This window comes from Desulfuribacillus alkaliarsenatis (assembly GCF_001730225.1).
Classification (GTDB): domain Bacteria; phylum Bacillota; class Bacilli; order Desulfuribacillales; family Desulfuribacillaceae; genus Desulfuribacillus; species Desulfuribacillus alkaliarsenatis.
In genome coordinates this window covers 518,729-689,966 of record NZ_MIJE01000001.1, presented here as the reverse complement: position 1 = coordinate 689,966, position 171,238 = coordinate 518,729, and the positions used below count along the sequence as shown (strand labels likewise).

Annotated in this window: 172 protein-coding genes and 1 tRNA gene (1 of these 173 only partly in view); 10 read left to right on the top strand and 163 right to left on the bottom strand. The window is 35.8% G+C overall.

Going from position 1 to position 171,238, the window contains the following annotated elements; translation table 11 throughout:
- On the top strand, nucleotides 1-422 hold a 422-nt coding region (locus BHF68_RS03545), incomplete at its 5' end, for an IS30 family transposase (RefSeq protein WP_141706213.1).
- 564 nt (nucleotides 423-986) lie between these two features.
- On the opposite strand, the gene panD is transcribed toward BHF68_RS03545, so the two are convergent.
- The 8 genes from panD to BHF68_RS03505 all read right to left on the bottom strand — a co-directional run bounded on the left by panD (nucleotide 987) and on the right by BHF68_RS03505 (nucleotide 7,784).
- Nucleotides 987-1,370 carry an aspartate 1-decarboxylase gene (panD, locus tag BHF68_RS03540; RefSeq protein WP_069642234.1) on the bottom strand — a complete coding sequence of 128 codons (384 nt, stop codon included), beginning with the start codon at nucleotides 1,368-1,370 and terminating at the stop codon, nucleotides 987-989.
- A 1-nt stretch (nucleotide 1,371) separates the two neighbouring features.
- Nucleotides 1,372-2,229: a pantoate--beta-alanine ligase gene (gene panC, locus BHF68_RS03535; RefSeq protein WP_301553588.1), complete on the bottom strand. Its 858-nt coding sequence runs from the start codon at nucleotides 2,227-2,229 to the stop codon at nucleotides 1,372-1,374.
- A 1-nt stretch (nucleotide 2,230) separates the two neighbouring features.
- On the bottom strand, nucleotides 2,231-3,067 hold the full coding sequence (gene panB / locus BHF68_RS03530; protein WP_069642233.1) for a 3-methyl-2-oxobutanoate hydroxymethyltransferase: 837 nt from the start codon (nucleotides 3,065-3,067) through the stop codon (nucleotides 2,231-2,233).
- A 190-nt stretch (nucleotides 3,068-3,257) separates the two neighbouring features.
- Nucleotides 3,258-4,238 carry a biotin--[acetyl-CoA-carboxylase] ligase gene (locus BHF68_RS03525; RefSeq protein ID WP_084019169.1) on the bottom strand — a complete coding sequence of 327 codons (981 nt, stop codon included), beginning with the start codon at nucleotides 4,236-4,238 and terminating at the stop codon, nucleotides 3,258-3,260.
- 147 nt (nucleotides 4,239-4,385) lie between these two features.
- On the bottom strand, nucleotides 4,386-5,513 hold the full coding sequence (bshA, locus tag BHF68_RS03520) for an N-acetyl-alpha-D-glucosaminyl L-malate synthase BshA (RefSeq protein ID WP_069642232.1): 1,128 nt from the start codon (nucleotides 5,511-5,513) through the stop codon (nucleotides 4,386-4,388).
- Between the two features lie 21 nt (nucleotides 5,514-5,534).
- Nucleotides 5,535-6,335 carry a 4-hydroxy-tetrahydrodipicolinate reductase gene (gene dapB, locus BHF68_RS03515; protein WP_069642231.1) on the bottom strand — a complete coding sequence of 267 codons (801 nt, stop codon included), beginning with the start codon at nucleotides 6,333-6,335 and terminating at the stop codon, nucleotides 5,535-5,537.
- A 65-nt stretch (nucleotides 6,336-6,400) separates the two neighbouring features.
- On the bottom strand, nucleotides 6,401-6,727 hold the full coding sequence (locus BHF68_RS03510) for a nucleotide pyrophosphohydrolase (RefSeq protein ID WP_069642230.1): 327 nt from the start codon (nucleotides 6,725-6,727) through the stop codon (nucleotides 6,401-6,403).
- Between the two features lie 73 nt (nucleotides 6,728-6,800).
- A complete protein-coding gene (locus BHF68_RS03505) occupies nucleotides 6,801-7,784 on the bottom strand; it encodes an NAD(P)/FAD-dependent oxidoreductase (RefSeq protein ID WP_084019168.1) in 984 nt (327 codons plus the stop codon).
- Between the two features lie 200 nt (nucleotides 7,785-7,984).
- Between BHF68_RS03505 and BHF68_RS03500 the strand changes: the two genes are divergently transcribed.
- Nucleotides 7,985-8,809, top strand: a complete 825-nt coding sequence (locus tag BHF68_RS03500; RefSeq protein ID WP_069642229.1) for a YitT family protein — start codon at nucleotides 7,985-7,987, stop codon at nucleotides 8,807-8,809.
- Between the two features lie 84 nt (nucleotides 8,810-8,893).
- Here the strand turns inward: BHF68_RS03500 and BHF68_RS03495 are convergent, their stop codons facing one another.
- A complete protein-coding gene (locus BHF68_RS03495) occupies nucleotides 8,894-9,697 on the bottom strand; it encodes a sporulation protein YpjB (protein ID WP_069642228.1) in 804 nt (267 codons plus the stop codon).
- A gap of 105 nt (nucleotides 9,698-9,802) precedes the next feature.
- Nucleotides 9,803-10,369, bottom strand: a complete 567-nt coding sequence (locus BHF68_RS03490) for a YpiB family protein (RefSeq protein WP_069642227.1) — start codon at nucleotides 10,367-10,369, stop codon at nucleotides 9,803-9,805.
- A 299-nt stretch (nucleotides 10,370-10,668) separates the two neighbouring features.
- On the opposite strand from BHF68_RS03490, the gene BHF68_RS03485 reads away from it, so the two are divergent.
- On the top strand, nucleotides 10,669-12,006 hold the full coding sequence (locus BHF68_RS03485) for a sodium-dependent transporter (RefSeq protein WP_069642226.1): 1,338 nt from the start codon (nucleotides 10,669-10,671) through the stop codon (nucleotides 12,004-12,006).
- 122 nt (nucleotides 12,007-12,128) lie between these two features.
- Here BHF68_RS03485 and BHF68_RS03480 read toward each other — a convergent pair whose 3' ends face one another.
- The 5 genes from BHF68_RS03480 to BHF68_RS03465 form a co-directional block, all read right to left on the bottom strand.
- Complete coding sequence (locus tag BHF68_RS03480) at nucleotides 12,129-12,713, bottom strand: anti-sigma factor family protein (RefSeq protein WP_069642225.1); 585 nt, start codon at nucleotides 12,711-12,713, stop codon at nucleotides 12,129-12,131.
- Between the two features lie 19 nt (nucleotides 12,714-12,732).
- The gene (locus tag BHF68_RS03475) at nucleotides 12,733-13,302 is read right to left on the bottom strand and encodes an RNA polymerase sigma factor (RefSeq protein WP_069642224.1); all 570 of its coding nucleotides are present in this window, start codon (nucleotides 13,300-13,302) and stop codon (nucleotides 12,733-12,735) included.
- 281 nt (nucleotides 13,303-13,583) lie between these two features.
- Nucleotides 13,584-14,027, bottom strand: a complete 444-nt coding sequence (locus BHF68_RS03470; RefSeq protein ID WP_069642223.1) for a hypothetical protein — start codon at nucleotides 14,025-14,027, stop codon at nucleotides 13,584-13,586.
- A gap of 185 nt (nucleotides 14,028-14,212) precedes the next feature.
- Nucleotides 14,213-14,323, bottom strand: a complete 111-nt coding sequence (locus BHF68_RS15785) for an RCKP-type rubredoxin-like domain-containing protein (RefSeq protein ID WP_367114258.1) — start codon at nucleotides 14,321-14,323, stop codon at nucleotides 14,213-14,215.
- Nucleotides 14,324-14,395: 72 nt separating this feature from the next.
- Nucleotides 14,396-15,532 (bottom strand): glycerate kinase, encoded by a 1,137-nt coding sequence (locus tag BHF68_RS03465; RefSeq protein WP_069642222.1) that lies wholly within the window; start codon nucleotides 15,530-15,532, stop codon nucleotides 14,396-14,398.
- 123 nt (nucleotides 15,533-15,655) lie between these two features.
- Here BHF68_RS03465 and BHF68_RS03460 point away from each other — a divergent pair, with 123 nt between their 5' ends.
- From BHF68_RS03460 to BHF68_RS03445, 4 genes are all read left to right on the top strand, one after another.
- Complete coding sequence (locus tag BHF68_RS03460) at nucleotides 15,656-17,131, top strand: SH3 domain-containing protein (RefSeq protein ID WP_069642221.1); 1,476 nt, start codon at nucleotides 15,656-15,658, stop codon at nucleotides 17,129-17,131.
- A gap of 179 nt (nucleotides 17,132-17,310) precedes the next feature.
- Nucleotides 17,311-18,687, top strand: a complete 1,377-nt coding sequence (locus BHF68_RS03455; protein WP_069642220.1) for a UDP-N-acetylmuramoyl-tripeptide--D-alanyl-D-alanine ligase — start codon at nucleotides 17,311-17,313, stop codon at nucleotides 18,685-18,687.
- Between the two features lie 11 nt (nucleotides 18,688-18,698).
- Complete coding sequence (locus BHF68_RS03450) at nucleotides 18,699-19,433, top strand: D-alanyl-D-alanine carboxypeptidase family protein (protein ID WP_069642219.1); 735 nt, start codon at nucleotides 18,699-18,701, stop codon at nucleotides 19,431-19,433.
- A 15-nt stretch (nucleotides 19,434-19,448) separates the two neighbouring features.
- Nucleotides 19,449-19,670, top strand: coding sequence for a hypothetical protein (locus tag BHF68_RS03445; protein WP_069642218.1), 222 nt, complete (start codon nucleotides 19,449-19,451; stop codon nucleotides 19,668-19,670).
- Between the two features lie 17 nt (nucleotides 19,671-19,687).
- On the opposite strand, the gene fdhF is transcribed toward BHF68_RS03445, so the two are convergent.
- From fdhF to BHF68_RS03350, 18 genes are all read right to left on the bottom strand, one after another.
- Nucleotides 19,688-22,381: a formate dehydrogenase subunit alpha gene (fdhF, locus tag BHF68_RS15530; protein ID WP_084019166.1), complete on the bottom strand. Its 2,694-nt coding sequence runs from the start codon at nucleotides 22,379-22,381 to the stop codon at nucleotides 19,688-19,690.
- Nucleotides 22,382-22,387: 6 nt separating this feature from the next.
- Nucleotides 22,388-24,187 (bottom strand): NADH-ubiquinone oxidoreductase-F iron-sulfur binding region domain-containing protein, encoded by a 1,800-nt coding sequence (locus BHF68_RS03430; protein WP_436796435.1) that lies wholly within the window; start codon nucleotides 24,185-24,187, stop codon nucleotides 22,388-22,390.
- A gap of 2 nt (nucleotides 24,188-24,189) precedes the next feature.
- Nucleotides 24,190-24,663 carry an NADH-quinone oxidoreductase subunit NuoE gene (nuoE, locus tag BHF68_RS03425; RefSeq protein WP_069642214.1) on the bottom strand — a complete coding sequence of 158 codons (474 nt, stop codon included), beginning with the start codon at nucleotides 24,661-24,663 and terminating at the stop codon, nucleotides 24,190-24,192.
- 11 nt (nucleotides 24,664-24,674) lie between these two features.
- Complete coding sequence (gene aroA, locus BHF68_RS03420) at nucleotides 24,675-25,985, bottom strand: 3-phosphoshikimate 1-carboxyvinyltransferase (RefSeq protein WP_069642213.1); 1,311 nt, start codon at nucleotides 25,983-25,985, stop codon at nucleotides 24,675-24,677.
- A gap of 29 nt (nucleotides 25,986-26,014) precedes the next feature.
- Nucleotides 26,015-27,130 carry a prephenate dehydrogenase gene (locus BHF68_RS03415; RefSeq protein WP_084019165.1) on the bottom strand — a complete coding sequence of 372 codons (1,116 nt, stop codon included), beginning with the start codon at nucleotides 27,128-27,130 and terminating at the stop codon, nucleotides 26,015-26,017.
- A 26-nt stretch (nucleotides 27,131-27,156) separates the two neighbouring features.
- On the bottom strand, nucleotides 27,157-27,936 hold the full coding sequence (trpA, locus tag BHF68_RS03410) for a tryptophan synthase subunit alpha (RefSeq protein WP_069642212.1): 780 nt from the start codon (nucleotides 27,934-27,936) through the stop codon (nucleotides 27,157-27,159).
- 2 nt (nucleotides 27,937-27,938) lie between these two features.
- The gene (trpB, locus tag BHF68_RS03405) at nucleotides 27,939-29,141 is read right to left on the bottom strand and encodes a tryptophan synthase subunit beta (RefSeq protein WP_069642211.1); all 1,203 of its coding nucleotides are present in this window, start codon (nucleotides 29,139-29,141) and stop codon (nucleotides 27,939-27,941) included.
- Entirely contained in the window at nucleotides 29,116-29,826 is a 711-nt protein-coding gene (locus tag BHF68_RS03400; RefSeq protein ID WP_069642210.1) for a phosphoribosylanthranilate isomerase, read from the bottom strand. The genes trpB and BHF68_RS03400 overlap by 26 nt, the downstream gene beginning before the upstream one ends.
- A 6-nt stretch (nucleotides 29,827-29,832) precedes the next feature.
- A complete protein-coding gene (trpC, locus tag BHF68_RS03395; protein WP_069642209.1) occupies nucleotides 29,833-30,621 on the bottom strand; it encodes an indole-3-glycerol phosphate synthase TrpC in 789 nt (262 codons plus the stop codon).
- On the bottom strand, nucleotides 30,618-31,658 hold the full coding sequence (gene trpD, locus BHF68_RS03390; RefSeq protein WP_069642208.1) for an anthranilate phosphoribosyltransferase: 1,041 nt from the start codon (nucleotides 31,656-31,658) through the stop codon (nucleotides 30,618-30,620). Before trpD ends, trpC begins: the two co-directional genes overlap by 4 nt.
- The gene (gene trpE, locus BHF68_RS03385) at nucleotides 31,651-33,183 is read right to left on the bottom strand and encodes an anthranilate synthase component I (RefSeq protein ID WP_069642207.1); all 1,533 of its coding nucleotides are present in this window, start codon (nucleotides 33,181-33,183) and stop codon (nucleotides 31,651-31,653) included. Before trpE ends, trpD begins: the two co-directional genes overlap by 8 nt.
- A 247-nt stretch (nucleotides 33,184-33,430) precedes the next feature.
- The gene (gene aroB / locus BHF68_RS03380; protein ID WP_084019164.1) at nucleotides 33,431-34,531 is read right to left on the bottom strand and encodes a 3-dehydroquinate synthase; all 1,101 of its coding nucleotides are present in this window, start codon (nucleotides 34,529-34,531) and stop codon (nucleotides 33,431-33,433) included.
- A 17-nt stretch (nucleotides 34,532-34,548) separates the two neighbouring features.
- A complete protein-coding gene (gene aroC, locus BHF68_RS03375; protein WP_301553587.1) occupies nucleotides 34,549-35,727 on the bottom strand; it encodes a chorismate synthase in 1,179 nt (392 codons plus the stop codon).
- An 86-nt stretch (nucleotides 35,728-35,813) separates the two neighbouring features.
- On the bottom strand, nucleotides 35,814-36,809 hold the full coding sequence (locus tag BHF68_RS03370; RefSeq protein ID WP_069642206.1) for a M42 family metallopeptidase: 996 nt from the start codon (nucleotides 36,807-36,809) through the stop codon (nucleotides 35,814-35,816).
- Entirely contained in the window at nucleotides 36,806-37,834 is a 1,029-nt protein-coding gene (locus tag BHF68_RS03365) for a M42 family metallopeptidase (RefSeq protein WP_069642205.1), read from the bottom strand. The genes BHF68_RS03370 and BHF68_RS03365 overlap by 4 nt, the downstream gene beginning before the upstream one ends.
- On the bottom strand, nucleotides 37,825-38,880 hold the full coding sequence (locus tag BHF68_RS03360; RefSeq protein WP_069642204.1) for a M42 family metallopeptidase: 1,056 nt from the start codon (nucleotides 38,878-38,880) through the stop codon (nucleotides 37,825-37,827). The genes BHF68_RS03365 and BHF68_RS03360 overlap by 10 nt, the downstream gene beginning before the upstream one ends.
- A 26-nt stretch (nucleotides 38,881-38,906) precedes the next feature.
- Nucleotides 38,907-39,587: a Crp/Fnr family transcriptional regulator gene (locus BHF68_RS03355; protein WP_069642203.1), complete on the bottom strand. Its 681-nt coding sequence runs from the start codon at nucleotides 39,585-39,587 to the stop codon at nucleotides 38,907-38,909.
- Between the two features lie 121 nt (nucleotides 39,588-39,708).
- Nucleotides 39,709-40,479 (bottom strand): CheR family methyltransferase, encoded by a 771-nt coding sequence (locus BHF68_RS03350; RefSeq protein ID WP_069642202.1) that lies wholly within the window; start codon nucleotides 40,477-40,479, stop codon nucleotides 39,709-39,711.
- 97 nt (nucleotides 40,480-40,576) lie between these two features.
- Between BHF68_RS03350 and BHF68_RS03345 the strand changes: the two genes are divergently transcribed.
- The gene (locus BHF68_RS03345; protein WP_069642201.1) at nucleotides 40,577-41,461 is read left to right on the top strand and encodes a patatin-like phospholipase family protein; all 885 of its coding nucleotides are present in this window, start codon (nucleotides 40,577-40,579) and stop codon (nucleotides 41,459-41,461) included.
- On the opposite strand, the gene BHF68_RS03340 is transcribed toward BHF68_RS03345, so the two are convergent.
- The 17 genes from BHF68_RS03340 to BHF68_RS03260 form a co-directional block, all read right to left on the bottom strand.
- Nucleotides 41,458-42,513 (bottom strand): HD-GYP domain-containing protein, encoded by a 1,056-nt coding sequence (locus tag BHF68_RS03340; RefSeq protein ID WP_069642200.1) that lies wholly within the window; start codon nucleotides 42,511-42,513, stop codon nucleotides 41,458-41,460. The two genes, BHF68_RS03345 and BHF68_RS03340, sit on opposite strands and share 4 nt — an antisense overlap.
- 54 nt (nucleotides 42,514-42,567) lie before the next feature.
- On the bottom strand, nucleotides 42,568-43,362 hold the full coding sequence (locus BHF68_RS03335; RefSeq protein WP_069642199.1) for an anti-sigma-I factor RsgI family protein: 795 nt from the start codon (nucleotides 43,360-43,362) through the stop codon (nucleotides 42,568-42,570).
- Nucleotides 43,363-43,497: 135 nt separating this feature from the next.
- Entirely contained in the window at nucleotides 43,498-43,941 is a 444-nt protein-coding gene (gene ndk / locus BHF68_RS03330) for a nucleoside-diphosphate kinase (protein ID WP_069642198.1), read from the bottom strand.
- A gap of 93 nt (nucleotides 43,942-44,034) precedes the next feature.
- Nucleotides 44,035-45,009 (bottom strand): polyprenyl synthetase family protein, encoded by a 975-nt coding sequence (locus tag BHF68_RS03325; RefSeq protein ID WP_069642197.1) that lies wholly within the window; start codon nucleotides 45,007-45,009, stop codon nucleotides 44,035-44,037.
- Between the two features lie 13 nt (nucleotides 45,010-45,022).
- On the bottom strand, nucleotides 45,023-46,090 hold the full coding sequence (gene mqnC, locus BHF68_RS03320) for a cyclic dehypoxanthinyl futalosine synthase (protein ID WP_069642196.1): 1,068 nt from the start codon (nucleotides 46,088-46,090) through the stop codon (nucleotides 45,023-45,025).
- Entirely contained in the window at nucleotides 46,077-46,922 is an 846-nt protein-coding gene (locus tag BHF68_RS03315) for a menaquinone biosynthetic enzyme MqnA/MqnD family protein (RefSeq protein ID WP_069642195.1), read from the bottom strand. Before BHF68_RS03315 ends, mqnC begins: the two co-directional genes overlap by 14 nt.
- A gap of 3 nt (nucleotides 46,923-46,925) precedes the next feature.
- Nucleotides 46,926-48,035: an aminofutalosine synthase MqnE gene (mqnE, locus tag BHF68_RS03310; protein ID WP_069642194.1), complete on the bottom strand. Its 1,110-nt coding sequence runs from the start codon at nucleotides 48,033-48,035 to the stop codon at nucleotides 46,926-46,928.
- 21 nt (nucleotides 48,036-48,056) lie between these two features.
- A complete protein-coding gene (locus BHF68_RS03305) occupies nucleotides 48,057-48,680 on the bottom strand; it encodes a UbiX family flavin prenyltransferase (RefSeq protein ID WP_069642193.1) in 624 nt (207 codons plus the stop codon).
- A gap of 13 nt (nucleotides 48,681-48,693) precedes the next feature.
- A complete protein-coding gene (locus tag BHF68_RS03300) occupies nucleotides 48,694-49,557 on the bottom strand; it encodes a UbiA-like polyprenyltransferase (RefSeq protein WP_176719867.1) in 864 nt (287 codons plus the stop codon).
- Complete coding sequence (locus BHF68_RS03295; protein ID WP_069642191.1) at nucleotides 49,541-50,290, bottom strand: demethylmenaquinone methyltransferase; 750 nt, start codon at nucleotides 50,288-50,290, stop codon at nucleotides 49,541-49,543. Before BHF68_RS03295 ends, BHF68_RS03300 begins: the two co-directional genes overlap by 17 nt.
- Before the next feature lie 13 nt (nucleotides 50,291-50,303).
- Entirely contained in the window at nucleotides 50,304-51,188 is an 885-nt protein-coding gene (locus BHF68_RS03290) for a heptaprenyl diphosphate synthase component 1 (RefSeq protein WP_069642190.1), read from the bottom strand.
- A 192-nt stretch (nucleotides 51,189-51,380) separates the two neighbouring features.
- Entirely contained in the window at nucleotides 51,381-52,721 is a 1,341-nt protein-coding gene (locus BHF68_RS03285; RefSeq protein WP_069642189.1) for a TldD/PmbA family protein, read from the bottom strand.
- Entirely contained in the window at nucleotides 52,714-54,120 is a 1,407-nt protein-coding gene (locus BHF68_RS03280; protein WP_069642188.1) for a TldD/PmbA family protein, read from the bottom strand. The genes BHF68_RS03285 and BHF68_RS03280 overlap by 8 nt, the downstream gene beginning before the upstream one ends.
- 77 nt (nucleotides 54,121-54,197) lie before the next feature.
- Entirely contained in the window at nucleotides 54,198-54,695 is a 498-nt protein-coding gene (locus BHF68_RS03275) for a hypothetical protein (protein ID WP_069642187.1), read from the bottom strand.
- A 44-nt stretch (nucleotides 54,696-54,739) separates the two neighbouring features.
- Nucleotides 54,740-54,976, bottom strand: a complete 237-nt coding sequence (gene mtrB / locus BHF68_RS03270) for a trp RNA-binding attenuation protein MtrB (RefSeq protein ID WP_069642186.1) — start codon at nucleotides 54,974-54,976, stop codon at nucleotides 54,740-54,742.
- A gap of 10 nt (nucleotides 54,977-54,986) precedes the next feature.
- A complete protein-coding gene (locus BHF68_RS03265) occupies nucleotides 54,987-55,280 on the bottom strand; it encodes a hypothetical protein (RefSeq protein ID WP_069642185.1) in 294 nt (97 codons plus the stop codon).
- A gap of 68 nt (nucleotides 55,281-55,348) precedes the next feature.
- A complete protein-coding gene (locus BHF68_RS03260) occupies nucleotides 55,349-55,687 on the bottom strand; it encodes an RNHCP domain-containing protein (protein WP_069642184.1) in 339 nt (112 codons plus the stop codon).
- A 49-nt stretch (nucleotides 55,688-55,736) separates the two neighbouring features.
- Here BHF68_RS03260 and BHF68_RS03255 point away from each other — a divergent pair.
- Nucleotides 55,737-55,813, top strand: a tRNA-Pro gene (locus tag BHF68_RS03255).
- Nucleotides 55,814-55,844: 31 nt separating this feature from the next.
- Here BHF68_RS03255 and BHF68_RS03250 read toward each other — a convergent pair.
- The 109 genes from BHF68_RS03250 to BHF68_RS02720 form a co-directional block, all read right to left on the bottom strand.
- A complete protein-coding gene (locus BHF68_RS03250; RefSeq protein ID WP_069642183.1) occupies nucleotides 55,845-56,597 on the bottom strand; it encodes a fumarylacetoacetate hydrolase family protein in 753 nt (250 codons plus the stop codon).
- A gap of 30 nt (nucleotides 56,598-56,627) precedes the next feature.
- Nucleotides 56,628-58,364, bottom strand: a complete 1,737-nt coding sequence (locus tag BHF68_RS03245; RefSeq protein WP_069642182.1) for an S-layer homology domain-containing protein — start codon at nucleotides 58,362-58,364, stop codon at nucleotides 56,628-56,630.
- Nucleotides 58,365-58,495: 131 nt separating this feature from the next.
- Nucleotides 58,496-59,062, bottom strand: a complete 567-nt coding sequence (gene folE / locus BHF68_RS03240; protein WP_069642181.1) for a GTP cyclohydrolase I FolE — start codon at nucleotides 59,060-59,062, stop codon at nucleotides 58,496-58,498.
- Nucleotides 59,063-59,213: 151 nt separating this feature from the next.
- Nucleotides 59,214-59,486: an HU family DNA-binding protein gene (locus tag BHF68_RS03235; protein ID WP_069642180.1), complete on the bottom strand. Its 273-nt coding sequence runs from the start codon at nucleotides 59,484-59,486 to the stop codon at nucleotides 59,214-59,216.
- 190 nt (nucleotides 59,487-59,676) lie between these two features.
- Nucleotides 59,677-61,158, bottom strand: a complete 1,482-nt coding sequence (spoIVA, locus tag BHF68_RS03230) for a stage IV sporulation protein A (RefSeq protein ID WP_069642179.1) — start codon at nucleotides 61,156-61,158, stop codon at nucleotides 59,677-59,679.
- Nucleotides 61,159-61,273: 115 nt separating this feature from the next.
- Nucleotides 61,274-61,816, bottom strand: coding sequence for a 2-oxoacid:acceptor oxidoreductase family protein (locus tag BHF68_RS03225; protein ID WP_084019163.1), 543 nt, complete (start codon nucleotides 61,814-61,816; stop codon nucleotides 61,274-61,276).
- Entirely contained in the window at nucleotides 61,813-62,643 is an 831-nt protein-coding gene (locus BHF68_RS03220) for a 2-oxoacid:ferredoxin oxidoreductase subunit beta (RefSeq protein ID WP_069642177.1), read from the bottom strand. The genes BHF68_RS03225 and BHF68_RS03220 overlap by 4 nt, the downstream gene beginning before the upstream one ends.
- A complete protein-coding gene (locus BHF68_RS03215; protein WP_069642176.1) occupies nucleotides 62,644-63,768 on the bottom strand; it encodes a 2-oxoacid:acceptor oxidoreductase subunit alpha in 1,125 nt (374 codons plus the stop codon).
- On the bottom strand, nucleotides 63,765-63,977 hold the full coding sequence (locus tag BHF68_RS15780; protein ID WP_367114257.1) for a 4Fe-4S dicluster domain-containing protein: 213 nt from the start codon (nucleotides 63,975-63,977) through the stop codon (nucleotides 63,765-63,767). The genes BHF68_RS03215 and BHF68_RS15780 overlap by 4 nt, the downstream gene beginning before the upstream one ends.
- Before the next feature lie 95 nt (nucleotides 63,978-64,072).
- Nucleotides 64,073-64,894: a PHP domain-containing protein gene (locus BHF68_RS03205; protein ID WP_069642174.1), complete on the bottom strand. Its 822-nt coding sequence runs from the start codon at nucleotides 64,892-64,894 to the stop codon at nucleotides 64,073-64,075.
- Nucleotides 64,895-64,910: 16 nt separating this feature from the next.
- Nucleotides 64,911-65,852: a dipeptidase gene (locus BHF68_RS03200; protein WP_069642173.1), complete on the bottom strand. Its 942-nt coding sequence runs from the start codon at nucleotides 65,850-65,852 to the stop codon at nucleotides 64,911-64,913.
- Between the two features lie 86 nt (nucleotides 65,853-65,938).
- Nucleotides 65,939-66,199 carry a stage V sporulation protein S gene (locus BHF68_RS03195; protein ID WP_069642172.1) on the bottom strand — a complete coding sequence of 87 codons (261 nt, stop codon included), beginning with the start codon at nucleotides 66,197-66,199 and terminating at the stop codon, nucleotides 65,939-65,941.
- A 140-nt stretch (nucleotides 66,200-66,339) separates the two neighbouring features.
- Nucleotides 66,340-67,125 (bottom strand): TIGR00282 family metallophosphoesterase, encoded by a 786-nt coding sequence (locus BHF68_RS03190; RefSeq protein WP_069642171.1) that lies wholly within the window; start codon nucleotides 67,123-67,125, stop codon nucleotides 66,340-66,342.
- Between the two features lie 63 nt (nucleotides 67,126-67,188).
- On the bottom strand, nucleotides 67,189-68,736 hold the full coding sequence (gene rny / locus BHF68_RS03185; RefSeq protein ID WP_069642170.1) for a ribonuclease Y: 1,548 nt from the start codon (nucleotides 68,734-68,736) through the stop codon (nucleotides 67,189-67,191).
- A 215-nt stretch (nucleotides 68,737-68,951) separates the two neighbouring features.
- Nucleotides 68,952-69,977 (bottom strand): recombinase RecA, encoded by a 1,026-nt coding sequence (recA, locus tag BHF68_RS03180; RefSeq protein ID WP_069642169.1) that lies wholly within the window; start codon nucleotides 69,975-69,977, stop codon nucleotides 68,952-68,954.
- A 147-nt stretch (nucleotides 69,978-70,124) separates the two neighbouring features.
- Nucleotides 70,125-71,705, bottom strand: coding sequence for a DEAD/DEAH box helicase (locus BHF68_RS03175; protein WP_141706210.1), 1,581 nt, complete (start codon nucleotides 71,703-71,705; stop codon nucleotides 70,125-70,127).
- Nucleotides 71,706-71,711: 6 nt separating this feature from the next.
- Nucleotides 71,712-72,962, bottom strand: coding sequence for a competence/damage-inducible protein A (locus BHF68_RS03170; protein ID WP_069642167.1), 1,251 nt, complete (start codon nucleotides 72,960-72,962; stop codon nucleotides 71,712-71,714).
- 13 nt (nucleotides 72,963-72,975) lie between these two features.
- Nucleotides 72,976-73,557 (bottom strand): CDP-diacylglycerol--glycerol-3-phosphate 3-phosphatidyltransferase, encoded by a 582-nt coding sequence (pgsA, locus tag BHF68_RS03165; RefSeq protein ID WP_069642166.1) that lies wholly within the window; start codon nucleotides 73,555-73,557, stop codon nucleotides 72,976-72,978.
- A complete protein-coding gene (rimO, locus tag BHF68_RS03160) occupies nucleotides 73,538-74,884 on the bottom strand; it encodes a 30S ribosomal protein S12 methylthiotransferase RimO (RefSeq protein WP_069642165.1) in 1,347 nt (448 codons plus the stop codon). The genes pgsA and rimO overlap by 20 nt, the downstream gene beginning before the upstream one ends.
- A 91-nt stretch (nucleotides 74,885-74,975) precedes the next feature.
- On the bottom strand, nucleotides 74,976-75,800 hold the full coding sequence (locus tag BHF68_RS03155) for a helix-turn-helix domain-containing protein (RefSeq protein WP_069642164.1): 825 nt from the start codon (nucleotides 75,798-75,800) through the stop codon (nucleotides 74,976-74,978).
- 112 nt (nucleotides 75,801-75,912) lie between these two features.
- The gene (locus BHF68_RS03150; protein ID WP_069642163.1) at nucleotides 75,913-78,639 is read right to left on the bottom strand and encodes a Ger(x)C family spore germination protein; all 2,727 of its coding nucleotides are present in this window, start codon (nucleotides 78,637-78,639) and stop codon (nucleotides 75,913-75,915) included.
- Between the two features lie 173 nt (nucleotides 78,640-78,812).
- The gene (locus tag BHF68_RS03145; RefSeq protein ID WP_069642162.1) at nucleotides 78,813-79,214 is read right to left on the bottom strand and encodes an Asp23/Gls24 family envelope stress response protein; all 402 of its coding nucleotides are present in this window, start codon (nucleotides 79,212-79,214) and stop codon (nucleotides 78,813-78,815) included.
- Nucleotides 79,215-79,292: 78 nt separating this feature from the next.
- Nucleotides 79,293-81,653 (bottom strand): FtsK/SpoIIIE family DNA translocase, encoded by a 2,361-nt coding sequence (locus tag BHF68_RS03140; RefSeq protein ID WP_069642161.1) that lies wholly within the window; start codon nucleotides 81,651-81,653, stop codon nucleotides 79,293-79,295.
- Between the two features lie 114 nt (nucleotides 81,654-81,767).
- Complete coding sequence (locus BHF68_RS03135) at nucleotides 81,768-81,986, bottom strand: YlzJ-like family protein (protein ID WP_069642160.1); 219 nt, start codon at nucleotides 81,984-81,986, stop codon at nucleotides 81,768-81,770.
- Nucleotides 81,983-82,735: a ClpP family protease gene (locus tag BHF68_RS03130; protein ID WP_084019179.1), complete on the bottom strand. Its 753-nt coding sequence runs from the start codon at nucleotides 82,733-82,735 to the stop codon at nucleotides 81,983-81,985. The genes BHF68_RS03135 and BHF68_RS03130 overlap by 4 nt, the downstream gene beginning before the upstream one ends.
- Nucleotides 82,736-82,928: 193 nt before the next feature.
- Entirely contained in the window at nucleotides 82,929-83,495 is a 567-nt protein-coding gene (locus tag BHF68_RS03125) for a flavodoxin family protein (protein ID WP_069642158.1), read from the bottom strand.
- Nucleotides 83,496-83,527: 32 nt separating this feature from the next.
- Nucleotides 83,528-84,577, bottom strand: coding sequence for a GGDEF domain-containing response regulator (locus BHF68_RS03120; RefSeq protein ID WP_069642157.1), 1,050 nt, complete (start codon nucleotides 84,575-84,577; stop codon nucleotides 83,528-83,530).
- Nucleotides 84,578-84,690: 113 nt separating this feature from the next.
- Entirely contained in the window at nucleotides 84,691-85,773 is a 1,083-nt protein-coding gene (locus tag BHF68_RS03115; RefSeq protein WP_245669619.1) for a phosphodiester glycosidase family protein, read from the bottom strand.
- A complete protein-coding gene (locus tag BHF68_RS03110) occupies nucleotides 85,763-86,251 on the bottom strand; it encodes a hypothetical protein (RefSeq protein ID WP_069642156.1) in 489 nt (162 codons plus the stop codon). The genes BHF68_RS03115 and BHF68_RS03110 overlap by 11 nt, the downstream gene beginning before the upstream one ends.
- A 127-nt stretch (nucleotides 86,252-86,378) precedes the next feature.
- Nucleotides 86,379-86,549, bottom strand: a complete 171-nt coding sequence (locus tag BHF68_RS15320; RefSeq protein ID WP_176719866.1) for a hypothetical protein — start codon at nucleotides 86,547-86,549, stop codon at nucleotides 86,379-86,381.
- A 69-nt stretch (nucleotides 86,550-86,618) separates the two neighbouring features.
- Nucleotides 86,619-86,759: a hypothetical protein gene (locus BHF68_RS15315; RefSeq protein WP_176719865.1), complete on the bottom strand. Its 141-nt coding sequence runs from the start codon at nucleotides 86,757-86,759 to the stop codon at nucleotides 86,619-86,621.
- Between the two features lie 174 nt (nucleotides 86,760-86,933).
- Entirely contained in the window at nucleotides 86,934-88,607 is a 1,674-nt protein-coding gene (locus BHF68_RS03105) for a ribonuclease J (RefSeq protein ID WP_069642155.1), read from the bottom strand.
- A gap of 158 nt (nucleotides 88,608-88,765) precedes the next feature.
- Nucleotides 88,766-89,746: an arsenic resistance protein gene (locus tag BHF68_RS03100; protein ID WP_069642154.1), complete on the bottom strand. Its 981-nt coding sequence runs from the start codon at nucleotides 89,744-89,746 to the stop codon at nucleotides 88,766-88,768.
- 138 nt (nucleotides 89,747-89,884) lie between these two features.
- Nucleotides 89,885-90,751 (bottom strand): 4-hydroxy-tetrahydrodipicolinate synthase, encoded by an 867-nt coding sequence (gene dapA / locus BHF68_RS03095; protein ID WP_069642153.1) that lies wholly within the window; start codon nucleotides 90,749-90,751, stop codon nucleotides 89,885-89,887.
- A gap of 33 nt (nucleotides 90,752-90,784) precedes the next feature.
- Complete coding sequence (gene dapG, locus BHF68_RS03090; protein WP_069642152.1) at nucleotides 90,785-91,993, bottom strand: aspartate kinase; 1,209 nt, start codon at nucleotides 91,991-91,993, stop codon at nucleotides 90,785-90,787.
- Nucleotides 91,994-92,018: 25 nt separating this feature from the next.
- Nucleotides 92,019-93,068 (bottom strand): aspartate-semialdehyde dehydrogenase, encoded by a 1,050-nt coding sequence (locus BHF68_RS03085; RefSeq protein ID WP_069642151.1) that lies wholly within the window; start codon nucleotides 93,066-93,068, stop codon nucleotides 92,019-92,021.
- Nucleotides 93,069-93,122: 54 nt separating this feature from the next.
- Entirely contained in the window at nucleotides 93,123-93,722 is a 600-nt protein-coding gene (locus BHF68_RS03080; protein WP_069642150.1) for a dipicolinate synthase subunit B, read from the bottom strand.
- On the bottom strand, nucleotides 93,722-94,621 hold the full coding sequence (gene dpsA, locus BHF68_RS03075; RefSeq protein WP_069642149.1) for a dipicolinate synthase subunit DpsA: 900 nt from the start codon (nucleotides 94,619-94,621) through the stop codon (nucleotides 93,722-93,724). Before dpsA ends, BHF68_RS03080 begins: the two co-directional genes overlap by 1 nt.
- Before the next feature lie 259 nt (nucleotides 94,622-94,880).
- On the bottom strand, nucleotides 94,881-95,342 hold the full coding sequence (gene dut, locus BHF68_RS03070) for a dUTP diphosphatase (protein ID WP_245669618.1): 462 nt from the start codon (nucleotides 95,340-95,342) through the stop codon (nucleotides 94,881-94,883).
- A 29-nt stretch (nucleotides 95,343-95,371) separates the two neighbouring features.
- Nucleotides 95,372-96,604, bottom strand: a complete 1,233-nt coding sequence (locus BHF68_RS03065) for a M16 family metallopeptidase (protein WP_069642148.1) — start codon at nucleotides 96,602-96,604, stop codon at nucleotides 95,372-95,374.
- A gap of 75 nt (nucleotides 96,605-96,679) precedes the next feature.
- Entirely contained in the window at nucleotides 96,680-97,723 is a 1,044-nt protein-coding gene (locus tag BHF68_RS03060; RefSeq protein WP_176719864.1) for a polysaccharide deacetylase family protein, read from the bottom strand.
- A gap of 88 nt (nucleotides 97,724-97,811) precedes the next feature.
- Nucleotides 97,812-99,932, bottom strand: coding sequence for a polyribonucleotide nucleotidyltransferase (pnp, locus tag BHF68_RS03055; RefSeq protein WP_069642147.1), 2,121 nt, complete (start codon nucleotides 99,930-99,932; stop codon nucleotides 97,812-97,814).
- Between the two features lie 112 nt (nucleotides 99,933-100,044).
- Nucleotides 100,045-100,314, bottom strand: a complete 270-nt coding sequence (gene rpsO, locus BHF68_RS03050; RefSeq protein ID WP_069642146.1) for a 30S ribosomal protein S15 — start codon at nucleotides 100,312-100,314, stop codon at nucleotides 100,045-100,047.
- A gap of 178 nt (nucleotides 100,315-100,492) precedes the next feature.
- A complete protein-coding gene (locus BHF68_RS03045; RefSeq protein ID WP_084019161.1) occupies nucleotides 100,493-101,311 on the bottom strand; it encodes an energy-coupling factor transporter transmembrane component T in 819 nt (272 codons plus the stop codon).
- 15 nt (nucleotides 101,312-101,326) lie between these two features.
- Nucleotides 101,327-101,851, bottom strand: a complete 525-nt coding sequence (locus BHF68_RS03040; protein ID WP_069642281.1) for a Gx transporter family protein — start codon at nucleotides 101,849-101,851, stop codon at nucleotides 101,327-101,329.
- A gap of 73 nt (nucleotides 101,852-101,924) precedes the next feature.
- Nucleotides 101,925-102,284, bottom strand: coding sequence for a NusG domain II-containing protein (locus BHF68_RS03035; protein WP_069642145.1), 360 nt, complete (start codon nucleotides 102,282-102,284; stop codon nucleotides 101,925-101,927).
- Between the two features lie 179 nt (nucleotides 102,285-102,463).
- A complete protein-coding gene (locus tag BHF68_RS03030) occupies nucleotides 102,464-104,497 on the bottom strand; it encodes a hypothetical protein (protein ID WP_069642144.1) in 2,034 nt (677 codons plus the stop codon).
- Nucleotides 104,498-104,801: 304 nt separating this feature from the next.
- Nucleotides 104,802-105,911 (bottom strand): FAD:protein FMN transferase, encoded by a 1,110-nt coding sequence (locus BHF68_RS03025; RefSeq protein ID WP_069642143.1) that lies wholly within the window; start codon nucleotides 105,909-105,911, stop codon nucleotides 104,802-104,804.
- 139 nt (nucleotides 105,912-106,050) lie between these two features.
- Nucleotides 106,051-106,998 carry a bifunctional riboflavin kinase/FAD synthetase gene (locus tag BHF68_RS03020; protein ID WP_069642142.1) on the bottom strand — a complete coding sequence of 316 codons (948 nt, stop codon included), beginning with the start codon at nucleotides 106,996-106,998 and terminating at the stop codon, nucleotides 106,051-106,053.
- A complete protein-coding gene (truB, locus tag BHF68_RS03015) occupies nucleotides 106,991-107,956 on the bottom strand; it encodes a tRNA pseudouridine(55) synthase TruB (protein WP_069642141.1) in 966 nt (321 codons plus the stop codon). Before truB ends, BHF68_RS03020 begins: the two co-directional genes overlap by 8 nt.
- 12 nt (nucleotides 107,957-107,968) lie before the next feature.
- Entirely contained in the window at nucleotides 107,969-108,940 is a 972-nt protein-coding gene (locus BHF68_RS03010; RefSeq protein ID WP_069642140.1) for a DHH family phosphoesterase, read from the bottom strand.
- Between the two features lie 5 nt (nucleotides 108,941-108,945).
- Nucleotides 108,946-109,305, bottom strand: coding sequence for a 30S ribosome-binding factor RbfA (gene rbfA / locus BHF68_RS03005; RefSeq protein ID WP_069642139.1), 360 nt, complete (start codon nucleotides 109,303-109,305; stop codon nucleotides 108,946-108,948).
- Nucleotides 109,306-109,321: 16 nt separating this feature from the next.
- On the bottom strand, nucleotides 109,322-111,766 hold the full coding sequence (infB, locus tag BHF68_RS03000) for a translation initiation factor IF-2 (RefSeq protein ID WP_069642138.1): 2,445 nt from the start codon (nucleotides 111,764-111,766) through the stop codon (nucleotides 109,322-109,324).
- Complete coding sequence (locus tag BHF68_RS02995) at nucleotides 111,759-112,082, bottom strand: L7Ae/L30e/S12e/Gadd45 family ribosomal protein (protein ID WP_069642137.1); 324 nt, start codon at nucleotides 112,080-112,082, stop codon at nucleotides 111,759-111,761. The genes infB and BHF68_RS02995 overlap by 8 nt, the downstream gene beginning before the upstream one ends.
- On the bottom strand, nucleotides 112,079-112,375 hold the full coding sequence (gene rnpM, locus BHF68_RS02990) for an RNase P modulator RnpM (RefSeq protein ID WP_069642136.1): 297 nt from the start codon (nucleotides 112,373-112,375) through the stop codon (nucleotides 112,079-112,081). The genes BHF68_RS02995 and rnpM overlap by 4 nt, the downstream gene beginning before the upstream one ends.
- Nucleotides 112,376-112,380: 5 nt before the next feature.
- Entirely contained in the window at nucleotides 112,381-113,508 is a 1,128-nt protein-coding gene (gene nusA, locus BHF68_RS02985) for a transcription termination factor NusA (protein WP_069642135.1), read from the bottom strand.
- A 17-nt stretch (nucleotides 113,509-113,525) separates the two neighbouring features.
- Nucleotides 113,526-113,990: a ribosome maturation factor RimP gene (rimP, locus tag BHF68_RS02980; protein ID WP_069642134.1), complete on the bottom strand. Its 465-nt coding sequence runs from the start codon at nucleotides 113,988-113,990 to the stop codon at nucleotides 113,526-113,528.
- A 166-nt stretch (nucleotides 113,991-114,156) separates the two neighbouring features.
- A complete protein-coding gene (locus BHF68_RS02975; protein WP_084019160.1) occupies nucleotides 114,157-118,455 on the bottom strand; it encodes a PolC-type DNA polymerase III in 4,299 nt (1,432 codons plus the stop codon).
- 17 nt (nucleotides 118,456-118,472) lie between these two features.
- On the bottom strand, nucleotides 118,473-120,185 hold the full coding sequence (locus BHF68_RS02970) for a proline--tRNA ligase (protein ID WP_069642133.1): 1,713 nt from the start codon (nucleotides 120,183-120,185) through the stop codon (nucleotides 118,473-118,475).
- Between the two features lie 14 nt (nucleotides 120,186-120,199).
- Nucleotides 120,200-121,252 (bottom strand): flavodoxin-dependent (E)-4-hydroxy-3-methylbut-2-enyl-diphosphate synthase, encoded by a 1,053-nt coding sequence (gene ispG / locus BHF68_RS02965; RefSeq protein WP_069642132.1) that lies wholly within the window; start codon nucleotides 121,250-121,252, stop codon nucleotides 120,200-120,202.
- Nucleotides 121,253-121,273: 21 nt separating this feature from the next.
- On the bottom strand, nucleotides 121,274-122,503 hold the full coding sequence (gene rseP, locus BHF68_RS02960) for an RIP metalloprotease RseP (RefSeq protein WP_069642131.1): 1,230 nt from the start codon (nucleotides 122,501-122,503) through the stop codon (nucleotides 121,274-121,276).
- Nucleotides 122,488-123,660: a 1-deoxy-D-xylulose-5-phosphate reductoisomerase gene (locus tag BHF68_RS02955; RefSeq protein ID WP_069642130.1), complete on the bottom strand. Its 1,173-nt coding sequence runs from the start codon at nucleotides 123,658-123,660 to the stop codon at nucleotides 122,488-122,490. Before BHF68_RS02955 ends, rseP begins: the two co-directional genes overlap by 16 nt.
- 37 nt (nucleotides 123,661-123,697) lie before the next feature.
- Entirely contained in the window at nucleotides 123,698-124,483 is a 786-nt protein-coding gene (locus BHF68_RS02950) for a phosphatidate cytidylyltransferase (RefSeq protein WP_069642129.1), read from the bottom strand.
- An 11-nt stretch (nucleotides 124,484-124,494) separates the two neighbouring features.
- Nucleotides 124,495-125,277, bottom strand: coding sequence for an undecaprenyl pyrophosphate synthase (uppS, locus tag BHF68_RS02945; protein ID WP_069642128.1), 783 nt, complete (start codon nucleotides 125,275-125,277; stop codon nucleotides 124,495-124,497).
- Nucleotides 125,278-125,387: 110 nt separating this feature from the next.
- Complete coding sequence (gene frr, locus BHF68_RS02940) at nucleotides 125,388-125,942, bottom strand: ribosome recycling factor (RefSeq protein WP_069642127.1); 555 nt, start codon at nucleotides 125,940-125,942, stop codon at nucleotides 125,388-125,390.
- Nucleotides 125,935-126,666, bottom strand: coding sequence for a UMP kinase (gene pyrH, locus BHF68_RS02935; RefSeq protein WP_069642126.1), 732 nt, complete (start codon nucleotides 126,664-126,666; stop codon nucleotides 125,935-125,937). Before pyrH ends, frr begins: the two co-directional genes overlap by 8 nt.
- Nucleotides 126,667-126,738: 72 nt before the next feature.
- Nucleotides 126,739-127,386, bottom strand: coding sequence for a translation elongation factor Ts (tsf, locus tag BHF68_RS02930; RefSeq protein WP_069642125.1), 648 nt, complete (start codon nucleotides 127,384-127,386; stop codon nucleotides 126,739-126,741).
- 89 nt (nucleotides 127,387-127,475) lie between these two features.
- A complete protein-coding gene (rpsB, locus tag BHF68_RS02925; protein ID WP_069642124.1) occupies nucleotides 127,476-128,207 on the bottom strand; it encodes a 30S ribosomal protein S2 in 732 nt (243 codons plus the stop codon).
- Nucleotides 128,208-128,367: 160 nt separating this feature from the next.
- Nucleotides 128,368-128,934, bottom strand: a complete 567-nt coding sequence (locus tag BHF68_RS02920; protein ID WP_069642123.1) for a DUF6115 domain-containing protein — start codon at nucleotides 128,932-128,934, stop codon at nucleotides 128,368-128,370.
- Nucleotides 128,935-128,949: 15 nt separating this feature from the next.
- The gene (locus BHF68_RS02915) at nucleotides 128,950-129,270 is read right to left on the bottom strand and encodes a hypothetical protein (protein ID WP_069642122.1); all 321 of its coding nucleotides are present in this window, start codon (nucleotides 129,268-129,270) and stop codon (nucleotides 128,950-128,952) included.
- Nucleotides 129,271-129,275: 5 nt separating this feature from the next.
- The gene (locus BHF68_RS02910; RefSeq protein WP_084019159.1) at nucleotides 129,276-130,790 is read right to left on the bottom strand and encodes a FapA family protein; all 1,515 of its coding nucleotides are present in this window, start codon (nucleotides 130,788-130,790) and stop codon (nucleotides 129,276-129,278) included.
- Between the two features lie 18 nt (nucleotides 130,791-130,808).
- Nucleotides 130,809-131,582 (bottom strand): FliA/WhiG family RNA polymerase sigma factor, encoded by a 774-nt coding sequence (locus tag BHF68_RS02905; protein WP_069642121.1) that lies wholly within the window; start codon nucleotides 131,580-131,582, stop codon nucleotides 130,809-130,811.
- 50 nt (nucleotides 131,583-131,632) lie between these two features.
- Nucleotides 131,633-132,088, bottom strand: a complete 456-nt coding sequence (locus BHF68_RS02900; protein ID WP_069642120.1) for a hypothetical protein — start codon at nucleotides 132,086-132,088, stop codon at nucleotides 131,633-131,635.
- A gap of 26 nt (nucleotides 132,089-132,114) precedes the next feature.
- On the bottom strand, nucleotides 132,115-132,741 hold the full coding sequence (locus BHF68_RS02895; protein ID WP_069642119.1) for a chemotaxis protein CheC: 627 nt from the start codon (nucleotides 132,739-132,741) through the stop codon (nucleotides 132,115-132,117).
- Nucleotides 132,719-133,228, bottom strand: a complete 510-nt coding sequence (locus BHF68_RS02890) for a chemotaxis protein CheW (protein ID WP_069642118.1) — start codon at nucleotides 133,226-133,228, stop codon at nucleotides 132,719-132,721. Before BHF68_RS02890 ends, BHF68_RS02895 begins: the two co-directional genes overlap by 23 nt.
- Nucleotides 133,229-133,350: 122 nt before the next feature.
- Entirely contained in the window at nucleotides 133,351-134,475 is a 1,125-nt protein-coding gene (locus BHF68_RS02885) for a protein-glutamate methylesterase/protein-glutamine glutaminase (protein WP_084019158.1), read from the bottom strand.
- Between the two features lie 24 nt (nucleotides 134,476-134,499).
- Nucleotides 134,500-135,357: a MinD/ParA family protein gene (locus tag BHF68_RS02880; protein ID WP_069642117.1), complete on the bottom strand. Its 858-nt coding sequence runs from the start codon at nucleotides 135,355-135,357 to the stop codon at nucleotides 134,500-134,502.
- Nucleotides 135,350-136,621, bottom strand: coding sequence for a flagellar biosynthesis GTPase FlhF (flhF, locus tag BHF68_RS02875; protein WP_069642116.1), 1,272 nt, complete (start codon nucleotides 136,619-136,621; stop codon nucleotides 135,350-135,352). The genes BHF68_RS02880 and flhF overlap by 8 nt, the downstream gene beginning before the upstream one ends.
- Nucleotides 136,621-138,606 (bottom strand): flagellar biosynthesis protein FlhA, encoded by a 1,986-nt coding sequence (flhA, locus tag BHF68_RS02870; RefSeq protein WP_436796437.1) that lies wholly within the window; start codon nucleotides 138,604-138,606, stop codon nucleotides 136,621-136,623. The genes flhF and flhA overlap by 1 nt, the downstream gene beginning before the upstream one ends.
- A 105-nt stretch (nucleotides 138,607-138,711) precedes the next feature.
- A complete protein-coding gene (gene flhB, locus BHF68_RS02865) occupies nucleotides 138,712-139,800 on the bottom strand; it encodes a flagellar biosynthesis protein FlhB (RefSeq protein ID WP_069642114.1) in 1,089 nt (362 codons plus the stop codon).
- Between the two features lie 29 nt (nucleotides 139,801-139,829).
- Entirely contained in the window at nucleotides 139,830-140,606 is a 777-nt protein-coding gene (fliR, locus tag BHF68_RS02860; protein WP_069642113.1) for a flagellar biosynthetic protein FliR, read from the bottom strand.
- 14 nt (nucleotides 140,607-140,620) lie between these two features.
- Nucleotides 140,621-140,890: a flagellar biosynthesis protein FliQ gene (gene fliQ, locus BHF68_RS02855; protein ID WP_069642112.1), complete on the bottom strand. Its 270-nt coding sequence runs from the start codon at nucleotides 140,888-140,890 to the stop codon at nucleotides 140,621-140,623.
- 14 nt (nucleotides 140,891-140,904) lie between these two features.
- Nucleotides 140,905-141,657 (bottom strand): flagellar type III secretion system pore protein FliP, encoded by a 753-nt coding sequence (fliP, locus tag BHF68_RS02850; RefSeq protein WP_084019157.1) that lies wholly within the window; start codon nucleotides 141,655-141,657, stop codon nucleotides 140,905-140,907.
- Nucleotides 141,654-142,247 carry a flagellar biosynthetic protein FliO gene (locus BHF68_RS02845; RefSeq protein WP_069642111.1) on the bottom strand — a complete coding sequence of 198 codons (594 nt, stop codon included), beginning with the start codon at nucleotides 142,245-142,247 and terminating at the stop codon, nucleotides 141,654-141,656. The genes fliP and BHF68_RS02845 overlap by 4 nt, the downstream gene beginning before the upstream one ends.
- Nucleotides 142,248-142,267: 20 nt before the next feature.
- On the bottom strand, nucleotides 142,268-142,630 hold the full coding sequence (locus BHF68_RS02840) for a response regulator (RefSeq protein WP_069642110.1): 363 nt from the start codon (nucleotides 142,628-142,630) through the stop codon (nucleotides 142,268-142,270).
- Between the two features lie 25 nt (nucleotides 142,631-142,655).
- Nucleotides 142,656-144,026: a flagellar motor switch phosphatase FliY gene (gene fliY / locus BHF68_RS02835; RefSeq protein WP_069642109.1), complete on the bottom strand. Its 1,371-nt coding sequence runs from the start codon at nucleotides 144,024-144,026 to the stop codon at nucleotides 142,656-142,658.
- Entirely contained in the window at nucleotides 144,019-145,014 is a 996-nt protein-coding gene (gene fliM / locus BHF68_RS02830) for a flagellar motor switch protein FliM (RefSeq protein WP_069642108.1), read from the bottom strand. Before fliM ends, fliY begins: the two co-directional genes overlap by 8 nt.
- Before the next feature lie 44 nt (nucleotides 145,015-145,058).
- On the bottom strand, nucleotides 145,059-145,502 hold the full coding sequence (locus BHF68_RS02825) for a flagellar basal body-associated FliL family protein (protein WP_069642107.1): 444 nt from the start codon (nucleotides 145,500-145,502) through the stop codon (nucleotides 145,059-145,061).
- Nucleotides 145,503-145,517: 15 nt separating this feature from the next.
- Nucleotides 145,518-145,745, bottom strand: coding sequence for a flagellar FlbD family protein (locus BHF68_RS02820; protein WP_069642106.1), 228 nt, complete (start codon nucleotides 145,743-145,745; stop codon nucleotides 145,518-145,520).
- Between the two features lie 90 nt (nucleotides 145,746-145,835).
- Nucleotides 145,836-146,645 (bottom strand): flagellar basal body rod protein FlgG, encoded by an 810-nt coding sequence (gene flgG, locus BHF68_RS02815; protein WP_069642105.1) that lies wholly within the window; start codon nucleotides 146,643-146,645, stop codon nucleotides 145,836-145,838.
- A 78-nt stretch (nucleotides 146,646-146,723) separates the two neighbouring features.
- Nucleotides 146,724-147,113, bottom strand: coding sequence for a TIGR02530 family flagellar biosynthesis protein (locus BHF68_RS02810; RefSeq protein WP_069642104.1), 390 nt, complete (start codon nucleotides 147,111-147,113; stop codon nucleotides 146,724-146,726).
- 22 nt (nucleotides 147,114-147,135) lie between these two features.
- Nucleotides 147,136-147,687 (bottom strand): flagellar hook capping FlgD N-terminal domain-containing protein, encoded by a 552-nt coding sequence (locus tag BHF68_RS02805; RefSeq protein WP_069642103.1) that lies wholly within the window; start codon nucleotides 147,685-147,687, stop codon nucleotides 147,136-147,138.
- A gap of 10 nt (nucleotides 147,688-147,697) precedes the next feature.
- A complete protein-coding gene (locus BHF68_RS02800; RefSeq protein ID WP_069642102.1) occupies nucleotides 147,698-149,368 on the bottom strand; it encodes a flagellar hook-length control protein FliK in 1,671 nt (556 codons plus the stop codon).
- A gap of 43 nt (nucleotides 149,369-149,411) precedes the next feature.
- Nucleotides 149,412-150,281, bottom strand: a complete 870-nt coding sequence (locus tag BHF68_RS02795) for a MotE family protein (protein ID WP_069642101.1) — start codon at nucleotides 150,279-150,281, stop codon at nucleotides 149,412-149,414.
- Between the two features lie 79 nt (nucleotides 150,282-150,360).
- Nucleotides 150,361-150,798, bottom strand: a complete 438-nt coding sequence (locus BHF68_RS02790; protein WP_069642100.1) for a flagellar export protein FliJ — start codon at nucleotides 150,796-150,798, stop codon at nucleotides 150,361-150,363.
- A gap of 4 nt (nucleotides 150,799-150,802) precedes the next feature.
- Nucleotides 150,803-152,131 carry a flagellar protein export ATPase FliI gene (fliI, locus tag BHF68_RS02785; protein WP_069642099.1) on the bottom strand — a complete coding sequence of 443 codons (1,329 nt, stop codon included), beginning with the start codon at nucleotides 152,129-152,131 and terminating at the stop codon, nucleotides 150,803-150,805.
- Nucleotides 152,118-152,951 carry a FliH/SctL family protein gene (locus tag BHF68_RS02780; RefSeq protein WP_069642098.1) on the bottom strand — a complete coding sequence of 278 codons (834 nt, stop codon included), beginning with the start codon at nucleotides 152,949-152,951 and terminating at the stop codon, nucleotides 152,118-152,120. The genes fliI and BHF68_RS02780 overlap by 14 nt, the downstream gene beginning before the upstream one ends.
- Nucleotides 152,944-153,957, bottom strand: a complete 1,014-nt coding sequence (gene fliG, locus BHF68_RS02775) for a flagellar motor switch protein FliG (protein ID WP_069642097.1) — start codon at nucleotides 153,955-153,957, stop codon at nucleotides 152,944-152,946. Before fliG ends, BHF68_RS02780 begins: the two co-directional genes overlap by 8 nt.
- Nucleotides 153,958-153,967: 10 nt before the next feature.
- Nucleotides 153,968-155,500 carry a flagellar basal-body MS-ring/collar protein FliF gene (gene fliF, locus BHF68_RS02770; protein WP_069642096.1) on the bottom strand — a complete coding sequence of 511 codons (1,533 nt, stop codon included), beginning with the start codon at nucleotides 155,498-155,500 and terminating at the stop codon, nucleotides 153,968-153,970.
- A 32-nt stretch (nucleotides 155,501-155,532) separates the two neighbouring features.
- Nucleotides 155,533-155,841, bottom strand: a complete 309-nt coding sequence (gene fliE / locus BHF68_RS02765; protein WP_069642095.1) for a flagellar hook-basal body complex protein FliE — start codon at nucleotides 155,839-155,841, stop codon at nucleotides 155,533-155,535.
- A gap of 46 nt (nucleotides 155,842-155,887) precedes the next feature.
- Entirely contained in the window at nucleotides 155,888-156,343 is a 456-nt protein-coding gene (flgC, locus tag BHF68_RS02760; protein ID WP_069642094.1) for a flagellar basal body rod protein FlgC, read from the bottom strand.
- 2 nt (nucleotides 156,344-156,345) lie between these two features.
- On the bottom strand, nucleotides 156,346-156,750 hold the full coding sequence (gene flgB / locus BHF68_RS02755) for a flagellar basal body rod protein FlgB (protein ID WP_069642093.1): 405 nt from the start codon (nucleotides 156,748-156,750) through the stop codon (nucleotides 156,346-156,348).
- 311 nt (nucleotides 156,751-157,061) lie between these two features.
- Nucleotides 157,062-157,841 carry a GTP-sensing pleiotropic transcriptional regulator CodY gene (gene codY, locus BHF68_RS02750; RefSeq protein ID WP_069642092.1) on the bottom strand — a complete coding sequence of 260 codons (780 nt, stop codon included), beginning with the start codon at nucleotides 157,839-157,841 and terminating at the stop codon, nucleotides 157,062-157,064.
- A gap of 8 nt (nucleotides 157,842-157,849) precedes the next feature.
- Complete coding sequence (gene hslU, locus BHF68_RS02745) at nucleotides 157,850-159,262, bottom strand: ATP-dependent protease ATPase subunit HslU (RefSeq protein WP_069642091.1); 1,413 nt, start codon at nucleotides 159,260-159,262, stop codon at nucleotides 157,850-157,852.
- A gap of 49 nt (nucleotides 159,263-159,311) precedes the next feature.
- Nucleotides 159,312-159,851: an ATP-dependent protease subunit HslV gene (gene hslV / locus BHF68_RS02740; RefSeq protein ID WP_069642090.1), complete on the bottom strand. Its 540-nt coding sequence runs from the start codon at nucleotides 159,849-159,851 to the stop codon at nucleotides 159,312-159,314.
- A gap of 171 nt (nucleotides 159,852-160,022) precedes the next feature.
- Nucleotides 160,023-161,345: an FADH(2)-oxidizing methylenetetrahydrofolate--tRNA-(uracil(54)-C(5))-methyltransferase TrmFO gene (trmFO, locus tag BHF68_RS02735; RefSeq protein ID WP_069642089.1), complete on the bottom strand. Its 1,323-nt coding sequence runs from the start codon at nucleotides 161,343-161,345 to the stop codon at nucleotides 160,023-160,025.
- Nucleotides 161,346-161,357: 12 nt separating this feature from the next.
- Entirely contained in the window at nucleotides 161,358-163,442 is a 2,085-nt protein-coding gene (gene topA, locus BHF68_RS02730) for a type I DNA topoisomerase (RefSeq protein WP_069642088.1), read from the bottom strand.
- Between the two features lie 105 nt (nucleotides 163,443-163,547).
- Nucleotides 163,548-164,654, bottom strand: a complete 1,107-nt coding sequence (dprA, locus tag BHF68_RS02725) for a DNA-processing protein DprA (RefSeq protein WP_069642087.1) — start codon at nucleotides 164,652-164,654, stop codon at nucleotides 163,548-163,550.
- 34 nt (nucleotides 164,655-164,688) lie between these two features.
- On the bottom strand, nucleotides 164,689-166,218 hold the full coding sequence (locus BHF68_RS02720; RefSeq protein WP_069642086.1) for a SpoIIE family protein phosphatase: 1,530 nt from the start codon (nucleotides 166,216-166,218) through the stop codon (nucleotides 164,689-164,691).
- 202 nt (nucleotides 166,219-166,420) lie between these two features.
- Between BHF68_RS02720 and BHF68_RS02715 the strand changes: the two genes are divergently transcribed.
- The gene (locus BHF68_RS02715; protein ID WP_069642085.1) at nucleotides 166,421-167,251 is read left to right on the top strand and encodes an ion transporter; all 831 of its coding nucleotides are present in this window, start codon (nucleotides 166,421-166,423) and stop codon (nucleotides 167,249-167,251) included.
- Nucleotides 167,252-167,265: 14 nt separating this feature from the next.
- On the opposite strand, the gene ligD (BHF68_RS02710) is transcribed toward BHF68_RS02715, so the two are convergent.
- The 4 genes from ligD (BHF68_RS02710) to BHF68_RS02695 all read right to left on the bottom strand — a co-directional run.
- Complete coding sequence (gene ligD / locus BHF68_RS02710) at nucleotides 167,266-168,144, bottom strand: non-homologous end-joining DNA ligase (RefSeq protein WP_069642084.1); 879 nt, start codon at nucleotides 168,142-168,144, stop codon at nucleotides 167,266-167,268.
- A 2-nt stretch (nucleotides 168,145-168,146) separates the two neighbouring features.
- Nucleotides 168,147-169,094 carry a non-homologous end-joining DNA ligase gene (ligD, locus tag BHF68_RS02705; RefSeq protein ID WP_069642083.1) on the bottom strand — a complete coding sequence of 316 codons (948 nt, stop codon included), beginning with the start codon at nucleotides 169,092-169,094 and terminating at the stop codon, nucleotides 168,147-168,149.
- A 22-nt stretch (nucleotides 169,095-169,116) separates the two neighbouring features.
- Nucleotides 169,117-169,941 (bottom strand): non-homologous end joining protein Ku, encoded by an 825-nt coding sequence (ku, locus tag BHF68_RS02700; RefSeq protein WP_069642082.1) that lies wholly within the window; start codon nucleotides 169,939-169,941, stop codon nucleotides 169,117-169,119.
- 113 nt (nucleotides 169,942-170,054) lie between these two features.
- Nucleotides 170,055-171,238: the 3' portion of a methyl-accepting chemotaxis protein gene (locus tag BHF68_RS02695; RefSeq protein ID WP_069642081.1), read on the bottom strand. The gene runs 586 nt beyond the window's last position; only the last 1,184 of its 1,770 coding nucleotides appear in the window; the start codon falls outside the window, past its right edge; its stop codon occupies nucleotides 170,055-170,057.

Genomic DNA, 171,238 nt, shown 5'->3' with positions numbered 1-171,238 from the left:
TTAGTGACATGTATGAAACCCTTGGTAAATCAACATATAAGAAGCTTTTCCCAGTAATTCTTACTGATAATGGCAGTGAATTCTCCAACCCTAAAGCCATAGAATACTCAGCAGCGGGAACCCATAGAAGTCACCTGTTTTATTGTGATCCTAGTGCTCCTTACCAAAAAGGTTCAATAGAAGTTAATCACTCTTTAATAAGAAGAATATTGCCAAAAGGGAAATCTTTTAATGACTTAACACAGGATGACATTCTATTGATTATGAACCATGTAAACTCTTATAAACGCAAAAAGCTGAACGACAGGAGTCCATACGACGCGTTCAGCTTTTACTATGGAGAAGATATTCTGGGTAGTATGGGATATGTTTCAGTTGCAGCTGAAGACATAAATCTAACACCAAAGCTTCTCAAAAAATAATATATAAAAACGAATATATTTGTCACCAGCAAATGAAAAATATATAGCTGTAAACAAGGGTGGAATTTCCGATTACAAAAAATCGACCGAAAGTTGATCCCTTATTTATCATGTGCAAAAATTCGTTCTTACACACTAATTATAGCAAATTTGAACCTGATAAGATAACTCTACTATGGAATTTTGTTTTCAAAATGGGATATTTAGTTACAAAAGGTGCGTTTTAATTACAAAACCAAACTTTCTATTACAAAACGGTATTTTTGCAATACAAACGGGAAATTCGCGTTTCATTTTAGCAATAAATTAGCAAAAAATGTTGCCTATAGTACCATTCGACAATAAATACCATATTCCTGCTTAATCGACAAAAGATGTCAAATTGCGACAAGGATAAATGTATCGATAGGCTAGTTTCATATAAAAACATTAGCTATTTAAGCTTTTATTGCTTAGGAAATTAGATAGTTAGACAGCTATCGACATTCAGAAAATAAAAATACTCCCTAAAAGTAGTTGTTTTCTACTTAAAAAGAGTATAAGTGGTTTAGATATTTGATTATATTATTTCACTGTTGAAGGTGGCTCTTGCTCAATGAATTCTACAATTTCATTCTGCTCGTTCATGATTGCCACCTTTGGAATATGGGTTTTTGCTTCTTCATTTGTATAGACACCGTAAGAGATAATAATTACTGTGTCCCCTGGTTGTACAAGGCGAGCGGCAGCTCCATTTAAGCAGATTTCTTTTTTGCCCCTTGGTCCTGATATTACATAAGTTTCAAAGCGAGCACCATTATTATTGTTAACTATGCTGACCTTTTCGTTTGGTAGGATATCTGTCTCATCTAATAAGTCCTGATCTATAGTAATACTACCTACATAGTTTAAGTCTGCTTCTGTTACTTTAGCTCGATGTAGCTTTGATTTCATCATTGTTCGTAGCATCTTATGCACTCCCCTTTTCTAATATAATGTTATCTATAAGTCTAGTAGATCCAAAAAACACAGCAACTGCTAACACAGCTTTTGTATTATTTATTGTTTTACTTTGTTCCCAGGTATCTATATCTCTTAACTCAATATAATCTATGCGGGCTAAGGAAGCAGAGCTTATAGCCTTTTGAACAGTACTGGTAATTGTATCAGCATCGCTGACCCCTTTAGCTACTAGCTCCTTAGCAAGCTGTAATGATTTATATATAATGGTAGCCTGTTTTCTTTGGTCATCAGTAAGATAGACGTTTCTTGAACTCATGGCTAATCCATCTTTTTCTCTAATAATCGGACAGGATTTAATAGTAGTATTTATGTTTAAGTCTTTAACTAGCTGTTTTATGACTAATAGCTGTTGAATATCCTTTTGGCCAAAGTAAGCACAATCAGGAGTTACAATGTTAAGGAGCTTCGTTACTACCGTAGACACTCCATTGAAATGCCCTGGGCGTGAGTCACCACATAGTCCATCTGTGAAGTGGTTTACTATTACATTGGTATAGGATGTACCTGGATACATTACATCAACAGTAGGTACGAATAAATAGTCAATACTATCGTTAATTAAGCTGATGTCGCGCCTTAAATCCCTCGGATAGCTAGAAAAATCTTCGTTTTCTCCAAATTGTGTTGGATTTACAAAAATACTTACTATGGTCGCATCATTCTCTTGTTTTGATTGTTCGATTAATGATATATGTCCATCGTGTAAATAGCCCATGGTAGGGACAAAGCCAATTTTTTTATTTTGCATTCGCAGTTTTTGAACAGCTTCTCGTATTTCAGGAATGGTGTATATTATCGGTAACAATTTATTTACCTCCGTAAAGTTTAAGATATACATCATTTTTCATTTCAAAGCTATGCTCCATAGTTGGAAAAGCTTCTGTACGTACCTCTTCTATATACTGCTTAGCACCTTCTTTAATACTCTCGTGAAGCTTTGTATATTGTCTAACGAATTTTGGTGTGAAATTATCGTATAAGCCTAGCATGTCATTCGTTACTAAAACCTGACCATCACAGTGTACGCCTGCACCTATTCCAATCGTAGGAATGCCTATTTGTTCTGTGATTGCTTTTGCTAACTGGTAAGGAATACATTCTAGTACGATTGCGTAGGCTCCAGCTTGCTCTAGGGCTATGGCGTCTTGTAGTAATTTGTTAGCGGCATCAACTGTTTTACCTTGAATCGAATAACCGCCCACTTGGTTTACGGATTGCGGCAGTAAACCTATATGGCCCATAACTGGTATTCCTGCATTAGTTAGGGCTGAAATTGTATCACAGATTTCAACGCCTCCCTCAAGCTTCACGCTTGCTGCACCCGTTTTCTGCATAATTTCAGCAGCGTTCTTCATTGTATCAGCAATAGATATGTGATAGCTCATAAATGGCATATCTACAACAACGAAAGCGCGACTTGCACCCCGTACAACTGCTTTGCCGTGGTGTATCATATCAGATAATGTTACGGGAACGGTTGAGTCATAACCTAAAACAACCATACCTAATGAATCACCTACAAGTAATATGTCCACTCCTGCTTCGTCTAAGATTTTTGCTGTAGGATAGTCATAAGCAGTTAATACGGAGATTTTTTCTTTGCCCTTTTTATTTCTAATTGTAGCAGTGGTAACTTTTTTCATAGTAACAATCCCCTTTACTAAGTAGCTAAAAAACATAAAACCTTCTAGCAATTTGCTAGAAGGCAGACTTATCCTAGGGTTATAAATATATTGCACATGATAAATAAATCAAGTAAGTGCAGTTCCCATGGATACCACCTTATTCAGCTAGTATATATGGAAAGCTTACACTTTGCAAGAAAGAATACGTTTAAAGTATAATTTCACCACTATGTATAGTGTGCTTTTCGCCGTTAATTTCTAATAGTAAGGCCCCGCTTTCGTCAATACCTGTAAGGGTCCCTGTTAGTGATTGATTAGCAGTTGTTACTTGTATCTGTTTATTTATTGAAAAAGCATAGCTTTCCCAGATTGGCTTAAAGGTGTTAAAGCCAGATTCAATAAATGTATGATAGGCTATTTCTAATTCCGCCAATAAAGTAGTTAACAATTCAGATCTGTTAATTTTTGTTTTTAGTTCATTAAACATTGATGTTGGTTGATATTTGGTATCTGTTTTAGTAAAGGCTGCTTCAGGATTATTAACATTAATCCCAATTCCAAGCACTGCATAATTTATTCTATCAATGTCTGATGACATTTCTACTAAGATACCTGCTAGCTTTTTACTATCTACTAGGATATCATTAGGCCATTTTATAACTGCATGTAAGTTGTATTTCTCATTGAGTACCTTCGCAATCACACTTGCTACTACTAAGGTAATTTGCGGTGCTAGATAAACTGGTATCTGCGGCCTAACGATTATAGAAAAATACAATCCTTGGCCTACTGGTGATTGCCATAACCTCCCTAGCCTACCTTTACCCTTTGTTTGTTCTTCAGCAGAAACTACAGTGCCCTCTTTTGCACCTTGCTCTGCCAAAAATTTTGCAGATATATTGGTAGAGTCAATTGAATGATGATAAATATAGCTGCTGCCAAACTGAGCAGTTTTAAGGTTAGGTGTGATTTCTTCATTTGCAATACTGTCGGGGCTAGAAGTTAATATATAGCCTTTTTTAGTATATGAATTGATATTGTAACCAGCCTTCTTCAGCTCTTGAATATGCTTCCATACTGCAGTTCTAGAGATGTTAAGTTGGTTGCTAATTTCTTCGCCAGAAATGTAATCGGTAGCATTTTTAAGCTGCTGCAATATAAGGCTTTTTGTGTTCATAGCATTACTCACATATATTCTCCATTCAACGTTAACACTTTGGGCTTAATGACTATATTATATAGTAATATACTAATCAAAGAGGTGATCCTATGCGCAAGTATGTTGGAATGCTCGTACTAATAAGTAAGATTCTCTATGAATTGAAAAAAAGATGATTTACTTCCTATTAAGTACGTCAAAATACAGTTGCTCATATTCTGTAATTATTTTCTCATGATTAAAAGTATCTACAGCACGTTCTTTCGCTTGTAATGATAACTTGTTATATAAATTGCTATCAGTTAAAATCCGCATACATAAGTCAGCTAGCAGCTGTATGTCGCCTACTGGGGCTAAACAACCTGTCTCTCCATCAATAATCAGCTCTGGAAGACCTCCAGTATCTGTTGCTACAACAGGTAACCCTGTCGCCATTGCTTCTAAGGCAGCAAGACCAAAGCTTTCCTTCTCTGAGGTTAATAGAAATAGGTCACTAATAGCTAATAGCGATTGTATATCATATTTGCAATCGAGAAGAAATACATCGTTACATAGATTATATGTATCAATTAATTCCTTTAACTGCTTACCATTTGCTTCTACGCCGACAATGAGTAGCTTGCAGTTCAAGTTCTTTTTTAGCATAAGATAGACATCTATTAAGTCTAACGGTCTTTTTACTGCTCGTAAATTTGAAACATGGATAATAATTTTTTCATCATTATCTGCAAACTGTTGCCTTAGATGTTGTGTACATTTCGCTGAAGCATATTCGTTAGAATCCACAAAGTTGTAAATAGTAATAATTTCTTTGTCTATGGAAAAAACGTTAGCAGCCTCTAGCGCCAAATTCTGTGAAACAGCAGTTATAGCATCAGATTGCTCTAATCCAAACTCCAATAAACCTCTTATACTTTTGTCATATCCCATAATTGAAGCGTCAGTACCGTGCAAGGTTGTAATAATTTTTATATCTTTATGTTTGCTAAGCATTTGTTTAGCTAAGTATGCGCTAATAACATGGGGTATTGCGTAATGCACATGGATTAAATCAAGATTATATTCATGATATACATCAACGATCTTATTTACCAAAGCAAAGTCATAGGGTGGATATTTGAATAAATCATAATTATTAGTAGTTACTTTATGAAAGTATATATTCTTATCTTCCTTTAGCTTAAATGGTTTATCGTATGTAATAACATGTATATTATGTCCGCGATTCGCTAGATGATTTGCTAACTGAGAAGCCAGAACCCCGGAACCACCGACTGATGGATAACAAAGTATACCAACATTCAAGCTAAATCACATCCGATTCTTTTAGTCAATTAATTTGTCTAAGCCATATATCGCACCAACAAAGCCTTTTACTTTTTTCACTGCTAAGTTTACACCTGGCATAAATGATTCACGATGAATACTGTCGTGCTTAATTGTTAAAACCTGTCCACTAGAACCGAAGATAACTTCTTGATGGGCAATGAATCCTGGTAATCTAACACTATGGATACGAAAACCATCGTATTCGCCCCCTCTAGAACCAGGAACTTTTTCAAACTCATCCTCTAATCCCTGTTTAAAAGAACTGCGAACCTCTTTAATCATTTCTGCTGTCTTCAAGGCAGTTCCTGACGGTGCATCAATCTTCTGGTCGTGGTGTAACTCGATGATTTCAACGTTAGGCATATATTTTGCCGCCTGTTCAGCGAAGCGCATCATCAAGATAGCTCCAATAGCAAAGTTAGGAGCAAAAATACCACCTAGCTCTTGCTGCTTTAATAAACGATTAAATTCAGCAATATCTTCAGCTTGTAAACCTGTTGTCCCTACTACTGGACACACGTTATATTTAATTGCAGTTTTTACATTATTATGTACAGCTTGTGGATTCGTGAAATCAACAAGTACGTCAGGCTGTTTTTGTGTCAATGCTTGCTCAATATCGTTATCGAAATTAATACCGATTGGCTCATGACCTATAACCTGTCCAATATCAATGGCTGACATCTTAAGGTCTATGGCGGCAACAAGCTCTAATTCAGGATCATTAATGACCATCCTCAGTACCTCTTGACCCATTTTCCCATTAGCTCCTGATACAGCAACTTTAATTTTATCCATTTGTAACACTCCTCATTTAATATCCAAATATTATAGACTTATTGTAGCATTATACTTGCTAAATTTCATGTTGTTTTTTTAGTCCAGCGCTCTTTATCCCTGGTATTGTATTTGTGCATTACTTTCTGAAATGCCTCATCTAAGTTTATATTAAGTTGATTTGCCATGCAAATGATAACAAATAACAAATCACCAAGCTCCATTTCTATACTGCCTGTTTCTTCAATAGGCTTTTTCTTTTTCTCACCATAAACATGATTTACTTCACGGGCCAATTCCCCAAGCTCTTCTGTCATTCTTACTATAAGTGACATCGGCGGAAAATACCCTTCCTCGTATTGACTGATATAAGTATCTACTTCTTTTTGTATTTCCTGCATTGTTTTAGCCATGATTAACCTCCCAAGTTATGTAAAAGAAGTGAGTAAAAAACACCCACTTCTTAGCTCATCATATTTAAGCTGGTTAGCTATATTGAGGTTTGACTGATGATTTTTTGTGAATGAATTTCTCCACTGACATGGCAGCAATCGCACCATCTGAAGCGGCAATGACAACTTGTTTGATTGGAGGCTTTCTTATATCCCCACCTGCAAAGATTCCTGGTATGTTGGTTTCCATATATTCATTTGCTTTTATGTATCCATCTTCAGTCGTATCAACAATTGAACTTACAAACTCAGTGTTTGGTTGGTTACCTGATAGGTAGATAAATACTCCGTCTACCTTTATCTCTTCATCCTCTGCAGTTACAATACCTTCTACCGTATCTGTTCCTTTAATTTCTTTAATTTTTGTTTTTTCTTTGATTATAATTTTTGGATTATCCTTTAAGGTATCAATAGATAATGAACCTGCAAGTGTTTTACCAGGTATATAAAATAATATTTTATCTGCAAATTTGCTTAATACCATTGCCTCTTCAACAGCTTCCTCATTATCACCAATGACAGCTACGGTTTTATTCTTATAAAATGATGCATCACACGTAGCACAATAACTTACACCACGGCCGACAAATGTATCTTCACCGATTATTTTATTCTTTCTACCTCCCCTAGCCCCAATTGCTATGAAGATAGTCTTAGTTTGTATAATTCCGTCTGTTGTAAAAATCGATTTCATATCTTCGCCATTCATAATACCTTGTACGTGGGTTTGTACAAATGTGGCTCCAAAGCTCTTAGCGTGTTGCCTCATTTTAGTTACAAGTTCTTCCCCTGTCATTTCCTCCATCATACCAGGGTAGTTAGCAATCTTATGTGTCAAAGCTAACGCACCAGTTCCAGGTGCTTTGTCTAAGACAAGTACCTTTGCTTCTCCACGTGCTGCATACATTGCTGCTGTTGCACCAGCAGGTCCTGCACCTATAATAGTTAAATCATATTGTTGGTTATTCAGATATTTAGCCTTGTCTTCAGTTTCATGAACAAAAATATTAGCGTCCATCTATATTCCTCCTTCATTTCCTATCAATTTATTAATAATAGTTAAATAACTCTTCCGTAGTATATTTAATATCATTTCCCTAATTTAAAAAAATCTTAACCTACATTATCGTTAGTGTCAATTTATATGGTAAGTGGTTTTTTTCTGAATAAATGCGTTAATACTATAATTAAGTCAAAAATGAGAATTGAAGGAACAATATGAAAATAATTTATAAAATATTGATGATAACAATCGGTGCCTTGATTTTTTCATTGGGCTTAAATGCCTTTACTATAGCCAACAGCTTAGCCGAGGGTGGATTTACTGGCATCGCTATATTGCTACATTATCTATACGAATTACCTACAGGGTGGGTCATCTTAATCTTAAATATACCCTTATTCTTTATTGCAAGAATGTTTTTAGGCAAAGAATTTTTGTTATATACAATCTTCGGTACTGTTTTAGTATCAGTATTTATTGAGCTGACTGCTAATGTTAGGCTTCCTACCGATGATTTATTACTTGCAGCTTTATATGCTGGTGTTACAACAGGCCTTGGACTTGGTATTATATTTCGTAATGGTGCCACCACTGCAGGCGCTGATATAATAGCTCGGATTATGCAGAAATACTTTGGTGTTAGCTTAGGACAGACTATATTTGCAATAGACATTTTAGTGATTGCAACATCTGCTTTATTTCTTGGCAATAGAATTGCTATGTATTCATTAGTGGGCCTGTTTATTACTAGTCGAGTAATCGATTTTGTACAGGAAGGTGCTTATAGTGCCAAGGCTGTAATTATTATTTCTAATCAATCAAAAGAGATTACAGAAAAGATTATTAATAACTTAGGTCGTGGCACTACCCTTTTACAGGGAAGGGGAGGATATACTGGTAACGACAAAGACGTACTATTATGTGTTATTAACCGATCTGAAGTAGTTCAAATAAAAAATCTCGTGCAATCGATAGATGAAAACGCCTTTGTAATTGTTAGTGATGTTAGAGAGGTTCTTGGAGAAGGCTTCGCTAAATAAACAACTTGAACATGTACAAAAAAATAGCCAGCAGAAAGCTAGCTATTTTGCTATTCTCATTCCTCATATTTATTATTGTTTAACTTAGCTTGCTAGTTTCCACCTTCTCCAGAATATTGTCATGATTGCTATAGCTGTGACAGCGGAAATTCCCATTAAATAAGATTGTGGTGTCATTGTTGTATATACTAACTGCCCATGGGCTTGTTGTGCATGGTCATTTAATTTCTCTAGTGTTGTTGCTAAATATTCTATAGCTTCTTTAGCGCTTTGGATTTGCCTAGAGTCAACTTTTTTCAAATAATTGATAATAGAGCTTATTTGATTGTGATACTCTTGCGGATACATAATTTGCATAGCAATACTGACAATTAAGAAATTTTCTTCAAGCTCATTAACCATATTGTTTATTTCACTATCACTGTTTTTATCAAGCTCATTTAACAAATTAACGGCACTTTTATGGAACAAATCCATTTGCTTTGCAAATTCTGTATAACTTTGCTTACTTAAAACTTCGGACGCAATATGTAATTTATAGCTTTCCTCTATTAGTAGCAACCTATTTATATTACCCCTAGAAAGCTCACTTTTAACAACTAATAACTGTTGTGTATAAGCATTATGTGCTTCTAGAGATATATCCACTTGACTAACCATACTTAAATAGTAATTAATCATCTGTAACAAAACTTCTTTCGCTTGAGCATATTTCTCATGGTTAATGAAATAGATTACTTGGGATGAGTAATCATTTATGTTTTGTCCATTATTTGTAATTCTTGAAGAGTTATCACTCGCCAAGGTTATCGTTACAAAGTTAATATTTATCAGAAAAATACACAAAGTAATCACCAATAATTTTTTCATACCCATATAAATGTACATAGTACTCTCCCCTCCTCTACTCTATGTGTATGAAGTATTATTTAAAATACTACTTGTTTAACAAAAAAATATAAAAATAAAAAAGCTAAAACTTTTTATCGAGTTTTAGCTTTTTAAAGGAGTAAAATCGGCTAAATTATTATGGCTAAGTAGTATCTGCAGCTCCTCAGTTAACTTGGTAAACATAGCTTTATCGTGTTTATCAATAGCATCATCTATTTTCTTATATAAGTCATATACTTTGTAACGTAAAATAGCTTGATCAATAACAATATCGGCCTGGATGGTTATGGAGCTGTTAATTTTAGGTTTTGAATTTCTTTCCATTATCGAAGCATATTCAGGAGAGTTTTGCCTATCTTTAAAGTACAAAACGATGTATATATCATCTTCTATGTTCTCATAAATCTCCATAAAAGTTTCTTCTACGTTATATAGGATCTTTTTCTTATTGTAAAATACAAAGGGTTTCATTTTCACACAGGTTGTTGAAATAATTAGTGTACGTAAGGACAAATTAGCTTCTTCTACAAAGTGTATCCGCTTTAATAATTCGGAATCAGAGCATAGATATGTTAGCAGCCAAGTAGCTTCACTACTTTGCAAGACATAATTCTTTACAAACCACCGTAAAAACTGTTTTTTATCTTCAGTACTTACACTATTAGCTATAACGTTCCCCTCCTTTGTTATTTCTTAGCGTATATAAGTAATATATTCAAACAGTAGAAGATATTCCCCTAGTAAATTATAAAATAGCATAGTAAATTTTAAATTTCATATAATTGTCTCATAAGATTGAATAGTTTGAAAATTTGATAAAAAGCACCGAATTTGTAAGATATATTGATTTATTGTAATCCTTTAGTGTTCTAAAGGCATAAAATGCTCTAATTTCATATTTTATTTTATAGGAAATTTATCATAAAATGTACTAGAATTAATTTACTATATTTTAAGGAGGTTTTTTAATGGCACGTGAGCAGTGGACGTCGAATTTAGGCTTTATCCTAGCTGCCGCTGGTTCTGCTGTAGGTCTTGGAAACATTTGGCGTTTCTCCTATGTTGTAGGTACCGAAGGTGGAGCTGCATTTGTACTTATTTATTTAGTAACTATCTTTTTAATTGGTTATCCTCTGTTAACGACTGAAATTGCACTTGGTCGTAAAACACAGAAAAACCCAGTGGGTGCTTTCAAAGCACTTGCACCTAACTCACCTTGGTGGTTAGTTGGAGCAATGGGAGTTTTAGCAGGATTTGTAATCCTATCATTCTACTCTATCGTTGCAGGTTGGTCTTTGGCTTATGTATTTAAAGCACTAGGTGGTTTTAATGCTGGTGATGACTTTACTGGTATGTTTGTAGGTCATATTACAAGTGTATGGCCACCAATCATTTGGCACGCAGTATTTATGGCATTAACTATTGGGATTATTGCTTCTGGAGTTGTTAACGGAATCCAACGCGCAACTAAAATCCTAATGCCAGTTTTATTCCTTTTATTAATTGTATTAGTAGTAAGAGGTTTAACATTAGAAGGAGCTGGAGCTGGTGTAGCATTCTTCTTAACGCCTAATTTAGGTGATGTAACTGGTGAAACCTTCCTAAGAGCAGTTGGTCAATCATTCTTTACTTTAAGTTTAGGTATGGGTGCTCTTATTACTTATGGTAGTTACTTAAAGCGTGAAGATAATATCTCTGATAGCGCTGGTTGGGTAGTAGGATTAGACACAGGGGTTGCAATCATTGCAGGTTTCGCAATCTTCCCTGCTGTATTTGCATTAGGCTTTGACCCTGCAAGTGGTGCTGGTCTTGCATTTATGACTTTACCTGCAGTATTTGCTGCAATGCCAGCTGGTACAATCTTTGGCTTTATGTTCTTCCTATTATTAAGTGTTGCAGCATTAACTTCAGCAATTTCTCTATTAGAGGTTGTAGTAGCTTGGGTTGTTGACGAAAAAGGTTGGACTCGTAAGCAGGCTGCTTTAACAATTGGTGGAATTATCTTCTTAACTGGTTTACCACCAACTCTAGGTATGAGTTTATGGAGTAATGTTACATTCTTAGGAATGGATATCTTAGATACTTACGATTTCTTTGCAAGTGATATTTTACTTCCACTAGGTGGTTTATTAACAGCAATCTTTGCTGCCCATGTATGGAAGACTAAGAACGCAGTTGAAGAAATTAACTCTCCAAAGGGAACTATCGTATTTGGAAACTGGTATACTATACTTGTAGGATACATTATTCCAATCTCTGTAGCAGTAGTTATGGTTTGGGGTCTATACACTAAGTTGTTTAGCTAAGGATCAAATATACATCAAAAAAGTGATCATTCAATTATGAATGATCACTTTTTTGTATGTGATTGTATTGGTAATATTATGATATATGTACTGTGATTATTACTGTATATGTAGTAGATTTATTATTTTAATATATCTTGCAGTTGCTTTTCTAATTTTCTTCTCATTACAATCGATGCTGCTCCAATTCCAAGGAAGATACCACCTAATGAGTAAGGTGCTACTGTCTTTAGAGAAGTGTTCGTTGCAATAGTAGTATCATCATTACTTGCTATTCTAACTACGTCTCCTTTTTTCTCCTGAGACTCATCAGTATTCATTTGTTGTTCGATAGCTAACATTGTGCTTGGTTGTTCGGGTGTTATCGATTGATTATAGCCTGCATACCCTATAAACATAATTGCAAACACAGCAGCTATACTAGCTAAGCGATTCCAAACGTTAATATTTCTCTTAAATACTCTTTTTTGACCTTCAAATACTTCTATTCGTCTCATTACGTCATTTTTTATAGAAGCACAGTTAGGTTCACTGTATACTAGCGCTTTAGTATCCTTAATGTGTGTAAGTGTTTGTTTCCAATCCAGATATTTAGCTTTACATTCTTCACACACGCTAATATGCTCTTTAACTAATTGTTCATCACTAACATTTAGCTGGCAGTCAATGAAATCTAAGAGCATTGACTGCACTTGTTGACAATTCATATCAATCTTCCTTTCAAGGTTATTCTGAACCCGAAATTATATACTTCTCGAGTTTGCTTTTTATTGCTGACCTACCACGAAATATTAACGATTTTACTGCACTGACTGAACAATCCATAATTTCGCCTATCTGCTTATAATCGAGCTGTTCATATTCACGCAGAATTATAGCCATCCTCTGAGTCTCTGGCAAGGTGTTAATCGCTTCTCTAACAAGATGAATACGCTCGTTTTTAAGTAATTTATACTCAGGTAATTCGTCTGCTTCCGTTTTAGGAATAATGTTTATATCCTCTAAATATTGACCTTTATTTTTGGATTTTCTTAATTCACTTAAAACGGTATTTCTAGCAATCGTATATAACCAAGTAGTAAATGTTGCTTCTTTATCGCGAAAACTATTAAGATTTTTGTATGCTTTAATAAATGTCTCTTGACATAAATCTTCAGCTAATACTTCCATTGAAGAATTATTTTTCAACATGTAATGTATAAAGACTAGTATCTTCTGTTCATGTCTTTGGATTAATTCTCCATAATATTCTTGATTGCCTTCATTGATTAACTGAATTATCTGGGAGTCATTCATAGGGGATCCTCCTGAAGTTCCGCCAAAATTTACCCCAGTCAATAATATTAGACTTTTTCCAGGGTAAAAAGTTGCGTTATATCCTAAATTTATGAGTAAATAATACGATTTGCGACCTAAAAAAACACGTGTTATCACGTGTATATTATTGTAAATATATAGAGACTATCAAATGAATTGTGATTCTAGTATAACATATTTAGTATATTCAAAGTATACAATATCATGTTAGACTATACTAGTTACTATTATTGGTTGTTTAGTAGATGAATGGTAATCGATTAGTTACTATATTTGAACATCTTAGCTCTTAAATTTTTCTTCTGTTTGCCTAAATCGAAACTACACAATTGACCGATAATAAAACAAATTATTATAAATAAATAATATAGTACTTGTGGCAATATCACAGCATATGCTCCAGTTAATAATACAAGACCATGTGTAATCTTGTCTAGTAAGCCTATGATTTGTCCTAAAAACATAACTACTATAAAAGCTATGTTTATTACTATTTTTTCTTTTGTTTTATTATATATCATTGAAGAATAGATTCCACCCATAAATATTATAATCAATGAGAAGAAGCTATAAAAAATTGCTAACAAATCGTAATTGATTTGCAGTCGTATAATGTCTGTAATGAAATTCTCTAATAGAAATGTTATTAAATAGACTAGACTATATGAAATTGCTAATATAAAGCTCATAATAAGAAGTATCATCTCACTTCCCCCTTACCCTATCTTTATGACAAAGCTGTATAAAAATGCAAAAAAATATCCTGCTAAGCGCAGGATTATTATGGATAGGAGTGGAGAGAAATCACACTTCTATCTGTATTATAAAACAGTAACCTAATCTAGTCAACTGTTTTGTAACAATTTCATATTTTTATATGTATAGTTTATTACTCATCTTTTTTGAAATCGTCTTTTGCTGCTCCGCACTCAGGACACTTACCTGGTCTGCATCTGCTGTCTTTCGTAAAACCACATTTACTACACTTCCAAATTGCCATAGTTATACCTCCAATAAATATATAATTAGAACTAATCTAATTATATATTCTGTATACAATCTGTCAATTAGGTTATTTCTTGTTTATAGTTAAAATATTAAATATATTGTAAATTAAAGACTCAAGATTTGTTTTAGCATCTGATATCGCTTCTTCTACAATACAAGGCCTATTCATAATTGAAAAAGCAGCATCTAGTTCAATTTCCTTGATAGCTTCAGAATCAGCTTCGAGAATACCACATATTCCAATGACAGGAACATGATGTTTCCTTGCTAATTTTGCTACACCACTCGGTGTTTTACCATATGCTGTTTGAGTATCTATCTTACCTTCTCCAGTTATTACAATATCAGCTGATTTTAATTTTTCCTCTAATGCTGTGGTTTTTAATACAATTTCAATACCAGACTTTAGCTGACCATTAAAAAATGCACTAAAACACGCACCTAACCCACCAGCTGCTCCTGCTCCTGGTACATTTTCTATATCTATACCGATGGTGTTGTGAATTACTTTCGCATAATTTTTCAAGCCTTTATCTAGCTCTTCTACCATTGCTGGAGTTGCACCTTTTTGGGGAGAAAATACATAAGCAGCTCCAGTTTTCCCTGTCAACGGGTTATTTACATCACATGCAATTGTAAATGTAGATTCTTCTATTCTTTTATCAAAGTTATCAAGATCTATCTTTACAGCCTCTAAAAGACCCTCTCCACCTGGAGCGACTTGCTTATTATTCTTATTCAATACTTCTGCACCAAGAGCTTGAATTAGTCCTATGCCACAATCGTTAGTAGCGCTTCCGCCTATTCCAATAATAAAATTTCTACATCCTTGATCTAATGCATGCTTAATCATTTCGCCAGTACCATAGGTTGATGTAATCATCGGGTTTTGCTCTGCTTTACTAATCTTATGTAGCCCTGAAGCCTCTGCAATCTCCATAACAGCAGTTTTTTTGTCTTCTAGAATGCCATATTTAGCTTCTATTTTTCTAAATAAAGGATCATTTACTTCTGCATATTGAAATTGTCCATTCCCACCTTGAATTAAACTATCTACTGTGCCCTCTCCCCCATCTGCCAAAGGAACCTTTACGATGGTAAGCATAGGAAAGTGTTTTATTGCAACTTCCTCTACAATATTACAAAACTCAAAAGCTGATAAACTACCTTTAAACGAATCTGGAGCTACTACAATCTTCACACGGCATCCCTCTTTCTATTTTTTCTAAGTATTGATATATAAGGCCTCAAAGTTAGTTTACATAACTTACCACGTAAATGACACTTAAAATTATGATAAAATTCACACTAAGGAGGGTTGATAATGAGTTTAAAACAAAAATTTATTACTATCATCTTGTCAACTGCTTTAATATTTTCTTCAGTTTCTCTGGTACCTATGCTTGCAACAGAGGCTGAAGCTGTTAGTATTACCAGACAGCAAGCGATAGAAAGGTATCATAACTTCCAAGATAGTTATAATAGGCAGGAAGTACCGATTATAAGAGCATTTGAGCAACAATACGATGGAAGTTTAGCTCATCAAGTTGTTGCACGAGCAATCTGGTATATGGAACATGGTTATATGATTTATAATTTTGCTGGTGGATATCCCACTAACGGTTTAATCGACTGTTCTAACTTTACCCAGCTTGTGTATCGTGATTTTGGTATTAATATTACCTCACGCTCAAGGGATTATGACAAGGTTGGAACTAGAGTACCAGGTGTATCCTCTACTAGAGTTGGTACAAGCTCTTCAGGACAAGCTTTATACGGTATTAAAGGTATAGAAAACTTACGTCCTGGTGATATACTAACGTATTGGGCTGGTACAGAAACCAACAAGTATATTTCCCACGTAGCTATATATATGGGAGTTATTAATGGAAAACCAGCAATTATAAACACAGTAAGTAACAGACCAACAGCTATAGGAATAGTGAATAATTTCTCATATTGGTATGGGGAGAAATTCTTAGAAGCACGTCGAATTCTTCCAAATGACGCATGGAACCCAGCGGCAGCCCATAGATATACCGATAGCGGTCCTGTAATTCCTACTAATTATTATTTACCACCTCAAAGACCAATTGTTATGCCGAGTAATCAGGTGTTAAATAATAATGAAGGCAGCTCGAACAATGGAAATACTCCTTCTATTACAGGACAAGTACAAGTCACAGGAAATACTGTTAACTTACGTTCAGGACCTGGAACTAATTTTTCTATTGTTGCTGTTGCCAGAAATGGTGAAGTATTAAATGTAACAGGAAAATCAGGAAGCTGGTTTAATATCAGAATGTCTAATGGTAGCACTGGATTTATAGCAGATTGGCTAGTAAGAGATTACTCATCTAGCTCTAATAACACTAACACTAGTAACGATTCTAGCTCCTCTCAAGTTCTAGTTAGTACGGTAACTGGTCACGTTGTTAATGTACGAGCTACTGCTTCAACTAGTGGCAATATCTTAGGTGTCGTACGAAATGGTAATGAAGTTGTCGTTAAAAGACAGCTAAATGGTTGGTACGAGATTGATTTTAATGGACAATCAGGCTATGTTGCTAGCTTCCTTCTATCCAACCCAGTGACGAAAACAGTTACAACTTCTACATCTACTGCAACCGTTTCTGGAAATATCGTAAATGTTAGAAGCGGAGCAGGAACTAATCATAGTATTATAGCTGTAGTCCGTAGGGGTGACACTGTTGAAGTCCTAGGTCAAAGTAATGGATGGACGCAAGTGAAAATTGGAAATAACACAGGTTTTATTTCTAGTAATTTACTATCTTTTTAAATATTTAAATCTAAATCTATAAAGCTTACTATTATTTTATAATAATTTATATGTAAGGTCTAATCCTACTAAGATAATTTCCTTAGGATTAGCCCTTTTTTTTATTTTTTTTACTTCTGTTGAACCTTCTAGTAGGCTTCCTGAATATTATAAGGGAGAAATATTTAAGGGGGATAATCATGAATATTGGAGAATTTATTCAAGTAACAAAGGGTTTTACTAAAGCCCCTCACAATCGACATATTCAATCTATCGTATATAATGATTCACGTTTTGTAAGACCTAATGATTTTTTTTGGGTTCGTGACCAAAAAGGTTTCAATAACCGTGTTGCTACAGCGATAAAAAAAGGTGCAATAGGCATTATTGCTGCAAACAATCTTCGAGGGAAAATTAAAGAACAAAAAAATATAAGTTATATTTATGTTGATAGATCAATGGTTTTTAAATATGCGCAATATAATAGAAACCTTATTAAAGTACCTGTAGTTGGCGTTACAGGTAGTGCTGGTAAAACGACAGTAAAAAATATGATAACACAGATTCTCCGTTCACAAGGTAAGGTTATGAGTACCTATGCTACTATGAATGCTGTTTATTCAGCTCCCTACAATACTATGAAATTAAATTCTAGCCATAAGTATGGTGTATTTGAAATGGGAATGAAAGGATTAGGGCAAATACGAATCATGGGTTCATATTATCAGCCTACAATCGGCATTATTACTAATATAGGTGATGCTCACATAGGTAAGTTAGGTAATTCAGTAAATAATATTATTAAAGCTAAACAAGAGATTATAGGAACTATTAGAAAGAACGGTTATTTAATACTCAATGCTGATAACCAATATACTAGTAAGCTTAATCTATCAGGTTTTAAAGGCAAAAAAATATTATATTTCGGAATAAAAAATAATGCTGATATTAAAGCATCTAAAATCCGTTATAAAGCCCGTTCTACATCGTTTAAGGTGACCTATCTTGGTAAAACATATGATTTCACTGTAGCCGCTATAGGTGAGCATAATGTCTATAACGCTTTAGCTGCTATTGCTGCTGCCTTTATATTGAATGTGCCATATCCTAATATCAAATCTAAGCTTGCAACGTTTAGAAACGCAGGAATGAGAACTCAAATACTAAAGGGCATCAACAATTCTACAATCATTAGTGACGCTTTTAATGCTAATCCTACAGCTGCAATCGAAGGGATTCGGTCGCTAAAGTTAATTTCTAACAAAAACCCTGCATTTGCAGTTATTGGTAACATGGGTGAGCTTGGCTCTCACACTGTCGATGGTCATAAAAAGGTTGGTAGAAAAGCTGCGGATTTAGGAGTCAATGTTATTGGTGTCGGTACTTTTGGGCAGCATGTTGTAGCTGGTGCAAAACAGTCCAAGAATAATATAATAGCTCAGCATCTCCCAGATAAAAAATCTGCATACAACTATTTGAAAAAGGTATTAAAACCTAACGTGCACGCCTACTTTAAAGCGTCTAGAACATTTAAAATGGAAACTTTAATTAGACAATTAAAATATAAGAAAGCGTAGTGAATAATTGTATGAATATATTAAAGCACAATCATAGAAGGTTAAAATACTATGGGATATATTCATTATCACATAATAAATGGATTCGTAAAAAAAACATAAATAAGGCTATATATCCTGCAAGCATTACTAAGTTATTTACTGCTTTAATAGTACTCAATCAGTGTAAGTTATCAGACAAAATAAAGGTAAGTAAGACGATAGAGGCACCACAATTACGAGCTGATCTCAAATTAAATATGAACTATACGATTGAAACTTTATTGCAAGCTATGCTTATTAGAAGTGCAAATGATGCCGCAAACCTTTTGCAAGAATATATTGAAAATAAGACAGAACAAAGGTGGACGGTAATAACAAAAAAACACTGTAATGATTATGGACTTAATCAAAGTAGCTTTGTTAATCCAAGTGGACTGCATAAAGACAATCATTATTCAACAGTAAATGACTTAGTTACTTTAGGTAAATTAGTGTATCAAAAAAAGACATTAATGAATATATTAAAAATGCCTAGATGTAAGCTATTAACATCTCTTAGATATAATCCAGTTATCTTTAATAACACTAACCCCTTTATTAATAAATATGGAGTGATAGCTGGAAAAACCGGCTTCACTCCAAAGGCTGGAAAGTGCTTCCTATTTTATTTCAAAAAACAGGACGCTTTATATTTAGCTGTTATGGCTAATACTGACAAAGATAAATTCAGGCAAAACGTTGTAAAAATTATTAAATCCGTTTAATCAGGAGGTGTAGGTATGTTCAAAGGTGTACCTATATCATTAAGAAGAATGTGGTATTCTATTATGCGTAAAAGAAGCTTTCAGTGTTTTTTAGAAGAATTAGCATATATCGCTAAATTCCTTGTACTTATAGGTACTTTCTGTCTATTTGCATATGCTATCTTTTATCCAAGCACATGGATAATTCTAATACTGTTTATCTTTTTTTTAGCGGCACTTGCATTAGTTGAGCTTTGACCTGCAATTTTATTATATTAGTTGATTTTATCAACTCTCACAGCTGTCACCTTTGCTTCAGGAATATTGCATATAGGGTCTCTATGTGAGCTCGTTAGGCTATTCGTATTCGTCTCACTGAAGTGAAAAGACATAAACAGAGTTCTTCTTGGGATAGAGTCTGTTATTTCAATTTTTGTATTTACTGAGCCCCGCCTTGAAGATACTTTAATAATGTCTCCAGCTTCTATCCCTAATTCCTTAGCATCAATAGGATTAATCTGCATTTTCTCATATGGGTGTATTTCCTCAAGGGCCTTTACCCTCCTGCTCATACTACCGGTGTGCCAGTGATATAATCTACGGCCAGTTGTTAATGTGAATGGGTATTCTATATCGGGTAATTCCTTAGATGGAGAATATTCTACTGCTGTAAACTTCCCTTTTCCTCTAATAAAACCGTCCTTGTGTAAATAAGGTGTTCCGTTATGTTCAATTGATGGACATGGCCACTGTAGTCCCTGCTGTTCAATTCTATCATAGGTTATACCAGCATACTGAGGAACAACGGTACGTATTTCATCCATGATTTCTTTTGCATGTCGATATTGCCATTTAGATCCAAATCTGTTAGCAATCATTTGAATTATCTGCCAATCTACCTTGGCGTTCCCTTGCTCTGGTATCGCTTTTCTTACACGTTGAACAAAGCGTTCCGTATTCGTAAATGTCCCATCCTTTTCTGCGAAGGTCACTGCAGGCAGTACTACATCAGCCATTCGGGCCGTCTCTGTTAAAAATATGTCCTGTACGATTAAGAAATCTAAAGACTCTAATCCTGCTCTTACATGGTTTGTATTTGGGTCAGCAAGCATCGGATTCTCACCCATTATATAGAGTGCTTTAATACGTTTCTCGATTGCCGCATCTACCATTTCTGTCAAAGTTAATCCAGAGTTTGTTGCAACTTTCTGCTGCCAAGCACTTTCAAATCTTAGCCGCTGCGTTTCGTCATTTACGAGGGCGTAGCCTGGTAGTACATTAGGAAGTCCACCCATATCACATGCCCCTTGTACATTGTTCTGGCCTCTAAGGGGATTTATACCTGTTCCTTCCCTACCAATTTGCCCTGTTAGCATTGCAAGGTTTGCCAGTGAAAATACGTTATTAGTTCCAGAGCTGTGTTGTGTAATACCCATAGCGTATAAAATGGTCGCTTTATCTGCAGTAGCATATAGTTTAGCGATAAAATATAGGCCATCTATGTTTACACCAGTAATGGCAGCTACACGGTCAGGAGTGTATTCATTAATGCTGTTTAACCAATTATCAAAGCCTTCCGTATGTTGATTGATAAAGTCCTGATTGTATAAGTTTTCTTTGTATATGATATGTGCTAAACCATTAAATAAAGCTAAATTAGTCCCTGGCTTAATCGATAACCACGATTCAGCATAATCAACTAATTCAATTCTTCGAGGATCAATTACAACTAATTTAGCACCATTTTTAACTGCTTGCTTAATTCTATATCCAATGACAGGATGGGCCTCTGTAGTATTCGCACCCGTTACAATAATTACGTTAGCTAACAATATTTCATTGTATGAGTTAGTCATTGCCCCGCTTCCAAATGCAGTTGCCAAACTGGCAACACTAGCACTATGTCAGAGACGTGCGCAATGGTCGACGTTATTAGTAGTAAAGACGGTACGCATTAATTTTTGAAACAGATAATTTTCTTCGTTTGTACATTTTGCCGAGCATAGACCGCCAACTGCATCTCCTCCACTCTCGTTAAGGATCGGTTGCAGATTTTCATATATAAAGTCAATTGCGACATCCCAAGCTACTTCTTCAAACTGACCTGTTTTACGGTTTTTTATTAAAGGCATACTTAATCTATCTCTAGCGTGTACATACTCCCAGCCAAACTGTCCTTTTACACACAGATGTCCTAGATTTGATCCACTTTCATCCTTTGCCACACCAATAATCTGGTTGTCCATGATTTTCAGTTGCAACTGACAGCCAACACCACAATAGCTACATGTAGTCTTGACTTTTGTCGTCTCCCATGGACGTCCTTTACCTATTTCTGATTTCGGCACTAGTGCAGCAACTGGACATACTTGAATACACATGCCGCAGAAATTGCAAGAAGTATTCTGCAGGCTTTCATCAAAACTACTAGCTACTTTGGTTTTATAGCCTCTATTGGTAAAGTCTATAGCGTGTGCACCGTTGATATCGCTGCAAACTGATACACATTTGCCACACAGGATGCATTTAGCATAATCTCTAACGAAAAATGAATTCGTATCATCTATAGGTATTTCTTTATTGGGTCCATCTGGGTATGGAGTATCATGTACGTTATAACGATAACTATAATCCTGTAATCTACAATCACCGTTTCTATGGCATGTAAGACAACGCAAATCATGGTTGGCTAATAATAAACGCAGTATTTCCTGCCTTGCTTCGATTACTTTTTCCGATTCAGTATATATTTTCAGACCGTCGTAGATTGGTGTAGAACAGGCAGTTACTAAGGTAGATTTGTTCTCAATCTCGACGATGCATAAGCGACAGCTAGCAGTTATCTTTAAGTCTTTATCGTAACAAAGAGTAGGAATATCAATCCCTATTTCTTTACACGCATCTAGTATCGATTTACTTGTTTCCATTGTATATGTTTGTCCATTAACTTCGATTGTTATCAAGTTCATCACCCTTTAGCCCATTTTTACTGCTTGAAACGGACATTTCTCTAAGCATATACCACATCTTGTACAATTTTCTGACACTATTAGATGGGGTTTCCCACGTTCGCCAATGATTGCTTGACTTGGGCAATGCTTAAGACATATTGTACATGCTTTACAGTTCATACTATCTATACGATAACTGATAAGCTTCTTGCATACACCACTCGGACAGGTCTTATCTTCTATATGCGCATCATATTCGTACCTGAAATATCTTAGTGTACTTACGATTGGATTCGGTGCTGATTTACCTAAACCACATAGGGATGAATTCATAATATTGTTACTTAATCGTTCTAGATGGATAATATCATCTTGAGTACCTAATCCATCAGTAATCTTTTCAAGTATTTGTAGCATCCTATATGTTCCCTCTCTGCAAGGTGTACACTTACCACATGATTCATTATGAGTGAATTCTAGAAAAAACTTCGCTAAGTCTACCATACAGGTAGACTCATCTAACACTACCAATCCGCCCGACCCCATCATTGCACCAGCTTTATATAAAGAATCAAAATCTATTGGTAAATCAAGCATTTCTTCAGGTATACAGCCTCCAGAAGGCCCCCCTATTTGCACGGCTTTTAATTTCTTTCCATCCTTAATACCGCCGCCAATGTCAAATATAACATCCCTTAGTGAAATACCCATAGGCACTTCTGCTAGACCAGTATTATTAATTTTGCCTGTCAATGCAAGAACTTTAGTACCAGTAGAATTCTCTGTTCCAATTTTTGCAAACTCATTACCACCCATTAAAATTATAAGCGGGATATTAGCAAATGTTTCCACGTTATTTAAACAAGTAGGCTTGCTCCATAGTCCTTTTTTCGTGGAGTTTGGTGGTCTTGAACGTGGCATTCCACGATGACCTTCAATGGAGTGCATAAGTGCAGAAGATTCTCCACAAACGAACGCCCCAGCACCCTCTTTAATCTTTATTTGGAATGAAAAGTTACTTCCTAATATGTTCTCTCCAAGATAGCCGGTTGCTTCAGCCTGATCTATGGCAATTCGTAAACGCTTAACAGCAAGTGGGTACTCTGCGCGTACGTATATGTAACCAATATTTGAGCCAATCGCATAGCCTGCTATTAGCATACCTTCTAGTACTGAATGAGGGTTTCCTTCTATTATACTTCGATCCATAAATGCACCAGGATCACCTTCATCGGCATTACAAATTATATATTTTGGATCTCCATCAGCGTTGCGGGTATACTCCCACTTTAATCCTGCAGGAAAACCTCCCCCGCCTCGACCTCTTAGCTTAGATACTTTTATCTCTTCTATTATATCCGTTGGTTTTTGCTCAAAGCAAGCTTGTAGCGCAGCGTAGCCACCATGGTTTATATATTCGCTGATATTTTCTGGATCAATTTTGCCGCATAAGTCTAATAATATTCGATGTTGCTTTTTATAAAAATTAATGTCTTTGTGAGAAGAAATACGGCGATTATCTATTGGGTTAATATATAACAATCGTTCAACTAACTGATTAGCAGCTAGATGTTGACTTACAAGCTCATCAATATCATCTATGGTTACTTGACAGTAGAGTGTGTTGTCCTTTTCAATGATAACAATTGGACCTTGCTCACAAAAACCATGGCAGCCTGTAAGAATCACATCGTACTCACAATCCATATTTTTTGCTTTTAATGTGCTCTTGAAGCTCTCTAACAAATTACTAGCACCTGTTGAAATGCATCCAGTGCCACCACATATTAGTATTCTTTGTTTTTCATGTGCCAACTTTATCACCTCTACCGATATTTATTAATTATATCTTTAAGCTGACTAGGCTTTAATTTGCCATATGTATCGTCATTGATAGTTATTACAGGCGCTAAACCGCATGCTCCAATACAAGCAACGGTTTCTAAGGTGAATTTTAAGTCCTTCGATGTTTCACCTGATTTTATATGTAATTGCTCTTGCAGCTTCTCAAGAATCGTAACTGCACCACGAACATGACAAGCAGTCCCCATGCAAACACGAATTATGTTCTCCCCACGTGGAGTTAAATGAAATTGCGAATAAAACGTTGCTACGCCATAGACTTTTGACTCTGACAAATTCATACCTGTTGCTATCTGTTTAATAATCTCCTTTGGTAGATATCCAACTACAGATTGTGCTTTCTGTAAAACTATAATTAAAGCCCCAGGATTGTTCCTATGGGCTTCAATAATATTTGCTACCTCTGGATGCTCAGTGTTGCATTTTAATTCACACATACAACGTCCCCCTATTCACATTTCGCTCCTAGTGCCGTCATAACTTCTGTGAAATTCGGAAAGGAAACCTTAACGGCGTCATAGTTTTCAATTTCTATTTTATCTTTAGCGGTTAAAGCAGCTACTGCAAATGCCATACCAATTCTATGATCATGGTGGCTATCAATAGTTCCACCTGATATCATTTGATTACCTGCAATCTCAATTCCGTCCTCTTTTGGAGTTGATATAATACCTACTTTCAACAGCTCATCATGCATTACCTGGATGCGGTCTGTTTCTTTAACTCGAAGTTCTTTAGCGTCTTTGACTATAGTATCGCCTTCGGCTAAGGCGGCAGCTATTAGTAGTATAGGTACTTCATCAATTAATCTAGGAATTAAATTGCCTTCAATTATCGTTCCTTTCAAATGACTAGAAGTAACTAAGATGTCCGCTACAGGCTCTTCTCCATATTTACGCTCATTTGTTAATTTAATATTTGCATTCATAGCTTGTAGTGCGTCTATGATACCTGAGCGTGTCGGGTTTACACCAACATTTTTTATCAATACTTCGCTATTAGGTACAATAGAAGCGGCAACCATTAGAAATGCTGCAGAAGAAATATCACCTGGTACTTGAACTTCTTGAGCAGATAAACGTGTACTACCACCAGCAATTGTTACAGTATTGCCTTCTACTTCAATATCGCCGCCAAATGTTTTGTACATTAATTCAGTATGGTCGCGAGATTTTGTTGGTTCTGTAACTTTTATATGCCCTTCGGCCCAAATGCCTGCAAGCAGGATACTCGATTTTATTTGTGCACTTGCGACTGGAGATTGATAGTGAATTGGTGTAAGTTTTGTTCCGATAATCGATAATGGAGCTAAGCGACCATTATCTCTGCCATGGATTCTAGCGCCCATTTGTTCAAGCGGTTTTTTCACACGATCCATTGGACGTTTTCTTATTGATGCATCACCAGTCATAACTGAATAAAAGTTTGTCCCACTTAATAAACCACTAAGCAGTCTTATGGTAGTGCCCGAATTTCCAACATCTAATATGTCAGTAGGTTCATTTAATCCCTGTAACCCAACTCCATTAACTATAATCGATGTATTGCTTTTCGCTGTTATATTTACTCCTAACCGTCTAAAACAGTCAATTGTACTTAAGCAATCAAGACCTGGCAGAAAATTTTCAATTTTTGTTGTTCCTTCAGCTATGCTACCAAATATAATCGCTCGATGGGAAATTGACTTATCTCCAGGAACTTCCGTTTCTCCCTGAAGCTTCTTAGCTGGAAAAAAAGAAAAAGTATTAGGCTTTTTCATAATGTATACTCCATTCCTAGAATAATATATTAATCTTCTAATTGTACTGTGTAACCAGCAGTAGTTAATGTATCGTAAGCTTGCTTCTGTAGCTCTCTCGTCGTAAAGGTTAAACGCATTGCACCTTCGCCACGCTCTCGGTTGTGTGTAATATATATATTTCTAATATTAACCCCACCCCTGCCTAGAACACTAGCAATATTACCAATAACACCTGGATGGTCAGGCACATCAACATTGATTTGATACGCTTGGTGAATTAGACTTTGCTGACGGATAGGTAAGTCATCACGATAGTTTTTTGCTGTTTGAAAGAAATCTTCAATTCCCTTAATGTCATTAATCTCTATTGCTTCTTTAATTTCTGCAATGTGTCGCTCCCAATCGTTAAGTAATTCTAGGATTGATTCGCGATTACTTACAGTAATATCTCTCCACATATCTACATTAGCCGATGCAATTCTCGTTATATCACGAAAGCCTCCTGCAGCTAATGCTGTGTAATATGGATTATCCTTTTTCTCTCGAATAAGATTTACAAGTGCAGATGCAACAATATGCGGTAAGTGGCTAATCGCTCCCACTACTTGGTCATGTGTTTTAGCTGGCATGACAATTATTTCAGCCTTGGTCGATTCTAGAACATGCTTTAATGTCTCAATATCCTGTTCTGTTGCCCAGTCACTTGGTGTAAGCACATAATAAGCGTTCTCAAACAGTCTACGGTTAGCTGCCTTTACACCAGATCGCTCCGACCCAGCCATAGGGTGCCCACCGATGAAAGACACATTTTTGTCACGGAAGCAGTTAGCCATATCATATATGTTGTCCTTGGTACTTCCTACATCTGTAACTATGCATGTTTCCTTTAAATCAATTTTACATAGCTTTTGAATAACCTGTTCCGTAACTTTAACAGGTGTCGCTATGATAATGATATCTGCATTTTCAACTCCTTGATTTAAATCCACAGTTCCCCAGTCAATTACACCTAAGGAAATAGCTTCATGTATATAGGCTAACTCCGTATCTATTCCGACGATATCGTATTCGCTAAAGGTTTCCTTAATAGATAAGGCAATCGAACCACCGATTAGCCCGACGCCTATGATACATATTTGCTGTTTATCTATATGATTATTCACTTAATATTGCTCCTTTGTTTCTAGTTTTATTTATTGTACACATAGGGGCAAATATTTTCAACATTCTTTCGTACTTCCTTAGCGATAAACGCTGGCGTTTTCTGATCAATAAACTTTTCGAAAGCATTTGTTATAATATTTATTATTTTGCTGCCAACAATGACTCCGTCGGCAAAATTACATATGTCTTCAGCTTGCTCTCGACTAGAAACTCCAAAACCAACAACAACAGGTAGATCTGAAATTGACTTAACCTTGTCTATAAATTTCTCTAAATTGCTGTGAAAGCTTTGTCGTTCCCCAGTTACTCCTAATGAAGATACACAATAAATAAATCCTCTATCTTTACCTTCTAAGATTAGTTGTAGTCTAGACGCCGAGGTTGGTGTAACTAATGGTATTAAAACTAAATCATAATCATTTATTAAACTAATTACTTCATGCTCCTCTTCCTTCGGCAAATCTGGTATCAGTACTCCATAGATTCCTAGCTTTTTACATTTTTCACAAAACTTTTTAAAACCGTATACATAAAGCGGATTATAATAGCTGAATATTATGAGCTTTGATGATAGTGGTTCTGCAATACTTGATATCATATCAAAGATGGTATCTAAATTAGCTCCATTTGCTAAGGCGATATCACTGGCACGCTGAATTGTTGGCCCATCTGCTAAGGGATCAGAGTAAGGGACTCCCAATTCTACATAAGGTATCTGCATATCATTAAACTCTCTAATAATTTCCTTAGTTATATCTAGCGAAGGGTACCCAGCAGTTATAAACGGTACAAATAATTTATTCATGTTTAGTTACCTCCTAGGTACTCTAGTACAGTATTTACGTCTTTATCTCCTCTACCTGACAAACAAATCACAATACTTTCTTCCTTTCTCATTGTTGGAGCAAGTTTAATCGCTTCCGCGACTGCATGGGAGCTTTCTAATGCTGGGATAATACCCTCTAGCTTACTCAGTTCCATAAATGCCGCTAAAGCTTCATCGTCAGTTATAGCATGGTACTTAACTCTACCACTATCTTTTAAAAATGCATGCTCTGGTCCGATTCCTGGGTAATCTAAACCAGCAGATATAGAATGTACAGGTAATATCTGACCATACTTATCCTGCAGTAAATATGTTTTCATACCATGCAGAATTCCGATACTACCCTTTGTCATTGTAGCAGCATGTCGCTCTGTGTTTACACCTTCCCCGGCAGCCTCTACTCCAATTAAATTTACCTGCTGGTCTTTTAAGAAAGCAGTGAACATTCCAATAGCGTTACTACCTCCTCCTACACATGCAATTACACATTCAGGAAGCTTTCCGTATGATTCTAGCATCTGTTTTCTCGCTTCATCACCAATTACCCTTTGGAATTCGCGCACAATCGTAGGATATGGATGCGGTCCAACAACAGAACCGATTATATAGAAAGTATCTTCCACATTACTAACCCAATATCTTAAAGCTTCATTAGTTGCATCCTTTAAAGTCTTCGTTCCAGATGTGACAGCCTCTACCTTAGCACCTAATAATTCCATTCGAAACACATTGAGCTTTTGCCTTCGGACATCTTCTTCACCCATGAATACTATACATTCTAGACCTAACAATGCACATACTGTAGCCGTTGCAACACCATGCTGACCAGCACCTGTTTCTGCTACTATTTTATTCTTGCCCATTTTTTTTGCTAGTAATGCTTGCCCTATTGTGTTATTGATTTTATGGGCACCAGTATGATTTAAATCTTCACGCTTCAGGTAAACCTTTGCTCCACCAAGCTTTTCTGTTAGCCTTTGTGCGAAGTATAAAGGCGTTTCTCTTCCTGAATAATTCTTTAACAGCTGTTTGTATTCATTAATAAAATCTTCGTCTTCCTTATATCTATTAAATTCTTGCTCAAGTTCTTCAACAGCATACATTAGGGTTTCAGGTACAAATTGACCACCAAACTCACCAAAACGTGTCTGTTTATGATTAAGAGATTGTTCGACAGGGTTCATTATGAGATGCCTCCAGTAGGTTTAATAATTGATTTGTTTTTTTAATATCTTTGCGTCCATCTGTTTCGACGCCACTATTTATATCAACGAAATCAGGTGATATTACAGATAATAGCTGATCTATATTTGCTGCTGATAACCCTCCCGCAATACCTAGCTGATAGTTTCTAAAGGGGTTGTTAAATATAGGTTTTACTATATCCCAAGGAAAGCTTATGCCTGTTCCGCCATGCTGACTGCCTACCTTTGTATCTAATAAAAAGCCCTCAACCACTTGACGATAATAAGAAATGCTTCGCTGCAAATCTTGTATTAGCATTGTTTCATCTATGACACTAACAGGTACTGATAGTGTTTTTATAATTTTAAGATGAGGAAATTGTCTTTTTAATTTTTTGCAATCGCCAATTGTCTCCTGCCCATGCAACTGAACAACCTGAAAAGGAAATTGCTCTAAAGCTGATACTATTTCATCGTATGGTTGGTTTAAAAATACAGCTACAAACTTTGTATTCGTCGATGTTTGCTGTGCCGATTCTACTACCACTCTGCATTCCTGCAGCATAGCTTGCTTTACCTTTCGTTTGCTTTCCGCAAAAATCATTCCTATATAATCTACTTTTCGCTTTAGTAAGTTAGTAACCGTGGCTACATCCTGGACTCCGCAAATCTTTACCTTTAGCATAAAATATCACTCCTCTAAACGAAGCTCTTTAACTTTTTCTGAGATAGATTTAGACCTCATTAATGACTCTCCAACTAAGATACCATTAGCACCATACTCGTTAACTTGTTTACTATCTGCTGCATTGTGTATACCACTTTCACTTATTGTAATGATTTGCTCAGGTATATGCTTGAGCCATTTCTCTGTGTTCTTAATATCTGTTTCGAAGGTATCTAAGTTACGATTATTTATTCCAATAATCTTAGCCTCTATGGATAGGGCCTTTTCTAAATCTAAGCCATCATGAATTTCAATCAGACAATCCATGCCTAAATCAGTGGCAAATTGGTATAACCCCATTAAATCCTCTTTTTCTAAAATTTTGGCAATCAATAGGATTGCATCGGCACCGTGTAAACGTGCATGAATGACTTGATAGGGACTAATAATAAAATCTTTACATAGAAGTGGTAGCTGTACATGCTTACGAATCTGCTGCAAGTATTTAAAATCACCCTTGAAAAATTCTGTATCTGTCAATACTGAAATCGCTGCTACATCACTCTCTGCATACTCGTTTGCTATTTCAGTTGGATTAAAGTCTTCTCTTATAATACCTTTAGAAGGTGATGCTTTTTTTACCTCGGCTATAATAGCAAGCTTGTATGTGCGACTGTGCTCTTTTAAGTTTTGATAAAAATTCCTCACTGGTAGAGCCTGTCTGAGCTCTGCGCGGTAGTTATTTTCTATATAATAATTACGTAATATTTCTGCTTCTTGTCTTTTGACTGCTACTATTTTGTCTAATATCATGATATAGCTCCCTCAGTTCCTATGAATTGGTTTGATAGTTGTTTGTATTGCTGATATTTTTTATATACTTGTTTAGAATCTAGTAACATTTCTACAAGCTGTACTCCCTCAGCTATAGATTTACATTTGTCAGCAATATATAAAGCAGCTCCAGCATTGAACACGAGCATATCCCTATCAACACCTTTGTTAGTGCCTCTAAAAACATCTACAATAGTTTCTGCATTTTCTTTAGCACTTCCGCCTGACACTTCACATAATGGACCTTTTTGTAGGCCTACTTCTTCTGGTGTGATAGTATATTTACGCAGTTCCCCATTACGAATTTCTACAATTGTATTTGCTCCATCTATACTCAATTCATCTAGCCCCGAGTGACTATGGACAATAAGCGCTTGCTTGCCCCCAAGCTCTAAAAGAGCTTCACCAAGTTGTTCTGCTAAAGATTCACTATACACCCCAATTATTTGATAACTAGCCCCTGCTGGGTTTGTTAAAGGTCCTACCATATTAAAAATAGTTCGTCTTTGTAGTTTTTTTCTAATTGGAGCTACGTACTTCATTGTTGGGTGATGCTGTTGTGCGAATAGAAATACTAGATTTGTCTCGTTAAAGATATGTTGGCTTTGAAGCTGGTCTAATTGAATATTAATCCCTAATGCTTCGAGAACATCTACGCTGCCACTCTTTCCAGATACAGCACGATTTCCATGCTTTGCTACTGGGATACCAGCTGCGGCTGCTACAAATGCAACGGCAGTAGATATGTTAAATATATTACCACCATCACCACCTGTACCGCAGGTATCTAGTAGATTACTATTATCTAAATTAACAGAAATCGAATGAGCTCGCATTGCTTTGGCAAAGCCCACTAACTCTGTAATGTGTTCACCTTTGTTTGAAAGTGAGAGTAATAAATGCTCAATTTGATTATTATCTGCATTACCATCCATTATAATTGATAATGCTTGCTCTGCCTGCTCACTCGTTAAGCTTGTTCCTGTATCTATTATTTCAATAAACTGTTTAAGCATTTAGCTCCACCCTTTCATAGAATACTTGTTCAGCCTTTTCAATAGCCTTCATTAATGCACGGGCCTTATTTATAGTTTCTTTATATTCTAGTTCAGGGTCTGAATCATGTACTACACCTGCTCCTGCCTGGAGATAGGCTGATCCGTTTTCAAATACAATCGTTCGAATAGTAATACAGCTATCAAAGTTTCCTGAAAAGCCTAGGTATCCAATTGCACCTGCATAGAGTCCACGGCTTTGCTTCTCTAGCTCTGCAATTATTTCCATTGCACGTACTTTCGGAGCACCTGATACCGTACCTGCTGGGAAGCATCCTTCTAAGGCATCAAATGGCGTTAATTGATCCTTAAGCTGTCCCTGTACATGAGAAACAATATGCATTACATGGGAATAGCGTTCTATATCCATGAATTGTGAGACATTAACAGAGCCGTATTTACTAACTCTACCAACATCATTTCGCCCCAAATCAACTAGCATCAAATGCTCTGATCGTTCCTTAGGGTCTGCAAGTAAATCTTGCTCGTGTTTAATGTCTTCAGCTTTGGTTTCTCCCCTAGGTCTTGTGCCAGCAATTGGTCGTGTCTCTACACATTTATCAGTCACGCGTACAAGTAATTCAGGGGAAGTACCTACTACTTTTAAACCTTCAATGTCTAAGTAATACATATATGGTGAAGGGTTAAGTGTTCTAAGTATTCTATATGTTTCGAAGGGAGTTGCATAGGTGTCAATCTTCCACTTTTGAGATAATACAACTTGGAATATGTCACCTGCTTTAATATAATCCTTCGCCTTTTTAACCATTTGATGAAATTCATCTCGGGTTGTATCACTATGGGTTCGATTTTCTAACGGGGTTGCTAATTCCTTCTTTGTTAAAACAGGTGCAAAACCATTTTTCTGCTCTATTTTCGACCCTAAGCCTGTTAATTTTTCATACATTTTATCAATGCGTTTTTCCGCATCTATATATTGCTCTTGTAGCTCTACGTGGGAAGCCTGTTTATTTATTTTAACATTTGCAATAATAATGATTTTTTGGTGCTTATGATCATAGACGATAATTTCATCACAGAACAAGAAACATGCGTCAGGTGTTTCGTGAACCCCATCCTTCTCTGGAAGGTTTTCAAAGTAACGTGTTACATTATAGGAGAAGTATCCGACAGCACCACCAGTAAAAGGAGGTAATCCTTTAATAATTGGACTTTTATACTGACTTATAATCCGTTCTAATTCTTTTAACGGTGATTCTGAGTGGATATTTTTGTTAATCGTGCCTTTCAAACTGATAGTCTTATTGAGTAGCGTTGCAATTAAAAATGGATTCTTGCCGATAAAGGAGTACCGTGCCCATTTTTCTCCTCCTTCAACGCTTTCTAAGAGAAATACATTTTTCTCATGAACAATTCTATTGAAAATACTAATTGGTGTTTCAAAATCGGCCATATATTCTTTGGAAACAGGTATTAATTGGTATGATGATGCGTAATTACTAAACTCTAAAAACGAAGGGTACATTTGAATCTCTCCTTTTTGGGAGAGCATGAGAGGATGAATATAGATTAATCAAAAAAGTGTCTCTATTAAGAGACACAATTATAGCAAATTAAACGTATGGTGTTATCACACTACGCTCTGCTCAACTATACTCGTCTCTACTCTGCTCAACTATTCTCAACTAAATTACATATATCTCGACTCTATACTTTCTCTAACTAAACTTAAAAAAATTCTACCATCATTTGTTCACAAAAGCAACTATTTATTATAATTGTTTTTGCTGCTGAAGCGCATCTAGCACCTCAGATGTTGTTATTCCTCTGATAATCGCTGGCTTACCTAATTCTTCAAGTAGAACAAATGTTAGTTGACCGCCAATATTCTTCTTATCATGGAGAATATAATTAATAACATTCTGTTCGTCTATAGACTCAGGTAAATGAATCGGCAATTTCAACGCTTTATTGATTTCTATGATATGTGTTAACACATGCTTTGGTGTTATACCTTTTTGGTATCCTATTAGAGCCGCACTTACCATACCAATTGCTACAGCTATACCGTGTGGTATCTTACCATACCCTAATGCCCCTTCAATGCCGTGGGCAATTGTATGACCAAAATTCAAATAAGCCCTAACACCAGTTTCTCGTTCATCCTTACTAACAATCTCTGCTTTAACCTCACAGGACTTATATAACATTGTAGCTAAAGACTTGTTGTCTAACTGTTCAATTTTATGGTAATTCTCAATCAGCCAATGATTTAGCTCTGGTCTATGAATATGAGCGTGTTTAACTATTTCCGCCACTCCACTAGCTATTTGCTCCTTAGGCAGTGTCTTTATTGTGTTCATATCATAAACAACCGCAAGCGGCTGATGGAACGCACCAATAGTATTCTTTCCTAAGGGGTGATTAATCGCTACCTTCCCACCTACACTACTATCATGTGCTAGGATAGTTGTTGGAACTTGTACAAATGGAATCCCCCGCATAAAAGAAGCAGCTACAAATCCGCCTAAATCTCCAACGACTCCTCCACCTAGAGCTATAATTAGTGATTTGCGATCAAAGCCTTGTTCAAGCATGTAGCCTACTACTTCTTGAAATACAGCTAGAGATTTTGAATTTTCTCCGCTAGGAACTGTATACAATTGACAATCTATATCCATCTGTTTTAAAGACTGCAGCATTGTATTAGCGTACAATGGACCAACGACTGTGTCAGATAAAACTAAAACCTTTGTTGGTTTTATGTTTTTAATAGCTTTTATTAGATGAATATTCTCAAGTAATTCTTCTCCAAATATAATGTCATAGCTACTAGAACTCGTGTGCAAATTAATTGTATGAAATATGTTCAATTATCTCACACCCTATTCTAATAGTTATCAATTAAATCTTGATAGGCAGCAACCTGCTGCTTGATTTCTTCTACAGAGTCGCCAGAGAATTTATCTAGAAAACAGTTAGCAAGCTCCCATGCGACGGCATTTTCAACAACTACTGCAGCTGCTGGTACGGCACAAGCATCGGAACGCTCTATACTTGCTTCGAAAGCCTGCTTCGTCTCAATATCAACACTCTCTAATGGTTTGTACAACGTTGGAATAGGCTTCATCGCAGCGCGAATGATAATTGGCTCACCGTTAGTCATCCCACCTTCAATACCACCTGCATGGTTTGTGTTCCGATAAAAGCCAGCTTCTTCTGAATGATAGATGGCATCATGCACCTGCGAGCCAGGTCTTTCTCCAACCTTAAACCCTAAACCAAATTCAACTGCTTTAATAGCCTGAACGCTCATTACAGCTGTAGCTAACTTGCTATCTAGCTTATGCTCCCAATGCACATAGCTACCTAGGCCTACAGGTGCACCAGTTATAATAATTTCAATAATTCCACCTACTGAATCACCTTCGGCTTTTATTTTATCAATTTCGTCCATCATTCGTTTCTCAGTATTAGAATTATAGCTACGAACGGGTGACTCCTCGACTTTATTTGCCCATTCTGCAGTATCTTTGGCCTCAAATGGTCTAACAGGATTTTCTTCCTTTACACTTCCTATTTGTAATACATGGCTATAGATTTTAATACCAAATTGCTCTAAAATTTGTCTGGCTAATCCGCCAACTGCCACGCGTATCGTTGTTTCCCGTGCAGATGCCCGTTCTAATATATTACGCAAATCACGCTGTTGATACTTTATTCCACCTGACAAATCAGCATGGCCTGGTCGTGGTCGCGAAACCAATTCTATATTTTCAAGTGGCTCGCCAAAGTGAGCCATCTTGTCTTCCCAGTTTACCCAATCTCGATTTATAACTTTTAAACATATTGGCGCTCCAGTTGTACGATTGAATCTTATACCTGATGTAACTAAGGCCTGATCTTTTTCAATTTTCATACGACCGCCACGGCCATGACCTTTTTGTCTCCTGCTAAGCTGAAAATTAATCTCATCTAAATTCACTGTAAAGTTTGCAGGCATTCCCTCAATTATGGCCGTCAATTCTGGGCCATGGGATTCACCTGCAGATAAATATCTTATCCCCATATTAATACCTCCACTAGCTAGCTAATCATGAAAATAATGTATATTTGATAATTAACTCATCATTCGCATGTAATTAGTTATTTATATTACACGAATTCTTTGATTAATTGCAATCCTAATTTTACTGAATGTTCAACATCGCGCATATCAACCATTTCAGAAGGGCTATGAACGTATCGACATGGAATTGAAATGCAGCCTGCTAAAATCCCCGCTTTGGTTAAATGGATTGCGCCTGCATCGGTACCTCCATATGGTAAAACCTCTAATTGATATGGGATATTGTGTTTTTTGGCTGTGTTTACCATTAAGTCTTTTACTAATGGATTGGTAATCATACTTACATCCTTCACCTTAATTGCGGGACCTTTTCCTAAATGCAAATCTATCTTTGGAGGTTCTGGAGTATCACCTGCAATTGTAACGTCAACAGCTATTCCTAGATCTGGATCAATTCCATAGGCTGCTGTCTTAGCTCCTCGAAGGCCTACTTCCTCTTGGACGGTAAAGGTAAAATATACATCATGATTATGGGATATTTCTTGTATTTCATTAATCATTTGTATCAGAATTGCACAACCGATTCGATCATCAAGGGACTTAGCAGCTACCCTATTACCTAAGTCAACAAGTGAGCGTTCTATTCCACAGGAGTCACCTATAGCAACAAGCTTTTGTGCTTCTTCCTTAGTTTCAACACCAATATCAATAAAGAGCTTATGTAGCTCTATTTCCTTCCAGTTCTTTATAAACTCCGCATTTATAACACCAATAGTCCCATTGGCAAACCTAACACGTTCCCCGATTAGATTAAAAACCTTCACTCCACCCATAGTTGTAAAGCGAAGAAAACCGTTTTTGTCTATGTGTGTAACCATAAGTCCTATTTCATCCATATGGGCAGCGAACATAATGCTTTTTTCACCAATGTTACCTTTTTTCTTAGCAATAATATTACCCATCACGTCTATCTGTATATCATCTACCTTTGCTTTTATTTCATTTATAATTAATTCTCTTACTTGCGCTTCGTTTCCCGGTGGGCCATATGCTTCAACTAATTTCGTTAGTATTTCTTTCATGTACTTGATATACCTCCCTTTGCAACTTCATCTAGAACAACCTTAGTGAGTTTTATTAGATTCTCATAATCATCTAAATTAATCAGTGAGTGGGGAGAATGTATGTAACGTACTGGTATAGACAATACTCCCGTCAAAACCCCTGTTTTATGTAAGTGAATCTTTCCAGCGTCATTACCACCAGAGGCTCCTTCACGAATTTGGATTGGAATGTTGTTGTCATCGGCTATTTTTAATATGTTTTTATTTAGTTTCGCATTAGCTATCATTCCGCGATCTATAACCGAGAGAGCTGGTCCTTTTCCTAACTGGGTAACGTATTGATGCTCCTTGGTGCCAATCACGTCGGAAGCTGTAGTGCCTTCAATTACAAGTGCTAGGTCCGGGTTGATTGAATAAGTAGCTGTAGATGCTCCACGTAGTCCTATTTCCTCCTGGACGGTAAATGCTGCGTATATAGGTATATCTATATTGCTTTTTAAGATTTCTATTAGTACGGCGCAGCCTACACGGTCGTCAAACGCTTTACCTTTTACGCATTTAGAACCCATTTCAGTGTATGCAGACGCAAAAGCTACATAGTCACCGATTTTCACCTTAGATTCAGCTTCTTCTTTACTATTAGCCCCAATATCAATATATAATTGATCCATCGTTAATGGAATTGTACGCTCATTAGGTTTTTGTAAGTGAATTGCCTTTGCACCAATTACACCATTCACTTTATCCTCACCAATTAACACGTGCTTTGAGACGAGAATTCGCTCATCAATACCACCGACAGACCTGAATTTTAATAAACCATTTTTTTCAATATTAACGACCATTAAACCTACTTCGTCCATATGGGCAGCAAGCATTACTTTATCCTTACCATTGTTTTTGTTCTTAATAGCTATTAAATTGCCTAATACATCTGTGTACATTTCATCAACGTATTGGGCTATCTCTGTTTTAATTAAATTACGGATTTCCGTTTCATTACCTGATATTCCATTGGCTTCTGTTAATTTTTTTAATAGCATCTAAGACCCTCCACAAAGGAATTATCTATTTTTTGAATCGTATATGCTAATAGCTTACCACCGTTTTTTATATCCTTGGTAGATAGAGTCTCCACAGATGTATGCATATACCGTAATGGGATAGATAATAATCCAGTTGCTATCCCAGCCTGGGTTATTTGGATGGCTCTCGCATCTGTGCCTGTAGGACCCTGTGAGACCTCTAGCTGATATGCAATATTTTCTTCTTTAGCAGTTTTAGTTAACAGATTGTAAATGTTTTTATGTATATTCGGTCCATAGCCTATTACTACACCTTTGCCAAGTTCAAATCCCAAATCTGCTGCAACTCCTGGCATCTCACCATGTGTAACATCGATGGCAAAGCCTACATCTGGCAGGATACCGTATGCGCTACTAATGGCACCTCTTAGGCCTACTTCTTCTTGTATGGTTGAGACAATATATATATCCACGTTAACACGAAGTTTTTCTAATTCATTTAACATCTCAAGCATCATTACTATTCCAGCTCTATCATCCATTGCTTTTGCAGCAGCACAGCTATTCAATAACGGTATGTATTTTCTATTAATAGTTGCTACATCACCAACTTGAACAAGCTCCTTAACCTCAGCCTCTGTTCTGCCTAGATCTATAAACAGCTCATCTAATGGCACAGATTTCTTGGCATCTGCTGGTGATAATAAGTGTGGTGGCTTAGCTCCAAAAATTCCTAAAATATCTTCCTGACCGTGAACAATAACCTCCTGCGCTAAAACTGGTCTTGGGTCAACCCCTCCAATAGCTGTAACTCTCAGGAATCCGCCTGGTTCTATTTTCGTGACCATGAAACCAATTTCATCAGCATGGGCTGCAATCATAATTTTAGGTTTATGTTTTTTTGAGCCGTAGGTTTTTTTTGCAATCAAATTACCAAGTGCATCAATTTTTATATCCTGTGTGAACGGTAAAAGTATTTCCTTCAGTTGTTCTTGAACTCGCTGCTCATAACCAGAGACCCCAGCAGTTTCAACTAGTTTCACAAGTTGGTTGTTAGTGTGCATATAGTGCCTCCATTCAATTGTTTATATTATCCCCATTCTTTTAGTTTTTGCATATTTAGTATTGTAATTTTACCTTTATCTACGGATATGACTTTGCTTTTTTTTAAATCGCTAATTAAACGGTTTGCACTTTCCCGTGATGTGCCTATAAAATTTGCTAGCTCTTGGTGGGTTAAATTAAGATTTATTAATATCCCTTCATCCGTCTCTACTCCGTGCTCTTTTGCCAGTCTTGTTAATATACTGACCATACTACCTAATGTATCCTTTAATGCTAGGTCACGCATCTGCTGTTGAACCATTCTTAGTCGCTTACTCATTGTTTTTATTATTGCGATTGAAATAGATGAATTCTCTTTTACTAATTGTTCTATATCCTTATTACGTAGCAAGGCTATTTCGGCATCTTCTATAGCTTCTGCTGTAGCTGGATAAGGGCCACCGTCGAATAATACAACCTCGGCAAAGGTTTCACCAGGCTGTCTTATACCTAATATTAATTCCCTACCGCTAGCCGTGCTTTTTGTTAGCTTTACTTTACCCTTAATGATTGTATAGATTGCTTCACCAGGCTCACCCTCGACAAAAATTATTTGTCTCTTTTTATACTTTCTTATAAATATAATTTCACTAATTTTCTCAAGTTCTTCCTCATTAAGCTCAGCAAATATTGGTAGTTTATAAAAGTTTTTCACAAATTCTTGCATGAGTAACTCCTCCCATTGAGTCCTATATGTAACGTTTAATTGTATATCTAATATGATAATTATTATACACAAAATATGCTGAAGATATTGTAAGTATAAGAAAAAAGCCAGAATTATCTGGCTACAGCTTTTCGTAAAAGAACGTATCTAGTGCTTTAAGGTTATAAGATTGCGGATTAAAGATTTGCTCTGTGCTACCTACAAATAAAACGCCACCAGAACGTAGAGAGTTACTGAATTTTCGATATAGTTCATCCTTAGCTTCATCTGTAAAGTATATCATTACATTCCGACAGACTATTAGGTCATATCCTGTATCAAAGCGGTCTGCTAATAAATTATGTTTTTTAAAGGTTACACGTTTTTTTATGTCATCACTTATTGCATAGCCTTGTTCAGTTTCTCTAAAATATTTTTTAACTATCTGGTCAGGTACCTCTTGTAAGGAACGTTTAACATATACGCCATTTTTTGCTCGACTGATTGCACTCTCATCAATATCTGTAGCAGTTACATTTACTGAAGATGTTGGTAGTAATTCTGACAAAATAATTGCTAGCGTATATGGCTCCTCTCCAGTTGAACATGCTGCACTCCAAACCTTTGGCCGACTATTAGTTTTAATAATGTTAGGTAGTATTTTTTCTTGTAGGATACTCCATCTATTAGAGTTCCTATAAAATTCAGATACATTGATAGTCATTCGATCTAAAAATTCGTCATATAGCTTACGGTCTTTGTCTATAGCATCGAAAAATTCGTTGAAATTTTTATGTCCGTGCTTTAGATAAAGCGATGTTAGTCTACGTTTCATTTGTGGTTCTTTGTACTGAGCTAGGTCTAAACCTGATTTTTTGTAAACTTTTTTAATAAAATCTTTAAAATCATCCATGTGAACACTCCTTGATCGACTCTATAAAATCTAAAAAATCTATGTATAGCTATATTCTCGAAATCTCGGCCAAATCCTGCTTAAGAAGGTGATAAAAATGAAAATAGGTTTAGCTTTAGGGAGCGGTGGTTTGAAAGGGGCCGCCCATATAGGTGTAATTAAAGCTTTAGAAGATGCAAATATTCCAATAGATATGATTGCTGGCACCAGTGCTGGATCAGTGATTAGTTCATTATATTACTCTGGTTTTAATGGTACTGATTTGGAAGCACTAGCTAAGGAAGTAGACTTAGAATCATACGTAGATTATACATTAAGTCTATCTAACATAATTATATTTCTGTCTGCAGTCTTTTTAAGAAAATTATCCTTTAATGTTACACCAACCAAGATTTTACCTAAAGGTTTAGTTAGGGGTAAGCTATTTGAGGATTATTTGAATACTCTCTTCAAACAAAAAAACTGCAAAAATATTCCTATATTCATTACATCTACTGATTTGCATTCAGCAAAGCAAGTTGTGTTCACAAATGCCTCGATAAATAAAACGGCCCCCTCCACAAATATTGAGCCGTTATCTGATTTAGCTAACCATGTAAGAGCTAGTATAGCAATTCCAGGTGTATTTATGCCGGTTTGTTATAAAGATAAACTATTAGTTGATGGTGGTGTTAGTAATAATGTTCCTGCCGATTTACTATATAAAGCGGGGGCAGATAAAGTTATTGCCGTAAATCTACAGAGTTCATTACACAAGGATAATTCAATTGATACGATATTTGAAACAATGACACGGTCTATAGACATATTAATGGTCAATAATACAAAGCTTAGACTATCTAGATATGAATATTATTTGATTAGTCCTAATGTTTCAGACGTCAAATTAAATGATTTTAATAAACTACATGAATGTATAGAAGTAGGTTATAGTATCACACAGCAAGCATTACCAAAAATCAAGGCATATCTGAAAAGCTAGTTGTATACTTTTTTTATGAAAATAGTGGTTTCTTTTGCCAAGTCAATCTCTTTCACTTCTGGTTCATCATCATCTTTTCCTTTATTAATAATCCTAATAATTGGTCTTGCAGGTAATCCGTTATGTTGATCAACTACTATTCCCACTTCACTATTTGTTAATAAAACAGAAGTTCCCGTCGGATAAATAGCGATGCTTTCCAGAAATTTAATTACTATATCATGTTCAAAATAAGTATTTGCTAAGCCCATCATTACTTCACATGCCTCATGGGGCATTAATTGATTGTCATTATTTATATTTGAGATTAGGTTGTCATAATAGTTAGCTACTGCCACTATTTTTGCTAATGGTTGAATTTCTGTACCGTCAACGCCCCTAGGAAAACCAGATCCATCTATATTCTCATGATGTTGTAATGGTATATGAGCTGATACCACACTGATGTCATGACGTTTTCTTAATAAATTAAAACCTTTCCATGTATGATTATCTGAATCTTCTTTAGCATATGTTGGCAACTTATCATTGGCTAGGCTTTTATCTTTAACTACTTTTCCTATGTCATGTAATAAAGCGCCAACAGCTAGATCTTTCAGTTGAGGAATTGGTAGTCCTAGCTTTACGCCAATTAAGGTGGCTATCATACACGTGTTTTGTGAATGAATAAATAACTGATTATCATCTGTCCTAATATCAGATAGATGCAATAAAACATCTTTGTTTTTTAATATATCATCTATTACATTGTTTACGGTAACACTAATCTCCTTAGTGTTAATATCTTTACCGCCTTGAACAGATTGAACAGCCGTTGCTAAATTGACTCTAGCCTGCCTGCGTGTTTCCTCTGATACAACATCAACTATCTTTATATCATCTGTGTATTTGTTTTCAATATATAGCATTTGAACACCAACTCTTCGAAGTTGGTTAATCATGCCAACTGTTAAATGAACGCCTTGATTTAATAACGTTCTACCGTCGCTAGCGTAAATACTACGTGCCAAAACATGACCAGGCTCAACGTTATCTATAGACGCATATTTCATAGTAAATTCTCCCTTAAAAATTCAATTTTATAATCTAACATAAAACTAACTTATTTACTGCAGTTTATTTATCTCAGGAATATCTTGAATAGTCGGTATTTCATTAATACCTTGAATATTCGGTGCGTTAGGAGTAGCTGGAGTTTCAGGCCTTTGAATATCTATAAATTGTTTTTCCTGTTGTTTAATATTGTTATCTATTTTGCTATTTCTATCATTATTTAAAATGTTTTGAAAGTTTTCACTTAAATATTTTTCTAATTCGCTTAAATCCTCAACTGACTTTAATTGTATAGCTAGTTTACCAGGAGAAATCCTTTGGGACTCTGCTAACTTTAATATGCTTGAATCAAGCTTTTGAATGTGTATCTGTGAATCATTTAATAAACCTGCTAGATTCTGATAAACTGATTCAGTTAATACATCTACTATATCAATATATTCTTCTAGGCTTTCATTCCTACTATCTTTATCATTTTCATTAATAAGGGAAAAATAAATCACTGAATTATCTCTTATAAAATCGTATTCAGATAATTTTTCTATAATAACCTTTATTGTTGAATCTAAGCTTCTATCTAATAAATTTAGTTGATTAAGTACAATGTCTCCCTCAATATTATAGCTATGGTATGCAACAACATCTAAGTTAGCATTTAACAAAATAGAGATACTTGGATTCACATCAATGCTAAGATGATAAATAGGTGGCAACAATTCTATGGATTGCCTGTTTTCTTGTGTATTCTCGGCTATATTGTCGTTTATATTGTCGTAATAATAAACTACATATATTAAGGAGCTGGCAAACACAACTGTCACTAAAATACTGCCTAACCATTTATTCATAATTATCCTCAATTCATCTTTGAAATAAAATGTACTCAATTCATTATACACAATGTTATAGCTTATTTAAATTAGAAAAAGCTACAAGGGATTCTTGTAGCTTAATTCATTAAATCTATTTAACTAAATTTTTTCTTATACCCACTTATGTGAAGCAACCTCATAATCAGTTAGCTCTGATTTATCAAACCATAATCCAATTTCACGTTCAGCACTTTCAGGTGAGTCTGAACCATGGATAATATTCATACCAATACTAACTGCAAAATCTCCTCTAATTGTTCCAGGAGCAGCATCTGCTGGATTTGTAGCGCCCATCATTACCCTTGCAGAAGAAATTACGTTCTCTCCTTCTAAAACCATTGCAAAAACAGGGCTAGAAGTAATAAAGTCAACTAGTTCACCAAAAAAAGGACGCTCTTTGTGTTGACCATAATGCTCTTCAGCTAAATCTTTAGACACTTGCATCATTTTAGCAGCTACGATTTTATATCCCTTTTTCTCAAAGCGGTTTACGATTTCTCCTACAACACCTCTTTGAACACCATCTGGTTTTACCATTACAAAAGTCTTTTCCATAAATAATTCCTCCATTTGTTATAACTATGTATTCACAAAAAGTATCGTATCAAAAACAATTTCTGAATGCAATATATACTTGTATAATTTAACCTAATATTCCCGTTGCCCGATGAACTTCGCAATATCATAAAAGTACTTCTTAGCTTGTATATCTGGTAGCGGCTTTAATGCAGCATAGGCTTTATCTAAGTATTGATCACTTAGTTGTTGGCAGTATTCAATGCCGCCACTTTCTTTAACTAGCTTAATTGCTTTGTCTACATTGTTGGCTAAGTCATCAGATTTAATTAATTCAATAAGTTCCTTTGAGATTTGAGGTTTATTAGTTTGTTGTAACGCATAAATTACTGGTAGAGTTATATTTCCTTGTTTTAAATCACTACCTGCAGGCTTTCCAAGTTGTTCGCTGGTAGCAGTGAAATCAAGGATATCATCGGTAATTTGAAAAGCCATTCCGACATTATAACCAAACATTTTTAAGCTATTTGCTGTTTGTTTATCTGCGTTAGCAGCAAGTGCACCTAAGTGACAACTGACTGAAATCAAAAGGGCAGTTTTCCTTTTAATCCTTTTTAAGTAGTTTTTTAGATCCTGATCAATATTAAACAGGTCACGAATCTGCTCAATTTCACCTTCGCACATCTGCACAATCGCTTTTGATAAAATTCTTTGAATATGTACATTTTCTAGCTTAGTAATTAGTATCAATGATCTTGCTAGAATATAGTCCCCTGTATACATAGCTGTAAGATTGTCCCATTCCGCCTTAACAGTTGGATATCCTCTTCTCGTACTAGCGTTATCTATTACGTCATCATGAACCAAAGAAGCCATATGTATGAGTTCTAAAGCAATAGCTACTTTACTAAGCTTAGTAAAATCATATTCACCAAAATTACCTGCTAACAATACAAATACTGGACGTATTCGCTTGCCTCCAGCTTCTAATAGATGCTGAGCAGTTTGCTTTAATAGCTTGTGGTCAGAGTCTACCTCTGCTTGCAACTGATTTTCAATTTTTACTAGCTCTGGTCTCATTTTATTGTATAAATTCACAAGTTTCATAATATTTACCTTTCTAGTAGGACTTAATTATGTTATATTGAGTCGTTCTTTGAGCAGGGGTAAACCCAGCTTCCTTAATAAAATGGATGATATCCTGTAAAGGAACTTTGTTTTGCGTGCCAGCTGCTCGTACGACATTTTCCTCAAGCATAGTGCCGCCAAAGTCATTTCCACCAAAGTATAAAGCAATTTGAGCCATCTTGCCACCCTGGGTAACCCATGACGCTTGGATATTATTTACATTATCTAAAAATATTCTCGCCATTGCTAGGGTCTTAAGGTACTCAATACCGCTTGTAGTATTACCACCAAGCTCTGTGTTTGATGGCTGGAAGCTCCATGGTATAAATGCTGTGAAGCCAGCAGTCTCGTCCTGTAATTGTCGTATTCTCGAAAGATGTTCAATTCGCTCTTGTGTTGTTTCCCCTAAACCAAATACCATCGTTGCCGTTGATTTCATACCCAGCTTATGGGCCTCTTCCATAACTTCTAGCCATTGTGACGTCGAGATTTTATTAGGGCTGACCTTTTGTCGGACACGGTCAACTAATATTTCAGCACCGCCACCAGGAAGGGAATCTAGACCTGCGTCTTTTAATTGTTTAATAACCTCTCCAACTGGTAAGCCTGTAAGCTTGGAAAAATGCTGTATTTCTGGTGGTGAAAACGAGTGTACCTGCACATCGTACCTTTCTTTAATACCTTTTACAAGTTCTAGATAGTAGTCAAATGGAAGCGTTGGGTGTGTGCCTCCCTGCATCAGAATTTGTGTGCCTCCATGGTCAATGGTCTCTTCAATCTTTTCGTATATATCTTCATAGGATAGAACATACCCGTCCTGTTCTTCTTCTGTCTTATAAAAAGCACAAAACTTACACTTTGTATCACAGATGTTTGTATAATTAATATTTCTATCGATAACGAATGTGATAATTTTATTAGGATGTTTTTTTAACATTATCGCTTGTGCAACTAACCCTAACTCTAGGATATCAGCTTGCTCCCATAATTCGAGTGCTTCTGCTTCTGTGATACGCTGCATGTTTAATGCTTTATTAAGAATCGTGCTAACTTGAGACATTGTTATCACTCCAAACTTCTGCAGTAACTGGTTTTTGTAAATACCCACAAGAGTATGCGTCTAAAAAGAACCTATCAAGTCCTGCTATTATTTCTGTATTTAAATCATATAGTAATCCGGAATAATATTGCTCCCAGAATGAATTACCAAGATCAAATTTTCTATTGGCAATGTTAATAATTTGCTCTATATTTTTCTGACCCATTGCTTTACTAGTAATAAATGCATTATAGATATCTACAGTCTCCGAGTAGTACTTGTTAAGTGAATCTTTTCTAATAGCCCAAACTGCAAATGTCATACTTAATCCAGTAATCTGTTCCCATAACTCACCTAAATCATAGCGATAGACTTTATCTAAAACTTCTTTGTTATCGATAAAAGCATCGTCACCAATTAATAGTGCTGCGTCATGCTCGAGTAACATTGCATTCAAATCTGGGCTCATAGTTGTATATGTCAATTTGTAATTGTAGTATTTCTCGAGAATTATTTTTAATAAATTAATTGATGTTTCTGAAGTATTAGTTAATGCTATGGATGCGTTATGCAATGATTCTATCGGCTTTTTGGAAAATAAATATATAGATCTAACCTTTCCCTTAGATGACACCGATAAATTCGGTAATAGCAAATAATCGTCTGCATTCTCTGCATAAGAAAAAGAAGAAATTGGCCCCATGTCTATCTCGCCTTTTTTCAGCATTCGATTTAATACCGATGGGACTTTGTTAATAATTTCAATGTTTTCATTCTTTATATGTTGGTCTAAATAATAATAAATTGGTAGTATATTCAAAAAATCAATGCGACCTATTTTTATTGTGTCCATAGCCTAGAACTCCTGATTTACTATATTGTATAATGTGTCTCTTTCAATCGGTTTTCGTCCAGCATCCTTAATTAATTTAACTATTTCAGATTTCGATAACGCTTGACTTGTCTCAGCTCCAGCAGCATGGGTAATTTTTTCTTCAATAATCGTTCCGTCTATATCGTTTGCCCCAAAACGCAAAGATACTTGAGCAATTTTCGGACCAACCATTACCCAGTATGATTTTATATGGTTAAAATTGTCTAACATCAATCGGGCAACGGCTAACATCTTCAAATCCTCAACACCCGTAGTTTTAGTAACCATTAGTTGTTCTGATGATAATTCAGTATTTTGAGGATGAAACGCTAAAGGTATAAATGCTAAAAATCCTCCTGTTCTATCCTGTAGCTCCCTTAGCTTTATAAAATGATCTATGCGCTCTTCATAGGTTTCTATATGACCATATAGCATAGTCGCATTGCTATTCATTCCTATACGATGAGCAGCTTCATGAACTTCTAGCCAACGTTCTCCAGTAATCTTCTCTGGACAGATTCTATCTCTAACCCTTTGTGAAAAGACCTCTGCTCCTCCGCCAGGTAATGATCCTAATCCTGCCTGCTTTAACTTCTCTAATACCTGTTCAAATGTGATATTGTTCTCTTCAGCAAAATAATCGATTTCTACTGCAGTAAAGGCTTTAATATGGACAGAAGGTAATAGGGTGCGTAATCTTTTAAGCATTTCTAAATAGAAATCAAAGCTTAATTCTGGATTCAATCCACCCACTATATGTAGCTCACTAATATTTGCGAATCCAGCAGTTTTTGCCCGTTCCTCAATTTCATCTATGCTCATGGTATAAGCTTTATCATTTTCCTTATCAACGCCAAATGCACATAGCTTACAACGTGTAACGCATACGTTTGTATGGTTAATGTGTTGATTAACTATAAAATATGTATTGTCACCGTGTTTTTGTTCTCGTATATAGTTAGCCATATAGCCAAGTGATAACAAATCTTTTGTATTAAGTAATTTTAAACCATCTTCTGCGGTAAGGCGTATGCCTTTTTTCACTTTATTCCATATATCAAAAAGTTCATGCTTTGAGTCAATGAAGTCCATTATAAGCTTCCCTCCTATATACTATTTTCCCCAACGTTTAAATAATTGATGTTCTATATGTAATTGGTCAAGTATTTTTCCTACTAAAAAGCTAACTATATCATTTATATTTTGTGGTTTATGGTAAAAGGCAGGCATCGCAGGAAGAATAATTGCCCCTGCCTCACTAACAGCTAGCATGTTTTTTAAGTGAATTCGATTAAAGGGCGTTTCCCTCGGTACAATAATAAGTTTCCTACCTTCTTTTAATGCTGTATCCGCAACCCTCTCTAGAAGGTTATCTGATGCCCCCATAGCAATTGACGACAGTGTCCCCATAGTGCATGGAACAATCACCATAGCATCAAATCTATAAGATCCGCTCGCAATTCCTACGGAAAAGTCATTCAAGCTATGGAGCTTAACATTGTCATTTATGTCAAGTCCAAGTCTCTTTAAAATAGATATCTGCTCATTTTTGTCTATTTTACGATGTATCTCTAGGCTATCATTATCTTCTAGTAACTCAGATAATATTACTTGCCAGCCAGCTGAGGTAACGAGTAAATGTGTTGTACAATCTAGCTTTTGTAATTGCTTTACAAGCTCAATTCCATAAACACTCCCACTAGCCCCAGTTATGCCAACTACTATTTCTTTTTTCATTTATACCACCATCTTATAAGAAAATGTCTATTAGAGTAAAAACAAAAATAATAACACTAAGAATTCCGTTCATAGTAAAAAAGGCAGTATTCAATTTAGATAAATCATTATAATGTACTAACTTGTGCTCATAATGGAGAATAATACTCGCTATGATAGCACCAACTATGTACCATAGCCCTAATGGATAAACAAAGTACCAAGTAAATAACAGGATAGCAGTTATTGCATGCATTACTCGGGCTATGATTAACGCGTTTTTCAAACCAAAGCGTACTGGAATACTGTGTAGTCTTTGCTGCTTGTCAAATGATACATCCTGGCAGGAATAAATTATATCAAACCCTGCTGTCCATAATGCAACAGTGATTAGCATAAGCCATGCTTCAATTGGCAGTGTACCTGTAGCTCCTACCCAGCCCCCAACTGGAGCTAGTCCGATGGCAATTCCTAAGACTATATGACACATCCACGTAAACCTTTTTGTATAGGAATATACAATTAAAAAGAATACGGCAATAGGTAGTAAATATACTGCCAACATATTTAGCTGATAGGCCGCAAAAAACAATAAAAAAAATGAAATGACAGTAAAAACTACTGTTTCTTTCACAGATACTTTCCCTGCTGGAATTTCCCTTGTCTCAGTTCTAGGATTCATTGCATCTATTGATTTATCTATTAAGCGATTTAATGCCATGGCAGCACTTCTTGCTCCAACCATAGCTACAGTAATCCATAAAATACTCCACCAACTAGGCAAAGATTGGTTTACAGTAATCGAGCCTAATACTGCACCTATATATGCAAATGGCAATGCAAAAATAGTATGTTCGAATTTAATCATGTTAAGTATCGATTTAGTTTTTTTGTACATGATTTTCCTCATCCTTTTGATTGTTAACAGGTTTATTACCTATGTGAACTGCTACTATGCCACCAGTTAGCTGATACACTTCAGTTTTAAGACCCACCTTTTCAAATAGCTCTTTAAGCTCAATATGATTTGGAAAGTTTTTCAACGATTCAGGTAACCATTTATAAGGTTCTGCTTTGCCAACTGCAAGCTTACCGATAATTGGTAATATTTGATTAAAGTACAGATAATATAAAAATCTAAATGGAGGCCATGTTGGTTTTGATAGTTCTAATGATACAACTTTACCACCTGGCTTAACTACACGCATCATCTCAGATACTACCTGTTTAATATCTGGAACATTTCGTAGAGCAAAGCCAATTGTTGCATAATCAAATGTGTTATCATCATATGGAATTTCCATAGCATTTCCGTGAATTAGTTTAATACACTTACTATTATTAGATTTAGAAACTTTTTCTTGTCCAACCTCTAGCATACTTTCACAAAAATCTAAACCGACAACCGTTCCTGTTTCACCAACAGCTTCGCTTAAGCTAATAGCCCAATCTGCAGTACCAGTACAAATATCTATAGCTCTCTCTCCAGGTTTAATGTCCATTTTTTCCATAGTGAATTTTCGCCAGGCTTTATGTCTATTAAAGCTTAGTACGCTATTCATAATATCATATCTATGTGCTATGGTAGAAAATACAGAGTGTACCATCTTTTCTTTATTTTTATGCTCCATGATTTTCCCCTTTCTATTTATTAACAGCCGTAAGGGACATATAGTTATGTCTAATTTTATTGATATAGTTATTTAATTCATCTTTTATATATTTTGTCTGGAGTTTTTCAACGTTTTCAATTGCCGTAGTTAAAAATTGATTAATATAATTGTTATAAATCTGGTTAATGTTGTGTTTAGCATATAACTCATTAGTACGCTTAGTGTCTAATATTAGCTCCTGAAATTCTTTGGAAGTTATCCCCATGGCATCGTATAACAAAACTAGTTTGAATGAAATGACGCTTTCAAATGTCGGAATTATATATTTATCCTCATGAATGAGTGTTTGTGCAACTGTAAAATCACTACAAATATTCAACCAATTTACTTTGTCGATAGCGAATTCCTCTACCAATTGCTGTGATATTGCAGTACTTATTTCTTTTAACCATACGAGATATTGATCTACGCTTATATCGCTATAGCTGGCAAAATGTCTAGTCATTTTTGCTTCATTTATTTGCTGAATGGCCTTTGCAAATACTTGGATTTCCCTAATCATATTCTCATCAGATAACAATTTATAATATTTACTGCTATAATAATCTCCAGCCAACACTGTTAGCTGTCTTGAAGTTACCTCACTCATATCAAATTTTTCAATTTGTTGGTGAATATCTAATGCTGATTCAATTAATGCACTAGCGACACTTATGTTATTAATAGCTGTCATTGACAGACCACTTGCTTGTAGCATGATATGATTTATTACAAGGCTACTTAATATTGGATCATTAATTTCATCATCACTATTGGAAAAGTGTTGATTTAATAATAGGTTCTTACTGTGTTCCTTATATAAGTGGTTAACTTCTGTTATGTGTTTTTGTACAATTTTTGGAATGTCAATCTGCACAAGCTCTCTCCCCCATTATATTAAAGGCCATCTTAGTTGATAAAACCCTAAGTTTTACTATACCACAATAAGAAATTTTAACAAATAATTCTTTTCACGACAATCCGCAAAAAGAAGCCTAATACTAGTTATTAATTAGTATTAGGCTTCTTATAAAGAAACATGATTGTTAATTTCCGTTAGCTTTTAATATTATGTTCCACTAATAGTTAATTCGTTAACTTTAAATGTAGGACTACCATATGAACCCATCATCGGGATAATCTCCATGTCATTTCCTACTAGTTCGATATTTTCCATCATTGTCATTAAATTTCCAGCAATCGTTACTTCTCTGACAGCCGTTGTGAATTCACCATCAACAATCCAACGACCTGTTGCCCCTACAGAGAAATCGCCATTTATAGGATTAGCGCCACCAGTTACTAGTCCCGAAACTTCCATTACATAAAACCCGTTTTTCACAGACTTAATAATGTCATCTTTAGAGAACTTACCATTTTTCATATAAAAATTGGTTGTCGATAATGAGGGTGTAGATCTATAGGACCGTGAAGCATTGCCAGTAGATTTAACACCGTCTTTTTTTGCTGTATAGGTATCGTACATATAAGCTTTAAGAATACCTTTTTCTACTAATTGTGTAGAATTTGACGGAACGCCCTCACCATCAAATGGCGAGGTAGCCAGACCTTCTGCATATAAACCATCGTCCACAATTGAAACATCAGGGCTTGCTACCATCTTGTTAAGTTTATCTTTAAATAATGATCTACCCTTTTGCACTGATTCGGCATATAGTGAATTTGATAAAACATACAAGAACATCATTCCTACTTTTTTGTCAAAAACAATAGGCGCTTTCTGTGATTTTACCTTCTTACCGCCAAGCAATACGATTGCTGTATCGCAGGCGTCTTCAATTGCTCTATTGATCATTAATTCATTTATATGGCGGCCATAGGTAACTCCTCCACCAGTTTGCATTTCTCCATTTCTTTCAGCAGCAACATACAAACCACTATAGCAATAATTGCTTTTAAAATTACCTTGAAATCCATTAGAATTAAGTAAGGTTATCTCTGTTACTTGATCTGCAAAGGAAGTCTGCACAACCTTGGATATTTCATGTTGATACTTGCTAGCTTGGTCTTCCATCTGTAATAATAATTCAATTTTTTTGCTAGGCTCAATTTGACTGTATTGCTCATTATAAATATTAGGTATTGGATTATAAGCTTGTTTTTCTGGAAGTCCATTATATTCATCATGTGGGCATATTTTTGCGTTTTCTATAGACTCTTTGATTATCATCTCTATTGCATCAGGCTCTAAATTTGAAGTATAGGCAAATCCCATTCCATTATTTACGAATGTTCTTACACCTAAGCCTTTAGCTGTTGCGGATGTTAAGGATTCTACATTTTGTTGATATACTTTTATATTATTGTTAGAAGTATGCTCATAAAAAAGCTCTACCTCCTGTGCCCCATTTTTTTGAGCAAACTCAAGCCATTTATGAAGATTAACCATTCTGTGAGCCTCCTCTCATTTCGGTACCACCAACGGTACATTCACTTAAACGCAAAGTTGGTTGACCTACTCCAGCAGGTACTGTCTGTCCACTTTTCCCGCACATACCAGGTGCTAGTTCAAGATTGTTACCAACCATATCTATTCGTTTAAGTATTTCAGGCCCATTACCAATTAACGTGGCACCACGTACTGGTTCTTCAATTTTACCGTTTCTAATCATATAGCCCTCAGAGACTACAAATGTAAAATCACCAGTTGCTGGATTCACTTGTCCACCGCTTAAGCGTTTAGCATAAAAGCCTTCACTTGTACTACTAATGATATCCTCAGGATTTGATTGCCCGTTGTCTATATAGGTGTTTGTCATCCTTGGCAATGGAATATGCTGGTATGACATTCTGCGGCCATTACCTGTAGAGCTTCGACCTTCGACAACAGCTCGCTTGTAATCGTACATATAGTCCTGCAGAATTCCATCCTTAATTAGCACTGTAGCTTGGCCTGCTTGTCCTTCGTCATCAACATGAAGTGATCCCCATGCATTAGGAATAATACTGCTATCAATCGCTGTAACTAATGAAGAGGCTACTTTTTTGCCTATTAAACCTTTATATACACTAGTGCCCTTTTGTATCGCATCAGCTTCAAGTGGATGACCACAGGCTTCATGAAATAATACACCTCCAAAGCCGTTATCTATTACAACAGGCAGTGCGCCTGATGGCGCAGGCTTAGCATCTAGCATTGTAACTGCGATTCTTGATGCTTCCTTGCCTATACTCTCTGGTGTATCTATATCAAATAATTCACTACCCATTAATCTTCCTGGTCCATAAAAACCTGTCTGCATTACTCCATTTTTTAACGCAACAGCTTGTACATTTAAACGAGTTAATATACGTTCGTCTTCAACATATAAACCATTAGAATTTGCGATAATAACATTTTGAACTGAGTCATTATAGCCTACCATAACCTGACTTACAAAGTTACTGTAATCGCGAGCAGCTTGGTTTGCTTCTAGTACCCATTTTACTTTATCAGTTTTCTCGACATCCTCGGGCCTTATTTTTATCATATGTATTGGAGATATCTGCTTTCCTTTAGTAAGAGCTATTGGTTTTGTTATTTGCTGTTTAGCAGCACTCCCCGCAACCTTAGCTGTTTCATACAAGGAAGCTTCAGAGATATCGTCAGTATAAGCATAGCTGATAGTTTCCTTTTGAATTACTCTTATTCCGACGCCGAGATCATAACCACTAATAATACGTTCAATTTTTCCATCTTCACATGTTATAGCTTGTCTTACTTTATTCTCAAAAAACACCTCAGCAAAGTCACCGCCAGTTTCTAATGCCTTTGCAATTACTTTTTCGATAATAGATTGATCTAACACAAAGAACCCCCCAATCATTCATAAGTTTATTTTGTTCAAATCGCTCTTAAGTATACAGTGCTAGACATATTTTGTCATTAATTACTGAGTAGAATAATTGAAAAGTGTTGTTGTATTTCGTTTAATAAATCTTGATTACTAGTGCCAGCCGCTACGTTAGTAGTAGCTATAGATTTATTAATGGTTGCCTGTATAATCGGTACACTGTCTATATATACATTAAAACTCATTTTATTAAGCTGATTATATATTAAGAATATCTCTTGAGCTAATTTATAGCTATCAAATAAACCATAATCACTTCGTGCATTATCGATTGTATAGTGAATCTCAAGAAGTTCATTATCTTCTAATATTATTCTTTTAATAGCTAAGCGAATATCCAGTTCCTTGCAAATATCCATAATCCGCTTCGCATCAATGTTTTCGATTTGACTATTTTGAACTACAGTAGGATGCACATTATTATTAATTGCTAACGTTTCATGAATATCAGTAGGATAGAACGACACCAATAATAGTATAAATGTAGATACTACAGCAGCTGTAAAGATTCCTCTTCCAAAGGCAAGCATAGAATATTCCCCCTCTTGCCCATTGTATGAAAAAAAAGTGCAGGCTATTCCTGCACTTCATCCGTTGTATATAATAATCCAAACTTTGTTTGGATAACTGCTTTGCCTCTCACTTTGACTGCCGAAGTATGTTCAGTAAATTGTGCAATCATTACTTCACCTTTATCAAGCTTCTCAGAATGATGAAACCTAGTATCATGGCCTCTAGTAAGTCCTATTACATTTACTCCATTTTCTAATGCTTTAATTACAAAATAATCATTATTGGTATTATCCGCCATTTTACCACTCCTATTTTTTCGTCTGATTTTTAGATTGTTTTTGAGTCATGTTAATACTTGAGTAAAGTCCGCTTGCTGCTAACCCGATTAAAACACCTCGTAGTAAAGCAATAAACCAGTTTTCATTAATATCTAAGCCGCTAAAAAAGTATCCAATCGATAGTGTTAAACCGAACATAATAGAAATTAAAGGCGCATAATATGGGTTTATATATCTTTTGCTTAATTGTACAAGGGCGCCTACTATAGCAATAAACGTAATGCTCATTGCATCTAAAAATTCCATACTAATAAGCTGTTCCATATGATAACACTCCCCCGTTACATATATATTATATAATATGTATGGGAGCATTATTGTTCTCTAGGTAGCTATATCGACCTTTTACTCATTATTTCTAATACTTTATCTAAAGAATCATTAACGCCTTTAGAATCCATAACTGTCTTGTTTCTTTTAACCATTCCACATCTATCACATTTATGTATAATCATATAGCCTTTAGCACTTGTATATTCTATGTCTATAGGCATAAGCAGTCCATTACACATGCACTGGCGATCTCCTGGTATATTATCTACATGCTTTGACACTAAACAAAAGGGACAGTGGTTTCTACATCCGCCGCCTATAATCGGTGGCACTTCAGCATCACAATTTTCACATGTAAATGCTTCATTTATATGTTTTGTTTTTCTTCTTTCACTCATTGCAACACCTTTTTTTGTATTGTATAATTCATATACAATCGTAAATTTTCGGGATATGGCGCAGCCTGGTAGCGCGCACCCTTGGGGTGGGTGAGGTCGTGGGTTCAAATCCCGCTATTCCGACCACGAGAAACCTTGTTTTGCAGGGTTTCTTTTTTTAGCGATTATAATTTTTTAATATTCCGATTCCTTCTACTTCTATTTCTACAATATCACCTTTTTGCATGGGCCCAATACCAGATGATGTGCCAGTAATTATAATATCTCCAGGTAATAATGTCATTATTTGTGATATATATTCTACTAATTCGTCTACTTTAAATATCATTTGATTCGTGTTTGCCTGCTGTACAACTTTACCATTTAAGCGTGTCTCAATATGCAAATTATTATAGCCTAAATCATTCACTATCCAAGGTCCTATTGGAGCAAATGTATCGAAACCTTTTGCACGTGTCCACTGATTGTCTTTAGCCTGTAGGTCACGGGCCGTTACATCATTACAAATCGTATAACCTAAGATATACTCATCTGCCCGTTCTTTAGTGATGTCTTTAGCTTGTGCTCCAATTACAATTGCCAATTCCCCTTCATAGTCAACTCTATTCGCCATAGATGGATGTATTATATCATCCTCCTGGCCAATTATTGCAGAAGGCGGCTTTAGAAAGACAATTGGTTCAGACGGTGGTTTAATATTCATTTCTTCACCATGATCTCTATAGTTAACACCTATAGCTACTATTTTTGATGGTTGAACTGGCGATAATAATTTAACTTCTGATATTTTATAATAATCATTCGTCAATGAGTAATCATCATAAAATGTACCATCTATCTCTCTAATTAAATCGTCCTCAATAATGCCATTCATCACTTTATTCTTAAGTTGAAACCTAACAAATTTCATCTATAAGAACCTCCAGTAACATACTATAAATTAGTTATTGCGTATTTGTTGAAAAAGCTGATTTGCTATCACTGTAGCCTGTGCCCTAGTTATAAACTCTTTTGGGCGAAAGCTATTATCTGGGAAGCCTTGTACAATTTGATAGCTAGAAATCAAACGAATTTCATCTCGATAGCTTGAATTTTGTATGTCAGTAAAATTACGCGCATTCGGTAGCTGCTGGAATCCTTTGGCCCTTAATAACTGCGCCGATAACATTGCAACCTCTTCTCTCGTAATATATTCATCATACACAAACAGTTCATACTGTGCTCCATAGTGTTCTGTTCGCACAATATTAGAGCTAATCGCTTCGTTCAACACAGGTACGCCCCAATGACTTCCGCCGACTATCTGTGTCTGGGTTTGACTATTTGTTAACTTACTGAATTGGTTTACACGATTTAATATAGCTAATAATTCTGCCCTAGTTACGTATTGATTTGGTCTAAACGTTAAATCAGGGTAACCCCTTATAAATCTATATCCATTAGCTATAGTAATATTATCATACGCCCAATGATCATTAGATACATCAGTAATCTGTAAATTATTATTAATTATATTGATTGGGTTTTGACTCAAATCTAATGTAAGTTCATTCGAGGATATCATATTACCACTCATATCGCTAACAAATAATCTAAATGTCTTTTTCCCATAAAAACCTAGATGTTTGTTAAAATAAATCATGTTCTGATCTCTGGCTACAACTGTCCCATATCGCGCGGTTAGTTGGTTCTCGCTTGAGCTATTATTCTGATATGTAACAATTGGAAATGGAAATGCATCGAAGTCACCATATGTAACTAATGTATAATTTAACCTTTGGCTAGGATTAGCAACGGTATCCCAAGCAAAAGTTAACTGTAATGAATTATTTTGATTTGTTACCCGCTTTATTTCTTGAACATAAAGCGTCGGTTTATTTATTAATGGTCTTACTCTATTACCAGTCAAGTTGCCCAACTGAATAAAATATTCCCTTAATCCACTTACCTCTAGCGCTAAAGGAATGTTTAAGTTTTGTTGTGGCATTAAATTAAACATATGTCTAGCTGTCATAGGCTGTTGCCAAGTTGTAGGACTTTTCTCAAATTCATCAATCATATTGCTAAATAAATAATGCTTTCTAGCCAATGGAGAACCAAATAACTGTACATAGTCGTCAGCTGCTAGTTCTTCAATATTCCATTTTGAATTAGACCTCTGATCAATGTTATTTAATTGTCTCAACTGAGCATATTTTGAGTTATATCCTTGATTCGACAGTAGAATATTTTCATTCTTTAATATATGATACTGCGTAAAATGTTTACCATATTGCCTTGATAATGTTCTAGCAACATCCTCTACATTAGTAAAAGTATTGCCACCATATAGAGATATAATATTATCTGATAAAACTTCGTATTTACCATTGTCTAGACGATATGCTAATTGATATGATCCTAACTTGTTACGGTTATGATCTGGAAAATCTGGGTAAATGATTACTGCACTTAAGGCACGTATTTCTTCTCCATGCTGGTTTCTCAATAACTCAGTATGTAACGCCTTAAGTTTCACCTCGGTAGCCCATTCTTTGGAATAGCTTTTATAGACTATTCCTTCTGACGAATGAAATTCATGTTGCAATTCCAAAGCTTCTGCTACACTAAATGTATGTAATAACACCATAATAACAATTATAGCCATGATTAATAATAAAGGGTTTCTCTTGCTCATTTTATAAAGACACCACCTTTATAACAACATACATTATTTCGGCAATCTAGTAAATGGTTAATAAAAGCAAAGGCTCGTATTTAAAGCTATTTAAAGTAAATGTAATATTTATATAATGTTATTGTAATTTTCTAGCCCTTGATTAAACTAAAGGCTTCAGAACGGAGTGCTATATCTGTTTCAAAAATTCCTCTTACTGCAGATGTAATCGTTTTCGATCCAGGTTTTTTAACCCCTCTCATCGTCATACACATATGTTCTGCTTCAATAACTACAGCTACTCCCAAAGGTTTAATTTTATCAACTATTGTATTAGCAACTGTAGTTGTTATACGTTCCTGCAATTGTGGTCGCTTTGTTACCACTTCGACAACCCTTGCTAATTTACTTAAGCCCGTTACCTTTCCACCAGTTGGAATGTATGCAACATGAGCCACCCCAAAGAAGGGAACTAAATGATGTTCACATAAAGAGTAAAACGGTATGTCTTTAACAATTACTAATTCCTCGTGATTTTCAGAAAAGATTGTATTTAAGTGCTCTGATGGGTCTTCATGTAATCCTGCAAAAATCTCCTTATACATTTTTGCCACCCTTTTAGGTGTATCAATCAGCCCTTCTCGATTAACATCTTCTCCAACTGCTTCAAGAATCATAGTTACAGCTTTTTCAATTTTGTTTAAATCAAACTTTTCCATATTATACTCCTTTATTTTAATCTGCTTTTTTATACTTATTATACAGTATACATATTCTAGTAAAAAAAAGAAAATTAGAAAAGCAGAGGCTCTATACCTCTGCTTTTCATTAATTCAATTGTAGTACTTGAATATGTAAATTCTACAAAAATTAGTTAACTGCATCTTTCAGTTGTTTCCCTGCTTTAAATGCTGGCATCTTGCTTGCAGGAATCTCAATTTCTTTGCCAGTTTGTGGATTGCGACCTTTTCTAGCTGCGCGTTCCCTAACTTCAAAGTTTCCAAAACCTATTAATTGTACTTTATCATTACTAGCTAGTGCTTGAGAGATAGCTTCTAATGTTGCATCTACTGCCTTACCTGCATCTTTTTTAGTTAATTCTGTTGCTTCTGCCACTTTAGCAATTAGTTCTGTTTTGTTCATACTATTTCCCCCCTTCCACAAAAGCTTAAGCATAATATTGCTGCTTATAAAAGCTTTGAATCAAAAATGATTATACCATAGACTTCATAAAATTCAACAAAATATGACAAAACCAGCAGTAAATCACTACTTTATTACCATAATAGAAAAAAGAAGCACGGTATCTTGTGCTCCTTTAGTACTTGCTATTTTAGAGTATAATAGCGATTAATCCGCCACTTCCCTCGTTAATAATTCTCTCTAATGTATCCTTAAATTTGTATCTTGCATTTTCTGGCATTAGTGATAGTTTAGCCTGAATACCCTCTTTGACCACATCAGCCAACGAGCGTCCAAAAATGTCAGACTGCCATATCTTCAAAGGATTCTCTTCGAAGTCTTGCATTAGGTATCTAACTAGTTCTTCACTTTGTTTCTCCGATCCTATAATTGGTGCAAATTCTGATTCTACATTTATCTTTATCATATGAATACTTGGTGCAGTCGCCTTCAAACGAACACCAAATCTTGAACCGTGTCTTATTAACTCAGGCTCTTGAAGTTCCATATCTTCAATACTTGGAGAAGCAACACCATAACCAGTTGATTTAACCATTGCTAACGCTCCAGCGATTTGGTCATATTCCTTCTTCGCATATGTTAGCTCTTTCATTAGCTTCAGAAGGTCGTCTTTACCTTGAATTTCTACTCCTACAATTTCTGTTAACACTTGGTCGTATAATTCATCAGGGGCGTATAAATCAATGTCTACGGAGCCCTGACCCATCATAAGGTTTGCTAAGCTCGCCTTTTCAACGAACTCTTCTTCTGCTAAAGCAGTTACAACCCGATCGACATCACGTATTCTCTTAATATCATTTAATGAATGGCTAATGCAATCTTCAAAATTTTTTCGGAGCCAATGGTCCTGATCCAAAACCATAACCCAGCTAGGTAAATTAACATTAACTTCTGTTACAGGGAATTCAAAAAGTACTTCTTTTAAAGTTCTGTAAACATCCTGCTTATCCATCATAGCACAACTCATAGCCAATACAGGTATGTCGTATTTTTCTTTTAGTTCACTTACTAATGCTTGTGTTTCATCGCTCAATGGTTTAACAGAATTCACAATCATAACGAATGGTTTGCCAACTTCTTTTAATTCATTAACAACTCTTTGTTCGGCCTCAATATAATTATCCCTAGGGATATCAGTTATTGTACCATCTGTAGTAACTACAACTCCTAATGTTGCATGCTCAGCAATTACCTTGCGTGTTCCAACTTCTGCCGCTTCATGAAAAGGAATTGGATCTTCATACCATGGTGTATTTGTCATTCTTGGGTTGCCCTCATCATCCTCATACCCTTTTGCACCTTCTACGGCGTAACCAACACAATCAACGACCCTAACATTAATGTTCAAGTTTTCTTCCACTTCAATTGTTATTGCATTGTTTGGAATAAACTTTGGCTCAGTTGTCATAATAGTTTTACCTGCTGAACTTTGAGGCAGTTCGTCTTGTGCCCTCTGACGACTTGCTTGGTTTTCTATCTTCGGTAACACAAGAAGCTCCATAAACTTTTTAATAAAAGTTGATTTGCCTGTTCTGACTGGGCCAACTACTCCTAAATATACGTCTCCACCTGTGCGTTCTGCAATATCTTTAAAAATATCAATCTTTTCCACAAATATACCCTCCTTAGCGCAAAATCCCATTCGCTAAAGTATATGAGGTATACCTAATAATAGAACAAGCTAATTAATGTTTTGCTAAGATTTTTTCAGTTTTTAATATTTGTATTTAGTTTTTATCAATAAGTTCGTATCCAATATCAATTGCTTTTTTATTTAAATTCTCTGTTCCAACTGGTACATAGCTTTTCATTGCTTTATATAACAATTCTTTACTTGCAATATTCGTTGCGCGGATTAAAGCTCCTAAAGCTACCATGTTCGTAACTATACTTTTTCCTATAACTTCTTTTGCTGTTTTAATGATTGGGACTTTGTATAGTGTTGTCAATTCATTCCTGAAATCAGAAGTATTTAAGCTGCTATCAGTAATTATGACTCCTTGATTATCAATACATTTTGCATACTTATCCAAAGCAGACTGAGAAAGTACTAATAAAACGTTAGGGAGGAGGACTTTTGGATAATCAATTTCTTCTTCATCTATTATTACTTCTGACTTACTAGAACCGCCTCGAGACTCAGGTCCATAGGTTTGTGTTTGAACTACATTTTTACCAGCTAGACTACTGGCGGAGGCTAAGATTACTCCAGCTAAAACTAAACCCTGCCCCCCAGTGCCAGACAGTCTGATTTCCCACCTCAATTTTATTCCCCCTTCATAACTTGTGTAATAAGCTTTTGATATTCATTAGTAAACTCAGGAACATCATTTATATTTCTAAATTCACCTATTTTCATTTTGCTATTATCATCTTTATTTTGGTTAATATCATTTACTGAGTTTGCCTTGACAGTAATTGTATTTTCTTTAAACCATGTAATCATATCTGCTGCAGTGCCTCTTTTATTTTTTCTTCCAAAGTAGGTCGGACATGTGCTTAGAGCGTCTATGACAGCAAAACCATTGTGTTTTATACCTTTCTCAATTAATTTAGTCAACTGTGTTTGATGATACGCCGTTCCTCTCGCAACATACGTTGCCCCTGCACCTATGGCTAATTCACAAATATCAAAAGGTCGATCTAGATGTCCATATGGTGATGTTGCAGCCCATGCTCCTGATGGAGTAGTTGGTGAATATTGACCGCTTGTCATTCCGTAGACGTTATTATTAAATATAACAGTTGTTATATCAATGTTTCTTCTAATTCCATGTATAAGATGATTTCCGCCGATGGCTGTGGCATCTCCGTCCCCAGTAATAACAATAACTTTTAGCTCGGGGTTTGCTAATTTGATACCAGTAGCGTAGGGGATTGCCCTTCCATGAACGGTATGAACTGTATCAAAGTCTAAATACCCTGAGGCCCTAGAAGCACAGCCAATACCAGCTACGATAACGGTCTTTGAAGTGTTAAGACCTGTGTTGTCTATTGCTTCAAGTAATGATCTTAATACTATCCCATGGGCACAGCCTGGGCACCATATGTGTGGTAACTTATCCTGGCGTAAGTGCTTTAAAATTTTTGAGTTCATCTATCGCACCCCCTTAAGCACATCTAAGAGTTCTTGTGGGGTAAATAGTTCACCATTGTATTTATTAACTGGTATCACTTCTATACCAGTAACAGACGCTTCGACTTCACGCACAATTTGACCTCTGTTTAGTTCTGGCACTATAATTTTTTTTATTGAAGAATGTTTTAACCCTTGTAAATGCTTTTTGGGAAACGGCCAAATAGTACGAGGTCTCATGATGCCTACTTTGATTCCCTGCTCTCTAGCTAACTTATATGCTTTGTAGCATGATCTTGCAGCAGATCCATAGCAAAAAAACAAATATTCACTATCTTCAGTGTCATGCTCTTGAACATCTACTATGTCATCATAATTTGCATGTATTTTTTCATTAATTCTTGTAATAAATTTTTCAATTGTAGTTGGATTGCTGGTCGGAAAGCCTTGTTCATCGTGAGTTAAGCCCGTGACATGAAACTTATACCCTGTGCCAAGAGTTGCCATTGGAGGGACTAAATCCTCTGTGTTCTTATATTGGATATGGTCGTCAGGAGTTTCAACAGGTTTTGCCCTATTAACAACGTTAACAGTGTCTGGCAGTTTTACATTCTCTCGCATATGGCCTATAATTTCGTCCATTAACACAATTACAGGAGTTCGATACTTTTCTGCTAGATTAAAGGCCCTGACTGTTAAATCAAAGCACTCTCTTACCGAATATGGAACTAATGCAATTATCGAATAGTCACCATGTGACCCCCAGCGTGCTTGCATCATATCTCCCTGGGCAGGAGTAGTTGGTAAGCCAGTACTCGGACCAGCCCTTTGTACATTAATTACTACACAAGGTGTTTCCGTGGCTGCTGCAAAGCCTATATTCTCTTGCATTAATGTAAAACCAGGTCCACTAGTTGCAGTCATTACTTTTTTCCCAGTAAGAGAAGCACCGATTATAGCTGCCATACTAGCGATTTCGTCCTCCATTTGAATAAACTTTTTTCCTAATGGTATTAGCTTTTGGGCAAATAGCTCGGTAATTTCTGTCGATGGTGATATCGGATAACCAGCATAGAAGTCTATACCAGCCTTCAAAGCAGCTTCAACGCATGCTTCATTACCCTGTATAAGCTCTATATCCTTCATTTAGCTTTTTCCTCCTTTATTTCAATGGCAAAATCCGGACAATGGTTTTGACACATCATACATTGGATACATTTTTCTTCTTTGGAGGCTAGCAACTTACCATCCCTTAACTCTAATACTGCCTTTGGACATAGATGAACACATATTCCACACTGTTTACACCAGTTATGATTGATAAATACTTTTTTATTAACTGACAAATACTCCACCTCTCTTCTAGTAATCTCTACGGCTTTATCAAGACTCCAATTTCAATAAGTGGGTTTTTAATATCCTATGTGTTTTTCCTTAAAATCGTTTGTTATTATTTCAAACTATCCATCTTAGCAGCTTCTAGTCTATCTACAATCTCGTATGGTAATTTTAACAAATTCAAAATAGAGCTTGTACCAATACCATGACAATCTGATCCACCTGTTTCTAGCAAAGAAAATTTGGTCGCAATATCTTTGTACTTTTCAGTTTTTCTATAGTCATGTTTACTGTGATAGACCTCAATTCCATCTAGCCCAAGTTCTGCAAAGTAACCCCAATCTATCGCATTATCATATAATCCAGGGTGAGCTACAACTGCTAGTCCTTTAGCATTATGAATTAATTCAATAGCTTCCTGTGGTTCCAGTCGTAACCTATCGACGTATGCAGCTTTACCAGGTGATAGTAATTTGTCAAAAGCTTCGTTGGTATTTCTAAAGTATCCCTTTCTAACTAAAAGCCTAGCAATATGTGGCCTGCCAATTGTTCCTATACCTTTTAAATTTATAACCTCTTCTAGTGAAATCTCGTAATTCAATTCCTGCAGCCGACATATTATCCTACTTGCTCTTTCCTCTCTCGACTTTCTAATGATTGACAGCTTCGATTGTAACCTATCATTCGAAGTGTCAATGTAATAACCTAGTATATGAATCTCTTCACCCTGCCAGCAGCTATTAATTTCAACACCTGGAATAACTTTTAGCTCGTAGTTTTCTGCTATTTTAATCGCTTCTTCAACCCCTAAAGTTATATCATGATCTGTTATTGCAATTGCTTTCATTTTTTTTGACACTGCTTCAAGCACGGTTTGTTCTGGTGTTCTTAGTCCATCTGATTTCGTCGTATGAATATGTAAATCTACTGTCATATAAATTCTTCCTTTGTTAATTATTTTCTGGTGAATTATCTTCTGGCAAGTTCTTTATCATAAATTGTATCCAATTTAAGTGGGTTATTTTATCAACAAGCTCCTTGCTATATATTTTAGCAAGCCTATCCTTTAATAAATATAATTTTTCTGGGTTTTCTAGTTCCTTTATTAACCTTGCACCGTCGTAATCGGAACCAATTGCTATGTTATCTTCTCCACCGAGCTCTAATATAAGGTCTATATGTTTAATCACATCCATAATACTTGCATCCCTTGCTGAATTATTTAAAAACATAGGTACAAAATTAATTCCTATAACACCCTGCATTTTTATAATAGCTTTAATTTGTTCATTCGAGATATTTCTTATGTGATTACATATTTTTGCACAATTTGAATGACTAGCTATTAACGCTGGCTTATTCTCTAAATTAACAATATCCCAAAATGATCTTTCAGACAAATGTGAAGCATCTATTATTCCGTTTTTTTTAATTAAATGATTAATAAATTCTTTACCCGCTAAAGATAACCCCTCGTTCGTAATTGTTGTACAGCTAGTGGCAAAATGATTATCTTTGTTCCAAGTCAGCCCAAATATCCGAGTCCCATTATCCCATAATATATCAAATAAATTATTATCGGGCAGAATTGTATCGCAGCCTTCTAATGCCAAAATTGCTAGCATTTTATTATTAAGATAGTGTTTAATATTCTTTAGTTGGTTGCTATATTTAAGTTGTATAACATTATTAGCATTAACAACATTTCGTTGAAATAACATTACTTGTCTCAATACTTTGTTAGTAGCTATTGATAGGTTTTTCTGTGGCTCTACAAATATAGCAAAGTTCTGCAGTATAATTTTTGAGCTTATTAAGTTTGGTATAGTAGCAACGGCTACCTCTTTATTATCTAACTTATACAAGTAGTCGCAATGTCCATCAGCAAACATCTAATCACCCCTAATAAAATTATATAATATAAAACAAAAAAAGACCTGTCTATTCATTGAAGTGAATAAGCAGGTCCTTTATGCTATTATCTAGGCTCTATAATTAATTTAATTGCTGTACGTTCTTCCCCGTCAATTATGATATCAGTAAATGCGGGAACACAAACTAAATCAATACCACTAGGAGCTACGAAACCTCGTGCAATCGCTACAGCCTTAACTGCTTGATTAATTGCCCCAGCGCCAATGGCCTGTAGCTCTGCTGCTCCACTTTCGCGCAGAACACCAGCAAGAGCACCTGCTACAGAATTAGGATTCGACTTTGCTGAAACTTTTAATACCTCCATAATTAGAACCTCCTCTAGTATGTTAGATATCTACCATTTCAATCTATATTCTAGTCACTTGACAATTATTCCTTCTTCTATAGCGTAAAAAACTCTAAATAATACAAATTTTGTGAGCATTATTTTTAATATTGCTTGATTTATGAAACTTCGTATATCGATTTAATTTCCCGAGCTGATGTTGAACCCTTTGCAAGCTCTATTATAACAGCTGAAAATTGCCATGAGCTAGAATTACTATCAACATTAATTTTTACTGGTATTTTTAATCTGAATCTTTTTAATACAGCCTCTGCTTCCATACCAATAACCCCAGATCTACACCCAGTCATCCCTACATCTGTAATATATCCTGTATGCTCCTTAATTAATTGAGCATCACTTGTTTGGACATGTGTATGTGTACCGAATACAGCACTAACCTTGCCTGCTAGATATCTACCCATAGCTATTTTCTCAGATGTCGCCTCAGCATGGAAATCCACTATAATATAGTGATCTTTTGGTATTTTTGCCAAAAGATCATCTATGGCAGCAAAAGGACAATTAAAAGAGTCCATAAACGTTTGACCACATAGGTTGATTACAGTGACGTTTTTATTGCCAAGTTTGACTGTTATATAGCTTCTACCAGGCAATGCTGTTGGATAGTTAGCTGGTCTGATTATATTATAATTTTTTTTATCAATAATTTCATAGATATCGTCGTGATCCCAGGTATGGTTTCCCATGGTTAATGTGTTAACCCCAATATTAGTTAACACACTTACTGCTTGCTTTGTGATACCACGACCATTTGGTGCACTATTCTCTGCATTTGCAATGATAAAATCAAATTGGTTTTTATCTTTTAAATACGGCAAATATTCTGAAACTGCTTTTAAACCCAGGTTTCCGACAATGTCACCTATAAATAAAATTTTCACCTTTAAGCCTCTTTCTAATAAATACTAATATTTATGGAAAAAAATAAAGTGACCTAAGCCACCTTATTTAGCATATTCAACTGCTCGTGTTTCGCGTATCACGGTTATTTTTATTTGTCCTGGATAATCTAAATCAGCTTCTACTTGCTTTTTAATCTCCCTAGCAACATTTACTGACTCAACATCGTCAATTCTATCTGGACGAACTATAATTCTTAATTCACGTCCAGCTTGAATTGCGTAGGATTTTTCTACTCCTTCGACATTATCAGCAATTGCTTCTAGCTTTTCCAACCTCTTAATATAAGACTCTAATGTTTCTCTTCGTGCTCCAGGTCTAGCTGCAGATAATGCATCTGCTGCTGATACTAATACAGCTGTAATACTTTCAGCCTCTACTTCACCATGGTGAGAAGCTATGCTGTTAATTACTTCTTTAGGCTCTTTGTATCTTTTAGCTATATCAATTCCTATTTCTACATGTGAACCTTCAGTTTCATGGTCAATTGCTTTACCGATATCATGTAGTAATCCTGCTCTTTTTGCTAGTTTAACGTCTACACCTAGTTCTGCAGCCATTAAGCCTGCTAAATGTGCAACTTCTGTAGAATGCTTTAATACATTTTGTCCATAACTAGTACGGAACTTTAATCTACCTAGTAATTTAATTAATTCTGGATGAAGTCCGTGAACTCCAGTGTCAAATGTAGCTTGTTCACCTTCTTCACGAATTCTTTCATCGACTTCTTTGGTCGCTTTCTCGACCATTTCTTCAATTCTCGCAGGGTGGATTCTACCATCAGCCACAAGCTTCTCTAAAGCAACTCGTGCAATCTCTCTGCGAATCGGCTCAAAACCAGATAAAATGACAGCTTCAGGGGTATCGTCAATAATCAAATCTATGCCTGTTAAAGCTTCTAGGGTTCTAATATTGCGACCTTCCCTACCAATTATTCGGCCCTTCATCTCATCGTTTGGAAGTGCAACTACAGAAACTGTCGATTCAGCAACATGGTCTGCAGCACATCTTTGAATGGCAATAGATATAATTTCTCTAGCCTTTTTATGTGCCTCTTCCTTTGCCTGTAATTCAATATCCTTAATCAACATAGCTGTTTCATAACGAATTTCGCTTTCAACTTTGTTAAGGATAATGTCTTTCGCTTCCTTCTGAGTTAATCCCGAAATACGTTCTAATTCAGTTATTTGCTCATCAAGCTTAGTCTGTATTTGTTCTTCCAATTCTGTTACTTTGCGCTCTTTATTAGCTAAAACGTCTTCTTTCTTTTCAACTTGCTCTACTTTACGGTCTAATGTTTCTTCTTTTTGCAATATTCTGCGTTCTAAGCGATCTAATTCTTTACGCCTTTCTCGCATGTCTCGTTCAGCTTCTGTGCGAATTTTGTGAGCTTCATCTTTAGCCTCTAGAATTGTTTCTTTCTTTGTAGCTTCTACTTCCTTTTTTGCATTTTCTAAAATATTTTTAGCTGCTTCTTCGGCGCTAGATATCTTAGCTTCTGCAATTGATTTTCTCACAAAAAACCCTATAACAAATGCTACAACAGATACTGCAACTAGTATTATTAGACCTATCCCTATTGGTATATCCATTAGGTCTAACCTCCTCCAATTACCAAACTTATAATAGGTATAAATGATTTGTCTTGGTAAAAGGTCGCATAGGATTTTTAAAAAACACTTTTCAAAAAGCTATTTTATCTTGAACTAAATTAAACCTAATATATAACACGAAACAGAAATACGCACCTTCATTGTATTATTTGTCACAATACTTGTCAAGAAATATAAATTTAAAGCCATTTTCTCTAAATTTGTTCTTGTAGCTCATCTTCTTCTGTCGAAACTGTTTGCAAATTATAATGATCTCTTATTCGCTTATTAATTTGATTAGCAATTGCAGGATTTTCTTTTAAGAAGATTTTAGCATTCTCTCTACCTTGCCCTAATCGCTCATTATCAAATGAATACCACGCACCACTTTTGTTAACAACATCTAAATCCGTTCCTATATCTAATAAGCTTCCTTCTCTAGAAATACCTTCACCGTACATAATATCAACATCTGCCTGCTTGAATGGTGGAGCAACCTTATTTTTAACTACCTTGATTTTTACTCTATTACCAACGACATCATTTCCTTGCTTAATTGACTCTGTTCTCCTTACGTCTAAACGTACACTCGAGTAGAATTTTAAAGCACGTCCACCTGGTGTAACTTCAGGGTTACCGAACATAACACCAACTTTTTCACGAATCTGGTTAATAAAAATTGCTAATGTTTTAGATCTGCTAATGGCACCTGAAAGTTTACGTAGTGCTTGTGACATCAACCTCGCCTGAAGTCCTACGTGCGAATCTCCCATTTCACCTTCAATCTCAGCTCTTGGCACTAAAGCTGCCACAGAGTCGATTACAATTATATCTACAGCACCGCTACGAACGAGTGCCTCTGCAATTTCTAGAGCTTGTTCTCCCGTATCTGGTTGTGATAAAAGTAATTCTTCAGTATTTACACCTAAATTTTTAGCGTAAACAGGATCTAACGCATGTTCTGCGTCGATAAAGGCGGCTTGTCCACCGTTTTTCTGTACTTCAGCAATTGAATGAAGGGCAACAGTTGTTTTACCTGATGATTCAGGACCGAAGATTTCAATAACCCTACCTTTCGGAAATCCTCCTATGCCTAAGGCAATATCTAAAGCTAAAGAGCCAGATGAGCTCGTCTCTACTTGACTAGAAGTAGATTCGCCCAATTTCATAACAGAGCCTTTACCGAATTGTTTCTCAATCTGCTTTAATGCCATTTCAAGCGCTTGCTTACGATCACTCATTCTATAACCTCCTAATATTCTCCATAATATGTATTTCCCACTATATAATCTGGAACAAAAGTTCGATACTTGTCTATTGTACACGATAATATATAAAAAAAAAAGTACAAATTGTACTTTTTTTGGTATTAAAAGTTATCCATGTTACTATCGATTAAAACTTCTCGGCTTTGCTGGCTCTACGTTGATTCTTTTGCCTTTAACCCTTGTATTTCTAAATGCCTCATAAACAAATGGCGCCTGATCTTCTGCAACTTCTACAAATGTGAAGCGGTCAAAGATATTTATTTTCCCAACAAAATTAGTATCTATTCCAGCATGTTCTTTTAATAATTCAATTACGTATTTAGGTGTGAATTCACCATTCTTGCCCACATTGATAAAGAAGCGAACCATACCCTTTTCGCCACCAGTATCACCAAAATCATAAGTCTGCATTTCGATTTTGTTACTTGTACTATCAACAGTTATTTTCATTGCAGCAGCAGCTACATTAACTGCACCATATCTATTTATTAAATCTTCCAAGCTTTCGATGTAATTCTGTAAATCATTTTTCTCAATGCAGTCGGTTAATTTCTCTTTCCATTGCTGTTTCTGCTTATTTGCAACCTCTTCTAACGATGGAATTTCTTTAGAATTCAGAGTAACCTTTGTTTGCTTTTGAATTGCTAGAAGCTGCTTAATTTCCCTAGGAGTAACCAAGGTTATTGCAATGCCTTTTCTCCCAGCACGACCTGTACGACCAACCCTATGTACATAAGACTCTGGGTCTTGTGGTATATCATAATTAATAACGTGACTTACATTCTCTACATCAATACCCCTTGCAGCTACATCAGTTGCAATTAATAATTCAATTGAGCCGTCACGGAACTTATGCATTACTTTATCACGTTGTGCTTGCGATAAATCACCATGTAAACCCTCTGCTAAATAACCACGATCCTGTAGGGTATCTGCTAATTCATCTACACCCTTTTTGGTACGGCAAAAGACAATTCCTAGTTCTAGCTCTTCTTGATCTAAAATCCTACAAAAGCTTTCTAACTTATCACGCTCTAAAACCTTATAGTATAATTGCTCAATCAAAGGCACTGTAACATCGCCTTTAGCGATAGATATATTAGTTAAATTTCTCATATATTTTTTTGATAAATGCTTTATCTCATAAGGCATTGTTGCTGAAAATAATAGTGTTTGCCTGTTTTCTGGAGTTGATTTTATGATTTTTTCTATGTCTTCAATGAAACCCATGTCTAGCATTTCGTCAGCTTCATCTAATATTAATGTTTTCACGTCATCTAGCTTTAGTGTATTTCTTCGTAGGTGGTCTAGTATTCTACCAGGAGTACCTACTACAATTTGTGCACCCTGATTTAATGCGCGTATCTGATGTCCAATGAGCTGACCACCATAGATTGGTAATGGACGGATGTTTTTTTGTTTTCCTATTTTACGAATTTCACCAGCAACTTGAATAGCTAACTCTCTTGTAGGTGTAAGAATTAAAGCCTGAACATTTCTACTTCTCTCATCTACCTTTTGTATTAACGGAATACCAAAGGCTGCAGTTTTACCTGTACCTGTTTGAGCTTGTCCAAGAACATCTCGTCCCTCAAGAACTATAGGAACGCACTTTGCTTGAATTGGTGTAGGCTCTTCAAAGCCCATTTCGTTTAACGCACTTAAAATTCTACTATCAATTCCTAAATCTTCAAACCTCATAGTCAATTATCTCACCTTTTCTTCTAATTGTTTCAGTAGTAAATATTGCGCAGCTTTAATTGCACGCATACGAATTGTTTCTCTATCACCATTAAATAAATGCTTTTCAGTCACTATGGTATTACCAGAAGACACACTTATGTATACCAAGCCTATTGGTTTCTCAGCTTCAGCGCCTGCTGGTCCAGCTAAACCAGTAATGCTAATGCCATAATCTGCCTGTGATTTCTTTCTTATTAATTCTGCTAAGCCTTCAGTGACTGGACTACTAACAGCCCCGTGTTCTTTTAACATTTCTGAAGTAATTCCAAGTTGTTGTTTAGCCTTATTACTATAACACACTATTCCCTGTATAAAATACTTTGAGCTATCAGGTAAGCTTGTCATAAAACTGCTTAGAAGACCGCCTGTACAGCTTTCTGCAATAGCAATTGTGCGTTTATATTGGAGTAGCTTCGTATGCAGAACATCAAGAAGGGTTTTATCATTATCAGCATAATAGTACTCAGCTAATCGCTGGGTTATTTCTTGTTTAATTGGCTCAATCAGTTCCTTAGCTTTTTCTAAGTTTACAGCCTTTGCTGTAATCCTAAGCGTGACCTCCATTTCACTGCATAGAGGGGCTATCGTTGGATTGCTCTGCTCTTTTAATAAATCATCAATTTTCTCTACTAGGGCAGATTCGCCAATACCTAAAAAGCGTAATACATGGGAATAGATTGTAGCTGTTTGTTTATAGAAAGTTGATCTTAGTAAATTAGGTAATAGCTCGTGTTCAAACATGGATTTAAGCTCCCGAGGTGGGCCTGGTAATAACGCATATAACCTATCGCTATGCTCATATAAAAGTCCAGGAGCAGTGCCAAGATTATTATATAAAGGAATCGACCCTTCAATAATTAAAGCCTGCTTAGTGTTAGTTGCTGGCATTTGTTTTTTTCTCATTAGAAAAAACTGCTTAATTTGTTCTAATGACTGCCCATGAATAACTAAAGGCTGTCTAACATAGCTTGCTAATGTTTCTTTAGTAAGATCATCATCCGTTGGCCCTAGTCCACCTGTCAAAATAATCAATTGAGAGCGGGCGCTGGCGATTTCTAATGCATCTGTTAATCTTTCGCTGTTGTCACCTACAACAGAATGATAGTATACATCAAATCCATATTCCGCCAATTTCCTAGATAAATATTGAGCATTTGTATTTGTAATTTGTCCTAACAATAATTCAGTACCAACAGCAATAATTTCTGTTTTCAAGAAATTTCCTCCACTATGATTTTTTTATAATAACCTGTCTGTTTTTATAAAAATAATCAATCCCTGAAACTATAGTTACAATTACAGCTACAAATAAAGATATTTGATCTAACGGTATTCCTATATGGTTAAATGGAAAATTATTAAGAATTAATAATACGATTGCGACAATTTGCGCTACAGTTTTAAGTTTACCAAGCTTACTTGCAGATATTACATGACCATCAGCAGCAGCAACTAGCCTTAACCCCGTTACTGCAAACTCTCTGCTAATGATAATAACTGCGACATATGCTTCTAGTCGACCCATTTCAACCAAAGATATGAGTGCTGCTGATATGAGAAGCTTGTCAGCTAAAGGATCTAAAAACTTCCCTAGGTTAGTAACCATTTTTTTCTTGCGAGCAATATACCCATCTAAGCCATCTGTACTAGCCGCTAGAATAAAAACTAATGCTGCGATAATTTCATTCAGTGCCGTAGATACACCGAAAATTGAAATCCTACCAAAATCGAAGCTAACTAGTAAAAACAGCATTACAATTGGCACCAAAATAATCCGGGTTAATGTTATTTTATTTGCTAGGTTTAACATATTGTACCTCCCCGGAAAAATCAAAATCTAGGGCATGGGTAATCTTAACAGGTACTATTTCACCTACCTGTATAGACTCACCCGTTACGTAAATTTCACTATCGATTTCAGGCGCATCATACTGCGTCCGACCGACAAAGGTATTACCCGCCTCTGCACGTTCTATCAATACAGGTAATACTTTGCCAATATGCCTACTATTCCTTAATTCAGTGATTTTACGTTGAATCTCCATAATTTCTGCTGCTCGTTTTTCTTTTATACCATGTTCAATATGTCCAGTAAGTTTAGCAGCTGCTGTACCTTCTTCTTTGGAGTATGTGAATACACCTAGTCGATCAAATTGTGTTTCAGCAACAAACTGTTTTAGATTTTCAAAATCCTCATTAGATTCATTCGGGAATCCAACTATGATAGTGGTTCTAATAGTTACATCAGGAATACGGTTACGCAATGATGAAATTAATTGCTTAATGTCTTTATTTTGACCTGGTCTATTCATAAGTTTTAAAACCTTTGGCTCGCTATGCTGCAAAGGTATCTCTACATATTTGCATACCTTAGGCAAATCAGCTATAGCATCGATAAGTTCATCGTCTAAATTGCCAGGATATGTGTACAATAAACGTATCCATTCGATTCCATCTATACTATTAAGTTTTCTAAGTAATTGTGCAATCTCTGGTTTCCCGTAGATATCGAAACCATACAGACTTGAATCTTGAGCAACAAGATTAATCTCCTTGGTTCCTTTTTCCGATAGTGCCACTACTTCTTCGTAAATTGATTCTATAGTTCTACTTCTGTATTCGCCTCTTAAGCTCGGAATAATGCAAAATGTACAATGATTATTGCAGCCCTCTGAGATTTTTACAAATGCGCTTGGGCCAGGTTTGCGATTTTTATGAAAACTAGCAAATTCATCATAGGAAACGGCCGGGTGCCCTGTGTATGCTGGACGCTTCCCGGCTTTACATTCTTCTATAAGATTGTGGATGTCGCTAAAGTTGCCCGTCCCAACTATGCCATCTATTTCTGGTATTTCCTGTAGAAGCTCTTCTTTGTATCTCTGTGCTAAACATCCTGCTACTATTAAATATTTCAACTGTCCTGTCTGCTTTAAGTCTGCTAAATCTAAAATTGTATTTATAGACTCTTGTTTTGCAGCTTCAATAAAGCCACAGGTATTAATAATTATAACTTCAGCTTTATTGGTATCTTCTTCTACATTATATCTATTAGAATTTAAAATGTCTTTCATTATGTCTGAATCGACGGCGTTTTTAGCGCAGCCAAGTGTGACTACTGAAACTGATAGCTGTCCCATACTTTTCCCCCAAAATAATATAAGCAATATCTATTCTTTTCACAGTATAATATATGCCTTTTAAAGTGTCAAAAACACCTATAAAAGGTGTTTATTGATTAATAAAGTTAAATTGAAAATTTCTAGGACTACTGGTCGCTTCCTTCTCTATCAGTTGGTCATTGATATATAAGTTTACATTGCCAGGGTTCCCTAAACGAATACGTGTGTTGTTGTCACTACCTACTATATCAGTGTTTCCATTTCTAAGTGTATTTGTAGCTGTTACTCCCCCTTGAGCATTAGGAGTACGAATTTCGTACCAACAATCTCCTTGTACTGCTTCTATTCTTATTTCTATCTGCTCCACGTTTGACACTTCATAAATATATGTTGTTTCTTGTTGTTCTACAAAATTTATTATTGATTGTTGCTCATCCGTAACTTCTGGCTCAGTAATCGGTTGCTCCTTTTCAGGTAACACCTCAAATTCGATATCATGATTTTGAGTATTTTCTTGTTGATTATTATTTTCTGATATAGCTTCTCCGTCTCCCTCAACATTAGATACATAGTGAATTATTGTAGCAATAACTGCAATTATCAGTATGATTACTAAAGATAAAGCAAAGAGCTTACCAAACCTATTTGCTTTAACTGGCTTTGTCGTTGTTGGCGCAATTGGTGCCGTTGAGAGCTGGTCTTGTTTTATCTCATGGTCTATATCCGCTAAAAAGGATGATACATCTACCTGTAAGACCTTAGCATAGCTGCGAATAAAACCCTTAACATAAAACTTCCCAGGCATCATTGACCAGTCGCCCTTCTCAATCCCTTCGAGATAGCGCACACTAATTTTAGTAATATCTGCAATCTCTTGCAGTTCCATTCCCTTTTCAATTCTTTTGCTTTTCAAAAAACCGCCTAGCTCTTTCACGACTTCACTCCTATCCTCCAAGCTAAATATTGATATGGAGTTTGCATTCCACCTTATTCTGTTATTCTACATTAAAAATAGGTTTCCTGCATTAAATATTTATTTGTTAGCATTAATTTTCTTCGAACATAACTCCCCTATTCTGAGTCACCCCATATCTACGTAAATGGGTCTCGACCTCCACCTGAAATTCTATTTCGCTAAAAACATCCTCCCAATTTGTTTCTATAGTACGCCACGCTTTTGGATGCTGTCTCCTAATAATTTCTCCTATACCGAATATATCAGCGGTTTGTTCCTGAGCTTTAGCCAGTGCCAGATTTATCTCTCTCTTTATTTCATCTGATACTTTCAGTTCAACTTCTCGTAATGATTTGATTTTCGATATATCTATAACATCCTTGACTTCTGTAATATTACCTTCTTTTTCCACATTGATGTTTACTCTAACATTTCCGTTTTCTACAAATGTATCTATAGCAGTCTTTGTTCTAATGATATCTGTAGATATACCATCTCTATACCCTTCCCAATCTATAGTAATTATACCTCCATTTACGTCTCCTACAACCCACAATATTCCACGGGTAGTTAGCTCATCATAAAAGTCAATTAACTTGTCATTCTTAAAAACAGCACTACCCGAAATCAGTAGCGATGTCTTATTGTCTATATCATTATAGGTTTCTATAGCAGAAGCAACTGGTGCCCTTGTGTTAATCGCAGAAAAGTACAAAAAATCACGCAAGTATATGGCAGCAGCTAAGGATGTTGCTGCCCTTGCTTCAATCATTGAGGCTACCTCAACTGCTAATAGCGACTCTAAATTAGGAGTAGCCTTCATCAAGGCCTCTACATCTGTGCCGTTTGCTACTATAAACCATGTGCGTAACCTATTTTCTGGTGTGCGGTCAAAAAAATCCAAAACAGGTCCAACACCCTGCTTTGCTAATTCCTCACTAACTATAATGATTAAGTTGTGTGACCAATAAAGATTTCTGCCAGAATATCTCGTTAAATTCCGTGCAGCGTCATTGACATTTTTACCTTCAGCAGAAACTACCCATGTAGCTTCTGCACCGTTTCCGCCACCACCTTCTGGGCTTCCAGCCACGACTCCAGGCTTAATAATTTGTACTAGCATTTTAATTCGATAGCCATTTTCATCTTCAACTAAGTCTACCGCTACGCCATTTACAATAGCTCGATCATTTATCTCTTCCATATCCCAGCACCCAGTTAATAATAGTCCACTTAACATACATACTAACAACACTACAGGGGCTGATGGTCTTGGAGACCGGTTCCGGCGTTGTTTGCGCCAATTAATAATTTGAGGTCTTAATTTCATACTCCACCAAGGAGCTCGTACAACCGAGTCCTTTAGTCCCTCTTTTATTAACGGGGCAAACGGAGCCATATAAGGTACACCATAGGAGCGTAACGAGCATAAGTGAATAAGAACTACCATACCCCCAAGAATTATGCCATATAAACCAAATATTCCTGCTAAAATCATAAAAGGAAATCTAATAAAACGTAAAGAACTATGTATACCAAAGCCTGGTATAGCAAATGAAGATATGGCTGTGCCAGCTACGACGATAACCATTGGCTGTGAAACTAATCCAGCACTAACAGCTGCTTCACCTAAAATTAGGCCTCCAACAATACTAACCGTCGACCCTATTGCTTTAGGCATTCTGGCCCCAGCTTCCTTTAGAGCTTCAAAGGTAAACTCCATTAAGAATGCTTCAATTATTGCTGGAAACGGTACCCCCTCCCTAGCTGCTGCTACACTAATTAACAAGGGCGTTGGTAGCATCTCTGGATGATAGGTAACGACCGCTATATATATACTTGGTAGTAAAACAGATATAAATAAAGCAAAAAAACGAATAAGCCTAATTGCTGTTCCACCCATATACCTATTATAATAATCTTCACTTGCGTGCAATAAATCTTCAAACACCATCGGTACACAAAGTACAAACGGTGTGTTGTCTACTATTATAATTATACGCCCTTCTAAAAGTGCAGCTGAGGCATCATCAGGCCGTTCTGTAGTACTGATACTTGGGAACGGCGAGAATGGATTATCTTCAATTAACTCTTCTATATACCCAGATTCTAATATCGCATCTATGTCAATACGTTCTATTCGCGTTTTGACTTCTTCTAGCACCTTTGGATTGACAATACCATTGATGTATACTAAGCATACGTTCGTCCTACTAGTCCTACCAACGGTTAAAGACTCTGTCTTTAAATTATGATCTTTTATCTTTCTTCTTAATAAGGCAGTATTGCTTCTTAATACTTCAATAAAACCTTCCCTTGGACCCCTAACTACGACACTCGATTCAGGTTCACCTATCCCACGGGTACTAAATCCTTCAACGCCAGCTACAATCGCAGAATCTACACCATCTATTAACATAACTGCCTGAGCATTCAAAACATTGTCCTTGACCTCTGAAATTGTATCACAAGTCTTTAAGTTATTTGCAGATAAAACACGTTGAATTACAGAATCCATCCACTCTTTACCATTAGAAAGGTTATCTATTTCGACGATGTAATCTTTGTGATTATCTAAGGTTACAATTCTTTCCAGAATATCTCTATTAATAACGTCACTATTTACAAGGCCTTCAACATAAAGAATTACACCCTTACGTTCCTTATCGTGTAGCCTAATGATAAACTCTCGAAATATTACATCTGTGGTGTTTTCAAACATTTCCTTAAGCACACCAATATTACGATCTAATTCTTTATGTATCAACCATGGCTCTATAAAACCTGTAAATCTCCGTGCTTTTTTTGGAACCTTCATGACAGATTAACCTCCCAAAAAATTATATCTTCATTATTTGTCTTAATTCATTAACTATGCATAGCCTTTTCATAAACCACCTAAACTTATTAGTCCTGATTGGTATAAAAAAAACAGGGTTATTCACCCTGTTTTAGCATGCATCCTATAAAATAGTTGATAATGTTAAAATTCTAGTCTTTAGCTATTTCCTCGTTAAGTTCTTCTACTATTTTTAATCCGTCAACCATTAGATTTACTTCCACAACTTCTAGACCCGTCATATAGTATATTGTTTGCTTTAAATCCGACTTTAGCTCTTTATATATGTCTGGAATCGAGTGAGCATATTCTACAATAATGTTAATATCAAAAACAACCTCAGACTCCTCTACTACGACCTTAATACCCTTATACTGCTGCTTATTACTTAATCGTTCAGCTATGCCATCAAAAATTCCACCACTTATTGAATAGATGCCTATAACGTCACGGGCTACAATTGCTGCAATATGCTTTATCACCTCAGGGTTAAAAGTAAGTCTACCTTTAACTCCACTAATTGATTGTATTTCTTTTATTATTTGTGTTGTCATTTATAACATCTCCTTGTTAATAGTTGTACAAATATCACTGTTGTTCAATCTTATGTAGACTATTTACAAGAAATGCTACTATTTAGAATTCTGTTGCTGTTGAATATGCTGTTCCTTCGTTATAAGTACTTCCCTAGGCTTACTACCTTCAAAACTCCCGACCACGCCCTGCTCCTCCATCGTGTCAATCAATCTCGCTGCCCGTGCATATCCTATTTTTAGCTTTCTTTGTAAATATGAAACTGAGGCCTGTCCTGCATCCACTACTAGATCAACTGCCTGTAAGTACAATTCGTCTTGGACGTCTTCAATCAAATCATTTATTGGAGCTTCCGTAAAATCTAATAATTCCTCCTGACTATTAGCTTGTTGCTGCGATTTTACATGGGTAACAATTTCTTCAATCTCCTGTTCAGATAAATAGGCACCTTGTAAGCGAACTGGTTTAGCCGCTCCAACTGGTAAAAACAGCATATCTCCTCTGCCTAGTAATTTTTCTGCACCACCCATATCGAGTATTGTTCTTGAGTCAGTCTGTGATGCTACGGAAAAGGCAATTCTACTCGGTATATTCGCCTTAATAATTCCTGTAATGACATCTACACTTGGTCTCTGGGTAGCAATAATCAAATGTATACCAGCAGCTCTAGCCATTTGTGCAATACGACAAATGGCGTCCTCAACATCACCTGGAGCTACCATCATAAGGTCAGCTAATTCGTCAATAATTACAACTATTTGAGGTAAGCACTCAAAAGAATCGTTTCCTTTAGAATGTTCTTCTTTTATTAAAAAGTTGTATCGTTCTAAATCCCGAGCCTTGCGCTCTGCAAACAAACGATATCTTCTTTCCATCTCTTGCACTACTTTTTTCAGTAAATATGACGCTTGACGTGGATCTGTTACTACTGGCGTTACTAAATGAGGTATACCGTTATATACGTTTAGCTCAACCATTTTAGGATCAATCATGAATAACTTCACTTCATCTGGAGTTGCTTTATATAAAATACTAGTTATGATCCCATTAACACAGACACTTTTACCCGACCCAGTCGAGCCAGCTATCAACAAATGGGGCATTTTTGCTAAATCTGCTACTATCGAATTTCCTGATAAATCCTTACCAAGTGCAATAGTAAGCTTTGATGATGCTTGTTTAAATTCATTACTTGATACGACTTCTCTAAGTCCTATTACTTCTATATCTTGATTTGGAACTTCTATGCCTATAGCTGCTTTACCTGGAATAGGTGCTTCCATCCTAATATCCTTTGCTGCAAGTGCTAATGCTAAGTCATCTGTTAAATTTAATACTTTACTAACTTTTACACCAATAGCAGGCTGAAGCTCGTAGCGAGTAACAGATGGTCCTTGGCTATAGTTTACAACTTTCGCTACCACACCAAAACTCTCTAAAGTTGCTTCAAGCTTTCTTATGTTCGAGGAAATGTTAATATCTACCTTGCGTTTTGATGAACGATTCTCTAACAATTCTATAGATGGGAATCTATAGCTGCCTTGTCTGTTAATGTCTTGGTAGCTAGAATGCTTATCATCCTGTGCTAGAACTGATTGTAAATCTGTTAATGAATCGCTTTTTTCTACTGCCGTAGCACTTATGTCTTTTTCAACTTCGTTAAAAGAAGTATAGGAAATTACTTTGTCATTATTTTTTTTATCTTCGCTTTGATTTATAAACTTATTATTGGCTTGTTTTAAGACTCTGGTTTCTTCCTGTAAAACATGCGAAGCCTTATTACTATTTGTCTCTTTTGTATCTGCTTCAGCTAAATCAGATTTTTCAGCTTGCTCAATTTTTGCAACATTTTTTGGATTTAAAATCCCCAATATATTTCCAATGTATTCCAACAAACGTTTGTATAAATCTTTGATTTGTGCTATAGCTTTATATAAAACATCACCTATTGTAAGTTTTGTTATTAATAAAATTCCAATTAACATTGCACCAATTAGAACAAGCCTCGTCCCACTTACGTCGAACAAGTATATGCTTATCCACAAGAAAACAGCACCTATTAAGCCCCCTCCTAAATCGATAGATTCTTGCGTATTCCTGCTATCAATTATAGCCTGATAGGTTGTTTGTATAATGTTGAATTCAGCACCCGTTCTACCTACTAGCTGTACATATAAATTCAAATGACTATATATCAAAAGTACTAAAAAAAATAAAATAATCCCGAAAAATCTTGAACTGTATTGAATTTGCTTTCTCTTAAATATTATGTATACTGCATAAGCACCAGTAAACAGAGGTATTAAAAATCCCCAATTACCTGCAAAAAGCCTTGTGATAAAAGATAATGAATTCCCGATTGATCCAAATTGACCTAATGCCAAAGCCGAAATTACTATGATAATGATACCAATAAGTTCGTATTTAATATTTCTGTTCAGTTCTTTAAATGCACCCATTGTCTTCGCTCCCTAATCTTATCTATCCTACATATAATAATCTACAATAGTTAATACTGCAATAAACATAAAGACATCTACTTAATAATTCTTGTAGATGCCTTAAGTTCCTTCTTACTCAGGTCTAAAATATATTATTTTTCCTGGAGTATAATTAGCGTTTAAAAAATCATTAGGATTACTGCTTATTAAGCGTACAATTTTAGCTTGATAGCTGTCAATCGACTCAACTATTACTTTTTTACCCTGGTAGTCCATTTCTGTATAGTTAGGTTCTTCAATATCAGTCTGATTAAGAACAGATTCTATTGGTAAAGGTGTATAGATTATCATTGTAATAACCCGCCTCCTTTATTTTGAGCAATTAGTTCGTTTAGCTTTTTAATTGCTTGTCCTAAACCACCGACTTCATCAATGATACCGTGGTTAACAGCGTCAATTCCAATAACGTTAGTTCCAATATCTCGTGCTAAATTACCTGTTTTATACATTAATTCCTTAAACTTTTCTTCACTTATGTTTGAATGCTTAGTCACAAACCTGACTACCCTTTCCTGCATCTTATCCAAATACTCATAGGTTTGTGGCACTCCAATAACAAGACCAGTTAAGCGAATAGGATGAATAGTCATCGTCGCCGTTTCAGCTATGTAACTATAATTAGAGGATACGGCAATTGGCACTCCAATTGAGTGACCACCACCTAAGACCAACGTTACAGTTGGTTTAGAAAGACTTGAAATCATTTCAGCTAATGCTAGTCCTGCCTCTACATCGCCGCCAACGGTATTTAATATAATTAAAATACCTTCAACTTTTTCATTCTGCTCAGCTGCGACAATTTGCGGTATTATATGCTCGTACTTTGTTGTTTTATTTTGTGGAGGTAATACCATATGGCCTTCAACCTGTCCAATAATGTTCAAACAGTGGATATTGCTCTCTACTTGTGGAATATTCGTCTGCCCAAAATTCTTGATTGTATCAATAATGTTAGGCTCTTCAAGTTCCTTCTTTTTACCTTTATTTTTTTGGGGTTTTGTTGGAGGTAATGCTGGATTGGGTTCAGATGTATCTGGCATATCCTGATTAATTAACCTTTTTCTTTTTTTATAATCCATTTCCGACATCTCCTTGATTAATTAGTTCAAACCGTATCTTTAAATAGTATTTGTCTTAAATAAAAATTCATACGGGACACTAAGATAACACAATTAAAACAAGCTTTAAGAAGCCATAACAAAGCCCTTGTTCAATTTGACAAGGGCCTAAAAATCAGTTTATTTTGTTTATAAGCTTTGCAACATTCGATGCAAAACGGGTTGTCGACTCTATACCTTCTGTATCTTTGAGGGCATCCCCTGGAGCTTTACCAAAAACAATATTCCAATACGATGATCCAGGTACTATCATTTCATTTATAAAATAAAACATAAGCATCTCTTGGTAGGTCGTCGATAATCCACCTCTTCTGCCGATAGCAACTGGGCCACCAACTTTCCAGGATAAAAATCTGTCCGTACCATAGGAAACCATACCAATTCTTTGTATAGCATTCATTAAGTCTCCCCTTGGTGTACCAAAGTACACAGGTGCTCCTATAATAAAGCCTTCGGCTTCTTTAACCTTAAAAAGAATATCATTTAATCCATCGTCGATAATGCACTTTTTTATTTCTTTGCATTTTCGGCAGCCTGTACAGCCTCGAATATTTTTACCTGACAATGAAATTATCTCAGCTTCTACATTTTCATTCTCAATACTTTTCTTGCATTCTTTCAATACATCCATAGTATTTCCTATTTTGTTCGGACTTCCTGATAGTAGTATTACTTTAGCCAAAACCCTTCCCCCTATCACAAATAATTCTCACGTTAATCAACTTTATGTTTTTTTTCGAGCTGTTTTTCAGATAATCGAATAATTTTTGCATCACAATGACCAGGAGTATTGCTATTTGCAGAATATACATGCACACAGTTTCTTCCTGATTTTTTTGACTCGTATAATGCTATATCCGCTTCTTTAAGTAGTTGGTGCCTTGTAGCTATATCTTCAGTCAAAGTAGATACTCCTAAGCTTATGGTAACATGCTCTCCTACTCTTGATTTTTCGTGTGGTATTTTTAGATTCTCAACATTATTTTTAGCTAATAATGCAATATTTTTGGCACCTTGCTCATCTGTATCAGGTAGTATAACTACAAATTCTTCCCCGCCATAACGAGCAACTAAATCACCAGGCCTTTTTACAATATCATTTAGTACACTGGCTATTTTCTTTAAACAGTCATCGCCAGCTTGATGTCCATAAGTATCATTGTACTCCTTAAAGAAATCAATATCTGCCATAATAATGGAAAGTTTTTTGTTGTTCCTTACTGCTCGCTTAAACTCTATCTCTAATGTTTCATCAAATCTTCTTCTATTTGCTACCCCTGTAAGGCCATCAATTGAAGACAATTCTTGCAATATTTTATTTAACTCTTTAAGCTCTCGTTCCCTATCTTTTCTTTTATCAATCTCATACTTTAAGTTTAATGCTGCCCTAACCCTTGCCAGTAACTCAAGCTTATTAAATGGTTTGGTTATATAATCATTAGCACCAGCATCAAATGCATCCTGTAAAGTTTTAATGTCTGTTTTTCCCGTTACCATAATGATGGGAATATCAGCCATTCCTTCAATATTACGTATTAATCTGCATGCCTCTATCCCTTCAATTTCAGGCATTATCCCGTCCATTAATATCAAATCTACTTCAATTGATACATCACTTGGTGACCCGCAAGAGTTCTTAAGAATATATTCGATAGCTTCCTTAGCAGATGATTTCATCACAATATCATCATAGCCATTTCCCATTAAAATATCACTCAAGACAGCTCTCGCTAGTGTTGAATCATCCACTATCAGGATACTCATGAAAAAATCACCTACCTTTATTTGTCACCAATTATAACTCACTATAATACTATAATATTTAATTATAAGTTTATTTGACACTATTTTCAATAACCAATGTCAAATAAACCAATTTACGGAATTATTACTATATTTGTAGTTACTCTCCGCTCTGACCCTGATGAAGGACGATTTAAAACCTGACCATCGTAAAAGAATGTGCTAGATCCTCCACCATCTAAGTTGTAAGCATCTCGCACATTAAATTCTAACAGCTTATCCTGAGCTTCTTCTAATGTTACACCCATACTCCAACCTTCTCGTCGACCGTCTATAACGATAAATAATAAGTCTCCATTTTCAAAATGACCAATCATAGTCCTTGGCTGCCTTGCATTAGCCCATTGGGCTGGTATCGACTGCTTAATACCATCTTTTAGTAAAGTAGGTAAAAAGCTGGCTCCATGTATAATACCAATTTGGTTTAATTGCTCCTCTGACTCAATTCTCCCGCCTACTAAGTTACCATTTTCATTAAATCCTATAACACTTAAATCTGAATTAGAGTATGTTAGAACTTCACCATCAATTACCGTGATACCTAATGGCCTAATTTTTCCGTCCTCACTCATAAAGCCACCTGCATTTACAGCTAGCATAGCACCAGAACGATTTGCTGCATTTCTAGTTGTTTCTCCAGAACTGAACACTTGGTCTTCTGCTAACACCATTCTAACTGCATTAGGGTTATGTAAGCGAACCTTCGCCATAAACCCACGGTAGCCAGCTTCTTCTAATGAATAAACTTTAATTCCAGCATTTTCTCCAAAGGTCTGCCCTATAGGTTGACCTAGCATCCTTGCTAATATCTGATCCAAAACATCCTCTGACCTTCTACTATTGTTTAAGCTAGCTTCAACTAATGCATCTAATTGAAATCTTTGTTGTTCATAAGCTAGCATATCTGTAAATGCATTATTACGTATCGCTTCAATTAGCATATTAGACATAGAAGCATAGGTGTAGGATTTTGAAATATCGAGGCTTAATTGGTTTATATCTTTTGTAAAAGCACTAATATTTTCGCTTATTTCATACTCCTGAATATAGAGCTGTGTTAATTCATCAGCAGATACATTAATACTCTTAAAACCCATGATAAAGCCAACAAGTGGGGTTATTAAAAGCAATAGTAATAATTGAATTTTAATAAACACGGGCAGCCTCCTCTAACCGTATTAGTTGAAGTCGTAATTCATCTAATTGTCGATCAAGGTCAGCAATTCTAGCTGTTAAGGCTTGACGAGTCTGATCACTACCTGTCATGGTTTGACCTGTTAACTCAAGCTCCTCTTGTATAAAACTTAATTGGTCTACAACAAGTACTATATCTTTATTAACACTTTGAATTTCTGCCTGTAACTTTACTAACTCTGCATTAAAATTGTCTATTGTGTTCATATTTGACTGATTAATACTGGCTATTTCTGCAGTAATTAGTTTTTGGCTTTCATTAATATAATTGATTGCATAGGTGTACCCAACCCAGAAAAGACCAGCCCATATTACTAAAACTGCTAAAAAACCAATGAAAATCTTCAAAGGCTTTTTCTTGTTATTTTTAGTAGCTCTGTCTAGGGAACCCATGGATTGTTGAGTACTTCTAGTTGCATATTCGTAATTATAATCTGACATTATCTAGCCCCCTAATTTAGTTTCATATATATATTAGTATAAAGGACATAGAATAAAATACAATCCTTAAATATACCTAAACGATTATTAGTACACTTAATGCAAAAAATCCGCCAATCGACGGATTTTAAAGATAATCTTTCCTCTTACCTATGCTAATTGCATCCACTGGCAAATTTGTAAGGTTAATTTTTAAATATAGATTGTTTTCTAATATGATTTCTACGTTAACCTCTTCACTATTATCGATGATTCTATAATCCAGAACCTTCTTCCCCTTTAAATCGTCTAATTTCACTGCCCCACCTCCCATGATGAATAGGTTTGATATTATTATTTTATGGGCTTTATATACCTTTTAGAACATCTATTCATCACAGCTGTGAACTAGCTCCTCGTCTTTTTCATTAAAAAAACTACTGTCTCCCAATCCGTCTATATCAACTTGATTTGGGTCAATTTTATCTTGATGCTCTGCAGAAACTTGCTTTAACTCTTTCGGGTCCATAGTACACCTCCCAGCAATAATGTTAGTCGTAATAAATACAAATAATTGTGTTTCTAGTATTTTGTGTACTGAGTTTATTTTTTAACCTAAATAGCATGAAAAAACCTGGAAAATTACTTTTCCAGGTTTTAAAGTGATTGATTAGTTTATTTATATTAGCTTATTTTATTAGCTTTATACTTCCATAATTATTGGTAGTATCATCGGTTTTCTTCTAGTTCTCTCAAATAAGAATTTACCAAGTGATTCTTTTACATTTGTTTTGACAGAAGACCAGTCACTCATTTTATCGGCATTCATTTTTGAAAGTGTGTCAGCAACCACCTTATTAGCCTCTTCCAAAAGTTTTTCTGACTCTCTGACGTATACAAATCCTCTAGACACAATATCAGGACCAGAAAGGACAGATCCATCTTTCTTACTTAAAGTAACAACAACGACTAAAATACCGTCTTGAGACAATAGCTTACGGTCTCGTAATACGATGTTTCCAACGTCTCCAATACCAAGTCCATCGATTAATACATTCCCTGAAGGAACCTTGCCTGTTATGCGTCCAGTACCTTGAGAAAATTCTACTACATCACCAATTTCCATTTTTATCACATGTTCTTCAGTAATGCCCACTTGCTCGGCTATATTAGATAACTCCCTCATCATACGGTATTCACCATGAATTGGAATAACATGCTTAGGCTTTACTAAATTCATCATTAGCTTAAGTTCTTCTTGGCTTCCATGTCCTGAAACATGCACCCCAGATACTGAGCGATATGTAACTGAAGCTCCACACTTAAATAATAAATCTATTGTTTTTGAAACAAGTTTTTCATTTCCTGGAATTGGTGTTGCTGCTAAAATCACAGTGTCTCCAGGCAATACTTCTACTTTACGATGTGCACCCCTAGCCATTCTGCTTAATGCTGACATCGGCTCACCTTGACTACCTGTTGATAAAATAACAATTTCGTCTCCAGGCAGTTTATCTATTTCATCAATATCTACAAGTACACCATCTGGCACGTGTAAGTAGCCTAACTCCATTGCAATTTGAACGACATTAATCATACTTCGTCCAACTACAGTAACTTTTCTCTCAAACTTTACAGCTGACTCAATTACCTGTTGAAGTCTATGCACATTAGAAGCAAATGTTGCAACTATTATTCTTTGCTGAGCAGAGCGGAAAGCTTCATCGATTGCTATCCCTACACTTCGTTCAGATAGTGTAATTCCTGGACGCTCTGCATTTGTGCTATCTACTAGCAAAGCAATAACATTCTGATTCCCTAATTCTGCAAGCTTTTGATAATTGGTAACTTTACCATCTACAGGCGTTTGATCAAATTTGAAATCTCCTGAATGAACAATTATACCTTCAGGAGTTTTAATAATAAGTCCTGTAGCATCTGGAATACTATGGTTAACATGGAAAAATTCAATTTCAAAGTGTTTTCCAAGCTCTATTTTTGCAGTGCTATTAACAACATTTAACTGTGCAGTTTCACTAAGTTGGTGCTCCTTAAGTTTGTTTCCAACTAGGCCTAAGGTTAGTTTAGTTCCATAAATAGGCAATGACGAGAAGTTTTTTAATAAATACGGAACTCCTCCAATATGGTCTTCATGACCATGGGTAATAACTAAGCCTTTAATTTTATCCTTATTTTCTATTAAATAAGTGTAATCAGGAATAACAATATCTATCCCCAGCATTTCCTCATCTGGAAATTTAAGTCCAGCATCTACTACAACAATTTCATCCTTATACTGGAATACAAACATATTTTTTCCTATTTCCCCTACTCCGCCCAAAGGGATGATAGAAAGCTTGTCTTGATTGCGAGACAATATCCCACCTCCATAAAATTATATTATTTTTTTGATTGTTTTTTTTGATTATTATTTGGTATAGTATTCGTTTGTTATGCTTACAAATAAAGGAAACCGCACCAATCACTTGTCCATATTATACATTAAGTGACATTAACAAACAAGTCAACAAACTGTTAATTAGTAATGTTTGAATTTTCAGTTATTATTGCTGATTTCCATATGTATTTATTGGCAATTTTTCCATACCAAGCTGCAGCCTGGGCTTGAAATACATAAGCGAAGGTTATTACAAACACCGTTATTCCACCAAAGGCAGCTATGGTAATACCTAAGGAAATTGTTAAATGTCTAATTGCTGTGCCATAGACTAATGCTATACCATCTTCTTTATTAAACCATTTTTTAGATATTATAGTAGCTATAGAAAATGTTAAAATGTAGAAAAATGTAAATGCAAATATCAATACGACAATTTGCTGCTTATATTGTATCAATCCTTCAACCTGTAAGCTTATATTTAAAAGAATGATAATAGATAACAGCCAGCTATTTATGTTTGGCAGATAGTAACCAGTAATGCGTTGAAAATTATCGTATTTATTATATGCTAGGAACTTCTGCACAACTTGAGATATTAATAATGGCAAAATGACCATTAGCACTATTGATAAAAAAACGTCTTTTAAAGGTATAGCTATAGTTTGTCCTACTATGAAAAATAAATAAATTGGTAGTAGAAACGAACCAATCAGTAGACCAACTGTGCTCATTCTCACTGCAGCCTGTACATTCCCTTTTGCAAGTACGGTCCATATGATACTCATACTACTAGTAGGTAATGCTGCTAAAAATATAAAGCCAATTGCCATTTCTGGTGTCAAAGGAAATATTGTTATTGTTAACCAGGCTACAAATGGTACAATAATAAAATTAATTACTAAGGAAATGCATAAAATTTTGTTGCCATGTCTATGAAATAAAGCTCTCCAAGGAAATCCCAACATTGCTGATACGACCATAACGAAGGTAAGGGGCAATATAATTGCTCTTAATTGTTCAGTGTTAACAAATATTCCTAAAAATACACCTAAAATCATACTAAGTGGGATAACAAGATGTAGATTTTGTGATGGAAAAGTGAAAAGCCGCTGCATTTAAGTCTCCTATTAACTATTATATATTTCTTTTATTTACTATTGTAAAAAAGAACCTGACATCGTATGATAGCCAAGCTCCTTTACAAATTATAACTGTTAAATGTTTTGATTTTCTAACTATTTGTTTTTATTCGCTTATTCTTGTAATAAGTTTTTTACAAACTGCTGTTGTTCTGGTGTCGCTCCCACTAATGGTGGCCTTACTGAACCTACTTCAATACCTTTTTGATTTAAGGCGGCTTTTACTGGCACTGGGTTAGAGGTGATAAACATGCCTTCAAAGATAGGCATTAACCTTTGATGTTCCTTAGCAGCTTTTTCAACGTTACCTGCTATATAATCGTTAATCATTGCTTTAATTTCGTTACCTATAACATGACCTGCAACGCTGACTACGCCATGTCCACCTACAGCTAACATTGGTAATGTATTTGAATCGTCACCGCTATAAACTAAAAATTTATCGTCTGTTCCTAATAATATATTAGTTACCTGCGCAAGATCTCCGCTTGCCTCTTTAATGCAGCATATATTTTCTATTTTAGCTAAACGGACAACAGTAGCTGCTTTCATATTTAAAGATGTTCTGCCTGGAACATTATAGAGCATAATAGGCAGCTTTGTACTCTCAGCAATTGCTTTGAAGTGCTGATAAAGTCCTTCATCAGAAGGCTTATTATAGTATGGTACTACTAGCATCGCTCCATCTACTCCAAGTTTCTCGGCCGCCTGTGTTAATTCTATAGATTCTTTTGTGTTATTACTGCCTGTTCCCGCAATGATTTTCAACTTGCCTTGTGCACGTTCTATTACTGTTTCAAACAGCTTAATTTTTTCTGCTTTTGTTAGGTTAGGGGACTCACCAGTAGTGCCTCCCACTACTAACCCATCGTTACCTTGCTCAATTAAATAATCTACAAGTAAATTCACTTTATTATAATCCACTTCTAAATCATCCGTAAAAGGTGTTACCATAGCCGTTATTAAACGTCCAAAATCCATAAAAATTCCCTCCCAAACATTTAGTAATCTTAATTATAAATTAAATGCTTTATGCAACGCCTTAACGCCTTTTGCCATATCATTTTCTTTAACTAAGACCCAGATTGTTGTGTGTGAGTCTGCAGATTGTAAAATTTTTATATTATTATATGTTAATGTTTCAATAATTTTCGCCATAACACCAGGGACGCCTGTCATTGCTGCCCCGATACATGATATTTTAGCACAATTACGCTCAATTTTCGGTTTTAGTCCTAGTGTACTTAAAACATTAGTTGCTAAATCAGTAACTCCATCAGCAACCGTATATGCTACACCGTTCATGTTTACGTTAATAAAGTCGACACTTATATCATTGTCTGCCATCGCACGGAAAACCTTCATTTGTAAATCGTACTGACCTTCATCAGCATGGATTTTAATTTGTGTTATTTTGTCTAATTGTGTGATGCTTGTAATTAATTGCTTTTGATTGTTATTTATATCTTGTACTTTTTGGTCTGTTATTATTGTTCCAGGCCCATTATTAAATGTAGACCTAATTCTAATTGGTATCTTTTTCTGCATTGCAGCTTCAACAGCTCTGGGATGTATAACTTTAGCGCCTTGGTAAGCCAAATTACATATTTCATGATAAGTAATAGTATTAAGTTTTTTTGCATCTGCTACAATTCTTGGGTCAGCTGTCATAACTCCATCTACATCTGTATAAATATCACAGTAGTCTGCATCTAGTGCTGCTCCTATGGCTGTAGCGGTAGTATCACTGCCACCTCTGCCAAGGGTAGTTATTTCTCCCTGTTTAGATACTCCTTGAAATCCTGTAATGATTACAATTTTATCATCAAATAGCTCTTTTCTGATTCTTTCCGTATTAATATCTATAATTTGTGCGTCATTATACTCCTGTGTTGTTTGAATTCCAGCCTGATAGCCAGTTAAAACTATCGCTTGGTGACCAGATTGTGTAAGCATATTAGCCATAACTGTAGCAGATATTATTTCACCACAATGAACTAATAAATCTTTTTCGCGTTTTTCTGGGCTGTTTTTGCCTTTGTAATGAAATAAACTTAGTAATGTATCTGTGGCGTATGGATCACCCATACGCCCCATTGCAGATACAACGACAACAACTTTCTTACCTTCTATTTTAGCTCGGATTATATGCCCTATTGCCTGCTCCCTCTTCTCAATACTTGTAAGGGAGGATCCACCAAATTTTTGCACAATAATACTCATATATATCCCTGCTTATGAATTATTTTTATTTCCAAACCTCTTTAGTTTTTGTAAGATATTCTGCAATTTGCACAGCGTTCCAAGCGGCACCCTTTAATAGGTTGTCAGCTACAACCCACATGTTAATGCCCTTCTCGTTATATAAATCTTTTCTGATACGTCCTACGTATACATCAAGTTTCCCATCTACATCAGTTGCTAACGGATATTCCTGTTCCTGAATATTATCTACAACTTGTAGACCTTCAAAGTTGGAAAGGGAAGCTACGACATCTTTCATGTCAAATGCTTCTTTTGTCTCAACATAGATTGCCTCCGAATGGCCGTTTACAATACCTATACGTACAGCCGTAGGAGTAACTTCTATTGAGGAGTCCTCAAATATTTTTTGAGTTTCATTTACCATCTTCATTTCTTCTTTAGTAAAACCGTTATCCTCGAATACATCAATTTGAGGTATAGCATTAAATGCAATTTGATAATGCTTTGGCAGCGATCCAACGGGTAGTATTTCTTTTGGAAAGTCTGTTTTGCCATCAAGTACAGCCTGTGCTTGAGCTTGAAGCTCTTTAACAGCTTCTACTCCAGATCCTGATACTGCTTGATAGGTGGACACGACAATACGCTTAATTCCCCACTTATCAAAAATTGGTTTCAAGGCAACAACCATTTGAATAGTAGAGCAATTTGGATTTGCTATGATTCCTTGATGATCTTTTGCCCTTTCGATATTAACCTCGGGAACAATAAGCGGAACATTCTCATCCATTCTAAAAGCACTTGTGTTATCAACGACAATCGCACCACTTTTAACTGCTGCAGGTGCTAACGCTTTACTTACACTGCCACCAGCACTAAATAATGCAATGTCAATGCCTGCAAAAGCGTTTTCATTTGCTTCTTGAATTTCTAGCTCTTTGCCTTTGTACATCACTTTTTTCCCTACTGATCTCTTTGATGCTAACAAGCGCAGCTCATCCGTTGGAAAATCTCTACTTTCTAACATTGAAATCATTGCTTGACCTACAGCTCCTGTTGCCCCAACAACAGCTACATTGAATTTTTCCTTTACCATAACCCTCTTACAACTCCTTTAACTTAATTATTTTTATTGTTTATTTTATATTGTTTATTTCTTCTTACTAAATACTTCAACTATAACAGGCTGAATTTGCTTGTATTCTAAAGCTTTTTCTATAGTCGGAATAATCATGCTCATATCAGCAACTATTGAATTCTCTTTATTAATTGGATCATCTTGACCGAAAGGTACCATGAAAATATTTTTAATAGCACATAATCTACCAATGTTTACTCCATTCAATCCTAAACCATCATTTGTTGATACTGCAATAACGACAGGACGTTGGTTTCTTAATTGTGCTTTAGTAGCCATTAAAACTGCTGTGTCTGTAATAGCATTAGCCAGCTTACCTATTGTATTCCCTGAGCATGGTGCTATCACAAGTACGTCTAATAGAGCTTTAGGACCTACTGGTTCAGCATCAACGATAGTACTAATACATTTGTTGTTTGTAATTTGCTCTATTTCTTTAATCCAATCAGCTGCTTTACCAAATCTAGTGTCAGTATCTTTCACCGATTCTGTGATAATTGGTATTACTTCAGCGCCTCTATTTTTTAATTCTTTTAAAATTGGCATTATTTTAGCAAAGGTACAATGAGATCCAGTAAATGCAAAACCAATTGTTTTTCCTGAAACATCCATTAATTTTCACCCCCAAGCTGATGTTTGTGTTCCGATAAAAGTCGTGCTAAAGCATTAGCAATGATTTTACCAGCTGTTTTAGGGGCAACGATTCCAGGCAATCCTGGAGCTAATATTGACTTAATACCACGTTTTTCTGCATAACGGAAATCAGTACCACCTGGCTTAGAGGCTAAATCTATTATTAACGCATGTGGTGGTAGCTTAACTAAGCATGAAGCATCTAGTACTAATGCAGGTATAGTATTATATACTATGTCAGCATGTATTAGATATTCTGGCATTTTACTTATATGAACAGGTGTAAGTCCCATCTCCTCAGCTCTAGCTAAGTCTTCAGGTTTTCTTGCTACCAAGTAGACTTTGGCACCTAATGCTTTAAGTGTTCTAGCAAGGGTGACACCTACTCTACCTAAGCCTAGAACGAATACACTTGAGCTGTGAATTGTAAAATCAGTATTTTGAATAGCCATTAAAATCGCACCTTCAGCAGTAGGTATAGAATTTGAGATGGCTACTTCATTTAAATTCATCAATTCAACTAATTTTTTATCTGTAATGCTACAATAATTCTTTAAACACTGATTGGCAATACCTGTAAATACAATTACATTTTTGTTTGCTTTTGCAAAATGCTCTTCTGTTAATATCAACTCTTTATTAGTAAAGCATGAGTCGACTTTTCCATCTTCTTGGATACCAGTAACAGGTAACACAATAGCATCAACATTCTCAAAAGAATTTGGGGTTATATCCTTCTTAATCGCACCTGTAAACTCGTTTTTTAAATTTTCAAATCCAAATAATAAAATCGAAGCATCCAAGTCCGAGCAATGTTGTATAACTTCGATTTGGCGAGCATCGCCGCCTATAAAAGCTATTCTAAATCCTGTAAGCATTGTCTAACCCCTTTCCAACATTGTAAGCGAAATCAAAAAAATATCAAGCATTATCTAATAAACAGTATAATATATTTTTGCCCTCACTGTCGTTACTGGTATCCTATGCTAATATACAATTACATGTTACATAAATAGCGCCTTCTAAGATTAGCTGTAATATAATAAAAAAACCTTATAATAAACAGTAAATTTATTTTAACTGTCTACTATAAGGGGAGTATATCAATATATATTTTGCGCCTGTTTTTAGTATTATTTATACACCTGTAGAGCCAAAGCCTCCACTGCCGCGGTCAGTTTCTTTTAGCTGTTCTACAAACTCTATGTTAACTTGATATATTGGCACAAAGACTAACTGTGCAATTCTGTCACCGTTTTTAACTTCTATCGGAGTAGGACCCTCATTTCTTATAAGTATTTCAAGTGGTCCACGATAATCTGAATCTATTACACCAACTGCATTTTGCAGCGTAATACCATTCCTATACGCTAGACCGCTCCTCGGAAATACCAGGCCTACAATATTTGTATTATCAATCTCCAGGGCTAAACCTGTTGGGACTTTCACCCATTTACTTGGCTCTATTATTATCGTTTCGTCTACGCAAGCTGCAACGTCTACCCCTGCTGAACCTTTTGTTGCATAGAACGGACTTGGTACACTATTGCCAACTTTTTCTGATAGCTTTTTAAAGCGTACTGTTATATCATTTTCCACAATCTATTGTCCTCTCCGTCTCAATTCTTCTAGTTATAATCTATGTCATCAAAAGGGCCAATCGCCGCTATTGTGCTTTTATCTTTGAATACTTGGTTGCAGACATCTTTAGCATGCTCTAGTGTAACTTCATTAATTTTCGCTATTGTTTCGTCTAAATCGATTTGTTTTTCTAATAGGAGTTCATTTTTACCCAATCTATTCATCCGGCTAGTTGTACTTTCTAGACTTAACATCAGCATTCCCTTTAACTGCTCTTTTGCTTTATTTAGCTCTTCTTTAGAAATACCATTATTGTGTAAGTCTTTATATATTGAAGTAATTACTTCAATGGCTTCTTTTACATGCTTAGGAGAAGTTCCTAGATATGATACATACATACCATTGTCATAAAAAGCAGAGTGGTATGAGTATACAGAATAAGCCAATCCCCGTTGTTCACGAATCTCCTGGAACAGACGTGAACTCATACTGCCACCTAAAATATTGTTGATTATTGCTAAGGTGTACATGCTTTTATCGCCAACGGCATAACCATTGTTTGCCAAACAAATATGGGCTTGCTCGGTTTTTTTGTTTAGTACTACTTTGTTTTTTAGTAGACTGATCTCGTTTTTGCTTGGTTTTGGTCGTTCGCCTTTTAATGAACTGAATAACGATGCGACTTTTTCAAAAACAGAGTCGTTAACATTACCTGCAATTGTAATGACTATATTATTTGCAGTGTAGTTCTCACTTATATAATTGACTATCATTTCTCGGTTGAGGTTATGTAATACTTCCCTGGTACCTAGTATTGTGCTTCCTAGTGGATGCTCTCCAAAGCTTGCTTGCCCAATTAAATCATGCACCAGATCATCAGGGGTATCCTCATACATTGATAGCTCCTCTAATACAACTCCACGCTCTTTATCTATATCTGCTTCGTCAAACTTAGAATTAAAGAACATATCCGCTAGAACTTCAATGGCCAAATCAAAGTGGTCATCAATCACTTTAGCATAATAGCATGTGTATTCTTTAGAAGTAAGTGCGTTGATTTGTCCTCCGATGCTATCAAAGGTTTCAGCAATTTGTTTTGCCGTCAACTTTTCTGTTCCTTTGAACATCATATGTTCAATAAAGTGAGATATCCCATTATTACCTTTAGCCTCGTGCCTTGAGCCTGCTCCTATCCAAATTCCAAGGGATACAGATCGTACCGTAGGAATTTTTTCAACTACTATGCGTACTCCATTTTCTAAAGTCTTTTTTTCAATCAATGTAAGTCCTCCAATAATTCTAAGATAATTATTTTTACTAATGAACAAATCTTGGTATTAAATATACCAGAATTCTCAAGGAAATCCAATGGTATCAGATTGTATTGCGATATCATTTCGCTGTGATGATAACAATTCACTTACAGTAAGTAGTTTATAACCCTTTTCTGACAATTTTGGAATCATAGTCTTTAATGCCTCTACTGTAGGTTCAGTTGGATGCATCAAGACTAACGCTCCATTTTCTGCTTTAGGCACTATTCTGTTGACTATTGTGCTAGGTGCTGGCCTTTGCCAGTCAATAGTATCTAAAGTCCATAGCACAGTATATTTATCCAAGCTATGAGCAACATCGACTACTTGCTGGTTAAAATCTCCTGACGGTGGTGCGAATAACCTAGTCGTAATATGCGGTAAGGTTTTTTGGATAATTTGATCGGTTTTTTGCATTTCCCATGCTAATTCTCGTTTGTCTAATGTGCTCATGTTTCTATGAGTATAAGCATGGCTACCGATTTCATGTCCTGCAAAATAGATGCGGAGAAGCATTTCATGATTTTTTTCTACCCAGTCTCCTGCAACAAAAAATGTAACCTTAACATTATTTTCTTCTAAAATTTCTAATATATTCTCTATCCATTCTGTTCCCCAGGAAACATTAATCATTAACGCCATTGCCTGTTTTTGTGAATTACCTCGATATATGGGTACTGCACCTAGGTCTTTAAGCTGTACTTCTGGCTCCCATTGACGATACTGAAATTGCACATCTTCATTTCTTTTAGCAGACAATGCTTTGTTCAAGGTCTTCTCTATATCTACTTCTATTCCATTGATACCTGGAATACCCTTCCATATAGAATCAATTCTTGCATTTTCTGCTTCAAACTTTTTTTCCCTAGCATAGCTTTCGATAAAATTACGAATTTCATGGTCTAAATGTCTTTGAATTGTCACTCCTTCTAATGTAACACCCATTGAGACACCAAATATTGACCGCTGTAAGCGATCTGAAACGTTCCATGTGCTTTCTATTACAATAATCATAATTATTAATGTTATGAAGGCTGCGATTGCTTTTTTAGGTAATTTAAAAGAGTAATATACATCCTTTCCCATCATATCACCACTTTTCCAGCATACTTTCTAATATTGTATGCGCTAAAAAGTCTACTATGAAATTGACAAAAGAAAAAAGCAAGCTATTTTATTCTGCTTGCTTTTTGATATTCTTTTCATCTTTTAGATAGGCTTTATGTGATATTTTCACTTTACCTTGAGCATCTATTTCTGTTACCTTAACCATTATTGTGTCGCCGACATTGACTACATCTTCAACTTTATTCACGCGATCTTCAGAAAGTTGAGATATATGCAGGAGGCCTTCTTTATTAGGTATAAGTTCAACAAAAGCTCCATATTTCTCAACCCTTGTTACCTTACCTAAGTATGTTTCGCCTATTGCAACCTCTCTTACAATATTCTCAATTAGTTGTTTAGCTTTCTGCCCACTTTCTAAATCTGTGGTTGCAATGTATATTTTACCATCTTGCTCGATATCAATTTTCACTCCAGTTTCTTCAATGATTTTGTTAATCATTTTACCACCTGGACCGATGATATCGCGGATTTTGTCAGGTTTAACCTGGAATGTGATTATCTTAGGAGCATATTTTGATAGTTCTGATTTAGGTTTATCAATAACCGATAACATTCTATCTAGGATATGATTTCTGCCAGCCTTTGCTTGCTCTAGTGCTTGAACAAGAATGTCCTTAGTAATTCCAGAAATCTTCATATCCATTTGTAAAGCTGTGATACCATCTCTAGTACCAGCAACCTTGAAATCCATATCTCCTAGAAAATCTTCCATACCTTGAATATCACTTAGAACAGCTACCTTATCGTTCTCCATAACTAGTCCCATGGCAATGCCAGCTACTGGCGCTTTAATTGGCACGCCCGCGTCCATCATCGCTAATGTACTTGCACATATAGCAGCCTGTGATGTAGAGCCGTTAGACTCTAATATTTCAGATACAAGACGAATTGTGTATGGGAATTCTTCTTCATTAGGGATTACAATCTCTAATGCGCGCTCACCTAATGCTCCATGTCCAATTTCACGTCTTCCCGGTGGTCTTAATGGTCTTGCTTCACCTACAGAAAACGGTGGGAAATTATAATGATGCATAAAACGTTTAGATTCTTCTAGTCCTAGTCCATCTAATATTTGTACATCACCTAACGGTCCTAGTGTACAAATACTAAGGGCCTGTGTTTGTCCCCTTGTGAATAGTCCAGATCCATGAGTTCTTGGCAATATGCCAACCTCACTGGTAATAGGTCGTATTTCTTCTTTTGACCTACCATCAGGTCTTATGCCTTCTTCAGTAATAAGTCGTCTAACTTCCTTCTTAATTAGCAAATCTAATACTTCTTTTACATCAGATAGCTTTGATTCGTCTTCTAAGACATCAGTAAAATGTTCCACAGTTTCTTGTTTTACTAGATCAATCTTTTCTTGACGCTCATGCTTGTCTTGTGTTTGAATTGCTACAGACATTTTCTCCAAGGCAAAGGCTTTAACCTGCTCTGAAACTTCTGCATCTGGCTCAGCTAAAGTAACTTCCATTTTTTCTTTGCCAATTTCTGCAATTATCTGCTCTTGAAATGCCACTAATTCCTTAATCTTCTCATGACCAAAAAGTATCGCTTCAAGCATTACTTCTTCCGATATTTCCTTGGCACCTGCTTCAACCATGTTTACAGCGTGCTTCGTGCCTGCGATAACTAAATCAAGGTCACTCATAGCCGCTTGTTCAATAGTAGGATTAATAATAAACTCATCGTTAACCCTGCCGACTACAACACCCGCGATAGGTCCATCGAAGGGAACATCTGATATCCCTAGTGACACTGAAGCCCCGAGCATAGCAGCCATTTCTGATGAACAGTTTTGATCTGCTGATAATACGTAAGTAACTATTTGTACTTCATTACGAAATCCATCAGCAAATAAAGGACGTATTGGTCGGTCAATTAAACGTGATGCTAAAATTGCCTTCTCACTTGGTCTACCTTCACGCTTAATAAATCCGCCTGGAATCTTACCTACTGCGTACAAACGCTCTTCATAATTTACTGTCAATGGAAAGAAATCAAGATTTTTCGGCTCTCTAGATGCCGTTACTGTTGCAAGAACAGCAGTATCTCCATATCTAACTAGGACTGAGCCGTTTGCCTGCTTAGCTAGTTTTCCACTCTCAACTGTTAGAGTACGTCCTGCTAAATCAATTGAAAAATTCTTCTCTGTTGCTTGTTCCATAATATGTATTTCCTCCTTTCACCCTAACGTATATTCTACATAAAATATAGTTTTCCCTGCAAGAATAAAAAATAAACTTAAAAAAGCGGGATTTATCCCGCTTTTTAATGCATTACTTACGTAAACCTAAGCTTCCAATCAAGCTACGGTAACGATTAATATCTTTGTTCTTTAAGTACGTTAACAGGTTACGACGTTTACCAACCATTTTTAGAAGACCACGACGTGAATGGTGATCTTTTTTGTGTGTGCGTAAATGATCGTTAAGATAGTTAATCTTCTCTGTTAATATGGCGATTTGTACCTCTGGTGATCCTGTGTCATTCTCATGAACCTTATAGTTATCTATAAGCTGAGATTTACGTTCTGTATTAAGGGCCATATTTTTCACCTCCTTTTTAATGTAAACTCCAAAAGCCCAGTATATCGTCGGAGTTGTCAATACCCGCGCTTAAGGTCTACTACTTGACGAAGTATAACACATAACATTCAGAAAGTAAACATATCTTTCGTTTTCGTTCATGCCATTGTTACATAACTTCGATTATTGATCTGTTAAATTAGAAAAATGCATATCCCGTTTCAACAATAAACAATAAATATACTAAAAGAATAAAAGTAATAAGCATCCATATATCCTCTTTTGAAATTTGAAACTGGTATTCATATAACTCATCCGTCTCAACCTGTTGTAAATATTCCTCTATATAATCCAACCGTTTAAAAGAATTTACTAAAAATGAAATTATAATATTAGAAATCCCTTTAATATTAATATTAAATATGCTTTTTTTATCAGCTTTCAGGGATTGCATACTTTCTGAAAATTGTTTTTTCATCTCTGGACCAAGTACCTTAAGTTCGTTAACTACACACATAATGACTTTAAGGTGATCTGAAATAGGTACTCCCAAACGTTTTAACGGAGATAACAACTTATCAAGCAATCCGATAAACGATTTCATAGAAGTTGATTGGAAATACAAACTTCCAACATACCATAACAAAAACAATTGAAACATCCTAAGTGCAATGTCAGAAATCTGCTGGTGATAAGCAAATACTTCATTGCCTGAAAACCAAAAAATAACCGTACTTATAAAAAAACCAAACATATACGGTAACAAGACTATAATGCTATATGCGGCAAAACTTGTTAAAATGGTGCGTGGACGAATTCGTAAGAGGATTGTAGTCACGAATAAAAAAACCGTTAGAATGACAAAACTATACGTGTCACGCAGTAGAAATGGAATGGTACTCATGATTAGAGCAATCAAAAATTTCAAACCACTATCAAGCTGTGGAGATACACGAATATAATCCGTTTTTTCATCTTTTATATTTTTAATATCTTTTGACAGTTCCCCTGTACTCATAGTAAGACACCCGACCTATGCTGTTTTGTTTGCTTCGAATAGTCCTTTTTTTCGTATTTCATCAATTGCAATTTCCGCTATACTCCCCGTGATGTATCCTGTTATGACGGATGAGACTAGCAGCACAGGAAGATAATACAATATAACAATTTGACCTAAGATAAATGACGCTACAACGACTTGTGACGTGCTGTGAACAATCGCCCCAACAATACTAATCCCTTTAATGCTAAACATATTCGAAAATCTCTTGTATAAGATAGTCATTACAATCGCACTTGCAATGCCTCCTGTTAAACTAAATGCCAACATCATCACGCCTCTTGTTAGCATTGCAACAACAATACTACGAACTGCAACTATAAAAAGAACATCTCGAAAATTCAAAAAAACAATCCCTATGATTGTTACAATATTCCCCAAACCTAGCTTAACCCCAGGAACAGGTACAGGAACAGGGATAAATGATTCTAGAAAGGAAATCAATATTCCATTCGTAACGAGTATAATAATGATTGCATATCGTTTATATTTACTCATATCGTCAACCTTTGCTAAGTATGATAAGAAATCAGTTGCCAATTTATCAATTCTACTAAATTACGATAGTAAACTATATTGTTACTATTGTTTTCGATGGTAGACAAGCAGCTAATTGTCCTTGCTGCGTTAGCCATCCAGTATGAACACAAACCTGGTCTGGACACTCTGATGATTGAAAACGAATCCTGCCTGGTTGCGCCTCAATGACAACAGTAATCGCTCCTTCAATCTGTACAATTTTAGAATCTTTTATCTTATGCAGGTCAATCTCTCGAATTAGCTTGCCGTCCTGTCTAATTTCAGCTATTAAAACATCATCTTGCTGAGCCATGCCTCTAGTAGAATTCCATAAAAACAAGGCACCAGCAACCACTCCTGCAAATGCAAGTGTAACGAAGTCTCCTCGTTTCATTTTCCTTGATGTTTCCATTGCAAATTGCCTCCAATTCTATTAAAAGCAGGATACGATTATCTCAATCTATAATTCCCATTCACGATTCTCAGTAAAAAGTGCATAGTTAAATAGATAATATCGAAAAAACTAGACTTCGTCAAGAAAAAAAGAGAACCCCTTCCTAAAGGGTTCTCTTTTTTATATACAGTTACTTATTACTCAGCAACCGTAATCTCTGTTACCATTTGCGCTCTTGGGTCACCCTCAGCTAGTGACGGATCAGCTGCGATCATAATCGTCTTGATATAGCCTGGTGTATCAGTCATAGTAGCTCCAGTTACTACATCAGCAATTACAGCGCCTTCAGCTCCTAATTGATCATAAGAAGCCTGTAATTGTGCTACTGTCTTGCCATCGATAAATGCTTCGATAGCTGCGATTTGATCTACGTAAATACCACCACGGTCAGCTAAAGATAAACCATAGTTAGCTCCGTTTAGTTTCTTAGAACTCATTACATAGCCTTCAACAAATGTTGGAAGCAATTTCGGTTCGTCAACTTCAAATACTACGTTAGTTCCGTCGTTCTCGAAGAAGTATAATTCATCAACATACGATTTAGCAATTACTTGACCGTTCATAACAGCCCATCCTAATGTTGGTGCTCCATGAGCATCGTAATAAGCTAGTTGAACTTTAACAACACTTGGGTTAATTACTTCAAATGCTTCATTGTTCAATGCATTTTCTGCTGCTAATACGATTGTTTTCAAGTATCCACCATTGTCTACAAAAGTTGCTCCTGTAGCTGCTTGAATATCAGCTTGAATGCTTTCAGAAGCTAATGCTTCATTCAATTCAGTAATTGTTTTACCTAATGCAAATTGTTCAATTTTAGCTAAGTTGTCAGCTGGCAATACTGTAGATCCAGCTCTTTCCATAGCTGCACCGTAGAGGTCACTATTTGTTGGATATTTCTTTGACGCTAAAACAAACTTAGGATCAACAAGGTAGTTAGTCCAACGTCTTTCGTTATCAACCGCAGGAAGCCCTACATAACCTTGCTCTATATTGCGCGGGAATAATTCATCCATGTAAACTGCAACGATTTTCTCGTCAGCATCTACAACAGCAGCTGCATGTGCCATTCCGCCATCATGAGCACTATAGAAAGCAACGCCAAGCTTAACTTCTTGTAAAGCAACTGGTTGTGCAAGTTTGTCACCTACAGCCAATGATGGATTAGCTGCAATCATTACTGCTTTAATATATCTCTTCGTATCGGTCATAGTAGCACCTGTTACTACGTCAGCTACTACAGCACCATCAGCATCAAGTTGGTCATATGCTGTTTGCAATTGAGCTACTGTTTTACCAGTAATAAAGTTTTCAATCGCTGCGATTTGATCAACATAGATGCCACCACGGTTAGCTAAAGAAGCGCCGTAGATTTCGCCATTTGTTTTCTTAGAGCTTAACACATGACCTGGTAATGATTTTACTTCAAACTTTGTACCCGCATCGGATACATCAAATACTACATCATTTTCACCAGTAAAATAGTATAGTTCATCGATAAGTGCTGCTGCAATAACGTTCCCATCAACAACTGCTGTAGCTATTGTTGGTGCACCATGAGCATCATAATATGATTGAGCTAATACTAAATTGTCCACATTGTTAACAGAGAAACTCTCGTTATTCATAGCATCCTCTGCTGCCATTACAATTGTTTTTAGGTATCTGTGGTTGTCTACAAAAGTAGCGCCACTAGCAGCTTGGATGTCTTCCATAGCTGTATCCTTCGCTAAAACTGCATTTAATTCATCAATTGTCTTTCCGATTGCAAACTCTTCAATTTTAGTTAAATTGTCTGCAGGTAATACAGTAGATCCACCTCTTACCATAGCAGCGCCATAAAGATCACTGTTAACTTCAAGTTTCTTTGAAACTAACGTGTCGTTAGGGTTTACTAAGTGTTGCGTGATTCTACTTGAATCTGAACCTGGCAATCCTAGGTATCCTTGGCTTAAATTACGATAGAAAAAATCGTCCATATAAGCGTTAAGGATCTTACCGTTCTCGTCAACTACCGCAACTGCTGAAGCCATCGCCCCGTCATGAGCGTTATAATACGCCATGCCAAGTTTTACTTCACCAGGGTTGCTAACAACTTCTGTTGCATCATTGCAACCAATTACGGTAAAAGCAAGTGCAAAAATAACTAATACTGCTAAAACTTTTTTCAAAACTCTCCCCTTCTTTCGTGATTAATGTATGTAGCTCAATAATCAGTTTAGTTGTTGGGACAAATGTAATCAATAGTCCTAAATAACTATAAAATCATAATAATTTCACTTTTTTTATATACTTTTTTTAAAATTTACACTCTTACTACTTTACATTTGTTGATTTTTCAGGCTTTTCATTGCATTTATTTATATCTAAAAAATATATTTCAAGCAATTTTGACATTTTTTTAACATTTAAAATGTCAAACAAAAAGAAAAACGTCACATTCATAAAGATGTGACGATACAAATAATCTGTATTTTAATCAATAGTTGCCCCTTGACTTTTCAGCATACTTCCCATTCCCATTGTGAATTCGATGCTATTGTCTGCTAATATCCATAATGCTTCTGCACCTTCATAATTTTCGATGAATTGCTTACTTTCTTCAAAAGGCAGTAAAAACGCTACAGTTGATAAATAATCTGCAACACCTGCATCTTCAGTGACAATGGTGACTCCTCGGTAATGATGGGTAGGCATTAAGGTATCTGGATTAATTAAGTGGTGATAAATTTGTCCATCAACAATAAAGTATCTCTCGTAATCACCACTAGTTACAATTGATAAATCGTTAAGGTATATTGTGTCTAAAATATTTTCTGCCGCTAAGATTGAAATCTTATCAGGGTCTTGAATCCCTACTGCCCAGTACTTATTAATACTATCTAAAGGCTCACCTACAGCACGAACATCACCACCTGCATTGATAATGAATGATTTAAAACCGAGTTTCTTCATCTCTTGGGCTACCAGTTCAGCAGCATAGCCCTTCGCGACAGCACCCACATTAAGACGTAGCTTTTCATCTGCTAAAAAAACAGTACTATTTTCCGCATCAACAATTACGTCATTAATATCCATATGCTCCGCAGCTTCTAACAATAATTCCATTGGTGGTAGTTCCGCATTCCTAGGATTATGCATCCCTTCCTTTCGATAATCGCTCCAAATCTCTAGTACTGAGCCCATTGCAATATTTAACTTCTTCTCACCTTCTTTATACCATTCTTTAGAAAGCAAGATAAGGTCTATTATCTCAGAAGCAACTTCAACCGGTTCTGTGCCAGCATTATCATTTATTGTTTTAATATTATTAACACCTTCATATGTGTTGTATTTATCAAAATATTGATGAAGTTCAATAAATCGCTCTTCAATTCGCTCCATATACTTTTGAAACTCTTCTTCTGTTTCCGTAAATCCTACGATATGCACTACTGTATCAAAAGTGTCAAAAAAACTCCCACGGAATCTTTCATATTGGAGTTCCTCTTCGTCCGGTTGGTTTACTGTGGACGGATTACACGCTGATAGTAACAATACCATACTCAGCAGAACTAACAGCAATTGATTACGTACATTCTTCATGCCTCTCCTCCTTGATTTTTGTTTCATAGGAATAATTAATCCCTCTTGAACATAAAATACCCCCAAATACATGAGGGATTACGATACACCTAGAATCGACGGTAATTATAACATACCATACAATAATTTGAAAATAGCACTAAAGTTTTTTGTAGATGTTACGTGCTTGTTGAATATCTGTGTTAATCTGCTCAATTAATTGTTCTTTAGAATCAAATCGCCTTTCTTCGCGTATGTATTCCATAAACTCAATTGATACATGTTTTCCGTATATATCCTCGTCAAAATCCAATATATGAACTTCAACAGATGATTCTTGCTTATTCTTGTGAAAAGTTGGTTTGCAACCAATATTGAGAACACCCAAAAATGCTTTATCGTTGTATATCACTTTGACTGAATAAACACCGTACTTCGGTAAAAGATAGTCATCCGATAAGCTAATGTTGGCTGTTGGAAATCCTAGTGTTCTTCCACGTTTTTCGCCATCAATGATATGTCCACGAATCTGAAGATCTCGGTTCAATAAATGTTTCGTTTCTTTCATGTTGCCTGCTAGTAGCAATTGCCGAATTAAGCTACTTGATACTTTCACGTCTCCATACATAACAGAGGGAACTGTTAAAACATCAAAACCATGCTTCGCTCCGTCTTCTAGTAATGTCGCTGCTGTCCCCTGTCCCGCTTTGCCATATTTGAAATCTTCACCAACAACAACATCAATAGCCTGTACTCGACGAATATAGTTTGTAACGAATTCAGTAGGTGTTATTCTTGCAAAATCCATATTAAAACCTACTAGATATATTATCTCAACACCTAAAGAGTTTAATATTTCTTTCTTCGTTTCCCATGGAGTTATTAATTTTTGATAATCCTTATTATCCATAACCACAGACCTTGGATGGGGATAAAAAGTCATCATTGCACAAGGTACTTGCTTTTTTACCGAGATATTTTTTGCCTCTTGAATTAATTTTTGATGGCCGATATGTACACCGTCAAAATTTCCTAATGCTAGGCAAGTTTTTGTAGCAATCGAATCTACGGATTCAGAATTAATACGAACTATCTGGGTGTCACTCATTTTCAATCACCTCTTTAAATACTTTCTCAGCTTTCCATACAGCATTCTCATCATTTATTTCTATTAATTTATAGAGAGCAAAGAAAGTACCACAATCGTCATAAACACGAAATAGCTGATTGACTTTTAATTGTTGTTGTTCAAAAGGATAGCTTCTCAGATTCGCCACATAGCGCATGCCATTTAAAACTTTCTTTGTCCAATCACTTGTTAAATGAATTGCTGGCAGGCGCAAAAGTGGGCGATCGATAGGAATTAAAAATTCACGATAGCACTTCTTGGCTGCAAATTCTTTTATTGCTTCCAGTGTAATGCTATCTTTAATAGTAAACTCAGCTGACTTAGTTCTGACTAATGAATGCATACATGCTGGTAAGCCAATTAATTCTCCAACTTGCACACATAACGTACGTACATACGTGCCTTTTGAACACGTAACTCGAAAAGAAATCAATGGATAGCTTATGTCATTAATCATTGTCGTTGTTATATCGAGTATTTCAAAGGAATAGATAGTTATCATTCTCTCTAAGCGTTCGATTTCAATTCCTTTACGAGCCAATTCATAAAGTTTTTTTCCCTTGATTTTAACTGCTGAATACATAGGCGGAACTTGTCCAATGTCGCCAGTAAGCTGATTGAATACTCGTTCCAAAGCATCTACGGAAGGAATTGCTGCATTTGTAACATTGTCTAATAGCTCTCCCGTAAGATCTTCAGTTGTGGTGCTAATTCCTAGTACCAGTTTCCCTTCATATGTCTTTGCTCCGTCCATAATTAGGTCAGTTAGTTTGGTTGCTTGGCCTATAGCAATAGGTAACACACCTGTCACCTGAGGATCAAGAGTTCCAGTATGACCGATTTTTTTAGTTGAAAGGACTTTCCTAAGAATCGCAACAACATCATGAGATGTCATATCCGTTGGCTTATTTACATTTACAAAACCATGAAGCTTCATTTTAACTCCCGATTATACGTATTTTTTTATCTCGTTAAACACAGTCTTTTTTACATTTTCAATTGAATCCATAATTGTACAGCCCGAAGCTCGTTTGTGACCTCCGCCATTAAAAATCTGTGCAATAACACTAACATCCACATATTTTTTTGATCGCAGACCGACTTTTACTTTATCTTGTTCAATCTTTTTGAATGAAACTGCTACTTCTACGCCCTCTATGCTTCTTGGATAGTTTACTAGTCCTTCACTCTCTAATACTTGAGATTGAGAGATTTCATCCGTTACAATCTCTATACTAGCAATCTTCCCTGTTTCATCTACTGTTAATGTTGCTAGGGAATTCTTAAGTACCAATAAATTATCTAAAGTATTAGTTTCAAAAACTTTTTCAGCCACTTCATAAACGTCAATGCCAATATCAATTAGCTCCGAAGCGACACGATGTACATCTGCTGATGTGTTCGAATATTTAAAAGAACCTGTATCTGTCATCAATCCTGTGTATAGATTGATTGCCATATTATAGGTTATATCGATGCCTGTCATCTTGCACATATTGTATATAACATAAGTGGTAGAAGCTGCATCTTCATCAATTATATTAATCGACCCATACTCATCGTTTGTAGGATGATGATCAATATTAATTATGGGTATGCTCAACTGAGAAAGCCTGCTTATCAAACTGGTTCCGATACGTTTGTAATCTGCACAATCTACTGTGATTACAACATCAATCGTCTCTTCTAATTCAGCAGGCATTCTAATCTCGTCAGCCATCGGTAGAAAAAGATATTTATTGGGAATTCTATCTTCATTGACAATCTGAAATTTCTTGTGTAATCCCTCCAACATATGAGCCATTGCTAGTGCCCCACCGATTGTGTCGCCGTCAGGGTTTACATGAGTGACAATTAAATAGTTGTTATTATCTTTTATGAAGTTAACACATTCATCGTATCGTTTTGGATCAATCGCCATAGCTATTAATCCTCATTCAAAATATCCGTCTTGATGTCCGATAGAATTCTCTCAATTTTATTACCATACTCAATAGAGCTATCAAACGAGAATACTATCTCTGGTGTATGTCTTAACCGAATTCGCCTACCCAGCTCCCTACGGATAAATCCTTGAGCTTTTTTTAGACCATCAAGGGAGTCCTGTTTTTGAGAGTCATTACCTAATATTGATATGAAAATTGTTGCCTGCTGTAAATCACCAGTAACTTCTACATCAGTAACAGTAATAAACCCTATCCGAGGATCCTTTATTTCATTTTGAATCAGTTGCGAAACTTCTTTTTTTATTTGTTCTGCTACTCTGTGAACTCGCACATTAGCCATGATTATCACCTCTAAATTAGGCTCTTTCTACTTTTTGCATATCAAACACTTCAATTATGTCTCCTTCTTGGAAGTCATTGTATTTATCGATTGTAATTCCACATTCATAACCAGTGTTTACTTCTTTAACATCGTCCTTAAAGCGTTTTAATGAACTCATTTCGCCCTCGAAGATAACTATTCCATCTCTAATTACCCTTGCTTTTTTATCTCTAATGATTTTACCATCTAAGACATACGAGCCAGCAATGCTACCTACTTTTGATACCTTAATTATTTGGCGTACTTCTGCGTGACCTAAGACTACTTCCTTATACTCTGGATCTAGTAGACCTTTTAACGCTGCTTCTATTTCTTCAATAGCTTTATAAATTATACTGTGTAAACGAATATCAACATTCTCATGTTCAGCTGTTTTCTTAGCATTTGGTTGTGGTCTAACATTAAAGCCAATAATAATCGCATTTGAAGCTGAAGCTAAAATTACATCTGATTCTGTAATTGCCCCTACACCTGTATGGACTGTTTTAACCTGAACGCCTTCGATGTCAATCTTCTCTAATGCTCCCCTTAATGCTTCAACTGAACCATGTACATCCGCTTTTAGTATAACATTTAAGTCCTTAACAGTACCTTCTTTAATTTGTTTATATAAATCATCCAAGGTTATTTTATTGGATATTCCTAGTGTCTCTTGTCTTTCTTTCATCTGCCTTTTTTCAGCTATGACCCTAGCAGTTTTATCATCTTCTACAACAATAAATTGGTCACCAGCATTAGGCACCTCAGACATACCAGTAATCTCCACAGGCATAGAAGGATCTGCAGTACGTACACGCTTGCCCTGATCATTAATCATAGCACGGACTCTACCGTAAGCATTTCCTATAATAATTGCATCACCAATTTTAAGTGTTCCTGATTGAACTAAAACAGTTGCTAAGGACCCTCTGCCTTTATCCAGTTGTGATTCAATTACCGTACCGCGAGCACGCTTGTTTGGATTTGCTTTTAATTCTTCTACCTCAGCCACAAGTAAGACCATTTCTAATAAGTCTTCGATACCCTGATTGTTTTTGGCAGAAATATTAACAAAAATTGTAGAGCCGCCCCATTCCTCAGGAATAAGCTCGTATTCTGTTAACTCCTGTTTAACACGATCAGGATTTGCATCAGGCTTATCAATTTTATTAACAGCTACAATAATTGGAACTCCCGCAGCTTTAGCGTGATTAATTGCTTCCACTGTCTGTGGCATAACTCCATCATCAGCAGCAACTACAAGAATAGTTATGTCTGTAATTTTTGCCCCTCTAGCCCTCATGCTTGTAAAGGCTGCATGGCCTGGTGTATCTAAGAAGGAAATCTTCTTATCATTTACTCTAACCTGATAAGCACCGATATGTTGAGTAATACCACCCGCTTCACCTTCAGTAACCTTTGTATGACGAATTGTATCTAATAATGTTGTCTTACCATGGTCTACGTGACCCATTATTGTTACAACTGGTGGGCGTATCTTTAAATCCTTTTCTTCATCTAACTCAGTAATTGTCTCAAACTCCTCTAAAGGCAGTTCTATCTTTTCTTCAACAGCAACACCATATTCCTCACATATTAAGGTAATTGTCTCTAAGTCTAACTCTTGATTTATTGTTGCCATAACACCTAAAAACATGAGTTTTTTAATAATTTCTGATGGTTCTTTTTTAAGTGCTTTTGCTAAATCACCAACAGTCATATCACCCTTGTATGTAATCTTTGCTGGTGTTTTTGGTGGTTCCGTGTTTACTTTTTTAGGTTGTGCTTGTTTGCCTTTATTATGTCTTTTTGATTTGTTTTTGCGAATTCCATTAATATCCCTAGTGTCGCTAAAACGATCCGTCTTTTTTGACGGCTTTTCCTTTAACGATTCATTTGGCTTATTATATGTTCTTGAGTCTTTCACAGCTTCTGTCGTCTTCGGCTTTTCGCTATGTCTTTTATTTGTTTGCTGCGATGTATTCTGTGGTCTGTTCTGTGTTGTGTTTTGTGCTCTATTATGTGTTGCATTCTGTGATCTATTATGTGTTGTGCTTTGCGCTGTGTTTTGTGATCTATTCTGTGTTGTATTATGCGATCTATTTTGTGATGTTTTTTGCTGACTATAATCACGTCTTTGATTATTCGACGTTCTTGTATCGTTATTTGTACTAGATTGTCTATTTTGTGCTGTATTATTAGCCGTATCGTTGTGTGCTGGCTTCTTATGTCCAGCTGATGCTGATTTTTTGTCAGTTTGCTTTGACGCAGTCTTTGATTTTAGTTGCTTCATATAGTTTTCGATGTCATTAATATCCGACTTATCTATGATACTCATATGATTACCTACTGTTTTATTAAGACGCTTCATGATTTCAATAATCTCTTTTGAACTCATGTTTACTTCTTTTGCATATTCATAAATTCGAATTTTACTCATGGGCACCACCTCCGTAATTTTCCTCAATCATTGACAGTAGTTTTTTTGCAAAACCTTTGTCAGTAATTGCACAAGCACTTCTTGGGCTTTTTCCGATAGCGTTACCAAGACAAGCCTTTGAAAAAAGCACTTTATATTTCACATTGTAATAACTACATTTATCGATAAACATTTTCTTTGTTTGTTCTGATGTGTCTTCTGCTATAATTAGTAATTCAACGCCGTTCCTTTGAATTCTCTTGATAACTGTTTCTTCTCCACTAATTACTTTTCTAGCTCTGTTTGCTAATCCTAGAAAGTTAAGCATTGCATTCATATCTCGTTATTTCCTTTGTTTAAAAGATTATAGCGTTTTATTGAGTAGTCTATTGTCTCATACATCTCTTTGTTAATTTTTGCTTTTAAGCTCTTCTCTAAGCCTTTATTTTTCATTGCTTTATTCAGACATTCCTCATCATAGCAAACATAAGAGCCTCTTCCACTTTTCTTGCCAGTAGTGTCAATGTGTGTTTCATCATCAGGTGTTATAACAACTCTTAGCAATGATTTTTTTGGCATCATCTCTTGACAGCCAACACATTTTCGCATAGGAATTTTACGCTTTTTCATTCCTATCACTCCTCTATAGCAAGCTCATTAGTAATTCCCTCTTCAGTAAATTGGTCCGTATCCGAATCAATTGGCTTCATTTTCCCTTCGAGTACTGCTTGCTTGTATTGAGTCTCACTCTTAATATCTATTTTCCAGTTTGTTAGCTTTGCTGCTAAACGAGCATTTTGACCCTCTTTACCAATAGCAAGTGATAGTTGATAATCTGGAACAATTACAAATGCTGATTTATCATCTTCATTAATTTCTACTTGAACAACCTTAGAAGGACTTAATGCATTAGCAACAAACTCTTTAGGGTTTTGCGACCAGCGAACAATATCAATCTTTTCACCATTAAGCTCATTTACGATTGTTTGTACACGCATCCCCTTTGGCCCTACGCAGGCACCAACAGCATCTACCTCTGGGTTATTAGAGTGAACAGAAATTTTCGAGCGTTGACCAGCTTCCCTTGCTACTGATTTAATTTCTACAGTTCCATCATAGATTTCAGGAACTTCTAACTCAAATAATCGCTTTAATAATCCCGAGTGTGTTCTTGAAACTATAATTTGTGGACCTTTAGTCGTCTTTTCAACTTTAGATATGTATACTTTTAGCCGGTCATTAGGATTGTACATTTCCGTTGTCATTTGTTCGGATACTGGGAGCACAGCTTCTGTTTTTCCTAGTTCAATGTATACGTTCTTTGCGTCTTTTCGTTGAATTAATCCAGTAATTATATCATCTGCACGGTCAGCGTATTCTTCATAGATAATACCTCTTTCGGCTTCTCTAATACGTTGGGTCACTACCTGTTTAGCAGTTTGCGCCGCAATTCTCCCGAAATCTTTAGGAGTTACTTCAACTTCAATAATATCTCCCTCTTGATAAACTGTGTTAATATCCCTGGCTGCATCTAGCGACATTTCCGTGTATGAATCTGTTACTTCTTCTACTACCGTTTTTCTAGCAAACACTTTAACTATGCCATTCTCACGATCTATGCTTACACGCACATTACTCGCTTGATTAAAGTTCTTCTTATAACCAGTTATAAGTGCCGCCTCAATCGCTTCTATAAGCACTTCCTTATTAATACCTTTTTCCTTTTCTAAATCTTGTAACGCGTCTAAAAAATGAATTTTCACCTATAATCACTCCTCTCTTAAAACTTGATTTCCAGTCTGATTTTATCTATATCATTGTATGGTATTTCTAACTGTTTTTTGTCAAGCTTAAGTGTCAGTATGTTGTTTTCAAAGTTTAAGATTGTTCCAACGAATTCCTGAGAATCTTCTATCGGCTTATTTGTCTTTACATACACATATTCATTAATCGCAGCTTGAATGTCATCAGCATTTTTCAAAGGCTTTTCTGCTCCTGGTGAACATACTTCTAGAAAATAACTTTCTTCTATAGGATCTAACTCATCTAGCTTTTTACTGACTTGTTCACTAATCCGACCGCAGTCATCGATATCAATCCCACCTTCTTTATCGATGATAACCCGTAAAAACCAATTAGCACCTTCTTGAGTAAATTCAACATCCACTAAATCCAGCTGTTCCTTCTCTACGATTGGCTTTGCAATGCTTTCTATTAGCTTAATTATTCTCTCTACATTTGCCATTTTAATCCTCCTGTAATTATTTCTATATCTACTTATTATTTCAAATACAGAGTTTTTTAGTTATTTTTGCAATATGTATAAACAAAAGAGTGGGAAATCCCACTCTTTAGCAGTTAAATATGCAAGTTCTTTATAGCATTATAGCATTGACACAGCACTTTTGCAACTAAAATAACTGTAGCTGATTGGTATTAGGTAAATCCTTCAAGCATCCTCTTTCTTTTAATAGCTCAAGAACAGTCTTTGATATTTTACTTTTTTCCTGTAAATCTTCAATCGATAAGATAGTACCTGATTCACTAGCAGCAGCGATTCCTTGCGCCGCCGCTTTTCCTACCCCTGCTAACGATGAAAAGGGTGGTATTAAGCCGTTCTCATGAATAATAAATCTTGTTGCATCTGAGCGATACAATTGAATATGGTGAAATACATAGCCACGTAACGTCATTTCATAAGCAACCTCAAGTACCGTGCAAAGGTTCTTTTCCTTCGTTGATGCTTCATTGCCTTTGTCTTGAATCTCTTTAATTTTAGCTTTAATAGCGTCCTTACCTTGGATCATAATATCTATGTCAAAATCGTCTGCTCTAACTGTAAAATAAGTAGCGTAAAATGCTAGCGGATGATGGACTTTAAAGTATGCAATCCTGACCGCCATCAACACGTACGCCACTGCATGGGCCTTTGGAAACATGTATTTTATCTGCTTACATGACCAAATATACCAGTCAGGCACACTATGTTTACGCATCTCTTGTTCATCTTCCTCCGCTAAGCCTTTTCCTTTCCTTACTTTTTCCATGATTTTAAAGGCTACACTAGGCTCTAAACCTTTATGAATTAAGTATACCATTATGTCATCTCGCGTGGAGATAACCTCTGCTAAGACGGCTTTTTTGTCACGTATTAGCTCCTGTGCGTTATTTAACCATACATCAGTACCGTGGGACAAACCACTTATACGAACTAATTCAGCAAATGTCGTAGGACGTGTGTCTTCTAGCATTTGTCGAACAAACTTTGTTCCAAACTCTGGTATCGCAAATGTGGCAACTGGTGAATTAAGCTCCTTAGGGCACACACCAATAGCGTCTGTACTACTAAATAGACTCATCGTTAATTCGTCGTCAGTCGGTATTTTTGTCGGATCCATACCAGTAATATCCTGTAACATCCTAATTACCGTCGGATCATCGTGACCTAGTATATCAAGCTTTAAGAGTCTACCACTAATCGCATGATAATCAAAATGAGTTGTGTAGTGCTGAGAGTCTTTAGCATCAGCAGGAAATTGAATTGGTGTGAAGTCATATACATCCTTATAGTTAGGTATTACCATCTGTCCACCTGGGTGCTGACCAGTTGTACGTTTAATTCCCGTACAGCCCTTTACTAAACGCTCTACTTCAGCATTCCTGAAAACAATTTGATTCTCTTCTGCATATTTCTGGACAAAACCATATGCAGTTTTATCAGCAACAGTTGAGATTGTACCCGCCCTAAATACATATTCTTTTCCAAAAAGCTCTTCAACGTATTTATGGGCCTTTGGCTGATAGTCACCAGAAAAGTTAAGGTCGATATCTGGTACTTTATCTCCCTTGAATCCCATAAAAGTTTCAAATGGAATGTCATGGCCATCTTTAATCATATTGTGCATACACTCAGGACAATCCTTATCTGGCAAATCAAATCCTGAGCCGATTGATCCGTCTGTAATAAATATGCTATGTTTACAGCTTGGACATACATAATGCGGTGGTAATGGATTTACCTCTGTTATATCAGTCATAGTCGCTACAAAAGACGATCCGACAGAACCCCTTGAACCAACTAAGTAGCCATCAGATAAGGATTTGGTAACAATTTTCTGAGAAATTAAATAGATGACTGCAAAACCATTTCCTATAATACTTTCAAGCTCCCACTCTAATCGTTCCTCTACAATCTTAGGTAATACTTCACCGTAAATCCCCTTAGCCTTTTGATAGCTCATCTGTCTAATTTGCTCGTCTGCCCCTTCAATGACTGGAGTAAATAAATCATCAGGGAAAGGTTTTAATGACTCAATCTGTTCGTTTATTTGCTCTGGATTATCAATTACTACTTCCCTAGCAGCGTCAGAGCCTAGGTAAGTAAATTCATCGAGCATTTCCTGAGTTGTTTTTAAGTATAAAGGCGGTTGGTCAGCTGCGTCAGAAAAACCTTTACTTGCCATTAAAATTTCTCTGTACTTAGCATCATTAGGCTGTAGAAAATGAACATCACCTGTAGCGATGACTAGTTTGTTTAATTTTTTTCCTAATTGATAAATTCGCCTATTATGCTCCTGTAATTCATGCTGACCCTGTACAAGACCTTTCTTAACCAAAAAGTCATTATTGCCTAATGGCTGAATTTCTAAATAATCGTAGAAATTAGCAATATCTTCGATTTCTTGTTCTGGTTTATTCAATAATATCGCTTGATATAGCTCCCCTGCTTCACAGGCAGAACCAACGCAAATGCCCTCTCGATGCTTAATTAATTCAGACCTTGGAATTCGCGGTGTTCGGTGAAAATATTTTATATGAGATAATGATATCAATTTATATAGGTTTTTAAGACCTGTTTGATTTTTAGCAAGCAAAATGCAATGATACGACTTTAGCTTCTGTATATCAACATTTACTACTTTTTTATTTAAGTCTTCTAAATCCATTATGCCTTGCTCAATAAGTCTATCCAACATAGCACAAAATAGCTTACCAGTGGCATGGGCATCAAAAAGCGCCCGATGATGATTTTCTAGTTTAACATCTACTAGCTTACATAATGCATCTAATCGATAGCTTTTTTGCCCTGGCATTAGATAGCGTGCCAATGCGACGGTATCAATTACAGGGTTTGTTAGTGGCTGATGATTAATTAATCGCAGGCTAGTATTGACAAAATTTAAGTCAAAGCTAGCATTATGGGCTACTAATGTTGCATCGCCAATAAAGTCAACAAACTGCTTTAGGATTGCATCTATTGGCGGTGCATTAGCAACCATAACATTTGTAATACCTGTTAGCTTTTCTAGCTTTTCTGGGATTCTCTCTCTAGGTTTTACTAGACTTTGAAATTCATCAATAACTGTATTACCTTTAATTTTAACTGCTGCTATTTCTGTTAAAGAATTCTCTATAGCAGATAGGCCTGTAGTTTCCGTGTCAAATACAACATAGGTTGTATCCATATCTAATGATTGTTTAGTACAATTATAGACAATTGGCACACCATCATTAACTAAATATGCCTCTACCCCATAAATTACTTTAATATTATTCTTAGCAGCTACCTCATAAGCCTCAGGAAAAGCCTGTACTACACCATGGTCAGTAATTGCAATTGCTTTGTGACCCCATTTTGCTGCTGTACTAATTAACGATTTAACACTACTAACCCCATCCATGGAACTCATTGGCGTATGTAAGTGAAGCTCGATGCGTTTGCACTCACTACGATCAGTTCTTTCTGGTAGCTTTATCAATGAGATGTCACGGGCCATCATTATTATTTGCTTCTCATAGGTATCGTATTGTATAAACCCACGGACTTTGATAGCAGGTTGTTCCTTAATATTATTTAGTGCCTCTACTTGGTTGTTATCTTTAGCAAAGACCTTAACTTTAATAGAGTCTGTCTCATCGGTAATATTAAAGCTAACTAAGGTTTTACCACTTTTAAGGGCTCTGGTATCAAAGGAGAAGGCTTTACCAGCTATAACCAACTGATCCGTGCTTTCGTTGATAGAATTAATCGGTTGTGCTTCTAAATCTAGTATTTGCTTACCCATAATTAATGATGTCTCTAGGTTTGTCGTTTTATTAAGTTCTTGTTTACTCTGTTCCTGTTTAAGTTCATGCACTACCTGTTGGACATAGGACTGCTCTAGTTGCTGTTTTTCTGCTAAAAAGTTCTCTAGGCTTTGAGTGCATGATTTTACCCTGATGCTACTAGGGATTTTGATAGATAGGTATTGATTAAGTAATGAATCAATAAGATTACATACATTTCTTGATTCTAGGGTGCGTTTACTGAGTTCATTCTCAGTATCAATATATAATTGCATATTTTCAAACTGTGTGTCAGATATAATACCTTTCACATAGGGCATTCTAGCAATTAATTGTGGCCAAATTAATTCCTGCCAATACTCTCTCGCATCTTGTTCTGCAATTGTATTATGCTCATAATAGAATTGCCATTGTAGTGTAGTTATAGCGGTATACCCTGTTTCAACCAAACTACAGAAGTCTTTTAAAATTGCCACAGGTAAGACCTGTGGCAATTTAATGTGGACAATCCATTGATTATTTCTTTTGTCTATCTCTATTTTTTCTAAGGACGCATCCGTAAAATGTTCTACTACACTGTTCATATGATCACTGTTAGCGTTTTTTATGAGTGTTATGAAATTCTTCTGTCCGTTGGTAATCATATAATTTCCCCCACAGATTACAATTCAGCTAAAATATCACTAATTATATCGTCAATACTGACATCTCTACTAGCTCCAGTTGTACGAAGCTTTAATTCAACTATACCTTCATCTGCTTTAGCTCCTACGACAACCCTTATAGGAATACCGATTAAATCAGCGTCTTTAAATTTAACTCCAGCCCGCTCTTGGCGGTCATCATATAAAACTTCAATTCCTTTAGCTAGTAACTGTTCGTATATTAAAGTAGCTAGTTCTCTTTGCTTATCATTTTTAACATTAACTGGGATTACATGAACTTGGAAAGGAGCGACCTCCTTAGGCCAAACAATTCCATTCTCATCGCTATGTTGCTCTACAATAGCAGCTACAGTTCTTGATACTCCAATACCATAACAACCCATTACCATAAGCTGAGAACTGCCATTTTCATCGAGATATTTAGCACCCATTGCTTCGCTATATTTTGTTCCAAGCTTAAATACATGTCCAACTTCAATTCCTTGACTAAAGCTAACTGCAGCCTGACACTTCGGACAAGGCTCACCTTCTTTGATGTTCCGTAAATCGGCAAACTTTTCAACTGCGAAGTCCCTTGGATAATTTACTTGCTTATAATGATAATCAACCTTGTTCGCACCACATACGGCATTATCTGCATATTGTATTTTATTATCAGCTACGATTTTGATTTTATCGATTAAATTAATAGGCCCTACATAACCAGGCTTGTCCCCTGTAATACTTTCAACTTGTTCATCAGATAATAATTCTATTAACTCAGCGTCAAATAAATTTTTCAGCTTTATTTCATTAAGTTCATCGTCACCACTCAATAAAACAGCTACGATATCGTCATCAACCTTGTACAATAAAGTTTTGATAACTTTACCAGCTTCAATACCTAGATATTCTGCAACCTCTTTAACAGTTTTTACATTTGGTGTTTCAACTAGTTCCACTGGTTCTACATTAGCATTTGTAGCTGTATCAGTACCTGAATTTAAGTCAATTACCTCTGCTTTTTCGATATTTGCAGCAAAACCACAGGCACTACAATGTACAATCGTATCTTCACCGATTTCCGACAATGCCATAAATTCGTGGGTTCCGCCGTGACCACCAATTGTACCTGCATCAGCTTCTACTGCTCGATAGTTAAGCTGACAACGGGTAAAAATTCGATGATAAGCATCATACATTGCTTTATAGCTTTCATCTAATCCATCTGTGTTTGTATCAAAGGAGTAAGCGTCCTTCATTATAAACTCTCTTGCTCGAATAACGCCAAAACGTGGCCTGCGCTCATCTCGATATTTTGTTTGAATCTGATACAAATTTACTGGTAGCTTTTTATATGAATTTACTTCGTCTCTCATTAATGATGTAAATACTTCCTCGTGGGTTGGACCTAATACGAAATCTCTTTGATGTCTATCCTGTAAACGCATAAGCTCAGGGCCATATGCATCCCATCTGCCAGATTTCTTCCAAAGCTCAGCTGGTTGTATCGCAGATGTAAGTATCTCCTGTGCACCACTTTTATCCATTTCTTCCCTTACAATAGCTTCCACTTTTTTTAGTACTTTATAACCTAAAGGCAAGTATGAATATACCCCTGACGCAAGCTGTCTAATTAAGCCTGCACGAAGCATCAACTTGTGACTCGCAACCTCTGCATCAGACGGAACTTCTCTCAAGGTTGGAATAAGCATCTTTTGTTGTTTCATCGAGCACTACTCCTTTATAATAAATCTAATTCTTTTTTGAATTCTTCGAGTAAAACATCCTCTTTTACTTTTCTTATAATTTTACCCTTGCGGAAAATAAGTCCTTCACCCTTACCTCCTGCAATACCGATATCTGCTTCTCTAGCTTCGCCAGGACCATTAACAGCACAGCCCATTACAGCAACTTTCACAGGTTTTTTAATCTTTTCTATTTCTTTTTCTACTTGGTTTGCTAGCTCTATTAGGGGTATCTGGCAGCGACCACACGTTGGACAAGAAATGAGCTCTGGACCAACATCATACAATTGTAAGCTTTTAAGTATAACTTTAGCAGCTTTAATTTCTTCCACAGGATCACCAGTTAAGGATACACGTATCGTATTCCCAATCCCTTGCGATAGAATTGAGCCTATTCCTACTGCTGATTTAATTGTTCCTTGATAAACAGTACCGGCTTCTGTTATCCCAACATGTAAAGGATAATTTCTTCTAGCTGCCATAAGCTGATATGCTTGAATACTTAATGGAACATTAGAAGCTTTTAACGAAATTACAATATCAGTAAAATCTAATTCTTCTAGCATTTGTATATGTTTTTCAGCACTTTCGACCATTGCCTCCGCCGTTGGGTGCCCATATTTTTGTAGGAGTTCCCTTTCAATTGATCCTGAATTAACACCAATCCTTATTGGTACATTGTTAGCTTTAGCTAATTCTACTACCTGCTTTAGCTTATCCTTGCCACCAATATTACCAGGGTTAATTCTGATTTTATCAACGCCATTTTCTAGTGCCTCTAATGCTAGTTTATGGTCAAAATGAATGTCTGCCACAATGGGCAACGGAGATAGCTTCTTCAATTCTTTAATAGCTTTAGCTGCCTCTATATCTAAGACAGCTACACGTACTATTTCGCAGCCAGCTTCAGCTAGCCGTTCAATTTGTGCCATTGTACTAGCTATGTCACGGGTATCTGTTGTAGTCATTGATTGTATAGTTACCTTATCGCTACCACCAATTTGTACATTTCCGACCTTGACTGCTAGTGTTTGCTCTCTTCTATACATTATTTACCACCTCTACTAACCTCAACTAAAGATACGAACAACATCTCTATATGTTACAACGATAATTAACAGCATTAGTAATGCAAAGCCTATAAAATGTATAAACCCTTCCTTATTTGGGTCTAGAGGCTTGCCACGCAACGCTTCTATCCCTAAAAATACTAAGCGTCCACCATCTAACGCAGGTATAGGAAACAGGTTAATAATTCCAAGATTTAGACTTAAGAAGGCTGCAAGATATATTAATTGAATAATGCCTTCATTAGCCTGGATTCCTATTATCTGAATAATTCCAACTGGTCCTGCTACATCAGCTTCTACTTGACCTGTAAACATTTCACCTAAGTGGGTAAACAGTAATATAGTAAGATCATACATTTGCCTAAAACCATAAACAAGACTCATAAAGCCAGCTTCTTCAGTCATTTGTTGAATACCAATCCAGCCTGCTCCCGCCTGTTCTGCTGTTGTTAATGATAATGTAATAGATTCAGTACCCCTAACTACCTCTACATTTATTGTTTGATTCGGTCTTTCCCTGACTTCCGTTACTAGTTGACTCCATGTTGTAACTGGTTTGCCATCAACTGCTACAATCTGGTCACCTGGCAGAATACCAGCTTCTGCAGCTGGATTATCTGGCACTACATCACCGATTATACTAGCGTTTGATGGAACACCCATCATAGCTATTACAATCGCAAATAAAAGTCCTGCAAGCACAAAGTTCATTAATGGTCCTGCAAAAATAGTAGCTGCCCTTTGTCCAACGGTTTTGCCATTGAACTTGCGATCATGGGGGGCAATTTGCATTTCGTCATTACCTTTTACAATCATTGCACTATCGTCAACTTTGTATGTGACACTTCTTTGCTCTTGTTCGATACGGATATACATATCTTTTTCTATATCAAATGATTCAATCTTACCAATTACATCGTACTTTGAATGAGGTTTCAAATCAATTTTAGTGACCTTATGCTCATTATCTAATTGTAGACCTACTCTTATGCCGTTTTTCATCTCGTAGGATTCCGGGTCCTCTCCCGCCATCCTAACAAAGCCACCTAATGGTAAGGCACGAATTGTATAAAGTGTCTCTCCCCTTTTAAAAGATATCACCTTAGGCCCAAAACCAATTGCAAATTCACGAACTAGAATGCCGACTCTTTTTGCTACGAGATAGTGACCTAATTCATGTATAAAAACTAGTACCCCAAAAACTATTATAGCAGCTATCGCTGTTTGCATAGTATTTCACCACCATTTAATATTTGCTCTCTAGCCCATAAATCAGCTTCAATAACTTCTTCAAGGGTAGGATTTTGCTTGACAGTATGTCTTAGCAATATTTCTCTAATTATATGCTCAATTTGTAAAAATTCGATACGCTTTTCTAAAAATAATTGTACAGCTACTTCATTCGCTGCATTCATAACAGCTGGTGCAGTCCCACCAGTTCGCCCTGCTTCATAGGCAATATTTAAACATTGAAAAGTCTCGGTATCAGGCTTTTCAAAGTGTAGCTTCCCCAACTCAATCAAGTCTAACTGTTTTTGTTGGTTGATTAATCTGTTAGGATATGACAATGCATACTGAATCGGCACTCTCATGTTTGGTGTTCCTAGCTGCGCAATCACTGATGTGTCTACAAATTCAACCATCGAATGTATAATACTTTCTGGGTGTACAACGACTTTAATATTATCATAATCAATGTTAAACAGCCAATGTGCTTCAATTACTTCTAAGCCTTTATTCATTAATGTAGCAGAGTCAATTGTAATTTTTGCTCCCATACTCCAGTTAGGATGCTTTAATGCTTCTTCTACAGTCACACCAATCAGATCCGTTTTCTTCTTACCACGGAATGTTCCCCCCGATGCAGTAACATGTAAATTTTTTATTGAGCTCATATCCTCACCCTGTAAACATTGAAAAATAGCAGAATGTTCGCTATCGACAGGGATAATTTTTGTATTATATTGCTTAGCCAAATCCATTACTATTGACCCAGCAGCTACTAGAGTTTCTTTGTTGGCTAAGGCAATTGTAGTACCATTTTTGATAGCTGTTATTGTTGGTAATAATCCTAATGTTCCCACAACTGCGGTTACTAAAATATCCACATCCTTTAATGCGGCAATTGTAATCAAGCCTGTAGCGCCATATAAAATCTCTACTCTAGGCCTAACATCATCAATTCTAATTGCTAATTCCTTTGCTAAAAGCTCGTTCTCAACTGAAACAATCTGTGGTTTAAGTTCACGAATTTGCTGTTCTAACACTTCTAGATTTTTCCCAGCTGCTAGTCCAATAACTTTATACGCATGCTTTTGCTCTTTCACTATATCTATTGTTTGTGTTCCTATAGAACCAGTAGATCCTAAGATAGCAATTTTCTTCATATGTCACCTCAAAAATTATCGTAACTATAAATAATATCTATATGTATAAAATAAATACATAGACAACAGGAAATACAAATAGCACACTATCAAAACGGTCAAGAATTCCTCCGTGTCCAGGTAGTATTTTTCCAGAATCTTTAATATTATAAGATCTCTTATAAGCAGACTCCACTAAGTCACCGACCTGCCCAATAATAGCAATGACAAATCCGAGTAAGATTTGTTGACTATATGATAGTGTCGGAAAAGCAACTGGAGTTAACAGTATAATCACGAGAACAGATAATAACGTTCCACCAACTGCACCAGCTACTGTTTTCTTTGGGCTTATAGATTCCCACAGTTTCGGACCTCTACCTTTTAGTAATGATCCAGTAAAATATGCCCCCGTGTCCGTTGCCCATATCGCTAATAATATCATAACTGTAAATAAAAAGGTTGTATGTTCACGCACTAAGAATATTGAATAAAATCCAATACCTATGTATAGCGCAGAAAAGTATGCAAAAGCCATTTGATCAAAATTAATTCTATTACTACTTAGAACAGGTATAATAAGTGCAATTAAAAGTGTTAATATAATTCCTTCCATTGTAAAAAAGTTATAATCTAATAAGCTTTGTCCAAATATTATAATTACTAGGGCAAAAGCAAATAAACTTGCAATAGAGGTTGCTTTAGCAAACTTCATTGTTTGGAGTTCATGCATACCAATTAATGCAAGTAATGTTATTAATAACAATAAATATATTTGTCCAACATAAATTATAGACAAAAAAGCTATACCGCCAATAATGCCAGTAATGATTCGCTGTTTCACAAGTAACCTCCTTAATTCAATCCGCCATACCTTCTCGCTCTTTTCATGTAATTATGTATTACCCGATAATATTCAGTAACTGAAAAGTCAGGCCAAAGGGTTTCTGTGAAGTAAAATTCTGTATAAGCTAACTGCCATAACAGAAAGTTACTCAATCTCATCTCACCACTTGTGCGTATTAGTAAGTCAGGATCTGGTAATCCGTTAGTCATAAGTTTACTCTCTAAGGTCTCTTCAACAACATCTTCAACATCTAGTAAACCGTTTCTTACTTCTACAGCGATTTCCTTAACAGCTTCTATAATTTCAAGTCTACTACCATAATTCAGAGCAAAGTTTAATACCATACCATTATTATGTTTTGTCTCATTAACAGCAACTTCGATAGCTTTCCTAGTGTAATCTGGAAGCTGAGTTGCGTTCCCAATCATTTTTACTTGCACATTATTTTTTATAAGCTCATTGAGTTCCGATTGTAGATATTCCTCTGGCAGTCTCATTAAAAAACTAACTTCATCATCAGGTCGCTTCCAGTTCTCCGTTGAGAAAGCGTATAACGTCAAAAACTCTATCCCTAAATTACTAGATTCTCGTGTTATTTGTTTAACTGTTTGCATTCCTGCTTTATGACCAGCCATCCTAGGTAAGCCTCTTTTTTTAGCCCAGCGTCCGTTTCCATCCATAATCATAGCTATATGCTTTGGTAAGAGATCTTTTTTTTCTACGAGTAACCCTTTTAGGGTTGTATCATCTTTTTGAAATTTGGCCTTAATTTCTTCAATATATTTTCTCATAATAGACTCCCCTAAACAAAACTTGGTATTCAGCAAGTCGATAGACGCAGGTGAAAAAAATATTTGTAAAAAACCCCCTCACCCATTATATGAGGGGGTTTTGCTTTATATTATACTGCTAATATATCTTCTTCTTTAGCCTGTAGCAATTCATCTACAGTCTTGATAAATCTATCAGTCGATTTCTGGATATCATCCTGGAGCTTTCTTGACTCATCCTCTGATATATCGGCGTTTTTCTCCATTTTCTTTATTTCATCGTTAGCGTCTCTACGAACATTTCTAATAGCAACTCTTGTTGCTTCAGCTGTTTTTTTAGCTAATTTAACTAATTCTTGACGTCGTTCTTCTGTTAAAATTGGTAGTGGTATACGAATAATATTACCATCATTCATAGGAGATAATCCAAGATCTGCTTTCTGGATTGCTCGCTCGATTTCAGATATTAAACTTTTATCCCATGGCTGGATAGTTAACAAACGGGCTTCAGGGGCTGTTATGTTTGCCGTCTGATTGATAGGTGTAGGAACACCATAATAATCAACCACAACTTTATCTAATAAAGATGGATTAGCCCTGCCAGCTCTGATTGTTGTAAAATCTTGTTTCAATACATTAATCGCTTTTCCCATACGCTCTTCAGCTTGAACAATTACATTACTCATTATTATTCCTCCTAACCTCAGTTCCTATTTTATCACCTAATACTACTTTTAATATATTACCATGTTTTGTTATATTAAAGACAATAATTTCTATTTGATTTTCCATACATAATGTAATAGCTGTTTTATCCATAACAGCTAGACCTTGATTGATGACATCCATAAAATCTAATTCGTCATACTTCGTAGCATTCATATCAATCGCTGGATCTGCTGTGTATACACCGTCCACATTATTTTTAGCCATTAAAATTACATCTGCTTCTATTTCAGCGGCCCTTAATGCCGCCGTTGTATCTGTAGAAAAGAAAGGATTACCAGTTCCAGCAGCAAAAATAACAACTCTTCCTTTTTCAAGGTGACGCATTGCTCTTCTTCTTATGTAAGGTTCGGCAACCTGACGCATTTCAATAGAAGTCTGGACTCTAGTATCAACTTCTTCCGTTTCAAGTGCATCCTGTAAAGCTAATGAATTCATCACCGTAGCTAGCATTCCCATATAATCAGCTGTTGCGCGATCCATTCCCTTTGCGCTACCAGCAATACCTCTCCAGATATTACCACCGCCTACGACAACAGCAATTTGAACATCATGTTTAACTACTTCCTTTATTTGCTGTGCTATAGATTGCATTACTATAGGGTCTATGCCATAACCAAGCTCTCCAGCTAATGCTTCACCTGAAAGCTTAAGTACTATCCTCTTATATTTTGGGCTTGCCACAGAGTGATCCTCCTTTTTATATTTTTGAAAAAAGGGAACACTAATCAAGGTGTTCCCTTATAACGCTTATTTTTAAATTTTTGATTGTGCCATAACTTCTTCTACAAAGTTATCTACACGTTTTTCAATACCTTCGCCTAATTCAAAACGTGCAAAACGACGAATAGATATTTTCTCACCAATTTTTGCAACCTTCTCTGTCAATAATTGCTCAATCGTTACATCAGGATTTTTAACAAATGGTTGTTCTAATAGACATATTTCTTTGAAAAATTTATCTATACGACCTTCTACCATTTTCTCAACAATGTTCTCAGGTTTACCTTCATTTAACGCTTGTGTTTTTAAGATATCTTTTTCTTTAGCTATTTCTTCTTGGGAAACTTCATCCCTAGAAACATATGAAGGATTTGCCGCTGCGATATGCATAGCAATATCTTTAGTTAAGTTTCTAAAATCGTCTGTTTTTGCAACAAAGTCTGTTTCACAGTTAACTTCAACTAATACTCCAATGCGACCTGCACCATGAATATAAGCTTCAACTAAACCTTCTGCTGCTATACGACCTTCTTTCTTCGCTGCTGCAGCTAGTCCTTTTTCTCTAAGAATTGTTGATGCTTTTTCCATATCACCATTTGCTTCTACTAAAGCTTTCTTGCAATCCATCATTCCTGCACCAGTTTTTTCGCGTAATTCTTTAACCTGTGCTGCTGTGACCATTACTGTACCTCCTTAGTTATGTATCAATTATTATCATTATTAAGGGTAGGTGGGCAAGTCCCTACCTACCCTATATTATATATTTCAGTCTACTGAGCAGCTTCAACAGCTTCTTGAGCTTCTGTAGCTTCGTCAATATTGCCTTTAGAACCTTCTATTACAGCATCTGCCATTTTCGCAGTTAAAAGCCTTACTGCACGAATAGCATCATCATTACCAGGAATAACATAATCAATTTCATCTGGGTCACAATTAGTATCTACAATTGCAACAATTGGAATACCTAGTTTTTTCGCCTCAGCGATTGCAATGCGCTCTTTTCTTGGGTCTACTATAAACAATGCTCCAGGCAATTTTTTCATACCTTTAATTCCACCCAAGAACTTTACTAAACGATCTTTTTCTTTGTTAAGCTGGATAACTTCTTTCTTAGGTAATACGTCAAACGTGCCGTTTGCTTCCATTTCTTCAAGCTGATGTAATCTTTGAATTCTCTTTTGAATTGTTTGGAAGTTTGTCAATGTTCCACCTAACCATCTTTGGTTCGTAAAGAACTGACCAGAACGCTCAGCTTCTTCTTTAACTGAATCTTGTGCTTGTTTTTTTGTTCCTACAAACAGAATTGTCTTGCCTTCTTCCGCTACTTGGCGGATAAAATTGTAAGCTTCTTCTACTTTTTTCACAGTTTTTTGTAGATCAATGATATAGATACCATTTCTCTCTGTGAAAATGTAACGATCCATCTTTGGATTCCAGCGACGAGTTTGATGACCGAAATGTACTCCCGCTTCTAACAATTGTTTCATTGAAATTACTGACATTTTAAAAATTCCTCCTATGGTTTTGTTCTTCCGTCCTCATCAACCTCAGAAGTGACCTTTTGGCACCTACTTCAAAGTCCGAGAGACGTGTTTTTTACACCGTTAATAAATATATCATAACCTATATGTAAATGCAATAAAATATAAACAAAAAACAAGCCTATATACTGTTTTTATTGTGTAGGCCAATAATTAACTGTGCCTCGCCGCACATTATATTTAACTCTTTTGCAATTTCTTCAACTGAGTATCCCTGCTTATATAAAATTAGTACCTGACTGTGAATCCCGTTCTCATCTGATTTATCATAATCAGAATTATCGTTAGATAAGTCTTGAGTTGATTCTGTGTCTATTGGGAGATATTCTGAGTTGTTATTTACATACTGCCTATGTGGGTAACGAGCTGATTGAGTAGGAGCTTCAATTTCATATTCATTTGTTGCATCAATTTTGACATCAATTTTTTTATAATTTTCTAGATTTCTAAGTTTTGCTTCTAAAGTATTAACTTTCTTATGCAAAAATGCGATGTCGCTTAGGTATGCTTGATTTTGTTTATGATTTTCCTCTTGAAGCTCTAGAAAATGTCTTTCGATGATTGATTCTAGTTCTTTGATTTCATCTGAATTAGGAGCTTTCTTAGAAATGTTTTTCCGTTCTTTACTAAATAGGATATAGGCTATACCCATAACTCCAACACCAAGTACCAGTAATACAAAGTCCATAACTACCCACCTAATTTATAATGAAATATCTACCGAGTGCCCTTTAAAAGGATGCTTCGTACTTTTCTGATTATCTTTGTCCGACTTGTTTTTCCTATTTTTATTTTGTTGTTGATTACTATTCTTATTGTGTTTTTCTTGATGCTCTTTAATTTTTTGGTGTTCTGTTTGTTGCGTTTCTAGAGTTTTTTGTTGCTCTTTCACTATATTCTTTTTCTGTGCATTTGCTAATTGTGTTTGGTCATTTTGTGGTCGTTGCTGTAGCTGTTCCTGTATCCTACCTGCATCCTTTGTTCTTGGGATTGCTACCTGTAATTCAATTGCCTTTAAACTCATCAGGATCACCTCGTAGGCATAAATGTAATTTCCTTATCCTTAATATAGAAAACTGACCGTCTTGTCTCTTCACGGATAAACTTCGTTTGATTACCAACCACAAATTTCGTACCCGGATAAACCACACTATTAACCTTAATTCGAGCCTTAGTTATGTCTTCTAATTTCATTTCTATTTCTTGAATGCGAGCTGTGCCTTCCAGTTTATATTTTTTCATTGCCTTTAAACTAGCTTCAATTTTCTCTCGCATCGCTTCTTTTTCTTCAGTCATTTTTCCAATTGCCTTCATTTTGTTCAATAATTCTAAAGCCTGTTCCGTTTTTTCTAAATTTGTAGCAATCTCTTTTAGTTTATCTTTTATTTCAGACAATTCTGTGCGTAGCTCGGGGTGAACTCCGACTTCAATTTCTGTTGGTGTGGCCATTGAATTACCAATAACCTTAGCTGAAACCTCTTCACCTGCGCGTAACACTCCGCCAACTATTAGCGCCTTAGTCCCATCGAGGATGATATTATTACCTGCACTTACTTTGCTATGCATAATACTATCAGAAACCAACACCTCATTATCAGCAGATACAATACCGTTTTGAATAAATGATGCCCTTAAGCTTTGTTTAGCTTTCACAAGTCCTTTATGATAACCGAATATACCACCAATAATCTCAATAGACCCACCTGCTTCAACATTTGCACCTTCAATATTTCCTTTCACACGAACATCACCATTAGCTTTAACAGAAAAGCCTGTTAATATATTTCCATGTACCAGAACTGACCCTACAAAGTCAATATTTCCTGTAGAAAAATCAACATCTCCATGAACTTCATATAATGAAAATACGTTTATTTTTCCACGCTCTGTTATAGCTACCTGACCATCTATTAGGGCATATATAGAAGTCCCCTCTTTGTTAACTACTACATTTTTCCCGACTGGAAAACGTGGATCTTTACCTGGCTTTGGCTTAATTTCGTTTCCATAAACATCTTTTCCTGGTTTTCCTTCGATAGGAGGTATCTTTCTTGCAATTTCTTCACCACGCATTACGGTTGGAATATCTTTAACTTGATAGAAATCAACTCTTCCATCTTTAAGTACCAAGGGTGCCTTTTTCTGTTGCTCTAAGTCATCTCGTATTAGCTCAATATAACCGTCAACACCATTTTCAGCTGGAAAACCTTTAGCAATCAAACATGACTGTCCTTTAAAAGCGGCTACATTTTCACTTATACTTTCTAATACATCTTCTTCAATGCCATGGGTGATTCGTGCTTTGATTAATGCCTTTTTTAGAATCTCTATATCGACAGTATCATCATTACATGTTCTGTCTATTTGTAAATATGCCTCTAGCTTATCGCGACTAGCTTTAATAGTTATACATTTATCCCAATTACATGGTTTTTTTTCTTCAATTTTAGCTTCGACTTCAGGTTCTGTAATATTCTCATTTTTTAGCTCAGTTTCATTGTTGTTAGATTCATTGGATGCATTGATTTGATTGTCTGCACTCATAATCTCACCCCTAGCTAACTAGAATAGTTGTTTTTTATGTCTACTTAAAAACCCGCGAAGTCGCAAAATTGCTTTAGTATGAAGCTGTGAAATTCGACTAGTAGAAACTGATAAAATTTTCGCTATTTCAGTTAATGTAAGTTCTTCGTAATAATATAATGCAACGACTGTTTTCTCTTTCTCAGGTAGTTTATCTAGTGCATTAATTAATACTTTTTTTGCTTCGCTAATATCTAATTGCTGTTCAGGTGACAACGATCGTTCATCTGGTATTAATTCACGGAATAAATTTCCTTCTTCACCTACTGATTCATCTATTGAAATAAATGAAACTGCTTGAACATCAATTAACAATTGATTATATTCGCCAATACTAAGACCTAAGAAATTGGCAATTTGTTCATCTGTTACTGGTTCTTGTTGACTGGATTGTAATTTTTGGAAAGCCTCTTCTAAATCCTTAGACTTTTTTCTTATACTTCTTGGTACCCAATCTGCTTTCCTAAGTCCATCAAGTATAGCACCTTTAATTCTCCACATTGCAAAGGTTTCAAATTTAAGTCCACGGTTAATATCAAACCTATCTAACGCTTCTAATAATCCGACGTAACCTAAACTTCTCAAATCATCTATTTGCACTGAGGGTGGTAAATTAATCGCAACTCGGTCTGCAACATAGTCTACTAGTGGCATATAAGATATAACGAGATTCTCTTTTACTTCCTCAGTTTTATTCTTATTCCAATTTTCCCAATATTCAGCTAACTTTTGTGTTGAATAACGGTTAGTCATAACATCATTCCTGTCCATTGACATCAGCGTATTGACGTTCATTGATAAAGTTATTTATCATCATCTTCTAAGTTGCGCAATATTTTGGCTATTGTTTCAGGGTCCATATTATCAACATCTATATCACCTGATTTCGTCTTAATACTATCAATTTTATCATAGTCGAGTGTTTGAAACTCTAAGTCCTCTTTACCATTTTCTATCTTCTCTTCCTTTAGACCTAATTTCCCATCTTTTTCATCTATTTCAGAGTCTGAGTTTTGCTGACTGCCTCTTTCTTGTTTGCCTAATTCTTGGTTATTATCTTCCTTAACAATTTTGTTATTTGTTTCTGTGAATAATTTCATTTCACGCTCTAATATTTTCTCCAAAATTGAAGCTAATATATAGAAAATAACCAATGCAAATATTCCCCGCTTAATTGATGTAAACAATATGTTGCTATTAATACTAACGATAAATGTGAGCAAGAAAGCTCCTAAAGATAATATCAGCTTAAATTTCATTATGATACTCCTATATATACAACTAATTATACACCTAATGATGTAAATAGTGTTTTAAACGACTCAGGGTCTGGTAGTAAGAAAAAGTGTCCTTCAATTTGTGTATTCGTTGCATGACCTGGTTCGATTTGTGTGTCAATTACTAATGCGTAATCACCACTTCTCCCAAGCTCAATTAAACCATAACTCAATATTGCCCCAGCCATATCAATCGCAAGAGCAGGTACACTAGGCTGTAAATTAAGTTTAGTTAAATCAGATAATGCTGTCAGATAAGATCCAGCTAAAATATTACCAACCTCCTGTAAAGCCGATAGTTCAATTTCAGAAAACATATCGCCTTCTTCATGTTCAATTGGTATTTTAATCATTTCAGAGACTAATTGCTTAGCTGCCTCAAAATTCAGAATAAAAAACATGTTTCCAGGAATATCTCCTTCAATTCTCAAAAAAACAGTAACAATCAAATTCTCTTCTCCGCCAACAAACTCTGCTATTTGTTGAAATGGAACGATTTGTACCCTTGGAACATTCATATCTACTTGCTTAGATAATAGTTTAGATAATGCAGTAGCAGCATTACCTGCACCAATGTTGCCAATTTCTTTTAGTACATCTAATTGAAAGGAATTAATATTTTTTAATGGATCCATTATTATCTGTCCCTATCTCATCAATTATTTTTATTTCATCTGAGCTTAGAACTTTATTCAAGTTCAATAGTATTAATAATCTATCTTCTAATTTTGCTACTCCATGAAGATAAACTGCTCTTACACCTGCTGCAATTGGCGGCGGCGGTTCAATTGAGCTAATAGGTATGTCTATAACATCATTTGCAGAGTCTACTATAAGACCGACCTCTACGCCGTCAATATTTACTATTATTACTCTTGTATTATCAGTGTCTTCTGTAACGGACAAGTTAAGACGTGTGCGTAAATCTATTATTGGCGTAACGACTCCACGTAAATCAATAATTCCTTTTACAAAATTAGGAGCTTCTGGAACTTTAGTGATATCTTGAACTCTTTCAATTGACTTAACTTGGTTAACGTCTACACCATATTCTTGCTCACGTAGTCGAAATACGATAACCTTGATTTCCTTACTAATATAGTTTTTCCCTTCAGTATTCAAGTCACTACCCCCTCAACTTATATAGTAATCAGTTTTTAGACTATTTAATTTGACACTTTAAATGTGCTATTGCAACAAGCATAGTTTGTATAGTTAATTATGTCAATTGATAATTTAACAACTTAATATTTAACACACTTTATTATTTCTTTAGCTATATCTTGTACAGGTACGACAATATCAATTTCACCCGTTTCTATTGCTACCCTTGGCATACCATACACTATACAGGTGCTTTGGTCTTCAGCGATAGAATGTGCATACCCAGCTTTTTTTATTGATACTAATCCTTTAGCGCCGTCCCCTCCCATTCCTGTCATTATCACAATAACTTTATTTGCATCATTAATTTTAGCTATAGAATGAAATAAGTAATCTACAGAAGGCTTATGCCCTGACATTGGCTCAGCCTGAGAGCTAGTATGTAGCTTATATCGATTATTGGCAGTGAAGACAACTCCCATTTGCTTGCCGCCAGGAGCCACATATGCACAGCCGTTTTGCAATGGCATATTGTCAGAAGCCTCTACTACATTAATTTCGCACAAAGTATTTAACCTATCTGCCAATGATTTAGTAAATCCTGCTGGCATATGTTGCACAACTACAATACTTGCGGGCAAATCACCTGGAAGACCTGCAAGCACTGTTTGTAAAGCTCTTGGACCTCCTGTAGACGTACCTATTGCTATGATAGTATTTACTTTACTAGCTTCGGTTTCAAAACTTTTAGTCTCTGAGCTATGCGTTTTTTGGTTCGCGCTACTTTGCTGTGGACTCTGATGTTTAATTTGAATTTTATCTCTTAAACTAGCCTTTGGTATCTGGGAAATTCTCACTTTATTTTTTCCAGCTAGTTTTACTTTAGTTATTATCTCATCTTGTACTTTATGTATATCAAGGGATATAGCCCCTGATGGTTTACCAATAAAATCGAATGCCCCAAGTTCTAATGCTTTAATTGTCTCAGTAGCTCCCTCATGGGTTAAACTGCTAAGCATTATAACTGGTAGTGGAAATTTCCTCATAATTTCCCGTAGTGTTGAAATACCGTCAAGTACGGGCATTTCAATGTCTAAGGTGACAACATCTGGTTTCAATTTCTCTATCTTAACAAGTGAATCTTGACCGTTACGTGCTGTTCCAATGACTTCAATTTCAGGGTCTAGTGTCAATATGTCAGAAATTACTTTTCTCATAAATGCTGAATCATCAACTACTAGAACTTTGATTTTATCTCTAAGCACCCTACTGTTCACCTGCCGATCAATTTACTTTAATAAATTCAGCATTTTACTCATAAAACTCGTTATTCCATGACTAGTTTCTTTTTCTACTTTAATATCTAAAAATATATTTGCTATGTCTTTTATCGCAAGAGAAGCTTCTGTATTAGGATATGTTAAGTAGAAAGGCTTTTGTCTTTTTACTGCTTTTTGAACGTTTTTATCATCTGGCAAGTTCCCTAGTAACGATAAATCTATGTTAAGAAATCTTTTAGTAACCAGTTGTAGCTTATCTGCTGTTGATTTTCCCTCTTGCTCATTTGCTACACGATTTATAATCAAGCGATAATTTATATCTGTTGATATCGAATGCACCATCTTAATTATAGCATATGCATCTGTTATAGAAGTAGGCTCAGGTGTAGTTACTAAAATAACTTCATCTGCTGATATTATAAACCTTGTAGTTTCCTTTGAGAGACCAGCGCCTGTATCAATGATTACAAAATCCGCATATTGGTTCAATGATTCTATTTGTGTGAAAAAATGTTGTAATTGTCTTTCCTCTAAGTTTAATAAATCATTTATGCCTGATCCACCGGATACAATATCTATTCCATACTCACTTTTATACATAACATCCCATATTGTCTTATCTTCGTAGATTATATTGGCTAGATTAAGCTTTGTTGAAACTCCTAATAAAACATCTATGTTAGCAAGACCTAAATCAGCGTCTAGAATGACTACTTTTTTCCCAAGTTCTTTTAAGCACAAGGCAAAATTAAGGGTAAAATTAGATTTCCCTACCCCACCCTTACCACTAGTTACTGTTATTACCCTTGCTTTTTTGTTCCGATTTTGACTTACAAGTTGTCTCAATTTAGCAGCTTGATCATTCATATGTGCCACCTACTATCAGTTTTGCTATTTTTCTTGGGTCTATAAACAATATGTCCTCAGGAACATTTTGACCATTTGTTAAGATAGCTAAAGATTTTTTATGTTTAGTTAACATGTTTAATATAGTGCCGTATGATGATGTCTCATCTACTTTTGTGAAAATAAAATTATCAATTCCTATATCTTTAAAGCAGTCAGTTATTTCATCCATATCCTTTTGTTTTGTAGTCATGCTGTGCACTAAGAATGTTTCATTCGGTTTTGCAATCGTCAAAAGGCTTCTTAGCTCTGTTACGTGCATTTCTTTTTTATAATTTCTACCTGCTGTATCAATCAGAATGACATCTCGCTCTTGTAAATTCTCAATAGCTTTCTTCATATCATCATGGGTAATTACGATTTCAACAGGAATATTTAGAATATTTGCATATGTTCGCAACTGATCTACCGCCGCTATTCTATAGGTGTCAGCCGTAATAAACCCTACTGAAATCTTTTTCTCTAATACATAATAGGCGGCTAATTTCGCTATGGTCGTAGTTTTACCTACTCCTGTTGGTCCTACAAATGCAAATATTTGTTGACTATCAATATTTTTATGTGGATTTGAATACTGTTCGATAATTTTAGTTACTTCATTTTCTAAAATTTCATAAAGATATGCATCTGCAACATGTTTAGGAGAACCAAGCTTTTCCATCAATGTGCATACCAAGTCATTAGCAATTTCTTCATCAATATCCTTGCTAACCAAATGTTTATAAATATCCTTTAAGTTTTCAGGAAATTCACTGCTATCACTTTTACACATCATTTTTACAAATAAGTTCTTAATTTCTTTAAGCTCTTCAGCCATCTTGTCCTGAGATTGAGTTGTTTTGAAATCTATTGATTCTCTAGACAAGCTGCTATTATGAATTTCATTTTGATTAGGATGATGGCTCTGATTGTGAGCCTCACCTACATTAGTCAGATTGATTTTTGCTGACTGTTGTTTATCTGTAGTATTAATTACTTTTTTGGGAGTATTAACAACATTATTTACTTGAGCATTGTTAACTTCTTTCTTAGGAGGAACAATTGTTTTTTTTGTTCTTGGCTCAATTGCCGCTATAACTTCTAATTTGTTTTTACTAAACAGGCCCATGAAGCCGCCAACTTTAATTTTCTTTTGGTCTAAGATAACAGCATCATGACCTAAATCCTTCCTTATTAAAAGTAAAGCCTCTGGCATACTATCGACTATATATTTCTTTACGCGCATTATAGTTCCACCATCCCAACACTCTGTACTTCAATCGTAGATTCTAGTTCATTGTATGATAACACGACTACATCAGGTAATACGGGTTCAATCAATCTTCGAACATGATAGCGAATATTAGGTGCTACAAGTAAAATTGGCATCTGCCCAGTTTCAATCAATCGAGCAACTTGACTATGAATAGCTTGGTATATTTGCTGTGAAGTCTCTGGATTTATTGCTAAATACGAGCTTTGATCATCTTGATGAATATTTTCAGTAATTATATTTTCTATTTCAGGACTTATAGTTACAACACGCAATGGCTCGTTACCATCCTTAAATTGATTAGTAATCTGCCTCTTTAGGCTTGCTCTAACATACTCAGTTAAAATATTAGGGTCTCGTACGGCTTGCCCATAGTCTGCAAGGGCTTCAAAAATTGTTGCTAGGTTTCTTATAGACACCTTTTCCCTTAAGAGATTTGCCAGTACCTTTTGCACATCACCAATAGTTAACACTTGAGGTACAAGCTCCTCCACAATAGCTGGATAGTTTTCTTTCACTTTATCTACTAAAGCTTTCGTCTCCTGTCTACCTAATAGTTCATGGGCATGTCTCTTAATTACTTCTGTTAAATGGGTAGCAACAACTGATGGTGCATCAACTACAGTATAACCAGAAAGTTCGGCCTTTTCCTTCATCTCCTCACTAATCCAGAGAGCTGGTAGTCCAAATGCTGGTTCTGTTGTTTCTATCCCCTGTACATCCTCATCATCAATTCCAGGACTCATAGCTAAATAGTGGTCTAATAATAATTCACCATCAGCTACTTCATTTCCTTTAATTTTAATTACATATTCATTAGGTTTTAACTGAATATTGTCACGTATTCGAATAACAGGTACTACTAACCCCATTTCTAAAGCAATTTGTCTTCTTATCATTATAACACGATCTAATAAATCTCCACCTTGGTTAGTATCTGCTATTGGAATTAAACCATAACCAAATTCAAATTCAATCGGGTCTACTTGTAATAAATCTAATACACTTTCTGGACTACGTACATCTTCTTCAGTTTCCTGTTGGTCATCTTGTTCTTCAAGCACTTTATCTTCTTGTTTTGCTAGTTGATCAAGTCTATAGCCACTGTATGCGATAAAGCTTGCAATTGGTAGCGTTAAAGCGACACCGATAGGTGTAGATAAACCCATCAGAAGAATCACACCTGATACGATGTATAATAACTTCGGATAACTAAACACCTGTTTAGCTATATCTTGTCCTAGATTTGAGCCTGTGGCTGCTCTTGTAACAACAAGTCCCGTTGCAGTTGATACTAACAAGGCAGGAATTTGGCTTACAAGCCCATCTCCAACTGATAGCAACGTAAATCTAGACATAGCTTCCTGGAAGCTAAGATCCATCTGAACCATACCTATAATAAAGCCACCAATTATATTAACTAATACAATTACAATCCCTGCTATGGCATCTCCTTTTACGAACTTAGCAGCTCCATCCATAGCTCCATAGAAATCAGCTTCTTTTTGAATTTTTTCCCTTCGCTCTTTGGCTTCTACTTCTGTAATAATTCCTGCATTAAGATCTGCATCAATACTCATTTGCTTACCAGGCATTGCATCAAGGGTAAATCTAGCAGCTACTTCAGCGACACGCTCAGAACCTTTGGTGATTACAAGGAACTGAACTATTACAAGAATTAAGAACACTATAAAACCAACAACGGCGTTACCTCGAACAACGAACTCTCCAAATGTCTCAACAACTTTACCAGCATATCCTTCTGACAAAATTGACCTTGTAGTAGATACGTTAAGTGCTAATCTATATATGGTAACTATCAATAATATAGATGGAAAAATTGAGAACTGTAATGGTTCTGTAGTCTGCATCGATACAAGAAGAATCATTAGTGCAAAACAAATATTTATGATAAGTAAGATACTCAATAACCATGTAGGTAATGGAATTACCATCATAATTACGATTCCTATTACTGCGAATATTATTGCTAAATCTGAAAAACGCACAAAATGATCTCCTTTCTACAATTTGAATGTTGTTATATTGTCATACTGCAACACTTATACTTTTCCTTTAAGTTTATATACATAAGCAAGAATTTCAGCTACTGCTTGGAATAGCTCCTCTGGAACATAGTCACCAACATCAAGAGTCTTATATAATGTTTGTGCTAATGGCTTATTTTCTACTAGAGGAATATCATGCTCTTCGGCAATTTCTCGTATTTTTAATGCTGTTTGATCAGTACCCATAGCAATTATCATTGGTGCTGACATTTCCTCTGCATCATATTGGATTGCTACAGAATAGTGTGTCGGGTTAGTGATAACGACATCTGCCTTTGGTACACTGCTCATCATTCTTTGCATAGCCATACGACGCTGAATTTCTCGTCGTTTTCCTTTAATTCGCGGGTCACCCTCAGAACGTTTATGTTCATCTTTAATGTCCTTCTTGGACATGCGAATTTGCTTTTCATGATCAAATTTTTCATAAACATAATCTGGGATAGATAGTATCAATAATAGTATTGCAACGCGCCAGCCAATTTCTATAGATAAATATGTTATAAAGCTGACAATATCTAAAATCTCCATACGATTTAAGTGAAATATTGTTTCTCTTTCGAACCATATCGACATATAAGCTACGATTGAAATAGCTGTAATTTTAAATATTGATTTAACTAAATTAACGATTGAACGTACAGAAAAAATCCTTTTGAGTCCTTTAATTGGATTGATTTTCTCTAGCTTCATTTTCAATGGGTCTGCTGTAAACATAAAACCAACTTGAATTAAGTTTGCTGCAATACCAGCTACTACTGCAACAATCATTACAGGAAATACAACTAAAAAAATTGAGAACAGTAATTCTGTGCCTATAACATGGATATTGTTCTCATTTACCTCCCACAGGATATATTCTGAAAATACCATATCGAAGATATTTAAAATACCTTTTCCCATATAAGGTCCAAAAAATTTTAATATTAAAAACGAAAAAAGCAGGACTAACGCTGTGTTAATTTCGTTACTCCTTGCTACTTGCCCTTTTTTCCTTGCATCTTGCCTTTTCTTAGGGGTCGCTTTTTCAGTTTTTTCATCAGCGAATTGCTGAAGATTTAGCGTAAGAAGATATTCTGGCATAATCTCCTTAACCCTCTCTATATTTAAATTTATGGTCTACTATTTGCAATAATATTAATCATAATATAAATACTCTCTGCCATCTCTACAAACAAAAGATCTAACATAAAAAGAAAGGTTGGTAGAGACAGATATATAAGCAATAGACCTAATGCAATTTTTATTGGCATACCGATAACGAACACGTTCATTTGTGGAACTGTTCTAGCCGTTATACCTAATGCTACATTTGTTAACAATAAACAGAACGCTACTGGTGCAGAAATCTTTACAGCAATTATAAACATACTAATAAATGCACTTGTAACAAACTCAGCGTATCTTCCATCTAAGAACAAATGTCCAACTGGTATAATCTGAAAACTCTCTATATAAGCATTAATAATAACATGATGTATATCTAATGATAAGAAAATTAATATACCCAAATAATACTTGAGAAATCCTATAATTGGAACCTGAGCTCCTGTTTGCGGGTCGATAACATTAGCTAGGAAAAATCCCATTTGTACATCGATAAATTGTCCAGCTACTTGTAGAGCTGCAAAAAACATCGATGCAAGAAATCCCATCATTAAACCTATGAGTACCTCTTTAACAACATAAAATATATATTCTCCACCAAGTGGTATGAATTGATTTTCTAGGTTTAATCCACCATATGCGATAATAGCAAGGAAGAAGGCAGTTCCTATTCGAAAGGGTACAGGAACTTGGTTACCACTAAAAAACGGAACAATCATAAACATCGATAGTATTCTAACGAACACAAGACTGAAAGCTGGTAATTGATTGATTAGTTCCATGTAAAATTACACACCTAACTAATAAATAAATGTAAATTTTCAAAGATTTCCAAAGAAAAATCTAATAACGTATTTAGCATAAATGATGAAAACACAACCATTGCTACTAAAATTCCGAATATTTTAGGAACAAACGTAAGTGTTTGCTCTTGAATTTGTGTTGTAGCTTGAAAAATAGCAATGGTTAAACCAACAGCAAGACCAACAGTAATCATCGGCCCAGCTACCTTTAATACAACAATTACTGCATCTTGCCCTAACCTAATAATAAAATCTGGAGTCATACTCTACATCCCCTTTAATAGAAGCTAATTAACAGCGACCGGACAACAAGATACCAACCATCTACTAATATAAACAGTAATACCTTAAAAGGTAAGGAAATCATAACTGGCGGTAGCATCATCATACCCATCGACATTAGCGTACTTGCCACAATCATATCCAAAACTAAAAACGGTATGAAAATCATAAAACCTATTTGGAAAGCTGTTTTTAATTCACTAATTGCAAATGCTGGTACTAATGCCTGCAACGGTATATCCTCTATTGACTCCGGTGGAGGAATGTCTGCATAGTTTAAGAATAAAGCTAAATCCTTTTGTCTAGTATGCTTGGCCATAAATACTTTAAAAGGTAGTGCAGCTTGTTCTAAAGCCTCTGTTTGTTCTAACTCTCCAGCTAAATAAGGCTGTAACGCTACTTCATTAACTTCAGTAAAAACTGGTGTCATAATAAAAAATGTAATAAATAAAGCTAGTCCTATTATAACTTGGTTTGGGGGCATTTGATTAGTAGCTAACGCATTTCTAGTAAATGAAAGTACAACCACAACTCTAGTAAAACTAGTCATTAATACTAAAATTGCAGGAGCAATTGATAGAATAGTCAGTAAAAGTATCAATTGCAAAGTAACTGAAACATCCTCTGGATTATCAGTCGCTCCTAGCTCTAAATTAATTCCAGGAATACCAGGTAACGGTTGTGCATATGACACACCTGGCATAAGCAGCATAGAAACTAGTAAAGTAACTATTATAATTTTTTTCATAGATACTCCCTCTCGTTTTCATTACGATATTGCGGGGAGACATCATTGCGTTTTCTAAACTCAGAAAGTTTATTTTTGAAAACACTATCAAATTGGTTAGCAAAACTGTTATTGTCTTCACTAGCCTCTTGTGTTTGTTCTTCAATTTGTTCATATAATTTAATTGAATCTTCAGGTGACAACTCTTTAATTAAATTAATGTTATCCCCTACGCCTAGTAAATAGATTTTTTTACCTATGCGAACAACCTGTAGTGTTTTGTTTTGTCCTAATGCATGTACACCTATGGTTTGCATATTTTGGCTGCTCTGAAAACGTCGTCTCTTCTCAGTAATAATTTTTGCTCCAAAATATATGATTAGAATTATAACTGTTGTGGCTACTACTAGTTTAATTAAAGCACTAATAAATAACCAAGTATTATTAGTGGTCGTAGTTCCAACTTCATCAGCCAAATTTTCATCTTGCTCAGTACCTTGATTGAAATAATCAAATACATTGCCTGTAGCATTTACGGAGGCAGGAATAAATACAGCAATAATTATAGCTAATAGCAGTATTATGACAGGTGTATTTACTTTATTGCTCACCGTTTCACCACTTTCTAATTTTAACTTAAGGTTTTACCGATAGCTTCTAAAACACGGTCCGCCTGAAAAGGTTTAACAATAAAATCTTTAGCGCCCGCTTGGATAGCATCAATAACCATAGCTTGTTGACCCATGGCTGAACACATAATAACCTTTGCCGATGGATCCATTTTTTTAATCTCTTTAAGTGCTGCTATACCATCCATTTCTGGCATTGTTATATCCATAGTTACTAAATCAGGGTTGTGTTCTTTATACTTCTCAACAGCTTGTGCACCGTCAGCGGCTTCAGCTACAACTGTAAAACCATTTTTAGTTAATATATCTTTAATCATCATTCTCATAAATGCAGCATCATCAACTATCATTATTTTGGCTGACATTCTATTACCTCCTTGATGTTAGCATTTATTGGAGTTTCTGTACACGCTCAATCTGACTTATTATATCTGTTACACGTACTCCAAAGTTCTCGTCAATTACAACGACTTCGCCTTTAGCAATAAGCTTATTATTAACTAGTATGTCTACTGGTTCACCAGCAAGGCGATCTAATTCTATAATAGATCCTTGGCTTAGTTCTAATATGTCCTTAATTTGTCTACGCGTTCTACCTAATTCTACAGTAACTTGTAGGGGTACGTCTAGTAACAAATTAAGGTTACCCTCTCCTGCATAGCTGCTTTTACTCTGATCAAAGCTTGAGAATTCAGCAGGCTGGACATTTGGTTGATGCAATCCTCCATAATACTCTGGCTTTTGTGGAGATGGTGGAGGCGGCGGGTACATATATTGAGGCTGTCCATAGCCTTGGGGTGGATACCCAGGTGGTGGACCATAATTATATGGTGCGCCTTGTTGTTGCTGTTGCTGTGGTTGCTCTTGATATGCTGGATATCCTTGATTAGGATATTGTGGCATATGTTGCTCTTGGTGCTGCTGATTCCCTTGATTAGGAGAAGCTGCTACTTTCTCTTCCACTGCATGTGGAGGTGCTTGCTGTGTAGTAGCTGCCGCAGCTGGTTGCTCAGGAGCTTGACTCTCTTCAGACATACCACCAGTCAATCTGTTTACCATATCCTTTGCAAAGTTAACTGGAACTAGCTGCATAATATAAGAATCTATTAAGTCACCAACTATTAATCGAAAAGATATTTTAATTAGTACATCCTCATCTGGTAGCATTTCCATAGAGTCTGTATCGTCAAAATCCAACACCTTAGTCTCTGGCGGAGAAATATTGACAAAATCATTAAATATAGTTGACATTGCAGTTGCTGCTGAACCCATCATTTGATTCATAGCTTCAGATACCGCGCTTGTATGGAGTTCACTCAATTCTTGCTCTTGGTCTGGACGACCATCTCCACCCATCATCAAATCAGCGATAATACGGGCATCACTTGACTTGATAACTAATAAATTACTGCCTTCAAAGCCGCTTGTATAACCAACATTTACAGCTACATGTGGCATCGGAAATTCATTGTTAACTTTTTCTACTTCTATTACTGAGACCGTTGGAGTTGTAATATCCACTTTCTGTCCTAATAAAGTTGATAAAGCTGTTGCCGCACTACCAAATGATATATTTCCTATTTCTCCTAATGCATCCTGTTCAAATGGTGATAAGTAATCATTTATATCTATTGAGACGTTTGTATTTTTAGAGCTATCCGTATCTAGAGCTTCGTAAGTACTTTCATCATCGTCTTCATCAGAGCCTCCAGCTTTTAATAAAGCATCTATTTCTTCTTGAGAAAGCATATCTCTACCCATTTTCTTCAACTCCTTCTTCTAAAACTTCCGAAACTTGTAAAGCTATACGTTTTTTCGATACACCAGGCTGACCTTTAAACTTCAACAAATTCCCCACTCGTATTTTCACTGGTTCTTCATATAGTGAGTCTAATTGAATAATATCGCCTACAGCTAAATTTAAAAACTCTCCTATTGTAAGCGGTGTTGAACCAAGCTCTGCTTTTACTGTTACTGTTGCCTTCTTAACTCGTTCTTGAATTTGTTGAATCTCTTGTTCCGATCTAGCCTTTTTCTGGGATGCAAGCCAATGACTTGCAGTTAGCTTTGGCATTATCGGTTCTAACACAACATGCGGCAAGCATAAATTTATCATACCAGTCGCATCACCAATTTTAGTGCTAAAGGAGATTACAGCTACTGTCTCATTAGGAGAAACTATTTGCATAAACTGTGGATTTGTTTCTAATACATCTAATTCAGGTTCTAAATCTACTACAGTTTTCCAAGCTTCAGCAAAATTCTCTAATGCTTTATTAAAAATTTTCTCCATTACAATTGTTTCAATCTCGGTAAGACTCCTAAATTTTTCAGCGCTAACCCCTTGACCGCCCATTAATCTATCTAGCATGGCATACGCTACATTGGGGTTAACCTCCATTACCAATCTTCCTTCTAATGGATATGCTTCGAATACATTTAAGATTGTCATCTTAGGAATTGACCTAATGAATTCGTCATATGGCAACTGGTCAACGGAAGCTACTGCAATCTGAACTAAAGTTCTAAATTGTGCAGAGAAATAACTCGTTAAAAGCCTAGCGAAATTTTCATGAATACGAGTTAAACTCCGTGTCTGATCCTTAGAAAATCTATATGCTCTTTTAAAATCATAGGTTTTTACTTTTTTCTGCACTTCATCCTTACGCATTTCCTCTGCATCTAATTCTCCAGAAGATATAGCGGTAAGAAGGGCGTCAATTTCACTTTGAGAGAGAACCTCACTCATTTTAAGACCACCCACTTTTCTTTTAACAATGTTATTTTAATGCGTTATTGTATTACCTTTTCAATATAAAATACGTCAATAATAGTACCACGTTCCATAATTTGATTTAATCTTTGAAGTAATAATAGCTTATAAGATTCTAAGCCTTCTGTTGTCTCAAAATCTTTCCTTGTTTGGGAGTGGAGTGTCGTGATAATTAAATCATTAACCTGAACCATTCTTTGCTGAAGTTCATCTCTTGAACGTCTATCTTCTGCTAACAATGATAAGGTTAAAATTATCATCCTACCGTCCGCTAGATTTGTTGTTATTTTATCAGTTTTAATTGCTAGCTCTTGTACGTCAGAACCCGATACTGGCCTAGGCTCATCATTATCATCTAGCGTTCCATCATAGAACAACATATACGCTAACACACTAACTATTGCTAATAATGAAAGCGCTATTAATATAATTAATGAGATATTTAATAACTTATTTTGAAACACAGGCACTACCTCCAGCTACTTTTCAATTTCCTGTTGTGCTTGGTATTGAATCACCACTTTTAGCCCACCAGTGTTTCTATAAAACTCAGTCAGTTTAGTAATGATCTCATCAGCATTCTCTCGCACAACAAGCTTTTTCCCATTTGTTAAGGTTATTACTACATCTGGAATAGATTCGAAACCTTCAATGTGTAATGGGTTTATATAAAAAGTACTACCATTTAGTCTTGATACTTCAATCATTTGAATCACTCCAAAGTAAAAACATATAATATAGGTAGTTGGTAGCGTTTCTTAAACGCTACCGACCAACTATATTATTAATAATAATATTTATCGTTTCAGATTAACTACTTCCTGAAGTATTTCATCAGATGTAGTAATAATTCTAGAGTTTGCCTGGAATCCTCTTTGAGTAATAATCATTTCAGTGAATTCGCTTGTAAGCTCAACATTTGACATCTCGAGGCGGCCTGCTACTAAGAAGCCCCTGCGTTCTTCACCTGGTGCTCCGATTTGAGGCTCAATTTCTTCATCAGCATTTCCTGTAATTCTAAACTTAGTACCACCTACTTTTTCTAAGCCCATAGGATTTCTAACAGTAACAAGGCCAATGATACCTGCTTCACCTTGTTCACCTTCACCATCAATGGTCGTTATCAATCCATTAGCGCCTATGCTAAATGATTCAACTTCGTCTTCTAACTGTATAGGCTCGCCACCTTCATCAAGAACAAAGTATCCGTCAGCGGTAACTAAAAATCCTAGAGCATCTAAAGTGAAGTTCCCAGCACGCGTTAATAGGATTTCACCATCAGCGCCATCCTGCACAGCGAAATATCCGTCACCGTTTATATATAAATCTGTTCCTACACCAGTTGTTTGTGGGCTACCCTCTGTATGAAGGGTATCGATTGCTGCAACACCTACACCAAGTCCAACTTGAACAGGGTTACGCCCACCTCTTTCGCCGTCCTCTGGAATTGTTGCTCCAGCGATTCTTTGACTAAGAACATCTTGAAACATTACTCTGCTTGCTTTAAATCCTACAGTATTAACGTTTGCTATATTATTACCAATTACATCTAATTTCGTTTGAAAACCTTGCATTCCCGATACACCCGAATAAAGTGATCTTAACATTTTTATGTCCTCCTCAATGTGTGTAACTTGCGTCAATCGTTCGGCAAGTCTGAGGCCCCCGTTAGGTCCAGCCCCGTTTTACAAAATTATTGCACTGTCAATGTTTGTAAATACGTTTTCTTTTGTTGATTTTTCATCCATTGCTGTAACTACTGTTTTGTTATTAACACTGACAACATATGCCACCTGATTCATTATTACTAATGCATCCTTAGAACCTTTTAAGGCAGCTTTTTTAATTGCATTGTCAAGTTTTGAAATATCTGATTCTGTCATATTTATACCACGCTCATTGATACGCTTCATCGCATGGGTGCTAAATTTAACAGGTTCGTTAGTTGTTTCTAGTGTTTTTTGGAACACATCATTAAAGTTTTTAGTTGGTTGCTGTGTACTTGTTTTTGGTGTGCTTGTTATTGGGCGTTTTACAGGCTGGATTGGTTGATGAAACCAAATTTTGTTGTCCATAAACGTCCCTCCTTACATTTAACTATAATTCGTCTGTTTTATTATTGTCATCAGTGCCTGCTTCCACACCCTCTGCTGTTTCCTCAGTATTATCAGGAATATTATTATCAGCTTCTTCTCCTGGTACTTCTGGCTGCTCTGTTTCTTTAGGTTCTTCAACTGGTGAATCAGGCTTCACTTCATATACACGTACAATATCTTCAAGTGAAATGTCTCTTCCGTTAACCCTTAAAACAGCTATACCATTCTTCATGCGAACTTCAGACACAACTCCATTAATAACTTGATTATCAGAAATACCCTCTAATCCTTTGCCAACTAGCTGAAATGCTTGAAATTGCTGCATCGAGTTGCTTTGCTTTTGCAATTCTGCAATCTTGGTCATTTGCTCCAATGAGCTAAATTGAGCCATTTGTGCAATAAATTCGCGATCTTCAAGCGGTTGCATTGGATCTTGATGCTGTAATTGTGTAACAAGAATTTTCAGAAAATCGTCCTTGCCTAACTCTTGTCTTATTTCACGTTGTTGAGTATTTGAAAAGGACTGTCTATCAATATTGATTGTGTTACCCATATAGTTCCTCCTAAGCAGTATAATTTACTGCTGCAGAATATCCATCATGACTTACAAAGCGCTTATCAAGATTATTGTCAGCGATAAAATCAAGTGCCAGTTCTTCTAATTCGTCAATGTCAAATCTACCTGAACTTTTTTGTTTCTTCTGCTGCTGCTCATCTTGGTGATCTTGGTTGCGTTTTTGCTGTTGTAAATGTGACTGTGCACCTGCCGACTGAGCTACAGATTGATTTGACTGATTCTGCTGTTGAATTTCCATTCTGTCAAGCTGAATCCCTGTATTGGCTAAAGCTACTCGAAGGTTGTTTATTGTGCTTTCGATTAACTCCTTAGTCATCACAGTGTCAGTAATTATACTAGCAGTTAACTGACCTTGATTTGCCGCAACTACTATTTTGATGGATCCTAGATTAGCTGGCTGTAAATTGACGATTAAAGATTGCTGACCATTTGGCTTCTTAACATACTTTGCTTGTTTAACAACAAGTTCTTGAATTTGCTTTTGAAGTTCGTTAGGGTTAGTGTAATTAAGTCTAACCTCGTTTGAACTTGAATTTTTTGTAGCTTCTTGACTTGCATTTTGACTGTTAGCAACAGCTATGGTATCTCTACTTTGAAGCTCTTTACCAGTTTGCTGCCACTGATGTTGGTGATTAATTGAGTTTCTTTCTTCAGTTACTGGTTGTTGTATATTAGCTTTTACTTCCCCAGTATTCACTGTTGTAGCTGCTTTGACTTCCTGACTTCCAACATCGCTTGCTTTTGATTGACTGTTCTTACTCTCTGTGTTTCGAGGAAGTGTCATATTTTGCTGTAGATGTAATGGAATTTGCTTAACATTTGTTACTAGCTGTTGATTGTTAGATCCTTCATGGAAAGATTTTTGTTCAGTCTTTGCTATAAGCTGCTTAAGCATGCTTATTAGTTCTCGAGCTTTATCTGCCTCTTTGCCCATAGTCTGTAATAAATCCTTTAACAAAGCATTATTATTCTCTAGCTTTGCAAGTATCTCCAGAGCATTTGCAGATAAATTAGATTTATTAGTGAGCTTATGCTTATGTTGAAATAAAGCATCCTGACTTGACGACAAAGAATTAGCTTTTGCTATATTCTTCTGAGAAGCGCCGATCAATTGTTGTAACATCACAAGTGCGATGTCCAAAAATCCAAATGCTTCAGATAACTTTGCAGTGTCTAATTCGCTTATTAGAGACTTTAACTCAACATCACCAGATTCAAAATCTGTACTTAAACTTTCCAAAAGACTCTCTACAAGCGTCTCGATAGCTTTACTTTCCTTCATGCTTAAACTAGCAAGTAAATCTTTCAACTCAGTAATATTAGCAAGGTAATCACTATTATCATTTTCCAGATTGCTGAGCTTCTCACTAACCATACTAGCTAATAAATAATCTGTGAATAACTGGTCACTAACTCCGAATTGGTCTTTACTAGTGTTAGAACCAACTAACGAATTGCCAGTATTAGCAGACAAAGCATAAAACATTTCAGCAAATTCATAGGAGAACAAGCTAGCATCTACAGTTTCACCTTTAGCCAGAAGGGTTTTATTCAATAGTACATCAGCAAATAAACTCCCCATGTCTGCGTTCTTTTTGCCCTTAGGTAGTAGTTGTTGCTGCATATCAAATTCAGCAAAAAATACGTTCATATTCATTCGTTTTCACCTCCTCTCAAATAGTAACATAAATCTTATAAATTTAGTTTAATAGTAGCTGGGTAAGCACCGCAGCCCTATTAGATGGCATAATTCCAAGGATTGAGCTTCGCTTAACGTCTGACATTTGCCTTAATATCTCTACTGCTTCAGCATTATTCATTTGAGCTATAACTTCTGCAGCTCGTTCCTCTGACACATTTGAGTATAAACTCGCAAGCTCCTGGGCGCGTTCTTCTCGCCTGTGTCTTTGATCTAATTGGTTATTTAACTGCTCTATTTTTGCTAGCAATACAGCTACCTCTTCAGATTCAGAATCTGGTCGAGCTGTCATTAGAGAAGTCAATGTAGCTGCTTGTATTGGGTTCATCTGTTCTAGAATTTTTGCTCTATCTGCACTATTCATTTGGTTTAATATCTGTATAGCCTCTAAGTCTGGTAGATTTGAAATTATAGGTGCGGCACGATTGGGCGGCATGCTAGTATACATCCTCGCTAGCTCCGCTAAATTCTCCTCCCAGGCCTGTTGATCTAACAGCTTGCCCTCTAGTTGCTTATTAAGTTCAGCAATCTGTTGCTCAAGGGCAGCAATTGTGTTGTCCCTAGTCTCTAATGAACTATTTAGTTCATTTATTATTGTCAGTTGGTTATCTATGTCATTTTCTAAATTATTAATATCCACTTGCAATTGTTCTATCTGCTCCTCAGCAGTTAATTGCCGATCCGGATCATCAGGAATATAGTTGCCAACAACAGGAACGGCTGAAAGAGCATTACGTATTGTTCCTGCTATGTCATATCCCAAAAACGACATAAACACCCCAGATAAAATTGCAGTAAATAACATCGGTAAAATTATAATATAGAACAACCACTCAAGCTTACTGTAATTTTTCTCTGAAGAATCTGCCATATTTCCACCACCTATGTCAATTGCACTAATAGCTGCTTGAGTTTATATATCTCCACTTATAAGTTATCGGCATATTGTTTTATTTTTTCATACCATATTGTCGTAAGCTAATCTCATCTAAATTCTCTTGATCTAATTTAGATTGTTCAAAAACATAGGCTTCTTTTTTAATCTCAGATAGCTTATCCCATTTCTTCTCTTCTTTATATGCTTGCATAAGCTCCCTATGTTTGATTATTAGAACTTTTTCTAATTCCCTTACTCTTCGCAATTGTTCTTCTCGCTGTTTTTTCAGCTTCAAGTAGTACTGATATCCATTACATAAAGTAAACGTTGAAGTAGATTGTACTTCAGCTAATTCCCTTTGTAGCGCTAATTCTTCGATTTTGTATTCCTCATATACCGCTTTAGCATCTTCTAATTCTTTAGCCGAACTGCTAAATATTTTTTTTGCAGTATCAACGTCCTTATGCTTGATATCTAGTATTTTCTGATATTGAAAATGAAAAGGTTTCATAACACTACTCCCTAATTAGTTGTGTTAAGCTATCAATCGACTCCTGCAAGGTTGTTTTCTCATATATCTGTTGCTGACAAAATTGATCTATTCTATCTTTAAATTGAATTGCTATATCGAGTTTTCGATTACTACCTTTTTTATATGCACCAATTGATATTAAATCTTCTGACTCTCTATAAATAGCTAACAATTCCTTAAGACGATTAGATACTTCTAGATGTTCTTTATCTGAAATATCATTCATTACACGGCTGACGCTTTGTAACACATCTATTGCTGGATAATGACCTTTATGGGCGAGCTTTCTCGATAACACAATGTGTCCATCTAGAATTCCCCTCACAGCATCCGCAATCGGTTCATTCATATCATCAGCATCGACTAACACGGTATAGAACGCCGTAATACTTCCTGTCGCTGATGTTCCTGCCCGTTCTAATAACCTTGGCAGTGTTGCAAACACTGACGGTGTATAGCCCCTAGCTGCTGGTGGTTCACCTACGGCCAAGCCGACCTCCCTACCTGCCATTGCATACCTAGTTAAAGAGTCCATCATTAACATAACTTGCTTGCCCTGGTCGCGAAAATACTCTGCTACAGCAGTAGCAAGCAAAGCACCTTTCATCCTAACGAGTGCAGGCTGATCAGATGTGGCAACTATTAGAACAGATTTTTTCAAACCTTCTGGACCTAAATCTTTATCTATAAACTCCCTTACTTCCCTACCGCGTTCGCCAATTAAAGCTATTACATTGACATCCGCTTCAGTATTTCGGGCAATCATACCTAAGAGCGTACTCTTTCCTACACCACTTCCAGCGAATAGTCCTATACGTTGGCCTTTACCTACTGTATGCAAAGCATCTATTGATCTCACACCAACAGATAAGGGCTGCGTGATTCTCGGTCTACTTAATGGATTTGGCGGAGTGTTATTCACGCTATATGTCTCTAAATTATCTGGTATAGAAGACTCGTCGATTGGCCTACCAAGACCATCAAGCACAGATCCAAGTAACTCAAATCCAACTTTAACATTGAATGGTTTACCTGTTGGTATTACTTGACTCCCTGGACTTATTGATCCTATCTCACTTAAAGGCATTAACAAAACTTTGTCATGTTTAAACCCAACTACTTCTGCATATATCGTCTGGTTTTGGGTGCGTGATTCAATTATACATACTTCTCCTAAGGAAACCGCAGGTCCTTTAGCCTCAATCGTTAAACCTATAACCTGAGTTACCTTGCCATTAACACGTATAGGATCTATCCTACGAATCAAATTAACACTTTTATTGTATATATGTGAGTGGTTAAGCTTCGGCAATCCCTTCACTTCCTAAGTCTAATGATTGTAAAGCTTTTTTGATTTCCTCTAACTGTGTAGTTACAGTCGCATCAATAGTTCCTAAGCTTGTATGCAACACACAACTACCTTCATCAATGTGTGTTTCTACTTGTATAACAATATCTGCTTTGCCATGAATAATATTTTTGAGATTCGGCAGAGCATCATTTACAACAGAAAAGTCCTTTGGATTTACATTAATTTCAACTTTTTCAGTATCCCTTACTTTTTCCAAGGACTTAGTCACTAAATCTACAATTTGTTCTTTTAAAACCTCTGGATTCTTCAAGAGTATTTTCTTAGCTACTTCAAAGGCTATATCTGTTACTAATTCTTGTGCTTCTAAAAGTTCATCAACCTTTTGTTTATTAGCTTCCTTAAGAATTATATTAACTTCATTAATTCTATGCATATAATCATCATGTGCTTGTTTATTCCCAGCAGTATATCCTTCTTCATAACCAGCCTGGAATCCATCTTGCTTAGCAGTTTCAAAAATTTTCGATGCGCTGTCTTCGATTTCTTTTAGCATTAAGTCTTTTTCTTGCTCTGCAGTCTGGTTAATATTTGTTGCACGCTGCTCTGCTAACTGCAATATCTCTTCAGCCTCTAGTTTAGCGTTGTTGATTATTTCCTGAGCTTCTCTAGAAAGTTGGATTTTATTATCGTTCTCAGCTTCTTGTGCTTCTATATTGTTATTTTGATTTTCAATTTTTTTAAAAGGAACAGGCTTTGCTTCAATTACTTTAGCTTCTGTTGAAGGTTTCACAAATCCAGCTTTGAAGATTCTACTAGACAATGATTTCATCTCCTCCGCCACGAGCAATAATGATTTCGCCCTCTTCCTCAAGCTTTCTAATAACGGCCACTATACGTGTTTGAGACTCTTCTACATCACGCAATCTTACAGGTCCCATGAATTCCATTTCCTCTTTAAAATTATCTGCCATACGTTTAGACATATTCTTAAATAATGTCTCCCTAACCTCTTCACTGGCTACTTTTAATGACAGTATAAGATCTTGGTTTTCAACTTCCCTAATAACTCTTTGAATAGAACGGTCATCAAGGGTAACAATATCCTCAAATACGAACATTCTCTTCTTAATTTCTTCAGCTAATTCAGGATCTTGTATTTCTAGAGCATCTAGTATTGTTCTTTCTGTTCCTCTATCTACGCCATTTAATATCTCAACTACAGCTTCTATTCCACCTGCAGAAGTATAATCTGCAGTAAGGGATGATGACAGTTTCGTTTCAAGAACCCTCTCAACCTCTGAGATAATATCAGGTGATGTTCTGTCCATTGTCGCTATCCGTTTAGCGATATCTGCTTGTTTTTCCTGCGGTAGTGCTGACAATATCGCTGCCGACTGCTTAGACTCTAGATATGATAATATCAAAGAGATAGTCTGCGGATGTTCATTTTGAATGAAGTTTAATATCTGCGTCGGGTCTGATCTTCTTGCAAAGTCAAATGGCCGCACCTGCAACGAAGCTGTTAATTTATTAATTACTTCTACCGCTTTATTTTGACCTAGTGCCCTCTGTAATATATCCTTAGCATACTCAATACCACCTTGTGATATATATTCCTGAGCAACACATATTTGATGGAACTCGTTCAAAACAAGCTCTTTATCTGCTGGGTCTACTTTTCTTAAATTGGCAATCTCTAAGGTTAATTGTTCTATTTCATCCTCGCGTAAATTCTTAAATATCTGTGATGAAACTTCAGGACCTAGAGATACCATTAATATTGCTGCCTTTTGTTTTCCAGTTAATCCTTGAGGACTACGGGCCATTATATCCCTCCTAATCTTCCATCAACCAAGTGCGAAGTAATTTGGTGAAATCATCTGGTTTCGATCTAGCTAGTTTCTCTAACTGTTTCTTAACTTGTTGTCCTTCTTCGTTTAGCTCTATATCTTCTTCGGCAACTGGCTGCGAATCTAATTCCTCAGACTCTTCTGGCTGCTGACGACGTCTCCATACTACATACGCTCCACCAGCCACTGCAATCGCACCGACAACAGCTCCTGCAATATATAGCATCTCAAGTGGCGATAAACCTCTATCAGCAAATTGATCTGCCAATGTAGTGTCAAAATGATAAGCTAACACAGATATTTTCACATCATCATCAGCTAGGCTCTGAGTAGCTGTTGTTAATACAATGTTTCTAGCCATTGTATTTATTTGATCAATTAATTCTTCTGGTATTGGTTGGTCTTCTCTTTGATTCAGTAAAATAGAAATAGAAACATCCTCAACTTTATACGGTTGAGAAACAGTCTCAATTTGAGTTCTATTTACTTCTCTATTTTCAATCACAAAGCTTCTATCGTAAGTACCCGTTTGACCGTCGCCTGATTCATAAGTAGCAGGGTCATTCCCAGTAAAACCAGGAACTCCACCATCTCCCGAACCAGTAGTAGATGATTCAGTTTCTTCTTGCCTACTTATAATTATTCCTTGATCACCAACTACAGGAGACACTAAGTCCTCTATCCTACTCTGTTGATCAAAATTCATCTTTGCCACAGCATCAACTACTACGTTTCCAACACCCATTATCGACTCAAGGGAGTTTCGTAAGCTTCGTTGTATTTGTGTCTCAATTTGACTTTTAATATCTATTTGATTAGTAAAAACCTGTGCTAAAGAATCAGTGCCTGATCCATTTGCAACAAGTCTTCTTCCATTTTGGTCTATCAAAATAATTTTTTCCCTGGCGATTCCCCCAGGAACACTCATCATAACAAGTTGCTCGATCCCTAAGATTTGATTTTCATCTAAGTTAACACCAGGTCTTACGTTCAAATAAACAGCCGCTGAAGCATCATCCTGTGAGTCACGTACCCAAACAGAAGGTTCAGGGATGTTTAGGTGGACCCTCGCATCTTCAACGACTACTATTTTTCTTATAGTTTTTTCTAGTTCGCCTTCTAATGCACCTTTTCTTAGAACTGAGAATTGATCTTTGGTCATGCCAAAACCAGTATCTGTAAAGATACCGTAATCAATTGATCCACTTTTAGGATATCCACTTGCAGCCAAATCATATCGAGCCCTAGTTGCCCTAGACTGCGGTACAAGAATAGAATTCCCTTCCAAGCGATAAGGAACTCCCAAATTTTCTAATTCATTTATTATTTCCCCTGCCTCTGCATCAGAGACATTAGATACTATGCTTGTATATTCTGGAGTTACGGCCCATATAGATAATAAAATAAAGGCAGTCAAAATAAAGGCTGCACTCGAACCTAATTTAATCTTTTGCTTCTTATCGAGATTTTGCCAGTAGCTGGTTGCTTTTTCTAAGTATTCTTTAAATTTTTCGCTCATGTATTCACCTCACCTACTAGCTACAGACAAAATTAAACTTGCATGCGCATAACTTCTTGATAAGCTTCAACTGCTTTATTTCGCACTTGAACTGTTAATTCAACAGCAATACTTGCTTTTTGGCCAGCAATAACAACATCATGTAAGTTGTCAATTTTGCCAGCTGCCAACAATTTCCCCATTTTACTTGATTCATTTTCTAATTTATTCACTTGATTAAGTGCTTGCTTAAGTGTATCACCAAAACTAACACTATTTGTTGACTCAGTTTTATTAGTTACTGGCTGTAACCGTTGTAGTTGATTTATTCCTATATTTAAACCATTCAATTTATCAACCACTATTAACCCTCCTAAAACATTAATTATTATATCAAAAAACTAATTATTATCTTCCAATTTCTAAGGCCTTTAAAGCCATTGATTTATAAGCATTAAGGGCAGTTACGTTTGCTTCATATGCCCTAGTAGCCGAAATTAAATCTACCATTTCTGTTGCTATGTCTACATTTGGCATTCTTACATAGCCATATTGAGGAGAGTTAACATCCCTTATTGCATCTGGATGATTCGGATCATAAACTAACTTCCAAGGCGATTGGTCTTCAATGATTCTACTCACACGGACACCAGAACCTATTTGCGATTTCATTGAGTTATTCAATGCTGTTTGGAATGTCTTGCTAGGTTCAAACACAGCAAGCTGCCTACGATATGGAATAGATTCACCGTCTTGAACCCTTGACCTTGTAGTACTAGCGTTTGCAATATTACTAGATATCAAATCCATGCGCAGGCGTTGAGCAGTTAATGCAGAGCCACTTACATCTAGACCCCTAAACATTTTTACCTACCTCCTATGGCAGTTCTTAACTTGTTAAATTTACCATTCATGTTAGTAGATAGTGCGTCATACCAGATTTGGGTTTTTGCTAAATCTGTCATCTCAGCATCAATATCCACATTGTTCTTGTTGTTATTTATCTTTGAATCCTTGTGCGTAATTACTCGCGGCGCAACATCTTCAAAACGACTAGAACCAATTGGCATGTGACGAGCATCTGTTCTAAATCCAGAAATGCCTTTCCGTCCCAATGCACTACTAAGGTATTCCTCAAACTTTACACTAGATTTTTTAAACCCAGGGGTTGTCGAATTTGCTATATTATTAGCTATAACATGTTGACGTAGCTGAGCTGCATCTAATGCTTTATGGACACTAAGTATAGAAGGATTGTTGAAAATATCCAATTACTTCTCCTCCTTAAATAAATATTTATAAAGTCTCTATCTAAACAATTTTCGACATAAACTACTAAATTCCTTTTATATTCTATCATTTTTCAAGAAAGAGCACACTTATTTTTAATATTTTTTGTCAGTTTAATTTTAAAACCATACTATATATATTTTATATCTACATTAAAATATATACAAGTATGCAAAAGGGTTTATTTAGAACCATTTTTTCCAATATTGATTAATAAAAAATGAGCCTATGATCGTAGGTCATAAGGCCCTTAAATTATTATCTTTAGCTTATTTTTATCTTTTAGTTTTTGTTATTTGCGAATTTTGTCTATTTCTGCAATTAAATTATCGTTTAATATTTTTATATATGTCCCCTTCATTCCAAGGGAACGGGATTCGATTACACCAGCGCTCTCTAATTTCCGTAGTGCGTTGACTATAACTGATCGTGTTATCCCTACACGATCGGCAATCTTGCTGGCAACTAGCAAACCTTCATTGCCATTTAATTCATCAAATATATGGTCGACTGCTTCTAGTTCACTGTATGACAATGAATTAACAGCTATTGATACAACAGCTTTTGACCTAGCTTCTTCTCCAGCTTTGTTAGCCCGCTCATGTAACATTTCCATCCCAACAACTGTCGCTCCATATTCTGCAAGTATCATATCATCCTTATCAAAGGAACCTTGAAATCTCGCTAATACTAACGTACCTAGGCGATCAGCACCACCAATAATTGGCACAATAGTTGTGTGTTTTGTTTCAAATATACAACTAACCTCACTAGAGAAAACGCATTCAGGACTTAAATCTTCGACATTATCTTCAGTCTCTGTTATCTGTAATAGTTTTTCATTGTAGTCTCCCGGGAATTCTTTTTCGTGTAATACTTGCTCCTTCATAATTTCACATTCAAACTCACGCATTATTGCATAGCCTAGTATCTTCCCACTATTACTAATAACATAGACATTAGCTTCAATTACGTCTCTAAGAACCGCAGCCATTTCCATATAACTTGTTGCTTGCCCTGCTGCCTTTTGCAACAGTTTATTTATTTTTCTGGTTTTATTTAATAGGTCCATAGCTCCTCCTACAGAATGTACTGACTCATATTTTGGTCTTTAACAATCCCTTGAAGCTTTTCATTCACATACTCAGGTGTGATTATAATTTCTTCCAATGTAATTTCTGGAGCCTCAAAGGATAAATCCTCCAAAACCTTTTCTAATAAGGTATGCAGTCGTCTAGCACCTATATTTTCCGTTGTTTCATTTACTAGTGTCGCTAACTCTGCAATTCTATAAATTGCTTCCTTTGAAAAATCAACTTTAATACCTTCTGTTTCTAATAAGGCAATATATTGTTTCAATAATGCATTTTTAGGCTCTGTAAGAATCTCAATAAAATCTTCTTTAGTTAAAGAACTAAGCTCAACTCTAATTGGAAAGCGCCCCTGCAGCTCTGGTATTAGGTCTGATGGCTTTGATAAATGAAATGCACCTGCACCAATAAATAAAATATAATCTGTTTTTACAGCACCATATTTAGTCATTATAGTGGAACCTTCCACTATCGGCAGTATGTCTCGTTGGACTCCTTCACGTGATACGTCTGGACCACGTTCTTTGCTTGCTATTTTATCTATTTCATCTATAAATATTATACCTAAATCCTCAGCTTTTTTGATAGCTTCACTGTTAACTTCATCCATATCAATAAGCTTATGGGCTTCTTCTTGTGTTAATATTTTTCTAGCCTCTTTTACTGGCAAACGGCGTTTCTTTTTCTTTTTTGGGAGGATGTTACCTAACATATCCTGCATGTTAACACCCATTTGTTCAACGCCTGACCCAGAGAATAAATCAAACATTTGCGGCGTAGAATCATCGACCTCGATTTCTACAATATGCTCTTCCAATTTGCCCATGGCCAATTCATTCCTGATTTGAGAGCGCTTCATATCAAGCTCTCTTAACTTGAATTCCTCTTCTTGCTTATTTTGATTAGTTTGGTCTGACCCTCCAAATAAGCCTAGGGCTTCTAACGGGTTTTTCATTTGTTTTTTTATAGGTGAAGGCGCTAAGAGATGAACCAAGCGTTCGTTAGCATGCTGCTTAGCTACATCTTGTACCTTTTCCATTTTTGCTTCTTTAACCATACGAATTGACGTCTCCACCAGGTCCCTAACCATAGATTCAACATCACGTCCAACATAACCAACTTCGGTAAATTTAGTAGCTTCCACCTTCACAAAGGGTGCTCCAACTAGTTTCGCTAATCTTCTTGCTATTTCAGTCTTACCGACACCTGTTGGCCCAATCATTAGAATGTTTTTCGGTATGATATCTTCACGCATTTCTTCATCCAACAAGCTTCTTCTGTATCGATTTCTTAAGGCTATGGCGACTGAACGTTTCGCATTATTCTGGCCTATAATATATCGATCTAGCCTCTGTACAATTTCCTTTGGTGTGATACTGATGTCTTCTCTATTCTTTTGCATCCTCTTCACCTCGTAATTTAATTTTTAAAGGTGCTACATTTTAGATTTTTCATATAATTTCTACATTAATATTATCGTTTGTATACACACAAATCTCTGCCGCAATTAACAATGATTGTTTTGCAATCTCCTCTGCTGTTAATTGTGAGAAGTTTTTGAGTGCCCTTGCTGCAGATAAAGCATAGGTTCCACCAGAGCCAATGGCTAGTATCCCATCATCTGGCTCAATTACTTCCCCACTACCAGATACCAATAATAATTTATCCTGATTCATCACAATTAGCATAGCTTCTAGTCTACGTAATACGCGATCCATTCTCCATTCTTTAGCCAATTCTACTGCAGCACGTTCAAGATTTCCATGATATTCCTCTAGCTTAGCTTCAAATTTTTCATATAATGTAAATGCGTCAGCAACAGATCCAGCAAATCCTGCGACGACTTTTCCTTTATACAAACGACGAACTTTTTTTGCTCCGTGTTTCATTACCATTGCATTACCAAATGTCACCTGGCCATCGCCTGCCATGGCAGCTTTACCATCTTTATGTACAGCTAAAATTGTGGTTGCATGAAAACTATGTTCCATGTGGCACCTCCGAAATAAAAGTTTTGCGTTTTATACTTTGTCAATCAAAATTATATGTACTTCAACAATACAAAAGAAGTGTTCTCTCAAACACTTCCTAAACTACATAATTAATCATTCTATTTATAATCAAAACCATGTTACCATAGCCATATATTAATTTCAATATAATTAAGTCTCACTAGTTTTAATTTTCTGAATAGTCTCTTTTATTATTTCTAAGGATCTATCTGCATAAACTTGATACCGATCTTTTTTATTACGTATTCTCTTCTCGAGTGCTGGTAGTATGCCAAAGTTAACATTCATTGGCTGAAAGGATTTTCCTTCAAATGTTGCTATATAGTTAGCTAAGGCCCCTGTAAGTGTTTCCGTGGGGAAGGTAATTAACTCCTGTCCTGATAGAAATCTCACGGCGTTAATACCTGCAACTAATCCTGAATTTGCAGATTCAACATAACCTTCAACACCTGTAATCTGACCAGCAAAAAACAAATTTTCCTTTGTTCTATAGTTATAGGTTGCGTCTAATAAGTCAGGAGAATGTATATATGTATTCCTATGCATAACACCATAACGCACGATTTCAGCGTCTTCTAAGCCTGGAATTAATCCTAAGAGTTTTTTCTGCTCGCCCCATTTTAAGTGGGTTTGAAATCCTACTAAATTGTATATGGTGCCTTCTTTATTGTCCTGACGTAGCTGCACTACAGCAAACGGCTCTTTTCCCGTCTTCGGATCAGGTAACCCTACAGGCTTCATCGGACCGAATAGTAGAGTTTGTCTGCCTCGTTCAGCCATAACTTCAATTGGCATGCAGCCTTCAAATACATGTAGCTTTTCGAACTCTTTAGTAGGTGCTCTGTCTGCACTAATTAAAAAATCATAAAAAGCATCAAACTCATCCTCACTCATCGGGCAGTTAATATATGCAGCTTCTCCTTTATCATATCTAGAAGCTATATATACTTTAGAGAAGTCTATAGATTCTTTAGTTACTATGGGAGCTGCTGCGTCATAGAAGTACAAGTGTTCTGACCCTGTCAAATCAGCTATTGTGTTAGAAAATGCGTCGGATGTTAGTGGACCCGTTGCGATTATTACTACCTCGGCTTCTGGAATTGATGTAACTTCTTCATTGATGACTGTGATGTTAGGATGATTTTTAATTTCGTTAGTGATTTGTTCAGCAAAATGAGTTCGATCAACTGCCAAAGCACCGCCTGCAGGAACCTGATTTTCATCAGCTGATTTTATTACTAATGAGTCTAACTGCCTCATTTCCTCCTTCAATAACCCCACAGCGTTTGTTATGCTATTAGCCCGCAATGAATTACTACATACTAACTCTGCAAATAAGTCAGTGGAGTGGGCAGGAGTTGTCTTCTTAGGCCTCATCTCATAGAGCTGAACCTTATATCCAGCGTTTGCAATATTCCAAGCTGCTTCAGTTCCTGCTAAACCTGCTCCTATCACTACTGCGTCAATACTCATTTTAGCCTCCATTTATGTTACGTTCTCATTATATTTACATTCTTCATCTATACACTCAACGACATTCTTTTGGTTTTTACCTTTGCCTGTGCTTTTTTGGACCATAATATTGCCACATTTTGGACAGGGGCGCTGGTCTGGTTTATTCCAAAGAATAAAATCACAGTCTGGATACTCTGAACAACCGAAAAATGTTTTCCGACGCTTGCCCTTACGTTCAACTATAGCGCCCTTACACTTAGGACATGCTACACCTGTGTCTTTTAAAATTGGCTTTGTGTTTCTACAGTCTGGAAAACCTGGACAAGCTAGAAACTTACCGAATCTACCTAGTTTATAAACCATCATCTTTCCACATTTATCACAGGGTTCATCCGATACTTCTTCCTTGATTTCAACCTTTTCCATTTCCTTTTCAGCAACTTCTAGATCCTTCTTGAAATCAGAATAAAATTCATCTATTACTTTAACCCAATTAGTTTCACCATCGGCTATTAAGTCAAGCTGTTCTTCCAAATTAGCAGTAAATTGGACATCTAATATCTTAGAGAAAAACTCCTCTAGCATCTCATTAACGATTGTTCCTAGCTCTGTTGGTAAGAAATTCTTTTGTTCCTGTGTCACATAGCCGCGCTTTTGAATAGTTTCTATTGTTGGTGCATATGTACTCGGTCGACCTATGCCTAATTCTTCAAGGGTCTTAACTAGTCTCGCTTCTGTATAACGTGGCGGTGGCTGAGTAAAATGCTGCCTCGGCTCTATATTTGTGTTTTTCAGTTTATCCTGTTCCTGTAACTCAGGTAGAAACTTTTCTTTATCATCACTAACATCATCTGAACCCTCAATGTATAAGCTCATAAAACCAGGAAACTTAATTTTCGAGCCTGTAGCCTTAAATATAGCATTATTGTTTTGTATTTTAACTGACATAGTATTGAGAATTGCTTCTGACATTTGGCTTGCGACTAAACGCTCCCAAATTAATTTATATAGCTTATATTGATCCTTAGACAGGTATTCCTTAATACTATCAGGCGTTAGCGTAACAGCTGTAGGTCGGATAGCTTCATGGGCATCCTGTGCCGCTTTTTTCGTATAATTTCTTGGAGATTTAGGATAATATTCTGCACCGAAATTTTCTATGATATAATCCTTCGTCTCATTTTTAGCAGTATCTGAAATTCTTGTGGAATCTGTACGCATATATGTAATCAGACCCACCGTTCCTTGTTTACCAATTTCTACACCTTCATATAATTGTTGGGCAGTACGCATTGTCCTTGCAGAACGAAAATTCAATTTTCTTGCTGCCTCCTGCTGGAGTGTAGATGTGATAAACGGTGGTGCAGGATTTCTTTTCTTCTCGCCATGTTTCACTTCTTTAACAACAAACTGTCCATCTTTAATGTGTGTTAATAATTCCTTAACTTGTTCGTGATTTTTTAGCTCTGTTTTTTTATTATCATAACCATGGAATTTTGCTTCAAAACTTTTTGTACCTTTTTTAAAGGTCGTCGTAACTGTCCAATATTCTTCAGGCTCGAATGCAATTATTTCTCGTTCACGACGAATAATTAGGTTAACAGCTACTGATTGTACACGCCCAGCACTTAGACCTTTTTTGATTTTTTTCCATAATAATGGACTTATTTGATATCCGACTAGTCTATCTAATACCCTGCGCGCTTGCTGTGCATCTACTAAATCCATATTTAACTTTCTAGGAGTTTTAAACGCATCCTTTACCGCTTGTTTTGTAATTTCATTAAAAACAACACGGCAAGCCTTGCCTTCATCTATATTTAGTGCTTGTGCTAAATGCCAGGCTATAGCTTCACCCTCACGGTCAGGGTCAGCGGCTAAATAAATATTTTTAACCTTTTTACCTGCATCTCGTAATTCCTTAAGTATACTTCCTTTTCCTCGTATCGTAATATATTTAGGCTTATAGTTATTATCTATATCAACACCTATTTGACTTTTCGGTAGATCAATCAAATGCCCAACTGAAGCTTTTACGATAAATTTTTTCCCTAAATATTTGCTAATTGTCTTTGCTTTTGTCAAAGATTCAACGATAACTAATGATTCTGCCAATGGGGCTCCCCCTTAAAACATACACTTTTTAATATTTACGTTATATTATTGAACAAGTAACTATATATTGTCAAACATAACTTTTCTATAAATTAACTTTTATACCTATTGAAGCCTAACGTAGTATTGACCTGGTAATGCTTCAATATAGTTTTTAAGTTGCAGTTGGATAAGCAAAACATAAACATCTGACTCTAAATATAATTTCAACAATTCATCTATATGTATTTCTTGAAAAGGTATAACACTTAAAAGCTTGCGCTCTTCATTAGTAATATCATGCTTGTTAGTTTCTTTTATACCCAAATTTAGATTTTTAATTACATTGTTTTCTTGGAAGCATTGTATTTCATCAAATATATCCTCCCATTTCATCAATAGCTTAGCACCTTGCTTTAATAAATAATTTGTTCCTACACTTGTCGGGCAATTAATATTACCAGGCAGTGCAAATACCTCTCTATTTTGTTCTAAGGCTTGATCAGCCGTAATTAATGCTCCGCCCTTTTCCTTAGATTCCACTACAACAGTACCTAATGACAAGCCACTAATAATACGGTTTCGAGCTGGAAAATGTCCTGGTCTCGCTTTCGTATATAATGAATACTCAGATATTACGCATCCACCAGCTTCAAGTATATTATCATGCAATTTCCTATTTTCAGCAGGGTAAATATAAGCTAAACCAGTAGCTACAACTGCTATGCACTTACCATCATAATTCAAAGCTCCTTCATGTACAAAACGATCAATCCCCTTTGCTAATCCACTAACTATGGGTACTTGATTTTTTGCTAAGTAAGCACCTAATTCCTTCGCTGCCCACTTACCGTAATAAGATGGCTCCCTCGTTCCAACAACACTAATAAGATTTTTATTTAATAGTCTGTAATCCCCTTTTACAAAAATAGCATATGGAGGATCAAATATTTCTCGTAAAAGCTTAGGATATGCTTCGTCTTTAATCGTAATTATATGTATTTGTTGTGCTTGATGTTCTTTTAACAGCTTTTCGTATAATTGTTCTCCGTTAACCTTAAGCTCGCTAATCTGTTGAATAACGTGTTCACGAATACCGTTTCTTTTTAAATCATCTGCATCTGCTAGCAGTACGTTAGCTAAACTACCATAGTCGTTGTATAGCTTTCTCATCGTCACTGAACCAACACCATCTAATTGATGAAACAATACAATATAATCTCGTTCCTCCATAATTTAGCTCCCTTACTTTTATTTTTGTTTTTTATTATTTTTGCTCTAGTGTGTTGCCTAAAATGGAAATAGCAACAAGGCATATATCATCTTTTTGATGTTCTAATGAGATAATTCCATCAAAAGTTTTAATAATGTCTTTGCTAGACATTCCCTTACATTTAAGTAATGTTTTCTCTACAATATGTATTTTATTTTCAATTATATTGCTTTTATTTTCATTATCATTAGGATTGTCTGTCTTTATTGCTTCTAACATGCCATCAGTGTATATGCAAATGTTAGTTTTTCCTTTATAGCTAATTACTCCATTATTAATAGGAGGAGCCATTAGTACACCACAAGGAATACAACCATCCTCTAAACGTGCATAATGTCCATCACCAACTAGTATTGCAGGTGGATGTCCTGCGTTAACGTATTCAATTCTATTGTTCTCAACATCAATAAGGATATAGATTGCAGTAAAATAGAAGCCCGCTAATAAATCATTATCTTGAAACATATTATACGTATGGTAGTTTAGCTCCTTAATTACCTTTTGGGGGTCTTGAAATTTAGTAATAATCCCCCTTAATAACGACCTTATAGACATTGTTATCAGTGCCGCTGATATACCATGTCCCATAACGTCATATAATATTATTCCATACCTATTGCCAGGAAGTTCATACCAAGCACACATGTCACCTGATAATCGTTCTGAACTTATGTGTAAGCCGTTTATATTAATTTTCCCTGTATTTATCGGTTTACTTATGGCGCCTTTCTGAACTTGTTTTGCGAGATTGGCATCTAACAGTAGTTGCTGCTCCCTTTCTTTTCTATCGGTTATGTCTTGTTTTATAGCAATATAGTGTGTATGAATACCATACTCATCATATAATGGAGTAATTGTCATCTCTTCGTGGTACTCTTTACCACATTTGCGCCTATTAATCAGCTCTCCCCTCCATACCTTACCTGCTGATACCGTATCCCATAAATGCTTATACCCCTTTGGGTTTTGTTTATCAGACTTTAATACACTAGTGCTTGCACCAATAGATTCATCCTTAGTGTAGCCAGTTAATTTACTGAAAGCTGGATTTACCCATTGAATGATACCGCTTAAGTCTGTAATTGCTATAGCATTTGCTGTGGCTTCTAAGGCCCTAGATTTTAAATAGGTGTTTTTTCTAATCTGTTTTTTGTATTGCATATGCAGATTGACTTTATTTAAAAAATCTAGCCAGTTTATTGGTCGGAAAACATAGTCAATGATTGTTAATGTGTTTACCGATTTCACTGGTAAATCGTCAAGGGAATCTATTACAAATAGCATGACTAATTCCTCTAAATGGGAATTATATATGGTGTAATCAAGAAATAATTCCATTTCCGCAATACTATAGTTTTCTATATCTATTACTACCATATCGTAAGCTTGAGCATAACCTAAGAAGCTTTTATTAAATGACTCTAGGACAAGCTCATGTGAAAGACTATAATTATCTTCATCCGATATATAAACATCAAGGAGTCCAAGCTTTTTTTCTGAATCACTACATATATGTATTTTCATAGTTTAAGCCTCCATAATATCTAATTGCTAGAATATCAACCTACAAGTTTTCCGCAGCTATATGAACTTTAATATTTGTATTATACATGATTGTATCTATTTGATCTATAAAAACGTTAACATTTATGTAAAAATTTCTTCTTTTCTATATCATAAGTTTTTGGTAAACTATAATTTAGTCATTCTAGGGGAGGGTAGAAACATGTCTACCATACAAAAAGTAGTTAATCATAAGTATTTTTCAAATATAGTTATTAGTTTAATATTACTAAACGCAATTGTTATTGGAATTGAGACATACCCAAATATTTTTGAACCTAACAAAGGTTTATTTCACAAAATAGAGTTGATATTTTTATGGGCATTTACAATTGAAATTGCCTTAAGGTTAATTGCAACTAAGCCATGGTATAATTTTTTCAAAAGCGGATGGAATGTTTTTGATTTTGTGATAGTTGCCGTCGGACATATATTTATTGGCGGACATTTAGCATCCGTATTACGAATTATTCGTGTGCTACGTGTACTTAGGGCGATAACCGTAATTCCATCACTTCAAAAATTAGTAGCTGCATTATTTAGAACAATTCCGACCATCGGTAACATAATGATTTTATTAAGTCTTATATTCTATGTATTCGCAGTAATCGGCACCACTTTATTTAGAGATATATCACCTGAGTATTTCGGTTCGTTAGGTCACACCTTTATAACTTTGTTCCAGGTAGTAACACTAGAATCCTGGGCAAGTGCTGTTATGCGACCAATTTTAGTTGACGCACCATGGGCTTGGTGGTATTTCGTATCTTTTGTATTAATTGGTACATTTGTTATCGTTAACCTATTCGTTGGTGTTATTGTTAATAACGTACAAGAAGTTGCTGTCATCTGTGAAAAACCTGAATTAGAAGAAACAGAAGAACAACAAGAACCTGTTTCTTTAGAAACAGAAGTATCCAATCTCAGGAAAGAGATAGCAGAATTAAAAGATATCATAGTTAGTCTAGATAAAAATAAAACGCAGGCGCCATAAGCCTGCGTTTTTGCCTATTTAATGAATTTCAATACTTGATCTAACGAATGTTCGTCTTTAAATATAAATAGATTACCCAGCTTTTCAATTCTTTCTATTGTATTAAATATAGTAAAATCCTCAGGCTTAAATCCTTTTTCTACCTCTTCCCAGGTAACTGGCGTGGAAACAGTTGGTTGCTGTCGGGCCCTAACACTATATGGCGCTGGCAGGGTTTTACCTCTCCAGTGCTGTAAATAGTCTATATAGAGCTTTGTTCCTCGTTGCTTCACTAATCTTTCCGTCGTGATAATTTTCGGATATTTATTTTCCATATACTCTGCAATAAATTTAGCAACTTTTCGTGTTTGTTCATACTTATATATTGGTTTGATTGGTATGTATATTTGTATTCCTGTAGCTCCCGATGTTTTTGCTATTGAATGCAACCCTATTTGTAATAAATTATCGTTTAAATACAAAGCTATTTCTAATACTTGATCAAACCGATCAGTAACGGATGGGTCCAAATCAAATACAAGTTCTGTTGGATAGTCTTCAGATTGCCAATAGTTGAATGACACATGCATTTCTAAGGCAGCTAGATTAGCAAGCCATACTAGAGTAGCTTTGTCATTGGGCAATATATAGTTAGTTCCATTCCAATTTTTGCTCGTTATCCATTCTGGTGCGTGTGCTGGCACGTTTTTTTGGTAAAATGATTTGTCATCATCTACTCCGTTAGGATAACGTATTGTCGTAAGTAATCGGTTTTTCACATATGGGAGCATATAATCTGCGATTTCATAAATGTATTTAATAAAATCTAATTTAGTTACGCTGTTAGGCCATAAGTATTTATCTGGATTCGAAATAGATATAACTTTCTCATCGACCTTTAACTGATATCCCATATTTAATACACCGCCTCCTCTAAGGTACAATCCTCAGGTGAGATAGCAAGAAAGCCTTCTATAGTTGGATGTCTTAAACGGCCTTCTTCCGTAATCTCTAGATAGCTTACCTTTAAGGTCAACTTAGGTTCTACCCAAAACTGATTTTTTGCAGCTTTAAGGTTTGTGAATGGCGAGCTATCCCTTTGCAATTTCACAAGCTCTTTGGTAAGCATTTTTATTTCATCCATATTTAAACCTGTAGCTGCATTTCCTAAATAAAATAAGCCTCCATCATTGTACGCACCAACTGATAAGGAATTAACTAAATTATTTTTATATGTGTAGCCACCTACAACCACATTTAAATCGCGGAAGTGCTTAACTTTAAACCAATCCATATGTTTTTTCCCTGCTTTATACGTGCTATTTTTATGCTTCGATACAATCCCCTCAAGGTGTAAATCTTTAGTTACCTTAAATAATTCATGTCCTGTGTCTATATGATTTGTGATTTGAAAAAAATCGTTCGTTTCTACTACAATATTAGTTAATAACTCTAAGCGCTCTTGCAGTCCCATATCCATCGTCGATTCGCCATTATAATACAATAAATCGAAGGCCATATAGGTTATTGGAATAGTTTTTTGTAGCCTGTTTGCTGTTTCTAGTGTTCTTACAAAATCACGCTTCATCACCCTATTAAAGCTTGCTCTTCCATCAATTATAGCTACAACCTCTCCATCAATAACTATACCGTCACCAGTAATAAAATTATTGAGACGATGTAGCTCTGGGTATGTTTGAGTCCGGTCATTTAATTTACGATTATGAATCCTAACTGTTTTGTTTTCTAAATATACAAGTTGCCGGACACCGTCCCATTTGACACTATGTATATAGTCACTACCACTGGGAACTTTTTCTGCACTTAACGGTTCCATCGGCAGTATAGAGCAAGGTAATATCATGCCCTTTCCCCTCATTTTCAGGTTATGTATTTACTAATTGCTCTGATTTTTTTCTTGTGCGTGTTTGTTTTTTCTTACCCTTTGTCTCTTCTAAGCTAGCCTGTAAGGCTGTCATTAAGTCCACCACATTAGTTCGTTTTGCTTGCGGTGCGAGTTTTGTTTCTTTACCATCTATTTTTGCTTCAATAATTTCTAAGAGCTTCTGGCGATAATCATTTGAGTATTTCTCAGGTTCAAAGCTTGTTGAGAGATTTTCAATTATTTGCTTAGCCATCTTTAATTCATTTGCATTAACATTATCTTCTTTTTCAGGGATACCAGGAACCTGTGTATAGTCACGAATTTCATCTGGATAAAAAATTGTCTCTAGTACAATGCACTTTTTATAGATTCTCACTGCAGCTAAAGATTCTTTAGCGCGAATAATAATTTTTGCAATTGCAATCTTATTCATTTCATCCATTGCACTTTTTAATAATGCGTAAGCTTTAGTGCCAGTCTCTCCTGGGGATAGGTAATAGGTCTTATCAAAGTAGATTGGGTCAATTTCTTTTAAATCTACAAAATCTAAAATTTCGATCGATTTTGTCGCTTCAGGCTCTAACTCCTTCAAGTCGCTTTCTTCAATAATCACATATTCACCAGGTTGATATTCATATCCTTTAACAATATCTTCATTATTTACTTCTTTTTCGCATGCTTGACACGTTTTCTGGTAGCGAATTGGCGAATGATCTTCTTTGTGTAATTGCCGAAAGCGTATATCCTTATCTTCAGTAGCTGTATACATTTTAACTGGAATATTTACTAGGCCAAAACTTATAGATCCTTTCCACATTGTATGCATTTTTACACCACCTCCAGTGTTTACGATTAGCTTTAGTTTGTGCAATTAAAAACCCGCTATTCGATAATAGCGGGCTAGTTATTTTAGTTAAAACAGATTTTGACTTATATAACCTATTTTAATTTAAAGAATTTAATTTCTTCATGTAGTTCATGGGCTAATTTTGCTAGATTTTTAGCGGAAAGTGAAATATTATCTATTGCTGTAGTCTGTTCTTCTGTCGTCTTAGTCATTTCGGAACTTGTTTCAGCAACTTGTCTAGCTATTTCTTCAATTGTATTTATAGCTACAACTATATTTTCACTACCTTTAGCTAATTCGTCCGTAGCAATTGATACATGGGATATTTGTTCAGATACAATATTTATATATGTCCCAATTGTTTGAAAAATATTTGCTCCCTCTGCTATAACTTGATTACCGTTTTCTACAACTTGCCTGTTTTCATTAACTGCACCTACAGCATGTTGAATCTGTTCTTGGATAATAGAAATTAAGCTTGAAATATCTTTTGTTGCCTTTTGAGATTGTTCGGCTAGCTTTCTTACTTCATCCGCTACAACGGCAAAGCCTTTACCATGCTCCCCTGCCCTTGCTGCCTCAATAGCTGCGTTTAATGCTAATAAATTCGTTTGCTCTGCAACCGCATTTATTAGCACAACAATTTTGCCAATTTCTTCTGATTTCAAGCCTAATTCATGTATTAAATTTGATACTTCTTGTGTGGAACTATCCATGTTTTGTATTTCCTTCATTGCAAGTTCCATAGTTTTATTGCCATCTTTTGCTATAGTGGTCGTGCGTTGTGCTGACTTAGTTACTTCTTGAATCGTTGCAGATATTTCTTCTATCGAGGCTGAAGACTGTTCAACAGTTGCCATCGTATCATGTAAATAATTATTTTGACGTTGTATACCAGTTGCTTGTTCCTGAGCAACTGCAGAAATCTGATCCATAGCATTTTTATTATCAACAATTGTTTTAGAGAATTCCTGAGAGTACGCAGAAACCGTTTCAGCAGACTGGGAAACTTTTGAAATTAAATGTTTAAGGTTGTCTACCATCTTATTGAAGGCAGTACCTAGAATACCAAACTCATCCTGGTTATTTACTGCTATCTTCGAATTCAATTCTCCATTAGATACCTTTTGCATACCATCGATAAAAGTATCTAGTGGTCTTTTTACTAAAACATTAAATAATATATAAATTATTAATGACAGGACTCCAATTATCGAAAGCATGAGCGTAACATAAAATACTTTATTCGTTGCTAAAAATTCCAGATGGCTCTCCA

Coding starts and splice junctions, on each gene's coding strand:
- fliY (WP_069642109.1), bottom strand. CDS start 144,026: ATGGGTAGAGATATGCTTTCTCAAGAAGAAATAGATGCTTTATTAAAA.
- BHF68_RS03510 (WP_069642230.1), bottom strand. CDS start 6,727: ATGGCTAAAACAATGCAGGAAATACAAAAAGAAGTAGATACTTATATC.
- flgC (WP_069642094.1), bottom strand. CDS start 156,343: ATGTTTAGGGGTCTAGATGTAAGTGGCTCTGCATTAACTGCTCAACGC.
- BHF68_RS03010 (WP_069642140.1), bottom strand. CDS start 108,940: ATGGCGATTGATCCAAAACGATACGATGAATGTGTTAACTTCATAAAA.
- BHF68_RS03250 (WP_069642183.1), bottom strand. CDS start 56,597: ATGAAATTTGTTAGGTTTCAACTTAAGAATAAAGTGATGAATGGCATT.
- BHF68_RS02805 (WP_069642103.1), bottom strand. CDS start 147,687: ATGGGTAACACAATCAATATTGATAGACAGTCCTTTTCAAATACTCAA.
- BHF68_RS03080 (WP_069642150.1), bottom strand. CDS start 93,722: ATGGATGTTTCAGGAAAAACAATTGGTTTTGCATTTACTGGATCTCAT.
- flhB (WP_069642114.1), bottom strand. CDS start 139,800: ATGCCAGAATATCTTCTTACGCTAAATCTTCAGCAATTCGCTGATGAA.
- dapA (WP_069642153.1), bottom strand. CDS start 90,751: ATGGATTTTGGACGTTTAATAACGGCTATGGTAACACCTTTTACGGAT.
- infB (WP_069642138.1), bottom strand. CDS start 111,766: ATGAGTAAAATTCGAATTTATGAATATGCAAAAGAAGTAAACATGAGT.
- mqnE (WP_069642194.1), bottom strand. CDS start 48,035: ATGGACTTCATTGACTCAAAGCATGAACTTTTTGATATATGGAATAAA.
- BHF68_RS03045 (WP_084019161.1), bottom strand. CDS start 101,311: ATGAGTACAGGGGAACTGTCAAAAGATATTAAAAATATAAAAGATGAA.
- tsf (WP_069642125.1), bottom strand. CDS start 127,386: ATGGTCACAGCAGCACAGGTTAAAGAATTACGCGAAAAAACTGGTGCA.
- fliR (WP_069642113.1), bottom strand. CDS start 140,606: ATGGAACTAATCAATCAATTACCAGCTTTCAGTCTTGTGTTCGTTAGA.
- BHF68_RS03220 (WP_069642177.1), bottom strand. CDS start 62,643: ATGAACTCAAAAATTTTAAAGCACTTACGCCAGGATAAGTTACCACAC.
- dpsA (WP_069642149.1), bottom strand. CDS start 94,621: ATGCTTACAGGATTTAGAATAGCTTTTATAGGCGGCGATGCTCGCCAA.
- BHF68_RS03400 (WP_069642210.1), bottom strand. CDS start 29,826: ATGCTAAAGGTAAAGATTTGCGGAGTCCAGGATGTAGCCACGGTTACT.
- BHF68_RS03445 (WP_069642218.1), top strand. CDS start 19,449: ATGTTCAAAGGTGTACCTATATCATTAAGAAGAATGTGGTATTCTATT.
- ku (WP_069642082.1), bottom strand. CDS start 169,941: ATGCATACAATGTGGAAAGGATCTATAAGTTTTGGCCTAGTAAATATT.
- BHF68_RS03040 (WP_069642281.1), bottom strand. CDS start 101,851: ATGAGTAAATATAAACGATATGCAATCATTATTATACTCGTTACGAAT.
- flhA (WP_436796437.1), bottom strand. CDS start 138,606: ATGATGGTAATTCCATTACCTACATGGTTATTGAGTATCTTACTTATC.
- BHF68_RS03505 (WP_084019168.1), bottom strand. CDS start 7,784: ATGGACGCTAATATTTTTGTTCATGAAACTGAAGACAAGGCTAAATAT.
- BHF68_RS02880 (WP_069642117.1), bottom strand. CDS start 135,357: ATGAATGATCAAGCTGCTAAATTGAGACAACTTGTAAGTCAAAATCGG.
- BHF68_RS03025 (WP_069642143.1), bottom strand. CDS start 105,911: ATGAAGAATGTACGTAATCAATTGCTGTTAGTTCTGCTGAGTATGGTA.
- BHF68_RS02790 (WP_069642100.1), bottom strand. CDS start 150,798: ATGAAACCTTTTCATTTTCAATATCAGAAAATACTAGATATCAAGCAT.
- BHF68_RS03275 (WP_069642187.1), bottom strand. CDS start 54,695: ATGCTTGCCTTTGGAAGAGGAATCTTTACAGCTGCTGTAGTATCTACA.
- nuoE (WP_069642214.1), bottom strand. CDS start 24,663: ATGTGTGAATTAAAATGCAACACTGAGCATCCAGAGGTAGCAAATATT.
- BHF68_RS03485 (WP_069642226.1), top strand. CDS start 10,669: ATGGCACGTGAGCAGTGGACGTCGAATTTAGGCTTTATCCTAGCTGCC.
- trpE (WP_069642207.1), bottom strand. CDS start 33,183: ATGTACCCTTCGTTTTTAGAGTTTAGTAATTACGCATCATCATACCAA.
- rnpM (WP_069642136.1), bottom strand. CDS start 112,375: ATGAAAAAGCGTAAAATTCCTATGCGAAAATGTGTTGGCTGTCAAGAG.
- BHF68_RS03135 (WP_069642160.1), bottom strand. CDS start 81,986: ATGATAATCTATACACCTTTACCAATAGAATCTGTTCTTAATCAGACT.
- BHF68_RS03175 (WP_141706210.1), bottom strand. CDS start 71,705: ATGAGGTTTGAAGATTTAGGAATTGATAGTAGAATTTTAAGTGCGTTA.
- BHF68_RS03325 (WP_069642197.1), bottom strand. CDS start 45,009: ATGAAACTTGTGAATTTATACAATAAAATGAGACCAGAGCTAGTAAAA.
- BHF68_RS15785 (WP_367114258.1), bottom strand. CDS start 14,323: ATGGCAATTTGGAAGTGTAGTAAATGTGGTTTTACGAAAGACAGCAGA.
- BHF68_RS03370 (WP_069642206.1), bottom strand. CDS start 36,809: ATGAAAGAAATACTAACGAAATTAGTTGAAGCATATGGCCCACCGGGA.
- BHF68_RS03470 (WP_069642223.1), bottom strand. CDS start 14,027: ATGATACTTCTTATTATGAGCTTTATATTAGCAATTTCATATAGTCTA.
- hslU (WP_069642091.1), bottom strand. CDS start 159,262: ATGCAAAAGAATAGAGAAGACATCAGTATCACACCAAAGGAAATTGTA.
- BHF68_RS03500 (WP_069642229.1), top strand. CDS start 7,985: ATGAAAATAATTTATAAAATATTGATGATAACAATCGGTGCCTTGATT.
- dapG (WP_069642152.1), bottom strand. CDS start 91,993: ATGAGTATTATTGTGCAAAAATTTGGTGGATCCTCCCTTACAAGTATT.
- BHF68_RS03100 (WP_069642154.1), bottom strand. CDS start 89,746: ATGCAGCGGCTTTTCACTTTTCCATCACAAAATCTACATCTTGTTATC.
- BHF68_RS03260 (WP_069642184.1), bottom strand. CDS start 55,687: ATGAGTGAAAGAAGAAAAACAAAACATATAAATGAAGCATTTACATGT.
- BHF68_RS03295 (WP_069642191.1), bottom strand. CDS start 50,290: ATGGAGCATAAAAATAAAGAAAAGATGGTACACTCTGTATTTTCTACC.
- trpA (WP_069642212.1), bottom strand. CDS start 27,936: ATGAATAAATTATTTGTACCGTTTATAACTGCTGGGTACCCTTCGCTA.
- BHF68_RS03480 (WP_069642225.1), bottom strand. CDS start 12,713: ATGAATTGTCAACAAGTGCAGTCAATGCTCTTAGATTTCATTGACTGC.
- BHF68_RS03315 (WP_069642195.1), bottom strand. CDS start 46,922: ATGGACACAATAAAAATAGGTCGCATTGATTTTTTGAATATACTACCA.
- ispG (WP_069642132.1), bottom strand. CDS start 121,252: ATGTATAGAAGAGAGCAAACACTAGCAGTCAAGGTCGGAAATGTACAA.
- BHF68_RS02995 (WP_069642137.1), bottom strand. CDS start 112,082: ATGAATGCAATGCTTAACTTTCTAGGATTAGCAAACAGAGCTAGAAAA.
- BHF68_RS03215 (WP_069642176.1), bottom strand. CDS start 63,768: ATGAAGGATATAGAGCTTATACAGGGTAATGAAGCATGCGTTGAAGCT.
- BHF68_RS03340 (WP_069642200.1), bottom strand. CDS start 42,513: ATGAAATATGCGTCTATAGATAACGTTGAGCCTGGTCATGTTTTGGCA.
- BHF68_RS02715 (WP_069642085.1), top strand. CDS start 166,421: ATGTCTACCATACAAAAAGTAGTTAATCATAAGTATTTTTCAAATATA.
- rseP (WP_069642131.1), bottom strand. CDS start 122,503: ATGCAAACAGCGATAGCTGCTATAATAGTTTTTGGGGTACTAGTTTTT.
- BHF68_RS03085 (WP_069642151.1), bottom strand. CDS start 93,068: ATGGTAAAGGAAAAATTCAATGTAGCTGTTGTTGGGGCAACAGGAGCT.
- BHF68_RS03035 (WP_069642145.1), bottom strand. CDS start 102,284: ATGGAAACATCAAGGAAAATGAAACGAGGAGACTTCGTTACACTTGCA.
- panB (WP_069642233.1), bottom strand. CDS start 3,067: ATGAAAAAAGTTACCACTGCTACAATTAGAAATAAAAAGGGCAAAGAA.
- fliF (WP_069642096.1), bottom strand. CDS start 155,500: ATGAGCGAAAAATTTAAAGAATACTTAGAAAAAGCAACCAGCTACTGG.
- BHF68_RS02975 (WP_084019160.1), bottom strand. CDS start 118,455: ATGATTACCAACGGACAGAAGAATTTCATAACACTCATAAAAAACGCT.
- BHF68_RS15315 (WP_176719865.1), bottom strand. CDS start 86,759: ATGGACCCGAAAGAGTTAAAGCAAGTTTCTGCAGAGCATCAAGATAAA.
- flhF (WP_069642116.1), bottom strand. CDS start 136,621: ATGCGCGTAAAGAAATATATAGTCGATAGTATGCCAGAGGCTTTACTT.
- BHF68_RS02955 (WP_069642130.1), bottom strand. CDS start 123,660: ATGAAGAAAATTGCTATCTTAGGATCTACTGGTTCTATAGGAACACAA.
- BHF68_RS02970 (WP_069642133.1), bottom strand. CDS start 120,185: ATGAAACAACAAAAGATGCTTATTCCAACCTTGAGAGAAGTTCCGTCT.
- folE (WP_069642181.1), bottom strand. CDS start 59,062: ATGGAAAAGTTTGATTTAAACAAAATTGAAAAAGCTGTAACTATGATT.
- fliP (WP_084019157.1), bottom strand. CDS start 141,657: ATGAAAAAAATTATAATAGTTACTTTACTAGTTTCTATGCTGCTTATG.
- hslV (WP_069642090.1), bottom strand. CDS start 159,851: ATGGAACATAGTTTTCATGCAACCACAATTTTAGCTGTACATAAAGAT.
- BHF68_RS03365 (WP_069642205.1), bottom strand. CDS start 37,834: ATGCTATTAAAAAAATTAACAGAAGCCAATGGAATATCAGGTAATGAA.
- dapB (WP_069642231.1), bottom strand. CDS start 6,335: ATGGATAAAATTAAAGTTGCTGTATCAGGAGCTAATGGGAAAATGGGT.
- BHF68_RS03195 (WP_069642172.1), bottom strand. CDS start 66,199: ATGGAGGTATTAAAAGTTTCAGCAAAGTCGAATCCTAATTCTGTAGCA.
- truB (WP_069642141.1), bottom strand. CDS start 107,956: ATGAAGCTTCATGGTTTTGTAAATGTAAATAAGCCAACGGATATGACA.
- BHF68_RS03300 (WP_176719867.1), bottom strand. CDS start 49,557: ATGTACAAAAAAACTAAATCGATACTTAACATGATTAAATTCGAACAT.
- BHF68_RS02895 (WP_069642119.1), bottom strand. CDS start 132,741: ATGGATCCATTAAAAAATATTAATTCCTTTCAATTAGATGTACTAAAA.
- trpD (WP_069642208.1), bottom strand. CDS start 31,658: ATGCTTAAACAGTTTATTGAAATAATAGATACAGGAACAAGCTTAACG.
- BHF68_RS03205 (WP_069642174.1), bottom strand. CDS start 64,894: ATGACAGTAGATTTACATATTCATACGACGAAATCAGATGGACTAAGA.
- pgsA (WP_069642166.1), bottom strand. CDS start 73,557: ATGTTAAACCTAGCAAATAAAATAACATTAACCCGGATTATTTTGGTG.
- BHF68_RS03235 (WP_069642180.1), bottom strand. CDS start 59,486: ATGAACAAAACAGAACTAATTGCTAAAGTGGCAGAAGCAACAGAATTA.
- BHF68_RS03150 (WP_069642163.1), bottom strand. CDS start 78,639: ATGAAGGTTCCAAAAAAAGCACGGAGATTTACAGGTTTTATAGAGCCA.
- BHF68_RS03350 (WP_069642202.1), bottom strand. CDS start 40,479: ATGGATGATTTTAAAGATTTTATTAAAAAAGTTTACAAAAAATCAGGT.
- trpC (WP_069642209.1), bottom strand. CDS start 30,621: ATGATATTAGACAAAATAGTAGCAGTCAAAAGACAAGAAGCAGAAATA.
- BHF68_RS03475 (WP_069642224.1), bottom strand. CDS start 13,302: ATGAATGACTCCCAGATAATTCAGTTAATCAATGAAGGCAATCAAGAA.
- ligD (WP_069642083.1), bottom strand. CDS start 169,094: ATGATATTACCTTGCTCTATACTGCCGATGGAACCGTTAAGTGCAGAA.
- BHF68_RS02915 (WP_069642122.1), bottom strand. CDS start 129,270: ATGAGTTTAAAGGCAATTGAATTACAGGTAGCAATCCCAAGAACAAAG.
- aroC (WP_301553587.1), bottom strand. CDS start 35,727: ATGGGGATAAGATATTTATCTGCAGGTGAATCCCATGGCCCAGAATTG.
- fliQ (WP_069642112.1), bottom strand. CDS start 140,890: ATGACTCCAGATTTTATTATTAGGTTAGGGCAAGATGCAGTAATTGTT.
- dprA (WP_069642087.1), bottom strand. CDS start 164,654: ATGGAGGAACGAGATTATATTGTATTGTTTCATCAATTAGATGGTGTT.
- BHF68_RS03110 (WP_069642156.1), bottom strand. CDS start 86,251: ATGTCAGATTATAATTACGAATATGCAACTAGAAGTACTCAACAATCC.
- BHF68_RS02840 (WP_069642110.1), bottom strand. CDS start 142,630: ATGTCAGCCAAAATAATGATAGTTGATGATGCTGCATTTATGAGAATG.
- BHF68_RS03335 (WP_069642199.1), bottom strand. CDS start 43,362: ATGAATAAATGGTTAGGCAGTATTTTAGTGACAGTTGTGTTTGCCAGC.
- trpB (WP_069642211.1), bottom strand. CDS start 29,141: ATGAACCCTGTCGAACAATCTCTTAATCATAAACAGACACGTTTTGGT.
- frr (WP_069642127.1), bottom strand. CDS start 125,942: ATGAGTAATGTAATTGTTCAAGCTGAAGAGCGTATGGGAAAAGCGATT.
- fliG (WP_069642097.1), bottom strand. CDS start 153,957: ATGGCCCGTAGTCCTCAAGGATTAACTGGAAAACAAAAGGCAGCAATA.
- trmFO (WP_069642089.1), bottom strand. CDS start 161,345: ATGAGTATTGACGCAGTAGTGATAGGAGCAGGTTTAGCAGGAACTGAA.
- BHF68_RS03020 (WP_069642142.1), bottom strand. CDS start 106,998: ATGAGTGACACCCAGATAGTTCGTATTAATTCTGAATCCGTAGATTCG.
- recA (WP_069642169.1), bottom strand. CDS start 69,977: ATGAGTGATCGTAAGCAAGCGCTTGAAATGGCATTAAAGCAGATTGAG.
- BHF68_RS03345 (WP_069642201.1), top strand. CDS start 40,577: ATGAAAATAGGTTTAGCTTTAGGGAGCGGTGGTTTGAAAGGGGCCGCC.
- BHF68_RS03285 (WP_069642189.1), bottom strand. CDS start 52,721: ATGGTTAATCTTCATAAATGGCTTGAGTTTGCTCAAAAAAATGGGGCA.
- pnp (WP_069642147.1), bottom strand. CDS start 99,932: ATGGAACAAGCAACAGAGAAGAATTTTTCAATTGATTTAGCAGGACGT.
- flgG (WP_069642105.1), bottom strand. CDS start 146,645: ATGTTAAGATCACTTTATTCGGGTGTATCGGGAATGCAAGGTTTTCAA.
- codY (WP_069642092.1), bottom strand. CDS start 157,841: ATGGACCTATTAAATAAAACCAGAAAAATAAATAAACTGTTGCAAAAG.
- BHF68_RS03450 (WP_069642219.1), top strand. CDS start 18,699: ATGAATATATTAAAGCACAATCATAGAAGGTTAAAATACTATGGGATA.
- BHF68_RS03140 (WP_069642161.1), bottom strand. CDS start 81,653: ATGGGTGCATTTAAAGAACTGAACAGAAATATTAAATACGAACTTATT.
- BHF68_RS02820 (WP_069642106.1), bottom strand. CDS start 145,745: ATGATTGAAGTATCAAGACTAAATGGTAGTACTTTTTATATAAACCCA.
- rny (WP_069642170.1), bottom strand. CDS start 68,736: ATGGATATACCAATAGGGATAGGTCTAATAATACTAGTTGCAGTATCT.
- fliM (WP_069642108.1), bottom strand. CDS start 145,014: ATGAGTGAGGTTCTCTCTCAAAGTGAAATTGACGCCCTTCTTACCGCT.
- BHF68_RS03460 (WP_069642221.1), top strand. CDS start 15,656: ATGAGTTTAAAACAAAAATTTATTACTATCATCTTGTCAACTGCTTTA.
- BHF68_RS02900 (WP_069642120.1), bottom strand. CDS start 132,088: ATGAAATTTAAGCTGATATTATCTTTAGGAGCTTTCTTGCTCACATTT.
- ndk (WP_069642198.1), bottom strand. CDS start 43,941: ATGGAAAAGACTTTTGTAATGGTAAAACCAGATGGTGTTCAAAGAGGT.
- BHF68_RS03060 (WP_176719864.1), bottom strand. CDS start 97,723: ATGGGAAAGGATGTATATTACTCTTTTAAATTACCTAAAAAAGCAATC.
- BHF68_RS02810 (WP_069642104.1), bottom strand. CDS start 147,113: ATGGACAACAAAATTTGGTTTCATCAACCAATCCAGCCTGTAAAACGC.
- BHF68_RS02720 (WP_069642086.1), bottom strand. CDS start 166,218: ATGAAAATACATATATGTAGTGATTCAGAAAAAAAGCTTGGACTCCTT.
- BHF68_RS03265 (WP_069642185.1), bottom strand. CDS start 55,280: ATGGAACAGCTTATTAGTATGGAATTTTTAGATGCAATGAGCATTACG.
- BHF68_RS03200 (WP_069642173.1), bottom strand. CDS start 65,852: ATGTTTGCTGATGGACATTGCGACTACTTGTATAAGTTAGATAATAAA.
- BHF68_RS03495 (WP_069642228.1), bottom strand. CDS start 9,697: ATGTACATTTATATGGGTATGAAAAAATTATTGGTGATTACTTTGTGT.
- BHF68_RS03120 (WP_069642157.1), bottom strand. CDS start 84,577: ATGAGTATCCTGATAGTGGATGATTCAACACTAGCGAGAGCTGTCTTG.
- ligD (WP_069642084.1), bottom strand. CDS start 168,144: ATGGGATATCAGTTAAAGGTCGATGAGAAAGTTATATCTATTTCGAAT.
- aroA (WP_069642213.1), bottom strand. CDS start 25,985: ATGAAAAAGCCTAATACTTTTTCTTTTTTTCCAGCTAAGAAGCTTCAG.
- BHF68_RS02795 (WP_069642101.1), bottom strand. CDS start 150,281: ATGGCAGATTCTTCAGAGAAAAATTACAGTAAGCTTGAGTGGTTGTTC.
- rpsO (WP_069642146.1), bottom strand. CDS start 100,314: ATGGCCCTTAATACAGAACGTAAATCTCAGCTTATAGATAACTATAAG.
- rimP (WP_069642134.1), bottom strand. CDS start 113,990: ATGGCAAATGTAGAGAGAATAATTAAGCTAATAGAAAGCATTGCAAAG.
- rbfA (WP_069642139.1), bottom strand. CDS start 109,305: ATGGCTAATGTGCGAGTTCACAGAGTAGCAGAACAAATAAAAAAAGAA.
- BHF68_RS02800 (WP_069642102.1), bottom strand. CDS start 149,368: ATGAATATGAACGTATTTTTTGCTGAATTTGATATGCAGCAACAACTA.
- BHF68_RS02905 (WP_069642121.1), bottom strand. CDS start 131,582: ATGACTAACCGTTATTCAACACAAAAGTTAGCTGAATATTGGGAAAAT.
- BHF68_RS03245 (WP_069642182.1), bottom strand. CDS start 58,364: ATGAGCAAGAGAAACCCTTTATTATTAATCATGGCTATAATTGTTATT.
- panD (WP_069642234.1), bottom strand. CDS start 1,370: ATGCTACGAACAATGATGAAATCAAAGCTACATCGAGCTAAAGTAACA.
- mtrB (WP_069642186.1), bottom strand. CDS start 54,976: ATGGCGGATAATACCAATAATGATTATTTTGTAATTAAAGCATTAGAA.
- BHF68_RS02920 (WP_069642123.1), bottom strand. CDS start 128,934: ATGGACTTTGTATTACTGGTACTTGGTGTTGGAGTTATGGGTATAGCC.
- BHF68_RS03455 (WP_069642220.1), top strand. CDS start 17,311: ATGAATATTGGAGAATTTATTCAAGTAACAAAGGGTTTTACTAAAGCC.
- BHF68_RS03305 (WP_069642193.1), bottom strand. CDS start 48,680: ATGAAAAAAGAAATAGTAGTTGGCATAACTGGGGCTAGTGGGAGTGTT.
- BHF68_RS03145 (WP_069642162.1), bottom strand. CDS start 79,214: ATGACAACACAAATAATAAAAGAAATACAATCAATTAGTGGAGTTAAA.
- BHF68_RS02910 (WP_084019159.1), bottom strand. CDS start 130,790: ATGAGTGCAGACAATCAAATCAATGCATCCAATGAATCTAACAACAAT.
- uppS (WP_069642128.1), bottom strand. CDS start 125,277: ATGAGAAAATATATTGAAGAAATTAAGGCCAAATTTCAAAAAGATGAT.
- BHF68_RS03130 (WP_084019179.1), bottom strand. CDS start 82,735: ATGCCAGATACATCTGAACCCAATCCAGCATTACCTCCAACAAAACCC.
- rimO (WP_069642165.1), bottom strand. CDS start 74,884: ATGGGACAGCTATCAGTTTCAGTAGTCACACTTGGCTGCGCTAAAAAC.
- BHF68_RS03355 (WP_069642203.1), bottom strand. CDS start 39,587: ATGCAAGAATTTGTGAAAAACTTTTATAAACTACCAATATTTGCTGAG.
- BHF68_RS03360 (WP_069642204.1), bottom strand. CDS start 38,880: ATGCACACTAACAACCAACTTGTGAAACTAGTTGAAACTGCTGGGGTC.
- rpsB (WP_069642124.1), bottom strand. CDS start 128,207: ATGTCAGTAATTTCAATGAAACAATTGTTAGAAGCGGGAGTACATTTC.
- mqnC (WP_069642196.1), bottom strand. CDS start 46,090: ATGTCTCAAGTTAGCACGATTCTTAATAAAGCATTAAACATGCAGCGT.